Annotated in this window: 158 protein-coding genes and 1 riboswitch (1 of these 159 cut by a window edge); of the genes, 88 read left to right on the forward strand and 70 right to left on the reverse strand. The window is 50.2% G+C overall.

The features are described 5' to 3' along the window. Positions 1 to 358 carry the end of a peptide MFS transporter gene (locus CRO74_RS20550; protein WP_097128386.1) on the forward strand. It extends 1,139 nt beyond the left edge of the window, so 358 of the gene's 1,497 nt are visible here — the last part of the coding sequence; its start codon lies off the left edge, out of view; its stop codon occupies positions 356 to 358. 366 nt (positions 359 to 724) lie between these two features. On the opposite strand, the gene CRO74_RS20555 is transcribed toward CRO74_RS20550, so the two are convergent. From CRO74_RS20555 to CRO74_RS20590, 8 genes are all read right to left on the reverse strand, one after another. Further along, positions 725 to 1,321, reverse strand: coding sequence for a YdeI/OmpD-associated family protein (locus CRO74_RS20555; RefSeq protein WP_097128388.1), 597 nt, complete (start codon positions 1,319 to 1,321; stop codon positions 725 to 727). A 26-nt stretch (positions 1,322 to 1,347) separates the two neighbouring features. Further along, entirely contained in the window at positions 1,348 to 1,785 is a 438-nt protein-coding gene (locus CRO74_RS20560; RefSeq protein ID WP_097128390.1) for a VOC family protein, read from the reverse strand. A gap of 31 nt (positions 1,786 to 1,816) precedes the next feature. Then, positions 1,817 to 2,179, reverse strand: a complete 363-nt coding sequence (locus tag CRO74_RS20565) for a DUF2200 domain-containing protein (RefSeq protein ID WP_097128392.1) — start codon at positions 2,177 to 2,179, stop codon at positions 1,817 to 1,819. 129 nt (positions 2,180 to 2,308) lie between these two features. Further along, positions 2,309 to 2,644 carry a translation initiation factor gene (locus CRO74_RS20570; protein WP_097128394.1) on the reverse strand — a complete coding sequence of 112 codons (336 nt, stop codon included), beginning with the start codon at positions 2,642 to 2,644 and terminating at the stop codon, positions 2,309 to 2,311. Between the two features lie 98 nt (positions 2,645 to 2,742). Continuing rightward, positions 2,743 to 3,525 (reverse strand): LytR/AlgR family response regulator transcription factor, encoded by a 783-nt coding sequence (locus tag CRO74_RS20575; RefSeq protein WP_097128395.1) that lies wholly within the window; start codon positions 3,523 to 3,525, stop codon positions 2,743 to 2,745. After that, entirely contained in the window at positions 3,525 to 5,015 is a 1,491-nt protein-coding gene (locus CRO74_RS20580) for a histidine kinase (protein WP_097128397.1), read from the reverse strand. The genes CRO74_RS20575 and CRO74_RS20580 overlap by 1 nt, the downstream gene beginning before the upstream one ends. After that, the gene (locus tag CRO74_RS20585) at positions 5,012 to 5,662 is read right to left on the reverse strand and encodes a hypothetical protein (RefSeq protein WP_097128399.1); all 651 of its coding nucleotides are present in this window, start codon (positions 5,660 to 5,662) and stop codon (positions 5,012 to 5,014) included. Before CRO74_RS20585 ends, CRO74_RS20580 begins: the two co-directional genes overlap by 4 nt. Before the next feature lie 75 nt (positions 5,663 to 5,737). Beyond that, complete coding sequence (locus CRO74_RS20590; RefSeq protein ID WP_097128401.1) at positions 5,738 to 7,930, reverse strand: TonB-dependent receptor; 2,193 nt, start codon at positions 7,928 to 7,930, stop codon at positions 5,738 to 5,740. A 136-nt stretch (positions 7,931 to 8,066) separates the two neighbouring features. Between CRO74_RS20590 and CRO74_RS20595 the strand changes: the two genes are divergently transcribed. The 12 genes from CRO74_RS20595 to CRO74_RS20650 all read left to right on the forward strand — a co-directional run bounded on the left by CRO74_RS20595 (position 8,067) and on the right by CRO74_RS20650 (position 36,258). After that, entirely contained in the window at positions 8,067 to 8,669 is a 603-nt protein-coding gene (locus CRO74_RS20595; RefSeq protein ID WP_394341896.1) for a GNAT family N-acetyltransferase, read from the forward strand. A gap of 136 nt (positions 8,670 to 8,805) precedes the next feature. Continuing rightward, positions 8,806 to 9,504, forward strand: coding sequence for a (d)CMP kinase (gene cmk / locus CRO74_RS20600; RefSeq protein ID WP_097128718.1), 699 nt, complete (start codon positions 8,806 to 8,808; stop codon positions 9,502 to 9,504). Continuing rightward, complete coding sequence (locus CRO74_RS20605) at positions 9,504 to 10,568, forward strand: NAD(P)/FAD-dependent oxidoreductase (protein WP_097128403.1); 1,065 nt, start codon at positions 9,504 to 9,506, stop codon at positions 10,566 to 10,568. The genes cmk and CRO74_RS20605 overlap by 1 nt, the downstream gene beginning before the upstream one ends. A gap of 112 nt (positions 10,569 to 10,680) precedes the next feature. Continuing rightward, on the forward strand, positions 10,681 to 13,944 hold the full coding sequence (locus CRO74_RS20610) for a hypothetical protein (RefSeq protein WP_097128405.1): 3,264 nt from the start codon (positions 10,681 to 10,683) through the stop codon (positions 13,942 to 13,944). Between the two features lie 920 nt (positions 13,945 to 14,864). Then, positions 14,865 to 24,509, forward strand: coding sequence for an SdrD B-like domain-containing protein (locus CRO74_RS20615; RefSeq protein ID WP_245877924.1), 9,645 nt, complete (start codon positions 14,865 to 14,867; stop codon positions 24,507 to 24,509). A 5-nt stretch (positions 24,510 to 24,514) separates the two neighbouring features. Continuing rightward, a complete protein-coding gene (locus CRO74_RS20620; RefSeq protein WP_097128409.1) occupies positions 24,515 to 25,489 on the forward strand; it encodes a PorP/SprF family type IX secretion system membrane protein in 975 nt (324 codons plus the stop codon). A 314-nt stretch (positions 25,490 to 25,803) separates the two neighbouring features. Then, positions 25,804 to 28,176 (forward strand): carboxypeptidase regulatory-like domain-containing protein, encoded by a 2,373-nt coding sequence (locus tag CRO74_RS20625; RefSeq protein WP_097128410.1) that lies wholly within the window; start codon positions 25,804 to 25,806, stop codon positions 28,174 to 28,176. A 155-nt stretch (positions 28,177 to 28,331) separates the two neighbouring features. Next, positions 28,332 to 29,249: a PorP/SprF family type IX secretion system membrane protein gene (locus CRO74_RS20630; RefSeq protein ID WP_245877925.1), complete on the forward strand. Its 918-nt coding sequence runs from the start codon at positions 28,332 to 28,334 to the stop codon at positions 29,247 to 29,249. A gap of 113 nt (positions 29,250 to 29,362) precedes the next feature. Further along, entirely contained in the window at positions 29,363 to 30,445 is a 1,083-nt protein-coding gene (locus CRO74_RS20635) for an AAA family ATPase (protein ID WP_394341904.1), read from the forward strand. A gap of 39 nt (positions 30,446 to 30,484) precedes the next feature. Beyond that, positions 30,485 to 32,704, forward strand: coding sequence for a sensor histidine kinase (locus CRO74_RS20640; protein ID WP_097128416.1), 2,220 nt, complete (start codon positions 30,485 to 30,487; stop codon positions 32,702 to 32,704). A 110-nt stretch (positions 32,705 to 32,814) separates the two neighbouring features. After that, positions 32,815 to 35,568, forward strand: coding sequence for a family 78 glycoside hydrolase catalytic domain (locus CRO74_RS20645; protein WP_097128418.1), 2,754 nt, complete (start codon positions 32,815 to 32,817; stop codon positions 35,566 to 35,568). Positions 35,569 to 35,667: 99 nt separating this feature from the next. Next, a complete protein-coding gene (locus CRO74_RS20650; RefSeq protein ID WP_097128420.1) occupies positions 35,668 to 36,258 on the forward strand; it encodes a hypothetical protein in 591 nt (196 codons plus the stop codon). 41 nt (positions 36,259 to 36,299) lie between these two features. Here CRO74_RS20650 and CRO74_RS20655 read toward each other — a convergent pair whose 3' ends face one another. Beyond that, complete coding sequence (locus tag CRO74_RS20655) at positions 36,300 to 37,982, reverse strand: gluzincin family metallopeptidase (RefSeq protein ID WP_097128422.1); 1,683 nt, start codon at positions 37,980 to 37,982, stop codon at positions 36,300 to 36,302. 157 nt (positions 37,983 to 38,139) lie between these two features. On the opposite strand from CRO74_RS20655, the gene CRO74_RS20660 reads away from it, so the two are divergent. Beyond that, positions 38,140 to 38,961, forward strand: a complete 822-nt coding sequence (locus CRO74_RS20660; RefSeq protein WP_097128424.1) for a universal stress protein — start codon at positions 38,140 to 38,142, stop codon at positions 38,959 to 38,961. Between the two features lie 208 nt (positions 38,962 to 39,169). On the opposite strand, the gene CRO74_RS20665 is transcribed toward CRO74_RS20660, so the two are convergent. The 3 genes from CRO74_RS20665 to CRO74_RS20675 form a co-directional block, all read right to left on the reverse strand. Continuing rightward, positions 39,170 to 39,697, reverse strand: coding sequence for a CopD family protein (locus CRO74_RS20665; RefSeq protein WP_097128426.1), 528 nt, complete (start codon positions 39,695 to 39,697; stop codon positions 39,170 to 39,172). A 16-nt stretch (positions 39,698 to 39,713) separates the two neighbouring features. Then, a complete protein-coding gene (hemN, locus tag CRO74_RS20670; RefSeq protein WP_097128427.1) occupies positions 39,714 to 41,102 on the reverse strand; it encodes an oxygen-independent coproporphyrinogen III oxidase in 1,389 nt (462 codons plus the stop codon). Positions 41,103 to 41,257: 155 nt separating this feature from the next. Next, complete coding sequence (locus tag CRO74_RS20675) at positions 41,258 to 42,073, reverse strand: universal stress protein (RefSeq protein ID WP_097128429.1); 816 nt, start codon at positions 42,071 to 42,073, stop codon at positions 41,258 to 41,260. Between the two features lie 205 nt (positions 42,074 to 42,278). On the opposite strand from CRO74_RS20675, the gene CRO74_RS20680 reads away from it, so the two are divergent. From CRO74_RS20680 to CRO74_RS20700, 5 genes are all read left to right on the forward strand, one after another. Beyond that, positions 42,279 to 44,807, forward strand: a complete 2,529-nt coding sequence (locus CRO74_RS20680; RefSeq protein ID WP_097128431.1) for a heavy metal translocating P-type ATPase — start codon at positions 42,279 to 42,281, stop codon at positions 44,805 to 44,807. A gap of 103 nt (positions 44,808 to 44,910) precedes the next feature. Then, entirely contained in the window at positions 44,911 to 45,489 is a 579-nt protein-coding gene (locus CRO74_RS20685) for a DUF4082 domain-containing protein (protein WP_097128432.1), read from the forward strand. A gap of 299 nt (positions 45,490 to 45,788) precedes the next feature. Next, entirely contained in the window at positions 45,789 to 47,924 is a 2,136-nt protein-coding gene (locus CRO74_RS20690) for a glycoside hydrolase family 31 protein (protein WP_097128434.1), read from the forward strand. Between the two features lie 117 nt (positions 47,925 to 48,041). Next, positions 48,042 to 49,421: a DUF418 domain-containing protein gene (locus tag CRO74_RS20695; RefSeq protein WP_097128436.1), complete on the forward strand. Its 1,380-nt coding sequence runs from the start codon at positions 48,042 to 48,044 to the stop codon at positions 49,419 to 49,421. 23 nt (positions 49,422 to 49,444) lie between these two features. Beyond that, on the forward strand, positions 49,445 to 50,854 hold the full coding sequence (locus CRO74_RS20700) for a DUF418 domain-containing protein (protein ID WP_245877926.1): 1,410 nt from the start codon (positions 49,445 to 49,447) through the stop codon (positions 50,852 to 50,854). Between the two features lie 63 nt (positions 50,855 to 50,917). On the opposite strand, the gene CRO74_RS20705 is transcribed toward CRO74_RS20700, so the two are convergent. Continuing rightward, entirely contained in the window at positions 50,918 to 51,667 is a 750-nt protein-coding gene (locus CRO74_RS20705; protein ID WP_097128439.1) for an acyl-CoA desaturase, read from the reverse strand. Positions 51,668 to 52,020: 353 nt separating this feature from the next. Here CRO74_RS20705 and ccoS point away from each other — a divergent pair, with 353 nt between their 5' ends. The 7 genes from ccoS (at position 52,021) to CRO74_RS20735 (ending at position 58,421) form a co-directional block, all read left to right on the forward strand. Then, complete coding sequence (ccoS, locus tag CRO74_RS20710) at positions 52,021 to 52,227, forward strand: cbb3-type cytochrome oxidase assembly protein CcoS (protein WP_097128721.1); 207 nt, start codon at positions 52,021 to 52,023, stop codon at positions 52,225 to 52,227. 20 nt (positions 52,228 to 52,247) lie between these two features. Next, positions 52,248 to 54,449 (forward strand): cytochrome-c oxidase, cbb3-type subunit I, encoded by a 2,202-nt coding sequence (gene ccoN / locus CRO74_RS20715; protein WP_097128441.1) that lies wholly within the window; start codon positions 52,248 to 52,250, stop codon positions 54,447 to 54,449. A gap of 229 nt (positions 54,450 to 54,678) precedes the next feature. After that, positions 54,679 to 54,849 (forward strand): hypothetical protein, encoded by a 171-nt coding sequence (locus CRO74_RS31685; RefSeq protein WP_012928089.1) that lies wholly within the window; start codon positions 54,679 to 54,681, stop codon positions 54,847 to 54,849. A 15-nt stretch (positions 54,850 to 54,864) separates the two neighbouring features. Further along, positions 54,865 to 55,683 (forward strand): cbb3-type cytochrome c oxidase N-terminal domain-containing protein, encoded by an 819-nt coding sequence (locus tag CRO74_RS20720; RefSeq protein WP_097128443.1) that lies wholly within the window; start codon positions 54,865 to 54,867, stop codon positions 55,681 to 55,683. Between the two features lie 6 nt (positions 55,684 to 55,689). Next, positions 55,690 to 57,189: a 4Fe-4S dicluster domain-containing protein gene (locus CRO74_RS20725; RefSeq protein WP_097128445.1), complete on the forward strand. Its 1,500-nt coding sequence runs from the start codon at positions 55,690 to 55,692 to the stop codon at positions 57,187 to 57,189. A gap of 105 nt (positions 57,190 to 57,294) precedes the next feature. Continuing rightward, a complete protein-coding gene (locus CRO74_RS20730) occupies positions 57,295 to 57,726 on the forward strand; it encodes a FixH family protein (RefSeq protein ID WP_097128447.1) in 432 nt (143 codons plus the stop codon). Further along, positions 57,723 to 58,421: a sulfite exporter TauE/SafE family protein gene (locus CRO74_RS20735; protein ID WP_097128448.1), complete on the forward strand. Its 699-nt coding sequence runs from the start codon at positions 57,723 to 57,725 to the stop codon at positions 58,419 to 58,421. Before CRO74_RS20730 ends, CRO74_RS20735 begins: the two co-directional genes overlap by 4 nt. On the opposite strand, the gene CRO74_RS20740 is transcribed toward CRO74_RS20735, so the two are convergent. Continuing rightward, on the reverse strand, positions 58,413 to 58,637 hold the full coding sequence (locus CRO74_RS20740) for a YgaP family membrane protein (RefSeq protein WP_097128450.1): 225 nt from the start codon (positions 58,635 to 58,637) through the stop codon (positions 58,413 to 58,415). The genes CRO74_RS20735 and CRO74_RS20740 overlap by 9 nt on opposite strands. A gap of 204 nt (positions 58,638 to 58,841) precedes the next feature. Between CRO74_RS20740 and CRO74_RS20745 the strand changes: the two genes are divergently transcribed. Further along, positions 58,842 to 61,340 carry a cation-translocating P-type ATPase gene (locus CRO74_RS20745; protein ID WP_097128452.1) on the forward strand — a complete coding sequence of 833 codons (2,499 nt, stop codon included), beginning with the start codon at positions 58,842 to 58,844 and terminating at the stop codon, positions 61,338 to 61,340. A gap of 22 nt (positions 61,341 to 61,362) precedes the next feature. Here the strand turns inward: CRO74_RS20745 and CRO74_RS20750 are convergent, their stop codons facing one another. Further along, the gene (locus CRO74_RS20750; RefSeq protein WP_097128454.1) at positions 61,363 to 61,686 is read right to left on the reverse strand and encodes a thioredoxin family protein; all 324 of its coding nucleotides are present in this window, start codon (positions 61,684 to 61,686) and stop codon (positions 61,363 to 61,365) included. A 186-nt stretch (positions 61,687 to 61,872) separates the two neighbouring features. Between CRO74_RS20750 and CRO74_RS20755 the strand changes: the two genes are divergently transcribed. The 4 genes from CRO74_RS20755 (at position 61,873) to CRO74_RS20770 (ending at position 66,384) form a co-directional block, all read left to right on the forward strand. Then, a complete protein-coding gene (locus CRO74_RS20755) occupies positions 61,873 to 63,495 on the forward strand; it encodes a sensor histidine kinase (RefSeq protein WP_097128723.1) in 1,623 nt (540 codons plus the stop codon). Further along, on the forward strand, positions 63,467 to 64,513 hold the full coding sequence (locus CRO74_RS20760; protein ID WP_097128455.1) for a response regulator: 1,047 nt from the start codon (positions 63,467 to 63,469) through the stop codon (positions 64,511 to 64,513). Before CRO74_RS20755 ends, CRO74_RS20760 begins: the two co-directional genes overlap by 29 nt. 177 nt (positions 64,514 to 64,690) lie before the next feature. Next, positions 64,691 to 65,113, forward strand: coding sequence for a hypothetical protein (locus CRO74_RS20765; protein WP_097128457.1), 423 nt, complete (start codon positions 64,691 to 64,693; stop codon positions 65,111 to 65,113). A 281-nt stretch (positions 65,114 to 65,394) separates the two neighbouring features. Next, positions 65,395 to 66,384: a 2-hydroxyacid dehydrogenase gene (locus CRO74_RS20770; RefSeq protein WP_097128459.1), complete on the forward strand. Its 990-nt coding sequence runs from the start codon at positions 65,395 to 65,397 to the stop codon at positions 66,382 to 66,384. Positions 66,385 to 66,467: 83 nt separating this feature from the next. On the opposite strand, the gene CRO74_RS20775 is transcribed toward CRO74_RS20770, so the two are convergent. Next, positions 66,468 to 67,304 carry a universal stress protein gene (locus CRO74_RS20775; protein WP_097128460.1) on the reverse strand — a complete coding sequence of 279 codons (837 nt, stop codon included), beginning with the start codon at positions 67,302 to 67,304 and terminating at the stop codon, positions 66,468 to 66,470. Between the two features lie 183 nt (positions 67,305 to 67,487). Here CRO74_RS20775 and CRO74_RS20780 point away from each other — a divergent pair, with 183 nt between their 5' ends. Both CRO74_RS20780 and CRO74_RS20785 read left to right on the forward strand, forming a co-directional pair. Next, positions 67,488 to 67,922, forward strand: a complete 435-nt coding sequence (locus CRO74_RS20780; protein ID WP_097128462.1) for a pyridoxamine 5'-phosphate oxidase family protein — start codon at positions 67,488 to 67,490, stop codon at positions 67,920 to 67,922. 95 nt (positions 67,923 to 68,017) lie between these two features. Further along, the gene (locus CRO74_RS20785; protein ID WP_097128464.1) at positions 68,018 to 68,446 is read left to right on the forward strand and encodes a hypothetical protein; all 429 of its coding nucleotides are present in this window, start codon (positions 68,018 to 68,020) and stop codon (positions 68,444 to 68,446) included. Positions 68,447 to 68,774: 328 nt separating this feature from the next. On the opposite strand, the gene CRO74_RS20790 is transcribed toward CRO74_RS20785, so the two are convergent. Then, positions 68,775 to 69,914 (reverse strand): L,D-transpeptidase family protein, encoded by a 1,140-nt coding sequence (locus CRO74_RS20790; RefSeq protein WP_097128466.1) that lies wholly within the window; start codon positions 69,912 to 69,914, stop codon positions 68,775 to 68,777. Between the two features lie 179 nt (positions 69,915 to 70,093). Between CRO74_RS20790 and CRO74_RS20795 the strand changes: the two genes are divergently transcribed. Genes CRO74_RS20795 through CRO74_RS20805 form a run of 3 tightly spaced genes read left to right on the forward strand, consistent with a single transcriptional unit; the run spans position 70,094 to position 71,659 of the window. Further along, positions 70,094 to 70,336 (forward strand): hypothetical protein, encoded by a 243-nt coding sequence (locus CRO74_RS20795; protein WP_097128468.1) that lies wholly within the window; start codon positions 70,094 to 70,096, stop codon positions 70,334 to 70,336. Between the two features lie 37 nt (positions 70,337 to 70,373). Then, positions 70,374 to 71,252 (forward strand): universal stress protein, encoded by an 879-nt coding sequence (locus tag CRO74_RS20800; RefSeq protein ID WP_097128470.1) that lies wholly within the window; start codon positions 70,374 to 70,376, stop codon positions 71,250 to 71,252. Positions 71,253 to 71,263: 11 nt separating this feature from the next. Further along, the gene (locus CRO74_RS20805) at positions 71,264 to 71,659 is read left to right on the forward strand and encodes a hypothetical protein (RefSeq protein WP_097128471.1); all 396 of its coding nucleotides are present in this window, start codon (positions 71,264 to 71,266) and stop codon (positions 71,657 to 71,659) included. A gap of 155 nt (positions 71,660 to 71,814) precedes the next feature. Here the strand turns inward: CRO74_RS20805 and CRO74_RS20810 are convergent, their stop codons facing one another. Beyond that, positions 71,815 to 72,759 (reverse strand): 1-phosphofructokinase family hexose kinase, encoded by a 945-nt coding sequence (locus tag CRO74_RS20810; RefSeq protein WP_097128473.1) that lies wholly within the window; start codon positions 72,757 to 72,759, stop codon positions 71,815 to 71,817. Between the two features lie 193 nt (positions 72,760 to 72,952). On the opposite strand from CRO74_RS20810, the gene adhP reads away from it, so the two are divergent. Together adhP and CRO74_RS20820 are read left to right on the forward strand one after the other, a co-directional pair. After that, entirely contained in the window at positions 72,953 to 73,981 is a 1,029-nt protein-coding gene (gene adhP / locus CRO74_RS20815) for an alcohol dehydrogenase AdhP (protein ID WP_218840232.1), read from the forward strand. A gap of 318 nt (positions 73,982 to 74,299) precedes the next feature. Next, positions 74,300 to 75,184, forward strand: a complete 885-nt coding sequence (locus CRO74_RS20820; protein WP_097128474.1) for a cation diffusion facilitator family transporter — start codon at positions 74,300 to 74,302, stop codon at positions 75,182 to 75,184. A gap of 95 nt (positions 75,185 to 75,279) precedes the next feature. On the opposite strand, the gene accC is transcribed toward CRO74_RS20820, so the two are convergent. Continuing rightward, on the reverse strand, positions 75,280 to 76,776 hold the full coding sequence (gene accC, locus CRO74_RS20825; RefSeq protein WP_097128475.1) for an acetyl-CoA carboxylase biotin carboxylase subunit: 1,497 nt from the start codon (positions 76,774 to 76,776) through the stop codon (positions 75,280 to 75,282). A gap of 244 nt (positions 76,777 to 77,020) precedes the next feature. On the opposite strand from accC, the gene CRO74_RS20830 reads away from it, so the two are divergent. Both CRO74_RS20830 and CRO74_RS20835 read left to right on the forward strand, forming a co-directional pair. Next, positions 77,021 to 78,325 (forward strand): aminotransferase class I/II-fold pyridoxal phosphate-dependent enzyme, encoded by a 1,305-nt coding sequence (locus tag CRO74_RS20830; protein ID WP_097128477.1) that lies wholly within the window; start codon positions 77,021 to 77,023, stop codon positions 78,323 to 78,325. 145 nt (positions 78,326 to 78,470) lie between these two features. After that, positions 78,471 to 78,650: a BF3379 family histone-like protein gene (locus CRO74_RS20835; RefSeq protein WP_097128479.1), complete on the forward strand. Its 180-nt coding sequence runs from the start codon at positions 78,471 to 78,473 to the stop codon at positions 78,648 to 78,650. 112 nt (positions 78,651 to 78,762) lie between these two features. Here CRO74_RS20835 and CRO74_RS20840 read toward each other — a convergent pair whose 3' ends face one another. Further along, the gene (locus CRO74_RS20840) at positions 78,763 to 79,179 is read right to left on the reverse strand and encodes a MaoC family dehydratase (protein WP_097128481.1); all 417 of its coding nucleotides are present in this window, start codon (positions 79,177 to 79,179) and stop codon (positions 78,763 to 78,765) included. A gap of 137 nt (positions 79,180 to 79,316) precedes the next feature. Here CRO74_RS20840 and CRO74_RS20845 point away from each other — a divergent pair, with 137 nt between their 5' ends. Further along, complete coding sequence (locus CRO74_RS20845) at positions 79,317 to 80,549, forward strand: acyltransferase family protein (protein ID WP_097128483.1); 1,233 nt, start codon at positions 79,317 to 79,319, stop codon at positions 80,547 to 80,549. A 76-nt stretch (positions 80,550 to 80,625) separates the two neighbouring features. On the opposite strand, the gene CRO74_RS20850 is transcribed toward CRO74_RS20845, so the two are convergent. Further along, entirely contained in the window at positions 80,626 to 81,033 is a 408-nt protein-coding gene (locus tag CRO74_RS20850) for a T9SS type A sorting domain-containing protein (protein ID WP_097128485.1), read from the reverse strand. Between the two features lie 246 nt (positions 81,034 to 81,279). On the opposite strand from CRO74_RS20850, the gene pgeF reads away from it, so the two are divergent. Continuing rightward, entirely contained in the window at positions 81,280 to 82,026 is a 747-nt protein-coding gene (gene pgeF, locus CRO74_RS20855; protein WP_097128487.1) for a peptidoglycan editing factor PgeF, read from the forward strand. 68 nt (positions 82,027 to 82,094) lie between these two features. Next, the gene (locus CRO74_RS20860) at positions 82,095 to 82,337 is read left to right on the forward strand and encodes a GlsB/YeaQ/YmgE family stress response membrane protein (RefSeq protein ID WP_097128489.1); all 243 of its coding nucleotides are present in this window, start codon (positions 82,095 to 82,097) and stop codon (positions 82,335 to 82,337) included. 60 nt (positions 82,338 to 82,397) lie between these two features. Here CRO74_RS20860 and CRO74_RS20865 read toward each other — a convergent pair whose 3' ends face one another. Further along, positions 82,398 to 83,537 carry an acyl-CoA dehydrogenase family protein gene (locus tag CRO74_RS20865; protein WP_097128491.1) on the reverse strand — a complete coding sequence of 380 codons (1,140 nt, stop codon included), beginning with the start codon at positions 83,535 to 83,537 and terminating at the stop codon, positions 82,398 to 82,400. Between the two features lie 370 nt (positions 83,538 to 83,907). On the opposite strand from CRO74_RS20865, the gene CRO74_RS20870 reads away from it, so the two are divergent. Continuing rightward, a complete protein-coding gene (locus CRO74_RS20870; protein ID WP_097128492.1) occupies positions 83,908 to 85,239 on the forward strand; it encodes a UDP-glucose dehydrogenase family protein in 1,332 nt (443 codons plus the stop codon). Between the two features lie 97 nt (positions 85,240 to 85,336). Beyond that, the gene (locus CRO74_RS20875; protein WP_097128494.1) at positions 85,337 to 86,317 is read left to right on the forward strand and encodes a UDP-glucuronic acid decarboxylase family protein; all 981 of its coding nucleotides are present in this window, start codon (positions 85,337 to 85,339) and stop codon (positions 86,315 to 86,317) included. A 188-nt stretch (positions 86,318 to 86,505) separates the two neighbouring features. On the opposite strand, the gene nspC is transcribed toward CRO74_RS20875, so the two are convergent. The 5 genes from nspC to CRO74_RS20900 form a co-directional block, all read right to left on the reverse strand. Beyond that, the gene (gene nspC / locus CRO74_RS20880; RefSeq protein ID WP_097128496.1) at positions 86,506 to 87,666 is read right to left on the reverse strand and encodes a carboxynorspermidine decarboxylase; all 1,161 of its coding nucleotides are present in this window, start codon (positions 87,664 to 87,666) and stop codon (positions 86,506 to 86,508) included. A gap of 23 nt (positions 87,667 to 87,689) precedes the next feature. Beyond that, entirely contained in the window at positions 87,690 to 88,145 is a 456-nt protein-coding gene (locus CRO74_RS20885; protein WP_245877927.1) for an energy transducer TonB, read from the reverse strand. Positions 88,146 to 88,204: 59 nt separating this feature from the next. Next, positions 88,205 to 89,035, reverse strand: a complete 831-nt coding sequence (locus CRO74_RS20890) for an energy transducer TonB (protein ID WP_097128497.1) — start codon at positions 89,033 to 89,035, stop codon at positions 88,205 to 88,207. 60 nt (positions 89,036 to 89,095) lie between these two features. Then, positions 89,096 to 89,872, reverse strand: coding sequence for a hypothetical protein (locus CRO74_RS20895; RefSeq protein WP_097128499.1), 777 nt, complete (start codon positions 89,870 to 89,872; stop codon positions 89,096 to 89,098). Between the two features lie 98 nt (positions 89,873 to 89,970). Next, positions 89,971 to 91,188 (reverse strand): saccharopine dehydrogenase family protein, encoded by a 1,218-nt coding sequence (locus tag CRO74_RS20900; RefSeq protein ID WP_097128500.1) that lies wholly within the window; start codon positions 91,186 to 91,188, stop codon positions 89,971 to 89,973. 211 nt (positions 91,189 to 91,399) lie between these two features. Here CRO74_RS20900 and CRO74_RS20905 point away from each other — a divergent pair, with 211 nt between their 5' ends. Beyond that, entirely contained in the window at positions 91,400 to 91,840 is a 441-nt protein-coding gene (locus tag CRO74_RS20905) for a WapI family immunity protein (protein ID WP_097128502.1), read from the forward strand. Between the two features lie 82 nt (positions 91,841 to 91,922). Here the strand turns inward: CRO74_RS20905 and CRO74_RS20910 are convergent, their stop codons facing one another. The 5 genes from CRO74_RS20910 to CRO74_RS20930 form a co-directional block, all read right to left on the reverse strand. Continuing rightward, positions 91,923 to 93,266 carry a serine hydrolase domain-containing protein gene (locus CRO74_RS20910; protein WP_097128503.1) on the reverse strand — a complete coding sequence of 448 codons (1,344 nt, stop codon included), beginning with the start codon at positions 93,264 to 93,266 and terminating at the stop codon, positions 91,923 to 91,925. A gap of 58 nt (positions 93,267 to 93,324) precedes the next feature. Then, positions 93,325 to 94,620 (reverse strand): serine hydrolase, encoded by a 1,296-nt coding sequence (locus CRO74_RS20915; protein ID WP_097128505.1) that lies wholly within the window; start codon positions 94,618 to 94,620, stop codon positions 93,325 to 93,327. A 106-nt stretch (positions 94,621 to 94,726) separates the two neighbouring features. Continuing rightward, positions 94,727 to 95,101, reverse strand: coding sequence for a DUF3037 domain-containing protein (locus CRO74_RS20920; RefSeq protein WP_097128507.1), 375 nt, complete (start codon positions 95,099 to 95,101; stop codon positions 94,727 to 94,729). Further along, positions 95,088 to 95,885: a HipA family kinase gene (locus CRO74_RS20925; protein WP_097128508.1), complete on the reverse strand. Its 798-nt coding sequence runs from the start codon at positions 95,883 to 95,885 to the stop codon at positions 95,088 to 95,090. Before CRO74_RS20925 ends, CRO74_RS20920 begins: the two co-directional genes overlap by 14 nt. Before the next feature lie 109 nt (positions 95,886 to 95,994). Next, positions 95,995 to 96,564: a hypothetical protein gene (locus CRO74_RS20930; RefSeq protein ID WP_144035956.1), complete on the reverse strand. Its 570-nt coding sequence runs from the start codon at positions 96,562 to 96,564 to the stop codon at positions 95,995 to 95,997. Positions 96,565 to 96,760: 196 nt separating this feature from the next. Here CRO74_RS20930 and CRO74_RS20935 point away from each other — a divergent pair, with 196 nt between their 5' ends. Together CRO74_RS20935 and CRO74_RS20940 are read left to right on the forward strand one after the other, a co-directional pair. After that, positions 96,761 to 98,701 carry a histidinol-phosphatase gene (locus tag CRO74_RS20935; protein ID WP_097128511.1) on the forward strand — a complete coding sequence of 647 codons (1,941 nt, stop codon included), beginning with the start codon at positions 96,761 to 96,763 and terminating at the stop codon, positions 98,699 to 98,701. A gap of 88 nt (positions 98,702 to 98,789) precedes the next feature. After that, positions 98,790 to 99,884 (forward strand): serine hydrolase domain-containing protein, encoded by a 1,095-nt coding sequence (locus CRO74_RS20940; RefSeq protein WP_245877929.1) that lies wholly within the window; start codon positions 98,790 to 98,792, stop codon positions 99,882 to 99,884. Between the two features lies 1 nt (position 99,885). Here CRO74_RS20940 and CRO74_RS20945 read toward each other — a convergent pair whose 3' ends face one another. Further along, complete coding sequence (locus tag CRO74_RS20945) at positions 99,886 to 100,227, reverse strand: nuclear transport factor 2 family protein (RefSeq protein ID WP_097128513.1); 342 nt, start codon at positions 100,225 to 100,227, stop codon at positions 99,886 to 99,888. Positions 100,228 to 100,492: 265 nt separating this feature from the next. Here CRO74_RS20945 and CRO74_RS20950 point away from each other — a divergent pair, with 265 nt between their 5' ends. Continuing rightward, on the forward strand, positions 100,493 to 100,843 hold the full coding sequence (locus tag CRO74_RS20950; RefSeq protein WP_097128515.1) for an MmcQ/YjbR family DNA-binding protein: 351 nt from the start codon (positions 100,493 to 100,495) through the stop codon (positions 100,841 to 100,843). A 25-nt stretch (positions 100,844 to 100,868) separates the two neighbouring features. On the opposite strand, the gene CRO74_RS20955 is transcribed toward CRO74_RS20950, so the two are convergent. From CRO74_RS20955 to thiM, 6 genes are all read right to left on the reverse strand, one after another. Further along, entirely contained in the window at positions 100,869 to 101,438 is a 570-nt protein-coding gene (locus tag CRO74_RS20955) for an exosortase/archaeosortase family protein (RefSeq protein WP_097128516.1), read from the reverse strand. 134 nt (positions 101,439 to 101,572) lie between these two features. Further along, the gene (locus tag CRO74_RS20960) at positions 101,573 to 101,776 is read right to left on the reverse strand and encodes a PID-CTERM protein-sorting domain-containing protein (RefSeq protein WP_097128518.1); all 204 of its coding nucleotides are present in this window, start codon (positions 101,774 to 101,776) and stop codon (positions 101,573 to 101,575) included. A gap of 507 nt (positions 101,777 to 102,283) precedes the next feature. Further along, on the reverse strand, positions 102,284 to 102,934 hold the full coding sequence (tenA, locus tag CRO74_RS20965; protein WP_097128519.1) for a thiaminase II: 651 nt from the start codon (positions 102,932 to 102,934) through the stop codon (positions 102,284 to 102,286). A gap of 6 nt (positions 102,935 to 102,940) precedes the next feature. Beyond that, positions 102,941 to 103,747: a bifunctional hydroxymethylpyrimidine kinase/phosphomethylpyrimidine kinase gene (gene thiD / locus CRO74_RS20970; RefSeq protein ID WP_097128521.1), complete on the reverse strand. Its 807-nt coding sequence runs from the start codon at positions 103,745 to 103,747 to the stop codon at positions 102,941 to 102,943. 238 nt (positions 103,748 to 103,985) lie between these two features. Beyond that, positions 103,986 to 104,609, reverse strand: coding sequence for a thiamine phosphate synthase (gene thiE, locus CRO74_RS20975; protein WP_097128522.1), 624 nt, complete (start codon positions 104,607 to 104,609; stop codon positions 103,986 to 103,988). Further along, the gene (gene thiM, locus CRO74_RS20980) at positions 104,606 to 105,412 is read right to left on the reverse strand and encodes a hydroxyethylthiazole kinase (protein WP_097128524.1); all 807 of its coding nucleotides are present in this window, start codon (positions 105,410 to 105,412) and stop codon (positions 104,606 to 104,608) included. The genes thiE and thiM overlap by 4 nt, the downstream gene beginning before the upstream one ends. A 46-nt stretch (positions 105,413 to 105,458) precedes the next feature. After that, positions 105,459 to 105,560, reverse strand: a riboswitch (TPP riboswitch). 111 nt (positions 105,561 to 105,671) lie between these two features. Between thiM and CRO74_RS20985 the strand changes: the two genes are divergently transcribed. After that, positions 105,672 to 106,970: an alpha/beta hydrolase family protein gene (locus CRO74_RS20985; RefSeq protein ID WP_097128525.1), complete on the forward strand. Its 1,299-nt coding sequence runs from the start codon at positions 105,672 to 105,674 to the stop codon at positions 106,968 to 106,970. A 45-nt stretch (positions 106,971 to 107,015) separates the two neighbouring features. On the opposite strand, the gene CRO74_RS20990 is transcribed toward CRO74_RS20985, so the two are convergent. The 3 genes from CRO74_RS20990 to CRO74_RS21000 form a co-directional block, all read right to left on the reverse strand. Then, a complete protein-coding gene (locus CRO74_RS20990; protein ID WP_097128527.1) occupies positions 107,016 to 107,633 on the reverse strand; it encodes a hypothetical protein in 618 nt (205 codons plus the stop codon). 67 nt (positions 107,634 to 107,700) lie between these two features. Next, positions 107,701 to 108,558 (reverse strand): AraC family transcriptional regulator, encoded by an 858-nt coding sequence (locus tag CRO74_RS20995; protein ID WP_097128730.1) that lies wholly within the window; start codon positions 108,556 to 108,558, stop codon positions 107,701 to 107,703. Positions 108,559 to 108,669: 111 nt separating this feature from the next. After that, positions 108,670 to 108,846, reverse strand: a complete 177-nt coding sequence (locus CRO74_RS21000) for a DUF1059 domain-containing protein (RefSeq protein ID WP_097128528.1) — start codon at positions 108,844 to 108,846, stop codon at positions 108,670 to 108,672. Positions 108,847 to 109,219: 373 nt separating this feature from the next. Here CRO74_RS21000 and CRO74_RS21005 point away from each other — a divergent pair, with 373 nt between their 5' ends. The 3 genes from CRO74_RS21005 to CRO74_RS21015 all read left to right on the forward strand — a co-directional run bounded on the left by CRO74_RS21005 (position 109,220) and on the right by CRO74_RS21015 (position 112,147). Next, a complete protein-coding gene (locus CRO74_RS21005; protein WP_097128530.1) occupies positions 109,220 to 110,065 on the forward strand; it encodes a sugar phosphate isomerase/epimerase family protein in 846 nt (281 codons plus the stop codon). A 172-nt stretch (positions 110,066 to 110,237) separates the two neighbouring features. Continuing rightward, positions 110,238 to 111,041: an MbnP family protein gene (locus CRO74_RS21010; RefSeq protein ID WP_097128531.1), complete on the forward strand. Its 804-nt coding sequence runs from the start codon at positions 110,238 to 110,240 to the stop codon at positions 111,039 to 111,041. Further along, on the forward strand, positions 111,038 to 112,147 hold the full coding sequence (locus CRO74_RS21015) for a cytochrome-c peroxidase (RefSeq protein WP_097128533.1): 1,110 nt from the start codon (positions 111,038 to 111,040) through the stop codon (positions 112,145 to 112,147). Before CRO74_RS21010 ends, CRO74_RS21015 begins: the two co-directional genes overlap by 4 nt. Here the strand turns inward: CRO74_RS21015 and CRO74_RS21020 are convergent. Then, on the reverse strand, positions 112,144 to 112,524 hold the full coding sequence (locus tag CRO74_RS21020) for a MerC domain-containing protein (protein WP_097128535.1): 381 nt from the start codon (positions 112,522 to 112,524) through the stop codon (positions 112,144 to 112,146). The two genes, CRO74_RS21015 and CRO74_RS21020, sit on opposite strands and share 4 nt — an antisense overlap. A 133-nt stretch (positions 112,525 to 112,657) precedes the next feature. Continuing rightward, the gene (locus CRO74_RS21025; RefSeq protein WP_097128536.1) at positions 112,658 to 113,533 is read right to left on the reverse strand and encodes a geranylgeranylglycerol-phosphate geranylgeranyltransferase; all 876 of its coding nucleotides are present in this window, start codon (positions 113,531 to 113,533) and stop codon (positions 112,658 to 112,660) included. Positions 113,534 to 113,701: 168 nt separating this feature from the next. On the opposite strand from CRO74_RS21025, the gene bshA reads away from it, so the two are divergent. The 3 genes from bshA to CRO74_RS21040 all read left to right on the forward strand — a co-directional run bounded on the left by bshA (position 113,702) and on the right by CRO74_RS21040 (position 117,049). Beyond that, positions 113,702 to 114,841 carry an N-acetyl-alpha-D-glucosaminyl L-malate synthase BshA gene (gene bshA, locus CRO74_RS21030; protein WP_097128538.1) on the forward strand — a complete coding sequence of 380 codons (1,140 nt, stop codon included), beginning with the start codon at positions 113,702 to 113,704 and terminating at the stop codon, positions 114,839 to 114,841. Between the two features lie 127 nt (positions 114,842 to 114,968). After that, positions 114,969 to 116,306, forward strand: coding sequence for an NAD(P)/FAD-dependent oxidoreductase (locus CRO74_RS21035; protein WP_097128539.1), 1,338 nt, complete (start codon positions 114,969 to 114,971; stop codon positions 116,304 to 116,306). Between the two features lie 95 nt (positions 116,307 to 116,401). Next, positions 116,402 to 117,049 (forward strand): sterol desaturase family protein, encoded by a 648-nt coding sequence (locus CRO74_RS21040; protein ID WP_097128541.1) that lies wholly within the window; start codon positions 116,402 to 116,404, stop codon positions 117,047 to 117,049. A gap of 156 nt (positions 117,050 to 117,205) precedes the next feature. On the opposite strand, the gene CRO74_RS21045 is transcribed toward CRO74_RS21040, so the two are convergent. Continuing rightward, complete coding sequence (locus tag CRO74_RS21045; protein ID WP_097128732.1) at positions 117,206 to 117,532, reverse strand: nucleotide pyrophosphohydrolase; 327 nt, start codon at positions 117,530 to 117,532, stop codon at positions 117,206 to 117,208. A 106-nt stretch (positions 117,533 to 117,638) separates the two neighbouring features. Then, on the reverse strand, positions 117,639 to 118,874 hold the full coding sequence (locus tag CRO74_RS21050) for a M16 family metallopeptidase (RefSeq protein WP_097128542.1): 1,236 nt from the start codon (positions 118,872 to 118,874) through the stop codon (positions 117,639 to 117,641). Between the two features lie 28 nt (positions 118,875 to 118,902). Between CRO74_RS21050 and CRO74_RS21055 the strand changes: the two genes are divergently transcribed. Both CRO74_RS21055 and CRO74_RS21060 read left to right on the forward strand, forming a co-directional pair. Beyond that, entirely contained in the window at positions 118,903 to 119,961 is a 1,059-nt protein-coding gene (locus CRO74_RS21055) for a glycosyltransferase family 9 protein (protein ID WP_097128544.1), read from the forward strand. A 306-nt stretch (positions 119,962 to 120,267) separates the two neighbouring features. Next, complete coding sequence (locus CRO74_RS21060; RefSeq protein ID WP_097128545.1) at positions 120,268 to 121,407, forward strand: pyridoxal phosphate-dependent aminotransferase; 1,140 nt, start codon at positions 120,268 to 120,270, stop codon at positions 121,405 to 121,407. Between the two features lie 88 nt (positions 121,408 to 121,495). Here the strand turns inward: CRO74_RS21060 and CRO74_RS21065 are convergent, their stop codons facing one another. Then, positions 121,496 to 121,756, reverse strand: a complete 261-nt coding sequence (locus tag CRO74_RS21065) for a hypothetical protein (protein ID WP_179830257.1) — start codon at positions 121,754 to 121,756, stop codon at positions 121,496 to 121,498. Between the two features lie 200 nt (positions 121,757 to 121,956). Here CRO74_RS21065 and CRO74_RS21070 point away from each other — a divergent pair, with 200 nt between their 5' ends. Next, positions 121,957 to 122,466: an energy transducer TonB gene (locus CRO74_RS21070; protein ID WP_097128547.1), complete on the forward strand. Its 510-nt coding sequence runs from the start codon at positions 121,957 to 121,959 to the stop codon at positions 122,464 to 122,466. A gap of 110 nt (positions 122,467 to 122,576) precedes the next feature. Here the strand turns inward: CRO74_RS21070 and CRO74_RS21075 are convergent, their stop codons facing one another. Continuing rightward, a complete protein-coding gene (locus tag CRO74_RS21075) occupies positions 122,577 to 123,821 on the reverse strand; it encodes an MFS transporter (protein ID WP_097128548.1) in 1,245 nt (414 codons plus the stop codon). A 230-nt stretch (positions 123,822 to 124,051) separates the two neighbouring features. Here CRO74_RS21075 and aroB point away from each other — a divergent pair, with 230 nt between their 5' ends. Next, positions 124,052 to 125,089: a 3-dehydroquinate synthase gene (gene aroB, locus CRO74_RS21080; protein ID WP_097128550.1), complete on the forward strand. Its 1,038-nt coding sequence runs from the start codon at positions 124,052 to 124,054 to the stop codon at positions 125,087 to 125,089. Positions 125,090 to 125,214: 125 nt separating this feature from the next. Next, a complete protein-coding gene (locus CRO74_RS21085; RefSeq protein ID WP_097128552.1) occupies positions 125,215 to 125,748 on the forward strand; it encodes a DUF4136 domain-containing protein in 534 nt (177 codons plus the stop codon). An 88-nt stretch (positions 125,749 to 125,836) separates the two neighbouring features. Here CRO74_RS21085 and gldA read toward each other — a convergent pair whose 3' ends face one another. Beyond that, complete coding sequence (gene gldA / locus CRO74_RS21090) at positions 125,837 to 126,754, reverse strand: gliding motility-associated ABC transporter ATP-binding subunit GldA (RefSeq protein WP_097128553.1); 918 nt, start codon at positions 126,752 to 126,754, stop codon at positions 125,837 to 125,839. 143 nt (positions 126,755 to 126,897) lie between these two features. Between gldA and CRO74_RS21095 the strand changes: the two genes are divergently transcribed. Continuing rightward, positions 126,898 to 128,586 (forward strand): amino acid permease, encoded by a 1,689-nt coding sequence (locus CRO74_RS21095; protein ID WP_097128555.1) that lies wholly within the window; start codon positions 126,898 to 126,900, stop codon positions 128,584 to 128,586. A gap of 53 nt (positions 128,587 to 128,639) precedes the next feature. Here the strand turns inward: CRO74_RS21095 and CRO74_RS21100 are convergent, their stop codons facing one another. Next, positions 128,640 to 129,374 carry a class I SAM-dependent methyltransferase gene (locus CRO74_RS21100; protein ID WP_097128557.1) on the reverse strand — a complete coding sequence of 245 codons (735 nt, stop codon included), beginning with the start codon at positions 129,372 to 129,374 and terminating at the stop codon, positions 128,640 to 128,642. Between the two features lie 73 nt (positions 129,375 to 129,447). Here CRO74_RS21100 and CRO74_RS21105 point away from each other — a divergent pair, with 73 nt between their 5' ends. Continuing rightward, the gene (locus CRO74_RS21105; RefSeq protein ID WP_097128559.1) at positions 129,448 to 129,846 is read left to right on the forward strand and encodes a phage holin family protein; all 399 of its coding nucleotides are present in this window, start codon (positions 129,448 to 129,450) and stop codon (positions 129,844 to 129,846) included. 80 nt (positions 129,847 to 129,926) lie between these two features. Here the strand turns inward: CRO74_RS21105 and CRO74_RS21110 are convergent, their stop codons facing one another. The 5 genes from CRO74_RS21110 to moeB all read right to left on the reverse strand — a co-directional run bounded on the left by CRO74_RS21110 (position 129,927) and on the right by moeB (position 134,137). Further along, complete coding sequence (locus CRO74_RS21110; protein ID WP_097128734.1) at positions 129,927 to 130,592, reverse strand: zinc metallopeptidase; 666 nt, start codon at positions 130,590 to 130,592, stop codon at positions 129,927 to 129,929. A gap of 189 nt (positions 130,593 to 130,781) precedes the next feature. Continuing rightward, positions 130,782 to 131,261 carry a D-glycero-beta-D-manno-heptose 1-phosphate adenylyltransferase gene (rfaE2, locus tag CRO74_RS21115; protein WP_097128560.1) on the reverse strand — a complete coding sequence of 160 codons (480 nt, stop codon included), beginning with the start codon at positions 131,259 to 131,261 and terminating at the stop codon, positions 130,782 to 130,784. Between the two features lie 16 nt (positions 131,262 to 131,277). Further along, a complete protein-coding gene (locus tag CRO74_RS21120; RefSeq protein ID WP_097128562.1) occupies positions 131,278 to 132,330 on the reverse strand; it encodes a lysylphosphatidylglycerol synthase transmembrane domain-containing protein in 1,053 nt (350 codons plus the stop codon). Between the two features lie 118 nt (positions 132,331 to 132,448). Continuing rightward, positions 132,449 to 132,802, reverse strand: a complete 354-nt coding sequence (gene panD / locus CRO74_RS21125; protein ID WP_097128735.1) for an aspartate 1-decarboxylase — start codon at positions 132,800 to 132,802, stop codon at positions 132,449 to 132,451. Positions 132,803 to 132,997: 195 nt separating this feature from the next. Beyond that, the gene (gene moeB / locus CRO74_RS21130) at positions 132,998 to 134,137 is read right to left on the reverse strand and encodes a molybdopterin-synthase adenylyltransferase MoeB (protein WP_097128563.1); all 1,140 of its coding nucleotides are present in this window, start codon (positions 134,135 to 134,137) and stop codon (positions 132,998 to 133,000) included. A 165-nt stretch (positions 134,138 to 134,302) separates the two neighbouring features. Between moeB and CRO74_RS21135 the strand changes: the two genes are divergently transcribed. Both CRO74_RS21135 and CRO74_RS21140 read left to right on the forward strand, forming a co-directional pair. Continuing rightward, the gene (locus tag CRO74_RS21135; RefSeq protein WP_245877930.1) at positions 134,303 to 135,088 is read left to right on the forward strand and encodes a 3-keto-disaccharide hydrolase; all 786 of its coding nucleotides are present in this window, start codon (positions 134,303 to 134,305) and stop codon (positions 135,086 to 135,088) included. 85 nt (positions 135,089 to 135,173) lie between these two features. Further along, the gene (locus CRO74_RS21140) at positions 135,174 to 136,046 is read left to right on the forward strand and encodes a hydroxypyruvate isomerase family protein (RefSeq protein ID WP_179830258.1); all 873 of its coding nucleotides are present in this window, start codon (positions 135,174 to 135,176) and stop codon (positions 136,044 to 136,046) included. A 118-nt stretch (positions 136,047 to 136,164) separates the two neighbouring features. Here the strand turns inward: CRO74_RS21140 and CRO74_RS21145 are convergent, their stop codons facing one another. Both CRO74_RS21145 and CRO74_RS21150 read right to left on the reverse strand, forming a co-directional pair. After that, on the reverse strand, positions 136,165 to 136,941 hold the full coding sequence (locus CRO74_RS21145) for a Fic family protein (RefSeq protein ID WP_097128565.1): 777 nt from the start codon (positions 136,939 to 136,941) through the stop codon (positions 136,165 to 136,167). A 118-nt stretch (positions 136,942 to 137,059) separates the two neighbouring features. Next, the gene (locus tag CRO74_RS21150) at positions 137,060 to 138,697 is read right to left on the reverse strand and encodes a CotH kinase family protein (RefSeq protein ID WP_097128566.1); all 1,638 of its coding nucleotides are present in this window, start codon (positions 138,695 to 138,697) and stop codon (positions 137,060 to 137,062) included. Between the two features lie 449 nt (positions 138,698 to 139,146). Between CRO74_RS21150 and CRO74_RS21155 the strand changes: the two genes are divergently transcribed. After that, complete coding sequence (locus tag CRO74_RS21155) at positions 139,147 to 139,788, forward strand: TetR/AcrR family transcriptional regulator (protein ID WP_012927987.1); 642 nt, start codon at positions 139,147 to 139,149, stop codon at positions 139,786 to 139,788. A gap of 45 nt (positions 139,789 to 139,833) precedes the next feature. Here CRO74_RS21155 and CRO74_RS21160 read toward each other — a convergent pair whose 3' ends face one another. Beyond that, positions 139,834 to 141,126, reverse strand: a complete 1,293-nt coding sequence (locus CRO74_RS21160) for an aminopeptidase P family protein (protein ID WP_097128568.1) — start codon at positions 141,124 to 141,126, stop codon at positions 139,834 to 139,836. A 138-nt stretch (positions 141,127 to 141,264) separates the two neighbouring features. Here CRO74_RS21160 and CRO74_RS21165 point away from each other — a divergent pair, with 138 nt between their 5' ends. The 5 genes from CRO74_RS21165 (at position 141,265) to CRO74_RS21185 (ending at position 146,213) form a co-directional block, all read left to right on the forward strand. After that, positions 141,265 to 142,818: a S8 family serine peptidase gene (locus tag CRO74_RS21165; RefSeq protein WP_097128569.1), complete on the forward strand. Its 1,554-nt coding sequence runs from the start codon at positions 141,265 to 141,267 to the stop codon at positions 142,816 to 142,818. Between the two features lie 96 nt (positions 142,819 to 142,914). Next, positions 142,915 to 143,727, forward strand: coding sequence for a hypothetical protein (locus CRO74_RS21170; RefSeq protein WP_097128571.1), 813 nt, complete (start codon positions 142,915 to 142,917; stop codon positions 143,725 to 143,727). A gap of 95 nt (positions 143,728 to 143,822) precedes the next feature. After that, entirely contained in the window at positions 143,823 to 144,494 is a 672-nt protein-coding gene (locus tag CRO74_RS21175) for a response regulator transcription factor (RefSeq protein ID WP_097128740.1), read from the forward strand. Next, a complete protein-coding gene (locus tag CRO74_RS21180) occupies positions 144,491 to 145,819 on the forward strand; it encodes a sensor histidine kinase (RefSeq protein WP_097128573.1) in 1,329 nt (442 codons plus the stop codon). The genes CRO74_RS21175 and CRO74_RS21180 overlap by 4 nt, the downstream gene beginning before the upstream one ends. A 22-nt stretch (positions 145,820 to 145,841) precedes the next feature. Then, the gene (locus tag CRO74_RS21185) at positions 145,842 to 146,213 is read left to right on the forward strand and encodes a DMT family protein (RefSeq protein ID WP_097128575.1); all 372 of its coding nucleotides are present in this window, start codon (positions 145,842 to 145,844) and stop codon (positions 146,211 to 146,213) included. Positions 146,214 to 146,241: 28 nt separating this feature from the next. On the opposite strand, the gene rfaD is transcribed toward CRO74_RS21185, so the two are convergent. After that, a complete protein-coding gene (gene rfaD / locus CRO74_RS21190; RefSeq protein ID WP_097128577.1) occupies positions 146,242 to 147,207 on the reverse strand; it encodes an ADP-glyceromanno-heptose 6-epimerase in 966 nt (321 codons plus the stop codon). Between the two features lie 269 nt (positions 147,208 to 147,476). Between rfaD and CRO74_RS21195 the strand changes: the two genes are divergently transcribed. Both CRO74_RS21195 and lpxB read left to right on the forward strand, forming a co-directional pair. Further along, positions 147,477 to 147,893 carry a 6-pyruvoyl trahydropterin synthase family protein gene (locus tag CRO74_RS21195; protein WP_097128579.1) on the forward strand — a complete coding sequence of 139 codons (417 nt, stop codon included), beginning with the start codon at positions 147,477 to 147,479 and terminating at the stop codon, positions 147,891 to 147,893. Positions 147,894 to 148,149: 256 nt separating this feature from the next. Beyond that, positions 148,150 to 149,286, forward strand: a complete 1,137-nt coding sequence (gene lpxB, locus CRO74_RS21200) for a lipid-A-disaccharide synthase (RefSeq protein WP_097128581.1) — start codon at positions 148,150 to 148,152, stop codon at positions 149,284 to 149,286. Here the strand turns inward: lpxB and CRO74_RS21205 are convergent. From CRO74_RS21205 to hisB, 3 genes are all read right to left on the reverse strand, one after another. Next, positions 149,283 to 150,248 carry a nitrilase family protein gene (locus CRO74_RS21205; protein WP_097128583.1) on the reverse strand — a complete coding sequence of 322 codons (966 nt, stop codon included), beginning with the start codon at positions 150,246 to 150,248 and terminating at the stop codon, positions 149,283 to 149,285. The two genes, lpxB and CRO74_RS21205, sit on opposite strands and share 4 nt — an antisense overlap. A 33-nt stretch (positions 150,249 to 150,281) precedes the next feature. After that, positions 150,282 to 150,848 carry a 1-acyl-sn-glycerol-3-phosphate acyltransferase gene (locus tag CRO74_RS21210; protein ID WP_097128584.1) on the reverse strand — a complete coding sequence of 189 codons (567 nt, stop codon included), beginning with the start codon at positions 150,846 to 150,848 and terminating at the stop codon, positions 150,282 to 150,284. A 287-nt stretch (positions 150,849 to 151,135) separates the two neighbouring features. Next, a complete protein-coding gene (gene hisB, locus CRO74_RS21215) occupies positions 151,136 to 152,284 on the reverse strand; it encodes a bifunctional histidinol-phosphatase/imidazoleglycerol-phosphate dehydratase HisB (protein ID WP_097128586.1) in 1,149 nt (382 codons plus the stop codon). A 300-nt stretch (positions 152,285 to 152,584) separates the two neighbouring features. On the opposite strand from hisB, the gene CRO74_RS21220 reads away from it, so the two are divergent. The 4 genes from CRO74_RS21220 to CRO74_RS21235 all read left to right on the forward strand — a co-directional run bounded on the left by CRO74_RS21220 (position 152,585) and on the right by CRO74_RS21235 (position 158,787). Further along, on the forward strand, positions 152,585 to 153,601 hold the full coding sequence (locus CRO74_RS21220) for an NYN domain-containing protein (protein ID WP_097128588.1): 1,017 nt from the start codon (positions 152,585 to 152,587) through the stop codon (positions 153,599 to 153,601). Between the two features lie 2 nt (positions 153,602 to 153,603). Next, entirely contained in the window at positions 153,604 to 154,914 is a 1,311-nt protein-coding gene (gene pabB / locus CRO74_RS21225) for an aminodeoxychorismate synthase component I (protein WP_097128590.1), read from the forward strand. A gap of 245 nt (positions 154,915 to 155,159) precedes the next feature. Further along, the gene (locus CRO74_RS21230; RefSeq protein ID WP_097128592.1) at positions 155,160 to 158,015 is read left to right on the forward strand and encodes a TonB-dependent receptor domain-containing protein; all 2,856 of its coding nucleotides are present in this window, start codon (positions 155,160 to 155,162) and stop codon (positions 158,013 to 158,015) included. A 19-nt stretch (positions 158,016 to 158,034) separates the two neighbouring features. Then, positions 158,035 to 158,787, forward strand: coding sequence for a GLPGLI family protein (locus CRO74_RS21235; protein ID WP_097128594.1), 753 nt, complete (start codon positions 158,035 to 158,037; stop codon positions 158,785 to 158,787). 83 nt (positions 158,788 to 158,870) lie between these two features. Here the strand turns inward: CRO74_RS21235 and CRO74_RS21240 are convergent, their stop codons facing one another. Both CRO74_RS21240 and CRO74_RS21245 read right to left on the reverse strand, forming a co-directional pair. Beyond that, positions 158,871 to 162,293 carry a ThuA domain-containing protein gene (locus tag CRO74_RS21240; RefSeq protein ID WP_097128595.1) on the reverse strand — a complete coding sequence of 1,141 codons (3,423 nt, stop codon included), beginning with the start codon at positions 162,291 to 162,293 and terminating at the stop codon, positions 158,871 to 158,873. A 160-nt stretch (positions 162,294 to 162,453) separates the two neighbouring features. Continuing rightward, positions 162,454 to 163,230 carry an META domain-containing protein gene (locus tag CRO74_RS21245; protein WP_097128597.1) on the reverse strand — a complete coding sequence of 259 codons (777 nt, stop codon included), beginning with the start codon at positions 163,228 to 163,230 and terminating at the stop codon, positions 162,454 to 162,456. A 144-nt stretch (positions 163,231 to 163,374) separates the two neighbouring features. On the opposite strand from CRO74_RS21245, the gene CRO74_RS21250 reads away from it, so the two are divergent. Beyond that, positions 163,375 to 164,289 (forward strand): LEA/WHy family protein, encoded by a 915-nt coding sequence (locus CRO74_RS21250; protein ID WP_097128599.1) that lies wholly within the window; start codon positions 163,375 to 163,377, stop codon positions 164,287 to 164,289. 154 nt (positions 164,290 to 164,443) lie between these two features. Here CRO74_RS21250 and CRO74_RS21255 read toward each other — a convergent pair whose 3' ends face one another. Continuing rightward, positions 164,444 to 165,694: an MFS transporter gene (locus tag CRO74_RS21255; protein ID WP_097128601.1), complete on the reverse strand. Its 1,251-nt coding sequence runs from the start codon at positions 165,692 to 165,694 to the stop codon at positions 164,444 to 164,446. 335 nt (positions 165,695 to 166,029) lie between these two features. On the opposite strand from CRO74_RS21255, the gene CRO74_RS21265 reads away from it, so the two are divergent. The 5 genes from CRO74_RS21265 (at position 166,030) to CRO74_RS21285 (ending at position 170,308) form a co-directional block, all read left to right on the forward strand. Then, positions 166,030 to 167,166: a Gfo/Idh/MocA family protein gene (locus CRO74_RS21265; protein WP_097128605.1), complete on the forward strand. Its 1,137-nt coding sequence runs from the start codon at positions 166,030 to 166,032 to the stop codon at positions 167,164 to 167,166. Between the two features lie 137 nt (positions 167,167 to 167,303). Next, positions 167,304 to 168,449 carry a Gfo/Idh/MocA family protein gene (locus tag CRO74_RS21270; protein WP_097128607.1) on the forward strand — a complete coding sequence of 382 codons (1,146 nt, stop codon included), beginning with the start codon at positions 167,304 to 167,306 and terminating at the stop codon, positions 168,447 to 168,449. Between the two features lie 30 nt (positions 168,450 to 168,479). Next, positions 168,480 to 168,857 carry a four helix bundle protein gene (locus tag CRO74_RS21275; RefSeq protein ID WP_245877931.1) on the forward strand — a complete coding sequence of 126 codons (378 nt, stop codon included), beginning with the start codon at positions 168,480 to 168,482 and terminating at the stop codon, positions 168,855 to 168,857. Positions 168,858 to 168,955: 98 nt separating this feature from the next. Continuing rightward, complete coding sequence (locus tag CRO74_RS21280) at positions 168,956 to 170,008, forward strand: sugar phosphate isomerase/epimerase family protein (protein ID WP_097128609.1); 1,053 nt, start codon at positions 168,956 to 168,958, stop codon at positions 170,006 to 170,008. A gap of 96 nt (positions 170,009 to 170,104) precedes the next feature. Then, positions 170,105 to 170,308, forward strand: coding sequence for a hypothetical protein (locus CRO74_RS21285; protein WP_097128610.1), 204 nt, complete (start codon positions 170,105 to 170,107; stop codon positions 170,306 to 170,308). Positions 170,309 to 170,333: 25 nt separating this feature from the next. On the opposite strand, the gene CRO74_RS21290 is transcribed toward CRO74_RS21285, so the two are convergent. Both CRO74_RS21290 and CRO74_RS21295 read right to left on the reverse strand, forming a co-directional pair. Beyond that, on the reverse strand, positions 170,334 to 171,677 hold the full coding sequence (locus CRO74_RS21290) for a M56 family metallopeptidase (RefSeq protein ID WP_097128611.1): 1,344 nt from the start codon (positions 171,675 to 171,677) through the stop codon (positions 170,334 to 170,336). Further along, positions 171,674 to 172,045 (reverse strand): BlaI/MecI/CopY family transcriptional regulator, encoded by a 372-nt coding sequence (locus CRO74_RS21295; protein WP_097128613.1) that lies wholly within the window; start codon positions 172,043 to 172,045, stop codon positions 171,674 to 171,676. Before CRO74_RS21295 ends, CRO74_RS21290 begins: the two co-directional genes overlap by 4 nt. A gap of 144 nt (positions 172,046 to 172,189) precedes the next feature. Here CRO74_RS21295 and CRO74_RS21300 point away from each other — a divergent pair, with 144 nt between their 5' ends. The 5 genes from CRO74_RS21300 (at position 172,190) to CRO74_RS21325 (ending at position 178,927) form a co-directional block, all read left to right on the forward strand. Next, positions 172,190 to 173,185 carry a phosphotransferase enzyme family protein gene (locus tag CRO74_RS21300; protein WP_097128614.1) on the forward strand — a complete coding sequence of 332 codons (996 nt, stop codon included), beginning with the start codon at positions 172,190 to 172,192 and terminating at the stop codon, positions 173,183 to 173,185. A gap of 209 nt (positions 173,186 to 173,394) precedes the next feature. Then, positions 173,395 to 175,479, forward strand: coding sequence for a sensor histidine kinase (locus CRO74_RS21305; protein ID WP_097128616.1), 2,085 nt, complete (start codon positions 173,395 to 173,397; stop codon positions 175,477 to 175,479). 317 nt (positions 175,480 to 175,796) lie between these two features. Beyond that, positions 175,797 to 176,567 carry a LytR/AlgR family response regulator transcription factor gene (locus CRO74_RS21310; RefSeq protein WP_097128618.1) on the forward strand — a complete coding sequence of 257 codons (771 nt, stop codon included), beginning with the start codon at positions 175,797 to 175,799 and terminating at the stop codon, positions 176,565 to 176,567. Between the two features lie 435 nt (positions 176,568 to 177,002). Beyond that, complete coding sequence (locus CRO74_RS21320) at positions 177,003 to 178,508, forward strand: T9SS type B sorting domain-containing protein (RefSeq protein ID WP_245877932.1); 1,506 nt, start codon at positions 177,003 to 177,005, stop codon at positions 178,506 to 178,508. Positions 178,509 to 178,606: 98 nt separating this feature from the next. Continuing rightward, the gene (locus CRO74_RS21325) at positions 178,607 to 178,927 is read left to right on the forward strand and encodes a DMT family transporter (protein WP_097128621.1); all 321 of its coding nucleotides are present in this window, start codon (positions 178,607 to 178,609) and stop codon (positions 178,925 to 178,927) included. 32 nt (positions 178,928 to 178,959) lie between these two features. On the opposite strand, the gene CRO74_RS21330 is transcribed toward CRO74_RS21325, so the two are convergent. The 3 genes from CRO74_RS21330 to CRO74_RS21340 form a co-directional block, all read right to left on the reverse strand. Further along, complete coding sequence (locus CRO74_RS21330; protein WP_097128623.1) at positions 178,960 to 180,168, reverse strand: MFS transporter; 1,209 nt, start codon at positions 180,166 to 180,168, stop codon at positions 178,960 to 178,962. An 86-nt stretch (positions 180,169 to 180,254) separates the two neighbouring features. Further along, a complete protein-coding gene (gene msrA / locus CRO74_RS21335) occupies positions 180,255 to 180,917 on the reverse strand; it encodes a peptide-methionine (S)-S-oxide reductase MsrA (protein ID WP_097128624.1) in 663 nt (220 codons plus the stop codon). Between the two features lie 232 nt (positions 180,918 to 181,149). Further along, positions 181,150 to 181,308 (reverse strand): RagB/SusD family nutrient uptake outer membrane protein (locus CRO74_RS21340; protein ID WP_144035957.1); only part of this gene is annotated, 159 nt, incomplete at its 5' end.

Raw genomic sequence — 181,308 nt, forward strand, 5'->3', positions numbered from 1 at the left:
TTTGGTGATGGTGGTCGCTTCACGCATTGCCCTGACAGGTGAGCTTACTTCGCCCATTTTTCTAACCTTCACCTATCTGTTCCATACCCTTGGCGAGCTTTGCCTAAGCCCGGTAGCCTTAAGTGCGTTTTCGAAGTTATCACCTAAGCGGTATGCCAGCCAGTTGATGGGCATCTGGTTTGTGGCTACCTCGCTGGGTAACCTGATTGCGGGCCTGTTTGCGGGTGGTTTCGATGAGGAGAACGTACAGAATATGCCTTCGCTGTTTCAAAGCGTGGCGTACCCAAGTTTGGCTTTTGGCTTGTTACTGCTACTCTTCTCCAAACCGTTGAAAAAATGGATGGGGGGCGTAGTGTAAAGGATTTATAATGTAGGATATATGGTGTATGATGTAGGAGGCCGTTTGGTACTATGTCATACACTTTTTTTTGCGGGTTTATTATCGTGCTGTACTGTATTATACCGTGTTGTCAGTTCCTAACAACTCTGAACCTGTTTAAACTTTCATGAATTCTTGAATAACGAGTACTTTTTGTCATCCCGATGCAGGAGGGATCTTCGGTAGGAGCAAAAAAATAGTCCTCCTAGCGAAGATCTCTCCTACGTCGGGATGACAAAATCAGCATCGAAATAAAAGATTAAACAGGTTCTTACAATGCTATACAACACAATAAGCTTAACCTAATGGCTTTGCTGGTATTATAGAACGTCCTGTGTTGAAAGCTTAATCATTCAATCCCTTTCCAGTTAAAATATCCTGCATGTATTTTTCAACTCTTGCCTCCCGCGTTTTGGCTTGTTTGGGGGCAGAAAAATGTAGAAGATACGCTCGTTGTCGCCCCGGTGTTAATGACTCAAAAGCAATTTTTAAGGCAGGGGATTCGTCTAATTTAATTTGAAATTCGTCTGGAATTTTAAACTCCGTTGTTTTCTTTAATTCAACCTTCAAACCGACTCTTTCTACTTCAATGGCTTCAAAAATGTAGGCCTTCAGAATAGATTTCAGTTCAACTATTTCCTGGAGGTTAGTGAACCGGATCTGACGGGTTGCCTGCACATTTTCCGTTTGTTGGATTAAAATACCGTTTGCATCGTTCAGCAAAGCACCTTTATGGAAAAGAAGTGCACAGTATTCTTTAAACCCATGAATTAATACAACATTGCTATTCTGCCTGCCTGCGGTGGCTGGAAACGTGTAACAGGGAACACCCCACTTCAACTCTTCGGTCAGGCCGCAATCAAGAACGAGCGTTCTCAATACACCAAATTCTTTCTGCCATTTTGTGGCTTTATTGAAATAAAAATCAACCTTAGGATTCATGTTGGTATTGGTAGGGTGTTCTTCGTTTATGGTTTTCCGTTATATTTTGGGTCAAAATCCACCATCCACTCAATACCAAATTTATCTCTAAACATGCCAAAATAAGAACCCCAGGGACTGTCGCTAATAGGCATTTCAACAGCTCCACCTGCTGAAAGTTCGCCGAATAAGTTGTCAGCTTCTTCACGGCTTTCAGCGCTGATTGATATCTTAGACCTATTCTCATTTTCATCTACTCGTCCCATACTTTCGGGAATGTCATTGCCCATCAAGATATTTTGGCCAATTGGCAAAGCAATGTGCATGATCTTGTTTGCTTCATTTTCTGCTACCAGAAAGTCAGGGCCTGATAGATCTTTGAAGCGCATAATCATTGCGAACTCTCCACCAAATACTGATTTGTAAAAAGTAAATGCTTCTTCAGCATTTCCGTTGAAGTTGATGTGCGGATTGATAAGTGCCATATAGTTTTTGTTGGTTAATTTATTGAATTGTTTATTTTCTTAAAATTTTAGTCAAAGCCTTTCCTTTGGCTAATTCATCAACGAGCTTGTCCAAATATCTTACTTGTTGTGTTAGTGGATTATCGATTTCTTCCACACGATAGCCACATATTACACCCGTAATGAGATGAGCATTAGGGTTTACTTTAGCATGCTGAAAGAATTTTTCAAAAGTCACCTTTTCATCAATGTGAAATTGAAGAGTTTTGTCATCATAACCAGTTAACCATTCAATTACCTGATGCAATTCTTCTTTCGATCTATTTTTTCGCTCAACTTTCGCAAGATAAAGCGGATATACCGATGAGAACGTCATTTTTGCAAATCGCTCATCGTGATGAGTTGTAGTTTTCATTTTCTGTCTTCTAACCGGGAGTAAAAGGGTTGTATCCTGAATGAAGGACTGCCAACGTATAACTTAATACAAGATACTGTACAATACCAAAGAGAAATACATCCTACATCCTATATCATACACTCCTCTCTACCCGCCTGCTTTTTTGGCTTTATAGCCCTTACCTGTCAGCCATGCCAGTACTTTGTCGCGGTGGTCGCCCTGGATCAGGATTTCGTTGTCTTTGGTTGAGCCGCCTGCCCCACAGGCTGATTTTAGCTGTTTGCCCAAATCAGCCAGATCGGCCTCGGTGCCGATGAACTCACGAACGGTCGTTACCACTTTGTTGCCGCCCATTTTAACGAGCCAGATTTTAAGGTTCTGTTGGGCGGGTGGCAGGGTTTCCGCTTCGGGTTGCTCATCGGACTGGTATTGAAAGTCGGGGTCTGTCGAATACAGGATGCCGGTTCGGTTTTTCTTACTCATACGCGTATTGTTTACCAGCAAAAATAACCCCTTTCGCCAATGGAGACACTATTCGTTGCGGCCCTGTTTGACTAATAACGCATTAACCAGTAACTAAACTACAGCTCCAGCAATTGCCGAACGGTATCGGTGTAGGTGCTGCCGGAGGTGAGCTTGGTGCCTTTTTTGTCGCTCATGGCCAGCAGGAATTTGCCGTCGAAGTGGCGGTGAACTTCAGAAATCTTATGCCGGTTCACCATCACCGAGCGACTGATGCGGACAAAAATGTCGGGTAATTTCTCGTTGAGGGTCGTTAGGGTGTAGGTCGTCAGGAATTTCTGGCCGTCGATGGTGGACAGAAACACGTATTTGTCTTCTGCTTCAAAGTAGGCGATGTCGGAGAGGGGGATTAGCTTGATTTTTTCGCCGGTTTTTACCGAAATGGAATAGATTTCCTTCTTCGGCTGCATCTGCGCCAGTAGCCGCATCACGCTCTCCGACATGGGGTTACTGGCCGGTTGGCCCCCCTCCGTGCGCTCCACCAGGGCTCTGATTTTGTTGATCGTTCGCGCCAGTCGTTCGGCTTCGATGGGTTTCAGCAGGTAATCAATCGAATTTTCTTCAAAAGCCCGGATGGCATACTGATCGAATGCGGTGGCAAATACGACCATCGGCATGGTTGTCAGGCGCGACAACATTTCGAAGCCATTCAGTAACGGCATTTCGATGTCCAGAAAAATCAAATCGGGTTGCAGGCTTTCGATAAGCGTCAGCCCCTCGGCTCCGTTCCCGGCTTCGCCAATGATCGCAATGCTGTCGCGGTGTTTGTCCAGTAGCCTGCGCAGGCGGCTCACCGCCAGCGACTCGTCGTCGATCAGTATCGTTTTTAATGGAAAAGTCATCACGGGTTGGGGGGAGTATCGGGTGTGGTGGCTGCCTGGCCACTCTTGATTTTAGACAGTTGAATCGAGACAAGTACCTGCTTCAATGGCCAGTTTTGAAGTTCAACGCGGGCATCGTCGCCGTACAGCAGTTTGAGTTTATCCTGAATGCTCCGTAAACCATATCCGCCACTCATATCGTCGGGGAAAGCCGGACCATTGTCGTGTACGCACAGGTGCAACTCATCGTTTTTTTCATAAATTCGAACATCAATCCGACCCAGATCGGCGCGTTTGGCAATGCCGTGTTTGATCGCATTTTCGACAATGGGCTGTAGCAGAAACTGCGGTAATTGTAGTTCGTTGAGTGCCGGATTGCTGATTTCTACGCTGAAGGTAAGCCGGTTTCCAAACCGCACCTGTTCCACTTTCAGGTAGGTTTGGACCATCTCCAGCTCGTCGGCGAGGGAGGCAAACAACTCGCCATCGCGCCCGGTCGAATACCGGAAGAGTTTAGAGAGAAGGAGAGTCATTTCTTCCGCCTTATCGGGGTTTTCGTGCACCAGACTGGCAATGCTGTTGAGGGCATTATAGAGGAAATGCGGGTTGATTTTGGCTTGCAGGGCGTCCAGTTCCGCACGGGTTTTCAGCTTCTCCATGTTCAGGAGCTGAAGTTCCTGATCGGAGAGTTTTCGGGTCAACTGCCGCCCCTGTTGCAGCACATACAGCAAAACATTGGCAACGAACAGATCGCCCATGACATAAATAAACCAGTTCGCTGTTGGCTCAATGCCATTGGGCCGTTTCTGTAATTCGCGGATGTAGGGCTCACCAAATGCCATAAACAGGATGGTATTAATAGCAAAAAAGCTGAGCAGTATTAGCAGGCTAATGACCAGATGACGTTGCCAGGCAAACTTGAATTGTTTGGTGAGCCAGCCCAACAGTGCCCATGTCAGCAGGAAGCAGACAGCCCCATCGGTCATATTCTGCATAATAAGAAACTGATACAGGCCCACCATAATGGGGTCCTTTGCTGTCAGAATCAGATTCGAGAAATAGATAATGGCATTACAGCCGTACACCAGCAAGGCACCCAGAAAAGCACCAATGAAGACGCCCCAGCCGGGTTTTTGCAGGAGATTGGTGAGCGTGATGGGTTCCTGGCTGGTCATGGCATCGTCTGGCCGATACCTGCTGCGACCCGAAAAGTTAAACGAAGCCCCTTCCACATTGGCCCCGCTTAAATCCACATTCTCCAGAGAACTGAAATTGAAGTTTGCCTCGTACAGATCGGCATTGGCAAAATTGGCTCCGTTCAGGTTGGCAAAGCTCAGATTGGCTTTTCGTAAGATAGCCCCCCGGAAATTCGCTTTCCCAAGGTTAGAAAAACTTAAGTCGGCCCCCGTCAAATCGAGACCGCTAAAGTCGAAGGCAGCCAAATCAGTACCCCGCAACTGGATGCGTTTACCATTTTTGCCAATTGTACCGATGAGTTGCTCGCGGGTCATTTACATTTTACCATTAAGGGTTCGATCTGCTTCTGCCCCCAGATGGGCGACAGGTCGCTGGCTGGTTTAAAAGTAGCGAATTTTTCCACCGCCTGTTTCAGTACCGGGCAGGCAGTGGTGGGGCCACCGCCAAACTGGTCGGGTGTGTACATTAACGAAGACCCTTCGAGTGCGTAGGGGCGCGGATTATTTGCGTTCAGACTCTTCGCTTTATCAATGCCCGCCTGAAATAAGGGTCCGTATTGCTGCCAGCGGTTCATGGGGTCAACCACCATCCGGGCCTGCGCGATGTACGCTTTCAGAACGGCCAGTTCGTCGTTGTCCGGCGAAATACCCTCGGCGGCTTTGAGGTTCACATCGGCCTGATCGAGGTACTTGTCTTTGGCCGCTTCGTCTTTACCCATAAACCCCAGATAAACGTAGTTGAGACCTGCGTAATAGCGGGGAAGCCACTGGTTGGGTTCGGCGCTGGCAATGCGCTCAAACTGGTTGGCCGAGGCCAGCATATCGGCAATGGTCGATTGCTCGTTTCGGGTCTGCATGGTGGCAATGGCCTGTTTCATGGCCTGTTTGTACTGGTCAGACTGCGCCAGGGCGGGGACTTTTGCCAGCACAACGACGAGAAGGAGAAAAAGGGTTGTTTTCATTTTTGTCTGGGCCAAGCTCCGGCTTGGCCATTTTTATAGTTTTTAAAGGGCCAAGCCGGAGCTTGGCCCAGACATTTATAATTCATTGACATTGACTTTCGCTTTCTTCGAGAGCATGATCATACCGCCAACAAAGAAACTTCGGTACGACTGCGGCCCAACGGCATAACGGGTCTTGTTATCGGATGTGTAGCGGTAGGTGTACACATTCCGGGTATCCAAGATATTGTCTACGGAGGCATAAAGGACCACCAGATTCTTCTTGATTCGGGTAATGTGGCTGGCCGAGAAACTGAGGTTGTTGACAACCGGGGTGCGGTCGGCCAGGAAGCCCTTGTCGCCCTCGTCAATTCGGTTGGGGTTGTAGTAGGGGCGACCGCTGCTGAGGGTGTACGTCAGGGCCAGATTGGTGCTGATCTTCTCAAAATACCGTTTTGTAATCAGGCTGACGTTATGATTCGAGATGAACGTTGGCGTGGCAGCTATCCTAAATTGCTGAAACAGGCGTTTGGTGTCTACGTAGCTGTACGTAATCCAGTAGTCGAGGCCTTTCACCGTTTTCTGATCGCGCCAGAACACATCGAAACCCTGTGCGTAGCCATTGCCGCTGTTGTCGGTGCGGCCCCACGGAAAACGATACGGATTGGCATCATACTGGGTCGGCATTCCCGGTTGCCCGGTAAACTCCCGTACCAGTTGTGCGTAGTTTTTGTAGAAGGTTTCGACCCGGAAAGTGCGTTTGTTTTTGATAATCTGGTAGTTCAGGATCAGGTGGTCGGCCCGTTCAAAATCCAGCGACGTATTCAGGTAGAGATAGCGGTAATCGGGTGTCTGGTAAAACTGACCGTAGGCCAGCGAAATCTGGCTGTACAGGCCGGTTTTATAGGCCATCGACACGCGGGGAGCCAGGTTGAACCGGTTTATGACGGATGAATATTCAGCCCGCAGACCAAGCTGCACCGCCAGATTTCGGCCCAGATACGTTTGCGATTCGACGAATAGCGCCCCGTAATTATCATGTAGCCAGTAATTAATCCCCTGAACTGCATTCTTTAGCGTAATGGCGTGCGCTTCAGTCCCGAACAGAATTGAGTTATTGCTGGGTAACAACCGGGTCAGCACAACCCGACCCTGTAGCTGTTCGCTGGAACGGCCAAAATCAACACCACTGTAGGTGGTAGCATCGGTATCGTAGCTGTACGACAGCCCCGAGTGGAGCAGCCATCGGCCATCGGCCCAGCTATCTGTATAGGTGCTGGTTGTGAAAAAATTGCGGTTATGCTGTTGCAGAGCTGTTTTGCCTGCCTCATTGGATGGGTCGATGAAATTCATACCGAGATTACTGTCCGAATACATGCCGTAGAATTTAAGCAGCCCGGTTTTTGACGGTTGCAGCCGGTACGTCAGCGATGAACCGGCAAATTCGGGCACGTGTGTCCAGTCGACAGTCTGGTGTACCAGCGCGAACAGGGGTTTCAGATTGCCATAATATCCGGTGGCCGAGATAGAGGATTTCTCCGTGGCGTGGTCGTAACTGATGCCTGCATTGGCCAGATTCAGACTCAGACTTACGCCCTCGGTTTGCGTTTTATCGGTCGTGTTGAGCAGCAGGACGGACGAAAGCGCCTGTCCGTATTGTGCCGAGTAGCCCCCCGTGCTAAACGAAGTGCCCTTGAACATAAACGGCTGGAACCGTCCCCGCGACTGTACATCGGGCATCGAGCTGAAATACGGATTTTGCACGATCATGCCGTCGATCACTACCTTGGCTTCTTCGCCCGAGCCACCCCGCACGAACAGGCCCGTTTGTTCCCCCACCCGTTGTGTACCGGGCAGCAGATTCATGGCGGCCGTAATATCAGCGTTGGCACCGGCCGTTGTCACAATATCCATCGGTTTCAGCATGGTCATGCGTTTCTCGTCGGAGGCTTCAAACGACCCGGCGGTAATAACAACCGTGTTTAACTCATTGGCCGACTCGGTGAGCTGGATCGTGAATGGGGCTGTTGTGTTGGTATTTATTCTTTTGACGTACGAGTCATAGCCAATGTAAGAAACCAATAAGGTAGCGGTATCCTTTCGGGCTGTTGTAAACCGAAAAGTGCCCGTACTGTCCGTATTGGCTCCATCGTAGGTACCCCGCAGAAACACATTGGCACCCGGTAAGGCATGACCTTTGGCGTCGGTAATACGGCCGGAAAGGGTTATTTGTGCGGATGCAGTCATCTCTAAAAGCAGATAGGCACTGAGGAAGTAGAGGAGTTTCATGATGATCCGGCGATTCAGTTGCTGCGTGGATGAGTCAAAACTACTATGTCCAATAGCCTGTGGCTTGTTTTTTCCGACGAATGCCGCTGATGCGAGTATGAAATAGGAGAGGAGCGGGATAAATTTGGGTTAACATTTGGAATCATACGTTGTTAGTGACGTAATTACCTATCTGCTTCTATTGACCTTGACTACCACGTTGATTACGTTTCCGCTTTCTGTTGGCCAATTGCGCCCCTGGCGTGATGGCGATGAGGATTCGTTGGTTTACCATGCCAGTAACCGCCGTATCTGGAACAATGTCCGCGACTTTTTTCCCTATCCTTACACACCCAGGGATGCCCATGCGTGGGTGCGTTCCAATAAGTCATACCATCAACCGAATAACCTGGCTGTTGAGATTGATGGTCAGGCCGTTGGCAATATCGGGTTCACGGTAAAAGATGATATTTACCGGTACAATGCCGAGGTTGGCTACTGGCTCAGCGAATCGTATTGGGGACGGGGCATAATGACCGAAGCCCTGCCGATCATGACGAACTACATCTTCCAGAATTTTCAGGTGAACCGCATTTTTGCCTGTGTACTGGAGGGCAATGTAGGATCGATGCGCGTACTCGAATCGGCTGGATATCAGCATGAGGCTATTCATCGAAAAGCGGCTGTTAAAAACAACCAGTACTTAGACGAGCATATTTTTTCCATGCTTCGGACAGAGCATAAAGAGCTAACGCGTTAATTTAGTGTATGTTAGGTACTTAGTTTAGTAGGAGCCAAAAATGACCGATCCAGATCCGGTAGAAACTTACAAGACTATAGGTCATCTTTGTGATTATTTTGTCAAAACAAGTGCCGCTTCGGCGGGACAACTTTTCATGCCGAAGATAGTTATCGCAATTGACGGTTATTCCAGCTGTGGGAAGAGTACAACCGCAAAGGAAGTAGCTGCCCGAATGGGGTATGGGTATATTGATACGGGGGCTATGTACCGGGCCGTTAGTCTGTTTTTTATTCGGGAGCATGTTTCGCTCTCCAATACGAAAGAAGTTACGGCTGCGCTGGAAAAAATCCATATCACCTTCAATCACAACAACCGCACGGGTAAGAACGAAACCTGCCTCAACGGCCTGAACGTGGAGGAGGAGATTCGTAAAATGTACATCTCCAACATCGTAAGTGAAGTAAGTGCCATTCCGGAAGTGCGTTGGGCTATGGTAGCCCAGCAGCAGAAAATGGGCCGTCGGCGGGGTGTCGTTATGGATGGCCGGGATATTGGCACGAAGGTATTTCCGGATGCGGAAGTGAAAGTATTCATGACGGCCGATACACAAACCCGAGCCCAGCGCCGACAGCAGGAACTCCTCGCCAAAGGCGAACTGGTCAATCTGGAAGATATTATCAAAAACCTCGAAAAGCGCGATCTCATTGACACTACCCGTTCCGAAAGCCCGCTGGTGCAGGCACCGGACGCCGAGTTACTCGATACTTCGCATATGACCATCGAAGAACAGGTCGATTGGGTTATCGAACGAGCCGACCGTCGGCTGGCCGAACTTCATCGGAATAAAGTATAATGACTATAGATTACCTGATAGTAGGGCAGGGGGTTGCGGGGTCTGTACTGGCCTGGACACTGGACCAGCGTGGGTGCTCCGTACTGCTGACCAACGACCCTGCACGCCCGTCGGCATCGGCGGTAGCGGCTGGGCTGGTTAATCCGCTCACCGGTCGCAAACTGGTACGTACCTGGAAGGCCGATGAGCTATTCCCGTTTCTGCATAAATTTTATACAGACATTGAGCAACAGCTTGGCGTGCAGTTCTTTCATCCCAAAAATATATACCGTCCTTTTCGCTCCGTTGCCGAGCAAACCGACTATCTGACCCTGACAAATGAGCCGGAAATTAGTCAGTACGTCTCTAAAATCACTGACAATCAATCGTATAGTTCATATATTGAAAATTCCTTTGGTGGCCTGGAGGTAACGCAAGCCGGGTGGCTGGATTTAACTGAGTTTGTTAGAATCATTAAGGGTTATTTTGTTAGAAAAAATCAATACTTTGAGTTGCCTGTCGAAATTAAGGATTTGACTATCAGTAACTCAGGCGTTGAGTGGCAGGGGGTTAAAATCAATAAAGTGATATTCTGTGACGGTGTTCAGGCGCGCGAGAATCCATTATTTGACTGGCTTCCGTACAATCCCGTGAAAGGACAGATTCTGACGGCCCTCGTCGATGATTATCCTATTAAGAATATAGTTAATCAAGGTGTGTTCATTCTGCCGGTTCGAAACGGCCTTATCCGAATCGGGGCAACCTACAGCTGGCATGACCTCGACTGGCAAACAACGGAGGATGGTCGTGCATTTTTAGAATCGAAGGTGGCCGCTGTCTTGAAAGTACCTTACCAGATTGTGGCCCAACACGCGGGTATTCGCCCGTCAACCAAAGATCGGCGACCGTTTATTGGCCTGCATCCGGCACAGCCAGCGGTGGGCATATTTGGGGGTATGGGAACGAAGGGCGTGTCACTGGCTCCGTATCTGGCCGAAGAATTTGCCCGCTACCTCTTAGATGGTGAAGATTTGCCTCCGGAAGCGAATATTAGCCGATGCATTTCGTTATATCATGGCAGTTGATTAGTTTTCCGAATAAGGTTTTTAACTTGAAACAATAGGGCGAAAACCAGAGTACTGGTTTTACCGTAAACGTTGAATAAGAAACCGTTAGTCAGCGTCTTTAATACCCGTTATGCGAAATCAATACATACTGATGTTAGGCTTGTGGCTGGCCGGATTGAGCGTGGCTACGGCACAGAACTATCCGTCGCTGGAGCGATTTGGGAAAAACCGTATTCAGTACCGGAGTTTCGACTGGAAAATTATTCGAACATCCAACTTCGAAATCTACTACTATCAGGATGGTACCCAGATCGCCAACCTGACGGCGCAGTATGCCGAATCAGAATTTGACCGAATCACGGAGTTACTTGGCTATACACCCTACAACCGGGTCAAAATATTCCTGTTCAACTCCCCCGAAGAAATGGCCCAGAGCAACATCGGCCTACAGGGAGGGCTAAGCAGTCGGGAACAGAACCTCTCCAAATCCCGCGTTGAATTAGCCTTTACCGGCGATCAGATCAGTTTTCGGCAGCAGATCATCCGCGATATTGCCATGTTGTTCGTGTATGATATGCTGTATGGCGGTAGCTTGAAAGACGCTTTGCAGAGTTCATTATTGTTGACATTACCCGACTGGTTCATGCCCGGCATTGCGTCGTACATTGCCCAGGGAAACAGCCTTGAACTGGACGATTACATGCGCGATGTGTCCCTGAACCGGCCGGTTAAAAAGCCGTCGCTGCTGTCCGGAGCGGATGCCGAGCGGGTTGGTCACTCCATCTGGAACTACATCGTTCAGCGATACGGACGCGACAATATCTCCAATATCCTGAACCTGACCCGCATTATCCGAAACGAGCAGAATAGTATTTCGAGTACCCTGGGCGTTCCGTATAGCCGTTTCCTGCGCGAATGGCGGGAGTACTACGCGGGTATGGCTAATGCCGTAGCGCAGTCGTACCGGGCGGGTCCCGACGACTTCCAGCTTAAAGTTGGTTCGGCAGATGACAAGTCTTTATTGATCAGTCTCAAACTGAGTCCCGATAAGCAATACATTGCCTATTCGCTCTTGCGGGATGGGAAGTTCAGCGTAGAAGTTATTAATACCGCCAACCGGAAAAGGCATACTGTACTAACGGGCGGCTACCGGCTGGATGGGCAAATAAACCGAACCAGTACCCCCTTGCTGGCGTGGCAGAAGGATAACAACCTGCTTGTGGTGACTGATGAGTTGGGTAAAACCAATCTGTATCAGTACAGTGATTTCGAAAAACGCCCCAAGCGCCAGTTCAAGCGGCAAGTAAACGGATTGTCGCAGGTAGTGTGGATGAATGCATCGGAAGATGGCGGTAGTTTGATCATGAGTGCCGACCGAAAAGGCCAGAATGATCTGTTCCTGTACAGCATCAACCGGGGTTCTTATCAGCAGTTGACCAACGATCTATACGACGATTTATACCCTTCTTTTGTGGGACGTACCGCCCGGCAGGTTGTCTTTAGCTCTAATCGCCGACAGGACACACTTGGCGTCGACAAAGGCTCTTACCGAACCATTCGTGACCAGTTAAGCCTGTTTTCCCACGAAGGCAGCGCCCGCGATCTGTCGCTGGTTCGGCTGACGGATTCGCTGGGTCAGGCGACGCAGCCAATTCCAGCCGGTGAAACGACCGTTTATTTCCTGAATGACGCCAATGGCATTCGAAATCTATACCGACTCGAAACGGAAACAAAGCAGGTTAGCCAGTTAACAGCTTTTCCCGAGAGTATTCGGTTGTATGACCTCAAGCCCGGTAACGGCGGATTCGCTTACAGCAGCCTTAAAAATGGTGACGAGTATATAGGATTCCGTTCGCAGTTGAACCTGTCGCAAACAGCACAGACTCCTCCTACTCAGCGGAGTGTGGCCATTAGCCGGGCAAATCCAGCAAATACGCTCCGGCCTGCTCAGCCCAAAACGGATACGACTACGCAGGTAAGCCGAAGTTCTGCCGACTCAAGTACGGCGGGCCGCACAACACCCGGAGCATTGTCTTATACTCCCAAACTGGCGCTGGAACCGGGTGAAGTAGACACGGATAATTACCAGTTTGATCCAGAGGTAGTCAAAGCGGCTGAGTTTCGGCAGCGCCGTTCGGTTGTGGGTGTGTCGCCTGGGTTAACCACGGCTCCTCCCCGAAACCGACGCCGGGAGAACATCACCATTCGTGGTCCTTTCGATTACAAAGCAACGTTTGGTGTAAATGAAGCCCCGTCTAACTGGCGCGTTGATCCAATTAAAGGATTTGGCTATGCGCAGGAAGTAACCCTGACCGACTTGCTGGAGAACCACGTACTGCGCGCGGGTGGGTTTATCAGCCTGACCAATACACTACGCAACAGCGATTTATTTGCCGAATACACGAACCTGACTCATCTTATCGACTTCGGAGCACGGGTCGACCGGCAGACCCTCTTTGTAGATGGAGCGGGGATTCTTCAGAAATACCGGTACAACCGGGTTGCCCTGTCGGCGTCTTATCCCATTTCGGTTAACAGCCGGTTCACTGTATCACCGTTTTACGCGATCACCCGATTAATTGATCTCTCTTCCTTTGCCGAACCGGACCGTGTATCGGATTATGCCGGCTTGCGGGGTGAGTTTGTCTTCGATAATACGAATGTGAATGGCATGAACATGGTAGTGGGCACCAAGGCCAAACTTCGGTTCGAAGAATACGCTGGCCTGCGGAGTTCGTCGGAAGGCTTCCGGCGACTCTCTCTCGATTTGCGCCATTACCAGCGACTGCACCGGGACTTAATTCTGGCCACCCGTTTTGCCTTTAGCCAGTCGGGTGGGTCTGCACCGAAGAAGAGTACGCTGGGTGGTATGGAGAACTGGATTGGCGGGCAAAAAGAACCGATTTCGTCAAACCCGCTACTTGTTCCAAATGCTACACAAAACGAGATTCCGTACGATTATCGGGACGTTTTCTTCCTTGATTTTGCGGCTCCTTTGCGTGGGTTTAATCAGGGAAAACTAACGGGAAACAGTTATATGCTGTTCAACGCTGAACTCCGGTTGCCGCTGGTTCGCTATTTATACCGGGGAAACATAACGTCTAATTTCCTGCGGAATTTACAACTGGTAGCGTTTACGGATATTGGCACAGCCTGGACCGGAAGCGGGCCTTTCAGTCAGCAAAACAGTCTCAATACGGAGGTTGTTGGCGGAGGGAATATCCCCTTTAGAGCAACAGTTACGAACTTTAAAAATCCGTTCCTGATCGGATACGGAGCCGGTATTCGAACAATGATTTTCGGCTACTTTGTGAAGTTCGATTATGGCTGGGGTCTCGAAGATAAGTCGGTGGGCAAGCCTATACCTTACCTAACGCTCGGCTACGATTTCTAAGCAATCCTTATCTATGCGTTTCCATATAGCCGCTCCTGGAGGAGCGGCTATTTTTTTGTCTGATGTGTAGGTAAACCCCGTACAGCTCCCTCGTTTGCAATAGGCCGTTGGTGTCTGCTCCCGGCCAGCAAAACAGCTAATCTATTTTCCCTAACTACCGCAGTATCTTTTGCTGTAGCCTGTATAAGGCCCACACTGGGTTATTTGTCCCTCCTTAGTTCAGGTGAGTTACCAAATAAGTAAACCAAATATGGTTACTTCAGACACACTTGGCATAGTTTTCGCTAACCCCCTACCGCCAGATTTATCATCCATCTATCAATAATACCGGCTGGGCAAACCATAATAGCTTCATTACATCGGCTAAGGCCTGTATGTGTAAGTTGCTTATAGTGAAATGGTTATCTCTGTGTGCCGTCCGTCCTCAACAGGGGAAGGTGTGGTTTGGCATAGTTTTAGTTGAATTATAAGGAAGCAAAAGAGCCATTGACGAATGGAATAGGTGACCCGTGACTAATCATGGGTCTGCTGGTCTGAGTTACTATACTCTTCTGCTTCGTTTCGCTACTACTAAACCGTCCCAAACCGAGTTGCAGATGGAAGAAATATCTACACGACACACCCACCTTTCAGAGGCCGTGGCTGGCAGCCAGGCTAAGGCGTATAGCCTTACCGGACGGTTCATTAGTTTCCTCCTGAAACTCTATTACGGGCTCTTCATGCCTGTTCAAAAGGTTGCACGCTCATTAATGGGCCATTCGTTGCCGACACTCAAATCGGCGAATTCGTCAGTTACCCAACGACTTGTCGAGGGCTTTGCCGGGTCTGTTGGCGAACCACCTGATGTGGGCGGTTCGAGCCCCCCTGGTTTTCGAGACCAACACTTACAAAAAGCCTCTAATTATTTTGCACAACATCCAATGAATGAGCAAATTATACTATTAAAGTCGTTTGGCGAAGAGTTCCCGCATCCGGTATCAGACTCGGGTGGTGGGCCATCACCAGCAAAGCCAGCGGGGGTCAGCAGCTTTAGTGAGCTACTGTCCTCCTTTGTTAGCTATGCCCATGGCTCACCTGTTCTGAAGGGTGCCTGTTCTGTGTTAACCCTGCTGTGGTTGTGGCTGGCCATTGCGCCTGCACACGCACAGGCTCCTGCAAAAATCAATTTGCAGTTACACAAAACGATCAGCAATCAAAGTCCGGCCATCGGGGATATCGTTACGTATACAGTCGTGGTATCGAACGCACCCGGCTCCGCCACGGCGACCAATGTGTTGGTCAAAGACGAATTGCCGATTGGGGGCGTAACGTATGTACCCAACTCCGCTACTACGCTTCGGGGTAGTGCAACCTTTAATTCTGTCGTGTCGGCTACGGTTGTTACGGGGCTTTGGAACATCGCGTCCATTGCACCGGGCGACTCCGCTGTGATGATCCTAAAAGCGACGGTCAACGAACGGGGCGTTTGGTTCAATACGGCTGAAGTTGCAGGAGCGGGCCAGACCGATACAAACTCAATTCCTAATAACCAAAGTCCAACAGAAGACGATTTCGACGCTGTCTGTTTTTCGGTTCCTATCTTTTGGTATGTAGGTGATGAATATACGGTAACGATTCCAACGGGGTATGATGAGATCGTATGGTACCGGAATGATACGGCAATTGTGCCAACTGCCGTGTCGACCTTATTAGCTGAAGTCAATAGCGACCAGTCCCTGACGATCAAAAGTCCGGGTGTGTATCGGTTTGTAACCTACCGTACCGGATGTCCGGCCACAAACTGTTGCGATATTCAGGTGATACCCGGGCCTTATGGTAGTTTGGGCGATTACGTGTTTGCTGACGCCAACAAAAATGGTGCTCAGGACGTAGGCGAAACCGGCATAGACGGTGTTAAAGTTTATTTATATGACCAGCTTGGCACAACCAGGCTAGACTCGACCGTTACCACTGGTGGCGGTAAATACCTGTTTGATAGCCTAACGGACGGAAGTTACGTTGTCCGTTTTATGGCCCCCAGCGGGTATGAGTCGACAACGGCAAATGCTGTAGGTATATCGGATGCACTGGACAGCGATGCCGGTGCCAATGGATTTACAGGTGTCTATACGATTGACACGAGCCAGCCAACCTCCAGCACGGCCCGCAATAATCCGACAGTTGATGCCGGTTATTTTATGCCCACCGCTTCGTTGGGTGACTTTGTCTTTGAGGATACCAACAAAGACGGTATTCAGCAGCCGGGCGAACCGGGTATACCGGGTGTAGTGGTAACCTTATATGTTAACGGAGTCTCTTCGCTAACAACACTGACCAATTCCAGTGGCTTATACTCCTTCACGGGCTTAACACCGGGAAGTAGCCTGAGTTACTCGGTTGGCTTCACAGCTCCTTCCGGATTTACCGCAACACTGGCTAATCAGGGATCAGACGGGACTAAAGATTCTGATATAGATCCGATCACGGGTCGTACCCAGTCAGTAACCCTGGCCGCCGGTGAAACGAATACAACGCTCGATGCTGGTTTCTTACCAACATGCCCGGTCAACTTTAGCTTGGTTGTATCGAATGATGCGACGATCTGTAACGGTGATAAAGCTGTATTAACCGCATCAACACCGTTCTCATACGTACGTTGGTATCTGACACCTTATGGCGGAACGGCATTTGATACGCTAAGTATATCCAAGCAATCATTGATAGTAAGCCCAACGACGACGACGGTTTATTACGCAGAGGCTGTCACGCAGGATGGTAGTTGCGTAAGCGTTCGCAAGCCGGTCGTTATAACGGTCACTACTGTTCCAACACCCATTGCGCTGGGCAATATTAAGAACAGTTGCCCATCGACAACGGTTGATCTGACCAAGATCGCCATTGAAAACAGCACCACTGGCCTTGTATACGAATGGTACACGAGCATGAATCGTTCGATTGCTACGCGGGTAACCAACCTGACCGCAGTTGGCGCAGGTAAACTTTATCTGTTCGCTAAGTCGGGCGCATGCTATAGCAATCCAACTGTATTAACGGTCGAAATTACCAATTGCGCCTGTCAGGAGGTCGCTGGTGTAAATGTTGGCCAGGGGGTTGCGGTTTGCTCCGGTGATGCGGTTCCGCTCAAAGCGGTACTCTCCGGCTCGGCAACCAGCGTCGTCTGGACAACGAGTGGTACGGGTACGTTTAGTAGCCCAACCAGCCTGTCGACAACCTATATGCCATCTGTGGCCGACATCACCACGGGTAATGTCGTACTCACGGCAACGACCAACGACCCTGATGGGCCGGGTGGTGTATGTCAGACAGCTTCCAGCTCACTGATTGCGCAAATTAATAAGCGGCCGGAGGCACCTGTCAACGTTGCTGTTGAAGACGCATTGGTTTGCCAGGGAAGCAGCACGAAGCTGGTTGCCTTAGCGCCAGGAAGTAAAATCAACTGGTACGACCAGGATAATAAGCTGATCGGGACAACCGAGAGTGGTGAGAAACTCGTCGTTACGCCCACAAAGGCAGGTGCCCTCATTTACATGGCCGAAGCCTTATCAAGCGCCGGTTGTGTTAGCCCACGTACCTCATTGACGGTTACGGTAGGTCCCTGCCTGGCCGATCTGGGTGTGGTAAAAGAAGTAGTAACGCCCGGTACGTATAGTGTTGGTCAGAAAATCACTTACGCCATCACCGTAACGAACAACGGTCCGGTAACGGCCAACAGTGTGAAGGTAACGGACATGCTGCCTGCAACGCTGACGTTTGTTGGTGCTACACCGGTTGGTCAGTATAATGCGGCAACGGGTATCTGGACCATTGGCACGATGGCCTCCAAAGCCAACCGTAGTCTGTTGGTAGAAGCTACCATCAATGCTGCGGGTTCAATTACGAACACGGCCATTGTGAGCAGCCCGGACAATGATCCGAAGTATACGAAAAACGACACCTCGTCGGTAACGATTCCGGTTGTTCCCTGCTCTGTTAAGCCACCAACGCTGGCCTGTGCAATCACCGAAATTTGCAAAGGTGGAACAACGACCCTGACCGCTAGAGGATGCGAAGGTGGTTCGGTGCTGTGGTCGAACGGGAAAACAGGCGATTTGATTTTTGTAGCACCGAGCGTGACAACAACCTATACCGCAAGTTGTGTGGTTGGAGCGTGTACCAGTGCTGTCTCGAATGCCATTACGGTAACCGTTGTTGAGCCGCAGGTGCCAGTCATTACCGCCAGTGCGGATAATGTTTGCCCAGGTACATCTGTAACGCTGACCGCATCGGGTTGCGTGGGTGGAACGATTGTCTGGTCGGATAAAGCACAGACCGGAACATCAATCGTGGTTACGCCTTACGGCAAAACGACTTACACCGCTCAGTGTGTGATCGGTAGCTGCCCAAGTAACCCGGCGACGAAAACGATCAATATCACAACGGATCTGCCAACACCAACCATTGTATGCAGTACAACGGTTGTTTGCCCAGGCGAGACCGTAACCTTAACGGTTGAGAATTGCGTCGGTACACCTTACTGGAGCAACACGACCGCTACAACGGGTAGCATCATTGTAACGCCAACCATTGGCAACAACAGCTACTCTGTTTATTGCAAAACGGATGGTGGCTGCGTAAGCAAGACATCGGCTGTGTATACAATTAACGTTGTGGCTCCAACGGTGCCAACCGTAACCGCCAGCACCGATACCGTCTGCGTAAAAGGCGCGGTTACCTTAACGGCGACCAACTGTAATGGAACCGTTAAGTGGAATGTCGCCAATCAGACGGGTCCGAGCATTGTCGTGAACCCGACAGCGAACATCAGTTATTTCGCCTGGTGTGAGTCGCGGACTTGCCAGAGCAAGCCATCGAATACGGTTAACATCACCGTTATCACGCCAACAGCTCCGATTGTCTCGGTAAGCAGCACGACGCTCTGTAGTGGTAATAAGCTAACCCTGACGGCCAAAGGCTGCACAGGTACGGTGAAGTGGTACGGTATGGATGGCGTTGCGAAAATCGGTGCCAGCATCGACATCTTCCCAACGGCTACGGCTACGTACTATGCTACCTGCCAGGTTGGGTCAACCTGTGAGAGCGAAGCATCGAACAAAGTTCGTGTAACGGTGAGTACCTCAACGACTCCGGCTCCGGTCATTGCAGCCTCGTCCTTGTCTATCTGTAGCGGTGGCCTCGTGTCACTAACCGCTACCGGTTGCCTGGGTGGTACGGTGAAATGGTCTGATGGTCAGACCGGCCCGGTAGCTCAGGTAACGGTAACACCAAGCAACCGTGAATTCTACGCACTGTGTATGCCAACATCGGCCAGTGCTTGCGGATCGGGTAAGTCGAACGTTATTACGATCAACGTAACACCACTGCCAAAACCAACGGTAACCTGCTCGACGGATACAATCTGTCGGGGCGAGACGGTAACGCTGACGGTCAATAACTGTCTGGGTACGCCACGCTGGAGCAGCACAACGGCTACAACCGGTAGCATCGTTGTTTCACCAACGGTCACAACGTCTTACTCGGTCTTCTGTTCAAACGGAACCTGCACCAGTGAGACTTCGAACCAGTATACCATTACGGTTATTCCGGCAGCTATACCAACCATTACGGCATCGGCAACGGCCGTTGCTCCTGGTGGAACGGTGACGTTAACGGCCAGTGGCTGTAACGGCGAAGTGATCTGGTCGGCTAATGACATCAACGGAAATAACAAAGGCGCCGTGATTGTGGTGCGGCCGGAAGGCACACAGACCTACTACGCACAGTGTAAATTCCATACCTGTCTGAGCGACCCATCGGTAACGGTTGTGATCAACCCAGGCAATTGCGTAGTGAAAGCTGGAACACTGGTTGCTACAAACGGCATTGTTTGTGGCGGAACAAGCACAACGGTAACGGTATCCGCTTCGCCCAATGGCGGACTGGTACAACCGGCTGGCTACTCGGTTCTGTATGTGTTGACGAAAGGAGCCCAGAAGGTTATCCAGCAAACCAGCGCAACGCCACAGTTCAGCGTATCGTCTGACGCGGGTGAGTACACCATCCATACACTGGTTTACAATGCCAATGCTGGAGACAAGAATTACCTCGACCTGTCGGTGGTGAAACCAGGCATTACAACGGCGGCTGAAGTGCTGTTGCTGATTGGCAACAAGTGCGCTGCGCTCGATGTAGCCGGTGCCCCTGTGAAGGTTAAGGTGATAGAGCCTCCTGTCTTATCGACAACAGCATCGGCAACCGTTTGCTATGGCAGTACGGTAACCTTCACCGCCAGCGGTTGCGAGGGTGGAGTCGTTACCTGGTCTGACGGATCGATTGGAAAAACCATCCAGAAGACAGCTTACAGCACGCTATGGCTGATGGCCACCTGCACGATTGACGGTTGCACCAGCAAATCGTCGAAAGACCTCGATGTGGAAGTTGCAACCCCGGCCATTCCGATTATTGTCAGCAATGCACCCGCTGTTTGTGTTAGCGAAACGGTTTCATTGACAGCAACGGGTTGTGTAGGTGGTACATACGTCTGGTCGGACAACAAAACGGTTGGCAGTACGCTGACCATTACCCCGACGGCCGATGTAAGCTACCGTGTGCGTTGTAAAGTAGGCGATTGCCTCGGCGACTGGTCTGCTTACACAACCATCAAAGTGGGTACCCCAGCGGCACCGACCATTTCGGTCGCCGGGTCTACCAGCAACGTAACGACCTGCTTCGGTACGCCGGTAACCCTAGTTGCTGAAGGCTGTGGTCCGAATAGCTACGTGACCTGGTCGAATAATCAGGTGGGCTCGTCGATCACGGTATCGCTCGCTGCTTCAGCCATCTTTACGGCACAGTGCAGCAACTCGAACCAGTGTAAGAGCGTACCATCGAACACCATTGCGGTAACGGTACTGCCGAAAGTAACGCAGCCGGTTGTCGTCGACAAGACGAACGCCTGTCCGTTCAAAACGGTCGATCTGGCTACAGCGGTAACCAGTAAGGCTACCACAACGGGTGGTTTGTTCGAATACTATACCAACGCATCATTGAGCAGCGATGCCAAAGTGGTTAACCCTGCGGCTGTTGGTACCGGTACGTACTACGTCGTTGAGCGAACAACTGCCGGTTGTGTAAGCCTGCCAGTTGCGGTTCATGTTCAGATCAATACCTGTGAGGAGCCTAAGCCCTGCGACACGCAGAATCCGGCAACGGCAAATGCAGGTGTCGATGCGAGTATCTGTGCAGCGAAGACCTATCAACTGAGTGGCGTTATGGGTGGTGCGGGTAAAACCGCCCACTGGACCACCAGTGGTAGTGGTTCGTTCAACAATTCGTACGCGCTCAACGCCATCTATACGGCCAGCGCTGAGGACATCCTGTCGGGTAAGGTAACCCTGACCCTGACAGTACGTACAGATAATGCGAACTGCCCGGTGGCTACGGACAATATGCTGCTGACAATTGACGGCATCAAATCTGTTCCGGTGGTAACGTTAGCCGGTGCTGCCAACCTGTGCTATGGCGACTCTGTAACCCTGAAGGCACCCGCCGGTGCCGCAGGATACAGGTGGAGCAACAACGCAACGACGCAGACGATTGTGGTGAAAACCAGCGGATCGTATAATGTTCAGTTGTTTGACGCCAAAGGTTGTAGCTCCGTTAAATCGGACAATGTGGTCGTGAAAGTGGCTGAGCCGGTTATGCCACCCCTGGTGACTGACCTGCGCAATACCTGTCCGTCGAAAATTGTCGATCTGACAACAGCACTAGCGGCCCCGAAACCAGGGAATTCCTACGTGTATCGCATTTGCGAGTGTGTCACATCCAATATCGTGGTTCGTCCGGATTCTGTGTGCGAAGGCACGTACTGGATTGTTGAGAAAGGTCCGACCGGTTGCCTGAGCGCACCAGCCAAAGTGGTTGTTAACGTCTTCAACTGTGCTACCGATACCGTAGGGACGGACGTAAGCATTGCGAAAACGGCCAGCACCGCTTTTGTACAGAACGGTGCTCCGGTGGTGTACACCCTCAAAGTGACCAACAATGGTACACGTACGGCGAAGAACATTCATGTTCGCGACGTATTACCAAAAGGGCTGGAGTTGTTACCTGCATCGGCAGCTAACTATACCGTGTCGAATGGTGTGCTCAGCAAACGGATTGACAGCCTGAGAGCGGGTCAGTCTACGGATATTGTCTTCCGTGCACGCATCACGGTGAAAGGTAAGGAAGTGGTGAACAAAGCCGAGATTACCTATCTCGATAACCAGGACCCCAATCTGGCCAACAACAGCTCAAGCGTAACGGTGAAAGATACATCGTCGCACAGGGCAAGTCTGGTGGGTCTGGCGAAAGCGGTACTCGGACAGCCACTGGCCGTTGGTGATTCACTCATCAAGGTCTCGTATAGCTTCGTTGTGACGAACTTTGGCGACGATACCCTGCGTAACGTAGTCGTAAACGATGATCTGGCCAGCGTTTTCGCCCCAAATCAGGTGACGTCAGCTAAAGTAACCTTGCTGAACACGGGCTCTACGCTTATTGCTGACCCAACCTTCACGGGTCAGGGTACCAACAAAAAGATGACCAGTTCGACGAGTTATCTGCTGGCGGGTGCTTCGCAGTCGTTCAAACTCGATCTTACGGTAAAACGTACCACTGGTGATACTACCAAGGTATTCCGTAACACGGCTGATGTAACGGCACTGAACAGTGTAACCGCTGTCTCTGACCGCTCCACAAGCGGTGGCGATGCTGACCCGGACAATGACGGAAACCCGGCGAACAACTCGGTAGTATCCAGCTTTACCCTGAACGCGGGTCAGCCTAAAGGCGCAAGTCTTGGTCTGGCACTGGCGGTAATCAAGGTGCAGCAGCAGCCGGACAGTTCGTACAACGTAACCTACAAGGCAACGCTCAAAAACTTCGGTGATGTAGCGCTGAAAGGGATTGTCCTGACGGATAGTCTGATTCGTACGTTCTCCGCACCGGTTTCGTACAGTGTAGTTGGAGCTCCCGTCGTGGGCGCAGGCAGTACGCTGGTTGCTAACGCAGGCTTCAACGGAAACAGTCAGCCAACTATTCTGACAAAGGCCAGCCAACTGGGTGTGGGTGTTCAGGATACCGTACTGATTACGGTGAATGTGAAGACCAACGGTAACTACGGGCCTTTCTATTCCAGCGCAACGGTGGTTGGCCACACGCCCGATTCGAGTCAGGTTGTTAAAGACATCTCGAATAGCGGATTCAACCCGGCACCAGCTGGTTCGGCAGCGACAACGGTTCGCTTCGATCTGCCGAAAGGCCTGATTGGTGTGGCTAAGTCGGTAGGTACACCGGTGCTGGTTTCGACCGGCGTGTATGACATTCCGTACACCATCACGGTAAGTAACCTGGGTAGCGTTCCACTGAAGAAAGTACAGGTAGTCGATAACCTCTCGCAGACCTTCGGCCACGGTGCGCTGATTGTCAGCAACCAGGTTTCTGTTACGAGCACAGGTACAGTGGTTGTCAATCCAGCCTATACTGGGCAGGGATTGGTTACGAAAATGCTGGTTGATTCCGTAAGTACGCTGGCCGTAGGCGCGAAGAGTCATCTAAGCTTTACCGTTCGGGTCGATGTGCGTAATGCCGACTCGCTGACGTTCTTCAACAGAGCGGATGCTTCCGCCCTTACACCCGCTAACGAGGTGGTACAGGATATGTCGACAGCCGGTACAAACGATGACCCGGACAATGACCTTGATCCGCGCAACAACAGCCAGCCAACGCCAATTGCGCTGAATGGTTCATCGACCACATCGTATATTGGTTTAGCAATGGCCGTACGCGATACCGCTCAACAGACGGATGGCAGTGTCAATGTTACGTATCAGATTGTTGTGAGGAACTACGGTCCGGATGTGCTGAAGAACGTGAGCATTACAGACTCGCTGTCTAATGTCTTCAATGCGAAGACGGGAGCCACCTACAAAGTTGTTAAGCCTGCCTTTACAACCTCTACCGGTAGCGCATTGAAAGTCAACCTGAACTTCAATGGTGGTTCGGACCCCGTTCTGGTTCTGGGCGACAGCACCAGTGTGCTGGCCGTCGGGAAAACCGATACACTGCTGCTGGTCGTCAACGTTGTAAGCAACGGCACAACAACGACCTTCCTGAATACGGCATATGCCACGGCTACGGCTAAAACAGGTACGGTAAGCGATGTGTCGACGAGCGGGTTGAATCCTGACCTCAATGGTAACGGTAACCCAACTGACTCGAACGAGCGCGAAGCAACTCCGCTGAATCTGCGGCCCGTATTCCAATCACTCTTCATACCGGAAGGCTTCTCGCCAAACGGTGACGGAATCAACGACCTGTTCGTGATTCGGGGTGTGGCCGGTCTAACGGTTAGCCTGGAAGTGTACAACCGCTGGGGCCATCTGGTCTACAAGAGTGACGATTATCACAATGATTGGGATGGTAAGCCGAACGCCGGTATTGCCCTCAACTCGGATGCGAATGGCGTGCCCGATGGAACGTACTACTACGTAATCAATACCAGCGACGGACGCAAGTTTGTACGATACATGACGATTAACCGCTAATACCGATGTCAAACAAGTTTTCAACCAAACAGTGGGCATTTGGGCTGCTACTGATCCTCGGGATCAGTAGCGGCCAGGTCCGGGCGCAGCAGGACAAAATGTTCTCGCAGTACATGTTTAACATGACAGCCATCAACCCGGCCTATGCCGGTAGCCGGGATGTGCTGAGCATGTCGGCCCTCTACCGCAACCAGTGGACGGGTTTGCCGGGTGCTCCGCAAACGGCGACGTTTACGGCCGATATGCCCCTCAATAGTGAGCGCGTAGGCGTTGGCTTGCAACTCTACGGCGACAAAGTGGGTGTTATTCAGGAAACCGGTGCCTTTGCTTCCTATGCTTTCCGCATAAAAGTGGGAACCAAGAGCACACTGGCACTGGGCTTACAGGCGGGGGCGTCGAGTTATCAGGCAAATCTTACAGATGTAAGAACATCGCTCGATAACCAGATCGACCCGGCTTTTGCCACGAACATCTCGAAGATGCTGCCCAACTTCGGTACAGGCATTTACCTGAGCAACGACCGGTCGTACCTGAGTATATCGGTACCCCGCCTGATCAAAAACAAGTTGAGCGAGTACAACGTAGGCGACTATCGGTCAGTACAGGCCCGTCACGCGTATCTGGCGGCTGGCTTTGTGGTGGGTATCAGCCCGGTTGTGAAGATGAAGCCGTCGTTCTTGGCAAAGTATGCCGAAGGTGCCCCGCTGGGCTTTGATGCCAACATCAACTTCTGGTTTGCCGATCGAATCGCGCTTGGTGCTTCCATCCGCCGGAATCAATTTTCGACCTGGACGAAGTACACTACCGACGCTGTTGTTGGCCTGCTGGAAGTGCAGCTGACGGACCAGTTCCGGTTTGGCTACGCCTATGATCGTACAATGAGCAACCTGCAAAGTGTAGCGCCAAGTTCGCACGAGATCATGATCCGGTACGAACTCGGCTTTGGTAAAAACCGCATCCTGACACCACGTTATTTTTAATCGGGAGAATAAGCAATTAAGTAAATCTCGACCGTCTGCGATTGCGGTCCGGTGAGTTTAATAAATGTACTTAGATACTTAGTCGGTTAGTGGTGTAGTCGGGCAACAAAATGGTGGGACAGGGAGGATGTCGAAGGACAACTTTCCTGTCCCACCATTTTCTGTTTCAGCGCTTCATAATCAACCGGTTTGTCAAATTTTTGCCGCGCGAAAACACCATTTTCGGCGCAGTATTTGCTAATCAAGAAAGTAGGCTCCCGTTCACTGGACGGTGACATGCCGTTTCGTTTTTGTGGCCCCAACATTTCTACTGTATGACACGTATTTTTTCTATTCTTATACTCGCCTGGGTACTCGTGGGCCCGTTGGTGGCGCAGTCACTTAGCAAAAAAGCTGACCGCCAGTTCGATCAGCTGGCCTATACCAGTGCTATTGAGTTATATGAACAGGCACTTGCCAAACCCGGAACCCTGTCGGAGGCAGAACTAAGAGATGCCAAAGCTAAATTAGGCTACAGCTATCAGCAGACGCGCGACATGCTCAATGCAGAGCGGGTGTATCGTGACCTGACCAGCACGGGCACACTTCCTCCCGATTACGCAAAGTGTTATCTGTTCTACGCCCAGACACTGGCCAGCAATGGCAAATACCGGGAGGCTCAGGAAGCCTACGATAAATACGGCAGCATACAGGCAAGTGATAAGCGAAGTGCTGCCTTCTCCGATCTCTATCGGGATGTGAGTGCCCTCACCCGGAACGCCGGTAGCTATAAGGTTGAGTTTCTGACCATGAATACCCGTAATGCCGAATTTAGCCCGATGATCTATAAAGACGGGTTGGTATTTGTATCGTCGGGCAACGCCGGTAGCAGCACAAAGCGGGTGTTCAAATGGAACAACACGCCATTCCTTGATTTGTATTATCTGCCGGATCTGAAAACGATACAGGCGTCTAAATCATCGAGTATTGGTGGTAGCTCCCCGGCGGCCAAACGAGTACGCACCCGACTTATCCGGCCGCTCGGTAATGATGACTATACGGCACCAACGGCCAATGATTCCCGTACCGTTGGTTTTTTTGGAGGCAATAACATCAGTATGGGCTATGAAGATCAGCCCATCAGCGAATCGGATCGGTTTAGCCGAACACTCAATACGAAATACCACGAAGGGCCTGCCACGTTTACCAAAGATGGGTCGATGGTGATCTTCACCCGCAATAATTTCAATGAAGGACACTACCGCGAGAGTGCCGATGGTGTAAACAAACTAAAGCTGTATGCCGCTACCCAAACAAATGGTATCTGGAGTGATGCGGAAGAGCTGCCGTTTAACAGCGACGAATTTTCGACGGGACACCCGGCCTTATCCAAAGATGATAAGCTGTTGTACTTCTCGTCTGACCGGCCCGGCGGCCTGGGTGGTACCGATATTTATGTGTCAAAATGGATAAATGGAAAGTGGGGAGAACCGATTAACCTGGGTAAAGAAGTGAACTCCAAGGGCAATGAATTATTTCCTTTTGTGGATGAGAAAGGCAATATCTACTTCTCGTCCGACGGACGTGCCGGGTTGGGTGGACTGGATATTTTCTACGCACAACTAACGGCAGATGGACAGCAGGGTAAAGTTATCCGTAACCTGGGCGAGCCGATCAATTCGCCCAAAGACGATTTTGGCATCGTAACCGATGGCGAGCGGAACAGCGGCTACTTCAGCAGCAATCGCAAAAACGGCGGGGCAGATGATGACGTGTACCGCTTTACTCGCGAAGGGTCGCTTTACCCTTGCCGCGAGCTGACCGTCAGCGTGGTGGACGCCAAATCGAAAGAACCCCTGGCCAATACGTTCATTGCTATGGATAGCCCCGGTAACAATAAGCAGAAGGAACTGAAAACGGATGCCGATGGTCTGGTGCGCGTATGCCTGGATGTTGACAGTGACTTTAAATTTCTGGCCACCCGCGAAGGCTATATCGACAATAAAGTTGGGTTTTCCACCCAGGATCTTTCCGACGATCACCCAACTCGTCTGGAAATATTACTCGACAAGCCGGAGCCTGCCAAACGGCCGGCGTCTACCCTGCGTGGGCGTGTAACAACCCAGGCGGGTAAATTACCTATGGCGGGCGTCAATGTCGTGCTGGCGAACAGCTGCGACAGCACCAAACAACAAACAACGACCGATGCGGATGGGAACTATACGTTTACTGTGCAGCCAGGATGTGAGTACTCGATCGAAGCCATGAAAGAGAATATGGGTACCCTGGGAGGTCGCATTTCCAAAGAGGGCGTTGGCACAACGGAGCTAACGATGTTTAAGAAAGGAGACATCATCCAAATTGATAATATCTATTACGATCTCAACAAAGCGACTATACGCCCCGATGCGGCCGTTGAACTCGATAAAGTGGTTGAACTACTTACCAAATACCCGGCAATGACCATCGAAATGCGGTCACACACCGATAGTCGGGCTACGGCCGTGTACAATAAAACACTGTCCGGCAATCGGGCAAAGTCGGCGGTGGCGTATCTGACATCGAAGGGAATTGCCATGAAACGAATGCTGGCCAAAGGGTACGGCGAGAGTCAGTTGCTCAATAAATGTAAAGACGGCGTTAACTGCCCCGAAGAAGATCATCAGCAGAACCGCCGGACAGAGATCAAAATCCTGAAACTGAAGTAGTATTTTCGGCCGGGAGGGCCAGAGAAAGGGAGCTGTTTCTGCCAGACAGAGCATCTTGCGTTAAAACGCCACATGTCCTGTAACTAAACGGGATGTCTGGCGTTTTAGATTTTTAGCCTAACGCTGTTAATATGATGTTTACCTTTACGGTACCTATGCGTTTTACTTTATCCCATTCTTTTGTTTTTCTGCTGATTGGTAGTTCACTGCTACTGACGGGGCATCGGGCTCAGGCTCAGAAAGAAGTGCTTTATTCTCAGTATTTGCAGAATCCGCTGAGCATAAATCCAGCCTATGCAGGTAGCCGGGAGTCCTTCAATCTAACCGCTTTTCTCCGGCGAAAATGGATCAGCGTACGGTACGCACCGGTAACGCAGAGCGTCTCGGCCGATGGGGCCATTGCCAACGGGCGTGTCGGGCTGGGCTTTCAGGCCTTGAATGACCGGATGGGACTCTTTGCCACAACGGGCGTTTACGGGAGCGTTGCTTACCGCTTCAACCTACCGGCGCTGGCTAAGTTATCCATTGGTGTGCAGGGCGGAGTCAACGTAGTACCGATCTTCGATATAACAACGGCCGCCAGTATAAACCGCGCCGTTGCCAGTGTGGGTGTTGGTGTGTACTACCAGTCCGACCGGTTTTTTGCCGGTGTTTCGGCTCCCGAACTCAGCGGCCAGCTAACCGATATAACGGGGCGGTACGTATACAAGAGTATCCGGCCGGTTATGATCCAGGCGGGAGTTCCAATTGAGGTAGACGAAGGCACCGTGCTGATCCCGTCCGTACTCATCTCCAAAATAGCAGATCGCCCGTTGGGGGTAGATATTAACCTGCGGGCCTGGTTTAACGAAGAAATTGGACTCGGTCTGTCGTATCGGCAAAACAGTCCTGGACTTATCCAGACAAACTACGTACAGGCATTTGCCGAATATCAGCTCACCAAAGCCATTCGGCTCGGTTATACGTTTTATTCGCAAACCCCCGAGAGCCCCAATGCCATGCAGTTTGACCAGAAAAGCGTACACGAAATTATGCTTCGCTTCTCACCAAATTCCTTGAAGTTTACCTATTAATTCAGGGCTGGAAACAGTTGTGAATGTAAACTGAAAATAATTAATAACTTAGTCCCTAAGAAACGTAACTCAACGCCAGTTTGAAATCGTACGACGATCTTTCCGGGGCTGATATGTTGCGCTATCTGTCGGCCAACAGTCGTATGCCCAGTCAAGCCATTATTCAGAATTTATACATCCCCAGCGACCTCGACCGCGAGTTTCCGCTGGCTCCTCACTTTGTCCAGACATTTGGGAGCTACCCGAATTACATTCATTTCAATGATGATTTCAAGCCCTCCGCTCAGGCCCTGCTGGATGGCCGGGGATTTACGCTGATTAATCACTCAACCCGCGTCAATGACGAAGGCTGGCATACCATCGAACGGGTCTATCAGCACGAAGAGGGAGTCGTGCTGAAAGCCGAGTTTGTGGGCGACCGCTTCTTCCGGCTCTATGGCTACTACCGCGACGAAGCGTCGGCCAAAACATTGCTGGAGGGGTTTCAGGAGCATAAATACGTCCATGAAGATAACCAGACCCATATTTACCTGATCCAGAGCGGGCTGGGCGGGCTACACACCGAACGGGTCGAGATTCTGCCACCCGACATCAATATTGATCTGCATTACAACGACGATTTTCCGGCCGTTCACGAGCGGCTGGTAAACTTACTGGCGCAACCAAAAAGCAAGGGCCTTATTCTGCTGCACGGCGAGCCCGGAACCGGCAAAACGACCTACATCAAACACCTTAGCTCGCTGGTTAAGAAGGATATGCTTATTCTGCCGCCTTACATGACCAACTACCTGACATCGCCCGAGATCATTCCGTTTTTACTGGAAAACAAGGAGTCGGTGCTTATCATTGAAGACGCCGAGCGGATTCTGCAATCGCGCGAAGCCGGGGGCGATACCAACAGTGTTTCCAACATCCTCAACCTGACGGATGGTCTGCTGGCCGATTGCATGCATATTCAGGTGATAGCCACGTTTAACGCCAGTAAGCATTTGTTAGACAAGGCCTTGCTTCGGAAAGGGCGGCTCATGGTCGATTATGCCTTTGGAAAACTGGCACCTGCTAAAGCCAATAATTTGCTCTCTCATCTGGGTGTAGAGCACCGGACGGATCAACCCATGACCCTGGCCGATATTTTCAATCTCGACGAGCAAACAGTTTCCGGCGAACGGCAGGAGGCTCTGAAGGTTGGGTTTTAGGGGTATTGATAGGGTTATTTTCCGCACACCCGATAATGTATGAAGAACGGCTGTTTGGTGGTTTGTTTTTGGCTGGGTACCCTGCTTGCTGGTTTTGCCCAGACGGGTTTGCCGCCTGTTTTCCAAATCAAAGCCGACTCGTTGCTCACGCCTGATACGGCTCACGTTCAGATACTCAAAGATCCTGAAGGGAATTTTACGTTTGAGCAGGTGCAAAAGAGTGCCTTGTTTCGCGTTGCCCCTTTTTTTGATAAAACCCGGCGTTCGCATGTGTACTGGATTCGAATGCGGCTTAAAAACACGCTGCCCGACACCCTGAATCTCTACCTCTGCGATTTCAGTAGCAATTACCTCGATATGTACTGGCTGAACCCGGGAAACCAGTGGCAGCACCAGCGTACAGGTGAACTGGTTCCGGAGAGTCAGTTGCCTGACAGGAAGGGAAATAAGGAGCGAAATCGCCTGTTTTTTGCTCTCGCGCCGGGGCAGGAGACAATGATTTACCAACGATCGGAAAATGCCCTCTGGCGACCACCGCTAACGTACCTGTCCACGCAAATAGAACTTGAACGGGATCGGATAAACTGGATTTTTAACTACATCCGGGTCGATAAAGGGTGGGAAGACTATTTTTTTGATGGCATCATTATCGGTGTTCTGCTGCTGGCAATCTGTTACAACCTACTTATCTTTTTTTCAATAAAAGACAGGGTTTACCTGTACTTTGCCATCTGTCTGTTCTTCTTTACGCTGGACAGAAATGCATATCGAATTCAACTGGCTTTTTTTGGGGAGCATCCGTATCTGTTCAAGATGCTCTCTCATTTCTTCTTTATTATCTTTTTTATCTTTTTCATTCAGTCGATCCGAAAGTTTATCCAGCCCGGTGTGGCTTTCTCGTGGTTGAACAGAGCCATTACGGTCTTTCTGGTATTAACGACCCTGGTCATTACCGTTCAGTTCTTTTCCTTCAGAAAGGTGTGGGTTTCACTGGATGGCATCGATACATTTATCGAAATCCTGATCCGGGTGGTGTATATGCTGTGTACTATCCTGATCCTGAAAATAAGGAAGACGGGCTCGTCCGACGCTCGATTTGTGCTGCTGGCAACGGCTCCGCTCTTTATTTTCTGGCTCCTGACGCTGTTTCCGGATGTACTACTAAAGTCGGTTGGTTTCGCTGTTGCCAGAAGTTTCTGGGACGTAATAAGTTACATTGAAAGTGGCTGTCTGGCCTGGCTGATTATTGTCTTTTCCGGCGCACTCATGAACCGCTATAACCTGGCAAAGCAGCGGCTGGCCCAGCAGATCATCGAAAAAGAGCAGCTTCAGCGGGAGCGGGAGATTGAGCGTAACCGGATTATTGAAGAACAGAAAGTGGTACTGGAACAACAGGTTGAAGAGCGAACGGCTCAGCTAAAAGCCTCGCTCGAAGACCTGCGGTTGACGCAGGATCAGCTGATTCAAAAAGAAAAAATGGCTTCGCTGGGCGAACTGACGGCGGGTATTGCGCACGAAATACAGAACCCCCTCAACTTCGTCAATAACTTCTCGGAAGTTAGTATCGAACTGCTCGACGAACTGAAAGAAGGCCCATTACAGAAACTGCCCGATTCGGAGAAGGAATATGCCGACGAAGTCCTGAGCGACCTGGCTCAGAATCTGGAAAAGATTACCCACCACGGCAATCGGGCCAGCAGCATTGTAAAAGGAATGCTCGAACACAGCCGCACGGCAAACAGCGACCGCCGACCAACCGACCTCAACGCCCTGGCCGATGAATTCATGCGCCTATCGTATCACGGACTTCGGGCAAAAGACAAAACCTTCAACTGCGAGCTGGTAACCCAGTTTTCCCCCAATCTGCCCCCGGCAACTATTGTGGCGCAGGAAATTGGGCGGGTGCTGCTGAACCTGTTCAATAATGCCTTTTACGCCGTTTCGGAAAAGAAGAAACACCTCGACGCTGTAGGCCAAACGGATTATAAACCAATGGTTAGTGTCTCTACAAAACAAGTTGGCGATGGGCTGGAAATTCAGGTAGCCGACAATGGTACCGGCATCCCGGAAGCCGTAAAGACCAAAATATTCCAGCCCTTTTTTACCACCAAACCCACCGGAAGCGGTACCGGTCTGGGCCTGTCGCTGTCGTACGATATTGTCACCAAAGGTCATGGCGGGCTGTTGACCGTTGAGAGCGACCCCGCTGCCGGCACCGTGTTTAAGGTGATTTTGCCGATTGGCCGGGACAACGGATAACACTTCGCCGTAACTAATCTGGTGCGTACTTTCTGTAGCGGGGTTAGGTAGGTGTGTGAAAGTAATTTAAAAAGGTAAACTTTATCTTTGTTGAATTACATAATCACCTCATGAGCCGTACCCCCTTTTTTAGCCGCCTGTTCCCTTCTCTCATCCTGTTGCTGGTCGCAACCCGCCTGTTCGCTCAGGTAAGCGTTCAGAACCTGCTTACCGAAAACCGGACGAATCCCGTTGGTCTGGATGTGTCCATTCCCCGCTTCAACTGGCAGCTTGTTACGGTTAAACGCAATGTGCTGCAAACGGCTTACGAGATAAGAGTCGGTACCGATGTGGCATCGGCTACTAAAGGAACAAACTGGCAATCGGGCCGGGTGGCGTCCGAACAATCCGTTCAGGTGCCCTACGCCGGGTCTGCCCTGCAACCCAGCCAGCGGTACTACTGGCAGGTGCGGGTTTGGGATAACACCTCCGCAAAGCCGTCGGCCTGGAGTGCGCCCGCTTACTGGCAAACCGGCCTGATGAGTGCTGCTAACTGGCAGGCTAAATGGATTCAGCAGGGTTTTCCCGGCGATAGCGTCCATAGCCCCAGTCCGCTGTTTCGAAAGGCGTTTGCGGCATCGAAGAAAGTACGTTCTGCCGTTCTGTACATGACCGCGCATGGTATTTACGAAGCGCAGATCAACGGCAAGCGCGTTGGCGATGCCTACCTCACGCCCGGCTGGACCAGCTACAATCAGCATTTGCAGTACCAGACCTACGATGTTACGAACCTGTTGAATCAGGGGCAGAACGCCATTGGCGTAACGCTGGGCAGCGGCTGGTACCGTGGGCGAATGGGCTGGGCCGATCAAAAGAATGTATACGGTAAAGAACTGGCGTTGTTAGGACAACTAGCCATTACGTACACCGACGGAAGCTCGGCAACGATTGGTACCGACGAGAGTTGGAAATCCTCCACCGGCCCCATCCGTTTCTCTGAAATCTACGACGGGGAGACGTATGATTCGCGGCTCGAAAAAATGGGCTGGACCCTGCCCGGTTATGCCGATGCCGACTGGTCGGGCGTAATGGTAAAGCCGTTTGGCTACGCGAATCTGGTGGCAAATTATAACGAACTCATCCGCCGACACGAAACCGTGAAACCCGTAAAGGTGCTCACTACACCCAAAGGGAAAACGGTACTGGACTTTGGTCAGAATCTGGTGGGCTGGGTACAGCTGCGCGTAACGGGCAAAGCGGGCGATAAGATTGTCCTCTCGCACGTAGAAATGCTCGATAAGTTCGGCAATCCCTACCTGGAGAATCTGCGCACCGCCAAAGCGCAGGCCACGTATCTGCTCAAAGGCGGCACCGAAACGCTGGAACCCCATTTCACCTTCTTCGGCTTTCGGTATGTGCAGGTAGATGGTTTGAGTGGCCCCGTCAACCCCGCCGACTTTACGGCTATAACCCTTTACTCCGACATCCCCAAAACGGGGGAGTTTACTACCTCTAACCCTCTCATCAATCAATTACAGAGCAACATTCAATGGGGGCAGCGGGGTAACTTCCTGGACGTACCGACGGACTGCCCCCAACGCGACGAACGCCTGGGCTGGACCGGCGATGCCGAAGTATTCTCGCGAACGGCGGCTTTCAACTTTGGCGTCAACAGCTTCTTTACCAAATGGCTCCGGGATGTGTCAGCCGATCAGTTTCCGAACGGGGCGGTGCCGTTTGTGATTCCGGACGTACTCCGGGGGCCTAACCCCAGCATGGCCGGGGCCGCTGGCTGGTCGGATGCGAGCATCATCATTCCCTGGAACATGTACGTCTCTTACGGCGACCGACGGCTGATCGAGCAGCAGTATACCAGCATGAAGGCCTACCAGGGGTACATGGAACGCGTGGCTAAAAACGACCTCTGGAGTGAAGGGTTTCAATTTGGCGACTGGCTGTCGTTTGTCACTACCGAAGGCAGCCCGGCTTTTGAAGCTAAATCGGCGTTTACGGATGTGCATTTGGTGGCACAGTGCTTTTACGCCTACAGCACCGACCTGATGCGAAAGACGGCTACGGTACTGGGTAAAACGGATGATGCTGCCCATTACACGGCTCTACTGGAACGAATCAAACAGGCGTTTCAGCAGACTTATATGACGCCCAGCGGCCGATTGATTTCCGATACCCAAACTGCCTATGTGCTGGCTCTGCAATTCGACATGCTTCCAGAAAACAAGCGGACACAGGCCGTTGACCGCCTGGTCGACAATGTGAAAAAGTATGAGAATCACCTGACAACGGGCTTTCTGGGTACGCCTTTTCTGTGCCCGGTGCTGAGCCGGTTCGGCCGTACCGATGTGGCGTATAAACTGCTTTTGCAGGACACGTACCCGTCGTGGTTATACCCGGTTAAAATGGGTGCCACGACCATTTGGGAGCGTTGGGATTCAATGAAGCCGGACAGTACGTTCCAAAGCCCATCCATGACGTCGTTCAACCACTACGCCTACGGGGCCGTGGGCGACTGGATGTATCGGACTATTACGGGCATCGACACCGACGAAACCAAAACGGGGTATAAGCACACGATCATCAAACCGCAGCCGGGCGGAGGATTTACGTCGGCAGAAGCCAGTTTGAAAACGTATTATGGCACTATTCGCTCCAGTTGGAAACGGGCTTCGGATGGCCTGACCATGACCGTCGAAATCCCCGCCAATACCACGGCCACTATTTACGTCCCGTCGAAAAATGCGGAGGCCGTTCAGGAGAGCGGCAAAGCCCTCAGCGCAGCGGGCCTGACCGTGTCCACAACGGAGTCCGGTTATGTGAAGCTAAACGTTGGTTCGGGCGTGTATACGTTTACCAGTGCCGGTTATTAATGAAGTTTTAATTGATTTTGTACTATTTATTATTAGACGTATGATGGTTTGGTCACGTTTTAATAAGTTTGGCCCAGAAACAAACTTATTAAAACGTTTATGAAGCTTTTCTCCATTTTGTTAGTAGCAGGCTTATTGATTACGTCTTCACTTCAGGCACAGGATTCTCCCGCCAGAGAGATCGGTTTACGGGCCACGGGCTTTGACAGCTTCGGCCTGATCTACAAAAAACAACTTAAGGAAAATACGTATCGGCGTTACCGACTGGCATTTGGTAATCTCGGGGCCAATTTTGTTCGCAGTAACACATTGTTTTCTTTTTCGGCCGGGGGCGCTATGGGCAAGGAAAAACGCCGGGACCTTTCCGACAAGCTTCAGTTTATTTACGGAACTGAATTGATTGCCAGCGTCAGCCTGAATTCGACGACGACAGGGACACTGTCGGTCGATAACGGAGCGGGAGGTACTACAATCTACACGGGTTCCAATATACTGGTCGTAACGCCTACGGTGGGCATCGGCTTTGTATTGGGGGCGCAATATAATTTTAACCCGCGCTGGTATATCAGTGCTGAGTTGATCCCATCCGTTACAGCCAGTGGAGCCTTTGGGAATGGAACGTCCGTATATAGCATTCAGGCTGGGTTCAATTCCGGCAGTGCGGGTATTACGGGCGCATATCGGTTTTAACCTGAATCTGCCCTGCCACTCGCTTGAGATATGCAGAGAGGTTAAAAGTCAGCCTTTTTTACCGTGTATTTGTCGCCCAGGTTATTGAGCCACCTTGTTTGCGCGCGCTGAGCCTCTTCCATACTTTCGTAATAATTGAAGTCGCTGGTACACAGTTCGTTGGCTGGGTCGCAATGGCTCTTCACGTAGGCATAGTACTGCTGACTGGCCTTTTTGATCTCCTCATCGTCCAGTTTAGTCTGCTTTATGGTAGTGTAAAACGCTTGTGGCTTCCGGGTAGTCCCCGCTTTCAGCACTTCTTTGGAGAGTCCCCAGTAATAATAGGTGGTGCTGGTTGGTTTGAAAAGAGCCAGTAGTGCCGCCCGGCTATTGTCGTTGCTTAAATAGGTTTCTTCAAAGTCGGCAACCACCTTTTCACTGACCCCGCTTTTCAGCAAACTGCTTCTGAACAGGCTGTAGTCCGTTCCAGCGTTCGGGGTGTTGAGAATGGTCTGAAACCATTTCCACATCGGTTGTCGGCCAATCTGTTGCTCCAGGGCCGTCAGCAGCAAAGGCATGTACTGGTAACGGTAGGTCTCGTCGATGTCGCCGGGTGCGTTGATTTTCCGTAAGGGAGTGAAGTTGGTCATGCTTTTGGTGGCACCAACATAACGTTTAAGCTGACGATCATAAAACCCCTGCCCAATCAGGTCGCGGGTGGCTTGCAGGGAGAGGTATTCGGTCATACCTTCCAGAAAGGCCCAGCGCAGGGTAGAGTTGGGCGTTACAACCGACCCAAAATAGTAATGGCCCAGCTCATGCGCGATGAATGATAAAAGGGACGAGTCGGCCAGCGTCAGCTTTTTCGGATCGACCAGGGTATTCAGCCAGCCTTTGGGGCTAACGCTGGCAATGGTTGGGTAAGTAACGAACAGCCAGTCATTGCGCCTGGAAACGGGGGTACTGGCCAGCAGGGTAACATCCGCTCCGTATGGAATTTGCAGGTTCTGGGCGTAATAATCTTTAATCCGGGAAAACCAGCCATCAAGTACACTGGCCTGTGGTGCGCTGAGAGTCGTATTGAGCAGATAGGTGTTTTTCTCTTTTCGGAAATCGTAATCGCCCACAAACAGGAGTAGTGGAAAGGGGCGGTCAGACCGGAAACGGGCCTGCTGGCTGTACTGGGGCGGACAGCCATTCAGGTAAATAGCTTTTGCATCGGGCGCATGAATGGTGATGTCGAATGTAACATTCTGGTATTCTTTGTCTTCGGTGATGTTGTAGAGGATCGGGTACCAGGCCGTCTGTTCGGAGGCTCGCAGGGTTTTCCCGTTGAAGGCAATGTTGCCTTTCCAGTCGCCCCATTCGCTGCGTTTGGCGGAGTCGCCCGAAACGGGAAACGCACCTACGTAGCTAACTTTAAATCGACCGGGCAGATACCGGCCCTTCTGGTCCTTGTCGGGAAACCAGTATTGAAAGCTTTCGCTCGACTTGTCCGGTTTGTACTCCCGCGCCGAAGCGTACGAAACCGAGTCGGTACTATCTCTAAAGAACTGGATGTTCAGCCCTGCGTTCAGCCGAATGGCATAATTTGTCGTTTTAGGGAGCCGCGACACATCCAGATCGGCTTTAAACGTGCCATTCTTAACGGATATGTACACGTCGCCGGAAATGTGCGGGGTTTGAGCGTACCCTGTAAAGCCAGTCAGAAGTACGAGTAACAAAAGGAGTTTGCGGATAGTCATGGCCGTTGATAATCAGATGATCTGGTTTCACTTGCTAAAATCAACAAATAAATTGACTTATATCAGGTTGATAACGAAATAGCTGCGCTTGCTTTGTGTGGTAAGTGAACCCCAAAACTGGTGGTGCTTAGCCTCAACTCAGGTAAAACTCGTTCGTATGAAAACCATCGTTTTAGCTACCGACTTCTCAGCCAATGCCAATAAAGTCGCTCATTTTGCCATGCAACTTGCTCAGGCGCAAAAAGCGAACCTGATTCTAATGCACGCGTTTCATTTCTGGCCCACAAACCCGGCCGAAACGGGGGCGGACTTTCCGCTCAGTGCCAAAGCCATGCACGACGACAGTCAGAAGGGGCTCAACCAACTGGCCCATACGTTAAGCGGACAGTACGGGGCTGAGGTCCCCATTCGCTGCATGACTAAAGAAGGCTACCCCATACCGGCCATTCGGGAAGTTGCGGAAGCCGAAAAAGCCGATCTGGTCATCATGTCCACGACTGGTACCGCGCCCCAAAGTGCTCAGTTAATGGGCAGTGTGGCAACGAGTATGGTGGCCGAAACCAATGTGCCTCTGCTGCTTGTGCCGCCTTCTGTTGGGTATGCCGAGGTGAAAAATGTGGTGCTGGGCATTGACCTCGATACACCACCCAATGCCGTAGCCCTGGATACGGCGCTCCGGTTTGCCCGGCAGTTTGACTGTGTGGTTAATCTGTTGTGTATTTACCCGCACCCAGCCGATGCCCACGTCCGTACAAAGGCCGAACACATCCGGGAGCTGATGGTATCGGTACCGCATACGATGACCATCCTGTCGGGCGAAGAAATTTACGATACGCTGCTAACATTCGCCCACGAAAATAAAGCCGACCTGATCATGATGCTGCCTCAAACGCACGGTTGGTTCAGACGGCTGTTCGTTGAAGGAGAAACCGAGCGGATGGCCCGCCTAACCGATATTCCGCTGCTGGCTATTGTTTAATCAACTAACGATAAAGACTGCTGGCGGAAGAGGGTTTACTGTTGTGAAGTCGGGTTCTTAAACCCGACATTTGTCAGGTTTCTCAAAACCTTGTGTAGGCTGACTCCCGGTAGGTTTTGAGAAACCTACCGGGAGTCAGGTTTAAGAACCTGACTCCACAACAAGAACCCGACTTCACAACGGTGAGCTAATTCAGCCCGAATTAGGTTCACCGTTCCCGGATGCGCTTGTACAGCCAGATGCCTGCCAGGAGTAAGCCCATAAACAGAAGCAGGCCCAGCATACCCCAGGCCAGGCTCAGCACATCTTTGAGTACCACCAGAAAAACAATGCTGAACAGCAGGAGCGTGGCTACTTCGTTCCAGATGCGGAGTTGGGTGGAGGTGTACTGCAACTGCCCTCGCTGTTGCTGCCGAAAGAGAATATGGCAGGCCAGGTGATAAGCGTACAGGCTCCCGACGAACGCCAGCTTAACCACCAGCCAGGGCGGTGTGGCCCCATACTGATACCAGGTGCTTAAACCCAGAACAAGCGTAATGAGCGCCGACGGCCACGTGATGCCATACCAAAGTCGACGCTGCATAAGAGCAAACTGAGTTTGCAGAATCTGTCGGGCGGGTTCGGGTTGATCGGCAGCTTCGGTAAAGTAGATGAACAGGCGGGGTATGTAAAAAAGCCCGGCAAACCAGGTCACCACAAAAATGATGTGCAGGGCTTTGAGGTAGAAAAACGTCATGACAGCAAAGGTATACTCATACTGTACTGGAGAAAAGAGGCCTGGCCGTTGTCGTTAATGGGTTTCGGGTCAGGTAGCGGTCGAACACCATGCAGATATTCCTCAGAAACGGCCGTCCTTCCGGTCGCACCCACAGCCCTGTTTCGTCGTATACCAGCAGCCCATCAGCCCGTAAATCGTCGAGTTGATGACTTATTTCCCTCCATTCGGCCGGAGTCCACTCCGTAGTCGACCACCTGGTTTGAAAACGGCACATGATATTTAAAATATGCTGCCGTATCTCGGTGTCCTCTTCGGTGAGCAGGTGGCCCTTGAATAGGGGTAATTGATTATGAAGTACGTCATCCTGGTAAGAGCCAATGTCTTTATGGTTTTGCATAAATGCCGTTCCGACATCGCTGATGGCCGACGCACCCAGTCCCAGCAGTATGTCGGTCTGGGTGGTGGTGTAGCCCATAAAATTCCGGTGCAGCTGGCCGGTATTCATGGCTTTGAAGAGCGAGTCGTGCGGCAGGGCAAAATGGTCCATGCCAATTTCGGTATAACCACCGGCTTCGAGCAGGGTGCGTCCTGTTTCATAAAGTGCCCGCTTTTTGTCGGCACCCGGCAGGTCGGTATCGGCAAAGCCCCGCTGGCCCGTTCCTTTTATCCAGGGGACGTGTGCATACGAATAAAACGCGATCCGGTCGGGTCGGAGGGAGAGGGTTTGGGTAATGGTATCCTGAATGGACGACTGTTGCTGAAAGGGCAGTCCGAACACAAGGTCGTGGCTGATGGAGGTGTAGCCAATGGCCCGGGCCTGTTCGGTAACCCGTTTTACGTTGGCAAACGGCTGGTGCCGGTGAATGGCTTTCTGCACCACCGGGTCGTAGTCCTGTACGCCGAAGCTCACCCGCCGGAAACCATATTCGTAAAGCGTTTGCAGGTGTTCGGTCGTGGTGTTGTTGGGGTGACCTTCCCAGCCAAAATCGGGACCGCTGGTCTCGGTAGTGGGTACGGGATCTGCCCACCGGAAAATACCGGTCATCAGCCGACGTAACTCATAGGGCGAAAAAAAGCTGGGCGTTCCTCCGCCGAGGTGCAGTTCGGCAATGCGGGGCCGCTCCGGGAGCCACTCACAGTACATCTCCCACTCACTGAGCAGGGCATCGATATACGGTTCTTCTACGTCGTGATTTCGGGTGATGCGTTTGTTGCAGCCGCAAAACGTACACAAACTTTCGCAGAAGGGCAGGTGAATGTATAGACTGATCCCCGCCGAATAATTGCTGTTGGCGAAGGTCGTTGTCAGCCGCTTTTGCCAGTCTTCACGGGTAAAAGCGGCTGTATTCCAGAAAGGCACGGTGGGGTAGCTGGTATAGCGAGGACCGGCTACATTATACTTGGCAATCAGTGAATCGCTCATCGGAAACCCCAGTGGCCAAAGCCGCCTGGTACCACAAAAGTCGTATTTCCCGAACTAGCCTATCCCGTGGTTTTATCAGTTGAAATCCTGATTTATGTCAGCCGTCCAAAGGCAGAACTACGGGGATTTTTAAAGAGCGGATCAGCGGGCAACACTTACTGATAGGGAATGGCGAGAACCGGGATGGGGGAGTGGTTAACGACATCCTCCGCCACGCTGCCATTGAAGAAGTGCCAGAAACCTTTGCGCTGGCTCGTGAACAGAACGATGAGGTCGAATCCATTCTGTTCGGCAAACTGGATAATGCCCTCGTGTGCGGTTTGGTGGGCGATAATCGTAAGGTGATAGTCGGTCAATTTCTGGGCTTCGGCCAGTTCACTCACCCAGTCCCGAATGCCTTCCAGTGCGCGGGGTTCGTTGGGCGTATTTATGAACAGAAACTCTTTACGGGCATCGGCACCCGGCAGCGGGTACGAAAACTGGGCTTTCAGCCGGTCGTCGGCATCAATGGCAAAGAGTACTTTTTTGGGTGTAAACTCCGTATAAGCCTGTTTGACAACCAGTACCGGGCAATCGACTACCTCCATCACGTGCTCGGCGTTGGAGCCAATGAGCCACTCCGCCAACCCATCGGCCCCGTGCGACGCCAGTACAACCAGATCTGCGGCTTCGTCGGCAATAGCGCCATAGAGCCCTTTTACGCTTCGGCTCAGGACTGGCGTCAACTGAACTCCATCCGATGCGTACTGGTTGCAAATCTCCTGGAGCCGGTCGTTGGCGGCCGTTGTCTGCTCGTTAACGTATTGGGCCATGGCCACTGGAGCCTGGCTTAGCTCCGGGTCGAGGATGCTGAGGGATAAATAGTGCAGCAGCCGCACGTCAGCCCTAATCTGTTTGGCGAGACTCACCGCTACCGGTAATGCGGCAGATGCCAGAGGACTTAAATCAATGGGAACCAGAATCGTTTTCATGGGTCAGTTTTAGTCATGTAGTGATAACGATAGTGCTGATGGCGAGCTTGTGGCGGTCTGCAACCCCAAATCCCTATCCTGTCAGGCAGGGTAAAACTCGTACATCAAGCCGGTTATAACCTGTAGCAGAATCAATTGCCGGGTTGATTTATGTCAGCTGATGTTGAGGCTAATAGAGTCAAATTTGGGGAAATTTCAGGTGATTATGATGACCGCTGCCCCTCCCAAAACCGTATGCTACCATTGCGGTAATGAATGCCCTTCCGATACCGAAACACTTTATTTCGCCGATAAGCCATTTTGCTGCTCGGGTTGCCAAACAGTATACCAGATTCTTAGTGAACATCAGCTTTGCCAGTATTACGACTTAAATCCAACACCGGGCAAAACGCCGAAACTCGAACGGCTTGCTTTTCTGGATCACCCCGATATTGCCGGTAAGCTGATTGATTTTCAGAATGAAAGTGTAGCCCACGTAACCTTCTATGTGCCGTCTATTCACTGCTCATCCTGCCTGTGGCTGCTCGAGCATCTGTACCGGATAGAACCGGCGGTGCGGCAAACGCGCGTCGATTTTCTGAAAAAGCAGGTTCACCTCATGTACAGTCCCGCGCAGCTTTCGCTCCGGCAGGTAGCCGAGCTGCTGACGTCGCTGGGGTACGAGCCGCTGATTAGTCTGGACGATGTGGTGAAGCAGGGGAAGAAACCCAGCTATCGGCCATTGCTTTACCGGCTGGCGCTGGCGGGCTTTTGCGCGGGAAATATCATGCTGTTCAGCTTTCCCGAATACCTTGGTCTCAATGATCCGGATTTCAAACATTTGTTCGGAATCCTGAATCTGATACTCGCTACGCCCGTTGTGTTTTATTCGGGTTCAGGGTACTTCGAATCGGTTTGGAAAAGCCTGCGCCGGGGTATTATCAACATCGACTTTCCCATTCTGCTCGGTATTCTGGTTGCGTATTTCCGGGGTACCTATGAGGTGCTTGCGATGGGTGGGGCAGGTTATTATGATTCGGTCACGGGTCTTATCTTCTTTCTGTTGTGCGGCAAGTGGTTCCAGCAGCGTACGTATGACTTTTTATCCTTCGAGCGGGATTACAAATCCTACTTCCCTCTGGCCGTGACGCGACTAGGGGAGAGGGCAGAGGGTAGAGGGCGTGGGGCAGAGGGTGAGGGGCAGGGGGTAAAGGGTGACGGGTCAAGGATCTCGAACCAACCTATCTCCTCCGCCCAATCCCCAACCCCCTCTGCCCAATCCCCACTGCCCAACGCCCCCGACCAGGAAACGCCCGTTCCGGTGGCAGATTTGCAGAAAGGCGACCGCATTCGGGTACGTCACGGCGATTTGATTCCGGCCGATAGCCTATTATACCGGGGCACCGGCCTCATCGACTATTCATTCGTAACGGGCGAATCGGAACCGGAGTCCAAAGATCCAGGATCGCTTCTGTATGCCGGTGGACGGCAGATGGGCGGTACTATCGACCTCGAAATCGTTCGGGATGTATCGCATAGCTACCTCACGCAGCTCTGGAATAACGATACCTTTCGGAAAGAGAAGCCTAACCGCGCCAAAACATTTGCCGATGCTGTTGGTACGTATTTCACCCTAACCGTACTCACGCTGGCTACCTTCGTTGGGGCCTACTGGTATATTTGGGCCGGGCAGCCCACCACCGCTGTCAACGCGTTTACGGCCATCCTGATTGTGGCCTGCCCCTGTGTGCTTTCTTTGTCCTATCCGGTCGCGCTGGGGCATGGCCTGCGGTGGCTCAGCAAGCAGGGTGTCTACCTCAAAAATGCCGATGTAATTGAGCAGCTTACCCACTGCGATACCATTGTGTTCGATAAAACGGGCACCCTGACCACACCCGCTTCAGACGTAGTCACCGAGTCGTTTACAAAACCACTGACCAGCCTTGAACGGGCTATGGTTCGGGCCGTCATCAATCAGTCGGCGCACCCGCTGAGCCAGCGACTCCGTCAGTTTCTGGCCGAATGTCCGCCGATGCTTGTCGAAAACTTTACGGAATTGCCCGGTAAAGGGGTTGTGGGGCTGGTCGACGATCAGATCGTTAAAGTCGGCAGCGCGTCTTTTGTGGGGGGCGTCGACCAGAAAAACGGGCCATCGGTGCATGTCAGTATCAACGGAACGTACCGGGGGCAGTTTACTATTGCGGCCCCCATGCGGGAAGGGCTGGCGAGCATGCTGACGTCGTTTGTCGGGAATGGCAGGAAACTCTACCTGTTATCCGGCGACACCAGCACCGCCCGTACCGAACTCCGAAGCTGGTTTGCCGATGACGCCATGCGGTTTGGCTGTAGCCCGGACGATAAGCTCCGGTTTATTCGGGAGCTACAGGAAAACGGGCATCATGTGCTAATGATTGGCGATGGTCTCAACGATGCCGGTGCCCTTAAACAAGCCGATGTGGGTATTGCCGTAACGGACGATACGCTGCGGTTCACACCCGCCAGCGATGCCATTCTGGAAGCCCGCTCGCTGCGTCTGCTACCTACCTATCTGCGCTACAGTCGGTTCGCCATGCGGCTTATTCGGTTTAGCTTCGGCGTATCGCTTCTGTACAATCTGGTTGGGCTGTCGTTTGCCGCTGCGGGGCATCTCTCGCCGGTAGTAGCGGCTGTATTGATGCCGCTGAGTTCAGCTACCATGGTGCTCATTGCCACGGTCGGTATGCGGACATGGGGTAAAGCCCATCCAGTTACCTAATGAGCTATTAATTTACCGTTTCCTCAAGCATTACCTTCCTCTGTTTCCACCCAGGAGTAGTCCTGCGACTAACGGTCTAGAAACTAATACATACATCTAGATCATGAGAACAGGATTACTACTTGGGTTTTTGCTGGGAGCAGCAAGCCTGACCGGTTGCACGCCAAAAGAGACTGTGAAACCATCTGAAAATGCTATTACAAACTTTATTGGCGCAGAAAGCTCGATTACATCCGGAAGCCGCACGTCGGGTCCCTGGGAGTTAGGTGTAGTATTCAGCTCGTCGGTGGCGGGTAAGCTGACGCAAGTGGGCAGCAAAATGCCGGAGCCCGGTTCGTACCGGATTATTGTGTGGGACTTCGATACAAAGGCAGTCCTTCGGCAGAAGACCATCGAACAGAGCACACCCGATAAACTGACGCTCGACGATGTTGAGTCGCTGGCGTTGACGGCCAACAAAAAGTACGTTATCAGCATCAATAACCAGTCGAGTGGGGCCAATAAGAAATACGGTTTCGCATATAAATCCGGCAGTGCCGATTTCATGCCGTTCACGAAAGGCAGCATCCTGGTCTACAACGCCTGCTACCGAAACACGGCCACCGCTTTGTTTCCCGATGTCGTTTCAAACGTAAAATATGAGCTCTACGGCTATCCGGAGTTTACGTTCATCCCGGACTGACTGGTCTGGTCGGTTCAATAGACTGACTTGAGTACTTATGTAATGCGGTGGTGCAGATGGCGTTTGTCATCTGCACCACCGCATTTGTGTTTTTATTCTGATAGACAAAAATGGATTAAATACACAGACGGTCGTTTGTAGCCTGGACGTCCACGTCCGGGTAAGCAGCTAACTAGTTTACTCCCGGACGTGGACGTCCAGGCTATATTCGCTAAACAGCAATCACGTAAGTAAGCTTGTGCGGGTTTTCTGCTTTTCGGATCGCCCGTCCAATCTCCACTTTATAGTTACGTTTAGTCATGGTCGTTCGTATTCTTCTGTTCGTTGTTCTGTCACTTCATTTCGCCCAGGGTCAGGCTGTTGTCTGGACACTGGTACAGCCCGGCGTCTGGAAAGGTACCATCGGGAAACCCGAAGCGTATAATTTACTGACGGCCGCCGGGGCAACCCCCAATACAGCGGCCCTGACCCGGCTGGGTGCGGCCGACTTTCCGTTGCCCAAACCGGCCATTGTTACGCAGCTTATCGATGGTAAAACCTACCTCCGTTTTCCCCTCGACCGAACGGAGCAACTCTATGGCTTTGGGCTTAACTTTCAGACCGTACACCAGCGGGGGCGCATTCTGAACCTGCACATGGATCATTTTGGCGGGTCCGATAATGGTCGTACGCATGCGCCCACGCCCTTTTACGTGTCCTCGAAAGGGTACGGCGTGTTTATCAATTCCGCCCGCTACCTGACCGTGTATGCCGGTTCGGCAGCCCGGAAAGACAGCCCCGATGCCTCCGAAGCTAAAGACCGGAATACCGATAAAACCTGGACGGCCAGTCCTTATTCCGACGCCGTCGAGATTGTGGTGCCTGCCGCCGGGGTGGAGTTTTACGTGTTTGGCGGACCGAAGCCGCTCGATGTGGTTCGGCGGTATAATCTCTTTTCGGGGGGCGGTTGTCTCCCTCCGCGCTGGGGACTGGGGTTTCAGCAGCGGGTCAAATCGCTGAACACCTCCGATCAGGTGCAGGCCGAAGCGGATGAATTTGAACACAAAGGTTTTCCGCTCGATGTGATCGGGCTGGAACCGGGCTGGCAAAGTAAATCGTACCCCGGCACGCTGGAATGGGACAAAACCCGCTACCCCGATCCAAACGGCTTTCTGAAAGTGATGCAAAGCAAGGGCATTCGAACGAACCTCTGGATCAATCCCTACATAGCGCCGAGTGCGTCGATTTACAAAGCCATTCGCCCGCTTACGGCCTCGCATACGGTCTGGTCGGGGGTGGTGCCGGATTTCACCCTTCCCGAAGCCCGACGCATTTTCTTTGGGCAACTGGCCAAAGATGGCATCGGGCCGGGCGTGAGCGGGTATAAAATTGATGAAGTTGACGGCTATGATTCGTGGCTCTGGCCCGATGTAGCCACCTTCCCATCAGGACATTCGGCGGAGCAGATGCGGCAAACCTACGGGCTGCTGGTACAACGATACAGTACAGACGTTTATCACGCGAAAAACACCCGGACGTATGGGCTGGTACGGGCGTCGAACGCGGGCGGTTCATCTTTCCCGTATGTTATCTACAACGATTATTACAAGCACGAAGATTTTATTACGGCGCTCATTACCAGTAGCTTTTGCGGAGTGTTGTGGACGCCCGAAGTCCGGGCTTCCCAAACCAGCGAAGAATGGCTGCGTCGGTTCCAGACGGTCGTTTTTTCACCCCTGGCGATGATCAATGCGTGGGCGAGCGGTACCAAACCCTGGTCGTTTCCGGACGTAAGCGAGTCGGTAAAAGCGATGGCCCTGCTGCGGATGCAGATGATGCCGTACTGGTACAGCGAATTTGCCAAATACCACTTTGAGGGTACGCCCCCGTTTAGGGCCATGAGTCTGGAAGAAGGGTTTCTGGCCGATGTGCGTACCGCCGTAATCAACGAAAATCTAAACGATAACCCTTATGCACTGGCCATCCGCCGGGAGGTGAAAGACCAGTACATGGCGGGCGAAAACCTGCTGGTGGCCCCTTTGTTTGCCGGACAGAAAAGCAGGCTGGTGACCTTGCCCAAAGGTAACTGGTACGATTTCTACACCGGGGAACTGGTGGGTAACGGCCAGCAGATCACGGCGGCTCCGGGTCTGGACCGGATTCCGGTATATGTAAAAGATGGCGGTATTGTGCCCATGATGCCCGCCCGGCTACACGCGCCCAAAGCCGGTGAAACGGTGCCCATCGAGGTGCGGTATTACGGTAGCAAGCCGGGAGCGTACCGGCTCTACGACGATGACGGCGAAACGTTCAACTACGAACGCGGGCAATACAGCTTCCGCGAAATTCAGGTAACGAAAAATGGGCAAACGGGTATCCGGGGGAGTATCTCAGCAGCGGAACCCGGCAAGCCAAATACCGTTGGCGTGGTGACGTTTGTGCAAATGACGAAGTAGAGTTTGTGGGCTTTACTGCCGTTTACTAAAGTGTTGGTTGTAAATAGCGATGATAGTAGCATATTGAGTTGATAATCAATAGGCTACTGTTGCCTTCCTCTTTACCCTACACGCTCAATGGAAGCTCTACGCGCGCACCAGTCCGGGGAGGTTGACCCGGCCGTTCATCCGGTTGTTCAGACGGAACGCATCCCAACACTCGATATACTCCGGGGTGTTGCCCTGCTCGGGATACTGCTCATGAACATACAGGCCTTTGGGCTTACCGATGCCAGCCTGGATCAACTGATCCGAAACCCACATGGGGGTAATTACTGGCTGATGACCCTGGTACACGGGCTGTTCGAGAACAAGATGCGCGCCCTGTTCTCCATGCTGTTTGGGGCGGGTATTATCCTGTTTCTGACCAAGACCCGCAGCGGCTCGGGGATGGATGCCCCCGAGCTATTCATCCGGCGTCAACTGTGGCTCATTGTCTTCGGACTCGTCAATGCCTGGGGGTTACTGTGGCCCTACGATATCCTTTTTCACTATGGCATCGTGGGGATTTTCCTCTTTCCATTCATCCGGCTATCACCAAGGGCCTTGCTCGTGTGCGCCGTTGTGGCGGGGTTAATTTTCAGTGGAAAGCTCTACTGGCAGTTTGCCGAACAGAAGCAGAAATATGAGAAATTTCTGCCCATAGCGGCCCTCGAAAAAAAGAATAAAAAGGTAAAGCTTACCGACGAACAGAAAGAAGCTAAGTCGGCCTGGGAGGGGCTGGTGAAAGAACACCAGTACGACAGAAAAGCCGACAACGCCGACGTGCTGGCGATGCGCTCCGACTACAGCACTGTCTGGGCGCATCAGGCGTCCAAAATCAAGGAGATGGAAGCTCCTTCGTTCTATCAGGAAGGAATCTGGGACATTCTCTCCATGATGTTGCTGGGGATGGCCCTGTTTAAATGGGGATTTCTGTCCAGTCGGCTTACCACCCGGCAGTACATCTTTCTGGCTATTGGCGGGCTCCTGGTCGGTCAGGCAATGGCCTGGCTTTCGATGCCTTCCCACGAGCTCGAAGTTGTCAATTTTACGAAATATATCAGCGGTGCCAGCCTGCCGGTTGCTGGTGTATTTATGCCCTTCGAGCGGGCTTTTTCGAGTATTGGCTGGGCCAGTCTGGTGCTGTTGGCGTACCGGGCCGGAATTGGCATGTGGTTGTGGAAGGCGTTGGGTGCCGTGGGGCAACTGGCCTTTACCAATTACCTGATGCAAAGTGTGCTCTGTACCCTGTTTTTCTACGGCTATGGCCTGGGTTATTTTGGCGACCTGAAGCTCTATCAGCTGTACATTGTGGTGGCGGAGGTTTGGCTGCTTCAGATCGTTTTTAGTCTCGTCTGGCTGAAAAACTTCCGCTTCGGTCCGCTCGAATGGCTCTGGCGTTCCTTAACCTACGGCAAGCGCCAACCCATGCGATTGACCGAAAAAACCTCGCCAGTCACCCCTGTTCTCTCCTGACCCTTCTCTAACCAGCTCATTCGATGGAAACCAATCCGATCTTACCCATAACCGCCGACACCGCTATACCGGGATTGACGGTGAACCTGCCGGCCAACGATCAGGCTACGGTTCAGCCCTCGGCCGCACCCCAGCCGGTGTCCAAAGCCGCCCGTATCGAAACAATCGACCTAATCCGGGGCCTGGCCCTGCTGGGTATTCTGATGATGAACATTCCCGGATTCGGTTTCCTGTCATCGGGTTTCAACCGATTGATGAACACCCCGGCCGGGCCTGACTTTTACGCTTTCTTTGTTGTCAGTCTTGGCTTCGAAGGAACGATGCGCGCGCTGTTTTCAATGCTGTTCGGGGCCGGTATGGTTCTCTTTACCCAGAATAAACGCGAACAGATCAATGGCCCAACCGTAGCCGAGTATTACTACCGTCGGCTGTTGTGGCTGGTGTTGTTCGGGATCATCAACGCTTATGTGTTTCTCTGGCGTGGCGATATCCTGTTCTTTTATGGCCTTTGCGGAATGATTCTGTACCCCTTTCGTCGGGTAAAAGCGGGTTGGCTAATCGCGCTGGCCGTTCTGTGCATGGGGCTAAACTCCATTCGTACTGAATTATGGTACAGTGAGTTACGGGCAAATCGGGCGGGGTATCTGGAAGCGGTGAAGCAGGAGAAAGCGAACAAAAAACTGACGGATAAGCAGAAAGAAGCCAAAGGGGCGTGGGAAAAGTTCGAGAAGGGGTTTAAGCCGGACCCTAAAAAAGATGCGAAAGAGTTAACCAAAATGCGCTCCGGCTACGGCACGGTCTTCATGCATCTATTGCCGGAAAACAGCTCATCCGAAACATTTTACACCTATTACGGCAGTTGGGATATGCTGCTGATGATGTTTATCGGGATGGCTCTGCTGAGCTGGGGCTTTTTTACCAATACACTATCTACTTCCACCTACGTCGTCACGCTGCTCATCGGGTACGGGCTGGGCTTGCCGATCAGTTGGTTTTACACACAGGCACAGGTAGAGTGGACACAACACGCGGGGCAGATCGTCGACAATTACCGAACCATCCCCTTTCAGGTGTATGACCTACGGCGGGTCCTGCTGGCACTCGGTCACGCGAGTTTATTGCTGCTTGTGTATCGGTCGCAATTCGTGCCCTGGCTCATGCGGGCGCTGACGGCCGTGGGGCAAATGGCCTTCACCAATTACCTGATGCAGTCAATTATCTGCACGCTGATATTCCACGGCTACGGGCTGGGCTATTACGGAAAGATGGCTTTCCATGAGTTGTATTACGTGGTAGCCGGAGTTTGGGTTTTCCAACTGATTGTGTCGCCCATCTGGTTGCAGTATTTCCTGTTCGGTCCGTTCGAGTGGCTCTGGCGTTCACTCACCTATTGGAAACTACATCCCATGCGGAGGAGAGTGGCGGTGGGGTGAGAGAATGGTCTATTGGCATGTAAACAGTTGTGGCGCGGGTAGAGATACCCGCGCCACAACTGTTTACATATACGCTTCGTCGCGCCCGAGCCGGAGTTTGAGCACCCCTATTTTATTGAGCAGCAGAATGAGCGGGTAGGCGGGGTCGAACTCGTGCCAGCGGAACCCGCCGAAGTTAGGGCGGCCACCGTATTTGTGGTGGTTGTTGTGATAGGATTCGCCCATCATCAGGAAATCGAACGGCAGGAGGTTTTTGGCCGTATCGTCCAGTTTGAAGTTGGTGTAGCCGTAGCGGTGCGCGTACCAGTTGATGATGGCCCCGTGTACCGGTCCCATCAGAAATTGAATGGGCAGTAGCAGAAAATACCAGGGAGATGGCGCAAACTGAATATAAAAGAGGGTATAGGCCGTGCCCCAGGCTAGCCGTATGGGCCAGCGGTCGCCGAGCCATTCCATAAACTCCCAATTAGGCACTCCCTTTTTGAATTTCGCCGGAATCGTATCGCGGTTGTTGAGGATGTCGTTGTAAAACGTCCGGGTTTTCCACATCATGTCGAAGAGGTTATCCGAAAACTCGGGCGAGTGAGGGTCAGACTCCGTATCGGCGTGAGCGTGGTGGAGCCGGTGCATAATACCGTAAGCGCGGGGGCTCAGGAAGGACGAACCCTGTCCGATAAACGTGAGTACGTAAAAAAACTTTTCCCAGCCGGGGCTCATGGTGAACATCTGGTGAGCGGCATAGCGGTGGAGAAAAAACGTTTGCATCAGTACCGACAGATACCAGTGCGCCAGAAAAAAGGCAATAATGATCATTGTGGGAAGTCGTGTGGCTTCACAAATCGCTGGTACGTACAGAGAGTACCAACCAATGCGACGCCGAGGTTAAAAGACAGTTCAACGGGTGCCGATAACGGTACTCTCTAAACCTACTTTTAGATGGGGCAGGATGACCCTTGCCCAGGAGAGGGAGACTTTGTGTACCGGGAAAACCCTGATTCCGCAAAGCTGAGCCCTTTTTTCTGAGCAAAAACTGACCTGCATCAGGTGGCTTTCTGATAAGAATCAACTCGCCTGACTACCTGAATCTTATCAACTGCCGGACTGACGAAACTCATCGAAAGCTGATCGAATGACCCGCACTTTTGGGGAGTCAAACGCGAATGGGTATGTCTATTATTTTTTTCATGATCGGAATTAGTCTGTTAATGGCACTGGGGTTTCTGGGTGCGTTCATCTGGTCGATGCGAACCGGCCAGCAGGATGACCTCTACACGCCTTCGCTCCGGATGCTGCTCGACGATGAGCTGCCGGACGAATCCGCACTACTGCCCCAGACGCCACTGACAACTAAACCGCTAAGCCGGACAGCCTAAAAAAAATCCGCTACTGCCGTATGAACGTTACAAGCAATCAGCCAATTCAAATCATTTCGCCCGATCGGTCTGCCATCGGGCAGCCACCACCGGGCCAGCAACCCGTTGTTGAACGGTTTGCCTACGACAATACCATCGTGCGCAACTTCGCCGTGGCCTCCGTCATCTGGGGTATCATCGGCATGATCGTCGGGGTACTCGTAGCCAGCCAGCTCTTTGCACCAGCTGCTAATTTGGGCAACCAGTACACCACCTTCGGGCGGATACGTCCCCTGCACACCAACGCCGTTATTTTTGCCTTTGTGGGCAACGCCATTTTTATGGGCGTTTATTATTCGCTGCAGCGGCTCTGCAAAGCCCGGATGTTTTCGGACCTGCTCAGCAAAATTCACTTCTGGGGCTGGCAGTTGATTATCCTGTCGGCGGTGGCTACCCTGCCACTGGGTTTGACGACCTCTAAAGAATACGCTGAACTCGAATGGCCCATCGATATCGCCATTACGCTGATCTGGGTCGTGTTCGGTATCAACATGTTCGGTACGATTGTGAAACGGCGGGAACGTCACCTGTACGTGGCCATCTGGTTCTACATCGCTACGTTCGTGACGGTTGCCGTGCTGCACATTGTCAACTCAATGGCAATGCCCGTTAGCTTCCTGAAAAGCTACTCGATGTATGCGGGGGTTCAGGATGCGCTGGTGCAGTGGTGGTACGGTCACAACGCCGTTGCTTTCTTCCTGACCACGCCGTATCTGGGTATGATGTACTACTTCCTGCCTAAAATGGCGAACCGGCCCGTGTACTCGTATCGGTTGTCGATTCTTCACTTCTGGGCGCTGATATTCCTGTATATCTGGGCCGGTCCTCACCATTTGCTGTATAGCTCGCTGCCCGACTGGGCGCAGTCGCTGGGCGTTGTGTTCTCCATTATGCTCATTGCGCCATCCTGGGGTGGTATGATCAATGGATTGCTGACCCTGCGGGGTGCCTGGGATAAAGTTCGCGAAGATGCTATCCTGAAATTCATGGTTGTGGGCCTGACCGCCTACGGTATGGCTACCTTCGAAGGGCCGCTACTGTCGCTCAAGAATGTAAACGGCATCGCGCACTTTACCGACTGGATCGTGGCGCACGTTCACGTGGGAGCACTGGGCTGGAACGGCTTCCTGACCTTCGCCATGCTGTACTGGCTCATTCCACGCATGTACCACACCCCGCTGCACTCGAAGAAACTGCTCAATGTTCACTTCTGGCTCGGTACGCTGGGTATTCTGTTCTATGCAGTGCCGATGTACATTTCGGGCTTCACGCAGGGTATGATGTGGAAAGAATTCACGCCTGAAAGTACCCTACGCTACAGCAACTTCCTCGAAACGACAATCCAATTGTTGCCCATGCACCGGATGCGGGCCATTGGCGGAGTACTTTATCTGACAGGCGCTATCCTGATGGCCTACAACCTGTTCAAGACAATGGCTGTCGGTACGCTGACGGCTAACGAACCGGCCGAAGCACCTGCCCTGGCCATTGCCTACAAACCCGAAGGCAGCGATACTTTCTGGCACCGCTGGCTGGAACGCAAGCCTTTCCCGCTGCTGGTGGCCTCACTGGTTGTGATTCTGATTGGGGGTCTGGTCGAAATGGTACCAACATTTATGGTGAAGAGCAACGTGCCGACTATTGCCGCCGTACAACCCTATACCGCTCTCGAAGTAGAAGGCCGCGACCTCTACATCCGCGAAGGCTGCGTAGGTTGCCACAGCCAGATGATCCGCCCGTTCCGTTCCGAAACCGAGCGTTATGGCGAGTACTCCAAAGCGGGTGAGTTTGTTTATGATCACCCGTTCCTGTGGGGCAGCAAGCGTACCGGTCCGGACCTTCACCGCGAAGGAGGCAAGTACCCCAACTCCTGGCACTACTACCACATGCGCGACCCGGCTTCTATGTCGCCCGGCTCCATTATGCCGCCGTACCCCTGGTTGCTGGAACAGAAACTGGACGTGTCTCACACCGAAGCCAAGTTGAAAGCCCTCAAAAAAGTGGGTGTTCCGTACGAAGACGTGACCATCAAATACGCCCAGGACGATCTGCAAAAACAGGCGGGCGACATCAGCAGCCAACTGGCTACAGATGGCATCAAGGTGCAGCCCGACCGCGAAATCATCGCCCTCATCGCCTACCTGCAACGGCTGGGAACGGATATTAAGAAAATGGAAAAGTAACGATGTAGAGACGCAATCCCTTGCGTCTCACGCGCCGGATGGTTTTGTTTAACCATTAGCGATAAAGACGCAAGGGATTGTCTGAAAATCAGACGCAAAGGGTTGCGAAACATTAAGACGCAAAGGGTTGCGAAACATTGAGACGCAAAGGGTTGCGAAACATTGAGACGCAAAGGGTTGCGAAACATTGAGACGCAAGGTATTGCGTCTCTACATAATCCAAAAAAATATGTTCAAGCAATTTATCTCCAAAATACCCGGTGCGGACCTGTATATGGTTGGTTCGTTCATGACATTCTTTGTCTTCTTCGTGCTGGTTGGCCTGTATTTATGGCTATCCGACAAAAACCATATGAGGCAGATGAGTCGTCTGCCGTTCGATGAGTCATCCACCGATTAACCGCTATTGTCGCTCATGAATCTGCTTTTTATACTATTATCAATCGGCCCATCACCCATGTGGGATATTAAATCGGGGGAGGATTTAATTCTGCTTTCGATGTCCATCTTCCTGCTGGTGGGTATGGTGCTGGTGGGCGTTGTGGCGCTCTACCTGCTGTTTATCATCCGGAAAGCGGTGAATCCGCAGGTAGCCGTTGCTAAACCCGCCGATACCCGCACGCTCTGGCAGCGTGTGTCGGGGTTACACGCCCTCAGCCAGGAGCAAGACCTGGTCATGGAACATGCCTACGACGGTATCCACGAACTGGATAACCCAACGCCACCCTGGTTTATGGGCCTCTTTTACAGTACCATTGCGTTCGGTCTTGTATACGTCATCGTCTTCCACCTCACTGGTCTGGGCGATCTGCAAACGGCCGAATATACGCAGGAGGTCGCTATTGCCGAACAGCAGCGCGATGCCTACATCAAAAAAGTAGCGGGCTCGATCAACGAAAATAACGTGGCCTTTGTGAAGGACGCCAAAGCGATCGATGCGGGTAAAGCCGTGTTTCTGCAAAGCTGTGTCGCCTGTCACGGGCAGCAGGGGCAGGGGGGCGTTGGCCCAAACCTGACCGACGAGTTCTGGTTGCATGGCGGCTCGATGAAGTCGGTATTCCACACCATTACCGAAGGTGTTCCCGAAAAGGGCATGATGTCGTGGAAGAAACAGCTTAACCCATTGCAGGTACAACAGGTAGCCAGTTATATCCTGACATTACAAGGGACAAATCCCGCCGGAGCGAAAGCGCCCCAGGGCGAAAAGGAAGCTCCCGTACTGGCTAGTAAGTAATAACCTATGACAACTCAACTACCTCCAGCCCCGGCCGATGATTACTTTCGGTCGCACCTCCCGAACCAGAACGAAAACGGGAAACGGAAATGGCTCTACCCCAAAGCTACGTCCGGGCGTTTCACGCGCTGGCGTACGGTGGTGGCCATCGGGCTGCTGGTTGCGTTGTTTGCGGGGCCGTTCGTTTGGGTCGATGGACATCCGCTGTTTCTGTTCAATGTGCTCGAACGGCGGTTTATCTTCTTCGGCGTAACGTTCTGGCCGCAGGATTTTTACCTCGTTGCCATCGGTCTCATTACGTTTGTGGTGTTCATTTCGCTGTTTACGGTCGTATTTGGACGCGTTTTCTGCGGATGGGCCTGTCCGCAAACGATTTTCATGGAAATGGTTTTCCGGAAGATCGAAGGCTGGATCGAAGGCGATTTTAAAGCCCGTCAGCGGCTGGATGCCGGTCCCTGGACAACGGAAAAAATCCTGAAGAAGACGGCCAAGCACACGGCCTTTTTTCTGATCTCATTTGCCATCAGTAATACGTTTCTGGCGTATATCATCGGTCGCGACAACTGGCTGAAACTTATTACCGACAGTCCGTCCGAACACGTGGCGGGTTTGGTCGCCATGCTGGTCTTTACGGGTGTTTTCTACGCTGTTTTTGCCTATCTGCGCGAAATCGTTTGCACGACCATCTGTCCGTACGGACGATTGCAGAGTGTGATGCTCGATAAAAACTCGCTCATCGTTGCGTACGACTACATCCGGGGCGAACCTCGGGGCAAAAAACAACGGACCGTGGCAGAGGGCGTAGGGCCGGGGGGCAGTGGTACCAGCGATGGGGCTATCGTTATGAGCAACGTCCCCTCTACCCTATATCCTCTGCCACTGGCAGCTCAACCCAAAGGCGATTGTGTCGACTGTAAACTTTGCGTTCATGTCTGCCCAACCGGCATCGACATTCGTAATGGTACGCAGATGGAATGCATCAACTGCACGGCCTGCATGGACGCCTGCGATGAAGTGATGGTCAAGATCGACCGGCCGCTGGGCCTGATCCGGATGGATTCGCAGAAGGGGATCGAAACCCGGCAGCCGTTCCGGTTCACGACCCGGATCGGGGCGTATACGGCGGTACTGGTAGCTTTACTGGCGGTACTGGGATTCCTGCTGATCAGTCGGCCGTCGCTCGACGTTACGGTGCTTCGGGCACCGGGGCAACTGTTTCAGCGGGAGGCAAACGGCATCGTTTCCAACCTTTATTCGGTTGAGATCATCAACAAAACGTACCAGCCCATGCCCGTTCAGTTTCGCGTGAGTAATCCCGATGCCCGGTTGCGATTCGTGCAGCCGATGACGGAAACGAAGCCCGGCGAACTGACGAAAACCATGTTTTTTATCACCCTGCCACAGCGGGCAATCCATCAGGATAATACCAACCTGACCATCGATATTCTATCCGGCAACACCGTCATCGACCAAATCGAAACTAACTTTCTGGGACCAAATCAATGAGCGAATGAGTGCGTGATGAATGAGTGAATAGAAATGACAAACACTCATCCAGTCTGCCACTTACTCATTCACTCATTCTATCACTCACTCATTAGTCATTAAATTATGAACTGGGGTAAATCTATTGTTCTTGTCTTCGTCCTGTTTGCCGGATTTATCGGCACGATGGTTGTACGAATGAGCCGCCAGACAATTGATCTGGTGCGCGATGATTATTATCAGGACGAAATGGCGTATCAACAGCAGATCGACCGGGTATCTAATGCCCGTGAACTCGATCCGGCTACGTATATCCAGTATCAGGATGGAAGCCAGCAGGTCAAACTTCGTTTGCCAGACTCGCTCCAGCGCGGTACACTAACACTCTACTGCCCCGCCGACCGCAAGCAGGACATTCGGTTACCGTTAACGGCCTCCACGCAGGTTATTACGGCCATTTCCATGCAGAAGCGGCAACGGGGCCTGTGGCGGGCACAACTCGCCTGGTTCGATGGCAAACGCGAGTACTACACCGAGCGCGAACTGATTTTGCCATGATCGTATGGCTCACAACGGCCCTATTGACCGGTCTGGCCGGGAGCCTGCACTGCATTGGCATGTGTGGGCCACTGGCTATGGCCCTGCCCGTGGGGCGGTTGCCGGTGGGCCAGCGCGTCCTGGCGCGGGGGTTGTATCACCTGGGGCGGCTGAGTGCGTATAGCCTGCTGGGGGTTGTGGTGGGGAGTGTTGGTCAGGGGTTACTCTTAACGGGTCTACAGCGACCGGTTTCTATTGGCGCTGGTATTCTGCTGCTGGTCTGGGTGGTTTCGGCACGAACATTTCCGAATTGGGTGCATGCGTCTCCGCTCACCCGCCGGTTAACGGCCCCGCTGGCGCAACTCCTCCGCCAGCCAACTTTACAGCACATAACCGGACTTGGTTTTCTGAATGGATTGTTGCCCTGCGGTTCCGTTTACGTAGCGCTGGCTGGCGCTTTAGCCGCTCCTTCGCTGCTGAATGGCGGCTTATATATGCTGGTGTTTGGCCTGGGCACGGTGCCCGCCATGGTGAGCATCACAACGGCTCTTACTCATCTGACCCCTCGTCTGCGGCAACGATTCGGGAAAGCCCTGCCGGTGGCCACCGTTCTGCTGGCCCTTCTGCTCATTGTGCGGGGCATCGGTTTCCCCACGCATTCGGCCAAAAATGGGTCGGATACAATACCTGTGTGCCACGGTAGCCGGTCAATGTAATTGGTTCTTTGGCTTGTGTTTGTGGCGGGTACTAAGGTTGAGAACCCGGTATAACGGACAGGAGCCGGTAATGCCAGTAAGCAGCAGGGCTATACTGACGAGCAGATAAAACCAGCTTATCGGCGAATGCAAATCGTTGACTAAAAACAAAATCAGTAGACACATGCCGATAATAATCCGCAGAGAGATGTCATAATAACCAAGGTTCTTTTTCATATAATTAGCTGGATTGATGCATAAAAGTAAATTGGCGTATGGTTGTGTAACTTGATGGTTATCAAAGGCGAGTTTGATTTTTCTCAACATTGTAATACCGATCGTCGGCCCGGCGACCGTCCCGGTCGGGCGTGAATTAATTTTCCTGCCCGACCGGGACGGTCGCCGGGCCGACGCTCGGCATTACAGGTATAATCAGGATCTATGACGTCTACCAACGCTCCCTATATAAATGGGCCATTCACGGGTCTTACAAACGTGGAAGTGGATACTTCCCGGCAGCAATTCGGCAGTAACCGGTTGGCAACGCAGGAATCTCAAACGGGCTGGCGGTTGTTTGTCGAGATCATTTCCGAGCCCATGTTCATTTTGCTGGCTGTGGCCAGTTCGCTCTACGTGATTCTGGGCCAATGGGAAGAAGGCGCTGTGCTGGGTGTAGCTATGGTGTTTATTTCGGCTATTTCCTTCTTTCAATCTGTTCGGAGCGACCGGGCGTTACAGGCTCTCCGACAATTGTCTCAGCCAATGGTAGCAGTGCTTCGCGACGGGCAGCAACAGCGTGTACCCGTGGAAGAACTGGTCGTTGGCGATGTTGTCTGGCTCGCAGAAGGACAGACCGTTCCGGCCGATGGCGTGCTGATTCAGGGCAACGACTGTTCCGTTGACGAATCCATCCTGACGGGCGAGTCGGTTTCGGTGGCAAAAACCAATCCTGATACAGACCGGTTTCTGGCTGGTACGCTGCTTACCTCCGGCAGTGCTTATGTACGGATAAACGCCGTGGGAGAAGCAACCGAATTGGGTAAACTGGGTCATTCGCTGCAGACCATAGAAGTCGAGAAAACACCTTTACAGCAACAGATAGCCCAATTTGTCCAGCGCATGGCCTTTGCCGGATTCGGCGCTTTTGCGCTGGTCTGGGCCATTAACTTTGCCCAATCCGGCGATCGCGTTACTTCGCTGCTGCTGGGACTGACCATTGCCATGTCTGTTTTGCCCGAAGAGATACCGGTAGCATTCAGCAGTTTTATGGCCCTGGGAGCCGCCCGCATGGTACGCCTTGGCGTCCTCACAAAACAACCCCAAACGGTTGAGAGCTTAGGCTCAGCCACGGTCATCTGCACCGATAAAACCGGAACCATCACGCAGGATGGCATGACCCTCGCCCAGCTGTACGTCTATAGTGACAATACCGTTGTGCCGTTGACCAATACGCTGCGACCATCGGCTGCTGAGGTGCTGGCGTATGCCCGTTGGGCGAGTGAGCCCACACCCTTCGATACCATGGAGCAGGCCATTGTAGCGGCTTATGAAGCTCGCTTTAGTTCAGTCACTTATCCATTACAGCACGAATACCCACTAGGCGGCACACCGCCTATGATGACCCACGTGTATGCCGCCGGTATCGCTCCGGTACGCGTGGCGGGGAAAGGAGCAGTGGAGCGCATTGTTCAGGTTTGTCAGCTGTCGGCGGCAGAAAAAGCCAGAGTTCTTGCGCAGGCAACCGAATTGGCCGGGTGCGGGTATCGGGTACTGGGTGTTGCGGGAAGCGACTGGGCCACCAAAAATTACCCCGCCAGTCAGGATGATTTTAGCTGGTCGTTTAAAGGCCTTGTGGCACTGGAGAATCCGCCCAAGGCCAACGCGAAGTCCGTCATTCAGCAGTTCAACCGGGCTGGCATTGCCGTGAAAATGATTACCGGCGATTCGCCCGAAACCGCCTGTGCCATAGCCCGGCAGGTCGACTTGCCCAATGCCGAACGAATGCTGATCGGGCAACAGGTGATGGCGCTCCCGGAAGCGGAGTTACAGGCCGAAGTGAAGCAGGTGAATGTATTTGCCCGGATGTTTCCGGAGGCCAAGCTGCGTGTAATCCGGGCGTTGAAAGCGAATGGTGAGGTGGTCGCCATGACCGGCGATGGAGTCAATGACGGCCCGGCGCTCAAAGCGGCTCATATCGGGGTAGCCATGGGCCGTCGGGGAACGGAAGTGGCCAAACAGGCGGCCTCGCTGATACTGGTGAATGATGATTTAAGCGGTATGGTCGATGCCATTGCCCAGGGTCGGCGCATTTATCAGAACCTGAAACGGGCTGTGGGCTACATCGTCTCCATCCATATTCCCATTATTCTGACGGTCACGATACCGTTGCTGTTTGGCTGGCGGTACATCAACCTCTTCAGTCCGATACACGTTATTTTTCTGGAATTGGTTATGGGGCCAACCTGCTCCATTGCCTTTGAGAACGAACCGGCCGAACACGACCTGATGCAACAGCGCCCCCGACCGTTTACCGCTACGTTCTTTACGGCTGGGGAATTAGGGGTTAGCGTGGTGCAGGGGATTGTGATTGCAGGGGCTGTGCTGGGCGTTTACTGGCAGGGAATGAACGCGGGGATGTCAATCGAGAGCGTACGGACAATGACGTTCGTAACGCTGGTGCTGAGCAACATCTGGTTAACCCTGGTGAGCCGATCGGGACGGGAGCCGGTTTGGCAAACGATGCGTCGCCCTAATCCACTGCTTTGGCTGATGCTGTCCATAACCGGTTTACTACTCATTAGCGCACTACTTTTTCCGCCCATGCGCGGCCTGATGAAATTCGTTGAACTAGCGTCAGGAGATTTTACGCACTGCCTGCTCTGGTCATGCCTGGGTGTGGGCTGGATTGAGCTGGTGAAGGGTAGAGGGTGGTGGCATTAGTGGAGTGTACCACTCCACCAAATCAATCCATCATCAGGTGTTTGGCTACGGCAGAAACCATGCCTTTGTCGGAAACCAGACCGACTTGCCGCCATATCTCTGTGCCCTGACGCACCAGTACAAAAGAGGGTGTTTGGGTGATGCCAAAACTCTGCACAACTTCGGGATGAGACAATTCATCAATCTTCAGAATACGCACAGCCTCCCCGAGCAGATTTTGCAGTGAGTCGGCCAGGGTAATATAAGAGGCACGCTTCTGGCGGTCGGCTCTTTCCGAAGGAATAAAGAATAATAAAACTGCCGATCGGGCAGGAATAAGGATCGGAGTTGGGTCGTCGCGTTTCATAGTTGTGCGGCCTGCCGGATGCTGTAAGACAAAAAATAATCGTTGTTCGTGATGTAAAATTGGTCGATTATCCCCGCAGATGAGCTGACATTCGTTAGCCGACTCAATGATTATTGACCGTTTTCTGAAAGATTACTGTAATTTGGCGTAGAAATCTTTCGTCATATGCTGAAAGATTACGTCTGTATGTTGACAGAGCTATACTCAAGTACGTTAACGAATTTGCTTTTCGAGAAGAGCGATGAATTTATCGGCATCTACGACCTTAACGAAGAACGATTTATTCGAATAAACCAGGCTGGCGCACGCATGCTTGGATTTGAATCGGAGGCCGTCATGCTGGCTGACCCGGTTCGGTCCCGGTCTCTTCGGATTCAGCCGCTTGCAAACGAAGATCGGACGGAACTGATCCGAAAAATTCGGGAATCAGATCCTTATGAGGAAGTCATTCAAACGGGTCGGCAGGATGGACGATCATTCTGGGGGCGGCTTATCATTTATTCGTTCACTAATAACGACAACCCGTTTGCTATTGTCAGGCTCATCGACCAGGCCCGGCTGCACCAGGCTGAACGTGAACTGGAGCACAGCGTTCGGCGGTACGAAGCCATTTTTTCCAGTGCTACCATCGGTATAATTGTTTGCGATAAGCAGGGGGCTATTGTGTCAGCTAATCAGCTGGCCAATCAGTTGTTTGGATACACTAACGTCGAAATGATGACGCTGGCCATCGAGCAACTGGTGCCAACGCGTATAAGCCATTACCACCAGAAACTCCGGCAGTCGTTTAATGAGAGCCCACAGGTGCGTGCGATGGGGCATAACCGGGATCTCAACGCACAACGGAAAGACGGGTCCGTCTTTCCGGTTGAAGTTAGTTTAAGCTATTTCCGGCTCGAAGATGAGCTGTACGCTGTTGCGTATATTATCGACAGTACGTTCAAGAAAGAAGCCGAGCAGCAGTTACTAACTCACCGCGATGATATTGAACGGCTCAATTCCGATCTGGAACAAAAAGTGGTCGACCGGACGCATGCGCTCATGAATACGCTCGATCAGCTGGAGCAGTCCAAAGATGAACTGGCCAGGGCATTGACCGTAGAGCGGGAGCTGGGCGAACTGAAGTCCCGTTTTGTGGCGATGGCCTCCCATGAGTTTCGTACCCCCCTGACCGCCGTGCTGACGTCGGCCACGTTAATCGAAAAATACACCACGAGCGAGCAGCAGGATAAGCGGGAGAAACACCTGATGCGCATTCGGGCGTCGGTAAACCACCTCAACGATATTCTGGAGGAATTCTTGTCTGTCGGCAAACTTGAAGAGGGAAAAGTGGAAACGCACCCCGCCGAAATCAATCTGGCAAAACTGGTGGACGAAACCATTACCGATATGCGATCGGGGCTGAAACCCGGCCAGCAAATTCGAAGCCAGCTCGACTGTACACATACGATTTGGCTCGATCCGTCGATGCTTCGCAAAATTCTGGTCAATCTACTGAGTAATGCCGTAAAATATTCAGGGCCTGATTCGGTTGTGTATGTACGGGCTACCTGTTCGGGTACTAACTTACACCTGGTTGTTGAAGACCAGGGGTTAGGTATCGCGAAAGAAGACCAGGAGCACCTGTTCGAACGATTCTTCCGGGCCAGAAACGTGACCAACATTGCGGGTACCGGTCTGGGGCTCCACATCGTAGGCCGCTACGTAGACTTAATGGGGGGCACTATTGCGCTAACCAGTGAACTCAACAAAGGAACAACCCTCACCTTAAACCTTCCGTATGAAAACTATCTTGTTGATCGAGGATAATGACGCTATCCGCGAGAATACCGCCGAAATCCTTGAACTAACGGGCTACACCGTCGATACCGCTGAAAACGGTAAGCTCGGTGTTGAAAAAGCCCTCGCCAAGAAGCCCGATCTGGTTATCTGCGACATCATGATGCCCGTACTCGACGGCTATGGTGTACTGCATATTTTTAATAAAAACCCCCAGCTGTCGGGGGTGCCGTTCATCTTCCTGACGGCCAAAACGGAACGCAATGACCTGCGAAAAGGCATGGAGCTGGGTGCCGACGATTACCTGACCAAACCGTTCGATGAGTCGGAACTGCTCAGTGCCATTGAAGGGCGACTAAACCGATTTGCGCACCTCAGGCCAGATTATGACCTGGTACACGACGGCCTCGATCAGTTTATGGACGATGCCCGCAGAGTAGGAAATCTGCAAAGCCTGGCAGCCGACCGCAAGGTTCATGCGGTGCGGAAGAAGCAATACATTTACTCGGAAGGGGACGAAGCCAATCGCTTGTATTTTCTTAAATCGGGTCGGGTAAAAGCGGTTCGCATCAATACCGACGGCAAAGAGCTGATCATGGAAATCTACACCCCCGGCGATTTTTTTGGCTACCTGCCTCTCTTCGACAGCCGCCGGTATACCGAATCGGCAGTAACCATGGAAGACTCGGAGCTGTATTACATTCCGGTGGAAGATTTTCAGCAGTTGCTGCTGGCTAATCCGGAAGTAAGTCAGCATTTTATCCAGCTGCTGGCTGGTCGGGTAGCCGAGCGGGAGGAGCAACTGGTGGGTATGGCATACAATTCGCTTCGGCGTCGAGTGGCGGATACGCTCTTGCGGCTGCATAATCAGCAAAATGGGGAGATCATCCAACTCTCGCGCGACGATCTGGCGGCAATAGTTGGTACCGCTACCGAATCCCTGATTCGTACCCTGAGCGAGTTTCGGCAGGATGGTCTTATTGAAGTGATTGCACCAACGGGTATTCGGGTGCTGCAAGCCGAAAAACTACGCCGGGCTAACTGGTAAACGGCCGGTTTGCCGGATCGCTGCATGACAAAATCGACCGTATGACAATAATCAGGTTTTGGGCTAAGCCCGCTCATCTGCATCGGCAGAAGGGCGGGCTAATTTTATGGTGTAAATGTGTTGGTCGTCAGTTGTAACCGACTCAATGTGCCACCGTAAAAGAAACCTGTCTGGTTCATGAAAACAGCCCTTTTTGTCACCGACTGCTCTGTTGACTCTGCGCTTACCGTACGTAACTGGCTTTCCGCTCATTCACACCAACCTATTCGTTTAACCGTTGTACTGCCCTACGATATTGATGAGGGACAATCGTTAGACAAAAAGAGCCTGCAAGCTGCTAAGTCGGAAGCGAGTAACCGGCTAAAAAACTGGTCGGATCTGCTTAGCGCCACTGATCCTGGCAGTGTGGTGGCCGAAACACTCCTGGCTAATCCGGAACTGGCGATCAGTATGCACCTGCTCATTCGGCGGTATGACTACTGGCTGGTCGAAGACTGGTCGCTGGTGACCAATCCTACCCTGTCGTCCATATTGAATCAACCTACTTTACAAACCCTGCCTCTGGCTATCAACCTGGCCCCTGCGCTGGTAACGGTTTAGCTGTTTAGGATTTTCTACGGGTTCGCTGCTCGTAAATCTATGTGCCGTCTCGGCCTGTACCAGCAACAGGTAATATGCGTTTTTTAATGTCTTCTTTCAGGCCGCAGTTGCGGCCTTTTTGTTTTGTTGTCAGGAACATAGCTGGCGGAGAGTAGCAAACCTGCATCAGCATTATTCCGGGAAAGATATGTCTAAAGTCATGCTAATCCCTGAGTCGCATCATGACTGAAAATTTATTTCAGTGACAATTTTGAGGTGTTAAGCTTTATACCTCTCTCCTTATGAATATTGCCTTTTTTAGTACGCTCTCCTTTGAGCAGGCCTGGTTCGATCAGTACAGCGCTCATCACCGGATTACGTATATTCCTGAGAGGCTGACGACCAAAACGGTTCATTTGGCTCAGGGACATAATGCGGTTTGCGTTTTCGTCAATGACGACCTGAGTCGCCCCGTACTTACATTACTGAAAGGGATGGGTATAGGCGTAGTGGGGATGCGGTGTATGGGTACAGATAACGCAGACACACAGGCAATTGCCGATCTGGGTATGACACTGCTGCACAGCAGCTATTCTCCTTATTCGATTGCGGAGCAGACGGTTGCTCTGCTAATGGGTATGTTGCGGCATCTGCCCCAAGCTCATCAGCGGGTACAGGCTGGTAACTTCGCCATCGATGGATTGGTGGGGTATGACCTCCACGGCAAAACGGTTGGAGTAGTTGGGACGGGGCATATCGGTAAAGCGTTTATCCGGATTATGCTGGGCTTCGGCTGTAAAGTGCTCGCTTACGATGTCTGCGTTGACCGTAGACTAACGGAAATTGGGGTAACCTACCTGTCGCTGCCGGAACTCCTGCAACGGGCCGATGTCGTTTCGCTGCACTGCCCCTTAAACTCCGCTACTCAGCACATGATAAACGAGCAGACCCTCTCGTTAATGAAGCAAAGTGTCATACTGGTTAATACCGGGCGTGGGGGTCTGGTTGATACCAGCGCCGTGCTGGATGCGCTGGATACCGGAAAACTGGCTGGCTATGCGGCCGATGTATACGAACGGGAACGTAATTATTTTCACTATGATTGTTCGAATAAACACATAGTCGATGATGTTCTGAACCGCCTTCGCCAACACCCGAAGGTACTGTTAACGGCTCACCAGGGCTTTCTTACCGAAGATGCGCTGCGCCAGATTGCCTTGAGCCTGATCAATCAATTCAGTTTTTTTGACAACCAGCAGACGGCGTCCATCACCAAAGCATCGATGTGTTAACCTGATTAACAGAAAGTCGGGTGACTGGCCTGTGTCGCCCGGCTTCTCAATTCCGCCACCACAGGCCAGGTACCCGGCCGCTATTACCCGGCCCGCATAACCAGCACGGGTATCTGCGTATGATTCAGCACATCTTCGGCTACGCTGCCAGTCAGTAGATGGAGGAAGCCTTTATGCCCGTGCGTAAAAAGAACAATCAGGTCGGCTTCAACGTCGTTGGCATAGTCGATGACGCCCTGCGGTACGGTTTTGGCGTGATGAATAACAAATTCGAACGCTGTAATCCCTTTTGCATCGGCAAATTCATCGACCCACTCACGTACGCCTTCGGGGTCGCGGTTGTCGGAGGGCGTCATCACGTAGAGGAACTGGTGTAGCCCATTTTCGCCCATCTGAAAAGGAAAGTGGTAAATTGATTTCAGCCGGTCGTCAAGATCAATGGCGCAAACGATGTTTTGGGGCTGGAAATGAGGAGTGGCGTGCTTCACTACCAAGACCGGGCAGTGCGCATAGCGAACAATGACTTCGGCGTTGGAGCCAATCAGCCACTCTTCCAGGCCATCCGCGCCCTTCGAACTCATCACAATCAGATCGGCCGGTCGGGTGGTGACGTTATCAACCAATGGCTGTCCATTCGTAATCAGCGTTGGGGTAATGGTAACGCCCGCGTAAGCCGGATTTGTTGCGAGTTGTTCGAGTATTTCGCGGGCGTCCTCTTCCAGTAGCCGGTAGGTAGACAGGGTATTTTCGGTAACAACAGTCAACGCTTCGGCGTAAACGGGAGTAGGCACCGGCATTGGGTAGATTACTGAATGCAGGAGTATAATTTCGCCCCCGTTGGTTCGGGCCAGATTAACCGCAACAGACAGGGCTATATCGGTCATGGGGCTAAGGTCTGTTGGGACAAGGATCGTTTTCATGCAGCTGTTGTTTAGATGACCCCACAAAAGAACACGTCTTGTTTTGCCCGTTACATGAGTGCCGCCAGTTGCTTACCTGATTGACGTCAGTTGAGGAAAATCAAGTTACCAACTGATGTACCTTCGGGATTGGCAGCACGGCCATTCGTAGCTTTGGTACCTCACATAAACCTGATGTTCACTATGTTACGTGACCTTTCGCCCGAAGTGACGGACCATTTGCTGAGTACACAGTTTTTTGGTCGTATTGGCTGCGCTGCCGATGGGCAGGTGCTGGTAGTGCCGGTTAGCTATCTGTATGACGGACAGGCTATTTATGGACATACCTACGAAGGAACGAAAACCCGTTTACTGCGCAAAAACCCAGCCGTCTGTTTCGAGGTCGACGATATCACTGGCCCTTCTTCCTGGCGTAGTGTGGTTGTACAGGGTGTTTATGAAGAGTTGGAGGGCGATGAACGGCTATATGCCGAACAACGGCTGGGTCCGGGGCGAATAGCGCCCGTTAAAGAGCTCCTGGCTGGAGAAACGGACTCGGAACAACCCGGCTCTAACGTGGTGTATCGAATTCGTATTCTTACCAAAACAGGTCGAAGCGAGGTGAAATCTGGATTGTAAGGTTATTAGTTATTGGTTACTGGCAGCGAATAACCAATAACCAGTAACCAATAACTACTAACCATCACCAACCACCAATCAAACCGATAAAAACAATGAAACTAGCTGGATTCCGGGTCTACTTACCGCTTGTCTTACTGGCCACGTTGCCCTGGTCGTGTACAGATCACAGACCATTAACGAATACAGAGTCATTACTGACCGGTTGTACGGCGGGTTGGAAAGTAGTGAATCGAAAATTTACCAGTTCTACTCTCAACTTCCCGAACCAGGATTGTTACCGGCTCATTTTCCAAACCGACCACAATCTGGTTGAAGACCAAAGTCGATGCGGGAACGGAAACAACAAACAGGTGCTCGGTAGCTGGTCGTCTACTGAAACGACGCTGGCAATGCCCGTACTTCAGTATGCTCCCGGATACGCAGCGGAGTATCGGTTAGATGAGTTGTCCGCTACCACACTTGTGTTCAGCTGGCAGCGGGGTGGCCCCGATCGGTACATAGAAACCTGGACGTGTCCCTAGCTTTACGACCAACCATACGAGTTGACTTTTTTAGTATCGACTTTTTCGCTGTGATTCACAGTGATTATAATCACCGAAGAGGCTGATTAACAGCATAAGCCATCAGGGCGGTACTACCTATTTTTGTTAAGGGAAATAATTAGAGTTTAGCGAGTCAATAGGGTTAGTGTCATGATAGCCGTGTACTAACTGGAGATGGGGAATTGAAAAAAAAGCCTGCAGCGATTTCGCTACAGGCTTTTTAGTTGTTGGTTAGTGGTTGGTTAATAGTTACTGGTTATTAAGTTATCAGTTAATAGGTATTCTACCAACAGTAACCAATAACCACTCAAAGCACCGGGTGCCATTTTCTGTACACGTTGGGATACACCTGAATAGCGCCCGCTTCGTCAATATCCAGCACATTATAGGTTGTAATAACGGGTACCGATGCGGGCAGAGAAACCGTTTTAGGTCTGGCATTTTTAGGACAGCTTGTCAGATAGTCCGCTTTGAAACGGGTATAGCCCAGCAGCAGGTTAGCCAGTTCGGCCGGTTTCTCAACCCGAATGCAACCGTGGCTCAACTGCCGGTTTTCGCTGGCAAAAGCGTGTCGGGCATTGGTGTCGTGGAGGTAAACGTCATAGGGACTGTTTACATTGAACTTCAGTATGCCTAGGGCATTGGCGCAACCGGTCAACTGCCGCAGTCGGTAGGGGAACGAACCGTTGTAAATCGCTGATGCCGGTACTGACCAGTTTACTGTTTTGGGGTCTACCACCTGCCCTTTGGTATCAATAACTTCCAGATTCAGAAAGGTTAGTACCAGTGTTGGATTTTTTTGAATCCTGGGCAGCATTTCCCTGGCCATAATGGAACGGGGGACATTCCAGTACGGGTACATAACCAGGCTGGGAATAAAGGCGGTGAACAAGGGCGTTGGCGTATCGGCTTTACCGACCACAACCCGGCTGGTGAGTAGCGTTTTCCCCTGCCGGTCGATAACCCGGAGCATAGCCGACGGTATGTTGACAACAATACGTTTGCTGGTACGAAATCGGTTGATCCATCGGTAGGTGTTGAGCGTTTCCTGCACCTGTCCGAGCGTAAGGGAATCGGCCATGTAATCATCGATCAGGCAGCGCATACAATACTCTTTCAACTGCCGGTAGCTTCGGTCCGGCGATTCGAGCGAATCCAGCAATGGACACCAGTCGTCTCCGGCCAGAAACAAGCGCGTAAGCCGGTTCAGCCGCAGTGTATCCATCGACTCCGTAACACCCTGGTAGCCCATATGGCGAGGTACTCGGCCATAAATGATTTCTTTAAAATACCGTTTCAGGCAGGCTGGGTCGGGCGTGTTGCACAGGCTGTCTACCCCAATGGAAGCCGCATACTGACGAAGCCGGGACCAGTCGGCTGCGGGTTGGGCTTTTACGGAGCAGACAGTGAATGAGAGCAGTAGAAGGATACTCAGAAAACGGCTCATAAGTAGCAGATTGTGAGAGTGTAATCAGTGCAGCAAAGGTGTACTTGTTCGTCTGGTTCGCAATTGACCGGGTTCAGTTTTTAGTTTGAATACTATCAATTTTATACCTGATGGCTGTCAGGTAGCAAGTCATTTTCATCGGCCACATTTGCCCTGTTCTTTTTAATTTCAATAAGGCCATGACATTTGAACCGACCTCCCATCTACTGGCTTTCGTGCTGCCGATGTCCTTTAAAAAAGGAGATGTAACTTTTGTTGCTCCGGCAACGGGCGAAGATGTTCGGGTGCCGATCGCTGCCAGCAACCGGCCCCGGAAAGTTGTATCCACTGCCCAGCTGGCCAAGGGTGTCTGGCGAGCCATGTTACACTGGACCGACGGACAACAGCAGTACCAGGACGAACAACAAATCATTGTAACATAAAGCAAGCCTTCGAACCTCCCACTTACTACCTACATCTATGTATAAGATCTTATTATTGACTGATTTTTCAGTGGCTTCACGGCACGCTATTGCGTATACGCAGACTTTATTTGCCGATACCGCAGCGGACTTCTGTCTGCTGAATGCCTTTCCGCTTGAACCGGAAGTGGGATTTACCGGCGCTTTTCTAATTGTGGAAGAGCGGGAGCAGGCCGAGAAGTCCTTAATTGCCCTTCGGCATGAAGTGACCCAACAGCCGGAACCAGCCTATCATACGTACCGAACCGTAGTCGTACCGGGTAGTCCGGAGGCCTCGGTGGATGTTATGCTGCACCAGGAACATTTCGACTTGGTGGTAGTAGGGGCCACGGGTTCCGGCCGGAGTGAATTGCTGGGCAGCGTTGCCACGGCCATCACCCGAACCGCAACAACGAACGTGCTGGTGGTACCGGCTACATTCCCCATCCGCCCGCTCGAACGGATTGTGTTGTCCACCGACTATCGGTCGGTCAACGATGCGGAGTCGTTCGGAATTCTCGCTGACATTGCCAACCGAAAAGGGGCTCAGCTTACGCTGCTGACCATCGATAAATCCGGTACAGCCGGAGCCACTGATTTGACAAGGCAGTATGTAGAACAGGCGTTCGACTCGGTTTCGACGGATTCATACGTCATTCATGACAATAACGTGTTGCATGGCATTAATGCCTATCTGGATGCCCACACGGTCGATCTGCTGGTGTTGTTGCCCCATCACAAAGGGTTTTTCGATGTGCTACGGAACAACAGTGTTACGCGTTCGGTGGCCTATCATCCGCGCGTTCCCCTGCTGACGCTCTACGATGCCGAACCTAAGAAGACAGCTACGGCGGAAATGCCTGAACTCGATAACCTGCCATTTGCAACCTACCTTTAACCGATCTCCCCATGAAAGCAGAAAAATACCGCCAGCTTACAGACGTGCATTTGTTGCAGCGTATCTGGCGAAATGAATTGGAACTGGCTCTCCAGGAAGTTGATTTCTGGGAGAAGTTGCTGGGAACATTAAGCGAAGGTCTGGACGCCCGGGTGACCGACTCGGATACCTGGAAAGGGGAAGTGAGCCAGTTACACCATTTTCGTCGGTTAGCGAAACGGTTGCTTGACGAGATTAAGGAAATTGATGAACAGGTGGCGGCCGGTGTTCGGGTCGACCGTGTGCTGGATGCCGATACGCGCTTGAATCATCAGTACCTGCGTCAGGAAATGGATAGCTTTCACGCCGACTTCCGAACGTTTAAATCTGACATTCGCCAGTACATGGTTCTCCAGCCAACGTTTTAAACTCAAATAAAAACAGCTAACTACAGAGCCACAAAGCGCACAGAGGTTTCAACATAAACTACTCTGTGCGCTTTGTGGCTCTGTGGTTAGCTGTTTTTTTTAGCCTGACGGCTCAACAGCAGGATGCTGTCGGGTGCAGAAAACAGCAAAAACGATCAGACGATTACAAATTTCTGTTGCTGATTGATCCAGCTTAGTAGGCGGTCAACGTCGGCTTTTTGAAAGAGTTGGGTACCGGGGTTCATGGTGGCGGCTGTTCCGCAGGCTACTCCCAGCCGAATCATATCGGAGTACGACATACCCTGCGAAAGGGCGTAAACCATGCCGCCAACCAGACTGTCGCCCGCGCCCACGGTACTGATTTTCTTTACCGGCGGAGCCTGTACCAACTCCTGCCCGTTGCGGGTGATGAGCATGGCACCCAATGGCCCCAGCGACACCACCACAATTTCGCAGCTGCCCGCCTGAATGAGCGTATCGGCGGCTTTCGCAATCTGGTCGGTTTCGAGCCGTTCGACACCAACCAGACGAGCCAGCTCACCCACATTAGGCTTGATCAGGAAAACACCTTCGGCAAGGGCCATCCGTAAGGATTCTCCGGCCGCATCGAGCACCAGCCGGATACCGCGCTCTTTGGCGATGCGGGCAATCCGGGCATAGAAATCGACGGGTAAGCCCGGTGGTAAACTGCCGCTGGCTACCAGGTAGTCGATGGGTTCGGCCAGCGTTTGCAAATGCGACAGACAGGCATCGGCTTCGGCGGAACTGAGTGTCGGGCCGGGCGTTCCAAATCGAAACTGTTGATTGGGAATGGTTTCGGTGACGACGAAGCACTCCCGCGTGAGGCCGTCAATGCCAATAATCTCGTAATGGATACCTTCCTTTTCGACTAACTCCTGAAGCCGGAGTCCCGATGACCCACCGGAGGTAAACACGGCCAGCGACTCGCCACCCAGCCGATGAATGGCTTTAGATACATTGATGCCGCCACCACCGGCATCGTAGCGGGGCTGAGAGCAATGGATCTTCTGTTCGGGAATCAGCCGGTCCGTCGTCATACTGATATCGACGGCTGGGTTAAGTGTGAGGGTTACAAGCATTTCTGTGGGGTTAATGTCCAGGCGTGCAAAGAGTTTTATCTTAGGCGTTCCGGACGTGTTATGGTAAAAATGACGAGTTCGTGATTAGCGCAGTATGATTCAAATTGGCTCATTAGCTGATCGGTGTCAGCTATTGTCGACGGGTACGAATGTACGTTTGTAACATCATCATTTACAATGTGTCAGCAAAACTATGATTCCATCAACAATGAAAGCGGCTGTTCTGCATGGATATGGCCAGCCATTACAACTCGAAACAATTCCGGTGCCCACCATTGGCCCCGGCCAAATATTGGTTAAAGTAGCCGCCTGTGGCGTTTGTCATACCGATTTACATGCTATAGACGGCGACTGGCCCGTAAAAGCCACACTTCCGCTCATCCCCGGTCATGAAGGTGTAGGTACCGTTGTGGCAGTGGGCGCGGGTGTAACCCACATCCACGAAGGCGACCGTGTTGGTGTTCCCTGGCTCTACTCAGCCTGCGGACACTGTGAATATTGTTATTCCGGCTGGGAAACACTTTGCCACAATCAGCAAAATACGGGCTACTCGGTGCAGGGAAGTTATGCCGAATACGTAGTGGCAGACCCCGATTACGTGGGGCATATTCCCGATGGATTGTCTTTCGTGGATGCTGCGCCCATTCTCTGCGCCGGTGTTACGGTGTATAAAGGGCTAAAAGAAACCGAAGTAAAACCCGGCGAATGGGTGGTCATTTCGGGCATTGGCGGGCTGGGACACCTGGCCGTTCAATACGCCAAAGCGATGGGTATGCACGTGGTTGCCGTCGACATCAGCCCCGAAAAACTAGCCCTGGCGAAAGAAGTCGGTGCCGACCTGACCATAAACGCAGCCACCGAAGACCCCGCAGCTATTGTTCAAGCCCAAATCGGGGGGGCGCATGGTGTGCTGGTGACGGCTGTTTCCCGAACGGCATTCGCGCAGGGCGTCGACATGCTGCGCCGGAAGGGAACGCTTGCGCTGGTAGGTTTACCACCGGGCGATTTCGACGTGAATATTTTCGACGTAACCCTGAACCGGAAAACCATTCGCGGCTCCATTGTGGGTACCCGGCAGGATTTGACCGAAAGTCTGGCCTTCGCTGCGGATGGGAAAGTACATGTACACTACCGGACGGATAAACTTGAGAATATAAATCAGGTGCTTGCCGACCTGAAAGCGGGTCAGATTGACGGGCGCGTTATTCTGGATTTTCAGTAAACTCGTGTAGGTTGATAGACCTTTAGATGCAGTAAAACGGCGTACTCCTTATCAGGTAGATAGAGGGTACGCCGTTTTACTGCATCTAAAGGGAAGGACTCACGACGGCTTAGGCAAAACCATCGGGCAGAAGTTATGTTACCATCTACAATAAACCCTTTGTCCATAGTCCGGCAAGGGGCTTGTTTTATCAGTGCCGAACGCGCCAAAACAGTCGGTTGACAAAGAAGCCTGTAGTCTGGACGGCCACGTCCGGGTGTATGTAAAGCCTATTTTTAACCCGGACGTGGCCGTCCAGGCTACACGTTAAGAAATCGAATGGAAGAGCAACTGAAGCCCCATCAGGCAGAGCGGGGACAAAAGTCGACCCTAGTGGGTATTGCCGTTAATATCGGGTTGGTATTGGTAAAAGGAACCGCCGGTTGGCTGGGAAACTCATACGCACTTATTGCCGATGCCATGGAATCTGCCACCGATATAGTGACGTCTATTTTTGTATGGGTAGGCCTGCGAACGGCGGCCCGCGCCCCCGACCAAAACCACCCCTATGGCCACGGTAAAGCCGAGCCATTGGCGGCTATCGTCGTGGCTTTTGCGCTGGTGGGGGCGGCTATTTTGATTGCGATGCAGAGTATTGAAAATATACGCGTCCCGCATAAAACTCCGGCTCCGTTTACGCTGGCAGTGCTGGCGGGCGTTGTCATTGTGAAAGAAGTCCTCTTCCGGCGTGTGGCACAGGTAGGACAGGAAACCGAGAGCAGCGCCGTTAAAGCCGATGCCTGGCACCACCGAAGTGACGCCATTACGTCGTTAACGGCCTTTATCGGGATTAGTATTGCCCTGATTGGCGGGCCGGGGTACGAAAGCGCCGACGACTGGGCTGCCCTGCTGGCGTCGGGCTTCATCGTTTATAACGCCTACCACATCTTCCGCCCGTCGTTCGGCGAAATCATGGACGAAACGCCCGAAGGCGACTGGCAACAGGAGCTGCAAACGCTGGCCATGACTGTGCCGGAGGTGAAAGGCATTGATAAGTTTCGGGTTCGAAAAACGGGTTTCGAATACTTCGTCGATCTCCATGTGCGTGTCCCCGGCAACCTGACCGTTAGCCAGGGACACGACATTGCCCACGCCGTGAAAGCGGCCATTCTGGAAGCCAGACCCGCCGTTTACGACGTGCTGGTACATATTGAGCCGGTTTGATTTTTTGTTATTTCGACGCAAGGAGGGAGGTTATAGTCGTTGGGTATAGTCTGTGATTATGCCCAACGACTATAACCCTTAGCCAACGAGTACAATCAAGCCAGCCTATTCGCTTTCCACTTACTTCTTGAGGCCGTGGCAACCACAGTTCCAGTGCTTTTAGGCTTACTGTTCTCCATCAGCCAGGCGGCTAGCACAGCGGCTAATGTACTTTCTGTGGCGTCGGGGGCGGGGGTTAGTTTGTCGGGCGTGAAGTACTTGCTGACAAAGCCCGTATCGAACTGGCCGGAGCGGAATGCGTCGTGCTTCATCACAAAGCGGCAGAACGGCAGCGTCGTTTGTACGCCCGAAATCTGGTACTCGTCGATGGCCCGGATCATTTTCTGGATGGCTTCTTCCCGCGTATCGCCGTAGGTGATGAGTTTGGCAATCATCGGGTCATAATAAATGGGAATGGCCATGCCCTGTTCGAAACCATCGTCGACCCGAACGCCATTGCCCTGCGGCCGGATGTACGTATCGAGGGTACCCACGTCGGGCAGGAAGTTGTTGGCGGGGTCTTCGGCATAAACCCGCACTTCAACGGCATGACCCTTTATCTGTAAATCCTCCTGCCGGATGGTGATCGGTTTGCCTTCGGCGATGTAGATCATCTGCTTCACCAGGTCGACGCCTGTAATCTGCTCCGTAACGGGGTGCTCCACCTGAAGGCGGGTATTCATCTCCAGAAAATAGAAGTCAAGGGCATCGTTGACGATGAATTCGACGGTTCCCGCACCATAATACCCGCACGCACGGGCAACATCGACGGCGGCCCGGCCCATGGCCTCGCGGATTTCGGGCGTAAGGATGGCCGAGGGGGCTTCTTCAACTACTTTCTGATGCCGACGCTGTACGGAGCATTCGCGCTCGAACAAGTGGATGATGTTGCCGTGCTGATCGCCCAATACCTGAATCTCGACATGCCGGGGCGAGGTGACGTACTTCTCGATGAATACCGACCCATCGCCAAAGGCCGAAATGGCTTCACTCACGGCGCGGTCCATCTGCTCATCGAAATCGCCTTCGCTTTCTACTACGCGCATCCCTTTACCGCCCCCGCCCGCACTGGCTTTGATCAGGATCGGGTAGCCAATCGTTGCCGAGATGGCTTTGGCTTCGGTGCGGTCGGTGATGGCCGATGGCGTACCGGGAACCATCGGGATATTATACTGGGCAACGGCGGCTTTAGCAGCCAGTTTACTGCCCATCACCTCGATACTCTCGGGCGAGGGGCCAATGAAAATTAACCCGGCCTCGCGAACAGAACGGGCAAAACCAGCATTTTCGGACAGAAAACCGTAGCCTGGATGAATTGCATCGACGTTCAGTCGTTTACAAACATCAATAATGACATCGGTTTTTAAATAAGATTCGGAGGAAGGAGCCGGTCCTACACATACTGCTTCATCGGCGTAGCGAACGTGGAGGGCATTTCGGTCGGCTTCGGAGTAAATAGCGACTGTCTTGATGCCCATTTCGCGGGCAGTCCGCATGATCCGCAAAGCGATTTCGCCCCGATTGGCGATAAGGATTTTTTGAATAGTTGGCACGTTACTACTTGGTAATGTTCAGGATAAATAATCTGGTCGATTCAGCGCCGATAGCCTGACGGTTTATGGCATTTCAGGACACTGGCCGCCTTTTTAACAACGGATAACCAATAATACGATTTTGTGACAAAATGATTATCGAATTGAATTTTACTGGCGCGAGTTTGTGCGACCGAAAGTTAACCGTATTTTTGCACTTACTCTGTAAAAAACCGGGGTTTGCCCTGATAAACAATAGCAATAAGTGGATTTATTTGAGAAACTACGTAACAACCTAGGCCCAATCGGTTCGCCGGCACGGGAGTTCAATGGCCACCATTATTTCGCATTTCCAAAACTTGAAGGCGAGCTTGGTCCCCACATGCGGTTTCGTGGTAAAGAGGTCCTGAACTGGAGCCTGAATAATTACCTGGGTTTGGGTAATCACCCCGAAATCCGGAAGGCGGATGCTGAGGCATCGGCCCAATGGGGATTGGCGTATCCAATGGGCGCCCGGATGATGTCGGGAAACAGCGACCTGCATGAGCAGTTCGAAAAAGAACTGGCCGAGTTTGTCGGTAAAGAAGATTCCTTCCTGCTCAACTACGGGTATCAGGGGGTAATGTCGGCCATTGAAGCTGTCGTTGACCACCGCGATGTAATCGTTTATGATGCCGAGTGCCATGCCTGTTTGATTGACGGTATCCGTCTGCACAAAGCGAAGATGGGTGAATACTATAAATTCAACCATAACGACATGGAAAGTCTGGAGAAGAACCTCCAGCGGGCGACAAAGAAAGCCGCCGAGAAAAACGGCAGCATTCTGGTTATTACCGAAGGCGTTTTTGGGATGTCGGGTAAAGTAGGCAGCCTGGATAAAATTGTTGCCCTGAAAGAGAAATATGAATTCCGGCTGTTGGTCGACGACGCCCACGGTTTCGGTACGATGGGTGCCACCGGTGCCGGTGTTGGCGAAATGCTCGGTTGCCAGGATGGTATCGACCTGTATTTCTCCACGTTTGCCAAGTCGATGGCCGCTATTGGCGCGTTCATTGCGGGTGATCACGACATCATCATGTACCTTAAGTACAACATGCGGTCGCAGACGTACGCCAAAGCCTTGCCAATGCCCTATGTGGTGGGTGGCCTGAAGCGACTTGATATGATTCGGAACTCGTCCGAGTTCCGGGATAAACTCTGGGAAAACGTTCGGGCACTGCAAAATGGTCTGAAAGAACGCGGCTTTGACATCGGCGATACGCAGTCGCCGGTAACACCCGTGCTGCTGCAAAACCTGACGGGCGGTATTCCCGAAGTGACCGCTCTCATCCGCGACCTTCGCGAAAACCTGGGTATCTTCTGCTCCATTGTGGTGTATCCTGTTGTGCCCAAAGAGATCGTTATGCTGCGGATCATTCCAACGGCTGCTCACACCCTCGAAGACGTACAAATTACCCTCGAAGCATTCTCGGCTGTAGCTGAAAAGCTGGCAAATGGCGACTACCGGCAAAAAACCACCGATATTGCTTCAGAAACGATAGAAGTATCGGCCGAAGCAGCCGCTGAGTAGGCTTTTTACAGAAAAGTTGCATTTTTTGGCTATTTTTTTGTCTTGCCTATTGCGCTGTATGAGAGAATGACTAAATTTCCGTCGAAAACCGCGTTTTTAGCGGAATTTGGGCATTTTTCATACACTTAAACCCATACAAATCGCTATGGCACGCTTCGATGAAGTAAAGAATTTGGTTATGTCGCTTGAAAGTGATTTCGAGAAATTTTACGAAAAAAATAACCAGGCTGCCGGAACTCGCGTTCGTAAAGGAATGCAAGATTTGAAGACGTTAGCACAGGAGATTCGTTCTGAAGTTCAGAATGCGAAGAACGGTGCAGCGTAAGTAACAGGTCTTTTCGGACCCCTAAAAAAGACTCCCCCACTTGGCAAATGCACCAGGTGGGGGAGTCTTTGCGTAGAGACGCGACCCTTCGCGTCTCAAATAGTCAAATACATTACAGAATTTTCTCGCGGTGCATCAGGGTAGCTATTCCCTTTGTAGTAACTTTTCCGGTTTGCTTGTCCCTAATCTCGCCAAGGATTTGCGCCGTGTGCCTGGCCGAATCAATGGCCTGGACCGTAAACGTAGCTTCATAGTCCGTGTCAACGAACATAGGCCTTAAAAACTCCAGCGTTTGGCCCAGGTAAACAGAACCATAGCCCGGGAACTCGGTGCCCAACACTTTTGTGAATACACTCGCCCCCAGCATGCCGTGGATAATGGGGCGTTTAAACGGGGTCTGTGCCGCAAAATCGGCATCAAGGTGAAGCGGATTGTTATCGCCTGTAACGCGGGCGAAGTCGGCTACATCAGCCTGCGAAAACCGAAAGGAGTAACTATGGCTAGCGTTTAGGCCAAATTCAGGAGTCATATGGGAAGATGAATGATAAATAATGAAGATTAATGCCGCGAAAGTCGGTAAAGTTCGGGATGTTTCGTTAAATCATTCATCACTGATTCGCCAGCCCGGTTATCATTCGTAATTCTCTAGTACCTTCGTAGTGAATTATGCTGAGAAATCTATTTTCGCTCGATACAGCGACAGCGAAGCGCGTATTCGGGTTAGATATTATGCGGGCCGTTGCCATCCTGATTGTTGTGGATGCGCATGCAACCATTGCCCTTAAAGAATATTATAGCGGAGCATTCTGGCACCACCTGTTGCCCGATGGTGTCGAGCTTTTTTTTGTGCTTAGTGGTTTTTTGATCGGCGGGATTCTGATTCGATCTTACGAAAAGAAACAAACCTTCGACCGGCAGTTGCTGCTGAATTTCTGGACTCGCCGGTGGTTTCGTACGCTGCCAAACTACTACCTGGTCCTGACCGGAATCATCTTGTTAGCACTCGTGAGGGCGTGGCGAAGTGGCTTGCCCAATGCCCTTCCCGATACCGGAATACTGGTAAGGTACTACCTGTTCGTACAAAACTTTGCCAGCTACATACCTGACTTTTTCCCCGAAACCTGGAGCCTGGCCATTGAAGAGTGGTCGTACATAACGCTGCCATTGGTGCTTTGGGGAATGCATCGTCTGCTGATCGGACATTGGTCACGGCAGCGAATCGTTCTGATAACAATTCTCCTTATTATTATCGGTACAAACCTGTACCGGCTTATATCGGCTCTTCAGATTCCGATGTCGGAGGGGGAACTAGGGTATCGGGGCATTGTGATGACCCGCCTGGATGCCATTTCATACGGGGTGCTGGCTGCTTACGTTAAGCATTATTTTCCCAATAGCTGGCAAAATCATTCGCTGCGTACCCGGTTACTGGTTGTGGGTTTATGCCTTACGGTACTGGCTGCTTTCACGTCCTCTATCGTTATTCTGACGTTTTACAATGATGTTGGCCTGTTCCCGGCATATACTTTCTATAAGCGTACCGTCTACTTTCCCGTTATTGGCCTGAGTATGGCGTTGCTGATGCCTTATATGGATGGCTGGCGAACCGCTCCGGTAAGTTGGGTAACGTTTGGTGTTGCCCGCGCCATTACACATATCAGCCTGATCTCTTACTCCATGTACCTGCTCAACCTAACGCCAATCATGTCGACGCTGGTTGATCGTATACCTACTACATCGCTTACGATAGGCTGGGTAAAAGTGGGGGTATTTTGGGCACTGGTACTGGTCTTGTCAACGTTGCTCTACAAGTTTTTTGAAAAGCCGGTTACCGAACTTCGCGAGCGCCTGTCGGCTAAGGAACCGACACAGCTTATTAACGAACGGGTGGACGGGTAGCGAACCCGGTTTATTTATTAAAAAAGGTGCCTGATTGATCAGGCACCTTTTTTAATAGTGAGATAGATAGAAAGAGTTAGTTGATAGCAACCAGTCGGTTGGGTGTAGCAGGTTGATTTGTCGAAAGGATCACATTTTGCGTCGTTGTTTCGGCTCCATTGCTGATTTCCAACGTGTATGTACCGTCTTCCAGATCGCTTAGGTTTAAGCTCAGGCGGCAACCTTTGTCATGCTTGCCAAGGTATTGTGCGTACAATACTGTACCCGTCGTGTCCTTCAGACGAATGTCGACCCGGCCGTTTGTCTCTTTATCAAGGGCGATGTTCAACTTGCCTTTCACGGTTGTGTAAATACCTGTTTTGTAGGTGGCAACCTTCGATGCGCGACCAATGGGGTTGGTTTCTGTAGCTTTTGCAAAAGAAGCAACCGAAGCAACAACGGTAAGTGAAAGAGCTAAAGCGAGGGATTTGATGAGCGTTTTCATGGTCTTTATATTTTTGTGTTTTGAGTTAAATGCGAGTCGGGTTATTCCCGATTGGTGAAACAAAGATATAGGCTATGGTTGGTACTATGTAATGCAAACTACTGGAGCGGTTATTCCGGTTGATGAGTGGACTAAAACCACGTTGCCTGAGCGAACGGTACGTTAGGAAGGAGTCAATTTAGGCCGCAACTTTGTCGGACTTTAGCCAGGAGTGGATGCCTGCAAGCTTATAATTGTCCAGATTTCATGAAATCGTATTATAGTCCAGCTATATTTTCTTTATTCCCTACGGTAATTGCTGCCGAGAGTACCCGACAGGGGGGTGTTAGTCCTGCTCCTTTTACGTCGCTCAACCTGGGGATAAACACCGCCGATGAAGTTGTCAATGTTGATGAGAACCGTCGTCGTTTCTTTTCGGTCATTGGTGCCGGTTCGTTCCAGTTTGCGTCGTCACATCAGGTGCATGGTACTGCTGTTTTATATGCAACGGAACCGGGTCGGTTTGAAGGCTATGATGCCCTGATCACTAACCGGCCAAATCTGCTCGTTGGGGTAACGGTGGCGGACTGTGTCCCAATTTTAATTTATGACCAGATTCATCAGGCAGTTGCGGCTATCCATGCGGGCTGGCGGGGAACGGTAGGCGGAATTGTAACCAAAACATTAGAGGCCATGCAGAATCAGTTTGGCACATTGCCGGAGGGGTGTTATTGTTATATAGGCACCTGCATTGATGAATGCGCGTTTGAGGTTGGTCCCGAAGTAGCCGAGCAGTTCTCGCCAGCGTTCAGGCGTGCTGATGATACCACTGGAAAAAGTTACATTGATCTGAAAGCAGCAAATACACGGTTGCTGATTGATTTCGGAGTGCCTGAAAACCAGATAAGTATTTCTCCGTTTTCGACAGCAGTAAACAACGATACGTATTTCTCATATCGGATGGAGGGAGGGCAAACCGGACGAATGTTAGCGGTTATCGGGTTGAGTGAGTAAACAATACTATAGTAGTTGAGTTATGTATCTGTTCTAATCAAATTACTTTTACTCAACACTCAAACGTCATGGGAATCTTAGTATCAATTCTGGTAGGTGCAGTGGCCGGCTGGCTTGCTGATCTTGTTTTCAAACGGTTTTCGTTTTCACTCTTTGCCGAAATTTTGCTGGGTATTGCCGGTGGATTTGTAGGTGGCTGGATTTTCGGCCGGGATGGCGGTATTATTGACCAGATTCTAACAGCTTTTGTTGGCGCTGTTGTTATTCTTGGTATTGCAGCCTTGATTAAGGGCTCGCGCCGTACGGTATAAGTTAATATTAAAGTAGTCAAAATTACACGGGCGGCCCTAGGGCCGCCCGTGTAATTTTGACTACTTTAATATCTGCCTCGAAATGACCAACTTCTGGATTTCGCTGGTTCCTTCACCAATAGTACACAACTTCGCATCGCGGTAAAACTTCTCAACGGGGTAATCCTTCGTGTACCCATAACCGCCGAAGATCTGAACAGCCTCATTAGCAACGCTAACCGCTGTTTCAGACGCAAACAACTTCGCCATTGCCGATTCTTTCGTGACCGACTCTCCGGCATCTTTCAAGATAGCGGCCTGATAGGTCAGTAGTTTAGCGGCTTCAATGGCGGTGGCCATATCGGCCAGTTTAAAGCTTATTCCCTGGAAATTCGCAATTGGCTGACCAAATTGTTCCCGCTCTTTAGCATAAGCAACGGCGGCATCATACGCCCCGTAAGCAATACCAAGGCTTAGGGCCGCGATAGAAATACGGCCTCCATCGAGTACTTTGAGTGATTGTACAAAACCATCACCAACCGCGCCAAGCCGTTGACTATCGGAAATGCGGCAGTCCTGAAAAAGCATTTCTGCCGTTTCCGACGCCCGCATACCGAGTTTATCTTCTTTCCGCCCCCCTAAAAAGCCGGGAGTACCGCGTTCTACAATAAACGCTGTGGCGTTGTGTGGCGTATTGGGTTCGCCAGTACGGGCAATCACAACCGCTACATGGCCGCTTTTGCCATGCGTGATGAAGTTCTTTGCCCCATTTAATACCCAATCGTCACCGTCCTGTTGAGCGGTTGTTCGCATATTTCCGGCGTCGGAGCCGGTATTGGGTTCTGTAAGGCCCCAGGCCCCCAGCCACTCGCCTGATGCCAGCCGTGGCAAATAGGTTTCTTTCTGGGTTTCATTGCCGAACAGAAGAATGTGATTTGTGCAAAGTGAATTATGGGCAGCCATCGATAAGCCAATGGAACCGTCAACGCGGGAAAGCTCAACGATAGCCGTTACATATTCCTGATAACCCAAACCCGATCCACCGTAATATTCCGGAACAAGCATACCCATTAACCCCTGTTCGCCCAGTTCCTGGAACAGTTCTGAGGGAAAGTATTGACTATCATCCCATTGACGAATGTTGGGGAGAATGAACCGTTCACTAAATTTTCGAACTGATTGGGCAATTAATTCTTTGTTTTCTACAATTTCATTTGTCATAAAGTTGGGTCTCTTTAGTTGTTGATTGGGAAGAAAGTTAAGGAATTTCTAGGATAAGTACAAGTCTAAAGTTAAGGCTTACATAAGCGTTTTTATTTGCAGAAAAAGGTCGTAAAATAGTTTTTTGATTAACGAAAATAAATATTAGTAAATCTATTGTTTTTGTTAACTGGTATTTTGTATTTTTGTCATGCGTAATTTTATAAACGTTTTAAACTGAATAATCGAAATGAAAAGCTTTTGACACGTACAGGATATTATTTACTGGCCCTAGGAGCTTATTAAAAAACTCCTATTTTTGTACCGTTGATTATCGTAAATGAGTAGTATAAATAGTCAATTTTTAATTTTTTATTTTAATAGATAATATATGAAACTAGCTGTTGTTGGAACCGGATATGTAGGACTTGTTACGGGTACGTGCTTTGCCGAAACGGGAAATCAGGTTACCTGTGTAGACATTGATGAGCGCAAAGTAGGCAAACTTAATAACGGGATTGTTCCTATTTACGAACCAGGTCTGGAGACTTTGTTTCACCGGAATGTTGAAGAAGGTCGTTTGACGTTCACCACTAATCTGGAAGAAGGAATCAAGGGAGCCGAAGTTATCTTTCTGGCCCTGCCAACTCCTCCGGGTGAGGATGGCTCCGCTGATTTGAAATACATTTTGAAAGTAGCCAGTGACCTGGGCCCAATTTTGAGCCAATACGCTGTCATTGTTGATAAAAGTACAGTACCTGTAGGCACAGCCGAAAAAGTACACGCGCACATTGCAGATAACGCCAAGGTGGACTTCGACGTGGTATCGAACCCCGAGTTCCTTCGGGAAGGTGTTGCCGTAGAAGACTTTATGAAGCCTGACCGGGTGGTTATTGGAACGAAGTCGGATCGGGCGAAAGCTGTCATGACCCGGCTGTATGCACCGCTGGTACGTCAGGGTAACCCCGTCATCTTTATGGATGAGCGTTCGGCTGAAATGACCAAGTATGCCGCTAACGCGTTCCTAGCCACAAAAATTACGTTCATGAACGAAATCGCTAACCTGTGTGAGCGGGCGGGCGCAAACGTAGACGATATCCGTCGGGGTATCGGAACAGACAGCCGGATTGGTAAACGATTCCTGTTTGCGGGTATTGGTTACGGCGGTAGCTGCTTCCCTAAAGATGTGCAGGCACTGGCGAGAACAGCCCAGGATTTTGATTATGATTTCAAAGTGCTGAAATCCGTAATGGAGGTTAACTACGAGCAGAAAACAAAGCTCATGCCGTTGATCCTGAAGCACTTTGATGGAGATATAAAAGGAAAGACCATTGCGATCTGGGGTCTGGCCTTCAAACCTTATACAGATGATATTCGCGAAGCCCCGGCTTTGGATAACATTAAGGCGTTGATCGAGGCAGGTGCCAAGGTGACGGTCTATGATCCGGAAGCAATGGACAATGTACGGGAGCAAATCGGTAATGCAGTAACCTACGCCCACACGCAGTATGCCGCCCTTGACGACGCCGATGCGCTGGTGGTAATTACCGAATGGCCGCTGTTCCGTACACCTGATTTCGATAAAATGAATCTTTTATTGAAAAATAAAGTAATTTTCGACGGTCGTAATGTATATGAGCTTGATCAAATGATCGAACAGAATTATACATACTACTCAATAGGCCGTGAGCCCATTATGGCCCCGGTTGAGCAAAAAGTTTAAATGCAATTAAACACTTAGACATAAGAATGCAGTTGTATATAGGTGGCTATCACCTGTATACGCTGCGTTTTTGTGCCTGTAGCCGTCGAAACAACTTATGAAACGTGTTCTAATCACCGGAGGAGCCGGCTTTTTAGGGTCGCATCTATGCGACCGATTCATTAAAGAAGGGTACCATGTCATTGCCATGGATAATCTCATTACGGGCGACATGCGGAACATCGAGCATTTGTTCCATCTGCCCAATTTTGAGTTTTACCATCACGATGTATCCAAATTTATTCACGTTCCGGGTGAGTTGGATTACATTCTACATTTTGCCTCACCGGCCAGCCCGATCGACTACCTGAAAATTCCGATCCAAACCCTGAAGGTTGGGTCGCTGGGTATTCACAATTGCCTTGGGCTAGCTCGTGTAAAAGGGGCTCGCGTACTTATTGCGTCGACGTCCGAAGTATACGGCGACCCAAGTGTTCACCCACAGCCCGAAGAATACTGGGGTAATGTAAACCCGGTAGGCCCGCGTGGTGTATACGACGAAGCAAAACGATTCCAGGAAGCGATCACGATGGCTTATCATACCTATCATGGTCTGGAAACGCGTATCGTGCGGATTTTTAATACATATGGCCCTCGCATGCGCCTGAATGACGGCCGGGTATTGCCCGCATTCATTGGACAGGCATTACGTGGTGAAGACCTGACGGTTTTTGGCGATGGTAGCCAGACCCGTTCGTTCTGCTACGTTGATGATCTGGTAGAAGGTATTTATCGGTTGCTGCTGAGCGACTACGCCTATCCGGTCAACATCGGCAATCCGTCGGAAATCACCATTAAAGAATTTGGTGAGGAGATCATCAAACTTACGGGCACCAAGCAAAAGTTGATTCTGAAAGACTTACCCGTCGACGATCCGAAACAACGCCAGCCCGACATTACGAAAGCAAAAGCGATTCTGGACTGGGAGCCTAAAGTGTCGCGCGAAGAGGGCCTTCGCATTACGTACGATTACTTTAAAAGTTTGCCTGAAGAAGAATTATACACGGCGGCTTATCACCGGGAGTTTGCAAAAAACTAAAGAACCGGTTTTCATTTGGGAAAACGGTTGTAGCTTTACTTTGCTGTAACTGCCTTAGGTGGTTACCTTTAGCTGTCTACTAAAAACCTGCACACGGTATCGTATGCAGGTTTTTTGTTGCAGTGCCGGGCGTCCCGCCCGGCCGTGAAGTAAGTTTGTTTAGGCCCAGCCGGGCGGGACGCCCGGTACTACAGCTTATCCTTAAAACTTTCGTAGCCGAATGTCTTAATTACCTGAAACGATTCATCTTCTTTCCAGACGCCAATGGCGGGCAGGTTTACGCCATTGAACGTGGTGGTCTTCACCATCGTGTAATGGATCATGTCGTCGAACACAACTTTGTCGCCTACTTCGAGCGGTTTGTCGAATGAGTAATCGCCCATGAAATCACCGGCCAGGCAGGTCATGCCACCCAGTCGATAGGTGGGTTTTCCGGCAACGGGCTCGTGGTACGAATGAATGATGCGCGGTTTGTAGGGCATTTCGAGCGTATCGGGCATGTGGGCCGCGAAGGACGTATCCAGAATGGCGACATCAATGCCCTGGCTGTTGAACACATCGAGTACGGTCGAGATCAGAACACCCGTTTGCCAGGCAATGGCCGAACCCGGCTCCAGGATTATATCGACGTTGTACTTCTGCCGGAAAGCCGTCAGCAAGCCAATGAGGTGATTGGTATCGTAGCCTTCACGGGTCATTAAATGGCCCCCGCCGAAGTTCACCCATTTGGCTTGGTACAGCAACTTGTCGAACCGGCTTTCAAGGGATTCCAGCGTGCGTTCGAGGGTAAACGAATCGTTCTCGCAGAGCGTGTGAAAGTGAATGCCCTCCAGGCCTTCAGGCAGTTGATCGGGTAGTTGATCGCGGGTGGCACCAAGTCGTGAACCGGGCACACAGGGATTATACATATCCGTAGCTACTTCCGAATACTGCGGATTAACCCGGATACCGCACGAAACGGGCTTACCGGCCACCCGATCTTTAAAGCGCTCCCACTGACTCCAGGAGTTGAACGTCAGGTGACTGCTTCGGCTAACTACCTCGTCGAACGTAGCGTCCTGATAAGCGGGTATATAAGTATGCGCCTGCACACCCATGTATTCATTCACAAGCTTGATTTCGTTGAGTGAACTGGCCGTAGCTCCACTCAGGTATTGGCGAACCAGCGGAAAGGCCGAGTACATCGAAAACCCTTTCAGCGCCAGAATGATGGTCACACCGGCCGCACGTTGTACTGAGTCGATCAGTTCAAGATTTCGGCGGAGTTTGGCTTCTTCAAGCACAAAGCAGGGCGACGGAATAACGGGTTCGGCATTGCCGTTGAGGTGTTGAAGCAAAGTCGTATTCATGCCGCAAAGGTAGGCAAACCTACCTATCGTATCTTAACCTTTGGATAGTCGATTCCGAAAAGTATAGGCAATGTATATTTGACACGCAACAGGCGGCCTGATTGACTGCCAGCTTGCCAGCAACAGGGCATTGCCTCAACAAGCCGCATGGCCTCCTCGTCGCAGCCATAGCCTAAACCTTTCCATAATTGAATAGTCGTTAGTTGACCGTCTGGCTCAATAACAAATGAAACAAGTACCCGGCCTTTTATGCCTGCTTTTTGCGCTTCCTTAGGATAAGAGATATTTTTCTGAAGATAGTCTTTCAATGCATCCATACCGCCCGGAAACTGAGGCTGACGTTCGACAACTGTGTAGACGGTTGTGTCGGCTTTAGCAGGTTTTTGGGCAAGTGCCAGGGTGGAAAGTAAAAGCAAACCCGCACTCATCCCTACAAGTCGGACGAGTGCGGGTATATATAAGTGGAAACAAGGCTCCATAGTAGTCGACTGGTTTATACAGCAAAGGGATGCAGCTCCTAAGCTTATTCCATAATGCCTTACTCCAGCGTAAACGAAATAGGTAGATTATACTTCACCCGAACGGCGCGGCCTGATTGTTTGCCCGGCCGCCAGTTGGGCATTTTACGCATAACCCGAACGGCTTCTTCGTCGCAACCGAAACCGATGCCTTTTACGACCTGCAAATCAGTCAGGCTGCCATCGGTATTTACCACGAAGCTAACGTATACCCGGCCAGCCACACCGGCCGAAGCGGCCTGGCGAGGGTAATTCAGGTTTTTGCTCAGAAAGTTGCGTAAGGCTTCCATACCACCGGGATATTCCGGCTGCTGCTCGACGACGAGAAAGGGCGCTTCGGTTTTGGGGGCGGCCTCTATCGCTTTTTCGGTAACCGTTGGGGCCGATGCTTCGGGTGCGGCAATAACGTCGATGTCGCCGGTTCCTTCGGCAGTTTGTGTGCCGGAGGTTGCGTCTTTTAATTCCTCCGTAGTAGGGGGCAACGTTTCTTCTACCACATCGGCCTCAGGCATCACAACGGGCGGCAGATTGCGCACGGTGTTAACAGCCGGAGCGGTTTCGGCGGGGGGAATGACGATGGGTTTCTCGGCGGGTGGTTCTGCCAGTTTAGTCAGCGTTACTTCGCTCATTGACTGATTTGCCGTAATGGATTCGTGGGGCCAAAAACGGGCATACAGGGTAGGCGCTGCCAGGGCACTCAAAAACAGACCGACGCCCAGCCCTAATGCGCGGCTGAGTGTCGGTCTGTATTGGCTACGGAGGTCAAAAGCACCGTAGGCCCGGTTACGAGCCTGAAAAATGATGTCGTCGTAGGTTAACAGGACGGCCTCGGAAGCGGTAGAAGGATACATGGCGTTGCTGATTTAGTTTGTATCAGCTGGATGGTTTCACCCGCCAAATTCCACACAAGGCTACAGGCTGTCGTATTTTTTTACCAGAGTAATGGCGTCATTATCCGTCTTGAAATATAAATTTTCCTGCTTTACGAACGCTTTTAATTCGTCCTTCCGGTCGCCGAGGGCGTCGATGATCGACTTGTCGGAAAGCTTAACTTTGGTAAGCGTCTGGTCCGGCTTGAGCAGGTAGTAGGAGTACGTATCCCGGAAAGCGTCGTAGCGAACATCGTTGGCGTAAGGATTTTTATAATCTGCCGGTTTAAACGATTTTGATATACGTTTGAGCAGGGTATTTTTTCCTTCATAAAGCACCAGAAAATACCCGTCTTTCAGGGCCTGATCGTTTGTGATAGCGGTTGGCCATCGCTTGAAAACATAGGTTTGTCCCTCGTTATTTTTTAGGGTAAATCGTTTTACCTGACTTGCATCGACAATGATCGAGTCATTGCCCGCCCATGTCCGCAGGAGAATTAACTGTTGTTGATAGGCATTGAATTTAATGGGAACATTGGTGTAATTCTGACCGGCGGTCATCTCGATCTGGCCTTTGTTCCACTCCGGTAAAAAATAAGGCGTTCCCCGAAGTCCCTCATAACGATGATCGATGGTGTTGACCATACCATTAGGTCCTGTTCCAACAATCTGGCTTGTCGACTGGTAGGTTTCGAATCCATTGCGCCGGTCGTTGGGATTGACCTGCTGGACGGGTTTTGCTTTGGTCGAATCGCGGGTTTGTGCGTGGGCAAGCGACAACGAAAAGATGGCCAGGGTTGTCAGGAATAGTGTTTTCATAAGCAGGTATGTTCGTGGATATTGTTGGTTGCGTAAATAACGAAAAATCCCGCCATCTGAGATAAGCGGGATCTTCGTTTTAACAAATTATAATACGTTTAAACTTCCGGGTACTCGTGCGGGAGTGGAACATTCACGCGCTCCTGAACGGGTAGTCCCTGCTTGTTCATTTGCTCAATAAACGGGTCGGGGTCCAGTTCTTCGCAGTTCCAGACACCGGGTTTCATCCAGACGCCGGTCAGCATAAGCATAGCCCCAATCATGGCTGGAACGCCCGTAGTGTAGCTCACAGCCTGCCCGCGTACTTCACGGTAGGTTTCGGCGTGGTCGCAGTTGTTCCAGATGTAGCAGGTCGTATCCTGACCATCTTTAACGCCTTTGATCTGGCAGCCGATGCTGGTTTGACCCGTGTAATTCTCGCCGAGTGATTCGGGAGCAGGTAACACCGCTTTCAGAAATTCCAGTGGGACAATATCCATGCCCTGAAACGGCACCTTGTCAATACGCGTCATGCCCACATTCTGAAGTACTTCGAGGTGGGTCAGGTATGCCTGTCCGAAGGTCATCCAGAAGCGGGCCCGCTTTAAGGTCGGGAAGTTCTTAACCAGCGATTCCAGTTCTTCGTGGTACAGCACATACGACTCACGCTCACCAATTTCGGGGTAGGCGATAGGCTTGTGAATGCTCATGGCCGGAATCTCAATCCATTCGCCGTTTTCCCAATAGCGACCGGGTTGGGTAATTTCACGAATATTGATTTCCGGGTTAAAATTGGTGGCGAATGCCTTGCCGTGGTTGCCCGCGTTACAGTCGATGATGTCCAGGTAATCCATCCGGTCGAAGTAGTGTTTATTGGCATAGGCCGTAAACACCTGCGTTGCGCCCGGATCGAAACCACAGCCCAGCAGCGCCATTAGTCCCGCCTGTTCAAAGCGTTCTTTATACGCCCACTGCCAGCTGTATTCAAACTTGGCTACATCCTTTGGTTCGTAGTTTGCCGTGTCCATATAGTGTACTCCGGCTTCCAGGCAGGCATCCATGATGGGGAGATCCTGGTAGGGGAGGGCCACATTGATGACCAGTACCGGCTTAAACGACCGGATAAGCTCAACCATTTCGGATACCACATCGGCATCGACCTGAGCCGTCTGAATGCTTACGCCGTGCATTTCCTGAATTTCGGCCGCAATACGGTCGCACTTTGATTTGGTGCGACTAGCCAGCATAATCGTTGTGAAGACATCGCTGTTCATCGCGCATTTGTGCGCAACAACGCTGCCAACCCCACCGGCTCCAATAATGAGCACGTTTGCCATCTATCTGAATGATTAGTTTGTGTATTCTTTCGGGCGCAAAGATAAGGAAAGTGGCTAACCCAATTGGTTTGTGGTTTATGAACTTACTATGATGCGTTGCTTTCCCGTTGGATAGGATAATATTTTGGGTGATTAACTCCTTGATTATGAAACAACATATATAGTATATTTGTTAAGTAGAGAATCAGGTAACTCCCTAACTAAAAAGGCTATGAAATTCGTATCTTCTTCTAACTCGCTCGACTCTTTTGAACTAGCTATTCTAGGGTATGGTAATGCTACGAACAGCTGGCGTGACCGTAATCGGCTCCAGTGCCGTCTGTCGACTTTCTGGCGTCAGAAGGAAGATACACAATCGGCACCGTTGCAGACCTGGGAAGTAAAACGAATCCTGACAGGACTCCGCTCACTCTGGAATAAAGCCACGACGCACGTAGCGATTCGGTTCTCAGAGCCGGGCCTGAGCATGGATGCAAAAGCCTTATCGGATGATAAATACCGTCTTCAAATCCAGCTGGGTCATAGTCTGACTCCATCCTGGCACAACTACCCTGATTTCCCGGTTGAGATGGACATTGTGCTGAGCCGGACTCAGTTGAAGGAAGCTATACAGGAGTTATCAGGACAAATAGAAACGTATCCTGAACGATAACAAACCAGCACACATACTAAAAAATAGAGAGGGTTAATCTAACTGTTTAGATTAACCCTCTCTATTTATAGAACGGAATAGGTCAATTTCCTGGCTCAGGAACCTCCTGATCGTCCAGGGCCTGATAAATCATCAGGCTAAACTTGTTGTCAAGTTCACTGCCGTAGCTTGTTCCCCACATTTGCTTCATCAGGACAGCACAGATTTTTTCTTTGGGATCAGCAAAATAATCGGTACTGAAAGCGCCACCCCAGGAGAATGTACCTACACTGCTTAAATCCTGCGTATGCCCTTTTTCGTTCGTAACCGCAAATCCCAGGCTAAAATAGCCGTGCGGATCAGGGAAAAGTGCGCCGGTCTGGTTAGAGTTGGTGAATAGTTCAACTCCTTTACGGCTGAGAAACCGCTTGCCGTTGTAGACTCCGTTGTTCAATAGCATTTGCAGAAAGACGGCGTAGTCATAGGCCGTACTTGATAAACCTCCACCGCCCGAAAAGTAAGCTTTTGCCCCTACAATCGGGAAATCAGGGTCAGTAGGCAGGCTCTTGATGGTAGCCGTTTTGACCAGCTTTTTGTCTTTATCTTCCGAGTACAGCGCTACCAGACGATCCCTTTTCGAATCGGGTAAATAAAAATAGGTGTCTTTCATTCCCAGCGGCTCGAAAATGCGTTTCTGAAAAAACTGGTCCAGCGGCAACCCCGATACGACCTCTACCAACGCGCCTAATACATCAATACTCAGGCCGTAGGTCCATTTTTCGCCCGGTTGGTGATTGAGCGGAAGCTTCGCCAGTTTCCTGACGGCATCGCCAATTTTTATATTCTGCGTAGTGAAAGCATCTACAATACCGGCTTTAGTATAAATGGCCCGCATGTGTGGATCGCTGGCAATGACGTTGTAATTAAGCCCCGACATGTGTGTAAGCAAGTGCCGGATGGTAATTTCCCGCTTGGCCGGAATCGTGGTGTATGTGCTGTCTTTATCGTTGAATTTATCGAGCACTACCGGCTTCGCAAATTCAGGAATGTATTTGCTGATTGGATCATCGAGCATGATTTTACCTTCCTCATGGAGCATCATGACGGCCAGCGACGTAATGGCTTTGGTCATGGAGGCAATCCGATAGATAGCATCTTTCGCCAACGGTTTGTTATTGTCAAGATCGGAGGTGCCGAATGCCTTGTGATAAACAATTTTACCGTTTCGTACCACAATAGCCGCTACGCCAGGAAAGGCTTTTTTGTCGATGTAGGATTGAATAAGCCCGTCGATTCGGTTAAGTCGTTCAGATGAGAAGCCCGCCGTTTCGGGTGTGGCTGCGGCCAGGAGTGGAGGAGCTTGTTTTGTACCTGTTTGTGCATACAGGGAAACGATGGTGATTGCGAAAAGTAAAACCGTTGACCTAAATCTAGAAATGTATGTCATATAGCTAAAAGGTTAAGTGTAAGGGATATATCAGCGGTAAATAACGAAAATTATCCAGTTAATTATCAACATCTTTCACCAGCGGCCGGTTATCATTTATTCGTTTTTCGTAGGGAATAACAAAGGCACGCAAATCGGGCGTATGGGTTCGTCTGCGTTTTAGTTCGTGCTGGTAGATCGTTTGGCCCAATTGGTACAGAAACGGATACCCAATGCTTTCGTACTCGTATTTATCGTCGTTCAGGATGCCGTCGCTGTTGGCGTAGAGCGTTGCGGTTAGCATGTATTCGATTTTGTTGGTGAAGTCAACGACGTAGGAGGCATCCGTTAGAAAACCGTACGCCCAGCCCACTTTGTTGAATACCCGAACACCTTTGGGCAACTCATGATGCAGGCTATCCATAAAAAAGAACTTCACGTAAGTGTCGTAGTACTGGCTGGCGTCGTACTTGGGGTAATTGGTTTCGCCGGGGAGTTGCGACAGGTATTGATGCAGAAACTGGTAATCATCAGGCATTAAATTAAACCGCTGCCGGACCGGGACGGAGCGCGGAAACATGACCGATTGCAGCACCTGCTGGAAACTTTCCAACGGAAATTTGTTGCGTTCGGTGAAGTTGAACGGATCATGAATCAGGCTGTCTTTGGCGTAATACCCTTTGCCGAGTTTGGCCGTTCTCGAAAAATCGAACGGGTCCTGGTTATAGGCGGCCGGTTGGCTGTAAATCAGCTTACCCGATTCATCAATAAACCGAACGGCGTTCGTATGTCGGTTTTCCTCGGCTGTCATCCGCACAAACCGGTGCGTAATGCGCGTATCCAGATACCCTTTGGCATGTAACGTCCGGTTGATACCCGCCTGCCCCACAAATTCATACATCCGGCTGTAAGGGTCATTCTCACTCACCAGAAAGGCTTTTTTTATGAGATGGGCGATGGATGGGTACCCATTTTGCGCTGTCTTGTCTGTCCACTCTTTTGTCTGACCGCTGTACGAACTGTCGAACTGCATGGCCGTGAACTTCGTCAGTTTCGGGTTTTTTAGACTGTTCAGTTTGTCGAGAGCAAGCAGCGCCAGCGGGAGTTTAACCGTCGAGGCCGGATTGAAATACTCAGTGCTGTCGACCCGGAAATAGTAATTCGTAAAAGAAGGCGTGTTGTTCTTGTCCCGGTCAATTTTTGTGTAAATGATTTGCATCCGGTAGTCGTCCGGGTGCTGCATGACTTTCTGAAAAACGGGATGGCTATTTTTTGAAAGTAGGTCTTTGAGAAACGCGTCCGTTCGCGGCTGGGCAAGGACGGTTGTAGAGAGGAATGAAAAAAGATAAAGGAATGGTTTGGTGAATGAGTGCATGGCGATAAACGTATCGTGGGTCTTCAGCCCGCGTAGCCGTAGGCTAATTACTGTTAATTACAATTTAGCCTACGGCTACGCGGGCTAAAGACCCACGATACGAAAGCTACAAAACTAACTGCTCAAACAGTTTCGTCAGCGTTTCACCCGCATCGGTACACAAGCCGGGGTGAACGGGCGACGACTGAACGATGGTACTGCGGGTGGCCGTAAGCCAGCGGAAACGCTCCGCTATGCCGAGTTGACCAATGGTGCCACCTTCCCGGCGACCTGCGCAGATCTTCTCGAACGCCTTAATTCGCTCGCCAACTTCATCGAGATCGAGTTCTGCCGATAGGGCACGCAGCCGGGTCTCGTTCAGCGTGTACAGCGTTTTCAGAAATCCCAGCGAGCGGCAATAAACAATGACGCCTACATTTATAAATTCTTCCCGTTCAACGCGCGGCATGACGCGGATGACGGCATACTCAAACAAGTGCATTGCGGGCTTCGATTGCTGCGTTGACAAAAATTTCTGATGAAGCCAGTCGGGCCTCTAAAAACCGGGCATATACCTGACGCTGCTCCTCCGCCGACTCCGAGGTGGACGGGTTCATCAGCCAGGTATCCGGAATCAGCGCCACGATGCTCTGAAGAAGTTCGGGCGTGAGAATGGCGCGGTACTCGGCATCGACAGCGGCTAGTTCCGTTGCTCGGGGCAGCAGGACGTGGTCTTTCACCTGCCCAAACGGGCGCTGGGTCTGGGCTTCCCAATTGTCCCAGTTATGGTGAAAATAAAGGGCCGCGCCGTGGTCGATCAGCCATAGTTCCTTATGCCAGATGAGCATATTGGTGTTGCGGGCGGTGCGGTCTACATTCGTTACGAAACAGTCCAGCCACACAATCTGCGAAGCGAGTCGGGCATCGACTGTGTTCACGATGGCATCGAACGTAATGGAACCGGACAGGTAATGCAGCGCCAGATTGAGCCCCTCACTGGCGCGGAGCAGGTCCTGGATTTCTTCGTCGGGCTCGGTACGGCCAAAGGCTTCGTCGAGGGTCGCGAAAACGATTTCGGGAATACGCAGACCAAGCGCCCGGGCAATTTCGCCCGCTACCAGTTCGGCAATGAGGGCTTTGGTCCCCTGACCGGCCCCGCGAAACTTGAGTACGTACAGAAAATCGTCGTCGGCTTCGACCAGGGCGGGCAACGAGCCACCTTCCCGTAGGGGTTTGGCGTAGCGCGTTACGTTGACGGTTCGGAGTTCAGGTTGATGAGTAGGCACAAATAGAAAATAGAGAAAATTGATTTTTGGAAAGTTCAGGGCAGTTTCAAAAAGGTAAACGAGTATTAATAGAGTACTAAATGCTCTAAAACTGATCAGATAGCAAAGCCTAGTTGGCGATAACAAGCTTTATTATCATAGTAGATAATTCGACAGCTAACTCGCCTTTGCTGAAATTGTTGTCAATGCTCTGAATTTTATAGGTGTTAAGGGCATTAATATTGGCGATTAACGAATTCAGAAATTTTCTAAAATTAATTATGTTTACCTGAAATGATAAAGTTTCCAGCTTGCCATCATAGAGGAATTCTAATTCGTAACGTTCTGAGGCAAAATACCATTTGTAGTTCCAATAGTCTGGCCAAGCAGGCAAACCTCCAGCAAAATATTGGCCTTGATACCTTCGTAAAACTATATTACTTTGAATTTTAAAGAGGTCAATGGATAAGTCCTCTTTGGGAGGAAATACATAATCTACCTTCAGCTTATGGTCTTCAAGTTTAAGTACACAGGCGAGTGAATCCCGGTAATAAATAACTACCACGAAGAAGGCTGCCAAAACAATTGCATAGAATACTAGCCCTATCTTGTTTTCTGCTGAAGCAACAGCCCAAACCATGACAATAGTATAAGTTGTCGCCAGTATTAGAATAGAATTTGGTACAAATGTTCTCTTCATAAGCTGTTAGATAGCCAAATTAAAGCCCACAATGGATGGACTATGAATGATGGATTTAGGATTGGGTAGCCAATTTACGTGTTTTGATACTCTTTCAATAAATCAATGGAATGCTGAATGGCCTACTGCAGGAACATAAAGTGCTACTTTAGCCGTGCCATTAGCGCTATACTATAAACCCGCCCTTAACCCGATAATGAACAAAATAGCCTGCTTCAGTGTCGTACTATTCCTATTCGTTACCTCCATTACCCAGGCGCAGCACTGGTACAAAGGCAACCTGCACACACACTCGCTCTGGAGCGACGGCGACGATTACCCCGAAATGATCATGGACTGGTACAAAGCCAATGGCTATCAGTTCGTTGGCCTGTCTGATCACAACATCTTGCAGGACGTTGATAAATGGGTAAACGTACCCCGCCAGCCGGATCGACGCCGGACGTTTGATCGGTACCTGCGTACGTTTGGGCCGGACTGGGTAACATACCGCAAAGGGCAAAATGACTCGCTGAGTGTCCGCCTGAAACAACTAAACGAATACCGGAATTATTTTGAAGAGCCGGGCAAGTTCCTGATCCTGAAAAATGAAGAAGTATCGACCGGTTATCAGGGCAAGCCCATTCACATGAACGTGACGAATGTAAAGAACCTCATTCGGCCGTTGCCCGGCAACAGCGTGGCGGAGGTGATGCAAAACAACATCGACATGGTGGTGGCGCAGCGCCGACTGACGGGTCAGCCCATGTTTCCGCACATCAACCATCCTAATTTTTACTACGCCATCAAGGCCGAAGACCTGATGCAGCTCCGGTACGAACGCTTTTTTGAAGTCTTCAACGGCCATCATCTGGTCAATAATTACGGCGACAGTACCCACGAAGGCACGGAGGCCATGTGGGATAAGATAAACCTGCATTTTCTGCAACAGGCGCGTCCGCTGATGTACGGTCTGGGTACTGATGATAGCCATAATTATTACTTTTTTGGCCCTTCGTTCAGTAATTCGGGTCGGAGTTGGGTCATGGTCAATGCGCCCGAGCTGACCCCAACGTCTTTAATTGAGGCCATGGAAGCCGGCCGTTTCTATGCCAGTTCGGGCGTTACACTCAAACAGTTGCCACAGGCAGGAAACAAACTGGTCGTGCGGGTTAAAATGGAGCCGGACGTAACGTATAAAATTCAGTTTTTTGGTGTTCGGAAAGGTAACACACAGGCCGAATTGCTCCGCGAAGTGACCGATACAGCCGCCACGTATGACCTGACGAATGATGTGTTGCTGCTTCGGGCGAAGATCATTTCCAGTAAGCCCAAATACAATCCATTCATGCCGGGTGATCTGGAATCTGCCTGGAGCCAGCCGATCGCTCAGGCCAATGTGCCGCAGCAACTTGCCGATGTTGTGCCGTTGGTAAATGCCCATGCCCATAATGATTATCATCAATCCCGCCCGCTTTGGGATGCGCTGGACAATGGGTTCACCAGTGTTGAGGCCGATGTTCATTTAATTGATGATACCCTCTATGTGGCACACGACCGGCCAACCATCAAAAATCCGTCCGCTACCCTCGAAGGCCTGTATCTTAAACCGCTGGCCGAACGAATTCGTCAGAACGGCGGTCGGGTGTTTCCCAATTATTCGGGACCGTTTTATTTAATGATCGACGCCAAAACGGGTGCCGATAGTACGTATCAGGCATTGACGAAGCTACTGCAACGGTATAGCTCGTTACTCACCGGCGATAGCAAACGGAAATCAGGCGTTGTTACGATTGTTCTGACGGGTAATCGGTCTGTTGAGGCAATCGTCAAAGCCAAAGGGCGGTTGGTATCAATTGACGGTCGCCCCGGCGATCTGGGTAAAGGATATGCGCCGACGGTGATGCCGTACATCAGTGATGTTTATCAAAACCAGCTAAGCTGGCGCGGCAAGGGCGATATACCAGCTGAAGAGTTTCGGAAGCTACGCCAGCTGGTTGATAAGGTACATGCCGAGGGGAAAAAGCTACGGTTTTGGGCGAGTCCCGAAGACCCGCTCGTTTGGGCAAAACTCCGTGAAGCGGGCGTCGATTTTATCAGCACTGACCAACAGGTACTGGCACGGGATTTTCTGTTAAAGACGGCTGGCGGTAAGTAAGTGAGTACGGCGATTGACTGAAATTTCCCTATTTTGTGCCTGCCGGGTCGGCGCTACACATCGACCCGGCATAACAACCTGCTCTTAGATGAAAACTAAACTGATAACTTGTTTACTGCTTACCACTTTGTCGCTTCAAATCAACGTCAGCGCTCAGCCATCGTTATCAGCCGGTATCGACAAACTCATTGCCAGTACACCCGATTTTAGCGGGGTTATTCTCATCGCCGATAAGGGCCAACCGATTTACGAGAAGGCATTCGGCTACAAACGATTTGAGACGAAATCACCCCTCACCACGGGTTCTATTTTCGAACTGGCGTCGGTGTCGAAACAGTTTACGGCCATGACCATCCTGATGCTGAAGCAGGCGGGTAAACTGGACTACGACGACCGGATTGATAAATACATTTCGGGCCTGCCGTATCCGGGTATTACCATCCGGCACCTGCTCAACCACACATCGGGCCTGCCGGATTATCAGGATGTGATGGATAAGCACTGGGACAAAAGCAGGGTCGCTAATAACGCTGATAACATTGCGTATCTGATCAAGTACCACCCCGCCAAACTGTTTGAGCCGGGGGGCAAATACACCTATAGCAATACCGGCTATATGCTGCTGGCCAGCATTGCCGAACGGGCATCGGGGCAGGATTTTATCAACTTTTGCCAGACGCGTATTTTCAATCCCCTCGGCATGACGCATACGGATATCCGAACTAAAGAGGCAAAGCTGAAACTGCCTGACGTGGCCTGGGGACATATTTATGTGCCGGAGAAAAAACGCTACGTTCAGGCCGATTCGTTTCCCGAATTCAACTACGCCATCTGGTTAGGTGATCGCAAAGGCCCCGGTCGCATCAGCTCCACTGTCGAAGATTTGCTGAAGTGGGATCGTGCGCTTTACTCCGATAAACTGGTTAGTCAGCAAACGTTGAGAGACGCGTTTACCCCAGCTAAACTCAATGACGGTTCCCTGTCGCCGTATGGCTTTGGCTGGGAACTGGCACAGAGTCCTAAACTTGGGCGGATTGTGCAGCATGATGGCGACAATCCGGGCTATAAAACCCAGATTGTTCGCTACATCGACGCCGATAAAACGATCATTGTGCTTTGCAACAACGCCCACGAGAAGAAGGCCGACATCATCAAAGCTATTCAGGCGCTAATGGAGAAATAAATCATTCTATATCCATTCGTATAATTTTATCGCCATCAAACGTGTAGACATGTTTGACTATGCCATCTGTTACGATACTTCCCTGTTTGTCGTGGATCAGTTGATGAACGATCACCTCGACTTGGCCGGTAGGGGTTGACCGGAGCGAAACAGGCGTTACTTCCGGATCAATCTCCTGCCATTGCCGGGTCCAGTAGGCGCGTACTTCATCGTGCCCGTGTACGTAGCCACCTTCCCAGCCGTTGGGCCATTGCACATCTGGATGCATGAGATTGAGTACGCCATCAATATCTCGGGTATTAAAGCCTTTGTAGGCCAGTTTGATTAGGTCCTGATTGTCCATTGCTTTGCTGGGAAACTACGTAATTTGTTTTTTCAAAAAAAGCGGATACTGAATGAATGCAGCATCGGCGACGGTTGAGATTTTGTTGGAATTGCCTGAGCACAGCGCTGTTAGTGCCACTGAAAGCTTTTAGTGTATGCCAAAAGAGAGACTGGAACAAAAGGTAGCAGTTTTGTCTGGGCCAAACTGGAGCTTGGCCCAGACAAAACAACCCAAATGCTCTAAGGATCAAGTTGGATGAGTACTTGAAATTGTAATAAGCAATATGATCGATTTGGAGAGAATCCGGCAAATTGCCCTATCGTTTCCCGAAACAACCGAGCAACCCCACTTCGGAAAGTTCTCGTTTAAAGTGGGCAAAAGGGTATTTGCAACGTACAACGGCCCTCACAATCGGATTTGTGTGAAGTTGGCCGAACTCGATCAGGCCGCTTTTTGCAGCTTCGATACTTCCGTCATTTATCCGGTTCCCAACAAGTGGGGCAAACAGGGCTGGACACTCGTCAACCTGGCCAAAGTGTTTGATGAGACGCTGATAGACGCCTTAACCATGGCTTATTGCGAAGTAGCGCCTAAAAAACTGGCGGCTCTCGTAAAAGGGGATCAGTACGGATAGGAGTAAACAGCACTCATTAATTGGTTTAAGGCTGATCCAGACTGGTGTTTCGGCTGGGCTGATGGCTATGGAAGTACATTAGCGTGAGGATGATTCCATACGCGGCCACATTGAAAAGATCGTGATGATCGATGTAGCGGCTCTCGGGCCAGTTTTTATCCAGCGCAAACAGAAGTATGGCAATTCGGCAACAGTTGACAAACCAGATCAGCGCGATTCCTCCCAGAAGCCAGGCTGCCTTGTTTTGCCAGGTGCCAGTATTAGCAATGACATAAGCAGTCCAGAAGCTGGATACACCCAGCCCTAAACAGTCAAAGGAAATAATGACCGAAGCCCCGGAAACTGTTCGAATGAGTTGAGGTGGGTCAACGAAGGTAGATAAACCCGCCAGCTGGGAGAGCAGGTGAGCCGTGTACAGAATAGACTGCTGAAACCAGCTGATATAATTCAGGTAATGATCCAGAAAATAGCTGTACTGGTTTTGAGGGTCAGTAAGTCCCCAATAAAAGATGTTGAAGTAATAGAGCGAGGTGAAAACTAAGATGAGTTTGACCAAATAGGCTCCATCTACGTAGTTGAGCAAACGATCATTCATAACTGGCTGAGATAAACAGCAAATCGAGTTATGTAGCCGATTTTGGACTTGGTTTGCCAAAACCGGCTACATAACTCGTTGAGTTCGGGTATATCCCGTTGACGTACTACAAAAACGGACTTGATTTCGTCCGGTTAACGCATGGAACGAGCCTCTTTCCGTTTTTGATGAGCCTTTTTCAGGCCAACAGCGGCTCCGGCAGCCAGTAAGATGCTTAAACCACCATCCAGCGGTGCATTGACGGGCCGACGGTTCGGTTCGCTCACTTGAGCTTCTGTAGGCAAGCTCGCAAAAGAGCCGATTAAAAGACCTAGCAGCATAACATGTGCTTTCTTCATACAGGTAACTGGTTATAATTAAACAAAAAAGAAAGTGAACGCAACAAATGACCAGCTTATCTTAGAGGGCCAAATGCGTTAAATTGCAGCTTATCAGCCTGATACAATGTTGATTGTACTACTTAAAGCTAGATTGGATTTGTGACATTGGCAAGAAAATGAGGTTGCCTGCCTACGGGAAGAGAGATTCTCCTACTAACTAATTGTTAGTAGGAGTTGTGGAACAAGTCAAAATAAGTTTACGTAATCTATTTGTAGTATATAGGAATTGTGTAATTGTGATGAGCGCGTATGGATAGCGAATAATAGTTACACAAATTTTGCTTTTACATAAGATAAATTGTAACCAGGCGATTTAGGTGAAAAAATTATCAAACAGCCAGACCTGAATTCGACTGGGTATCTTACGAATAAAGGCACTCGCATACGTATGTATGTTAGGTTATACTTTTCCGGAAAGAGCAAGCTGACCGTTTCTCTTAGGGTGTTTGTTTGAATTACGCGTGTCTATATCAGCCAGTGAGTTTGCCTATAAGCGTCATTCCAGAAATACCACTCCAGTCGACTCGATACCCGAAACGCTTCCCGCATTTGGTCTCGCTCAAGCGGTCCGGCTGTTTCGGCGTATTTGTCGGTGAGGGCCAGCATTTGGTTGACCGACTGGTCGAAGGCGTCGCCCGCATAAGTGTCGATCCAGCTTCGGTAGGGGTTTTCCTGGATGGCGCGCTCGTAAATGTGTTTACCGACCTGCCGGTAAATCCAGAAACAGGGTAGCACCGCAGCCGCTCCAACAGCAATGGATTGAAGCGATGTAGTGGCCAATAAGTAGTTGGTATAGGCAAAACAGGCAGGCATCTTAGCCGTTTCGGGTTGGATGTCGTAGAGGGCAAAATAGGTCTGGTGAAGCGCCCGCTCCACCAGAATAGCGTTCTGCGCGAATTGTGTAAAGGTCAGTATATCGTCCGGTGTGGTAGCTCGCGCGGCCAGTTGATTCAACGCCCGGCTGAAGTCCGTCAGGTAGAGGGCGTCCTGCTGAATGTAATACTGAAACGTTGGCGAGGGCAGGCTACCCGCCATTAATTCATTGACAAATCCGTGTTCGAGTATGGAGATGTAGATTGGGCTGATGTCCTGCCAGAGCTGGTCGGTGAATGTCATAATTGGTTATTGCCAAACGTTGAAAAAGTGGTGAACGGGGCCATGTCCATGCCCGAGTTTATAAACGGCCCCCATTCGTAGGGCTTGGGTTAAATAGTCTTTGGCAGCGGCTACCGCATCCAAGACCGATAAGCCTCTGGCCAATCCGGCGGCAATGGCCGACGAGAGCGTACAGCCCGTTCCGTGCGAGTTGCCCGTTTGAATTCGTATTGTCGGAAAAGAATGCTGTTCCGTTGCGGATACATAGAGCAGGTCGGTACTTTCATTGGTCGTCAGGTGACCCCCTTTCACCAGAATAGCCCCTGGGCAGAGTGTTGCCAGATCAACGGCGGCCTGTTGCATATCAGCCATCGTCTCGATTGGTCGACCCAGCAATACACTTGCTTCGGGCAGATTGGGTGTAATCACGGACGCAATGGGTAACAGGTACCTTTTGAGCGCGTCGACGGCTTCGTCCTGCAAGAGTTTATCGCCACTTTTAGCTACCATAACCGGGTCCAATACAATGGTTTTTACGCCAAACTCAACCAGCGTTTTGGCTACCTGCTCAATGACTTCCGCCGAGTGCAGCATACCGATCTTCACCGCATCGGCACCAATGTCGCTCAACACGGCTTTCATCTGTTCGGCAATAAACGCTGGAGGTACCGGCATTATACCTGTTACGGCTTTGGTATTTTGCGCCGTCAGGGCGGTAATCACCGACATGCCGTAGCAGCCGAGAGCGGCAAACGTTTTGAGATCGGCCTGGATACCGGCCCCCCCGCCACTATCCGACCCGGCAATGGTTAAGGTTCGTGCGTATGTTTTCATTGGCGAAAGGATAAAAAAAGCTGTAGGCTGAATTTGTGTCAATTTCTTAGAGTGCGAAGTCGGTTTCTTAGAGTGTAAAGCCAGGTTCTTACAGTGTGAAGTCAGGTTATTAAACCTGACTTGTGAGGTTTCTCAAAACCGAATGAATATACCCGCTATGGTGTCAGACGCTTTAATCGACTTGTTAGGTTTTGAGAAACCTCACAAGTCGGTTTTAAGAAACCGACTTCACATTATCCTACCCCAACGCACCCAACTGGATCAACTCCCGACCTGCTTCATACGGGGATGATTGTCCGCAAATGGCCGACACAACAGCCGCTCCCGAAGCACCGGCCTGTAGAACAGATTGGATAGTCGCTGCATTGATGCCGCCAATAGCAAAGGTGGGCAGGCTGGTTTGCTGGCAGATGGCACGCAATCCGGCCAACCCCAACAGACTGGACGTATCCTGTTTCGTGCCCGTCGGAAAAATGGTGGCGATGCCGAGGTAGTCCAGATCGGCACCCTGAGCCGCTTCCAGTTCGGTTATGTTGTTGATCGACAAACCAATGATCTTGTCCGGTCCGATAAGCGACCGCACGAGTTGATACGGCATATCGTCCTGCCCAACGTGAACGCCATCGGCATCAACGGCCAGGGCAATGTCGACCCGGTCATTGATAATGAGCTTTGCCCCGTAAGCTTGCGTAATGCGTTTGAGTGCAACACCCAGTTCCAGAAAGGCGCGGGTTGACAGTTCTTTCTCGCGCAATTGCACCCAGCGAACACCCGCCCGGCAGGCTTCTTCGACCACGAAAGGCAAGGTGTGACCCGCCTGCTGCGCAATGCCGCTATCGGTCACTAAATAGAGTCCGTTCATGCGTATGTCAGTTGAAGTCGATCCGCAATTGCGGCTTCGGTCAGTTCGTAGAGGGCGTCGAGGAAGTTGAGTTGCAGGCTACCGGGAGCCGGTTTCTTCTCAACGGCCAGCTCACCGGCAATGCCCATGACGGCCATTGCGTGCGTGGCAGCCTGAAAGTAATCCGAATTGACGGCCGCAAAGGCACCCGTGAGGGCCGTAGCGGTGCAGCCCATGCCCGTTACTTTGGTCATGAGCGGATGCCCGTTACTGATAATGGACGTTTTCTCGCCCTGAATGATGTAATCCGTTGCGCCACTGATCACTACTACACCGCCTGTTAGGGCACTCAATCGCCGGGCTGCGTCGACGGCGGCTTCGGAACCGTACAGACTGTCGACACCTTTGGTTTGGGCGTTTAGACCGGCCAGCGCCATGATCTCGGACGCGTTTCCCCGAATGACATCCGGTGCAGCCAGCGCCAGCAGTTCTTCACTTACCTGATTTCGGAAATTGGTTGCTCCAACGCCAACCGGGTCGAAAACGATGGGTTTGCCCAGCGCCTTCGCCTGACGCATAGCCAACCGCATACCCGCCACAAACGTCGCATCGAGCGTGCCGATGTTCACCACCAGCGCCGATGAAATGGATACGAAATCTTCTACTTCTTCGGGTGCATGGACCATCGCGGGCGAGGCTCCCAGCGCCAGCAAGGCGTTGGCGGTGTTGTTCATCACCACGAAATTGGTAATATTGTGGATAAGCGGTGCCTGAGCGCGAATACGCTCGATGTCGGTCCAGATAGATTGAGCAGATTGGGTCATGTTGCTGTCAAAAGATTCAGTAAACAGCAACTTTAGGAGAGCGGAGAGCGTCTCGGTAACTTTTCCCTACGGCAGTACAAGCTGCATCAGGTAATGAGGGTATCCTCTCAGTCAGTCCGGTTTGGCACTGACACCCCTAAAGTTGTCGGGCAAAGGTAGGGGATAATGAATTACGAAATTGTAAAAAATACATGGCTGTCTGCTGACTTAAGAAAGTTTACGATAGCTTTACAGCCAACATTCCTACTCCTACTATTCTGTGAAATCAACGACTATTCGTTACCTGTTTCTCCTGCTCTTTACGCTGGGAGTCGTCTGCCCAATCATCGCCCAAACGCCCGACAATACCTTTGTTAATGGCGACCTACTGCCTAATTCTCCCGAGTTGTCAGTTCGCGGGACTTACGGTGTTGGCGTACGAACCCTCACCGTGGTCCACAAAGATCAGGTCGATGTGCTGCACCAGAAAGATGGCAAGCATCCGTTATACGACCGCTCCCTTACTCTGGAGGTCTGGTATCCTGCACGTCTTCCTGCCGACAAGCCAGCTGTGGTAACGTATGAATCCGTTTTCGGCATCGCCAATAACCCTAATCGCCCGCTGGTTCCGTTTACATTTACCGGCCGCGCCAGCCGCGATGCCGAACCCGACATCACCAGTGGAGCCTATCCGCTGGTCATCGTGTCGCACGGGTATCTTGGGTCCCGGCTGTTGATGACCTACTTGACCGAAAACCTGGCATCTAAAGGATACGTGGTCGTGGCAATCGACCATATGGAATCTACATACCGCGATGCGGCCGGATTTCCCAGCACCTTGCTGAACCGGGCCTTTGACGACCTGTTCGTGCTGAACGAAATGGCCCGACTGAGTGCCAAAGGCAGTAAATCGTTCCTGTCTGGATTGCTCAACGCCGACAACACGGCCCTGATTGGTTATTCGATGGGGGGCTATGGCGCACTGAATGCCACCGGGGCGGGGTTCAGTCCGCAGGCTGTTAAGACGTTTGGGCAATTGGCGCAGGGTAGTACGGCCCTCGAAGTCCGCTCAATGGATTCGCCAGCCTACAAAGCGTCACTCGATCCTCGGATTAAAGCCGTTGTGGCTTTTGCACCCTGGGGCATGGAACGAGGTATGTGGGATGCCAAAGGGCTGGCGGGTCTCACCTTGCCAACACTGTTTGTGGCCGGTAGTAAAGACGATATATCGGGTTACGAGAAAGGGATAAAAGCCATTTACGACGGAGCTGTTAATGCCGACCGTTACATGCTTACCTACCTGAACGCCCGGCACAATGTAGCTCCCAATCCACCACCGGCTTCGCTGATCCCCGGCGTATCTCCCGATGAGTATATGCACTACGCCGAACCCGCCTGGAACGAGCGCCGACTCAATAACATCAACCAGCACTTTGTTACGGCCTTTCTGGGTATTCACCTCAAAAAAATGGACTACGCCAAGTACCTGAACCTGCCCGAAACCGATGCCGCCGGACCGTGGACGGGCTTTAAACCCCGCATGTCGGTCGGTATGGAAATGCGTCATGCCAAGCCGTAAGAAAATAGGTACCCGTTGTCAGAACATGTTAGTATCTGGCAACGGCTATGCCTGTTTAACCATCGTATTCTGGTGCATAACTTCCTGCGCCCGTTGCCAGGCCGTCCAGGCGAGTAACAACCAGGCAAATCCCCAGAGACCGATTAACTGAGCCGGTCTTGCACCCGAAATAATGAGGATCGGAAACATAAAAACAAAGGGGAAACTACCCACCAACAGAGGTACATAGCGTTTCCAGCCCGTCCAGATGTTGGCTTTCAAACTGGCAAAGCCAACCACTAACATACCAATGCCACTTAGGAAAGCGCCCATTGGGGCAAAAGGTAGGGGCATCCATTGACCCAGTATATAAGCAGCGGCTCCGGCCATAGGGATGAATAATAAGGATCGTTTTTTGCCGAAGCCGGTGGGTTCACCTGTTTTCCAGAGCGAAAAAGCACCCACAAACATGCCCACTTTTGAAACAAGCCCGATCCAGCCTCCCTGTTCGGTTGGAACGAAGGCGTCATCGGAAAGGAAAATGAATGGCGCCAGCAAACGGCCTTTCGCTTCTGTTTCGATGGCACCCAAAAACCAAAACTGAAACCCAAAGGCCAAAAGGCCTATGCCAGCCAATAAATAAGCGAATGCTGCTCGGCGGAGGTGTGTGCTTGAATGGTCCATACTTGTGCGATTGATGAGCAAAATTGAGCAAAGCACAAATGGAGAGCATAGTAAAAAAACGACAACCTCACAAACGCGAGTTTCGGTGCGGTGAATATCGCCTGAAGAAATCCTGATGCGCCAACTCTTCGTCAAACAACTGGCTGGGGGTGGTACCCGCAAACTGCTGAAAGTCTTTGACCAAGTGATTCGGGTCATAATAATGACAGTCGTAAGCAATGTCGAGCCAAGAGCGGGCCGGGTCTGTTTCGCGAAGTTTGTAAGCCTCCCGGAATCGGGCAATTCGGGTGAATAACTTGGGGCTGACGCCCAGCCGCTCGCGAAATTTACGCTCAAACTGACGGGTGCTCAAACAGGCATCGTGCGCCAGCTGATCAAGCCGGTGATACCCCGCTGGCTGGAGCATCTGCCGGGCAACGATGTCGATGGGTAATATCGCCTGGCGGCACTGAGCCGCTTTTCGTAGCAGGAACTCTTCAACCAGCCGAATCATAGCCGCATAGTCGGTGGCTTCCGGTAGTTGTTCATGCACTTCCCGCACCGCTTTACCGGTAACAGCTTCCAGATCGGCGTGGCCATCGACTACCAGGTTCATGGGAATGCCCAGTAACCGAAACAGACTCCCCGGCTGAAAACTGACTTTCAGCATCAGGTAATTTGGATTAATGGTGATATTCATTCGGGTCAGTGGCTGCCCTACCACAATGCCTGGGGTTGCACCTTCAGGAGCTGTATTGCCCGTTTTCGTGCTGATCGGTAAATCGAATGGGTAAAAATACAGGCACTGCTCCGTAGTGGGTGGATAGGGTTTTATGGGTAACTGCTCCTGTGGGATTCTTGGGTCAAGCTGGACGTGAATAATATAATAATGCCGCACAAATGACGTCAACGCTGGATGGGGAACGTACTCACGAAAGAAAACCATACGTGTTTCTGGGAATGTACTGGCATCTGGTAGTACAAACTGCCTGCCAGATGCCATGTAGTGCAAGGTTAACCAGGATTTGATTCGTAACGAAACTGATTACGTCTGGTTTTATGCCACTTCGTCGTGAATAAGGCCTTTCAGGCCAGCAGCTAACTCCGGGGTTACGGTGACCCCATGAACCTGTTGGGCGTGTTGGGCGGCTTGTGCCAGTACTTCCTCATCCGTATCGGCCCGCACGACGGCCTCGCAATCAAAACCGGCATCTCTACAGTGTAGCGTTTTCATAAAGCAAGTAAGTTTTAGGAGTGGTTATTAATCAGTAAGTTACCTTGTTCGAGAATGCGGACTTTCAACTATTGAGCGAATGGTTAACACCTTAAGGGACTTCCAATTCAATCTTTGGCTTGGCTTGGCCGTCAGCGAATTCAAAACTAAGGCCAAGCCGGAGCTCGGCCCAGACAAAGCCGCTAACTTTTGTTCTAATTTCTATTTGGTACCGCATTAGCACACGATTTTTCAACGAAGGCTAAAAGCAACCTGTAAAGTAGAAACGTTCAGCTGCGTTCCTTATAAGTGAGTTATCAATTCAAGTTGATGTACCAAATAGGGGAGTGACACGTTCTAGTCACCTGATTTTACATTCTTTGTTTTTAGCTACATGAAACGCACAATCCCGTTTTTAATTCTAATGCTGGTAGGCAGCCTGACCAGCCAGGCGCAATCCTTTGGTAAACTAGTGAAGAAAACACCGGGTATGGTGTCGTACACACTGCGCGAGAGTTTTTCGAAAGACGTTCCCGGTACCCTGGATAAAGTGAAAGCCTGGGGTATAACCGATATTGAATTTTCCAGCCTGTTTGGTAAAACGGCTCCTGAATTGCGCGCCCTCCTCGACCAGCGCGGGCTGACCTGTAGCAGTTACGGTGTAAGCTATGACGCCATTGCCAACAAACCGGATTCAATCCTGCAAAATGCCAAAGCGTTGGGCGTTAAATACGTTCGTATCGGGTCAATACCCCACAAAACGGCAGCCACTCTGGAAATGATGCAGCAGGCTGCGGAGGTGTTCAACCGTTTCGGAAAACAGGCCCATGATCAGGGGATTATGTTCTGCTACCATAACCACGGCTTTGAGTTCCAACCCTACGAAAATGGAACGCTGTTCGACTACTTGGTTGCCAAAACCAACCCCGAATATGTTGGCTACGAAATGGACGTTACCTGGACGTATCTACCCGGCCAGGATCCGGCTGCCTTGTTGATGAAATACCCAAAACGGTTCCGGCTTATTCACCTCAAGGATGTAGAAAAAGGGGTGGCGAAAAGCGACAAGGGAAGCATGTCAAATGAGCAATCGGTGGTTTTAGGCACTGGACAAATCGACTGGCCCGCTGTTATCAAAGCTGTGAACAAGTCGTCCATTGCGCATCTCTATATTGAAGACGAAAGCAAAGCCGCTGAACAACAGGTACCCCAGAGCCTGAAGTACCTGAAGAGCTTATAAACGAACGAAGTCATAGAAAAGGCCAGAAGTCGTCTGTTGTAGGCGACTTCTGGCCTTTTTTGTTTGCGTGAGCGTATATTTAATCTCGGATTCTGTATGATTTTGAGAATGATTTCGTTAAAAATCAGCGTACCTGTCTGTTGTTGAATGTACAGCTTGCTATGCCTACGCTATGAAATGGACAATTACTGCTAGTTTACTGGGTACTCTGCTATTGGGTTTTGCCGTCGTTTCCTGTCACGAAACAGACGTAGCCCCAACAGGTCGAATGCGGATTGCTTTCGATAACATCGTGGGAACATCAGACCTTAAGCTAGGGAATGGTACTTATCAGAATGCCGCCGGAGAGTCGTTTACGGTGACGAAATTCAACTATTTCGTAAGCAATATCCGGCTTCGGAAGGAGGACGGGAGTGAATTCGTCGTGCCCCAGGACAGTAGCTATTTTTTGGTTCAGGAAGAAAAGCCAGCCTCCCAAACAATCAGTCTGTCGAACATCCCCACGGGAAATTATACGGGCATTACGTTCGTCGTTGGGGTGGATAGCTTACGGAGTCTAGCCGACATCAGTAAGCGGACGGGCGTGCTCGATCCGGGCCTGAACGATGGTATGTACTGGGAGTGGAACTCCGGCTATATTTTTCTGAAACTCGAAGGCCAGTCGGCTGTAGCCCCTGCCGCCCAGAACAATACCTTCTTCTTTCATATCGGCGGATTTGGCGGGGGCTATAATGGCAAGAAAACCATCAATAATCTACGCACAATCACCATCCCGTTTAAAAGCGACATGGCCAGCGTGCAGTCGACTTCTGCGCCTACTGTGCAACTCAAAGTCGATGCGCTGTCTATTTTTAACGGCCCAACCCGGTTGAGTATCGCTCAGAATTCGTCGGTCATGTTTGATACGTACTCAACGAGTATTGCCGATAATTACGCAAAGATGTTTAGTTACGACCGCATTCTGGCGAATCAATGAGGCTACTGAAGACGATATCGACAACACGTGCCGGGCTATTGGCCAGTGTATTCCTGTTCGCATTGGCGGTTGCCTGTCAATCCGGTAAAAATGTCGATCCAACGCCCGAGCCGCCTGCACCGGGGGGAGGAGGCATTCAATACCAGACAACGCCAGTGACGCTCCGGAAACCGGCTAACTTCCCGGATGTTGTCTATGATTTGAGCAAAAATCCACTCACTGTTGAGGGGGTAGCGTTGGGCAAGACGTTATTTTATGACCCGCTCTTATCCCGCGATACGACGATCAGCTGCGGATTTTGTCACCAGCAGTTTGCTGGGTTTGGCCATTCCGATCATCCACTCAGTCATGGTATTGACGGTAAGTTTGGTACGCGTAATGTACCTGGGCTCGAAAATCTGGCCTGGGGGCGGGAGTTCTTCTGGGATGGGGGCGTAACAAACCTCGACGAATTGCCCATATCACCCATCCAAAATCCAGTTGAGATGGACCTGAAATTTTCGGAAGCCTTGGGCCGGGTGCAAAAGAGTCCCCGCTATCCGGCGCTTTTCAGAGCGGCTTTTGGCTCCGACACTGTCACGACCGCCCGTTTCCTGAAAGCAATTTCGCAGTTTCTCCTGACGATGGTATCGGCCGATTCGCGCTATGACAAATACGTTCGGAAAGAGTCCGGGGGCGAATTGAACCCCGATGAACTGGCCGGATTAACGATTTTTCAGCAGAAATGCACGACCTGCCATGCGACCGATCTGTTTACCGATCGTAGTTACCGCAACAATGGCCTTCCCGCAGGAACGATCAATGATCAGGGCCGGTACACCATTACGCTGAACGAAGCCGACCGCTTGAAATTTAGAGTGCCTAGTCTTCGAAACGTCGAGAAGACATTTCCTTATATGCACGACGGCCGGTTTGCTACGCTGGATCAGGTACTCAATCATTACAGCAGTGGTGTAAAAGACAGCCCTACCCTCGACCCCGCCCTGAAAGCCAGCGGGCAACTCGGTATTGCTCTAACAACTACCGAAAAGAAGCAGGTCATTGCCTTCCTGAAAACCCTGACGGACGACACGTTTATCAACAACCGGGCACTCAGCGCCAATTAGTGAGTATGGCTCACCCGATGCTGGCGGATATTGAGCAGATGTGTAATGACCAGGCCGGCTGATGCTGTGTAAGCAATGTATTCAAAAATAGGGTCGACGTCTTCCAGAAGCAGGGCAACGGAAAATAAGAGCAGAAACCCCCACAGGCTTCGTTTGATAGCCAGGGGAGCATAGTGACGGGTAGCAAAATAAACGGCTACAATGTTAACGACAATGAACACATAATCAAGGCTCAGATAACCAACACGGAGCGTTGAGTTCTGGAAAACGGAACTCGTCAATAATAACACGGGCGTAACCATGCAGTGGATGATGCACAGGACGGAACCGGTTATACCGATGTAATCAGCTTTGCGGGAGATACTATCTGTTTTCATGAGCACGCACAAAAATACGATGCTTTAGGCAAACGTACCTCTCCTTAACTCACTTTTTTGCAACAAAGTTGCGAAAAGAGGTAAGATGTAAGATGTAGGATATAAGCTTGCGCCAGCAATACATCATACATCTTTACGCCCAGATCATACTAATGACGCCCATGAGCATAATTAGTTTGCAGAGGTTGCTAAGGTAGCCGAAATCGCGCCGGGTGTCGGCTATGATGAGCCGGTAGGTCAGCCAGGCTATTGGGAGTAATAGAAGACTAAAAATAAAGGTAAGGCGTATGTTGTTTAGGGAGTTGGCAATGATGAAGAGGCTCAACAGGAAAACCCCGATCAAAGCATACAGCAGGTATTTTGTTCGGCGAAGTCCCCAGATGATTGGCAACGTTCGGCAACCGAAACGAGCATCGCCCCGAACGTCCTGCATGTCTTTTATGATCTCCCGAATAAAGGAAATACCAAAGGAGAACAGGGCATAGATAAGAATCATACCCGTGTTTTGCCGGTAATAAACAGCCAGAATAATGAGGGAGAGGGCCGTCAAAAGCGAAATGACCAGGTTGCCAATGGCTGGCTGACGCTTGAACTGGGCCGAGTAAAACCACAAAAGAGATACGGACAGAACATCGGCTACGAAAACCCATTTACTCAAATACAAACCGATCAGGCAGCCTACTACGTTAAGCATCTGGTGTACGCCCATAGCCACCCGCCGTTTCAGGTATCGCCCGATTACCACCCGCTCCGGTTTGTTGATCAGGTCAATCTTTATGTCGAAGTAATCATTGATGATGTATCCGGCGGCTGCAATACAGACGGTCGACAATGAAAGAAGCCACAGCGTAGGGTCGGTCAGGCACTTGAGAGCCTCCGTTTTAGGGCCAACCAGAAACACGCGCGCCAGAAATTGCGTCAATACAACAATCAGTAAATTCTGCACCCGAATAAGGCGCAGAAAACCGGACGTAAACGCTGAGAGAGGAATGGACTGGCGAGCCACCATAACTGAATTTTTATCAAAAATAGGAATTTTGAACGCAGGAAGAAAGGTACTCAATTAGGTAGAGATGGGGAAATGGTAATAAAAACTAGTCCTTAACATCGTCTTTCATCGTTTAGGGATTCTTTTTACTCGTGTTTGTTGTTGAGAGACAAACTCGTTCTCTCACGCATGAAAATTGGCATTGTGTGCTACCCAACCTTTGGTGGCAGTGGTGTTGTCGCCACTGAACTTGGCAAAGGGTTGGCCAAAAATGGCCACCAGATTCATTTCATTACCTATCAGCAACCACCCCGGCTCGATTTTTTTAACGAAAACGTTTTTTACCACGAAGTAAATATACCATCGTACCCGCTGTTCCAGTACGCGCCCTATGAGTCGGCGCTGGCGAGTGCGATGGTTAACGTTGTTTTAAACGAAGACGTTGATCTGCTGCACGTTCACTACGCCATTCCGCACGCATCGGCTGCGTACATGGCCAAAATGATCCTGCGCTCGCAGGGACGAAATGTGCCTGTGGTAACAACCCTGCATGGTACGGATATTACGCTGGTGGGAAAAGACGCGTCTTATGAGCCGGTTGTTACGTTCAGCATCAATGAGTCGGATGGGGTAACGTCGGTGTCGGAGAATTTGCGGGAGGATACCTACAAACACTTTAATGTTCACCGCGAAATTGAAGTTATTCCCAACTTCATCGACCTGAGCCGGTTCAAGCGTCAGCAAAAAGAACACTTCAAAAAGGCGATCTGCCCCAACGGCGAAAAGCTGATTGTACACACGTCCAATTTTCGGCGGGTAAAGCGCATTGACGATGCCGTGATGATGTTTTACCACATTCAGCAGCAAACACCTGCGAAGCTCCTGCTCGTGGGCGATGGTCCCGAACGGGCTCGTATTGAGCGGCTGGTACGCGACCTCGGCATATATGATCAGGTGCGGTTTCTGGGAAAACTGGATGCGGTGGAAGAAGTACTATCGGTAGCCGATCTGTTCGTGATGCCCTCTGAAAATGAGAGCTTTGGCCTGGCTGCGCTGGAAGCTCTCGCCTGCGAAGTTCCCCTGATAACCTCAAACGCCGGTGGTTTGCCCGAATTGAATATTCAGGGTGTTACCGGCTTTCTGAGTCCGGTTGGCGACGTAGCCGATATGGTCAAAAACGCACTCTATGTATTGGATGATGCCAACCTGCCCACCTTTAAGGAGAACGCACTGGCACGGGCTAAAGAATTCGAGTTGTCGCGTATTTTGCCTCTTTATGAAGCTCATTATGAACGGGTATTACAGGCTACACAGCCGCTGGTTTCCTGAACTTATTTAAACATCGGTGTCTGTTAATCAGTTTTTCTGTCGGCCCTCCCGATGAAGGTATCTGACCATAAAGTAAATCGCGCTCTACGGCCGACGGTCAATGCCCCGGAGTAAATTATACATCTGAATGAATCCAAACATACCGCAAACCGATCGCAAGCGTATTGTTATTGTTGGTGCTGGTTTTGGTGGCCTGAAACTGGCCCGCTACCTGTCGCGCCGGAAAGAGTTTCAGGTGGTGTTACTGAACCGGCAGAACTACCACGAGTTTCAGCCGCTTTATTACCAGGTGGCTACCGCTGGTTTGGAAGCCAACTCTATTTTGTTCCCGCTACGGGCTGTGTTTGGCGATTGTAAGAACGTTCATATCCGGGTGACCAATGTTACGGGCGTTCGTCCGGCTGATAAAGCCGTGGATACAGAACTGGGACCCGTTACGTATGATTATCTTGTGATGGCCACCGGTGCCGACACCAACTTCTTCAACCAGCAGAATATTATTGAAAAAGCCCTGCCCATGAAGTCGGTAGCCGAAGCCATTGCCTTGCGGAACCGGATGCTGCAAAACTTTGAAGATGCACTCAGTGTGGAAACCCTCGATGAGCGGGAAGGACTAATGGACGTGGTGGTGGTAGGCGGTGGACCAACGGGCGTTGAGCTGTGTGGAACACTGGCAGAGATGCGTAAAACGGTACTGCCAAGTGACTACCCAGAGCTGGATTTCAAGATGATGGATATATATCTCATCGAGTCGGGAGGGGAGTTGCTGGGTCCAATGTCCGTACAGTCGCAGCAGCATTCGCTCGATTATTTGCAGAAGCTGGGCGTAAACGTTCGGCTCAATACACGGGTCAAGGATTTCGACGGGCGTGTGGTAACCATGAACGACGGCACTACGCTGCGGACAAACAACCTGATCTGGGCGGCTGGTGTAAAGGCTAATCCATTGGCAGGTCTACCGCCGGAAGTGCTGGGCCGTGGTGGTCGCATTCTCGTAAACCGCTATAACCAGGTTCAGGGGTTTACGAATGTTTTTGCTATTGGGGATGTTGCGCTGATGACGGAAGAGAAATGGCCCAACGGTCACCCGCAAATTGCTCAGCCCGCCATTCAGCAAGGTAAGCACCTCGCAAAAAATATGATTCGCTGGGCTAAGAGCGAGCCACCCGTTGAGTTTACGTATCGTGATCTGGGCACCATGGCGACCATTGGGCGGGGCTTAGCGGTAGTCGACTTGCCTTTTTTGAAGTTTCAGGGATTCTTTGCGTGGATAACGTGGTTATTTGTCCATCTGATGTCGATTGTTGGCGTAAAAAACCGACTGGCCATCTTTCTGAACTGGATGTTTAATTACCTGACGTATAATAATTCACTCCGACTTATTATTCGCCAGAAGCTTCCCAAAGGCAATATGGCTGCCATGCAGGAGAAACTATCTGATCAGCTAGAGGTTAGTAAAACATAAATTACGATAGTAAAATTGGTTTACTATCGTACCCAACAAAATCGATTTCGTTTTATTTTTGTGCCAGTATTACTCTTTGTTAATGTTCTTTCTCTATGGAATCAACTACTGAAAAGCTGCAAACCATGGCCGGTCATGGAAAAACCCGGCCTAAAAATAGCGGTAGTAAAAAGCTATTCGACAATCCAATTCTTGAAGCCCTTTCGCGGACGCACATTATGGTCCCGATCTCGATGTGGCTTATTTTGTCGGCATTTTTAGGGTGGTACGCGTTTACTTATACAGACATGGGTACCAGCATGATTGCGACCCTGTTTTTCACTGGATTGCTTGTGTTCTCCCTGTTTGAATACGTTCTGCACCGGTATCTTTATCACCTCACCCCGTCAACTCCCCAGCGGGCCAAGATTCAGTACACCTTTCATGGTATTCACCACGAATATCCGAAAGACAAGACCCGTCTGGCAATGCCTCCTGCGCTGGCAATCTTTGTAGCCGGTGGTTTCTTCGGCCTGTTCTTTCTGCTGATGGGCGAAGCGGCTTATGCCTTCTTCCCTGGTTTTCTGGTTGGTTATTCCGGTTATCTGGCGGTACACTTTATCGTTCACGCCTATGCACCCCCGAAGAACTTCTTTAAGGTTTTGTGGATAAACCACAGCGTACACCACTATAAGAATCCAGAGAGCAACTACGGCGTATCGTCGCCATTCTGGGATTATGTATTTGGTTCGTTCCAGAAATAAGTTGAAAAATATCTCAACAAAAATCCCCTGAAGCTCGGCTTCAGGGGATTTTTTATGTACCCACGTACCCACGGGCTTCAGCCCGTGTTTTCCTTTAACCAATAAGTGTTTATTATTTAGAACAAAACACGGGCTGAAGCCCGTGGGTACGTGGCGCTACTTTAACTTCTCGTTATCCAGATGCCTCGTTGCATCTCTGCTGTTCTTCTTGTCGAGATTTTTCTGAAAGGCTTCGGTCAGGTCAACGCCGGTTTGGTTGGCCAGGCAGATCAGCACCCATAACACGTCGGCAAGTTCATCGCCGAGGTCTTTGTTCTTATCGGACTCTTTTTCGGATTGCTCGCCGTATCGACGGGCTATGATTCGGGCTACTTCGCCAACTTCTTCGGTGAGCTGGGCCATGTTGGTCAGTTCGTTGAAATAGCGAACCCCAACAGTTTTAATCCAGTCGTCAACGGTAATCTGGGCGTCTTTTATCGTCATGGTTTTTGTCATGCTGACGAAGGAAGCATCTTCGGACCAGCAAACGTTTTTAGCTATCTATGAGTAGCCTACCGAAGATGCTTCCTTCGTCAGCATGGCAAAAGCATCATTTCTCCGGTACAAACGTGAGCGAACTGAACTGGCTTTCGTCGAAGACCTCCTGCGCCAGTGATTGCAACTGCCCGGCGGTTACGGATTTAATATCGTTGAAAATATCGTTCAGGGCTTCGACACGGTCGATATCGAGCAGACTTTTGGCCATCATGAGCATAAAGCTGTTGTTGCTTTCTTCAGCCATAGCCAGCTGCCCAATAAGCTGCTCTTTCGTTTGGTGCAGTTGCAGGGTTGTGAGCGGTTGTTCGCGCAGTCGTTTCAACTCTTTGCCGATCAGCGATTGGGCTTTGTCCACTTTTTTGGGGTCGGTGCCGAAGTAAATACCCAGAAAACCGGTGTCCAGATAGGGCGTGTAACTGGCGTCGATGGAGTAAACGAGCCCGTATTTTTCGCGCAGGTTCAGGTTGAGCCGGGAGTTCATACCCGGACCGCCCAGGAGGTTGACGAGCATAAAAAACGGGAGTCGCCGGGGGTCGGTCAGGCCGTAGGCGGGTCGGCCTATGGCGCATTGCGCCTGAGTAATGGGTCTTTCGACACGTGTCTGACGGGGTACATAATCCGTAGGCTTCTTCCGCTGGCGTGCCGAGTGCTGGGCCGGTACCTCACGAAAGTATTTTTCGGCTACTTTTACAACCTGTTTAAACGGTAACTTGCTGACCGACGCAAACACAATCCGGCTGGTATCGTAATTCTGAGCGATGAACTGCTGTAGGTCTTCGCGCCGGAACGAACCAACGGTTTCGGTAGTGCCGAGAATGTTGCCGCCGAGGGCGTGATTCGGAAAAACCAGTTCATCGAAATCATCCTGAATAGCATCTTCGGGCGAATCGTAATACATTGCCATTTCTTCGAGAATGACGCCCCGTTCGCGCTCGATTTGTTTCTCGGGGAAAATCGAATGAAACGTAATGTCGGCGAGAAGTTCGGTTGCTTTCTCAAAATGGGCATCGAGAACCGAGGCATGAAAACATACCTTTTCTTTTGTTGTATAGGCGTTTAATTCGCCCCCAATGTTTTCTAAACGTGTTATGATGTGGTAGGATTTTCGTTTCTCCGTACCTTTGAAGGCCATATGCTCCCAGAAGTGGGCCAGTCCCTGCTGTTGTGGTTGTTCGTCGCGGCTGCCGATGTCGAGCATAATACCACAGTGGGCAATCTGGGTATGTGGCATCTGCTTATGCGCAATCCGAATTCCGTTGGGCAACGTGTATACTTCGTAATCTTCCATTCTTAGCTTTTACGCATTGAGCGTACTAATGATAACCGCTACCAATCCGCCCCGGTTCCTGATTATCCAAACCGCTTTCATCGGTGATGTAATTCTGGCTACAGCCATGCTCGAACAACTGCACGAGGCCTACCCCACGGCGGTGTTGGATCTATTGGTTCGCAAAGGTAATGAGGGTTTGCTGGCCAATCATCCCTTTCTGAACGAAGTACTGATCTGGGATAAAAAGGGAACCGGAGGGCCGTTTGCCAAATATAGAAACCTATGGCAGTTACTGGACGTCATCCGCGGCCATCAGTATACGGCTGTGTTCAATTTACAACGCTATGCCACAACGGGTATGCTCACTGTTCTGTCAAATGCCGAGATGACCATTGGGTTCGATAAAAATCCGCTGGCGCGTTTCTATACGCATCAGGTTGAGCACCGCTTTGAGCCGGGAGTACACGAAGTAGACCGAAATGCGGGCCTGTTGCGGGCGTTAGGCGTAAGGGGCGGGTTTGTGCGCCGACCCAAGCTGTATCCTTCTCAGGCCGATTATCAGGCTGTAAAGCCCTACCAGCATCATCCGTACATCTGCATTGCTCCCATGTCGGTCTGGTTTACCAAGCAATATCCGGTTGAGCGGTGGATCGAACTGATTCAATTACTTCCCGAAACGACAACCGTCTATTTATTGGGTGCCCCCACCGATGCGTCGGCCTGCGAGGCCATCCGGGCTAAAACCGAACCGGGCAGGAACGTGGTTAGTCTGGCGGGAAAACTCAGTTTGCTGCAATCGGCGGCTCTGCAACAGAATGCGGTTATGAATTATGTGAACGACTCGGCCCCGCTGCATTTGTGCTCAGCCATGAACGCACCGACAACCGCCATTTTTTGCTCCACGGTACCCGAATTTGGCTTTGGCCCGTTGGCCGATGTGTCTCGCGTGGTGCAAACGCCCGAGCAACTGGATTGTAAACCCTGTAGTTTACACGGTCGTCTGCGCTGCCCGCTGGGGCATTTTGCGTGTGCCTGGGGTATTCGACTTGACGAATTGGCGAATCTAAGCAGGCAGAAATCCGACCAGCCTGATTCTATCATCTGATCGAACGGATCTTCACTCTTAGTCAGGATTTCTGAAGCTAACAGCCCCGGCTAGCTACAAATGCATCTTTGTATTTATATTTTATTTGGATAATATTGGTTTATTGGAATTATATAGAATACAAAATCATTTATTGCAGAATAATAGTTGACAGTAGACCCGCAATAATATATATTTGATCTGTCAGTGCTGGTTGTAGGCAAACGTCAGTTGATTTCGACTCACTTACCCGGTTTTGTGAGCCATTGACAAGTCAATAATCTATTCTTAACTCATCTATCGATACGGTAAGACCAACCCCTTGTTATGTCCATCAATCGTCGTGACTGGCTACGGGCCAGTATGTTATCTGGCCTAAGCCTGGCTGCTGCTCCAGCGGCATTCTGTGAACCGGAGCCCGAGATGCCCAAAGGGTACAAAGTGCCGAAAGTGGGTATAAAAGCCCGGTTGTCGGCCAACGAGAACCCGTATGGTCCTTCGCCCAAAGCCCTGAAGACCATCACAGAAGCAGCACCCGATGGCTACCTGTACGCGATGGAATACGCCAAGCAGTTTCGAAAACTAATAGCCGATACCGAAGGCGTTCCCGAAGAGTATGTACTGCTGGGCGCGGGTTCCGGCGAGTTACTGACGGCTGCGGCACTCTGGTCGGCTTACCGTCCCAATGCGGGCCGGACAATCGTTGCCCCCGACCCAACGTTCGATGCACTCCCTCGCTCGGTCATCAAGCATGGCGTTACAATGGACCGTGTACCGCTTGTAGCCGCCGATGGCTATGACATTAACCTGAACAAGCTCAACGAGCGCGTTGGCAGCCAGACGGGCATGGTTTATCTCTGCAACCCCAACAACCCAACTGCCATAACCGTTGACCCGGCCAAACTCCGTGCTTTCTGCGAAGCGGTAGGGGCAAAAACGCCTATTCTGGTGGATGAGGCATATATTGATTACACGCCGGACCCAAAAGCCTATACGATGGTCGACATGGTGAAGAAGGGCAGCAACGTCATTGTTACCAAGACCTTCTCGAAAGTGCATGGTTTTGCCGGTTTGCGGGCGGGCTATATGATTGCCAAGCCGGAGTTGCTGGAGCAGATCGCCAAGTTTGCCACCGGCGGCAGCTCCATGAGCATGACCACCTTGCGAGCCGCTATCGTTAGTTTGCAGGACAAGGATTTCGTGAAGTTCTCGCTGGGCAAAACGCAGGAGTCGAAAGATTTTCTGTACAAAGTGCTGAAGCAAACTAATTACGAGCCGCTGCCCTCGGGCGCTAACTTCGTGATGTTCCCCATCCGGATGAAGGGCGAAGATTTCGTAGCCCGAATGATGGACCAGGGTGTGAGCATTCGTCAGTGGAAGTTCGACGGCCAGTACTGGTGCCGCGTTAGCCTGGGCACCATGCCGCAAATGCAGGCCTTTGCCGATGGCTTAAAAATGATTTCCTGAAATAAGTCAAAGCAATAGGCTGACTATTTATTTCCTTCTTTAAGTGGTGACATACAATGTCACCACTTATTTTTTTGACAGGTTTAACTCATTTCGCTGACTGGGCGACAATAACAACCTCTTGTGGAGAGGATGGGGTGGGGTTACCAGAAGAACCGGCAAGGGGTATCAATACACCACCTTCTACACGCTCGTAGAAGAACCCGGTGAAGCGGCCAACACGTCCTTTGTAAGCAGAAGAAGCATTGGTTTTAAGATGGGAAAACTGGTAGTCTGAATTGGTGAGTTTTACCGCCACCTCTTTAGTGATCGTCGATCGTAAGCCATTACGCCAGTAATCAGTTCGCATCGTTAACTGATCTGCGCCTGTAACTTCCAGGGCAATAGTGAAGTTATTTACGGTAATTTTGTTAATGCAAGGCGTATACCCTGCCGGGCTGTACTGAGTACACAGTATCACCCGAAAAGTTGCATAACTAACTTTATGTAAAGGGAGTAAAGTAATAATCAGGTCTTTATATGCTTATGGCTTAAACGCAAAAATGTCCAATGAAAAAATATATAGGTATTTGTTACTTAGTATTCATGGGTCAGCTAGCCATAGCTCAGGTGCCAAATCATTCACTCAGTGAGGACCCCGTCTTTTCGACCGTTTTACGACGGCGTATCCAGTACCCAATCAATGCTGAACGAGAAGGTGTCTATGCCAAAATTTATGCAGGCTTCCACATCGACAAAAAAGGGCATATTCAGCAAGTTAGTATTTTAAACCCCAGTAAAGTTGGATATGGATTTGAGGAAGAGGTACTCAAAAAACTAAAATTGTTACCCCCTTTACAGCCAAAATATGAAGGCAACTATGCTCTTCCGATAACGTTTGCATTCATTGATCATACGAATCATGCTAAGCCAGTAAGCCCTTCAGGTAAGCTCTCTAGGCTATACCTTACGGATCGGATTTTACTAAATGAGGTCGAGATAATAGGAGGAAGAATTCCCGAACAGAGAGACAAAGTTAAGCCTCAAAGCCTAGGCCATGTTATAACTACAAACCAATAGGTATGCAAGTACAACTTGTTGTATAAGTGCAATTGTGTTAATTAAATAAATATAATTAAAACTCTTATTAGTATAATTATACTATAAAAACTATCAGATCTCGCTCATTTTTATTGTTTTATCGTCACGGGCTTTGTGGGGTCAATGCGTAGCCAGAGTAAGGCACTTACCAGCAAGCACCCGGCAATCATGAATAGCGGATAGTTGAAATTATGGGTGTTCTCGACGATGATGCCGAAGAGGATGGTAATGAAAAAGCCGCCCAATTGCCCCGCAAAATTCATGGCTCCCGTCACCGAGCCCGCATTCCGCTGGCCAATGTCTACACAAACGGCAAACGCAACCGGTAATGCCAGATCCTTCATCAGGACGCAGGTTGCCAGAAAATAACCCGCTAGTTGGTTGTCGGTAGTCAGGCCCGCCAGCAGGAAAAATAAACTCGATAAACCCAGACCACCAACGCCAACGGCCCGGCGACCAATTTTGAGCCCGTACCGTTTCGTTAAGGCATCGCTTAGAATGCCGCCTACCAGACAGCCGATTGCGCCCAGAAAGTAAGAGAGCGAAATGAAGTTTTTAGTCTGGTCTTCGGTCATGCCGCGCCCTTCCTGAAAATAAACTGACGACCAGTTGGTGAAAAAATAAGACCCGTAAAAGAACAAATGGCACATGAGCATCAGCGCCCACAGGTCGGGGTTACTGATGATGGTTTTCCAGGGAATCAGGTGATCTGAAGACTTGATTTTCCGTCCCCGTTCAATTTCCCGCACTTCCTCCAGGCTGATGCCCGGCTGGGCGGCTGGTTCGTCGCGGAAGGAGAGGTACCAGCCTAAGGCCCACAGCACACCAAGGATTCCTAACAGAACAAACGCCCACCGCCAGCCAGCCCAGTGTACCAGCGGAATAACTAACAGGGGCGTTAGCGCACCGCCCAGTCGTCCGGCAGCCCAGATAACCGATTGAGCCCGGCCCACTTCAACTGCCGGAAACCAGCGCGCAATAACGATGGATGAGTTGGGGTAAGCCCCGGCCTCGCCCGCGCCAAACAAAAACCGAACCACCAGCAGATAAAGAAAACTAAAGGCGGTTCCGGTTAGCATGGTAAAACCCGACCACCACAGAACCACCCGCGTTAAAACCCGTCGGGGTCCAATTCGGTCGCCGAGCGAGCCGGTTGGTATTTCAAACAAGGCATAGGCCAGAGAGAAAGCGCCCAGAATCCAGCCAAACTGCTGGTTATCAAGATTGAGGTCTGACTTGACGTATTTACTGACAACGTTCATGCAAACGCGGTCGAGGTAAGTAATGGTTGAGAGCAGGAATAAGCCCGCCAGCACGCGGTAACGAACCTTCATAAAGTGTCGATGAAGCAAAACGGAAAAGGAGTAGGGTAAAGATAAGTTTGGTGGACGAAAAAACAACAGATGTATTTGAAGATCAGAGATAAGACACAATCAAATTCTGGAAGAATTACCAAGTGGATACTGTATGTTCTGTATAAATGTTGTTGATCTAGTAATCCTGTTTAAAAAAAATCTTGGTATTATGCCTTTATACCAACCGATGACTGCCGTACTTTTACGGTATGTCGACCGTAACCATTGCCTCACTTGCCGAAAGCCTGCCTGCTTTCCTGGACTCTTATGATTTTTCAGCCATTGCCGTTATTGCTGATAACCATACATTCCGGTTTTGTTATCCTGAACTGAAAGCACTCCTGCCTAAGCACACACTCGTCCGGATCAAATCGGGGGAGGAACAGAAACATATTGCCACCTGCGAAATGATTTGGGATGCGCTCACGCGGGCTAATTTCGACCGTCACGCACTGGTGCTCAACCTTGGTGGGGGCGTTATCGGCGATATGGGTGGTTTTTGCGCGGCTACTTACAAACGCGGTATTGCCTTCGCTCAAGTGCCTACTACCTTACTTTCGCAGGTAGACGCCAGTGTGGGTGGTAAACTCGGTATTGATTTCCGGGGCTTCAAAAATCACATAGGGGTGTTTCAGCAACCCAACGCGGTATTGATTGACCCTACATTTCTGGCTACACTGCCCGAACGTGAACTGCGATCCGGCTTTGCCGAAGTTATTAAACATTGCCTCATTGCCGATGCCGCCATGTGGGACGAAATTCGCCGGCGCGACCTCGACGAGCAGAACTGGTCGGCGCTGGTGGCACATTCTGTAGTGGTAAAACAACGCGTCGTTGAACAGGACCCTACGGAAAAGGGCCTGCGGAAGATTTTGAACTTTGGTCATACGCTTGGCCATGCGGTGGAAACCTATTTCCTGACGCAGCCCCGGAAGCGGCTCCTGCATGGCGAGGCCATTGCGGTAGGGATGATTGCTGAAGCTTATATTGCCTATCAGAAAAAAATGATCGACGAATCCCTGCTCACACAAATCGAAGAATACATATTTGCCGTATACGGTAATGTGCGATTATCGGATGACGATACCGAGCCAATTCTGGCCCTGACCTTGCAGGATAAAAAAAATCGGGGTCGTGAAGTACGGATGTCGTTGCTGGATGGAGCCGGAAGTTGCGCCTTCGATATTCTGGTGTCAAACGCCGAAATGCGCAGAGCAATAGAGTTCTACCGAGGCCTAAATAAATAAAGGATAATTAGGCCCTAGTCTATTGTTTGCCAAACAATTACGATTATATTTGAGTTCGACCCTTAGTTATCACTACTTTCTATTAAAAACAAGTTATCTATTGAAAACTCTTTACAAGCTTTAGTATGAAAAAGTGCATCGGAATCTTATTTACACTGGCCGTCATTGCTGTTGTGGGTTGTTCGCCAAGTAGGTTATTTGTTGAGCATGACTATAGCTACGAGGGCCATTTCAAAAACTACGAATCATTCAATTTTCTGGAATGCGAATTTGTCGACTCAACTTTACTTTGCTCCGACATTCAGGACGCTATCCGGCATCAGATGGAAGCTCGTGGCTATCGCGTAAGCAACCGAAGCCCGAATCTGCTGATCTCGTATAATATATTCCGTTCCGACCTGCGTTTCCGGGGCTATCAACAGCCGGTCATCAAAGACTGGGTAGTTCGGGAAGATGACGACGCTACCTACAAACGAATTGATTATAACCTGGACGAAGGTACGCTGATGATTTCGCTCATCGACGCCGAATCCTATCAGGTTATCTGGAAGGGCTATGCCTCCAAAATGATGCGCAATCAGAACTTCAAGAACAACTATTTCAAAGGGATAGTACGGTCAATTTTCGACCAGTACCCCCTCATGGCTACTGCCAGATAGAGACTAAAAAGTAAGGCGGGTGGGAACCCGCGATGGACGCGTCAGCAACGCGATATGCTGACGCGTCCATCGCGGGTTCCCACCCGCCTTACTTTGTCAACTCCTTAAAAATTCCTTCCAGTGAATTTTCCTGCTGTCGAAGGCCAACCAGTGTCAGGTTCTGGTCGGCGGCAAGGCGGAAAATGGCCCCTCGCAGATCAGTACCAGAACTTGCCGTAATTCGGTATTGTCCATTGGACAGCGGTTCTACCCGCTCTACACCCGGAACGGAGGCCAGTATATTTATGTCGTCCAGTTCCCGTTCAAACTCCGCCACAACGACAATACCTTCACCCACGGAGGCACGTCTGAGTTGACTCAGCGGTTGATCGGTCACGATCTGGCCGCGGTTAATGATGACTACCCGGTCGCAGATAGCTTCTACTTCCTGCATAATGTGCGTTGAAAACAGCACAGTTTTATCGCGCCCGGCATCCCGGATGACCTGCCTTATTTCGGCTAATTGATTCGGGTCAAGGCCGGTTGTGGGTTCGTCCAGGATCAACACGGGCGGATTATGCAGCAGCGCCTGCGCCAGTCCCACCCGTTGCCGATACCCCTTAGAAAGCTGACTGATACGTTTATGTTGCTCTCGTCCAAGACCAACCAGGTCAATCATATCCGTAATGCGTCGGGTTAGCTCGGTCCCGCGTATTCCGTGCAATGAACCGGCAAAGCGCAGGTACTCCTTCACGTACAGGTCGAGGTAGAGCGGATTATGCTCGGGCAGGTAGCCAACACTGCGCCGAACCTCCATAGGATGCGTCAGAACGTCGAATCCATTGACTTCAACTGTACCAGCGGTGGGAGGGAGGTAGCCCGTCGCAATTTTCATGGTGGTTGATTTTCCCGCGCCATTCGGCCCCAGAAATCCGACAATTTCGCCCGGCTGTACGTTCAGCGAAATTTGATTTACAGCCTTTTGCTGGTTGTACTCTTTAGTGAGATTCCGGACCTGGATAGACATGGTAAATTAGGGATGACAAACGATAAACGACGAACTGCTCACAGTCGGCATACACGCTATGTGAAACTAACGTACAAAAAACCGGAAAGAATTTCTATTTTTATCGGTTTAACATCAATAGACACCGTTTTTCTTCATCTCCTATGTCGCTTTTTCGCAAAAAGACCGTAACCCAAATCCTGAGTGATGCCGCCGAAGGTGAGTCCAGTAAACTGGTAAAGACGCTGGGCGTTCGCGATTTAACATCATTTGGCATTGCAGCTATTATTGGGGCCGGTATTTTCAGCACCATAGGACTGGCGAGTTATAACGGTGGGCCTGCTGTATCTCTGTTGTTTGTCTTCACCGCCATTGCCTGCGTTTTTACGGCTTTGAGTTACGCGCAGTTTGCCAGTACAGTACCCGTTAGTGGCAGCGCGTATACGTATGCGTATGTGGCGTTTGGCGAAATATTTGCCTGGGTAATCGGGTGGGCGCTTATTCTTGAGTATGCGGTTAGCAACATGGTTGTGGCCATCTCCTGGTCGGAGTATTTTACGTCCATGCTCAGCGGATTCGGTATTACGTTTCCTAAATATTTTGCAACGGACTACGGCTCGGCATCGCGCGCGTTTGATCTGGTGCAACAAACAAAACAGGCCGGTACGGCTCTGACTACATTACCCGAAAATACCCGTTTGCTGGCCGATGCCTATGCCAATGCGCCTGTTGTTGGTGATCTGCACATAATCGCTAATTTGCCCGCCGGAGCCATAACGGTGTTGATAACAGCCCTGGTATACATCGGGATTAAAGAATCGCGGACGGCGAGCAACATATTGGTTGTGCTCAAACTGGCGGTTATTGGGCTGGTTATTGGGGTGGGGGCTTTCTATGTCAAGCCAGCCAACTGGTCGCCGTTTGCGCCAAACGGTGTGTCAGGTGTGTTGAGTGGGGTGGCTTCGGTGTTCTTTGCCTTTATCGGCTTCGACTCCATTTCCACAACGGCCGAAGAATGCAAGAACCCCCAGCGCGACCTTCCGCGTGCCATGCTTTACTGCCTCGCCATCTGTACCGTGCTGTATGTGCTGATCACGCTGGTTCTGACGGGAATGGTGAACTACAAGGAATTAGGTGTTAGTGACCCATTGGCTTATGTATTCCAGAAAGTAAACCTTGATTTTGTGGCTGGGGTTATTTCGGTGAGTGCGGTGGTCGCTATCACGAGTGCGCTATTGGTGTACCAGTTAGGGCAACCTCGTATCTGGATGACCATGAGCCGGGACGGTCTGCTCTGGAAACGCTTTTCGCGAATTCACCCCACATACAAAACGCCTTCCTTCGCTACTATCGTTACCGGCTTTCTGGTGGCGATTCCGTCGCTGTTCATGGATCTAAAATTCTTCGTTGATCTGACCAGCGTAGGTACATTCTTCGCGTTCATTCTGGTTTGCGCGGGTATCTTATACCTGGATGCCAAGGGACTGACGGCGCAATCGAAGTTTAAAGTGCCTTACGTTAACGGCAAATACATTATCGGTGTCGTGTTACTGGCCGTACTAGCCTATGCGCTGACAAGGGAGAATGTGAATCTGGTGCAAACACTGGAAAGTAAACCGCTGCTGGTGGTTTTCTGGGGTGTATGGGCCATACTGGCCGTACAGGGCTTCCGGTATAATTTTTCTCTTTTACCCGTAATCGGGGTATTGACGAACTTATACCTCATGACTGAGTTAGGTGCCAGCAACTGGCAGATATTCGGTATCTGGCTGCTGATCGGATTAGTAATTTATTTCTCCTATGGATTCAGAAAGAGTAAGTTGGGCATTAAGGAGAAGGCAATCAAGATTTAGGGGCTATTCAAACGTTAACATGCCCCGATTGTTTTGTGTAAAAGCAGGCTGTGTTACTTCCCAAAGAACATAATATGCTGCTGGGGTAAGCGGTCGTCGTTTTTGAGTAGCTTCAGCCCTATAGCTTTCATCTCCTTTGTTGCCTGGGCTACGCTTAGCTTGTGCAGCTCTTTGATTGGAACATTTGGGTCTTCGGCACGGTATTCGACGAGTACGATCCGCCCGCCTGGTTTTAAAGCCGCTGCAATGTGGCCCATCATTTCGCGGGGGTATGAGAATTCATGATAGGCGTCAATCAAAATGGCTATATCAATGCTGTTGGCCGCCAGTTTCGGGTCAGATTCGGTGCCGAGCACGGGCTGAACATTGGTTATCTTGCGTTTAGCTTTGCCTTCGTTGAGGTACTCAATCATCTCGGGTTGAATATCAACTGCCAGAACATTACCTTTCGCTACCTTAGGTGCCATCAGAAAAGTAAAGAAACCCGTTCCGGCACCAATATCAGCGACAACGTCGGTTGGTTTAAGAGAAAGGGCTTTGAGTAACAAGTCGGTGCGTTCTTCGCGTTCGCGCTCGGGACGTTCGAGCCACGACGCGCCAAGGTGACCCATAACCTGAGCAATCTCGCGACCCTGATACAATTTGCCAATGCCATCGCGGCTGGCATCTTTGAACTGATAAACGGCTGTTGTTGAATCAGTGGTAGAGGTACTGGCAGGTTGCTGCTGAGAAGCACCCCGGCAACAGGCCAGTAGCAGGACAAAAAGTAAAACCGACAGATGACGCATAAAAAACGAGTTAATAGTATCTAAACCATCCTTGTCTAAAACAGTTGTTCAAAAAACCAATTATATCCCGAATATGAATCTAATCTTACATGTATTGCTCGATGCGGCCGTCATTTTCGGTCTGGCTTACCTGATGCCCCAGGTCGATGTGAAAAATTTCGGAACTGCCATTTTGATTGCCGTTCTGCTTGGACTCCTTAATTTTTTCCTGGGCTGGATCATTCGATTCCCGCTCAATTTAGTCACGTTTTTCCTGCTAACCGGTATTGTTCGGATTATTGTTACGGCCGTCATTCTAAAGCTTATTGACAGTTTCATGGACAGTTTTACCATTGCTGGTTTCTGGCCTGCGCTGGTCATTGCCTTGGCCGTCGCCGTGGCCGGAACACTCATCGACCGCTCGGCACCCACGCAGGAAATGGTGGAATCAGGTTATGTTGTTGGTTTACTCTCCAGTTTACGAATTGGGTAAGCGCGTGTAGCAAGTCAGTGGCCAATAAAAAAGCCGCTTCACTGTTGAAGCGGCTTTTTTATTGTTTTTTAAGGCGTTGGTTAGTTACTCCGACGGCCACCCATCAACAGGCTGGCGTAGTAAAGCAGCGTTGCCAATGAGCCCAGAGCCGCAACCACGTAGGTCATAGCAGCCCACCAAAGCGCGTCTTTAGCAAAGCCATATTCACGCTGGTTGACAACCCCACGGGTTTGAATCCAGGCCAAGGCCCGACGGCTGGCGTCGAACTCTACGGGCAGGGTTATAAAGCTGAAGAGTGTTGTCAGCGCAAATAAGGCCACACCAATAGCCAGCGGAATGGGCGTGGTTCTGAGCAACAGAACACCGGCCAGTAACACCCACTGCATATACTGCGACGAAACCGTTAGGACAGGCACCATTGCCGAACGGAGCTTCAGGGGTGCATACGCAACCTGATGTTGTACGGCGTGTCCGCATTCGTGGGCCGCAACGGCGGCTGCAGCCACACTCCGACCATAATAAACGTCGGCACTTAGGTTAACTGTTTTGTCCTGTGGGTTATAGTGGTCGGTGAGCATTCCTTCTACAGATACCACCCGAACGTCGTAAATGCCATTTTCACGTAGCATCTGCTCGGCTACTTCTGCGCCACTTAAGCCATTGCTCAAGCCAATTTGTGAGTATTCATTAAACTTACTTCGTAACCGCCAGCTCACGAATGCGCTTGCGCCGAAGATTACAATCATAATTAACCAGATCATCTCAGTTAGTCAGGTTTGTGGTTTCAATTAAACGGCCAATCTATTCGTCCGTCAATAGTAAAACAACGAATTAGGGTAAAAAGTATCCCGACCTACTAACCTTTTATCAAGTTGGAGAGCCGTTTGACAAGGTAGCGCGCTCATATTTGTTCGGGCAATGTGCTGATAAGTAGATTAGTAACTTTCTTTTATCCGTTCGATGAGCTTCGTTGTCGAATAACCGGGAACGAGTGCAACCGTTTCAACGCGTCCACCACGCGCCAGCACAAAATCGGCTCCAACAATGGTGGCCACCGTGTAATCATCGCCTTTTACCAATACATCGGGCTGTACCGCTTCGATCAGTTCGAGGGGGGTTGGCTCGCCGAACAGCGTAACCGCGTCAATAAATTCAAGTGCGGCCATGAGTCGGGCGCGGGCATACTCATTCACCACGGGGCGTAATGGTCCTTTTATGCAACTGACAGAGGCATCGGTATTGAGACCAAGAATCAGGCGGTCGCCGAGTTGGCGGGCTTTCTCGAGGTAATCAATGTGGCCCAGGTGAACAATGTCGAAGCAACCGTTCGTAAAAACAATCGTCTGCCCGTCAGCCCGCCATTTGTTGGCTTGCTGAATGGCCTGCTGGCGGGTAAGTATTTTGGATTCGGTCATAAGAAAAATCAGAGAACTACGGCTCCAGCCTTAAGGCTTTTGGATCGTCCAGCACATCGACCGCCTGGGTTGCTTTGTTCCGGCGGAAAAGCACAACCAACAGGGCCAGAATGCCCAGAATAATAATCATTAGTGTAGAAACGCCATGAATAAACGTGGCCAGTACCTGACCGTCCTGGCTTGTGAGACCGTAGAGTAGCGCCACCTGGCCCACCAACAGGTGAAACGAGCCAATGCCGCCCGGTGTTGGTGCTGCCATGCCAAGCGTACCCACCATCAGGATGGTCAGGCCAGCCAATGGTCCCAGGTTTGCGGTGGCGGGCATAGCAAAGAACAAGGTATAGGACATGAGGTAATACATGGTCCAGATTAGCAGGGTATGAAATACGAAGGCCCCCGGACGACGTATTTTTCGAACGCTCAACAGACCATCCAGCAGGCCCTTGACAAACACACTAACTTTTTGATACAGCGGATGGCGGCCCAGCGCTTCCCGGTAACGGTTGAACAGAAACCAGACAAGTAATACCAGACCGACGATAACTACTCCGGCGAACAGTAATATTCCCGAACCACTTGACCCCTTGGGTAATTTGCCGCCGAGAAACTCAATGAAAAACTGACTGATTCGGTCGAATTCAAGAACAAACGTGGCAATCAGGAGTAGTACCAGCATCAGTAAGTCGAAGAGTCGTTCCGCCACGACGGCACCAAAACTAACGTTAACGGGTACGTTTGATAAACGATACAGCGTGCCACATCGAACAAATTCACCCGCTCGGGGTAACGCCAGGTTAGCCAGATAGCCTGTCAGTACGCTGGCTGTTGTATCGAGTGAGGTAGGGCGCTGGGTAATTACCGGCTCCAGCAGAATACGCCATCGTTCGGCCCGGCTCCAGTGTGCTATAATGGTAAACACCGCCGATAACAACACCCATCGGTAATCGGCCCCCTTTATTTTCTGCCATAGATCGGCAGCATCGAGGTGGCTTTGGTGGAATGTGAACCAGAGTAACCCCCCGGCAATGGCCAGTGAGACAAGGTACTTAATAACATTTTTGACGTTCATGCGGCTGTATCGTGGTGCTGAAATGGTAATAACTGCGACTTTTCAGGCGCGGTACGAAAAACTCCGCCACAAAGTAACGGAGTTTCATTGAAACCGATGTGAGTGGTGCGCAAAAGGGTTACCAAATTACCAGTCGATTATTATCATTCGGAAAAACGACGGTTGGTTTAAACCCCTGGGCTTCTTCTGTTGTCATCATGGCATACGCAATGATGATAATAATGTCGCCAACCTGTGCTCTACGGGCCGCAGCGCCGTTGAGGCAAATAATTCCCGAACCACGCTCGCCTTTAATAACATAGGTGACGAGCCGCTCGCCGTTGTTGTTGTTAACAATATGAACCTGTTCGTTTTCGAGTAAGTTGGCCGCATCCATAAGATCTTCATCAATGGTGATACTTCCAACGTAATTCAGTTCAGCCTGCGTGACCTTGACGCGGTGCAGTTTCGATTTTAAAATGGTAACAAACATGCGAATTGAGTAATGGCCTAGAAAAGCAGCGAATAGTAAGCTACCTTCAGCCGTCACAAAAACAGCCACCTTACGGGGTTGGTTCCTGCGTCGTGAGCCCCTGAGTTTGGTTGTTGGTTATTGAGTTATTGGTTAGTAAAAATCTGCCACGAATAACTATTAACCAATAACCATCAACGAATAACCAATAGCTAACTAATACACGGCCATTTCGGGTTCGATGTCCCGCGCCCAGGCGTTGATGCCGCCGTCGAGATTATAGAGATTGTTTAGGCCGCCCTGTGCATAGAGGTACTGTACAACATTGGCCGACCGGATGCCGTGGTGGCAATAAACAATAACGGGGCGGTCGGTTGGAATTCGTTTGCGGTTATTAGGGATCATGCTCACGGGAATCAGTACGGCTCCTTCCAGGTGGCAAAGTTCGTATTCCGGGCGTTCGCGAACATCCAGCAGAAACAAATCCTCGCCAAGCGCAATGCGTTCCGACAGTTCCTGAACGGATATTCTTTGCGGACCTGATTCACCCGGAGCCGGTCGCGCTCCTGCCGATGCCAGCCCTTCCTTGGCTACTTCTACCGCATTAGGCAGTCGCCTGGTTTTAATTTTCTGCTGGTTCATGGACAGCAGGTCGATCATGAGTAAGTGTTCGTTGAGCGACTGGCCGATTCCCGTTATCAGTTTAATGACCTCGTTGGCCTGATACGTACCTATAACGCCCGGCAAAACGCCCAGAACACCCGTAATACTACAGTTGGGTATTTCGATTTCGCTCGGATAGTCCGGGAACAGGCAGCGGTACGTTGGGCCCCGCCGACCATCGCCTAAATTGGCATTAAGCACGGCCACCTGGCCCTCAAAGCGGTGAATGGCGCCGTATACAAACGGTTTACCAAGCATTACACACACATCGTTAACCAGGTAGCGGACTTTGAAATTATCGGTACAGTCGACAACAATATCGTACGCTTCAATGATGGAGCGGGCGTTATTGATGTCCAGAGCCATGGTGTAGGTATCGAACGTGAGGTCCGGGTTGAGCCTATTAAGGTGGCTCACCGCAACTTTTGCTTTGGGCTTGCCTACTTCATCGGTCGTATAGAGCACCTGGCGCTGCAAATTGCTTAGATCAATAACGTCTGGATCAATAACACCAATGGTACCCACGCCAGCGGCTGTAAGGTACAGAAGAACGGGGCAGCCCAGCCCACCCGCTCCCACAACCAGTACACGAGCGTTTTTGAGCAGTAACTGACCTTTCGGGCCAATTTCAGGTAGGTTCAGGTGTTTTTGATAGCGTTGTTTTTCGGCCGGTATTAAGGTCGTTGCTTCCATAACTTTGAAATAGAGTGCATCTGGGAACTATGTTGCACTAATCCAACAGCTTTAGACTCTTGAAAATTGCATAGGAATAAGTCCACACGTAAATATTTTCTTAACGTTAGGCATGTGTTTTTTTTTAGTACTATTGCCCCGACAAAATCCAAATGTTTCTTACCTATGAACTATCTGCGTTTTTCTGCAAATGTTCCTGCCCTTCGGCCATCAGTAACGATTGGCTTTCTGGCGCTTACACTGACGCTCAACGTCAATTCGGTTAATGCTGCTCCTGTTCCCGCCCCCACTACGTCAGCAGCGGTACAGCCTAAGCACGTCCTGAAAAAAGGAAAGTGGGCAAATCTTTTCGATGGCAAAACCCTGTCCGGCTGGCATGTTTACCTCAAAGAAGGGCAGCCAGTGTCCGACAAGTGGACCATCGACGATGGGGCTATCCACCTGGCTTCGGGTGGTGCCGGTGATCTGGTGACCGATAAAGAGTATGGCAATTTTGAACTGGAAGTTGAATGGAAAATTGCCGAAGGAGGCAACAGTGGCATTATTTTCCACGTCCATGAAGATCCTAAATTCAAATCAACGTATCAGACTGGTCCTGAGATGCAGGTGCTCGATAACGAGCGTCACCCCGATGCGAAACAAGGTCGTGATGGCAACCGTACGGCCGGTTCGCTTTATGATCTCCAAAAGCCCGTTACACCCGGTGCTGCTAAACCCGCCGGTGAGTGGAATAAAGCCCGACTGGTTATTAATAACGGCAAAGCAGAGCAGTACCTGAATGGCAAGAAAACGGCTGAATATCCAACCAGCGGGCCGGAATGGGATAAAATGGTAGCTGAGAGTAAATTTAAGGGGTGGGAAGGCTTTGGTAAATATGCAACCGGCCACATTGCTCTGCAAGATCATGGCAATAAGGTTTGGTTCCGCAACATCCGGATACGCGAACTGTAATCAATGATAGAATGAGTGAATGGTGAAAGAGCGAATAGCCTCTCATTTGCCATTAACTCATTCTATCACTCACTCATTCTCCATTATGATACGCCGAACGGCTCTAAAAACCCTGACTGGTAGCGCCCTCACGCTACCACTGCTGACCGACTCTTTAGCCAGCTCCATGACTACATCTGAACAAACGGCTCCCTTGCTGAAGGGGCGCATCAACCACTCGGTTTGCCGGTGGTGCTACAGTAAAATACCGCTTGAGGACCTTTGCAAAGCTGCCAAAGGAATGGGGATTACCTCTATCGATCTGACCGGCCCTGAGGAATGGCCTGTATTAAAAAAACACGGCCTGACATGCGCGCTGCCACAAGGTGCCGGTAAGGGTATTAACGATGGCTTCAATGACCCTAAATTTCACGATGAACTGGTGGCCAGTTACGAGGCTATTTTTCCAAAGTTGAAAGAAGCAGGTCTGACCACCGTTATCTGTTTTTCCGGTAACCGACGCGGCATGAGCGACGAAAAAGGCCTGGAGAACTGTGCTGTAGGGCTGAAGCGCCTGATGCCGAGTGCCGAGAAATATGGTATCACCATGATTATGGAGCTACTGAACAGCAAAGTGAACCACAAAGATTACATGTGCGATCATACAGCCTGGGGCGTTGAACTTTGCAAAAAGGTTGGCTCAGAAAACTTCAAGCTGCTGTACGATATTTACCACATGCAGATCATGGAAGGTGACATCATCCGTACCATTAAGGAGTCCAGTAAATACATTGGACACTACCATACCGGTGGTAATCCCGGCCGGAATGAGATTGATGAAACCCAGGAGCTTTACTATCCGGCTATCATGAAAGCGATTGTTGAAACCGGCTTTAAAGGCTATGTAGCGCAGGAATTCATCCCTGTGCGTGACCCGCTCAAAAGCCTGAAAGAAGCGGTGTTAATTTGTGATGTATAGTTATTGAGTAGTAGGAGCGAGGAGTTAGGAGTTAGGAGTTAGTGCCTCACAGGTCCTCCTCACTTCTCATTCCCCGCTCCTTTTTTATCGACGCGTCAGCCCTCCTAACTCCTCGCTCCTAACTCCTACTACTATTTCCCCCCTCTTCCTGTAGAAAACGGATAAGCTGGCGATGCATGAAATCAATAATTGATGCGGGTGTTTTTTGTTGCCAGCTTGCATCCAGCGATTTTAGGTAAGCGGTTCGACTGTCGGCATAAATCAGACTGAGCGGAAGTTGATGGTACTGCTGAATATAATTCATTAATAATCGCGCCATAAGGCCATTTCCTGCACCGAATGGATGTAAGGTTAGTAGTTGAAAGTGGGTTTTAAATGATAAGTCATAGAGTTGGCGCGGAGTCTTAAGAAGCGAGACTGCGGTGTTAACCTCTCTAAGTAGCGCATCCAGGGCAGCAGGAAGTTTGTGTGCCTCTACCAATTGTCGTCGGCCAGCCATGGTGCTATCGATGCGTAATTCACCTTTACTGGTATCAAAGCTGCTTAACAACGAATGCTTCAGACCTCCCGTTTGGTGCATTAAAATCGACGCCAGTCGTTGAAGAGCAGCCCGGTTGATTGGCTCCCGCTGGCTAGCCAACAATAACACCTCGTTAAGAGCCTTGTAGTGATCGAGAAGTAGAAGCTGATCTAAAACCGGCAGGCCAGTAAGTAACCCGCTTTCCGTAAGAAGAGCCTGGACTTGTGAGAATGTTAAGGAAGAGCCTTCAATGGCGGTCGAATGATACGTAAGTAGACAATGAGTATTGAACGTGTAGGTCGTTACATCTCCTGTTGCAGCCCGGTAACGGTTAAGGAGTTGGGGAAGCGTTTCGGTCGTGACGTCCACTTTCATGATCACCTGTTTTCATTAGAAATATACCGTAACAATCCGCTTAACTTTTGCTGGCAATTCAGCGTGTAGACACCTTTTGCGGTTACTAACCGATTGTGTTTCTTCCCGTCCTGCTAAGTTAATTCTGTAGTAATTTTTTGCTCGTCGTTTGTCCATCACTAGTCAGTTGCAGAAAATAAACCCCCAGTTTTGTCGACAGTACATAATTAGGTATTGTCTCCCAGTGCTCACCGGCCGGTTGACCCGGTCGGGTAATTGTATAAATCGTTCGACCGGTTGCGTCCGTTAGGGTAAGCCACACATCCGCACGTTGCTGGAGCTGGTAATTCACATGAATAGGACCGGTTGAGGGGTTTGGGTTGACGGTTAGTTTAAAGTCATGAGTTGGTTCAACGGCTAGGACATCCGCACCAAACAGAAGAATAGCATTATCCATCCAGTCGAGACGGTTCTTTACCCATGTTTTCAGGTAATCAATTTCCTGCTGGTATGTCTGCCCAACAAAGCCGTTCGGCCAGACGTAAACGCCGATAACCGGCCAGCGCTGAAAGTTACGCGTTCTGGCTTCCGTAAGCTGAGCGGCTACCGAATCGACATAAGCCTGAATACGCTCTGTTTTCAGGACCGTTTTGCGTAGAGTCTGGTATTTAAGGCGTGTCTGAGTGGCAAATGATTTATCACTTAAAAGACGATCCCACCAAAAAGGAATCTGGTAAGTGTCAGTTTTACAGACTGTATTAAAATTGTAGGCCCATCCCTGATCGGTGTTTCCCTCGCAATAATTAGCATTTCCGTAGGTCAGGTTATAATCCCAAATTGGCCCCATCAGCAGCTTGCCGCCTTTGCTATCCCGGTCTTTGTAAAAGAAACTGCTCAGTCTATACCCATCCACATTTTTGCAGACTTCGGTAAGTAATAAATAATCGACAAAGGAGTCGGCGTTAATGTATTTCCGATACCCGGTGGTTGAGTCCTGATATTGCGTTCCTTTTAATGCATTTTCAAAATCAGTTATATATTTTTTTGCGTATTGAAATTGTTCTTCCGCTAAATCTTCAGGCTTGGGCCGTTCAATCTGAATCGGAATCAGCTGTCCATTTAACGATCTATAGGGCGAGTTCCAGCTACGGGAAGGTGAGCCTTCTGTTTTGTCAATTTTAAAAATATACCCGCCGGTTAGAGCATCACCCGACACATCGGTCTGTTTTATACTCGTGATATTTACTCGGTTTTTATTCCGTTTTATTTTCTCGAAAAGCAGGTAAATACCTTCATAATTACCGTTCAATATTACTTCGCAATAGCGGTATCGTGGAGTATAATAGGCGCTCATTTGGCGGTTCAAGTCATACGTTAATGCTTCCCGAATTAATGTTTTATCATTATACGTAGCATTTAATACCCAGTCAGACTCCGCAGGCATGCCCAGCAGTGACGCATTAACTGAGTTTACTCCCGATGTGTCGCGTAGCTCAAAGCCATAAGGTTTTTTTGGAAACAACTGTTGTGAAGTGGCCCCACGCTTCTCAATGCCAATCTTACTTTCGAAAGAAGGGCTATCTGAGACGTTGTTTCGTTTGCCAGTTCCGTTATCGATTATGCTCAGTGTAGCGACAATCTTGGGCTCATCCAGAATTGCCTGACCTTTTGTATTAATAATAAGGATCGGCAAATTTGTTGACGTCAACGTTTGTGGGAAAGCTGAAAGCGGGAAAAGCGTAACAAACAGAATGAAAAGCCTTAAGAAATTGTGCATAGGATAAATTTATTATATTTTTTTTATAAAAATAGTACTATTTTTTTGTACTGTTCTAGTTTTTATTGAAGCTACAGTATACTTTAAAGTTGCAAATTTTTCACCGACTCGTTATTGGAAGGTGGATAATTCAAAGGACAGTATCACTAATTAATGCAGTTCGAAAGTAGACGATCATTGATTAAGAACCTGTTCTACAGGCTTGATTAGCAATTATTAACGCATTTTTGATATGTAATAATAAAAATATAGCAATCCAGTAATAATGTTGCTTAACAAGTAAATTGAAACATGGGTTTTTCTATTTTTATTAGTTAGTAACTTGAAAACATCATCCTTAACAATCATATTTGCGCCAATAGTAAATTTGCAGACTTTTAAATAATGGTTACTATTTTGCACCCATAAAGTAGTAATTCATTCCTCCTCTTAACAAAATCAATCAATTTATGAAAGTAGTCAAGCGAAGAAATCGCCAGATGACCATGGAGCGTATCTTACGGGCTATGGGTGAAGTTATGGCTGAACGTGGCACGGAGAAAGCCGGTATCAATGCCGTTGCCGATCGGGCCGGTGTCAATAAAGTTCTTATCTATCGGTACTTTGGCGGTTGGAACGGCTTATTGGAAGCCTACGTGCATCGGGGTTTCTTCTTATCCATGTTCAATGATAAATTTCTGGATTCGGTGCCTGACAACGTAGCGCCGGAAGCCAGAAGTAAAGCCTGGTCAGAGTATACTATTCAGTTTATGCGCGAATTCCGGACACGCAAATCGTCTCAGGAGCTGATTCGGTGGGAAATGTCGAATGGCGAAACGGAACTGGCTCGCCGACTGGCTGATTTTCGGGATCAGTCGTACAAAAACATGGTCGCCAAATTGGCCCCCTACTCTGATTTCGATCCCCTTGCTATTACCAGCCTGATGGTTGCGGCTGTTACAAATATTGTGCTCACCAGCACCCAGCGTGATCATATCGGCGATATCGATCTCCGCTCCGATGCCGGTTGGGAGCGTTTGGAAACCGCCATTCGTCGTATTTATTCAAGCTTGAATATTGCCCTCGAACGCGAGCAAGCCAAGACCAAATGATTTATGACTGGTCCGCACCCGGTTGCTGTGCGGACCAGCTACGAATCAGTTCATCATCGCTTCAATTTCGTCGGCTTCGAGGGGGATGTTGGCCATCATGTCAATATTGCCCGATTCGGTGATGAGTACGTTGTTTTCCAAACGAATACCCAATTTTTCTTCTCGAATGTAGATTCCCGGCTCAACGGTAAATACCATGCCGGCTTCCATTTTTCGGTATTTATTGCCTACGTCGTGGACATCGAGACCCAGAAAGTGAGAAGTACCGTGCATGAAATATTTTTTATACAAAGGAGCGTCAGGGTCCTGATTGGCCACCTCCGTGCGGTCCAGCAAACCCAGACCAATTAATTCAGACTCCATTACTTTGCCTACTTCGCGGTGGTATTCGTCCCAAAGATTGCCGGGGCGAAGCATCTGAGTGGCCTCTTTCATGACGCGCAGAACCGCATCATAGACCGCCCGCTGGCGAGTTGTAAATCGCCCGTTAACCGGTACCGAACGAGTCATGTCGGCATTATAATTGGCGTATTCCGCGCCAATATCGAGCAGAATCACATCGCCATCCTGGCATTGCTGGCTATTATCAATGTAGTGAAGCACGCAGGCATTGGCACCCGAGGCAATAATGGGTGTGTAAGCGGTCCCCCGCGACCGGTTTCGCAGGAATTCGTGCATCATTTCTGCTTCGATTTCATACTCCCACACTCCCGGTTTTATAAAGCCCAGAAGCCGCCGAAACATCTTGTCCGTAATGTCGATGGCCGTTTGAATAAGGGGAATCTCCTGCGGCTGTTTAATGGCCCGGAGGTAATGCATAAGCGGAGCCAGCCGCTCCAGACGATGCAGTGGATATTTTTGCCGAAACGCGTCGATGTACCGGGCGTCCCGGGTTTCCACTTCTACCCCGGCGCGGGTATGTTCGTTGGTATTGAGGTAAATATGCTCTGCTTCGAAAACCATCTGCCCAAAAATCTGCTCAAACTGGTGCATCCAGTAAACCTGTTTCTGAGGTATGCCCGTTACCTGCTCGGCTTCGGCCTTCGTCAGTTTGTGCCCCTCCCAGATCTCAATGAGTTCGCTCGTTTCGCGGAGAAACAGCACTTCCCGGAATTTTGGGTCCGGATGCTCCGGAAAAAGAACTAAACGTGTTTCTTCCTGATCGACACCGGTGAGGTAAAACAGATCATTGTTCTGGCGGAAAACCATCGTGCCGTCGGCATTGGTTGGCATGATGTCGTTGGCGTTGACAACAACCAGCGATTTGGGTTTTAGTAAGGGTAAGAGCCGCTGACGATTTTGAACGAATAGCTGGTTCTCAATTGGTAAATAACGCATAGCGTAGCTGTTGAGGGCCTGTTTGTGATTAAGTTTGCAAAGAAACTCAAAAGCAATAAGAGTTTCTGTGTGTTTTCCTGTTTTGCAGTAACCAGGGTTTTGTTAATTGAATCGCTTACTTCTTCGCCTAGACTAATCATGACATTTCGACTTTCTGTGTGTTTATGCCTGACTGTACTTTTTGTGCAGGGACAAACGCGCCCCGCCGGGCCTGATGTAGCCAAAGCCAAGTACTGGCTGGTGTTGACTGATAAAGATCAGAACTCCGCACCGGCCTTATCGCCAATGGCAATTGCCCAGCGAAAAACACAGGATCTACCGCTGGATGATACCGATCAGCCTGTATCAGTCAGCTACCTCACTCAGTTGAAACAGGCGGGTGTGCAGCCAATTTGTCAGTCACGCTGGCTCAACGCCGTGTCTGTCCAGCTAACCCCTGAGCAATACGCACAGGTGGTGAAACTTCCGTTCGTAAAAGGGATTCAGGCCATTGATCCGGCTATCGTGATTACGTCGACCGCACTACCGGCAAACCCACAGCTGGCTCCGGTTATGTCGCAGATTCAGGCACCCGACTTTACAAAAGCAGGCCTGACGGGGCGGTTCGTGAATATCGGCGTCATTGATGCCGGATTTTTTGGTGCCGACTCTGCCAATGCACTCAAGCATGTGTTTGCCCGCGATGGCGTGAAACGAGTTCGGGATTATGTGAATGCACCGAAGACACGCAATGAGTTATTTCGCACCCTGGAATCCAATGCCGATTTTCATGGAACCGAAGTGCTGGCAGCGATAGCGGGCAGTGACCCGGTCGAAAATATCCAGTTCGGTCTGGCTACCGATGCTACGTTTTACCTGGCCCGTACCGATCAGGGAAACCGCGAATATCGGGGTGAAGAAGATAATTGGGTGGCCGCCATGGAATGGATGGACAGCCTCGGGGTACGGCTTATCAATACATCGCTTGGGTATGCCAAGGGAATGAGTAACCCCAAAGATAATTACGAGCCCGGCCAGATGGATGGGCATACCAGCCTTATCAGTAGGGCCGCTCAGATTGCCGCCGATAAGAAGGGGATGTTGATCATTGTGTCGGCAGGAAATGAAGGGGAAGACCGCTCTTGGCGCATCATCAGCACACCGGCTGATGCGCAGGGCGTACTGGCCATCGGGGCTACGAACTCACGGCTCTGGAACCGCATCGGATACAGTAGTATTGGCCCGGAAAGTCTGGCGTATCTGAAACCTAATGTATCTTGTTTTTCACTTTACGGAACCTCATTGTCAGCGCCGGTGATTACCGGGTTTGCGGCTTGTATCATGCAGGCTAATCCCAAACTGACCAATAAAGAGGTAATGGCCATTATTGAAAAATCGGCTCATTTATACCCTTACGGGAATAATTACGTTGGTTATGGCGTCCCGCAGGCGTCTCGGGCGCTGGCCTTGCTGCGTAATCAGGAGTTGCCCACTGTTGCGCGGTCAGTAAAAGGTACAGGAAAAACCATGACCCTGCCCGTTACAACCAAGGACTTAGCTGTGTCGGTCTTTCATAAAAAAGATGCCACACATGTGTTGCAGCAGGAAGCGGCCAAAGTGAGTGAGGGTAAGCTCGTCCTGCGTCGATCGGCAGATGAAAAGCAGACAACTGTTGATCTGAAAACGGAAGTGATTGAAGTTATCTGGGAGTAAAGCCCAGTATGAAGAAAAATTAATGTCCACTTCAGATAGGGCTTAAGTGGTGGTTCTAGTTTTGCTTCTGTAATCAACAGTAAACAACATTTACTTATGGCAACTCAGACAAAATTAATCGCTATTGCGCTCTTCGTATCAACCTTAGCCTCGCCACGGGCACACGCACAGAGACCCGAAGGCCCCGGCCCTCTACCCGGTGATCCGGCTGTGTCAATGAAAGGACCGGGTCGCGATCTACCCGAAAGGGGAGGTCCCGGCCGGAAGCACGGCAGACCTGATGCCGATCGCGGTGCTCGGGCGAATGGACAAGGCCCCGGTCGAAATCACCGTTTTGAGGGCCTAACATCATTGACGACCGTTTCGGGTACCGTTGGCCAATTGGTTGGCAATGACGACGCCATTTTAGATGGATTTACCCTTAATACCGGTTCAGGATCAACGACAACAGTTAAGTTTCCCCCCCATTTGGGTGGGCAGGTGCAAAAAGCCGTTAAGGCTGGCAGTACGGTCAGTGTTACAGGCTACACCGACAAAACCCCAAATGGGGAAAGTCTTTTTCGTATGAATAGCCTGACCGCCGGAAAGGTAACCGTGGACGATTCACCGCCCGTTCGTTTGGCTACACCACCTGCACCCCCAACGTTGACAACGGTAACCGGTAAGATAGCCGATTATCGGATCGGCCGGGGTGGACGGGTCAATGCCTTGGTTCTCGATAACAAAACGGTCGTCAGTATTCCGGCGCATGTGGCCTATCAGCTGACAGATCTGGCAAAAAAAGGCAGCGCGATCACGGTGCAGGGTTATCCAAAACAAGTTCGGGACGGGCAGGTACAGCTGGAAAAAGTAAATGTTCTGCGCGCTTCTGTTTTGACCATTAACGGGCAGCAATATCTGGTACGGTAATTAATTTTGACTGAGTGAATGGCAGAATGAACTACTAGTTGACAGGCATCATTCTGCCATTCATTCACTCAGTCTGTCATTCACTCATTGTCTTTGTGAAAATCCTGGTTATCGAAGATGAGCGTAAACTGGCCCGGTTTATCAAACAGGGGCTGGAGCAGCACGGCCACGTAGCCGATTTGACGCACTCCGGCTCCGAAGGGCTCGATCATATTGCGGGCGGGTTGTATGACCTGGTGCTGCTCGATCTGATGCTTCCCGGCCAAACGGGGTTTGACGTGCTACAGAACCTGCGGGCGTTTGGGCTGACCGTTCCCGTAATGATCCTGTCGGCACTGAGTGATCCCGAAAAAGTGGTGCAGGGGCTTGACCTGGGCGCGGTCGATTACCTGCGAAAACCGTTCGATTTCAATGAGCTGCTAGCCCGTATTCGGGTGCTGCAACGTCGGAGTACCACGGGCGATAACGTCGTGCTGCGGGTAGCCGATCTCGAAATGCGGCTCGTTTCGCACGAGGTGCTGAAAAACAAGAAAATTCTGGACCTGACAAATCGGGAGTTCGCCTTGCTCGAACTCCTGATGCGTCGGGCGGGGCAGCTTGTTACGAAAAATGAAATAGCTGAAAAAGTGTGGGCGATGGATTTCGACATGGGCAGTAATGTTATTGAGGTTCATATTTACCAACTGCGGAAGAAACTCGATACGACCGGTACACCCGGCTTGATTGAAACGCTTATTGGCCGGGGGTATCGGCTTAAAACGTCATGAGCCTGCGTAGCCGCATCGTATTGGCCGTAACAGCGGTGTTTGCCGCCGTGAGTCTGTTTACGGGCTGGCTCATGCTCGATCATGCCGAAAAGAGCCTGCAAATTGCCTTCGACCGGACAACCCAGACGCGGGCCGACTGGCTGCTGTCGCAGGTTAGTGTCGACCCGGTTATATTGCCCCTCCCCACCGAACGGGAGCGTATGCAGGTAGTTTACTATGGATACGGGCAAACTCGTGAACTCTTCAGAAGTCCCGGCTTTCCGGATAAAGCCGGTCTGGGTCATCGTCGGCGTGCTCATTCTCCTCATTACTCTTATCGGGCGCTAACCAGCCAGATCAATACAGAGCAGGCTCCCGATGGCCGTATCATGTTAACACTGGCGGTGCCCGACATGAATTTACGGCAGGATATAAACCAGCTTCGGCTGGTATTTGGCATTGGGTGGCTGCTGAGTTTGGGACTGGCCTTTATTGGGGGATATGGCGTGGCGGGTTGGCTCCTGAGGCCCATTCAGTCGATCGTCGATCAGGCAAATACCATTAGTAATGCTACGGATAGCAGCCGGATTGCCCTTCCCAAATCGAAGGATGAATTGTATCAACTGACCGATACGCTCAACCAAATGCTGGGGCGGATTCGGGAAAATGTTGACTTACAGCGTAATTTTTTCGGGGCAGCCGCGCATGAGTTGCGCACACCACTAACCATCATGAAGACCGGCCTTGAAGTAACCCTTGGTAACGACCGAATTGGCGAACCCATAAAGCCATTCCTGACCAGTCAACTGGACGAAGTAAGCCGATTGGCGCGGTTGCTGGATGAGTTTTTGACCCTGAGCCGTCCGGAAGATGCTGCCCGGACACTCAAACTCAGCGAGGTAGATGTCGCGCAGCTTGTTATAAAATGCGTAGATCAACTGGCTGGCCTAACGAACGAATATGAAGTGACTATCCAGCTCGATCTGCCCGAATCTACTATGGAAACCGTATTGACAGATGCAGTTAAGTTGGAACACATTGTGCTGAACCTGGTAGAAAATGCAATTAAGTACGCAGTAGCGGGTAGCTCTGTTTTGATCCAGGCAAGGTACTCAACTAACTGGGTAATTCGGGTTCAGAACCAGACTGTTCGGGAGAGTGGCCCAACGCTTGATCTGCTGCAACCTTACTTTCAGGCTGATCCGCTGAAAGAAGGACATGGTCTGGGGCTTTGGATTAGCCACCGGCTAACAATGTTGCTTGGCGGAAAGTTACACCTTAACTGGCAGTCGTTTACATTCGTTAGTGAACTGAACCTGACGGGAGCCAGCCATCAGGTTATCTAATACAAATCACTCCATTTACTCCATGAAAGGGCTTTACTGCGTACTATTATTAACGTTATCGAATGTGTTCATGACGCTGGCCTGGTATGGCCACCTTCAGCTAAAACAGTATCCCATGCTGGCTAAACTATCCCTGTTCGGGATCATCATGCTAAGTTGGGGGCTGGCTTTTTTTGAATACATTTTCCAGGTGCCTGCCAACCGTATTGGGTCGGATGAAACAGGTGGGCCTTTCTCTCTTTTTCAGCTAAAAACCATTCAGGAAGCCGTATCGCTTACGGTCTTTACCATTATTACGGTCTACGTATTCAAAACGGACAAACTGGCCTGGAATCACCTGGTTGGCTTTGTCTTTATCGTAATTGCCGTGTTTTTTATATTCAAGAAATGGTAGCTGTTACGGTCTCGTGACTACCAAGAGACTATAAATACGCGTCTTTGCTCAAATAGTTCTTGACATAGTCCGCGATGCCCTCCTCCAGCGATGAAAACGGACGATCATACCCAATGGAGCGAAGTTTGGCCATGTTGGCCTGCGTGAAATATTGATATTTGTCCCGAATATCGATGGGCGTATCGACGAAGCTTATTTCGGGTTCGAGGTCGAGGGCGGAGAAGGTGTTTTTGGCTAAGTCGAGGAAGGTTCGCGCCTTGCCACTGCCGAGGTTATAAATGCCCGAGTTTCGCCGGTGGTGCATCAGAAACGAGCACACTTCGACTACGTCTTTCACATACACGAAGTCCCGCATTTGCTCACCATCGGCAAAGTCGGGGTTGTGTGACCGGAATAACTTCATGCTGCCTGACGCCTTGATTTGCTTGAACGTGTGAAAAATCACAGATGCCATCCGGCCCTTATGGTATTCATTGGGGCCATACACGTTAAAGAATTTCAGCCCAGCCCAGAAAAACGGTTTACGCTCCTGCTCTAATGCCCAGATGTCGAACTCGTTTTTTGAGTCTCCATAAGGGTTTAACGGCTTTAGCTGGGGAATCAGGGATTCGTTGTCGTCATAGCCTAATTCACCGAGGCCATACGTTGCTGCTGAGGAAGCGTAAACGAGGGGTATCTGGTATTGAATACAGCGATTCCAGATTTGCTTGGAGTAGTCGACGTTCAAATGCTCAAATATTTGCCGATCGAACTCTGTTGTATCGGTACGGGCACCAATATGGAACAGGAACTCTACCTCGTGATAATTCTGGTCGAGCCAATCAAAAAAGTCTTCCCGATCAACTCGTTCCTGAATCCGCTTTCCCGCTAAGTTGGCTTCTTTATCAGGGTGTGAGAAATCATCGACGGCAATAATGAAATTGAAATTTTCCTGATTCAGCTTGCTGATCAAACAGCTTCCAATAAAACCGGCGGCTCCCGTAACAATAATCATAAAGTGGTAGGCGTAAACGTGTTCGTGGTGATAATAGGGTAGGTATCAGCGTAAATGAAGCAAAAGAGGGTGTAAAGATACGCGTTTTTAGATGGACAAATGAATAGCGAATTTCCTGATTAAATTGTATTTTTCTTAGTTAGGGGAAGTTGCCTGGTAACTTCTTAGTTGGCAGGGTTAGTCCTTTTATCAAGCCGGAAGTGTTCGTACCTTTGTGGCTTATTTTTCAAATTGGCGTTTCTGGCAACCGCCCCATCTAAACCAGAAAAATGGTATATATCAATAGAATTGAGCATTTCAACGCGGCTCACCGGCTCTACAATCCAGCCTGGTCAGAAGAGCGTAATAAGGAAGTATTTGGCCCCTGTGCAAACATCAACTGGCATGGGCACAATTTTGAATTAATCGTGACCGTGAAGGGTGAACCTGACCCTGATACCGGGTTTGTCATTGATTTGAAGTTGTTGGGCGATATTGTTCGGCGGGAGGTGATCGAAAAAGTAGATCACAAAAACCTGAACCTCGATGTCGATTTCATGCAGGGTAAAATGGCCAGCTGCGAAATCTTCATCATGGAGATCTGGAAGATTCTCGAACGGGCGCTCGAACCCGTTACGGATGCCCATTTGCACCAACTCCGGCTCTATGAAACCCCGAAAAACTTTGTGGATTATTTTGGGGAATGAACCTGTGTAGAGACGCAATACCTTGCGTCTGATATGCGTCAGCCAATACCATCCGGTGTGTAGAGACGCAATCCCTTGCGTCTGATATGCGTTAGCCAATACCACCCGGTGTATAGAGACGCAATACCTTGCGTCTGATATGCGTTAGCCAGTACCATCCGGTGCCAGAAGACGCAAGGTATTGCGTCTGGTATGCGTTAGCCAGTACCATCCGGTGCCAGAAGACGCAAGGTATTGCGTCTCTACATCTACATACATGAACTATTATTTAATTGCGGGCGAACGCTCCGGCGATTTACACGGGGCCAACCTGATCAAGGCGATTCGCCAGTACGATACCTCGTCTAAACCTACCTTCCGGGCGTATGGCGGTGAGCAGATGGAAGCCGCCGGTGCGGTTCTGGTGCGGCATTACCGGGAAATGGCCTTTATGGGGTTTCTGGAGGTGGTAAAAAATCTGGGTACCATTCGCCGGATCATGCGCGAATGTCAGGCCGATTTACTGGCCAATCGCCCTGATGTGCTGATTCTGATTGATTACGCAGGTTTCAATCTACGCATGGCCCGGTTTGCCAAAAAACATGGTATTCGGGTGTTTTATTACATATCGCCAAAAGTATGGGCCTGGAATCAACGGCGAGCGCTTAAGATCAAGGCGACTGTAGATAAGCTGTTTACAATCCTGCCCTTTGAAACCGAATTCTTCGCTAAGTACGATTACAAAGTCGAGTACGTAGGCAATCCACTCCTCGACGCCCTCGCCGACTTTAAGCCCGATCCGGTATTCCGTAAAGAAAAGGGCATAACAGACCGCCCTGTTATTGCCTTACTGCCCGGAAGTCGGCATCAGGAAATTACCTCAATTCTGCCCGCCATGCTGGAGACAACCCGCCAGTTTCCGAATTATCAGTTTGTGCTGGGTACCGTGAGTAATTTGCCGGAGAGTCTGTACAAATGCTTGCTGGCTGATTTTCCACACGTGATTTGTGTGGATGACGCGGCCTATGATTTACTGCATATAGCCACCGCTGCACTCGTCACATCGGGCACCGCCACCCTCGAAACGGCCCTGTTGAACATACCACAGGTCGTTTGCTACAAAACAACGGGCATAAGCTACGCTATAGCCAAAAACCTGATTGCAGTTCCGTTTATATCCCTTGTCAATCTCATTGCCGACCGTGAAGTTGTTAAAGAGTTGATTCAGAATGACCTGACACCCAAGCGTATCGGTGATGAACTACGGCGTATTCTACCCGGTGAATCCGGGCGCGATGCCCAGTTGGCTGGCTATGCCGAGGTACAGAAGAAGATGGGTGGGGCAGGCGCATCCCAGCGAGCAGGACGGCTTATGGTAGACGAGTTGACTAAAGAAAAGTCATTGACTAACTAGGCTGGCGGACTATCGTCGGTGTGTAGCCATACTACCTTTTGCTCGGGCTTATGCTCCTGACTGATAATATCCCGGTATAGGTCTGGTCGCCGTGCTTTTCGGTATCGGTAGCCGCCTGCTTGCTCCAGCTTTTCGGGAGTAAGGGTCGCCACGGCAATATCGTCACCTAGTTCGCGGCATTCGGCCAGTATATCGCCAAATGGGTCAAGAATCATGGAGCAGCCGTTTTTCAGCTGGTCGTCGTCCATACCAATGGGATTGGCAAAAACGGCGTAAATTCCATTGTCGTAAGCCCGTGCCGGAAGCCACTTCATGAGCCAGGCCCGCCCTTTCATACCGTCAAATTCCAGCCGTACCGACGTTGGGTCGTTATGTCGATTATACCATAGAGCCGGATCGGCAAAACCGGCTCCCGGTCGGGTCGAAGGCGTTAACATGGTAACGTGCGGCATGAAAATAATGTCGGCTCCCAGCAAAGCTGTAGCGCGCACATTTTCAATGACGTTATTGTCGTAACAGATCAACATCCCGCATTTCCACCCGTACAGGTCAAAGATGACGTACTCGTTGCCGGGTAGCAAATGGGGGTTAATAAAGGGATGCAGTTTCCGATATTTAGCGACCAGCCCGTTTTTATCAACGCACACATACGCTTTGAAAAGTTGATTCTGCTCATCTTTTTCGAAAAGCCCCGCCAGAATGACAATATCATTTTTCCGGGCTATCTCAATAAGTTGCTGAATACTATCGCCATCGGGTATCCGCTCGGCAACGTCCAGTAATTCTTCTTTGGACAAATGCCGGGCAAAGGTGTAGCCGGTTATCGAACATTCGTGGAAAGCAATGACCTGAGCGCCCTGCCGGGCGGCTCTGGCCGAAAGGGTGTCGATAATGCCAAGGTTATACGCTTTGTCGCCACTGGCATTTTCAAACTGGGCGGTCGCCACTTTAAGATTTTGCATAACGCAGGTTAGCCAGTCAGGATTAACGAAAACTTACGCAATTATGCCCGTTCTTTCCCAATGCGTCAGCCAGTCTTTTTTTACGCCATGAACCTGGGAGAAAAACTCGTAGAAGGGGAGCATGTCTTTTTCGTAATCGCCCGTAATGTAGAGTGGTTCACTAAGAATAGCCTGTCGGCGGGGCCAGTCGAAGCCAACCAGAATCAGCGGAACATTCGCGTTGAGGGCAATGTAGTAAAAGCCCGTTTTCAGCTTGTCGACATTGCTGCGTGTACCCTCCGGTGCAATGCAAATGTGGAGCCGCTCGTTCTGATTGAAGACATTCACGGTTGCATCGACCAGATTGCGTGACTTGTCGCGATAAACAGGTTTTCCGCCCAATGCCCGGAATAACCAGCCTGAGTACCAGGTGAATAACGAACTCTTAGCGAGATATTGGATCCATATATGGATGGTAGGACGGATGCCCAAACCAACCAGGAAGTCCCAGTTGGTACTATGTGGGGCTACTACCCAAATGGCTTTTGGTACAGTTGGGATAGGACCTGTTACCCGCCAACCCCATACTTTAAATAACCAACGGGTAAGGGCACTGAGCATGTTTCTTGTAGTTAGTGGTTAGTACATAGTGGCTAGCGGTTGGAGCTGTGTGTATGCACATCACTCGTCACTATCTACTAAGCACTAACCACTGAATTAATACTTCCGATCATTGCGCTCAAGCCAACGCCCGGTAATGAAGGCAGCGATGAGCAATACCGCGTAAAACAGAAGTGTCAAAGGTGTTGATAAATCCATATCGATGTTCAGTTGAATTCCGGTGCAAAAATAACAGAGGCTTTTGATTTTAAACCTATACTGTCTCAAAGAACCTTACAGGTTTTCGATTATAAAACCCCTTTCGTGCTGGGAAGGTTATCCAATTCGTTGATATCGCGCCGAACGGCCATTTTTATCGCTTTGGCAAATGCTTTGAAAATGGACTCTATTTTATGGTGCTCATTATCGCCTTCTACTTTAATATTCAGGTTGCAAAGAGCGGTGTCGGAAAACGATTTAAAGAAATGATAAAACATTTCGGTTGGCATGTCGCCGATCTTCTCCCGCTTAAATTCTGCATCCCAAACCAGCCACGGGCGGCCCGAAAAATCCAGGCCAACCTGGGCCAGTGCCTCATCCATTGGTAGCAGGAACCCGTAGCGGCTAATCCCCCGCTTATCGCCGAGGGCACGCCGATACGCTTCACCCAGTGCCAAAGCCGTGTCTTCTATAGTGTGGTGCTCGTCGATGTGTAGATCGCCTTTGACTTGAATCGTGAGGTCGGCACCGGAGTGTTTGGCCACCTGATCGAGCATATGGTCGAAAAAGCCAAGCCCGGTGTGAATATCGGCCCGGCCGTGCCCGTCGAGGTTCAATTCCACACGGATTTGTGTTTCTTTCGTATTCCGCTCCACAACGGTAGTGCGGGCGGGTAAACGCAAAAATTCGTAAATCTCATCCCAGTCGCCGGTTTGGAGAACAATGGCCTGCTGCATGGCTTCGGTTAATCCACTTACATCAGCAGATTGTACGGCTGCCAAACCATTGGGCGGCAGAAACAGAATAGCCTTAGCACCGAGGTTTACAGCCAATTGAACATCCGTGAGACGATCGCCAATAACGAAGCTGTTGGCGAGGTCGTAGGGGGCCTCAAAATACTGCGTTAACATGCCCGTACCGGGCTTACGCGTAGATGAGTTATCGCGTGGGAAATGGCGATCGATATGTACGGCCGCAAAGTTGACATTTTCGCCGGCAAACGTGGTCATCATTTTGTTATGAGCTGGCCAAAACGTATCTTCGGGAAAAGATGCCGTGCCCAGACCATCCTGATTAGTGACCATGACTAGCTCATACGTAGTGTCTTCAGCAATTTTCCGCATGGCCGAAATGGCTTTTGGAATGAAGTCCAGTTTAGCGAGCGAGTCAACCTGTTGATCCGGTTGTGGTTCGGCAATAAGCGTCCCGTCGCGGTCAATAAATACTATTTTTTGCATAATACGGATAAGAGAAGTACCACAAAGATACAGTCAGGTCATATTACAAACGAAAATATACTACTTTTGCATTAGAGTTCTTGTATAGCTGTTTTTACCATTTCTACCAATATCCATATCATAAATTTAACGTAAACTTTTTGGCTATATTTTTCATTGTTCTGTTAACCAAGTACCTATAAAGTTAAACTGATTACGGAAACATAGTTTATATAGACACACAAAAAACAGTAGAAAGACCAACCCTCTCTCCAAGAATTTCTTATAAAACAATACACGTACTAAATCTTAGTTAATAACATGCCAACAGCATCCAGATTAACCCGCATCGGGGTATTTTATGACGGAAATTATTTTCTACACGTAAGCAATTATTATAATTATTCTCACGAACGTCGCAGTCGTATAAGTATATCAGGGTTGCACGCTTTTATCCGTCGGCAGGTAGCCGAAGAGGAAGGCGTAAATGAACGTTTATGCCAGATAGTAGATGCCCACTATTTCCGGGGACGACTAAATGCACACGAAGCTAACCAGCGTGGTAATCAACTGTTTTATGACCGCCTGTTCGACGATATTTTGATGTCGGAGGGGGTAGTTACCCATTATTTGCCGGTCAAAACGTATCAGGGTTACCGTCAGGAGAAAGGGATTGATGTATGGCTGGCCCTCGAAGCATTTGAGCTGGCTCAGTACAAGAAATTTGATGTGGTCGTGCTGATTACCTCCGATGGTGATTATGTACCGCTCATTCGTAAACTTAATACGCTCGGTTCCCGAATTATGGTGCTCAGCTGGGATTTTGAATTCCTCAATGAGCAGGGCGAAAAACAAGTAACCCGTACCTCACAGGATTTATTGGAGGAGGTTTCATATCCGGTTGGTATGCATGGGCTGATTGATGACCGTAGCCGACGGAACGATATGGTTATTCAAAACCTGTTTGTGAAGCAGCAAACCCGGCCAACCTTTACAACGGTTCCGGCAAATGGCAGCAGTTACAGCAACGGCAATAGCTTTGGCGGACTCAGCGCGGCCGATGCCTATGAGGAGGCCTATTTGCCATCCGATGAGCCAAATTATAATCTGGCCGATGGCATTGATGATCCGGACGGTCGGAAAATCAGCACGATTCGCAGTTTGAAAACGGGTTACGGCTTTGTCAACTACCCGCCCAACAACCTGTTCTTCCATTACACGAGTCTGATTGATACTGATTTCAATGAATTACAGGTAGACGATGAGGTCGAATTTACCGTTGGCCGTAATGCCGAAGGAAAAGATATTGCCATTGACGTTCGTCTGTTGCATCCCTAGTGATGAAAGCTGTTCAGGTGCCGATTGAAAACCCGCTGACATGGCGTTGGCAGGCTTTGACCTGGGCCATCAGTCAGGAAGCACATACGGATGGTTTTGTTGCCTTTCTCAACAATAACGAAACCGTTTATCCTCATGACCCGTTTCCAAACCGACTGTTCGTCGGAGCGAAACGGGTCATTTCTTTTTCAGATACGACTGAAAGGGATGCCTTCCAAATACTGGAAGAAGCACACCGTGATCAGCCGTCATTTCTGGTTGGGTATTTTGGTTACGACCTGAAAAACCAACTGGAGGCCTTGAGCAGCCGGAATCCTGCCCGACTTGAGCTGCCCGATGTTTACTTCGTGGAGCCGGAATGGGTAATTGACTTTTCGTCCGATAATGCCATCGTTATCAGGGGAGAAGGGGATACTGACCAACTGCTCAAACAGATAGCCGCTTATGACAGCACTCAGCATCAAAGCGTTTCCCCAAAAGTGCCCGTTGTCGTTCATGGCCGTGTTACGTCAGCGGAGTACGAGGCTACCGTTCGCCGAATAAAAGAGCACATTGTAGCTGGTGATGTGTACGAACTGAATTACTGCATCGAATTCTTTGCCGAGACTATTCACCTTAATCCGCTGGCAACGTATCGGGCATTGAATGAGCGGTCGCCAATGCCTTTCTCGAACTTTATTAAACTTGGTGATCAGTACATTATCGGTGCCTCGCCCGAGCGATTTCTCAAAAAAGAGGGTAGCGGCCTGATAACCCAACCCATCAAAGGTACCATCCGGCGTGGACAAACGCCCGACGAAGATGCTGCCCTGCGTAACCAACTTATCCAGTCGGAAAAAGAGCGGGCCGAAAACCTGATGATCGTCGACCTGGTCAGGAATGACCTTGCCCGAAGTGCCGTGACCGGTACTGTACAGGTGGATGAACTATTCGGTATTTATGGATTTCGGCAAGTGTACCAGATGATTTCTACCGTTTCGGCAACACTGCGGGATAGTGTTTCGTGGGCCGATGCGCTGCGACATGCGTTTCCGATGGGTAGTATGACAGGCGCTCCCAAGATTCGGGCTATGGAGTTGATTGATGAGCTGGAAGTCAGCAGGCGAGGGGTTTATTCCGGTGCGGTAGGCTTTGTAACACCTGATGGCGATTTTGATTTTAGTGTGGTGATTCGGTCGCTGCTGTACGATGCCCAACGAAAGTATGCCTCTTTTTCGGTTGGCAGTGCCATAACTTATGATGCCGACCCGGCACAGGAATGGGAAGAATGTCTTTTAAAAGCAAGCGCCATCCGGCAGGTATTGGAGTCATAAGCTGTGTACTTTCGCCCTTTCCCTAAATTGTTTGATTCCGCGTGTGGAATTTCCTCCCTTTTTTTCTCATACGAACTAACGAGTGCAACGCTTTGATGATAAAACGACTCATTATCAGAACAGTTAGCCGTTTGCTAAATTAGCTACTATAAATTTAGTTAAAAATCGTTAACTGAATGATCATTTGATCGTATTGCGCTTAGCTTTGCTTCTGGTACACCTGTTCAACCTTTGCCCTGTCTTTTATGAAAAACCTTTTCTTACTGGCCGTACTGTGTCTTTTCGCGGCTACACTTTATGCACAAAGTCCGGCCAGCCCGACTCGGTTCACCTTACAGGGACGAGCCGTCGATACGACGTCAGCACCACTTGCTTCCTCAACGGTGATGCTGCTGAACGCTAAAGACTCATCGCTTGTCAACTTTACGCGCACCGGCGATAACGGTGCTTTTTCGTTTAAGAACCTGAAGTCAGGTAAGTACGTCCTGAAAATTTCCTTTGTCGGCTTTATTCCCTACAACCAGGTAATACAGCCAACCGGCGACGCATTAATGGATCTGGGCGCACTCAAATTAAAGCCTATTACACGGGAGTTGATGGAAGTTGTCGTTCGAACGGCCAAAGCACCCTTAACGATAAAGGGTGATACAATCGAATATAATGCCAGTTCCTTTAAAGTGCCGCCCGGTTCCACTGTCGAAGATCTGCTGCGTAAACTACCCGGTGTGCAGGTCGATCAGGACGGCAATATCCGGGCTCAGGGGCAGGAGGTGAAGAAAGTAACGGTAGATGGCAAGAGTTTCTTCGGGAATGATCCCAAGGCCGCTACCAAAAACCTCCAGGCCGAAGCCATTACCAAAGTGCAGGTTTTCGACGATAAAACCGAACAGGCTAAGCTGACGGGTATCAATGATGGCAAGAAAGAGAAAACGGTTAATCTGGAGCTAAAAGAAGAGTTTAAAAAAGGCGGCTTTGGCAAAGTAACGGCCGGCGCTGGGCCTGCCTCCAACAACGTGTCGGCACGGTTCGACGGGAAAGGGATGTATAATAAGTTCGACAGTAAGCAACAGTTCTCGGCCATACTGCTGGGTAACAACACCAATCAGCAAGGCTTGTCGTTCAATGATTATCAGGATTTCAGAGGCAGCAATGCGTTCAGCTATAACGATAATGCCGATTTTGGGTTCAGCGGAGCTAACCGCTACATTTATTTTGGCGACGACAATGAGAGTTTGACGGTGCCGGTAGGCGGGGGCGAAGGACGTGGCTTTTCGAAGAACTCAGCCGGTGGTATCAATTACAATTACGACACCAAGAAAACCAAACTGAGTACCAGCTACTATTATAACCAGACACGCATTGACCTGGATGCGCTTCGGGAAAATAAACGCTATCTGCCAGGAACGTCGTCACTCCGTACTACGGATACCAGTAATCAGTCGAATCTGAATACGAACCATCGAATCAGTTTTCGTTTTGAAAAGCAACTCGATTCCATGCAGACGCTGGTGGTCATCAGTAACGGGCGGTTTGGTAACGGCAACAGTAATCTCTTAAGCTTACAGCGCGTATTTCTCAATTCGGGCAATAATAGCGAAGTGCCAACCACTAATAGCCAGACCCTGAACAATACCGCAGCCAACCAGTTTGCCATGGCCAATACCGTTTTGTATCGGCTGAAACTCAAGAAGAAAGGGCGCAATTTAGCCGCCAGCGGCACTTTTCAGACCAACTCGAACGATGGAGACCTGTTGCTGAAAGCCCGGAATGAATTTTTCCAGGCCACGAGTGTCAATGACATGCTTCGGGTATTGAATCAGGATCAGGGTACGAACTCGCGCAGTGATCAATACAAAGCTAACCTGCTTTATGTGGAGCCCTTTGCCAAAAAGTACACCTGGGAGACGTTTTATAACTTCAGTCTGCGAAATGATGAAGTAGACCGCGACGTGGTGAACCTCGACGATAGCCGACGGCGGGTCGATTCGCTTAGTTTGTATTACAAAAATAATTACCTGTTTAACCGCCTGGGAACCAGTTTGCGCTATTCGTTTAAAGGACTGAACGTATCGGCGGGGATAGCTGGTCAACAGTTCGAGCTTGACGGCAAGTTTGCCCGCGACCAGGGCCAGCCGCTTCAGTCCATCCGCCGAACCTTTACCACGGTGATCCCGAATTTCGGGCTTAATTATTCGCTGAAAAATAATAAATCACTTTACGCGGGCTACGATGTAGGGGTTCAGATTCCCTCGTCGCGGGATTTGCAACCGGTCACTACGAACAGTAACCCGTTATTCGTGAGCCGTGGAAACCCAAATCTGCTGCCTCAGTTGAACCATAACGTCAGCGCCTACTTCAACTATTTCAATCCGGGTAGTTTTACCAACTTTTTTGCCAATGTCTATACCACCTATTACGTGAATCAAATTGTGTATAGCCAAACCGTAGACCCGCAAACGAACATTATTACTACCATGCCCGAAAACCTGACGGGAGGGCGTAATTTAGGTACGTATTTTGGGTTTGGCTTTCCGCTCAAGAAGACCAAGGCCACACTCAACCTGAACACGCAACTTAATTTCGGGCATAACCTGACGCGTATCAATACGGTGCTGAACGAGACCGATAATCAGAACTATTCGTTCGGAGGTCAATTGGCATTGACGCCCAAGGAGTGGATTGCTTTTTACGCGAATGCTAACTTTGGCATTACTGATACCCGTTATTCGATCAACACGGCTCAGAACCAAATCATCTACAATAATTCATTTCGTGGTGATTTGAACCTGCAACTGCCGGGTAGCTTTTTTGTCAATACCTCCCTCAATTACCGGGTATACAAGAACGAACGACTGAATTTCAACCAGCAGATTCCGATTTTGAACACGTCGATCTACCACATCCTTGGCAAAGCCAAGAAGGCTGAAGTTCGGCTGTCGGCTTATGACCTACTTAACCGGAATATTGTTGTATCGCAGTATGCCGGGCAGAATTTTACCAGTACGGAGCGTATTCAGTCGCTGGCGCGCTATTTCATGCTAAGTATCACGTACAACATGCGCGGTGTTCAGGGTAAAGTTCGGCGGGATGGCTTTTATTGATTTTAATTAACTCTCTACCATGAAAAATATATTCGTACTCCTGTGCCTGTTGACCGGTTCGGTAACGATGGCCCAGAAATCGGAAGGTGTGGCAACCTACGTCCGGAAAGAACATTGGCTGAAAATTACCAATCGGCTGACATTTTTAAGTCAGGAACAGAAGGACCGGGAGACTCAAACCTGGAAAAACTGGGAAGAAGATAATAAAGGTATCAAGATGAAACTGGCCTTTAGCCCCAACGAAAGTTTATACACCTACAACAGTGATGAGCCAGAAGAGGGGGGGTATTCGTGGCGGAAATCGGAGTTTTACCTGTACCGGAATTTCGAGAAAGACAAAAAGACTGACATTATCGAAATGCTGGGTAAAACGTACATCGTTGATGATTCCCTGCACGCGCCTGTCTGGAAAATAGGGAATCAGATAAAAGAGGTGGCTGGTTATATCTGTATGCGAGCCGATACGGAAGATCCGATCAAGAAGCAGAAAATTACGGCCTGGTTCGCACAGGACATTCCCGTTTCGGCGGGACCTGAACGGATGAACGGTTTGCCGGGACTGATTCTGGAACTGGACGTTAATGATGGTGACGTAACCATCGAAGCGGTTAGTGTAGCCTTTCGCCCGCTCACGCCAGAAGACCTAAAGCTGCCCAAACAAAAGGGTAAAAAGATGACCGATGCTGCTTATGATGCTCTTATAAAACAGCACATTACAGATCGGATAAGTGCCCGCCAGAGCCCGTATGGTTGGGCTGGAATTCGGTATTAAGCCTATTCCTGTCGGCCCCTGTCGCTTATATAAAAAGCCCCGGCTAGTGCTAGCCGGGGCTTTTTATAATCAGAAACTTGAATTTACATCCCCTGCGTCGAGAACTGTACCTGATCGACGGCAAACAGCGGTTTCTGCTTGGCTTCGGGATTGACAAATATCAGGTAAAGTTTGTGGACACCGGACACTGGCTGTCGGAACGGCAGGTTAACTGCTCCTTGTGTGCCTTGCTTCACTTCGGCTTCACCCAAAAGCGTACCGGTAGGCGAATCGAGCCTCGCTTCGAGCTTGCCACCCGCTGTCTGGTCTTTCGATGAAAAGACAGATGGTGAAATGCTTTGGATACCCGTCAGGTCGATGTCGTTGAACACTAAGTAGCTACCCGACTTGGTGCCAATAGCTGCCGGACCCATCTTGGGAATATCATACTGGAAAATATCCTGCTTCCCATCGGCCGAAACAGCTTTCATGGAGGGAGAGCGCAGGGCCAGCGATGTAGAACCCGTCAGGGGGCCAATTATCCCATTACCACGGTCAGTATAGCTGGCGGTCAGGATGTAAGAACCCTCTTTCTTTTGCTGAGCCGGTACATAATCACCGGCCAATGGCTGACGATTTACTTTCTTTTCGTCGGCCAAAGACAGTATATAGTGAACCATGTCGGCCACTTCACTCTCTTTCAACTGGGGGTGAGCGCTCATGGCCTGTTCGCCCCAAACACCACCACCACCGTTGATTACCTTACGAACCAGTTTGCTTTCGATCTGGGCAACACCTTTGTATTTCTTCGCCACGTCGATGTACGCGGGTCCAATTGACTTTTTGTCGATAGCGTGGCAGGCCTTGCAATCGCTCAGTTCGATCAGCCGTTTGCCGGTCGAGAAGCCCAGATTAGCCTGGTGGCCCTGCGCCAACATCGTTTTGTCGAAACCTTCGAGGTAGTCGATGGTCATGGTCACGTCGTCCGGACTGATGCCTTTCTTCAACGTTCCATCTTCCTTATCGACAACGTTCACGGCGTACTTAAGCGGCTTGTTCGGAAAGTAAAACGTTTTGTTACCGGCTACGGCTACTTCTACTTTTGGCTCGTCGTTGCCCACTTTAATCTCCATAGATCTAGTAGCGACATTACCGGCAGCATCGGTTACGGTCAACGTAGTAGGATAGGTACCCGGTTTGCTAAACGTAACCGTAGGGTTGGCCGTCGTTTGTTTGGGCATTCCATTGCCAAACGACCACGAATACTTCAGGGCATCGCCGTCATAATCCATCGATCCTTTGCTGTCGAACTTCACCGTCAGGGGAGCCGAGCCAACCGTTTTATTCGCGCTGGCTATCGCTACCGGCTTCCGGTTGCCGGCGTTGTAGGTAATACGCGACAGACGGGCGTCGGAATTCGCGGCAAACCACTTCTGCCCATATTCGAGCGTGTAGAGCGAACCGTCATTGGCAAACTGCATGTCGATTACGTGTGAAAAAGGCGTACTAGGCATGAAGGTTTCCATCTTCACAAAATCACCGTTTTCCTGCATCGTGACCGGATGAATCCAGTCGCGAATCCAGTCATAAGCGAAAAATTTGCCATCGTAGTGACGGGGAAATTTTACGGACGATTCTGCGTAGTCGTCGTAATAATAAACTGGGCCGCCCATAGCATTCCGCCCACCTTTACCCACAATAGGACCAAACTCCGGTGAGTCGGCATAGGGGTAATAAATAAAGGCTTTCTGCGCTGGGGGTAACTCCGTTAAACCGGTGTTGTTGGGCGAGTTGTTAATTGGCTTTTGCGGGTCGAAAAGCGCCCCTGTCGTGCTATCCGCAAACGTACGGACATTGTACGGACGGTTGTCGGCCACAAACAGTGGCCAGCCAAAATAGCCTGCTTTCCGGGCCTGATTCATTTCGTCATGCCCACGAGGACCGTATTTTGGACTGTTTTCTCCCGCATCCGGACCTACTTCGCCCCAGTATAGGAAGCCCGTCCGCTGATCGACCGAGATACGGTAGGGATTCCGGTTGCCCATTACATAAATTTCGGGACGGGTTTTTGGAGTACCTTTTGGAAATAAGTTGCCTTCGGGAATGGTATACGTGCCATCCGCTTCGGGATGAATACGCATAATTTTACCGCGCAGATCATTGGTATTGCTCGACGTTAAACGGGCATCCCAACCTTTGCGACCCGGACGCTCGTCGATGGGAGCGAAGCCGTTGGAGTTGAATGGGTTGGTATCATCACCCGTCGACAGGTACAGATTACCCTTGCGGTCCCAGGCAATGGAGCCGCCCGTGTGGCAGCAGCCGTCGCGCTTAACGGGAACCGTCAGCAGTACTTTCTCGGTGTTCATCAACAAGGTATCCCGAACATCGTCATACACGAAGCGGGACAGGTGCTGAGCGGTATCGGCTTCAGTTTTACCGGTTATCGGCGAATAGTACGCGTAAATCCATTTGTTTTGCTTGAAGTTTGGGTCAACGTTTAGACCCATCAAACCGTATTCAAACTTGATGAATACAGGAAAGCTAGCTACCAACTTTACAGACTTTTTCTTGGGGTCGTAAAGTTTCAGGGCACCTTTCCGCTCAGCAAAAAGGACTTTGCCATTGTCGAGAACAACTAACTCGGTTGGCTCGTCCAGATTGGCGGCCAACACTTCACGGTCGAAACGGTTTTCTTCAGGAAACGGCTGCGTTTTCGCCTGGCCGAATTTAAGGCCGGTTGCCATAACAGACTTGATACCACCCAGAATATGCTGCAGGAACAGGGGATCTGAGTACGATTCATCGGTATGGCCGCCACCCGTGTAAAACGCTTTGCCGCCATCGAAATCATGATGCCAGATAAACGGGTGATTGTCGCCGTTTTTACCGCCCTCGTAGGTTTTCTCGTCGAGCTTACCCAGCACTTTCAGGTCGGGCTGGATGCTTTTGTAGCTGTACCACTCGTCCCAGCGCTTCCAGCGATCGGGTAGCATTTTGGTAGACGGGTGGCTTTTGTCGATAATCTCGATTTCGGCGTTCTGCTGTTTAGGGTGCTGCAAAAAGTAAGCACCTGCTAGTTTGTTATACCAGGGCCAGTCATACTCCGTGTCGGCAGCCGCGTGGATACCCACATAACCACCACCCGCCTGGATGTACCGCTCAAAAGCCGCCTGTTGGGCATCGTCCAGTACATCGCCGGTTGTACTGAGCCAAATAATGGCACTGTACTTTTTGAGATTCGCTTCGGTAAACTTGCTGGCGTCTTCGGTGGTGTCGACTGCGAAGCCGTTTTCCTGCCCCAGTTTCATGATTGCCACTTTGCCAACGGGAATAGACGCATGGCGGTATCCTTTGGTCCTTGAAAAGACCAGCACCCGATTAAGGGCTACAGCACTTTCAGCCGACTTGACAGCGGGCGAAGTGCGTTTGGCAGCCGTTTGAGCCTCGGCTGTTATGCCCGGTACAGCCGTTGCCAGCAAACCCGCCAGCAACAGGGCGCGGGAGGGAAGCCGTAAGTTTTTCATATAGTTTTGGATTTATACAGGTTGGTTTGCAAACTGGCAAGTGACAGTTATGCTTGTTAACTTATTTTATGATTCGATTGACTTTTATTGAGAAACAAAAGTAACGAAAAAGCGAACGCTGTGGTGTAGTCGTTCGCTCAATTTATCGGTTAAAAGCGCATTAATCTACTTTTTTAAAGGTCATTATCGGCTTATTATTTCGAAGTAAAGTCAATTTGCCATCGCCTATCCTGTAGGTTAGTGGGGTGTTAAGCTCACGCAGGAGTTTACTTTCCAATTGGTTCACCGCATCCTGGCAAGCCATTTTTGTGGTCACTAACGGGCCAACTAAAATCTGCCGGGTGTCGGCCTTGAGGGGGCCACTGAGCCGGTTGCAACCGGTTGTGCCTGTTACCCGGTTTTCGGCCAGCGAAATCTCCAGGCGGGGCGTTTCGTTACGGGTGCCATTGGCGGTTATAGCTGTCCCCTGAAAATCGGTGAGTACCCAAATGTCGTTCAGTAAAGCAAGCTGCCGCAGGGATGAGCCGCAACCTGCGTAGTTTTTGCCCCGAAAGTTAACTTCCACCCGGTAATCGAATCGCTGGCCCGATAGTTTATTGACACAGCTATCGGGTCTGAACAAGATAGTTATACGGTCGGCTTCTACGCCGGTATTGTATCGAAAAGTCCCATCGGGATCGGTTTGGCGTTCGGGCGCGGTTGTCGTCAGGCTATCGCCGTCAAGGGCTTTAAATCGAAGAATGTTTTTCGACGGGTTAAGTGTCAGAGACCAGGCCGGGTCGTTACCCATAGCAATGACTTCGTCGCCTGCTTTCAGGTATTGGCTGTAATCTGTTATGATCTCCTGATTGGCGGGGGTAAGCATGGCGGCAAACTGTGTAGATGGACGGCGGCAGGCAGCGGTCAGGAGCAAGAGGCCAAGCAAAGCAGTACGCATGGTATTCTAATGGGAAAGTTCTGTTGATAAGACCAGCTGTGCGTCGAAAAGTTTAACCCGAGTACGGCAAGGGAACAATCCGGGCATAATTTAAACAGTCCTCTTCCGGAGAAGTTACCCCTTTTTGATAAACAACGATACGCTATGAAAAAAGGATGGTTGATTGCGCTGGGCCTATTACTAATTGGCTGTATTGGTGCCTATGTCTGGTACCGAAACGTAAAAGATGAACGGACAGCAGCAGGGAAGCCTTACGACGATACGCTGAAACCCCGACTGGAAATGACCCGCTTCGCCATTACCGACATCGGCGAAGAAACCATTTCTATGAATCTGTACATGCTCATTGATAATCCATTGCCCGTTGGTTTCAAATCACCCAGCCTGGATTACACCTTTTACATCGCCAACACGCCCGTAATGGTCGATGCCTATAAAAAGCCAATTGACGTAAAATCGGGCGATAGTACCCTGGTGGTGCTACCCGCCAAACTGGTCTATAAAAAGCTGACAAACGTACTGAAGACCCTCGACCGGAAAGATATCGACAGCACGAATTACAAGATGCGGGCAAAATTTGCGCTCGATATTCCTATCCTCGGCCAGAAGACATTTGAAACTACTGTCGATAAGCGGATGCCGACGTTTTATCTGCCTGAGGTTAAAATTAATGATATTGACTTTGGTAAGCTGGGGCTGAAACGCACCGACGTAGCCGCCAATGTGAGCATTACTAACAAAAACAGGATGCCATTCACCATCACGGACGCACACTATACAGTTTTTATCGATGGGAAAGAGATTGCCGACGGCGAGCAAAAAGAGCCGATTCTGATCAAAGCGCAGGCGACTACACCGGTTGTGTTTCCGGTAACGGCCCGGCCCGGTAAAACGCTGAGCGTACTACCCAAGATGCTGTTCGACAAAAAAGACACACCCTATCGGGTCAACTTTCGGTGTAAGCTTGTCGATAAGGAGAACAACTCGTCTTTTGGTAATAGTAAATTCGTCTCGACTGTAACCGGGACGCTGGATGATTTCAAGAAGCTGAAGAAGTGAAGGGTTATGACACAGAGATTCACATTATGACACAGAGATGCACGGAGCTAAAAAGAGATGCGCAGAGGTTTTTCTCGAATTTTGTGAACAGTTGAAGGCATATAAAAGGGCCTGGAGTCGTTTGACTCCAGGCCCTTTTATAGATATGGATAAACTACAATTGGGGTTGTTCCAGTACAACGCTTTCATCGACATGGCCTGCTTTACGGTTGCGCATCCAGAACCACAACAGCGTGAAGGCAACAATCAAAATGATCGGGAATGTCGTCATTCGGAGCAGGGTGGCCTGACCGGCGGCTAACTCCAGCGCATCGCCGGAAAGACCCGCAGCGGCTTTTTCAACACGGGAAGCATCAATCCATCCACCAATAATGGGTTGCCAGATAGAGGTAGAAAACATACCTACACCGCCCACAACCGACATGCCCAGGGCACCGCTTAATGGGATTCGTTCGGCCACAAAACCAATCATGGTTGGCCAGAAGTAGCATACACCAACGGCAAAGAATACAGCCGCTACGTAGGCCATAGCACCCGTTTGCGTGCTAAATAGATAGATGCCAATGGTAGCAAAAACAGCACCACCCAGCAATACACCCGTTTGGTCGAGCTTGTGAATGATCGGGCCACCAAAATACCGTCCAACGGCCATCAGACCCGTTACCAGTGCCAAAATCAGTAAAGGTTCAGCTCCACTCTTGCTCAGAATGAGGGTAGTCCACTGCTGAGGGCCAAATTCTGAAATAGCCGTTATCGCCATGCAGCAGAAAATGAAAATGTAGAGCGGGTTGATCATAGCTCTGAAGTTTTCGGAGAGCGACATGGCTCCTTCCACCTTTGCTTTGGGGAAAGCCTGGCCCCAGAACAGGAAAGCATAAGCTAGAGTTGGAATCATGATGATGCCAACTTGCGTCTGCCAGCTCATGCCCATTTTGGTCATAGCGAGCGAAATCAGGCTACCCACTACGATACCACCGGGGAACCACATATGGAAGCGGTTCAGCATCTTATTCATGGTTGTGCCCGTGTACATATCGGCAATCATAGGATTACAGGCGGCCTCTGTACAGCCATTTCCAATACCGATAAACAGCGTCGAGATGAGTAGGGTTGAGTAACCACCAGCGAAAATGGTTAGCAGAATGCCCAGCGTATGGCATACGAACGCTACGTTCATTATTATTTTTGGACCAACCGTATTGTAGACTAAACCGCCAACGATCATAGAAATGGGGAAGCCCAAAAACCACATGGAGTTGATAAAGCCTAACTGCTCGGCAGTAAGGCCAAACTCGGTGCCTAGCTGAGGCAGAATACCCGCCCGAATGCTAAACGAGAAAGCGGTCGTAATAAGCGCAAGGCAGCTGGCAAGAAAGAGCCGCGAGGGATTAACGGTTTGGTTCATTTTCGATAAAGGGATTTAGTGGTTAATAGGTTTAATTAAAAATTAAAAGGCACCGGGTAGAACAAACTCCCCGCTAACGAACCGTTTTTATTCAAATTTTCCGAAAAATAAGAGAAAACAGCTAATTTTCGGCCGTAAAAAAAAGGATTATGGTTTAATGTGTCCATTTTACGCTTTCGAGATTGCGTTGCAGCTGTTAAATATGTTTCCAGAATCAACAGTCCAAAAATCGAAAACGGCAATCTGTAGAATGCGTACAGTAAACCAACCTTCGTAGTTTACTTTTCCTAACCTGTTTACACTCAACTCAAATACCAATGCATAGAAAATTGCGAATGGGTATGGTTGGCGGAGGCCTCGATGCCTTCATTGGTGCCGTTCACCGCCGTGCTGCCGGTTTCGATGGCGAGATCGAGTTGGTCTGTGGCTGCTTTAGTTCATCGCCTGATAAATCAAAAGCAACCGGCCACGCCCTCTATTTGCCCGAAGATCGGGTTTACTCCTCATTTCAGGAGATGATTGAAAAGGAAAAAGCACTGCCGGAAGGGGAGCGAATGGATTTTTTATCTATCGTTACACCCAATCACATGCACTTCCCACCCGCCAAACTGGCGCTCGAAAATGGGTTCCATGTGATGTGCGACAAACCGATGACGCTGAATCTGGCGGAAGCCAAAGAACTGGCGGCAATTGTCGAAAAGTCGGGGCTGGTGTTTGGACTGACGCACAACTACACGGGCTACCCGATGGTGAAAGAAGCCCGCGACATGGTTCGGAATGGCAAACTGGGTAAAATTCGGAAAGTTGTCGTTGAATACCCGCAAGGCTGGCTCTCCAAAGACGAAGAACATAACGATTACAAACAGGCGATCTGGCGAACAGACCCGGCCCGGTCGGGAGCCGCCGGTTGTATGGGCGACATTGGCACCCACGCCGAAAACCTGGCTGAGTACGTCACCGGCTTGAAAATAGACGAACTCTGCGCCGACCTGACCGCCTTCGTTCCCGGTCGCCAGCTGGACGATGATGGCAATGTATTGCTACGGTTCGATAATGGAGCTAAAGGCGTTCTTCATGCCAGTCAGGTTGCCAATGGCGAAGAAAACTCGCTTAAAATTTACGTTTGGGGTGAACTGGGTGGTCTGGAATGGCACCAGATGGAACCCAATACCTTAAAATACAAAACGCAGGAAGGCCAGCGGATCATCCGCCCCAATGTGGGAACACTGTCGGCTTCAGCCTCGGCGCACTGGCGTCTGCCAGCTGGTCACCCCGAGGGATTCTTCGAAGCCTTTGCCAACCTGTACCGTAACTTCGCTTATGCGGTAAAAGCCCATATGGAAGGTCGGGAAGCAGATCCTCTTTACGATTTCCCAAAAGCAGCAGATGGTGTTCGCGGATTAGCCTTTATCGACACGGTCATCGCATCGAGCCAGGACGATTCCACCAAGTGGACTAAGTTTGTAGAATAAAACTATTCCACAGAGATTCGCAGAGATAACATAGAGATACACAAAGATTTTTTAATACATCCTCTGTGTATCTCCGTGCGTCTCTGTGCATCCGCTTCGGCGGTCCGATCTGTGGCATAACCTTTAACCCTAAATCAATGCAAAAAATTAACATCGGTGTCGTTGGCACTGGATTCATCGGGCCTGCGCACATCGAAGCCCTGCGTCGCCTTCCAAACACAAACGTCCTCGCGCTTTGCGAAGTGACCCCCGAACTGGCCCGTCAGAAAGCCGATCAGCTCGGGATTGAACGATCCTGCACGTTCGAGGAACTGCTGGCTATGGACGACATTAAGGTGGTACACATCTGTACCCCAAACTTCCTCCACTTCTCTCAGTCGAAAGCCGCCCTGCTGGCCGGTAAGCACGTTGTGTGTGAAAAGCCATTGGCGAAAGATCTTCACGAAGCCAAAGAACTCGTTGAGTTAGCGGCCCAAACGGGACTTGTCAATGCTGTGCATTTCAACCTGCGCTATTACCCGCTGGTTCGCCAGATGAAGGTGATGCGTGAGCAGGATACGCTGGGTGATGTGTATTCGGTGATGGGGTCGTATCTACAGGATTGGCTTTTCTACGACACGGATTACAACTGGCGTCTGGAACCCGATAAGTCCGGCGACTCCCGCGCCATTGCCGACATTGGCTCGCACCTGATGGACAGCCTTGAGTACATTACGGGTCTGAAAACGGTGGCCGTTATGGCCGATTTCAATACGGTGCATAAGGTTCGAAAAAAGCCGCTCAAGCCCGTTGAAACGTATTCCGGCAAGATGCTGCAACCCGAAGATTATGCCGATGTCCCCATCAATACCGAAGATCACGCTAACGTGTTGCTACGGTTCGACAATGGTAACCGGGGTGTCATTACGGTATCGCAGGTATCGGCGGGTCGCAAGAACCAGATGAAACTGGAAATTGCCGGTTCGAAGAAAACGTTTGCCTGGAATTCCGAAGCGCCCAACGAAATGTGGATCGGTAACCGCGACGGTGCCAACGAATCGTTCATGCGCGACCCCTCGCTGGTTCACCCCGAAGCACGGTCGGTGATCAGCTTCCCCGGCGGGCACAACGAAGGTTTCCCCGACACGTCAAAGCAGTTGTTCAAAGAAGTGTACGACGCTATTGCTGCCGGAAAACAACCTGAAAACCCAACCTACCCAACCTTCGCCGATGGCTACCGCGAGTTATTGATCTGCGAGAAAATCCTCGAATCCAACCGGAAGCAGGCGTGGGTGGAGATTTAATTTTGAATGAGCGAATACTTGAATGAGTGAATGATGGAAGCAAGGCCCGTTTTTTCGGTCAAAGAAGAGTTTGTGGAGGACTTCAAGCGTAGGACAAAAGAGTTTGTTTTACGAAGCGTTCGTGTGTTTCAAGCTCTGCCTAAAACTGAAGAAGCTCAAATTTTGGGTAGGCAGTTTCTGCGATCAGCATCATCTACCGGCGCTAATTATCGGGCCACTTGTCGGGCAAGAAGTAAGGATGAGTTCTATGCAAAACTGAGTATTACCATTGAAGAAGCTAATGAATCCCTATTTTGGATGGAAATATTGGCCGAGTCCAAAATCATCCCACTCAATCGCCTTGAAAGCTTAATGCAAGAGGCTACTGAAATTGTTAAAATACTTTCCAAGGCTCGAAAGAACACATAAACTAATGTTGAATGAGTGAATGATAGAATTAGTTAATGACACCAGGTTACTAATTCATTCCATCATTCACTCATTCACTCAGTCAAAATTGAAAATACATGAAAACAATGAAAGGCCCGGGCATTTTTCTTGCCCAATTTCTGGGCGATACTGCCCCATTTAACTCGCTTGAGACTATTGCCAAATACATGGCCGATCTGGGCTATAAAGGTATCCAGATTCCAACCTGGGACTCCCGTCTGATTGACCTCAAGCAGGCTTCTGAAAGCCTTACCTACTGCGATGAGCTGAAAGGAAAGCTGAAGGATATTGGCGTTGAGATCACTGAACTTGCCACTCACCTGCAGGGGCAACTGGTAGCTGTGCACCCGGCCTACGGGCCTATGTTCGATGGTTTCGGTCCGGCCGAACTGGCGGGCAAACCCAAAGAACAGCAGGCCTGGGCGGTCGATCAGTTGATTATGACGGCTAAGGCCAGTAAGAATCTGGGTCTGGTCGCCAGCCCTACTTTTTCGGGCGCGCTGCTTTGGCCATTCGTGTACCCCTGGCCACAACGCCCGGCGGGTCTGGTCGAAACGGGTTTCAAAGAACTCGCCGACCGCTGGTTACCGATTCTGAATGCCTATGACGAAGCCGGTGTCGACGTGGCGTATGAGCTTCACCCCGGCGAGGATCTGCACGATGGTATCACCTTCGAGATGTTTCTGGAAAAAGTGGGTAACCACCCCCGCGCCGGTATCAACTACGATCCAAGCCATTTTGTGTTGCAACAGCTTGACTACCTGCAGTTCATCGACTTCTACCACGACCGTATTTTTGCCTACCACGTGAAAGATGCCGAGTTTAACCCAACGGGTAAGCAGGGTGTCTACGGCGGATATCAGGGCTGGGTAGAACGGGCAGGACGCTTCCGTTCGCTGGGCGATGGTCAGGTTGACTTCGCCGGTATCTTCTCTAAACTGGCTCAGTACGACTACGACCGCTGGGCAGTGCTGGAGTGGGAGTGCGCCATCAAACACCCCGAACAGGGTGCCGCCGAAGGGGCTCCGTTTATCTCGGACCATATCATCCGCGTAACCGAACGCGCTTTCGATGATTTTGCGGGCACCGGTGCCGATGATGCTTTCAACAAGAAAGTGTTGGGGCTGTAGAGGTTGAGCAATTTGTGTATTTTGTGGTGTCGGGTTCTCAAACCCGACACTTTTTTATTTACGGAACCCCTATATTTACATCAAACAACCAACACGATGGCAGGTCAGGGTTCGGGTGGCAATGTGCTTGCTGCTCTTTGTAGCTTCTTCATTCCGGGTTTGGGCCAGCTATTGCAGGGACGTCTGCTGATGGCCATTCTACAATTTGTGCTGGCGGGTGCCCTCTGGTTTTTCCTGATGGGATGGATCATACACCTGTGGTCCATCATTGACGCGGCCCGGTTTAACCCGTCTAATTAGTTGCCGGGCGAGAACTCAATCTCAGTTACTGTCGCTTTGGGAATCGCTGCATCACCACTAAAAACGGCTTCTCTTTTTGTTCTTTCAGATAGCGTTCGTAGGCCGAATGGGTCATCAGGTCCATTTGGTATAAATAGCCTTCGGGCTGGCGGGCGTTCTTGTGCACGAAGCTGCCCGAAAACGAGGCTATGTCTGTAGGCTTGTATCTATCCAATACCTCATTCTTCACCCGCTTGTCGTCGATCCAGATGCCAAATAATTTGGGATTTTTCCAGTCCGAGAACTGAGCGTCGGTAGGTGTTCTTGGAGGGAAAGGTGCTATTAGAACAACGTTCTTCTTCTCCTTTTTAGATAGATCAGAAAACTTCCGTTGGGCACCAGATTTAGTCCTGACCAGCTTGTCTTTGTACAACTCCTGAAATTTATCTGAATCCACCGGAAGGGGGTCCTGTACTGGTTTGGTTTGCGCCTTCTGTGGGGTAGCTGAGGGGACTTGAGCAACTAATTTGGTGCTAAACGTAGCTACGAGTATCACAAGTAAACTCAATGCCAGCGTACCAACAATCAACACTCTGGCTCTGGATGTGCGTTTGGTCATCATAAGAAATCGTTGTTTGGTTGCGTGAAACGTTAGTTGACTGGTTAAAGAAACGGGTGTGCTGAGGGTTAGCTTGCTCAACAGCAAACGCTGATACCGAACAACGTGCTGATGCTGGTCAATAACCGCTGCATCGGCCAGAAACTCATGGTTGAGCCGGATGGCACGTTTGATCAGGAAAAGCAAGGGGTTGAACCAATAAAAGCAGAAGAGTAACTCCACAAAAAGAATATCGAAGGAGTGCTTTTGTCGGATGTGTGTCAGTTCATGCGTGAACAATTCTGGCTCAATGGCCTGCGACTCGTAGGCTGATTTGCCGACAAACAGGTAATGTAAAAAGGTATGAGGCAGGCCATTTTCAGGCAAAAGGATAAGGGTAGCGTCCTGGTACCTAACATTCCGGTGTTGGCTGATGAGTTGCGCTAGTGAGAAAAGATGTCGGCCAAACCGGATGAGCAGCATCAGCGTAATAAGCCAGTAAACAAGGCCAGCAACAGCTGAAAAGTCGAATGCAGGTTGAACCGGTGAAGTTTTCGGGTCAACTAGATCGGTTAGAATGCGGTCAGGCTGATAGTTAGGCTGCGGTTCAAAAACAGGAATCTGCTCAGATCGAATATTGATCGTCAGCAAGGGGATAACCAACGAAAATACGAGGCTGAACAACAGGTAAAACCGGTTGAACTGGTGTAGTTTTTCGTCTTCCAGCAGAAGCTTATAAAACCCAAACAGGATCAACAGGCAAAGGCCGGATTTAAGCATATAAAGTATCATGATTTTCGTTTTTGAATTTCCTGATCGATAATAGTCTTAAGTGCTTCCAATTCAGACGCTGATAAATGTGTTTCGGTGGTAAAGAATGAAGCAAACTGGGCGGCCGAATTATTGAAGAAATTCTTAATGAGCCCATTTACATGCGTGGAGAAATAATCGTTATGGGCAATCAGCGGATAATACTCTCTCGAATTCCCATACTCCCGATAGCTGACAAATCCTTTATCAATAACCCGTTTAAGTAATGTGGCCACTGTTGTAACAGCGGGTTTGGGATCGTCATAATCATCAAGCAAGTCTTTCATGAAGGCTTTCTCCCGCTTCCACAGGTGTTGCATCAGGGTTTCTTCGGCAGCAGATAGTTTCATTTCTATAAATATAGAGGCTGTTCTACAAATGTAGAGTAGAAAAAATTAAAGTCAAGTAATTGACTGATTTTTTTGATGTTGCGCGAATAACTTCAGACATCGTCTACAGTCCTATACTACTTTTGCGCAACCTTACCAGCTCCCATGCTCACCTTTCCAGTTACATCCTCCATTCTATCCAAAACTCATCTGGCTCAGTTTCTACAAAAATCGTACGGCCTGTTACCGACTACGACCTGTAAACTGTTAAAAGCCGGTGTTAATCATTCCTATCTGGTAACCGACGGTTCGACCAAAGCTATTTTCAGGCTCTACAGTCTGAACTGGCGGACCGAAGTTGAAATCAACGAAGAGCTTAAACTGCTGACCCTGCTCAACCAGAATGGTATTCCGGTATCGTATCCGCTGACTGATGTTCAGGGCAGGTATATTCAGACGCTGAATGCACCGGAAGGCACCCGATTTGGCGTTCTGTTTTCGTTTGCCCAAGGGGAGAAACTGCTCACTTTTTCGGCTGATCTGCACTACAAGCTGGGGCAGATCATGGCCCGTTTCCACCAGCTTACGCACAACCTTACACAAAACCGGGTAACGTACACACCACAGCGGTTGCTGGTCGATTCACTGGCTCAATTACCGCTGTTTCTATCGCCTGAAACGGATGAAATGAAATTTATGCTGGAAACACAGCAGTATCTTCTGCGTGAGTTTGCCGGGATCGACACTACGAAGACGAGAAGGGGGACGGTACACCTGGATATCTGGTTCGATAACCTGAATATTGATCGGGATGAACAGATTACCCTGTTCGATTTTGACTTCTGCGGCAACGGAATGCTCTGTCTGGATCTTGCCTATTACATTCTTCAAATTCACAGTACCGAAGCGGATGTGAATGAATTTCGCCAAAAGAAAGATAGTTTTCTGGCTGGTTATGAATCAATAACTGCGCTGAGTGATGAAGAAAAGAGGCTACTGCCAATGTTGGGGCTTAGTGTCTATTTCTTCTATCTGGGTGTTCAGATGCAGCGTTTTGATGACTGGTCAAATACGTTCCTGAACGAGTTGTATCTAACGCGCTTCATCAACCTACGGATCAAGCGTTGGGCCGATTTCAATGAATTAAACGCAAAGCGATAATATATAGCGGTGAGTAAGTGACAATCCGGAAAGAGAAGGCAACCTTTTTTTATAAGTTGCTGTGAAGCTAAAATGAAACGTATAAATATTCTTTCTAAACGTAAACGATAGTGATCTTATATTGAACTTAAATTTTATTGTATCTTTCCTTTTATTAGTCAAGCTATCGAAAAAACATCTCTTTGTTCAAAATGGTACGCTCAATAATCATGAAAAGTCATTCTTGGGCTTTGTGTGGTCTTCTTGTTATTCTGGAGATCATTACACCTCTTTCTGCGCAGGCACAACGTCCATTAATTGATAGTTTGAAAATAACGTTGCATCACAAACTGCCCGACACCACCCAGGTGAATACGTATTATGGTATTGCGAACGCCTTCTTCAAACAAAGTCAACTCGATTCGGCCAATTATTACTTAAAGCCTATGCTGGTGCTCTGTAAGCGCACAAATAATATCGTTGGTTTAGGCGATTATCATCTGCTTATTTCTACTATTCGTCTGCATCAGGGCCTGTTCGACGAGTCTTTACTAAATGCACAGTCGGCTATAAACTATTTTACCCGTAGCCATAAGCCCGGTTCGGTTGCCCGAGTTTACCATACAATGGGACTGCTCTATAAAACTATGGGCGAAAATCAGCGGGTGCGTACGCATCTCGAAAAAGGTATATTCTACATTCAGCAGGCCATCACCATTAATCAAAACATTAAGGCGAGTCGTAATCTGGCCGATAATTATGTGAATCTCGGCATCATTTACGAAGACCTGAACGAGTTTGAACGGGGTAGAGAATGCTTTCTGAAGGCAATAGCCATCAACGATGCTATCCATTCCAAGCCGGAGGCTTACCGGGTTATTTATAATAATCTGGGTAAAAACTCGTCCGTGCAGGGCCGGTATGAAGAAGCTATCGGGTATCTTAACAAAGCACTGGCCATCAATCTTGAACTGGACAGAACAACCAGCCTGGTACATAATTACCGAAACTTATCGACTGCTTATCAGGCATTGAAAAAATCTGACAAAGCTGAATTTTACGGTGAAAAAGCAATAAAGCTGGTCGAGCAGAGTAAAGATGCTCCTCTAACCCGGTCTGTGTACAAGATGATGTCGCAGATGTATGCCAGCAGGGGCAAATATGATAAAGCCTACCATTATGCCGTACAGCATAAACGAATTGAAGATTCGCTGATGAATCTCGACAAGACTCGTACGGTGGCGCGTCTGGAAGGGCAGTTTGTGGTACAAAAAGCAAATGAACTGGCTACTATTCAGGCTAATCTGGCTCTGGCAAAAACCAAAGAAATTGCCCGGATTGAATCGGTCAAGGCTAAAGAAATAGCGGCCATTCAAGCAGAAGAAAGTCGTAGAATCGCTCAGATTCAGGCGGCCGCTGATGTTGAAAAAACGCGGGCCATTGCTGAAGTTCAGACTAAATACGAGACGCAAAGGCGAATCAATCAGATTGCGGCACTTGATCAGCAAAACCATCAGGCTAGCCAACAAATGCATTATATGGCCGGCGGACTGGGTTTACTGGTGCTGTTGCTTAGCATTTCGATTGGTCAGTACTGGGCGCTTCGTCGGGCTAACGTACGCCTGTCTGCTCAGAACGAAATCATTACCAATAACAGTTACCAGCTCATTAGTCAGTCCGATCAGCTGCGTACGCTGATGAAAGAATTACACCACCGTGTGAAAAATAACTTAGCTATTGTATCGAGTTTGCTTACCCTACAGGCCAATGGACTAACCGATGAAAAAGCCGTTCAGGCGCTGCGAAAAGGACAGCAGCGAGTGCAGGCTATGTCCTTGATACACCAGCGATTATACCAGTCAGATCGGGTAACTATTGTGAACATACGGGAGTACCTAACGGATCTGGCCGAGAGCCTGATGCAGGCGTATGGGTATGAATCGTCAAACTTCGACTTACAGGTAGATGTTGTTCTAGAGGAACTGGACGTTGATGTAGCGATGCCTTTGGGGTTAATTGTCAACGAGTTGATTACGAACTCGTTTAAATATGCCTTTATCCATCAGGAACGCCCTTTGTTACGGATTAAACTCGATTATGCCGATGGCTCTTTACAACCGGGCATTACCCTGGAGGTGCAGGACAACGGCCCCGGTATAAAAGCGGATGACTGGCAGAAATCGGCTAGCCGAAAATCATTTGGTCGACGCCTGGTCACCTCACTTACCGAACAACTGGAAGGCAACTTTGAGCTTCTATCCCAGAACGGAACTCTATTCCGATTACACATACCGCAGACCCGGCTGGCAGCCTGACAGGGATTGTTCAGCGCCAGGGAAATGCCGGAAAACCTAACTGCTACTCCTTTTGTAGATGCGGACAAAAAGGCTTCGCTTCTTTTTAACAACAAATGACAATATGAGTTATTTGTCTAGTGTTATGTTCCTGGAATGACTGAATGCTGACAACCGGGTTTGAGTCTGTCGAAACGCTGCTGTTAGACGTGTGAGCGGATCCATGTTTTTGTCTTATAACGGGTTAGCAGACGAGGATTCGGGGAATTGTTTTTATATTAAGGGATGAATGCTTACATCCACTCCAAATTTTAGAAAGTTGTAAAACGCCACCTTTAATGATTAGTGACGAGCGCATACATATTCTACTGGTTGAAGATGAAGGTATTTTAGCTATGGAGTTGAGTGACAGTCTGGAAGCAGACGGCTATTTCATAGTGGGTATTGCGAATAATGGCCGTAAAGCACTTGACTTATACCAGCGACAGCGAGTTGATTTACTCCTCTGTGACATTACCATAAAAGGTGATTGGGACGGCATTGAAACGGTTCGGCGGTTGACTGCCGAACGCCCTATTCCAGTCATTTACCTGACTGCCCTCACGGACCGCGAAACCCTGGAGAGAGCCAAGCAGACCTATCCGGCGGCCTATGTGAATAAACCGTATCAACTGGCAAGCCTGAGAACCGCTATTGAATTGGCCATTCATAATTTTAATCAGCGAAGCAAACCCGTTTCTGCGGCCGTAACTCCGCTCGAAAAAGGTACGCGCGACCGGGAAACAATCCTGCAAATCAACGACCATTTATTTGTAAAGCAGAACTACCAGTTTGTTAAAATCAACGTGGACGACTTACTGTATCTGGAGGCCGATAACGTTTATACAACACTGGTTACGAGTAATCGGAAGTACGTAATTCGTTTGACATTAAGCGGAATTCTGGAACGAATGAATTTACCGTCTTTGGTGCGCATCCACCGATCCTACGCAGTTAATATTCATAAAGTAGACTCTTTCAATGATACAGAGCTGAGTATCGGTACGCAGTTGTTGCCATTGAGCAGAAGCTACAAGGAAGATTTCTTACAGAGATTCAATCATTACTGATGGATGAAACAGGAGGTAAGGTCTGGGTAGCCACCAGATTCTAATTGACGATAAGCCAAACTTACTCACATGCAAAATGTGGGTTTCCGCATACCATTTTTGGGTACTTACAACTATTCTGGAGCACTGCAGGAGAAGTTTTGTATCTTCATGATGTCATTAATTTACCTTCCTCCTGCCGAACTGGGTTTTACCCGGTTCGGTACCAGCCAAAAATGCCTGTTGCAGGCGCTCATTTTTGTAAATCAAGACCCTTAGCCTTTGTAAAAAAGCTAAGGGTTTTTTATTGATGTTTATAGCGATCAGTAATAGTCTGCCGAACTGTACCAAGACAATAAAAAATTGTAAATTAGACGCTCTTTATTTGGCAGTTATCATAACCGAATTTAGTCAATGTAGCTATTGGAAAAGCTGTGTAGAGGATACAGTTGCCTGTTGATTTGGCTTGCCGTGTTTCTGTCCGGAATAGCAACGGCACAAAATCTTATTCCCAATGGGAGCTTTGAAACCTACCGTAATTGCCCTTGGCAGGATAACCTGCTGGCCGAAGCTACACCCTGGTATAACCCGAACCGCGCCACTCCCGATTTTTACCATACCTGTTTTCAGACGGGCCAAATGTTGTTGCCGCCCCGGTCCGGTCAGGGAGCAGGGCGATTGTTTTTTGACCAGGGATGGGCAGAATACCTGGGAGTACGCCTTACGAAGCCACTGAACGCCAATGAGTGTTATTACTTCGAGATGTATGTGGTTACAGATACACCAACTAAATACCAGACTGAAACGCTCGGTGCTTACTTTTCGGCTGACCCGGTTACCAACCCGGCCTCAACGGATCGACTGGTTGTGCAGCCGCAAATTCTGGACAACGCCCCCCAGTCCAGTATTACCAGGCTACAGTGGCAGCGCATAGCCGGTTTCCTGACTGCCAAAGGTGGCGAGCAATATGTTACCATTGGCAGTTTTACCAAAACACCCCAGTTTCTTGGGTTTTATTATCTGTTCGTCGACGATATTTCGCTGGTTCCCATTAAGCTTGACCTGGGTAATGATTCCACGCTATGTGGTCGGAAAAGTACCCTTCTGCTCGATGCCACTACGCCGGGCGCTTCCTATTATCGCTGGAATGACGGTAGTACAAAACCTACACTGCTCGTTACCAGACCGGGTAAATACTCCGTAACCGCTGTAACAAATTGCAAAACCCTTCAGGATAGTATTACCGTTAACTACGCGCTGGATTTTGACCTGGGAGCCGATACAACCATTTGTAATGGACAGACGCTTACCCTGAATGTTCCAACAGCAGCCGGAGCAACGTATCGCTGGCAGGATGGTTCCCGGCAAAATACGCTTACCGTTCGGGCGGAGGGGCGGTACGACATTCAGGTTACGCAGGCCGGTTGCGTGGCGACTGATAGTATTTATGTGCGGTACATCAGGCCTCCCCAACTGGATCTGGGGCCGGATCAGTCCTTGTGCGGGGCGCAGCTGTTCACCATAAAACCAACCCTAGCCGAAGGGAAGTTTTCCTGGCTGGATCAGGTGCCGGGTATCGAACGAACGGTAAGTAGTTCCGGGGTATACAGGGCCAGTGTTCAGAATGATTGTGCTACAGCACTGGATTCTGTTTACATCGATTACGAAGCCTGTGATTGTATACTATATGCGCCGAATAGCTTCACCCCGAATGGAGATGGTCAGAATGATCAATTCCTGGCTTACGGCTGTGGCGATATTACCATTACATCACTGGCTATATTCAACCGCTGGGGTGAAATTGTTTTTCAGACGGCTACAGAACCGTTTCAGTGGAATGGATACTATCGGGGCAAAGCTTGTGAAACCGGAGTTTACGCCTGGAGTATAACGTATAAACTCAATCAACGGGGAAAGATAAAGCCCGGTCAACAGCAGGGATCACTTAGCCTGATTCGCTAATTGCATAGTGAATATTAACAATACTACGTATTTTGCCGGATAGAAAGGCCATGTGCCGCCAATGAGGTTGTATCTGAAAAACCTTTCTATGGGCTCAAATGGCTTGGCTTATTCTTATTCTGGCTGGTTTGTTTGAAGTTGGTTTTACAACCTGCCTCAAGCTGTCAGATAACTTCCGGCATCCTGGCTGGGCAACTGGCTTTTTGATCTGTGCCATAGCCAGCTTTTATTGTCTTAACAAAGCCGCACAGAGTATTCCGTTGGGTACTGCGTATGCCGTTTGGACTGGTATTGGAGCCGCCGGTACAGTTGTAGTCGGTATGGTATTTTTTCGTGAGCCAAACGATTTCTGGCGGTTATTTTTCATTACGCTTTTGATCGGTTCAGTGGTTGGATTAAAGGCGGTGTCAGCCAATTAAGGCTTGATAGATTAAGGGTATTGAAGGGCTCTTTAAAAAAGCTTGACCAGTTTGGCCAGACCAGCCGAGATAAGTAGCATAACGGCTACAAAGCCTAACCCATACACCAGCCCAAAGGCTTCGGCAACGAAGCCGATGATGGGCGGACCGGCCAAAAAACCAATAAAGCTAAACGTAGCAAATGTAGCCAGTCCAGCAGCGGGTGGAATTCCCTCAACCCGCATGGAGGCCGCGTACAGCACCGGTGCGCCCAACGAGCAGCCTGCTCCCAGCACGGCAAAGCCAATAAGCGCCGTTGCCGGGAAGGGAAGCGCAATGGCAAACAAGAGGCCTACTGCCCCAATGACTCCCCCGATCTGTAACCAGCGTTTTGCTCCAATTTTGGGGATAATCGCATCGCCCAGAAAACGGAAACCTGTCATCGTAAGCGAGAACGCGCCAAAACCCAGCGCAGCAATCTGGCTGCTGGCACCCAGGGTTTCGCGCAAATAAACGGCACTCCAGTCAAAAGCGGCACCTTCGCCCATGGCTAAGGACAAACCAATCAAAATCATCAGTAATAAGTCCACATTAGGCCGGACGAATGACGAACCGGCTTTCTCGCCCGTTTCAGTACGGCTGCTCGACGGGATTTTTGCCAGAATTGGTTGCAGGATAAACGTCATTATCAGTATTAAACCCGCCATAACAGCAATATGCACCGGTGGCGAAACATGCAGGGCAATAACGGCCCCTGCAATACCGGAGCCAAATAATCCACCCAGACTCCACATGCCGTGGCACGACGACATGATGACGATACCCCGTGCCCGTTCCAGGTTGGTAGCGGTGGTATTCATGGCTACGTTGATGAGGGCGGCATTCAACCCCATCAGGAATAAACCGAGGCAAAGCACAATTGGATTGGGAGCGTTAAGCGGAATGCAAACGGCTAATGTTAAGCCCACCGCCGACCAGAAGCAGGATCGCGCTTCGCCCAGCCGGGCAATGATCCAGCCTGTTAATGGGTTCATAACCAGCAGACCAATTGGCATGGCAAACAGCGTCAGTCCCAGTTCGGCGTCGGAAAGATGCAGCTTCGCTTTGACAAATGGAATGTGGGAAACCCAACTGCCAAACAAAATACTATCGGAAGCAAAGACCAGTCCAACGGCGAGTGCCTGCCGGTTCAGGAAGAACGTCAGCAGGTTTTGAATGAATAAATTTCGATTTGGTTTGTTGAGCGATGCTGTTGTATTCATATTACAAAAATAGCCGGTTTAGCCCGGCTATTTTCAACAATCTATTATCTATTACTGAGGCTCTATTGAGCCCAAGAAGCCACCAATTAGTTGTTCATGGTTAACGACGTATTGTTTTTAAGGTGTCCGGCCATGGCTTTCCGGAGTTTCTCAACTTTGGGCAAAGAGACCCGCTGAATGTAGGGCTGGTCGGGATGCAGTGCAAAATAATTCTGATGGTAGTTTTCTGCCGGGTAGAACACCGTGATAGGTGTCACCTCTGTAACAACCGGATTGGCGTAGTGCTTCGATTCGTTGGTTCGCTTGATGGCTGCCAGAATCTCGGCTTTTTCGGCGGGTGTCCGGTAAAACGCTACGGATCGGTAATCACGACCAACATCAGGTCCCTGGCGGTTCAGCGTCGTGGGGTCATGACCGGCAAAGAAAGCGTCGAGTAGTTGCGAGTAGCTGATCACCTTCGGATCGTAATAAACCTGAACGGATTCGGCATGGCCGGTCATATCAGTGCCTACCTGCTCGTAGGTGGGATTCTTGACCGTTCCACCGGCATACCCGGAAATAACTTCCCGAACTCCTTTGAGCTGGTTCATGCCTTCATCCAGAGCCCAGAAACAGCCCCCTGCAAAGGTGGCGACCGCTTCGCCCTCTTTCAACGTCGGGAGTTTAGCGGGCGCGTAGTCTTTTGATTGGCCCTGAGCACAACCTGCCAGCAGGAGCAGGCTGAGTGCCAGTAAGTGAATTCCTTTCATGTTGTTTAGTGAAGTATTTAGTTACTGTATAAACGATTGAAAATGAGTTCCGGTTTCTTTTTGCCACAGAGATGCACCGAGAAGACACTGAGATACACAGAGTTTTTATAATTTATTCTTTGTGTATCTCTGTGTCTTCTCGTGCATCTCTGTGGCAAAACATATACATCAGCAAGAAAGCCGATAAAGTCATGACGACCCTATCGGCTTTCTTGCATACGTCACTTGTCCGTTAAACGCCGGGATAGCCAGGGTTCTGAGTTTTCAGATTGGGGTTGTTCAACAACTCCTGCTTGGGAATAGGCAGCAGCAGGTGTTTCTCCTGGAGAGCCTGATTCGAACTCAGGTTCACATGGCCCACAAAGTTGTCGAAGCCGTTGGTCTTCTCGTT

The organism is Spirosoma fluviale, assembly GCF_900230225.1.
GTDB lineage: Bacteria > Bacteroidota > Bacteroidia > Cytophagales > Spirosomataceae > Spirosoma > Spirosoma fluviale.

What these genes read in the sequence shown, in the direction of transcription:
- CRO74_RS20775 (WP_097128460.1), bottom strand. Translation starts at nt 67,304, where the DNA reads ATGAAAACGATCCTTGTCCCAACAGACCTTAGCCCCATGACCGATATA.
- CRO74_RS21310 (WP_097128618.1), top strand. Translation starts at nt 175,797, where the DNA reads ATGATTAGTGACGAGCGCATACATATTCTACTGGTTGAAGATGAAGGT.
- CRO74_RS20750 (WP_097128454.1), bottom strand. Translation starts at nt 61,686, where the DNA reads ATGAAACGCGACGACCCAACTCCGATCCTTATTCCTGCCCGATCGGCA.
- CRO74_RS21170 (WP_097128571.1), top strand. Translation starts at nt 142,915, where the DNA reads ATGGCAACTCAGACAAAATTAATCGCTATTGCGCTCTTCGTATCAACC.
- CRO74_RS21180 (WP_097128573.1), top strand. Translation starts at nt 144,491, where the DNA reads ATGAGCCTGCGTAGCCGCATCGTATTGGCCGTAACAGCGGTGTTTGCC.
- CRO74_RS20740 (WP_097128450.1), bottom strand. Translation starts at nt 58,637, where the DNA reads ATGAAAAAGAACCTTGGTTATTATGACATCTCTCTGCGGATTATTATC.
- cmk (WP_097128718.1), top strand. Translation starts at nt 8,806, where the DNA reads ATGCCGAAGATAGTTATCGCAATTGACGGTTATTCCAGCTGTGGGAAG.
- CRO74_RS20835 (WP_097128479.1), top strand. Translation starts at nt 78,471, where the DNA reads ATGGCACGCTTCGATGAAGTAAAGAATTTGGTTATGTCGCTTGAAAGT.
- CRO74_RS20865 (WP_097128491.1), bottom strand. Translation starts at nt 83,537, where the DNA reads ATGACAAATGAAATTGTAGAAAACAAAGAATTAATTGCCCAATCAGTT.
- CRO74_RS20915 (WP_097128505.1), bottom strand. Translation starts at nt 94,620, where the DNA reads ATGCACTCATTCACCAAACCATTCCTTTATCTTTTTTCATTCCTCTCT.
- CRO74_RS20645 (WP_097128418.1), top strand. Translation starts at nt 32,815, where the DNA reads ATGAGCCGTACCCCCTTTTTTAGCCGCCTGTTCCCTTCTCTCATCCTG.
- CRO74_RS20700 (WP_245877926.1), top strand. Translation starts at nt 49,445, where the DNA reads ATGGAAACCAATCCGATCTTACCCATAACCGCCGACACCGCTATACCG.
- hemN (WP_097128427.1), bottom strand. Translation starts at nt 41,102, where the DNA reads ATGAGCGATTCACTGATTGCCAAGTATAATGTAGCCGGTCCTCGCTAT.
- hisB (WP_097128586.1), bottom strand. Translation starts at nt 152,284, where the DNA reads ATGCAAAAAATAGTATTTATTGACCGCGACGGGACGCTTATTGCCGAA.
- CRO74_RS21000 (WP_097128528.1), bottom strand. Translation starts at nt 108,846, where the DNA reads ATGAAAACGCTACACTGTAGAGATGCCGGTTTTGATTGCGAGGCCGTC.
- CRO74_RS20575 (WP_097128395.1), bottom strand. Translation starts at nt 3,525, where the DNA reads ATGACTTTTCCATTAAAAACGATACTGATCGACGACGAGTCGCTGGCG.
- CRO74_RS21255 (WP_097128601.1), bottom strand. Translation starts at nt 165,694, where the DNA reads ATGAACCAAACCGTTAATCCCTCGCGGCTCTTTCTTGCCAGCTGCCTT.
- aroB (WP_097128550.1), top strand. Translation starts at nt 124,052, where the DNA reads ATGTCGACCGTAACCATTGCCTCACTTGCCGAAAGCCTGCCTGCTTTC.
- CRO74_RS21010 (WP_097128531.1), top strand. Translation starts at nt 110,238, where the DNA reads ATGAAATGGACAATTACTGCTAGTTTACTGGGTACTCTGCTATTGGGT.
- CRO74_RS21290 (WP_097128611.1), bottom strand. Translation starts at nt 171,677, where the DNA reads ATGATACTTTATATGCTTAAATCCGGCCTTTGCCTGTTGATCCTGTTT.
- CRO74_RS21275 (WP_245877931.1), top strand. Translation starts at nt 168,480, where the DNA reads ATGATGGAAGCAAGGCCCGTTTTTTCGGTCAAAGAAGAGTTTGTGGAG.
- CRO74_RS20955 (WP_097128516.1), bottom strand. Translation starts at nt 101,438, where the DNA reads ATGAATGATCGTTTGCTCAACTACGTAGATGGAGCCTATTTGGTCAAA.
- CRO74_RS21150 (WP_097128566.1), bottom strand. Translation starts at nt 138,697, where the DNA reads ATGCACAATTTCTTAAGGCTTTTCATTCTGTTTGTTACGCTTTTCCCG.
- CRO74_RS21020 (WP_097128535.1), bottom strand. Translation starts at nt 112,524, where the DNA reads ATGAAAACAGATAGTATCTCCCGCAAAGCTGATTACATCGGTATAACC.
- CRO74_RS21095 (WP_097128555.1), top strand. Translation starts at nt 126,898, where the DNA reads ATGTCGCTTTTTCGCAAAAAGACCGTAACCCAAATCCTGAGTGATGCC.
- CRO74_RS20850 (WP_097128485.1), bottom strand. Translation starts at nt 81,033, where the DNA reads ATGAAAACGCTCATCAAATCCCTCGCTTTAGCTCTTTCACTTACCGTT.
- CRO74_RS21005 (WP_097128530.1), top strand. Translation starts at nt 109,220, where the DNA reads ATGAAACGCACAATCCCGTTTTTAATTCTAATGCTGGTAGGCAGCCTG.
- CRO74_RS21195 (WP_097128579.1), top strand. Translation starts at nt 147,477, where the DNA reads ATGGTATATATCAATAGAATTGAGCATTTCAACGCGGCTCACCGGCTC.
- gldA (WP_097128553.1), bottom strand. Translation starts at nt 126,754, where the DNA reads ATGTCTATCCAGGTCCGGAATCTCACTAAAGAGTACAACCAGCAAAAG.
- CRO74_RS21160 (WP_097128568.1), bottom strand. Translation starts at nt 141,126, where the DNA reads ATGCGTTATTTACCAATTGAGAACCAGCTATTCGTTCAAAATCGTCAG.
- CRO74_RS20580 (WP_097128397.1), bottom strand. Translation starts at nt 5,015, where the DNA reads ATGACCCGCGAGCAACTCATCGGTACAATTGGCAAAAATGGTAAACGC.
- rfaD (WP_097128577.1), bottom strand. Translation starts at nt 147,207, where the DNA reads ATGATTATTGTTACGGGAGCCGCCGGTTTTATTGGAAGCTGTTTGATC.
- CRO74_RS20765 (WP_097128457.1), top strand. Translation starts at nt 64,691, where the DNA reads ATGAAAACAGCCCTTTTTGTCACCGACTGCTCTGTTGACTCTGCGCTT.
- CRO74_RS21155 (WP_012927987.1), top strand. Translation starts at nt 139,147, where the DNA reads ATGAAAGTAGTCAAGCGAAGAAATCGCCAGATGACCATGGAGCGTATC.
- CRO74_RS20745 (WP_097128452.1), top strand. Translation starts at nt 58,842, where the DNA reads ATGACGTCTACCAACGCTCCCTATATAAATGGGCCATTCACGGGTCTT.
- CRO74_RS21240 (WP_097128595.1), bottom strand. Translation starts at nt 162,293, where the DNA reads ATGAAAAACTTACGGCTTCCCTCCCGCGCCCTGTTGCTGGCGGGTTTG.
- CRO74_RS21120 (WP_097128562.1), bottom strand. Translation starts at nt 132,330, where the DNA reads ATGAACGTCAAAAATGTTATTAAGTACCTTGTCTCACTGGCCATTGCC.
- CRO74_RS21060 (WP_097128545.1), top strand. Translation starts at nt 120,268, where the DNA reads ATGTCCATCAATCGTCGTGACTGGCTACGGGCCAGTATGTTATCTGGC.
- CRO74_RS20990 (WP_097128527.1), bottom strand. Translation starts at nt 107,633, where the DNA reads ATGGACCATTCAAGCACACACCTCCGCCGAGCAGCATTCGCTTATTTA.
- CRO74_RS21330 (WP_097128623.1), bottom strand. Translation starts at nt 180,168, where the DNA reads ATGAATACAACAGCATCGCTCAACAAACCAAATCGAAATTTATTCATT.
- CRO74_RS20860 (WP_097128489.1), top strand. Translation starts at nt 82,095, where the DNA reads ATGGGAATCTTAGTATCAATTCTGGTAGGTGCAGTGGCCGGCTGGCTT.
- CRO74_RS20810 (WP_097128473.1), bottom strand. Translation starts at nt 72,759, where the DNA reads ATGCTTGTAACCCTCACACTTAACCCAGCCGTCGATATCAGTATGACG.
- CRO74_RS20705 (WP_097128439.1), bottom strand. Translation starts at nt 51,667, where the DNA reads ATGATCATTATTGCCTTTTTTCTGGCGCACTGGTATCTGTCGGTACTG.
- CRO74_RS20585 (WP_097128399.1), bottom strand. Translation starts at nt 5,662, where the DNA reads ATGAAAACAACCCTTTTTCTCCTTCTCGTCGTTGTGCTGGCAAAAGTC.
- ccoS (WP_097128721.1), top strand. Translation starts at nt 52,021, where the DNA reads ATGTCTATTATTTTTTTCATGATCGGAATTAGTCTGTTAATGGCACTG.
- CRO74_RS21205 (WP_097128583.1), bottom strand. Translation starts at nt 150,248, where the DNA reads ATGCAAAATCTTAAAGTGGCGACCGCCCAGTTTGAAAATGCCAGTGGC.
- CRO74_RS20735 (WP_097128448.1), top strand. Translation starts at nt 57,723, where the DNA reads ATGATCGTATGGCTCACAACGGCCCTATTGACCGGTCTGGCCGGGAGC.
- CRO74_RS20785 (WP_097128464.1), top strand. Translation starts at nt 68,018, where the DNA reads ATGAAACTAGCTGGATTCCGGGTCTACTTACCGCTTGTCTTACTGGCC.
- CRO74_RS20770 (WP_097128459.1), top strand. Translation starts at nt 65,395, where the DNA reads ATGAATATTGCCTTTTTTAGTACGCTCTCCTTTGAGCAGGCCTGGTTC.
- CRO74_RS21135 (WP_245877930.1), top strand. Translation starts at nt 134,303, where the DNA reads ATGAACTATCTGCGTTTTTCTGCAAATGTTCCTGCCCTTCGGCCATCA.
- CRO74_RS21055 (WP_097128544.1), top strand. Translation starts at nt 118,903, where the DNA reads ATGATAACCGCTACCAATCCGCCCCGGTTCCTGATTATCCAAACCGCT.
- CRO74_RS20730 (WP_097128447.1), top strand. Translation starts at nt 57,295, where the DNA reads ATGAACTGGGGTAAATCTATTGTTCTTGTCTTCGTCCTGTTTGCCGGA.
- CRO74_RS20725 (WP_097128445.1), top strand. Translation starts at nt 55,690, where the DNA reads ATGACAACTCAACTACCTCCAGCCCCGGCCGATGATTACTTTCGGTCG.
- CRO74_RS21270 (WP_097128607.1), top strand. Translation starts at nt 167,304, where the DNA reads ATGCAAAAAATTAACATCGGTGTCGTTGGCACTGGATTCATCGGGCCT.
- CRO74_RS20895 (WP_097128499.1), bottom strand. Translation starts at nt 89,872, where the DNA reads ATGAAAACACTATTCCTGACAACCCTGGCCATCTTTTCGTTGTCGCTT.
- CRO74_RS21245 (WP_097128597.1), bottom strand. Translation starts at nt 163,230, where the DNA reads ATGCGTACTGCTTTGCTTGGCCTCTTGCTCCTGACCGCTGCCTGCCGC.
- bshA (WP_097128538.1), top strand. Translation starts at nt 113,702, where the DNA reads ATGAAAATTGGCATTGTGTGCTACCCAACCTTTGGTGGCAGTGGTGTT.
- CRO74_RS20630 (WP_245877925.1), top strand. Translation starts at nt 28,332, where the DNA reads ATGCGTTTTACTTTATCCCATTCTTTTGTTTTTCTGCTGATTGGTAGT.
- thiM (WP_097128524.1), bottom strand. Translation starts at nt 105,412, where the DNA reads ATGACCCAATCTGCTCAATCTATCTGGACCGACATCGAGCGTATTCGC.
- CRO74_RS20755 (WP_097128723.1), top strand. Translation starts at nt 61,873, where the DNA reads ATGTTGACAGAGCTATACTCAAGTACGTTAACGAATTTGCTTTTCGAG.
- msrA (WP_097128624.1), bottom strand. Translation starts at nt 180,917, where the DNA reads ATGAAAGGAATTCACTTACTGGCACTCAGCCTGCTCCTGCTGGCAGGT.
- CRO74_RS21300 (WP_097128614.1), top strand. Translation starts at nt 172,190, where the DNA reads ATGCTCACCTTTCCAGTTACATCCTCCATTCTATCCAAAACTCATCTG.
- CRO74_RS20635 (WP_394341904.1), top strand. Translation starts at nt 29,363, where the DNA reads ATGTTGCGCTATCTGTCGGCCAACAGTCGTATGCCCAGTCAAGCCATT.
- CRO74_RS21325 (WP_097128621.1), top strand. Translation starts at nt 178,607, where the DNA reads ATGGCTTGGCTTATTCTTATTCTGGCTGGTTTGTTTGAAGTTGGTTTT.
- CRO74_RS20620 (WP_097128409.1), top strand. Translation starts at nt 24,515, where the DNA reads ATGTCAAACAAGTTTTCAACCAAACAGTGGGCATTTGGGCTGCTACTG.
- CRO74_RS20920 (WP_097128507.1), bottom strand. Translation starts at nt 95,101, where the DNA reads ATGCACTTGTTTGAGTATGCCGTCATCCGCGTCATGCCGCGCGTTGAA.
- CRO74_RS21140 (WP_179830258.1), top strand. Translation starts at nt 135,174, where the DNA reads ATGATACGCCGAACGGCTCTAAAAACCCTGACTGGTAGCGCCCTCACG.
- CRO74_RS21050 (WP_097128542.1), bottom strand. Translation starts at nt 118,874, where the DNA reads ATGGAAGATTACGAAGTATACACGTTGCCCAACGGAATTCGGATTGCG.
- CRO74_RS20605 (WP_097128403.1), top strand. Translation starts at nt 9,504, where the DNA reads ATGACTATAGATTACCTGATAGTAGGGCAGGGGGTTGCGGGGTCTGTA.
- CRO74_RS20875 (WP_097128494.1), top strand. Translation starts at nt 85,337, where the DNA reads ATGAAACGTGTTCTAATCACCGGAGGAGCCGGCTTTTTAGGGTCGCAT.
- CRO74_RS20680 (WP_097128431.1), top strand. Translation starts at nt 42,279, where the DNA reads ATGATGACCGCTGCCCCTCCCAAAACCGTATGCTACCATTGCGGTAAT.
- CRO74_RS21040 (WP_097128541.1), top strand. Translation starts at nt 116,402, where the DNA reads ATGGAATCAACTACTGAAAAGCTGCAAACCATGGCCGGTCATGGAAAA.
- CRO74_RS21035 (WP_097128539.1), top strand. Translation starts at nt 114,969, where the DNA reads ATGAATCCAAACATACCGCAAACCGATCGCAAGCGTATTGTTATTGTT.
- CRO74_RS21110 (WP_097128734.1), bottom strand. Translation starts at nt 130,592, where the DNA reads ATGATTGTAATCTTCGGCGCAAGCGCATTCGTGAGCTGGCGGTTACGA.
- pabB (WP_097128590.1), top strand. Translation starts at nt 153,604, where the DNA reads ATGAAAGCTGTTCAGGTGCCGATTGAAAACCCGCTGACATGGCGTTGG.
- lpxB (WP_097128581.1), top strand. Translation starts at nt 148,150, where the DNA reads ATGAACTATTATTTAATTGCGGGCGAACGCTCCGGCGATTTACACGGG.
- CRO74_RS21070 (WP_097128547.1), top strand. Translation starts at nt 121,957, where the DNA reads ATGAAAAAATATATAGGTATTTGTTACTTAGTATTCATGGGTCAGCTA.
- CRO74_RS31685 (WP_012928089.1), top strand. Translation starts at nt 54,679, where the DNA reads ATGTTCAAGCAATTTATCTCCAAAATACCCGGTGCGGACCTGTATATG.
- CRO74_RS20960 (WP_097128518.1), bottom strand. Translation starts at nt 101,776, where the DNA reads ATGAAGAAAGCACATGTTATGCTGCTAGGTCTTTTAATCGGCTCTTTT.
- CRO74_RS20820 (WP_097128474.1), top strand. Translation starts at nt 74,300, where the DNA reads ATGGAAGAGCAACTGAAGCCCCATCAGGCAGAGCGGGGACAAAAGTCG.
- CRO74_RS20555 (WP_097128388.1), bottom strand. Translation starts at nt 1,321, where the DNA reads ATGAATCCTAAGGTTGATTTTTATTTCAATAAAGCCACAAAATGGCAG.
- moeB (WP_097128563.1), bottom strand. Translation starts at nt 134,137, where the DNA reads ATGGAAGCAACGACCTTAATACCGGCCGAAAAACAACGCTATCAAAAA.
- nspC (WP_097128496.1), bottom strand. Translation starts at nt 87,666, where the DNA reads ATGAATACGACTTTGCTTCAACACCTCAACGGCAATGCCGAACCCGTT.
- CRO74_RS20885 (WP_245877927.1), bottom strand. Translation starts at nt 88,145, where the DNA reads ATGGAGCCTTGTTTCCACTTATATATACCCGCACTCGTCCGACTTGTA.
- CRO74_RS20935 (WP_097128511.1), top strand. Translation starts at nt 96,761, where the DNA reads ATGAACAAAATAGCCTGCTTCAGTGTCGTACTATTCCTATTCGTTACC.
- CRO74_RS20905 (WP_097128502.1), top strand. Translation starts at nt 91,400, where the DNA reads ATGAAATTCGTATCTTCTTCTAACTCGCTCGACTCTTTTGAACTAGCT.
- CRO74_RS20665 (WP_097128426.1), bottom strand. Translation starts at nt 39,697, where the DNA reads ATGACGTTTTTCTACCTCAAAGCCCTGCACATCATTTTTGTGGTGACC.
- CRO74_RS21145 (WP_097128565.1), bottom strand. Translation starts at nt 136,941, where the DNA reads ATGAAAGTGGACGTCACGACCGAAACGCTTCCCCAACTCCTTAACCGT.
- CRO74_RS20795 (WP_097128468.1), top strand. Translation starts at nt 70,094, where the DNA reads ATGACATTTGAACCGACCTCCCATCTACTGGCTTTCGTGCTGCCGATG.
- tenA (WP_097128519.1), bottom strand. Translation starts at nt 102,934, where the DNA reads ATGACATTCACCGACCAGCTCTGGCAGGACATCAGCCCAATCTACATC.
- CRO74_RS21025 (WP_097128536.1), bottom strand. Translation starts at nt 113,533, where the DNA reads ATGGTGGCTCGCCAGTCCATTCCTCTCTCAGCGTTTACGTCCGGTTTT.
- CRO74_RS21075 (WP_097128548.1), bottom strand. Translation starts at nt 123,821, where the DNA reads ATGAAGGTTCGTTACCGCGTGCTGGCGGGCTTATTCCTGCTCTCAACC.
- CRO74_RS20675 (WP_097128429.1), bottom strand. Translation starts at nt 42,073, where the DNA reads ATGAAAACGATTCTGGTTCCCATTGATTTAAGTCCTCTGGCATCTGCC.
- CRO74_RS21305 (WP_097128616.1), top strand. Translation starts at nt 173,395, where the DNA reads ATGAAAAGTCATTCTTGGGCTTTGTGTGGTCTTCTTGTTATTCTGGAG.
- CRO74_RS20900 (WP_097128500.1), bottom strand. Translation starts at nt 91,188, where the DNA reads ATGGCAAACGTGCTCATTATTGGAGCCGGTGGGGTTGGCAGCGTTGTT.
- CRO74_RS20790 (WP_097128466.1), bottom strand. Translation starts at nt 69,914, where the DNA reads ATGAGCCGTTTTCTGAGTATCCTTCTACTGCTCTCATTCACTGTCTGC.
- CRO74_RS20800 (WP_097128470.1), top strand. Translation starts at nt 70,374, where the DNA reads ATGTATAAGATCTTATTATTGACTGATTTTTCAGTGGCTTCACGGCAC.
- CRO74_RS21235 (WP_097128594.1), top strand. Translation starts at nt 158,035, where the DNA reads ATGAAAAATATATTCGTACTCCTGTGCCTGTTGACCGGTTCGGTAACG.
- CRO74_RS20840 (WP_097128481.1), bottom strand. Translation starts at nt 79,179, where the DNA reads ATGACTCCTGAATTTGGCCTAAACGCTAGCCATAGTTACTCCTTTCGG.
- CRO74_RS21295 (WP_097128613.1), bottom strand. Translation starts at nt 172,045, where the DNA reads ATGAAACTATCTGCTGCCGAAGAAACCCTGATGCAACACCTGTGGAAG.
- CRO74_RS21065 (WP_179830257.1), bottom strand. Translation starts at nt 121,756, where the DNA reads ATGCGAACTGATTACTGGCGTAATGGCTTACGATCGACGATCACTAAA.
- ccoN (WP_097128441.1), top strand. Translation starts at nt 52,248, where the DNA reads ATGAACGTTACAAGCAATCAGCCAATTCAAATCATTTCGCCCGATCGG.
- CRO74_RS20685 (WP_097128432.1), top strand. Translation starts at nt 44,911, where the DNA reads ATGAGAACAGGATTACTACTTGGGTTTTTGCTGGGAGCAGCAAGCCTG.
- adhP (WP_218840232.1), top strand. Translation starts at nt 72,953, where the DNA reads ATGATTCCATCAACAATGAAAGCGGCTGTTCTGCATGGATATGGCCAG.
- CRO74_RS20930 (WP_144035956.1), bottom strand. Translation starts at nt 96,564, where the DNA reads ATGAAGAGAACATTTGTACCAAATTCTATTCTAATACTGGCGACAACT.
- CRO74_RS20945 (WP_097128513.1), bottom strand. Translation starts at nt 100,227, where the DNA reads ATGGACAATCAGGACCTAATCAAACTGGCCTACAAAGGCTTTAATACC.
- CRO74_RS20590 (WP_097128401.1), bottom strand. Translation starts at nt 7,930, where the DNA reads ATGAAACTCCTCTACTTCCTCAGTGCCTATCTGCTTTTAGAGATGACT.
- CRO74_RS21165 (WP_097128569.1), top strand. Translation starts at nt 141,265, where the DNA reads ATGACATTTCGACTTTCTGTGTGTTTATGCCTGACTGTACTTTTTGTG.
- CRO74_RS20610 (WP_097128405.1), top strand. Translation starts at nt 10,681, where the DNA reads ATGCGAAATCAATACATACTGATGTTAGGCTTGTGGCTGGCCGGATTG.
- CRO74_RS21265 (WP_097128605.1), top strand. Translation starts at nt 166,030, where the DNA reads ATGGGTATGGTTGGCGGAGGCCTCGATGCCTTCATTGGTGCCGTTCAC.
- CRO74_RS21045 (WP_097128732.1), bottom strand. Translation starts at nt 117,532, where the DNA reads ATGACGATAAAAGACGCCCAGATTACCGTTGACGACTGGATTAAAACT.
- CRO74_RS20690 (WP_097128434.1), top strand. Translation starts at nt 45,789, where the DNA reads ATGGTCGTTCGTATTCTTCTGTTCGTTGTTCTGTCACTTCATTTCGCC.
- thiE (WP_097128522.1), bottom strand. Translation starts at nt 104,609, where the DNA reads ATGAACGGACTCTATTTAGTGACCGATAGCGGCATTGCGCAGCAGGCG.
- CRO74_RS20940 (WP_245877929.1), top strand. Translation starts at nt 98,790, where the DNA reads ATGAAAACTAAACTGATAACTTGTTTACTGCTTACCACTTTGTCGCTT.
- CRO74_RS20570 (WP_097128394.1), bottom strand. Translation starts at nt 2,644, where the DNA reads ATGAGTAAGAAAAACCGAACCGGCATCCTGTATTCGACAGACCCCGAC.
- CRO74_RS20870 (WP_097128492.1), top strand. Translation starts at nt 83,908, where the DNA reads ATGAAACTAGCTGTTGTTGGAACCGGATATGTAGGACTTGTTACGGGT.
- CRO74_RS20615 (WP_245877924.1), top strand. Translation starts at nt 14,865, where the DNA reads ATGAATGAGCAAATTATACTATTAAAGTCGTTTGGCGAAGAGTTCCCG.
- CRO74_RS20805 (WP_097128471.1), top strand. Translation starts at nt 71,264, where the DNA reads ATGAAAGCAGAAAAATACCGCCAGCTTACAGACGTGCATTTGTTGCAG.
- CRO74_RS21220 (WP_097128588.1), top strand. Translation starts at nt 152,585, where the DNA reads ATGCCAACAGCATCCAGATTAACCCGCATCGGGGTATTTTATGACGGA.
- CRO74_RS21105 (WP_097128559.1), top strand. Translation starts at nt 129,448, where the DNA reads ATGAATCTAATCTTACATGTATTGCTCGATGCGGCCGTCATTTTCGGT.
- pgeF (WP_097128487.1), top strand. Translation starts at nt 81,280, where the DNA reads ATGAAATCGTATTATAGTCCAGCTATATTTTCTTTATTCCCTACGGTA.
- thiD (WP_097128521.1), bottom strand. Translation starts at nt 103,747, where the DNA reads ATGAAAACATACGCACGAACCTTAACCATTGCCGGGTCGGATAGTGGC.
- CRO74_RS20560 (WP_097128390.1), bottom strand. Translation starts at nt 1,785, where the DNA reads ATGGCACTTATCAATCCGCACATCAACTTCAACGGAAATGCTGAAGAA.
- CRO74_RS21210 (WP_097128584.1), bottom strand. Translation starts at nt 150,848, where the DNA reads ATGCTCAGTGCCCTTACCCGTTGGTTATTTAAAGTATGGGGTTGGCGG.
- CRO74_RS20995 (WP_097128730.1), bottom strand. Translation starts at nt 108,558, where the DNA reads ATGGTTTTCTTTCGTGAGTACGTTCCCCATCCAGCGTTGACGTCATTT.
- CRO74_RS21100 (WP_097128557.1), bottom strand. Translation starts at nt 129,374, where the DNA reads ATGCGTCATCTGTCGGTTTTACTTTTTGTCCTGCTACTGGCCTGTTGC.
- CRO74_RS20625 (WP_097128410.1), top strand. Translation starts at nt 25,804, where the DNA reads ATGACACGTATTTTTTCTATTCTTATACTCGCCTGGGTACTCGTGGGC.
- CRO74_RS21280 (WP_097128609.1), top strand. Translation starts at nt 168,956, where the DNA reads ATGAAAACAATGAAAGGCCCGGGCATTTTTCTTGCCCAATTTCTGGGC.
- CRO74_RS21085 (WP_097128552.1), top strand. Translation starts at nt 125,215, where the DNA reads ATGAAAAAGTGCATCGGAATCTTATTTACACTGGCCGTCATTGCTGTT.
- CRO74_RS20780 (WP_097128462.1), top strand. Translation starts at nt 67,488, where the DNA reads ATGTTACGTGACCTTTCGCCCGAAGTGACGGACCATTTGCTGAGTACA.
- CRO74_RS21230 (WP_097128592.1), top strand. Translation starts at nt 155,160, where the DNA reads ATGAAAAACCTTTTCTTACTGGCCGTACTGTGTCTTTTCGCGGCTACA.
- CRO74_RS21285 (WP_097128610.1), top strand. Translation starts at nt 170,105, where the DNA reads ATGGCAGGTCAGGGTTCGGGTGGCAATGTGCTTGCTGCTCTTTGTAGC.
- CRO74_RS20640 (WP_097128416.1), top strand. Translation starts at nt 30,485, where the DNA reads ATGAAGAACGGCTGTTTGGTGGTTTGTTTTTGGCTGGGTACCCTGCTT.
- CRO74_RS21015 (WP_097128533.1), top strand. Translation starts at nt 111,038, where the DNA reads ATGAGGCTACTGAAGACGATATCGACAACACGTGCCGGGCTATTGGCC.
- CRO74_RS21185 (WP_097128575.1), top strand. Translation starts at nt 145,842, where the DNA reads ATGAAAGGGCTTTACTGCGTACTATTATTAACGTTATCGAATGTGTTC.
- CRO74_RS21250 (WP_097128599.1), top strand. Translation starts at nt 163,375, where the DNA reads ATGAAAAAAGGATGGTTGATTGCGCTGGGCCTATTACTAATTGGCTGT.
- CRO74_RS20660 (WP_097128424.1), top strand. Translation starts at nt 38,140, where the DNA reads ATGAAAACCATCGTTTTAGCTACCGACTTCTCAGCCAATGCCAATAAA.
- CRO74_RS20695 (WP_097128436.1), top strand. Translation starts at nt 48,042, where the DNA reads ATGGAAGCTCTACGCGCGCACCAGTCCGGGGAGGTTGACCCGGCCGTT.
- CRO74_RS20565 (WP_097128392.1), bottom strand. Translation starts at nt 2,179, where the DNA reads ATGAAAACTACAACTCATCACGATGAGCGATTTGCAAAAATGACGTTC.
- CRO74_RS20655 (WP_097128422.1), bottom strand. Translation starts at nt 37,982, where the DNA reads ATGACTATCCGCAAACTCCTTTTGTTACTCGTACTTCTGACTGGCTTT.
- CRO74_RS20650 (WP_097128420.1), top strand. Translation starts at nt 35,668, where the DNA reads ATGAAGCTTTTCTCCATTTTGTTAGTAGCAGGCTTATTGATTACGTCT.
- CRO74_RS20845 (WP_097128483.1), top strand. Translation starts at nt 79,317, where the DNA reads ATGCTGAGAAATCTATTTTCGCTCGATACAGCGACAGCGAAGCGCGTA.
- rfaE2 (WP_097128560.1), bottom strand. Translation starts at nt 131,261, where the DNA reads ATGACCGAATCCAAAATACTTACCCGCCAGCAGGCCATTCAGCAAGCC.
- panD (WP_097128735.1), bottom strand. Translation starts at nt 132,802, where the DNA reads ATGTTTGTTACCATTTTAAAATCGAAACTGCACCGCGTCAAGGTCACG.
- CRO74_RS20950 (WP_097128515.1), top strand. Translation starts at nt 100,493, where the DNA reads ATGATCGATTTGGAGAGAATCCGGCAAATTGCCCTATCGTTTCCCGAA.
- CRO74_RS20910 (WP_097128503.1), bottom strand. Translation starts at nt 93,266, where the DNA reads ATGACATACATTTCTAGATTTAGGTCAACGGTTTTACTTTTCGCAATC.
- CRO74_RS20760 (WP_097128455.1), top strand. Translation starts at nt 63,467, where the DNA reads ATGAAAACTATCTTGTTGATCGAGGATAATGACGCTATCCGCGAGAAT.
- CRO74_RS20890 (WP_097128497.1), bottom strand. Translation starts at nt 89,035, where the DNA reads ATGTATCCTTCTACCGCTTCCGAGGCCGTCCTGTTAACCTACGACGAC.
- CRO74_RS20720 (WP_097128443.1), top strand. Translation starts at nt 54,865, where the DNA reads ATGAATCTGCTTTTTATACTATTATCAATCGGCCCATCACCCATGTGG.